This window comes from Mesorhizobium sp. WSM4814, assembly GCF_055811595.1.
In genome coordinates, this window is the sequence record NZ_JBVVQT010000004.1 from 169,169 (window position 1) to 388,762 (window position 219,594).

224 protein-coding genes, 3 tRNA genes and 1 pseudogene (1 of these 228 running past the window's edge) are annotated in these 219,594 nt (G+C 63.2%); 121 read left to right on the forward strand and 107 right to left on the reverse strand.

Annotated elements, in window-relative coordinates; genetic code table 11:
- From ccmI to AC0L2V_RS09275, 4 genes are all read left to right on the forward strand, one after another.
- Positions 1-729, forward strand: partial view of a c-type cytochrome biogenesis protein CcmI gene (ccmI, locus tag AC0L2V_RS09260; protein ID WP_473519966.1) — the 3' portion only. Its footprint begins 405 nt before the window's first position; 729 of the gene's 1,134 nt are visible here — the last part of the coding sequence; its start codon lies off the left edge, out of view; the stop codon is at positions 727-729.
- A 3-nt stretch (positions 730-732) separates the two neighbouring features.
- The gene (ccmE, locus tag AC0L2V_RS09265) at positions 733-1,173 is read left to right on the forward strand and encodes a cytochrome c maturation protein CcmE (RefSeq protein ID WP_473519967.1); all 441 of its coding nucleotides are present in this window, start codon (positions 733-735) and stop codon (positions 1,171-1,173) included.
- 105 nt (positions 1,174-1,278) lie between these two features.
- On the forward strand, positions 1,279-3,270 hold the full coding sequence (locus AC0L2V_RS09270; RefSeq protein WP_473519968.1) for a heme lyase CcmF/NrfE family subunit: 1,992 nt from the start codon (positions 1,279-1,281) through the stop codon (positions 3,268-3,270).
- On the forward strand, positions 3,267-3,731 hold the full coding sequence (locus AC0L2V_RS09275) for a cytochrome c-type biogenesis protein (RefSeq protein ID WP_473519969.1): 465 nt from the start codon (positions 3,267-3,269) through the stop codon (positions 3,729-3,731). The genes AC0L2V_RS09270 and AC0L2V_RS09275 overlap by 4 nt, the downstream gene beginning before the upstream one ends.
- A gap of 71 nt (positions 3,732-3,802) precedes the next feature.
- Here AC0L2V_RS09275 and AC0L2V_RS09280 read toward each other — a convergent pair whose 3' ends face one another.
- Positions 3,803-4,072: a CopG family ribbon-helix-helix protein gene (locus AC0L2V_RS09280; RefSeq protein ID WP_091590846.1), complete on the reverse strand. Its 270-nt coding sequence runs from the start codon at positions 4,070-4,072 to the stop codon at positions 3,803-3,805.
- A 185-nt stretch (positions 4,073-4,257) separates the two neighbouring features.
- Between AC0L2V_RS09280 and AC0L2V_RS09285 the strand changes: the two genes are divergently transcribed.
- The 4 genes from AC0L2V_RS09285 (at position 4,258) to AC0L2V_RS09300 (ending at position 11,247) form a co-directional block, all read left to right on the forward strand.
- The gene (locus tag AC0L2V_RS09285; RefSeq protein WP_473519970.1) at positions 4,258-5,787 is read left to right on the forward strand and encodes a Do family serine endopeptidase; all 1,530 of its coding nucleotides are present in this window, start codon (positions 4,258-4,260) and stop codon (positions 5,785-5,787) included.
- Between the two features lie 357 nt (positions 5,788-6,144).
- Complete coding sequence (locus AC0L2V_RS09290) at positions 6,145-6,819, forward strand: response regulator transcription factor (protein WP_023800810.1); 675 nt, start codon at positions 6,145-6,147, stop codon at positions 6,817-6,819.
- A gap of 1 nt (position 6,820) precedes the next feature.
- On the forward strand, positions 6,821-8,290 hold the full coding sequence (locus tag AC0L2V_RS09295; protein ID WP_473519971.1) for a sensor histidine kinase: 1,470 nt from the start codon (positions 6,821-6,823) through the stop codon (positions 8,288-8,290).
- Entirely contained in the window at positions 8,290-11,247 is a 2,958-nt protein-coding gene (locus tag AC0L2V_RS09300; protein WP_473519972.1) for a bifunctional [glutamine synthetase] adenylyltransferase/[glutamine synthetase]-adenylyl-L-tyrosine phosphorylase, read from the forward strand. The genes AC0L2V_RS09295 and AC0L2V_RS09300 overlap by 1 nt, the downstream gene beginning before the upstream one ends.
- Before the next feature lie 109 nt (positions 11,248-11,356).
- Here AC0L2V_RS09300 and AC0L2V_RS09305 read toward each other — a convergent pair whose 3' ends face one another.
- Both AC0L2V_RS09305 and pepN read right to left on the reverse strand, forming a co-directional pair.
- Positions 11,357-13,684 (reverse strand): PAS domain-containing sensor histidine kinase, encoded by a 2,328-nt coding sequence (locus AC0L2V_RS09305; RefSeq protein WP_287052499.1) that lies wholly within the window; start codon positions 13,682-13,684, stop codon positions 11,357-11,359.
- A 309-nt stretch (positions 13,685-13,993) separates the two neighbouring features.
- Positions 13,994-16,639, reverse strand: a complete 2,646-nt coding sequence (gene pepN / locus AC0L2V_RS09310; protein ID WP_473519973.1) for an aminopeptidase N — start codon at positions 16,637-16,639, stop codon at positions 13,994-13,996.
- A gap of 155 nt (positions 16,640-16,794) precedes the next feature.
- Between pepN and AC0L2V_RS09315 the strand changes: the two genes are divergently transcribed.
- Together AC0L2V_RS09315 and AC0L2V_RS09320 are read left to right on the forward strand one after the other, a co-directional pair.
- Complete coding sequence (locus tag AC0L2V_RS09315) at positions 16,795-19,101, forward strand: xanthine dehydrogenase family protein molybdopterin-binding subunit (protein WP_473509916.1); 2,307 nt, start codon at positions 16,795-16,797, stop codon at positions 19,099-19,101.
- Between the two features lie 44 nt (positions 19,102-19,145).
- Positions 19,146-20,048, forward strand: coding sequence for a DMT family transporter (locus tag AC0L2V_RS09320; protein WP_091590849.1), 903 nt, complete (start codon positions 19,146-19,148; stop codon positions 20,046-20,048).
- Here the strand turns inward: AC0L2V_RS09320 and AC0L2V_RS09325 are convergent, their stop codons facing one another.
- The 3 genes from AC0L2V_RS09325 to AC0L2V_RS09335 form a co-directional block, all read right to left on the reverse strand.
- Positions 20,049-20,861, reverse strand: coding sequence for a helix-turn-helix domain-containing protein (locus tag AC0L2V_RS09325; RefSeq protein ID WP_473519974.1), 813 nt, complete (start codon positions 20,859-20,861; stop codon positions 20,049-20,051). It abuts the gene before it with no gap.
- Between the two features lie 74 nt (positions 20,862-20,935).
- On the reverse strand, positions 20,936-21,823 hold the full coding sequence (locus tag AC0L2V_RS09330; RefSeq protein WP_287228825.1) for a uracil-DNA glycosylase: 888 nt from the start codon (positions 21,821-21,823) through the stop codon (positions 20,936-20,938).
- A gap of 126 nt (positions 21,824-21,949) precedes the next feature.
- Entirely contained in the window at positions 21,950-22,594 is a 645-nt protein-coding gene (locus tag AC0L2V_RS09335; RefSeq protein WP_128168068.1) for a hypothetical protein, read from the reverse strand.
- Positions 22,595-22,604: 10 nt separating this feature from the next.
- Here AC0L2V_RS09335 and AC0L2V_RS09340 point away from each other — a divergent pair, with 10 nt between their 5' ends.
- The 3 genes from AC0L2V_RS09340 (at position 22,605) to AC0L2V_RS09350 (ending at position 25,366) form a co-directional block, all read left to right on the forward strand.
- A complete protein-coding gene (locus tag AC0L2V_RS09340) occupies positions 22,605-22,832 on the forward strand; it encodes a hypothetical protein (RefSeq protein WP_473519975.1) in 228 nt (75 codons plus the stop codon).
- A 104-nt stretch (positions 22,833-22,936) separates the two neighbouring features.
- Positions 22,937-24,616, forward strand: coding sequence for an electron transfer flavoprotein-ubiquinone oxidoreductase (locus AC0L2V_RS09345; protein ID WP_473509918.1), 1,680 nt, complete (start codon positions 22,937-22,939; stop codon positions 24,614-24,616).
- A 144-nt stretch (positions 24,617-24,760) separates the two neighbouring features.
- Positions 24,761-25,366 carry a DUF922 domain-containing protein gene (locus AC0L2V_RS09350; RefSeq protein WP_023800798.1) on the forward strand — a complete coding sequence of 202 codons (606 nt, stop codon included), beginning with the start codon at positions 24,761-24,763 and terminating at the stop codon, positions 25,364-25,366.
- A gap of 1 nt (position 25,367) precedes the next feature.
- On the opposite strand, the gene AC0L2V_RS09355 is transcribed toward AC0L2V_RS09350, so the two are convergent.
- The 5 genes from AC0L2V_RS09355 to AC0L2V_RS09375 form a co-directional block, all read right to left on the reverse strand.
- Positions 25,368-26,396: an endonuclease/exonuclease/phosphatase family protein gene (locus AC0L2V_RS09355; protein WP_473519976.1), complete on the reverse strand. Its 1,029-nt coding sequence runs from the start codon at positions 26,394-26,396 to the stop codon at positions 25,368-25,370.
- Positions 26,397-26,519: 123 nt separating this feature from the next.
- Complete coding sequence (locus tag AC0L2V_RS09360) at positions 26,520-27,980, reverse strand: AMP nucleosidase (protein WP_473519977.1); 1,461 nt, start codon at positions 27,978-27,980, stop codon at positions 26,520-26,522.
- A 128-nt stretch (positions 27,981-28,108) separates the two neighbouring features.
- Entirely contained in the window at positions 28,109-28,303 is a 195-nt protein-coding gene (locus AC0L2V_RS09365) for a hypothetical protein (protein ID WP_128168071.1), read from the reverse strand.
- Between the two features lie 35 nt (positions 28,304-28,338).
- Positions 28,339-28,488 (reverse strand): hypothetical protein, encoded by a 150-nt coding sequence (locus AC0L2V_RS09370; protein WP_287258542.1) that lies wholly within the window; start codon positions 28,486-28,488, stop codon positions 28,339-28,341.
- 206 nt (positions 28,489-28,694) lie between these two features.
- Positions 28,695-29,039: a DUF2147 domain-containing protein gene (locus AC0L2V_RS09375; protein ID WP_287228840.1), complete on the reverse strand. Its 345-nt coding sequence runs from the start codon at positions 29,037-29,039 to the stop codon at positions 28,695-28,697.
- 463 nt (positions 29,040-29,502) lie between these two features.
- On the opposite strand from AC0L2V_RS09375, the gene AC0L2V_RS09380 reads away from it, so the two are divergent.
- From AC0L2V_RS09380 to AC0L2V_RS09390, 3 genes are all read left to right on the forward strand, one after another.
- A complete protein-coding gene (locus AC0L2V_RS09380; protein WP_027152750.1) occupies positions 29,503-29,769 on the forward strand; it encodes an SEL1-like repeat protein in 267 nt (88 codons plus the stop codon).
- A gap of 377 nt (positions 29,770-30,146) precedes the next feature.
- The gene (locus AC0L2V_RS09385) at positions 30,147-30,314 is read left to right on the forward strand and encodes a hypothetical protein (RefSeq protein ID WP_473519978.1); all 168 of its coding nucleotides are present in this window, start codon (positions 30,147-30,149) and stop codon (positions 30,312-30,314) included.
- 69 nt (positions 30,315-30,383) lie between these two features.
- Positions 30,384-31,502 (forward strand): ABC transporter substrate-binding protein, encoded by a 1,119-nt coding sequence (locus tag AC0L2V_RS09390; RefSeq protein ID WP_128172686.1) that lies wholly within the window; start codon positions 30,384-30,386, stop codon positions 31,500-31,502.
- Between the two features lie 202 nt (positions 31,503-31,704).
- On the opposite strand, the gene AC0L2V_RS09395 is transcribed toward AC0L2V_RS09390, so the two are convergent.
- The 9 genes from AC0L2V_RS09395 to AC0L2V_RS09435 form a co-directional block, all read right to left on the reverse strand.
- Positions 31,705-33,663, reverse strand: coding sequence for an acetyl/propionyl/methylcrotonyl-CoA carboxylase subunit alpha (locus AC0L2V_RS09395; protein WP_473519979.1), 1,959 nt, complete (start codon positions 33,661-33,663; stop codon positions 31,705-31,707).
- Between the two features lie 187 nt (positions 33,664-33,850).
- The gene (locus AC0L2V_RS09400; protein WP_473519980.1) at positions 33,851-34,270 is read right to left on the reverse strand and encodes a hypothetical protein; all 420 of its coding nucleotides are present in this window, start codon (positions 34,268-34,270) and stop codon (positions 33,851-33,853) included.
- Between the two features lie 67 nt (positions 34,271-34,337).
- Entirely contained in the window at positions 34,338-34,865 is a 528-nt protein-coding gene (locus AC0L2V_RS09405; protein WP_473519981.1) for an O-acetyl-ADP-ribose deacetylase, read from the reverse strand.
- A gap of 3 nt (positions 34,866-34,868) precedes the next feature.
- Positions 34,869-36,476, reverse strand: a complete 1,608-nt coding sequence (locus AC0L2V_RS09410) for a carboxyl transferase domain-containing protein (RefSeq protein WP_473519982.1) — start codon at positions 36,474-36,476, stop codon at positions 34,869-34,871.
- 5 nt (positions 36,477-36,481) lie between these two features.
- A complete protein-coding gene (locus tag AC0L2V_RS09415) occupies positions 36,482-36,865 on the reverse strand; it encodes a type II toxin-antitoxin system VapC family toxin (protein ID WP_473519983.1) in 384 nt (127 codons plus the stop codon).
- Positions 36,862-37,254: an AbrB/MazE/SpoVT family DNA-binding domain-containing protein gene (locus tag AC0L2V_RS09420; protein ID WP_473519984.1), complete on the reverse strand. Its 393-nt coding sequence runs from the start codon at positions 37,252-37,254 to the stop codon at positions 36,862-36,864. Before AC0L2V_RS09420 ends, AC0L2V_RS09415 begins: the two co-directional genes overlap by 4 nt.
- An 84-nt stretch (positions 37,255-37,338) precedes the next feature.
- A complete protein-coding gene (locus AC0L2V_RS09425) occupies positions 37,339-38,502 on the reverse strand; it encodes an isovaleryl-CoA dehydrogenase (RefSeq protein ID WP_473519985.1) in 1,164 nt (387 codons plus the stop codon).
- A 35-nt stretch (positions 38,503-38,537) separates the two neighbouring features.
- Entirely contained in the window at positions 38,538-39,218 is a 681-nt protein-coding gene (locus tag AC0L2V_RS09430) for a TetR/AcrR family transcriptional regulator (protein WP_473519986.1), read from the reverse strand.
- A gap of 221 nt (positions 39,219-39,439) precedes the next feature.
- Positions 39,440-40,552, reverse strand: a complete 1,113-nt coding sequence (locus AC0L2V_RS09435; protein ID WP_473519987.1) for a pyridoxal phosphate-dependent aminotransferase — start codon at positions 40,550-40,552, stop codon at positions 39,440-39,442.
- 156 nt (positions 40,553-40,708) lie between these two features.
- Between AC0L2V_RS09435 and AC0L2V_RS09440 the strand changes: the two genes are divergently transcribed.
- Positions 40,709-42,388: a tetratricopeptide repeat-containing sulfotransferase family protein gene (locus tag AC0L2V_RS09440; RefSeq protein WP_473519988.1), complete on the forward strand. Its 1,680-nt coding sequence runs from the start codon at positions 40,709-40,711 to the stop codon at positions 42,386-42,388.
- 342 nt (positions 42,389-42,730) lie between these two features.
- On the opposite strand, the gene AC0L2V_RS09445 is transcribed toward AC0L2V_RS09440, so the two are convergent.
- From AC0L2V_RS09445 to AC0L2V_RS09460, 4 genes are all read right to left on the reverse strand, one after another.
- Positions 42,731-43,948 (reverse strand): porin, encoded by a 1,218-nt coding sequence (locus tag AC0L2V_RS09445; RefSeq protein WP_473509935.1) that lies wholly within the window; start codon positions 43,946-43,948, stop codon positions 42,731-42,733.
- A 408-nt stretch (positions 43,949-44,356) separates the two neighbouring features.
- Positions 44,357-44,447, reverse strand: a tRNA-Ser gene (locus AC0L2V_RS09450).
- Between the two features lie 52 nt (positions 44,448-44,499).
- On the reverse strand, positions 44,500-45,408 hold the full coding sequence (locus tag AC0L2V_RS09455; RefSeq protein ID WP_473509936.1) for an alpha/beta fold hydrolase: 909 nt from the start codon (positions 45,406-45,408) through the stop codon (positions 44,500-44,502).
- A gap of 232 nt (positions 45,409-45,640) precedes the next feature.
- On the reverse strand, positions 45,641-47,695 hold the full coding sequence (locus AC0L2V_RS09460) for a lytic transglycosylase domain-containing protein (protein WP_473510086.1): 2,055 nt from the start codon (positions 47,693-47,695) through the stop codon (positions 45,641-45,643).
- 334 nt (positions 47,696-48,029) lie between these two features.
- On the opposite strand from AC0L2V_RS09460, the gene dapA reads away from it, so the two are divergent.
- From dapA to AC0L2V_RS09475, 3 genes are all read left to right on the forward strand, one after another.
- Entirely contained in the window at positions 48,030-48,911 is an 882-nt protein-coding gene (gene dapA, locus AC0L2V_RS09465) for a 4-hydroxy-tetrahydrodipicolinate synthase (protein WP_473509938.1), read from the forward strand.
- 246 nt (positions 48,912-49,157) lie between these two features.
- Positions 49,158-49,637: an SsrA-binding protein SmpB gene (smpB, locus tag AC0L2V_RS09470; RefSeq protein WP_128172698.1), complete on the forward strand. Its 480-nt coding sequence runs from the start codon at positions 49,158-49,160 to the stop codon at positions 49,635-49,637.
- A 118-nt stretch (positions 49,638-49,755) separates the two neighbouring features.
- Complete coding sequence (locus AC0L2V_RS09475) at positions 49,756-50,499, forward strand: glycoside hydrolase family 25 protein (protein WP_473509939.1); 744 nt, start codon at positions 49,756-49,758, stop codon at positions 50,497-50,499.
- On the opposite strand, the gene AC0L2V_RS09480 is transcribed toward AC0L2V_RS09475, so the two are convergent.
- Both AC0L2V_RS09480 and AC0L2V_RS09485 read right to left on the reverse strand, forming a co-directional pair.
- Complete coding sequence (locus AC0L2V_RS09480; protein ID WP_373420431.1) at positions 50,468-51,145, reverse strand: uracil-DNA glycosylase; 678 nt, start codon at positions 51,143-51,145, stop codon at positions 50,468-50,470. The genes AC0L2V_RS09475 and AC0L2V_RS09480 overlap by 32 nt on opposite strands.
- Positions 51,142-51,723: a LabA-like NYN domain-containing protein gene (locus AC0L2V_RS09485; protein ID WP_023800773.1), complete on the reverse strand. Its 582-nt coding sequence runs from the start codon at positions 51,721-51,723 to the stop codon at positions 51,142-51,144. Before AC0L2V_RS09485 ends, AC0L2V_RS09480 begins: the two co-directional genes overlap by 4 nt.
- A gap of 320 nt (positions 51,724-52,043) precedes the next feature.
- On the opposite strand from AC0L2V_RS09485, the gene rpoZ reads away from it, so the two are divergent.
- The 4 genes from rpoZ (at position 52,044) to AC0L2V_RS09505 (ending at position 56,036) form a co-directional block, all read left to right on the forward strand.
- The gene (rpoZ, locus tag AC0L2V_RS09490; protein WP_023800772.1) at positions 52,044-52,445 is read left to right on the forward strand and encodes a DNA-directed RNA polymerase subunit omega; all 402 of its coding nucleotides are present in this window, start codon (positions 52,044-52,046) and stop codon (positions 52,443-52,445) included.
- Positions 52,446-52,556: 111 nt separating this feature from the next.
- The gene (locus AC0L2V_RS09495; protein WP_023800771.1) at positions 52,557-54,785 is read left to right on the forward strand and encodes a RelA/SpoT family protein; all 2,229 of its coding nucleotides are present in this window, start codon (positions 52,557-52,559) and stop codon (positions 54,783-54,785) included.
- A gap of 179 nt (positions 54,786-54,964) precedes the next feature.
- Positions 54,965-55,543 carry an orotate phosphoribosyltransferase gene (pyrE, locus tag AC0L2V_RS09500; protein WP_473519989.1) on the forward strand — a complete coding sequence of 193 codons (579 nt, stop codon included), beginning with the start codon at positions 54,965-54,967 and terminating at the stop codon, positions 55,541-55,543.
- Positions 55,544-55,655: 112 nt separating this feature from the next.
- Positions 55,656-56,036, forward strand: coding sequence for a VOC family protein (locus tag AC0L2V_RS09505; protein WP_473509943.1), 381 nt, complete (start codon positions 55,656-55,658; stop codon positions 56,034-56,036).
- A gap of 116 nt (positions 56,037-56,152) precedes the next feature.
- On the opposite strand, the gene AC0L2V_RS09510 is transcribed toward AC0L2V_RS09505, so the two are convergent.
- Positions 56,153-56,656, reverse strand: a complete 504-nt coding sequence (locus AC0L2V_RS09510) for a MarR family winged helix-turn-helix transcriptional regulator (protein ID WP_473510087.1) — start codon at positions 56,654-56,656, stop codon at positions 56,153-56,155.
- 83 nt (positions 56,657-56,739) lie between these two features.
- On the opposite strand from AC0L2V_RS09510, the gene AC0L2V_RS09515 reads away from it, so the two are divergent.
- The 15 genes from AC0L2V_RS09515 (at position 56,740) to AC0L2V_RS09585 (ending at position 70,793) form a co-directional block, all read left to right on the forward strand.
- The gene (locus AC0L2V_RS09515) at positions 56,740-57,285 is read left to right on the forward strand and encodes a DUF417 family protein (RefSeq protein ID WP_473509945.1); all 546 of its coding nucleotides are present in this window, start codon (positions 56,740-56,742) and stop codon (positions 57,283-57,285) included.
- Positions 57,263-57,859, forward strand: coding sequence for a putative glycolipid-binding domain-containing protein (locus AC0L2V_RS09520; RefSeq protein ID WP_473509947.1), 597 nt, complete (start codon positions 57,263-57,265; stop codon positions 57,857-57,859). The genes AC0L2V_RS09515 and AC0L2V_RS09520 overlap by 23 nt, the downstream gene beginning before the upstream one ends.
- 347 nt (positions 57,860-58,206) lie before the next feature.
- Positions 58,207-58,608, forward strand: a complete 402-nt coding sequence (gene acpS, locus AC0L2V_RS09525; protein WP_023800765.1) for a holo-ACP synthase — start codon at positions 58,207-58,209, stop codon at positions 58,606-58,608.
- 89 nt (positions 58,609-58,697) lie between these two features.
- Complete coding sequence (lepB, locus tag AC0L2V_RS09530; protein ID WP_473509948.1) at positions 58,698-59,447, forward strand: signal peptidase I; 750 nt, start codon at positions 58,698-58,700, stop codon at positions 59,445-59,447.
- A gap of 3 nt (positions 59,448-59,450) precedes the next feature.
- On the forward strand, positions 59,451-60,176 hold the full coding sequence (gene rnc / locus AC0L2V_RS09535) for a ribonuclease III (protein ID WP_473509950.1): 726 nt from the start codon (positions 59,451-59,453) through the stop codon (positions 60,174-60,176).
- Complete coding sequence (gene era / locus AC0L2V_RS09540; protein ID WP_473509952.1) at positions 60,173-61,108, forward strand: GTPase Era; 936 nt, start codon at positions 60,173-60,175, stop codon at positions 61,106-61,108. The genes rnc and era overlap by 4 nt, the downstream gene beginning before the upstream one ends.
- Positions 61,109-61,150: 42 nt before the next feature.
- Positions 61,151-62,074 (forward strand): aminoglycoside phosphotransferase family protein, encoded by a 924-nt coding sequence (locus AC0L2V_RS09545; protein ID WP_473509953.1) that lies wholly within the window; start codon positions 61,151-61,153, stop codon positions 62,072-62,074.
- 41 nt (positions 62,075-62,115) lie between these two features.
- A complete protein-coding gene (gene recO / locus AC0L2V_RS09550) occupies positions 62,116-62,877 on the forward strand; it encodes a DNA repair protein RecO (RefSeq protein WP_473509955.1) in 762 nt (253 codons plus the stop codon).
- On the forward strand, positions 62,874-63,050 hold the full coding sequence (locus AC0L2V_RS09555; protein ID WP_473509957.1) for a hypothetical protein: 177 nt from the start codon (positions 62,874-62,876) through the stop codon (positions 63,048-63,050). The genes recO and AC0L2V_RS09555 overlap by 4 nt, the downstream gene beginning before the upstream one ends.
- A 63-nt stretch (positions 63,051-63,113) precedes the next feature.
- Complete coding sequence (locus AC0L2V_RS09560) at positions 63,114-65,855, forward strand: DUF2339 domain-containing protein (protein ID WP_473509958.1); 2,742 nt, start codon at positions 63,114-63,116, stop codon at positions 65,853-65,855.
- Positions 65,856-65,920: 65 nt separating this feature from the next.
- A complete protein-coding gene (locus tag AC0L2V_RS09565) occupies positions 65,921-66,163 on the forward strand; it encodes a type II toxin-antitoxin system VapB family antitoxin (RefSeq protein ID WP_473509959.1) in 243 nt (80 codons plus the stop codon).
- Between the two features lie 497 nt (positions 66,164-66,660).
- Positions 66,661-67,179, forward strand: a complete 519-nt coding sequence (locus AC0L2V_RS09570; protein WP_128172707.1) for a sigma-70 family RNA polymerase sigma factor — start codon at positions 66,661-66,663, stop codon at positions 67,177-67,179.
- The gene (locus AC0L2V_RS09575) at positions 67,176-67,967 is read left to right on the forward strand and encodes an anti-sigma factor family protein (protein WP_473519990.1); all 792 of its coding nucleotides are present in this window, start codon (positions 67,176-67,178) and stop codon (positions 67,965-67,967) included. Before AC0L2V_RS09570 ends, AC0L2V_RS09575 begins: the two co-directional genes overlap by 4 nt.
- Positions 67,968-68,226: 259 nt before the next feature.
- The gene (locus AC0L2V_RS09580; protein WP_473509962.1) at positions 68,227-69,324 is read left to right on the forward strand and encodes a peptidase C39 family protein; all 1,098 of its coding nucleotides are present in this window, start codon (positions 68,227-68,229) and stop codon (positions 69,322-69,324) included.
- Between the two features lie 5 nt (positions 69,325-69,329).
- Positions 69,330-70,793 carry a RimK family protein gene (locus tag AC0L2V_RS09585; RefSeq protein ID WP_091590488.1) on the forward strand — a complete coding sequence of 488 codons (1,464 nt, stop codon included), beginning with the start codon at positions 69,330-69,332 and terminating at the stop codon, positions 70,791-70,793.
- A gap of 102 nt (positions 70,794-70,895) precedes the next feature.
- Here the strand turns inward: AC0L2V_RS09585 and AC0L2V_RS09590 are convergent, their stop codons facing one another.
- Positions 70,896-71,528 (reverse strand): HD domain-containing protein, encoded by a 633-nt coding sequence (locus AC0L2V_RS09590; RefSeq protein ID WP_473509964.1) that lies wholly within the window; start codon positions 71,526-71,528, stop codon positions 70,896-70,898.
- Entirely contained in the window at positions 71,528-72,388 is an 861-nt protein-coding gene (ygfZ, locus tag AC0L2V_RS09595; protein ID WP_473509965.1) for a CAF17-like 4Fe-4S cluster assembly/insertion protein YgfZ, read from the reverse strand. Before ygfZ ends, AC0L2V_RS09590 begins: the two co-directional genes overlap by 1 nt.
- Positions 72,389-72,470: 82 nt before the next feature.
- On the opposite strand from ygfZ, the gene AC0L2V_RS09600 reads away from it, so the two are divergent.
- Positions 72,471-73,802 carry a dihydroorotase gene (locus AC0L2V_RS09600; RefSeq protein ID WP_473509967.1) on the forward strand — a complete coding sequence of 444 codons (1,332 nt, stop codon included), beginning with the start codon at positions 72,471-72,473 and terminating at the stop codon, positions 73,800-73,802.
- A gap of 123 nt (positions 73,803-73,925) precedes the next feature.
- Here AC0L2V_RS09600 and AC0L2V_RS09605 read toward each other — a convergent pair whose 3' ends face one another.
- The 4 genes from AC0L2V_RS09605 to AC0L2V_RS09620 all read right to left on the reverse strand — a co-directional run bounded on the left by AC0L2V_RS09605 (position 73,926) and on the right by AC0L2V_RS09620 (position 76,278).
- Positions 73,926-74,729: a hypothetical protein gene (locus tag AC0L2V_RS09605; RefSeq protein ID WP_473509968.1), complete on the reverse strand. Its 804-nt coding sequence runs from the start codon at positions 74,727-74,729 to the stop codon at positions 73,926-73,928.
- Between the two features lie 100 nt (positions 74,730-74,829).
- Positions 74,830-75,087 carry a hypothetical protein gene (locus tag AC0L2V_RS09610; protein WP_023800747.1) on the reverse strand — a complete coding sequence of 86 codons (258 nt, stop codon included), beginning with the start codon at positions 75,085-75,087 and terminating at the stop codon, positions 74,830-74,832.
- Between the two features lie 345 nt (positions 75,088-75,432).
- On the reverse strand, positions 75,433-75,810 hold the full coding sequence (locus AC0L2V_RS09615; protein ID WP_473519991.1) for a TIGR02301 family protein: 378 nt from the start codon (positions 75,808-75,810) through the stop codon (positions 75,433-75,435).
- A gap of 48 nt (positions 75,811-75,858) precedes the next feature.
- A complete protein-coding gene (locus AC0L2V_RS09620) occupies positions 75,859-76,278 on the reverse strand; it encodes an NUDIX hydrolase (protein ID WP_473509971.1) in 420 nt (139 codons plus the stop codon).
- Between the two features lie 126 nt (positions 76,279-76,404).
- Between AC0L2V_RS09620 and AC0L2V_RS09625 the strand changes: the two genes are divergently transcribed.
- Positions 76,405-77,163 carry an SOS response-associated peptidase gene (locus tag AC0L2V_RS09625; protein WP_473509973.1) on the forward strand — a complete coding sequence of 253 codons (759 nt, stop codon included), beginning with the start codon at positions 76,405-76,407 and terminating at the stop codon, positions 77,161-77,163.
- Positions 77,164-77,242: 79 nt separating this feature from the next.
- On the opposite strand, the gene AC0L2V_RS09630 is transcribed toward AC0L2V_RS09625, so the two are convergent.
- Complete coding sequence (locus AC0L2V_RS09630) at positions 77,243-77,398, reverse strand: hypothetical protein (protein WP_023800743.1); 156 nt, start codon at positions 77,396-77,398, stop codon at positions 77,243-77,245.
- Positions 77,399-77,787: 389 nt separating this feature from the next.
- Here AC0L2V_RS09630 and cysS point away from each other — a divergent pair, with 389 nt between their 5' ends.
- The 8 genes from cysS to AC0L2V_RS09670 all read left to right on the forward strand — a co-directional run bounded on the left by cysS (position 77,788) and on the right by AC0L2V_RS09670 (position 84,927).
- Positions 77,788-79,260: a cysteine--tRNA ligase gene (gene cysS, locus AC0L2V_RS09635; protein ID WP_473509975.1), complete on the forward strand. Its 1,473-nt coding sequence runs from the start codon at positions 77,788-77,790 to the stop codon at positions 79,258-79,260.
- A gap of 34 nt (positions 79,261-79,294) precedes the next feature.
- On the forward strand, positions 79,295-79,681 hold the full coding sequence (locus AC0L2V_RS09640; RefSeq protein ID WP_236386570.1) for a VOC family protein: 387 nt from the start codon (positions 79,295-79,297) through the stop codon (positions 79,679-79,681).
- 4 nt (positions 79,682-79,685) lie between these two features.
- Positions 79,686-80,177: a GFA family protein gene (locus AC0L2V_RS09645; RefSeq protein WP_023800739.1), complete on the forward strand. Its 492-nt coding sequence runs from the start codon at positions 79,686-79,688 to the stop codon at positions 80,175-80,177.
- Positions 80,174-80,650 carry a GFA family protein gene (locus AC0L2V_RS09650; protein ID WP_473519992.1) on the forward strand — a complete coding sequence of 159 codons (477 nt, stop codon included), beginning with the start codon at positions 80,174-80,176 and terminating at the stop codon, positions 80,648-80,650. The genes AC0L2V_RS09645 and AC0L2V_RS09650 overlap by 4 nt, the downstream gene beginning before the upstream one ends.
- Positions 80,647-81,603: a prolyl aminopeptidase gene (gene pip / locus AC0L2V_RS09655; protein WP_473519993.1), complete on the forward strand. Its 957-nt coding sequence runs from the start codon at positions 80,647-80,649 to the stop codon at positions 81,601-81,603. Before AC0L2V_RS09650 ends, pip begins: the two co-directional genes overlap by 4 nt.
- Before the next feature lie 2 nt (positions 81,604-81,605).
- Positions 81,606-83,222, forward strand: a complete 1,617-nt coding sequence (gene cimA / locus AC0L2V_RS09660; RefSeq protein ID WP_473519994.1) for a citramalate synthase — start codon at positions 81,606-81,608, stop codon at positions 83,220-83,222.
- Positions 83,223-83,305: 83 nt separating this feature from the next.
- Positions 83,306-84,226, forward strand: coding sequence for an EamA family transporter RarD (gene rarD, locus AC0L2V_RS09665; protein ID WP_128170805.1), 921 nt, complete (start codon positions 83,306-83,308; stop codon positions 84,224-84,226).
- Positions 84,227-84,240: 14 nt separating this feature from the next.
- Entirely contained in the window at positions 84,241-84,927 is a 687-nt protein-coding gene (locus AC0L2V_RS09670; RefSeq protein WP_473519995.1) for a glutathione S-transferase family protein, read from the forward strand.
- Positions 84,928-84,936: 9 nt separating this feature from the next.
- Here AC0L2V_RS09670 and AC0L2V_RS09675 read toward each other — a convergent pair whose 3' ends face one another.
- The gene (locus AC0L2V_RS09675) at positions 84,937-85,938 is read right to left on the reverse strand and encodes a transporter (protein WP_473519996.1); all 1,002 of its coding nucleotides are present in this window, start codon (positions 85,936-85,938) and stop codon (positions 84,937-84,939) included.
- Between the two features lie 206 nt (positions 85,939-86,144).
- Here AC0L2V_RS09675 and AC0L2V_RS09680 point away from each other — a divergent pair, with 206 nt between their 5' ends.
- Complete coding sequence (locus tag AC0L2V_RS09680) at positions 86,145-87,476, forward strand: PQQ-dependent sugar dehydrogenase (RefSeq protein WP_473519997.1); 1,332 nt, start codon at positions 86,145-86,147, stop codon at positions 87,474-87,476.
- Positions 87,477-87,570: 94 nt separating this feature from the next.
- Here the strand turns inward: AC0L2V_RS09680 and AC0L2V_RS09685 are convergent, their stop codons facing one another.
- Positions 87,571-88,182, reverse strand: a complete 612-nt coding sequence (locus tag AC0L2V_RS09685; protein WP_027152697.1) for an LOG family protein — start codon at positions 88,180-88,182, stop codon at positions 87,571-87,573.
- 164 nt (positions 88,183-88,346) lie between these two features.
- Here AC0L2V_RS09685 and AC0L2V_RS09690 point away from each other — a divergent pair, with 164 nt between their 5' ends.
- The 3 genes from AC0L2V_RS09690 to AC0L2V_RS09700 all read left to right on the forward strand — a co-directional run bounded on the left by AC0L2V_RS09690 (position 88,347) and on the right by AC0L2V_RS09700 (position 92,056).
- Positions 88,347-89,681, forward strand: a complete 1,335-nt coding sequence (locus AC0L2V_RS09690; RefSeq protein ID WP_473519998.1) for an Ig-like domain-containing protein — start codon at positions 88,347-88,349, stop codon at positions 89,679-89,681.
- Between the two features lie 64 nt (positions 89,682-89,745).
- Positions 89,746-90,072, forward strand: a complete 327-nt coding sequence (locus AC0L2V_RS09695; RefSeq protein ID WP_027152695.1) for an ArsR/SmtB family transcription factor — start codon at positions 89,746-89,748, stop codon at positions 90,070-90,072.
- Positions 90,073-90,169: 97 nt separating this feature from the next.
- Positions 90,170-92,056: an ABCB family ABC transporter ATP-binding protein/permease gene (locus tag AC0L2V_RS09700; protein ID WP_473519999.1), complete on the forward strand. Its 1,887-nt coding sequence runs from the start codon at positions 90,170-90,172 to the stop codon at positions 92,054-92,056.
- 3 nt (positions 92,057-92,059) lie between these two features.
- Here AC0L2V_RS09700 and AC0L2V_RS09705 read toward each other — a convergent pair whose 3' ends face one another.
- Positions 92,060-92,932, reverse strand: coding sequence for an SMP-30/gluconolactonase/LRE family protein (locus tag AC0L2V_RS09705; protein ID WP_473520000.1), 873 nt, complete (start codon positions 92,930-92,932; stop codon positions 92,060-92,062).
- A 244-nt stretch (positions 92,933-93,176) separates the two neighbouring features.
- On the opposite strand from AC0L2V_RS09705, the gene AC0L2V_RS09710 reads away from it, so the two are divergent.
- From AC0L2V_RS09710 to AC0L2V_RS09720, 3 genes are all read left to right on the forward strand, one after another.
- Entirely contained in the window at positions 93,177-93,875 is a 699-nt protein-coding gene (locus AC0L2V_RS09710; RefSeq protein WP_473520001.1) for a phosphatidylserine decarboxylase, read from the forward strand.
- 3 nt (positions 93,876-93,878) lie between these two features.
- Positions 93,879-94,694, forward strand: coding sequence for a CDP-alcohol phosphatidyltransferase family protein (locus AC0L2V_RS09715; RefSeq protein ID WP_023800727.1), 816 nt, complete (start codon positions 93,879-93,881; stop codon positions 94,692-94,694).
- 186 nt (positions 94,695-94,880) lie between these two features.
- The gene (locus tag AC0L2V_RS09720) at positions 94,881-95,144 is read left to right on the forward strand and encodes a hypothetical protein (RefSeq protein ID WP_023800726.1); all 264 of its coding nucleotides are present in this window, start codon (positions 94,881-94,883) and stop codon (positions 95,142-95,144) included.
- A gap of 137 nt (positions 95,145-95,281) precedes the next feature.
- On the opposite strand, the gene AC0L2V_RS09725 is transcribed toward AC0L2V_RS09720, so the two are convergent.
- Both AC0L2V_RS09725 and AC0L2V_RS09730 read right to left on the reverse strand, forming a co-directional pair.
- A complete protein-coding gene (locus AC0L2V_RS09725) occupies positions 95,282-97,504 on the reverse strand; it encodes an AMP-binding protein (protein WP_473520002.1) in 2,223 nt (740 codons plus the stop codon).
- 202 nt (positions 97,505-97,706) lie between these two features.
- Positions 97,707-98,114: a tautomerase family protein gene (locus tag AC0L2V_RS09730; protein WP_091590519.1), complete on the reverse strand. Its 408-nt coding sequence runs from the start codon at positions 98,112-98,114 to the stop codon at positions 97,707-97,709.
- Between the two features lie 112 nt (positions 98,115-98,226).
- On the opposite strand from AC0L2V_RS09730, the gene AC0L2V_RS09735 reads away from it, so the two are divergent.
- Entirely contained in the window at positions 98,227-99,084 is an 858-nt protein-coding gene (locus AC0L2V_RS09735; RefSeq protein WP_473520003.1) for a LysR substrate-binding domain-containing protein, read from the forward strand.
- Between the two features lie 172 nt (positions 99,085-99,256).
- On the opposite strand, the gene AC0L2V_RS09740 is transcribed toward AC0L2V_RS09735, so the two are convergent.
- Positions 99,257-100,132 (reverse strand): DMT family transporter, encoded by an 876-nt coding sequence (locus AC0L2V_RS09740; protein WP_473492307.1) that lies wholly within the window; start codon positions 100,130-100,132, stop codon positions 99,257-99,259.
- A gap of 252 nt (positions 100,133-100,384) precedes the next feature.
- Between AC0L2V_RS09740 and AC0L2V_RS09745 the strand changes: the two genes are divergently transcribed.
- The gene (locus tag AC0L2V_RS09745) at positions 100,385-101,419 is read left to right on the forward strand and encodes a MerR family transcriptional regulator (RefSeq protein ID WP_473520004.1); all 1,035 of its coding nucleotides are present in this window, start codon (positions 100,385-100,387) and stop codon (positions 101,417-101,419) included.
- A 142-nt stretch (positions 101,420-101,561) separates the two neighbouring features.
- Positions 101,562-102,068, forward strand: coding sequence for an OsmC family protein (locus AC0L2V_RS09750; protein ID WP_128247654.1), 507 nt, complete (start codon positions 101,562-101,564; stop codon positions 102,066-102,068).
- 14 nt (positions 102,069-102,082) lie between these two features.
- Here the strand turns inward: AC0L2V_RS09750 and AC0L2V_RS09755 are convergent, their stop codons facing one another.
- From AC0L2V_RS09755 to AC0L2V_RS09825, 15 genes are all read right to left on the reverse strand, one after another.
- Positions 102,083-102,286 (reverse strand): hypothetical protein, encoded by a 204-nt coding sequence (locus AC0L2V_RS09755; RefSeq protein ID WP_027152685.1) that lies wholly within the window; start codon positions 102,284-102,286, stop codon positions 102,083-102,085.
- A gap of 123 nt (positions 102,287-102,409) precedes the next feature.
- On the reverse strand, positions 102,410-103,039 hold the full coding sequence (locus AC0L2V_RS09760; protein WP_473520005.1) for a hypothetical protein: 630 nt from the start codon (positions 103,037-103,039) through the stop codon (positions 102,410-102,412).
- An 81-nt stretch (positions 103,040-103,120) separates the two neighbouring features.
- Positions 103,121-103,873, reverse strand: a complete 753-nt coding sequence (locus tag AC0L2V_RS09765; RefSeq protein ID WP_031255525.1) for an SDR family NAD(P)-dependent oxidoreductase — start codon at positions 103,871-103,873, stop codon at positions 103,121-103,123.
- Between the two features lie 58 nt (positions 103,874-103,931).
- Entirely contained in the window at positions 103,932-105,401 is a 1,470-nt protein-coding gene (purF, locus tag AC0L2V_RS09770) for an amidophosphoribosyltransferase (RefSeq protein ID WP_023800717.1), read from the reverse strand.
- Between the two features lie 78 nt (positions 105,402-105,479).
- The gene (locus tag AC0L2V_RS09775; protein WP_023800716.1) at positions 105,480-106,148 is read right to left on the reverse strand and encodes a CvpA family protein; all 669 of its coding nucleotides are present in this window, start codon (positions 106,146-106,148) and stop codon (positions 105,480-105,482) included.
- Between the two features lie 27 nt (positions 106,149-106,175).
- Positions 106,176-107,579: a DNA repair protein RadA gene (radA, locus tag AC0L2V_RS09780; protein WP_473520006.1), complete on the reverse strand. Its 1,404-nt coding sequence runs from the start codon at positions 107,577-107,579 to the stop codon at positions 106,176-106,178.
- Positions 107,580-107,659: 80 nt separating this feature from the next.
- A complete protein-coding gene (locus tag AC0L2V_RS09785; protein WP_473520007.1) occupies positions 107,660-108,172 on the reverse strand; it encodes a hypothetical protein in 513 nt (170 codons plus the stop codon).
- Positions 108,173-108,174: 2 nt separating this feature from the next.
- A complete protein-coding gene (locus AC0L2V_RS09790; RefSeq protein WP_023800713.1) occupies positions 108,175-109,665 on the reverse strand; it encodes a replicative DNA helicase in 1,491 nt (496 codons plus the stop codon).
- Positions 109,666-109,871: 206 nt separating this feature from the next.
- Complete coding sequence (locus AC0L2V_RS09795) at positions 109,872-110,840, reverse strand: small ribosomal subunit Rsm22 family protein (RefSeq protein WP_473520008.1); 969 nt, start codon at positions 110,838-110,840, stop codon at positions 109,872-109,874.
- Between the two features lie 3 nt (positions 110,841-110,843).
- Positions 110,844-111,167 (reverse strand): YnfA family protein, encoded by a 324-nt coding sequence (locus AC0L2V_RS09800; RefSeq protein WP_473520009.1) that lies wholly within the window; start codon positions 111,165-111,167, stop codon positions 110,844-110,846.
- 84 nt (positions 111,168-111,251) lie between these two features.
- The gene (locus AC0L2V_RS09805) at positions 111,252-112,541 is read right to left on the reverse strand and encodes a class I SAM-dependent methyltransferase (protein WP_473520010.1); all 1,290 of its coding nucleotides are present in this window, start codon (positions 112,539-112,541) and stop codon (positions 111,252-111,254) included.
- Between the two features lie 276 nt (positions 112,542-112,817).
- Positions 112,818-113,402, reverse strand: coding sequence for a 50S ribosomal protein L9 (gene rplI / locus AC0L2V_RS09810; protein ID WP_091590536.1), 585 nt, complete (start codon positions 113,400-113,402; stop codon positions 112,818-112,820).
- A gap of 332 nt (positions 113,403-113,734) precedes the next feature.
- Positions 113,735-113,983 carry a 30S ribosomal protein S18 gene (rpsR, locus tag AC0L2V_RS09815; protein WP_006203718.1) on the reverse strand — a complete coding sequence of 83 codons (249 nt, stop codon included), beginning with the start codon at positions 113,981-113,983 and terminating at the stop codon, positions 113,735-113,737.
- Positions 113,983-114,474: a 30S ribosomal protein S6 gene (gene rpsF, locus AC0L2V_RS09820; RefSeq protein WP_236371601.1), complete on the reverse strand. Its 492-nt coding sequence runs from the start codon at positions 114,472-114,474 to the stop codon at positions 113,983-113,985. The genes rpsR and rpsF overlap by 1 nt, the downstream gene beginning before the upstream one ends.
- A gap of 300 nt (positions 114,475-114,774) precedes the next feature.
- Complete coding sequence (locus AC0L2V_RS09825; protein WP_473510004.1) at positions 114,775-116,700, reverse strand: LTA synthase family protein; 1,926 nt, start codon at positions 116,698-116,700, stop codon at positions 114,775-114,777.
- Between the two features lie 267 nt (positions 116,701-116,967).
- Here AC0L2V_RS09825 and fabD point away from each other — a divergent pair, with 267 nt between their 5' ends.
- The 9 genes from fabD (at position 116,968) to gmk (ending at position 124,059) form a co-directional block, all read left to right on the forward strand.
- Positions 116,968-117,909, forward strand: a complete 942-nt coding sequence (gene fabD, locus AC0L2V_RS09830; protein ID WP_091590540.1) for an ACP S-malonyltransferase — start codon at positions 116,968-116,970, stop codon at positions 117,907-117,909.
- An 83-nt stretch (positions 117,910-117,992) separates the two neighbouring features.
- Entirely contained in the window at positions 117,993-118,214 is a 222-nt protein-coding gene (gene relB, locus AC0L2V_RS09835; protein ID WP_091590868.1) for a type II toxin-antitoxin system RelB family antitoxin, read from the forward strand.
- Positions 118,198-118,452, forward strand: a complete 255-nt coding sequence (locus AC0L2V_RS09840; protein WP_473510007.1) for a type II toxin-antitoxin system RelE family toxin — start codon at positions 118,198-118,200, stop codon at positions 118,450-118,452. Before relB ends, AC0L2V_RS09840 begins: the two co-directional genes overlap by 17 nt.
- 55 nt (positions 118,453-118,507) lie before the next feature.
- A complete protein-coding gene (gene fabG, locus AC0L2V_RS09845; protein WP_473520011.1) occupies positions 118,508-119,245 on the forward strand; it encodes a 3-oxoacyl-[acyl-carrier-protein] reductase in 738 nt (245 codons plus the stop codon).
- A gap of 189 nt (positions 119,246-119,434) precedes the next feature.
- Positions 119,435-119,671: an acyl carrier protein gene (locus tag AC0L2V_RS09850; protein ID WP_006203723.1), complete on the forward strand. Its 237-nt coding sequence runs from the start codon at positions 119,435-119,437 to the stop codon at positions 119,669-119,671.
- Positions 119,672-119,705: 34 nt separating this feature from the next.
- On the forward strand, positions 119,706-120,968 hold the full coding sequence (gene fabF, locus AC0L2V_RS09855; RefSeq protein ID WP_473510009.1) for a beta-ketoacyl-ACP synthase II: 1,263 nt from the start codon (positions 119,706-119,708) through the stop codon (positions 120,966-120,968).
- 102 nt (positions 120,969-121,070) lie between these two features.
- Positions 121,071-122,309, forward strand: coding sequence for an endolytic transglycosylase MltG (gene mltG / locus AC0L2V_RS09860; RefSeq protein ID WP_473510010.1), 1,239 nt, complete (start codon positions 121,071-121,073; stop codon positions 122,307-122,309).
- A gap of 179 nt (positions 122,310-122,488) precedes the next feature.
- Entirely contained in the window at positions 122,489-123,379 is an 891-nt protein-coding gene (locus AC0L2V_RS09865) for a YicC/YloC family endoribonuclease (protein WP_473520012.1), read from the forward strand.
- A 23-nt stretch (positions 123,380-123,402) separates the two neighbouring features.
- Positions 123,403-124,059 (forward strand): guanylate kinase, encoded by a 657-nt coding sequence (gene gmk, locus AC0L2V_RS09870; RefSeq protein ID WP_023800702.1) that lies wholly within the window; start codon positions 123,403-123,405, stop codon positions 124,057-124,059.
- Between the two features lie 12 nt (positions 124,060-124,071).
- Here the strand turns inward: gmk and rsmA are convergent, their stop codons facing one another.
- From rsmA to AC0L2V_RS09905, 7 genes are all read right to left on the reverse strand, one after another.
- Positions 124,072-124,911 carry a 16S rRNA (adenine(1518)-N(6)/adenine(1519)-N(6))-dimethyltransferase RsmA gene (rsmA, locus tag AC0L2V_RS09875; RefSeq protein ID WP_473510012.1) on the reverse strand — a complete coding sequence of 280 codons (840 nt, stop codon included), beginning with the start codon at positions 124,909-124,911 and terminating at the stop codon, positions 124,072-124,074.
- Positions 124,912-124,933: 22 nt separating this feature from the next.
- Positions 124,934-125,941, reverse strand: coding sequence for a 4-hydroxythreonine-4-phosphate dehydrogenase PdxA (gene pdxA / locus AC0L2V_RS09880; protein ID WP_473510014.1), 1,008 nt, complete (start codon positions 125,939-125,941; stop codon positions 124,934-124,936).
- Between the two features lie 17 nt (positions 125,942-125,958).
- On the reverse strand, positions 125,959-126,891 hold the full coding sequence (locus AC0L2V_RS09885) for a peptidylprolyl isomerase (RefSeq protein ID WP_023800699.1): 933 nt from the start codon (positions 126,889-126,891) through the stop codon (positions 125,959-125,961).
- Positions 126,892-127,096: 205 nt separating this feature from the next.
- On the reverse strand, positions 127,097-129,385 hold the full coding sequence (locus tag AC0L2V_RS09890; protein WP_473510016.1) for an LPS-assembly protein LptD: 2,289 nt from the start codon (positions 129,383-129,385) through the stop codon (positions 127,097-127,099).
- A gap of 128 nt (positions 129,386-129,513) precedes the next feature.
- Complete coding sequence (gene lptG, locus AC0L2V_RS09895) at positions 129,514-130,596, reverse strand: LPS export ABC transporter permease LptG (protein WP_473510017.1); 1,083 nt, start codon at positions 130,594-130,596, stop codon at positions 129,514-129,516.
- A gap of 16 nt (positions 130,597-130,612) precedes the next feature.
- Complete coding sequence (lptF, locus tag AC0L2V_RS09900) at positions 130,613-131,815, reverse strand: LPS export ABC transporter permease LptF (RefSeq protein ID WP_473510019.1); 1,203 nt, start codon at positions 131,813-131,815, stop codon at positions 130,613-130,615.
- Complete coding sequence (locus tag AC0L2V_RS09905) at positions 131,812-132,120, reverse strand: hypothetical protein (protein ID WP_128169248.1); 309 nt, start codon at positions 132,118-132,120, stop codon at positions 131,812-131,814. The genes lptF and AC0L2V_RS09905 overlap by 4 nt, the downstream gene beginning before the upstream one ends.
- A 250-nt stretch (positions 132,121-132,370) precedes the next feature.
- Here AC0L2V_RS09905 and AC0L2V_RS09910 point away from each other — a divergent pair, with 250 nt between their 5' ends.
- On the forward strand, positions 132,371-133,882 hold the full coding sequence (locus AC0L2V_RS09910; RefSeq protein WP_027152660.1) for a leucyl aminopeptidase: 1,512 nt from the start codon (positions 132,371-132,373) through the stop codon (positions 133,880-133,882).
- A gap of 19 nt (positions 133,883-133,901) precedes the next feature.
- Positions 133,902-134,351 (forward strand): DNA polymerase III subunit chi, encoded by a 450-nt coding sequence (locus AC0L2V_RS09915; RefSeq protein WP_091590560.1) that lies wholly within the window; start codon positions 133,902-133,904, stop codon positions 134,349-134,351.
- Positions 134,352-134,391: 40 nt separating this feature from the next.
- Here the strand turns inward: AC0L2V_RS09915 and AC0L2V_RS09920 are convergent, their stop codons facing one another.
- A complete protein-coding gene (locus tag AC0L2V_RS09920) occupies positions 134,392-135,114 on the reverse strand; it encodes a haloacid dehalogenase type II (protein WP_473520013.1) in 723 nt (240 codons plus the stop codon).
- Between the two features lie 147 nt (positions 135,115-135,261).
- On the reverse strand, positions 135,262-135,750 hold the full coding sequence (locus AC0L2V_RS09925) for a RidA family protein (RefSeq protein ID WP_473520014.1): 489 nt from the start codon (positions 135,748-135,750) through the stop codon (positions 135,262-135,264).
- 188 nt (positions 135,751-135,938) lie between these two features.
- Here AC0L2V_RS09925 and AC0L2V_RS09930 point away from each other — a divergent pair, with 188 nt between their 5' ends.
- The 10 genes from AC0L2V_RS09930 to AC0L2V_RS09975 all read left to right on the forward strand — a co-directional run bounded on the left by AC0L2V_RS09930 (position 135,939) and on the right by AC0L2V_RS09975 (position 145,380).
- Positions 135,939-136,619 (forward strand): TetR/AcrR family transcriptional regulator, encoded by a 681-nt coding sequence (locus AC0L2V_RS09930; protein ID WP_473520015.1) that lies wholly within the window; start codon positions 135,939-135,941, stop codon positions 136,617-136,619.
- 230 nt (positions 136,620-136,849) lie between these two features.
- Positions 136,850-137,584, forward strand: a complete 735-nt coding sequence (locus tag AC0L2V_RS09935) for a FadR/GntR family transcriptional regulator (protein WP_473520016.1) — start codon at positions 136,850-136,852, stop codon at positions 137,582-137,584.
- Positions 137,581-138,756 (forward strand): PLP-dependent transferase, encoded by a 1,176-nt coding sequence (locus tag AC0L2V_RS09940; protein ID WP_287341789.1) that lies wholly within the window; start codon positions 137,581-137,583, stop codon positions 138,754-138,756. Before AC0L2V_RS09935 ends, AC0L2V_RS09940 begins: the two co-directional genes overlap by 4 nt.
- Positions 138,757-138,783: 27 nt before the next feature.
- Positions 138,784-140,043, forward strand: coding sequence for an ABC transporter substrate-binding protein (locus tag AC0L2V_RS09945; RefSeq protein WP_473520017.1), 1,260 nt, complete (start codon positions 138,784-138,786; stop codon positions 140,041-140,043).
- Positions 140,044-140,178: 135 nt separating this feature from the next.
- Complete coding sequence (locus AC0L2V_RS09950) at positions 140,179-141,114, forward strand: carbohydrate ABC transporter permease (protein WP_473520018.1); 936 nt, start codon at positions 140,179-140,181, stop codon at positions 141,112-141,114.
- Positions 141,115-141,127: 13 nt separating this feature from the next.
- A complete protein-coding gene (locus AC0L2V_RS09955) occupies positions 141,128-141,961 on the forward strand; it encodes a carbohydrate ABC transporter permease (protein WP_077375490.1) in 834 nt (277 codons plus the stop codon).
- A 10-nt stretch (positions 141,962-141,971) separates the two neighbouring features.
- Complete coding sequence (locus AC0L2V_RS09960) at positions 141,972-143,072, forward strand: ABC transporter ATP-binding protein (protein WP_473520019.1); 1,101 nt, start codon at positions 141,972-141,974, stop codon at positions 143,070-143,072.
- A 260-nt stretch (positions 143,073-143,332) separates the two neighbouring features.
- Positions 143,333-143,947: a hypothetical protein gene (locus AC0L2V_RS09965; RefSeq protein WP_473520020.1), complete on the forward strand. Its 615-nt coding sequence runs from the start codon at positions 143,333-143,335 to the stop codon at positions 143,945-143,947.
- Positions 143,948-143,950: 3 nt separating this feature from the next.
- Positions 143,951-144,796 (forward strand): 23S rRNA (adenine(2030)-N(6))-methyltransferase RlmJ, encoded by an 846-nt coding sequence (locus AC0L2V_RS09970; RefSeq protein WP_473510035.1) that lies wholly within the window; start codon positions 143,951-143,953, stop codon positions 144,794-144,796.
- Positions 144,797-144,927: 131 nt separating this feature from the next.
- A complete protein-coding gene (locus AC0L2V_RS09975; protein ID WP_091590577.1) occupies positions 144,928-145,380 on the forward strand; it encodes a hypothetical protein in 453 nt (150 codons plus the stop codon).
- Here AC0L2V_RS09975 and AC0L2V_RS09980 read toward each other — a convergent pair.
- Entirely contained in the window at positions 145,350-145,688 is a 339-nt protein-coding gene (locus tag AC0L2V_RS09980; protein WP_473510038.1) for a transcriptional regulator, read from the reverse strand. The genes AC0L2V_RS09975 and AC0L2V_RS09980 overlap by 31 nt on opposite strands.
- 141 nt (positions 145,689-145,829) lie before the next feature.
- Between AC0L2V_RS09980 and AC0L2V_RS09985 the strand changes: the two genes are divergently transcribed.
- Positions 145,830-145,961: a hypothetical protein gene (locus AC0L2V_RS09985; RefSeq protein ID WP_268931698.1), complete on the forward strand. Its 132-nt coding sequence runs from the start codon at positions 145,830-145,832 to the stop codon at positions 145,959-145,961.
- Between the two features lie 148 nt (positions 145,962-146,109).
- On the opposite strand, the gene AC0L2V_RS09990 is transcribed toward AC0L2V_RS09985, so the two are convergent.
- Complete coding sequence (locus AC0L2V_RS09990) at positions 146,110-146,649, reverse strand: hypothetical protein (protein ID WP_473520021.1); 540 nt, start codon at positions 146,647-146,649, stop codon at positions 146,110-146,112.
- A gap of 460 nt (positions 146,650-147,109) precedes the next feature.
- Between AC0L2V_RS09990 and AC0L2V_RS09995 the strand changes: the two genes are divergently transcribed.
- Together AC0L2V_RS09995 and AC0L2V_RS10000 are read left to right on the forward strand one after the other, a co-directional pair.
- Positions 147,110-147,706 (forward strand): glutathione S-transferase family protein, encoded by a 597-nt coding sequence (locus AC0L2V_RS09995; protein WP_473520022.1) that lies wholly within the window; start codon positions 147,110-147,112, stop codon positions 147,704-147,706.
- A 179-nt stretch (positions 147,707-147,885) separates the two neighbouring features.
- Positions 147,886-149,157: an ROK family protein gene (locus AC0L2V_RS10000; RefSeq protein WP_473510089.1), complete on the forward strand. Its 1,272-nt coding sequence runs from the start codon at positions 147,886-147,888 to the stop codon at positions 149,155-149,157.
- A gap of 55 nt (positions 149,158-149,212) precedes the next feature.
- On the opposite strand, the gene AC0L2V_RS10005 is transcribed toward AC0L2V_RS10000, so the two are convergent.
- From AC0L2V_RS10005 to AC0L2V_RS10030, 6 genes are all read right to left on the reverse strand, one after another.
- Positions 149,213-150,694, reverse strand: coding sequence for an amidase (locus tag AC0L2V_RS10005; protein ID WP_473510042.1), 1,482 nt, complete (start codon positions 150,692-150,694; stop codon positions 149,213-149,215).
- Positions 150,695-150,719: 25 nt separating this feature from the next.
- A complete protein-coding gene (locus AC0L2V_RS10010; protein WP_473510043.1) occupies positions 150,720-151,679 on the reverse strand; it encodes a cyclase family protein in 960 nt (319 codons plus the stop codon).
- The gene (locus tag AC0L2V_RS10015; RefSeq protein ID WP_473510045.1) at positions 151,676-152,470 is read right to left on the reverse strand and encodes an ATP-binding cassette domain-containing protein; all 795 of its coding nucleotides are present in this window, start codon (positions 152,468-152,470) and stop codon (positions 151,676-151,678) included. The genes AC0L2V_RS10010 and AC0L2V_RS10015 overlap by 4 nt, the downstream gene beginning before the upstream one ends.
- A gap of 1 nt (position 152,471) precedes the next feature.
- Positions 152,472-153,410 carry an ABC transporter permease gene (locus AC0L2V_RS10020; RefSeq protein ID WP_473510047.1) on the reverse strand — a complete coding sequence of 313 codons (939 nt, stop codon included), beginning with the start codon at positions 153,408-153,410 and terminating at the stop codon, positions 152,472-152,474.
- Positions 153,411-153,594: 184 nt separating this feature from the next.
- Positions 153,595-154,527 carry a sugar ABC transporter substrate-binding protein gene (locus AC0L2V_RS10025; protein WP_473510049.1) on the reverse strand — a complete coding sequence of 311 codons (933 nt, stop codon included), beginning with the start codon at positions 154,525-154,527 and terminating at the stop codon, positions 153,595-153,597.
- A 286-nt stretch (positions 154,528-154,813) separates the two neighbouring features.
- A complete protein-coding gene (locus AC0L2V_RS10030) occupies positions 154,814-155,464 on the reverse strand; it encodes an outer membrane protein (RefSeq protein WP_091590581.1) in 651 nt (216 codons plus the stop codon).
- 408 nt (positions 155,465-155,872) lie between these two features.
- Between AC0L2V_RS10030 and AC0L2V_RS10035 the strand changes: the two genes are divergently transcribed.
- The 5 genes from AC0L2V_RS10035 to AC0L2V_RS10055 all read left to right on the forward strand — a co-directional run bounded on the left by AC0L2V_RS10035 (position 155,873) and on the right by AC0L2V_RS10055 (position 160,179).
- Positions 155,873-156,652, forward strand: a complete 780-nt coding sequence (locus AC0L2V_RS10035) for an SDR family oxidoreductase (protein WP_473520023.1) — start codon at positions 155,873-155,875, stop codon at positions 156,650-156,652.
- Positions 156,649-158,736, forward strand: coding sequence for an excinuclease ABC subunit UvrC (gene uvrC / locus AC0L2V_RS10040; protein ID WP_473492366.1), 2,088 nt, complete (start codon positions 156,649-156,651; stop codon positions 158,734-158,736). The genes AC0L2V_RS10035 and uvrC overlap by 4 nt, the downstream gene beginning before the upstream one ends.
- A 97-nt stretch (positions 158,737-158,833) precedes the next feature.
- Positions 158,834-159,430, forward strand: a complete 597-nt coding sequence (pgsA, locus tag AC0L2V_RS10045) for a CDP-diacylglycerol--glycerol-3-phosphate 3-phosphatidyltransferase (protein WP_027152639.1) — start codon at positions 158,834-158,836, stop codon at positions 159,428-159,430.
- A 1-nt stretch (position 159,431) separates the two neighbouring features.
- Positions 159,432-159,689 carry a molybdopterin converting factor subunit 1 gene (gene moaD / locus AC0L2V_RS10050; RefSeq protein ID WP_023800670.1) on the forward strand — a complete coding sequence of 86 codons (258 nt, stop codon included), beginning with the start codon at positions 159,432-159,434 and terminating at the stop codon, positions 159,687-159,689.
- A gap of 1 nt (position 159,690) precedes the next feature.
- Positions 159,691-160,179: a molybdenum cofactor biosynthesis protein MoaE gene (locus tag AC0L2V_RS10055; protein ID WP_473510091.1), complete on the forward strand. Its 489-nt coding sequence runs from the start codon at positions 159,691-159,693 to the stop codon at positions 160,177-160,179.
- Between the two features lie 34 nt (positions 160,180-160,213).
- On the opposite strand, the gene AC0L2V_RS10060 is transcribed toward AC0L2V_RS10055, so the two are convergent.
- From AC0L2V_RS10060 to AC0L2V_RS10075, 4 genes are read right to left on the reverse strand one after another with little or no spacing between them, the layout of a single operon-like run.
- Positions 160,214-160,738 carry a DoxX family protein gene (locus AC0L2V_RS10060; protein ID WP_473510052.1) on the reverse strand — a complete coding sequence of 175 codons (525 nt, stop codon included), beginning with the start codon at positions 160,736-160,738 and terminating at the stop codon, positions 160,214-160,216.
- A 2-nt stretch (positions 160,739-160,740) separates the two neighbouring features.
- Positions 160,741-161,541: an HvfC/BufC N-terminal domain-containing protein gene (locus AC0L2V_RS10065; RefSeq protein WP_473510054.1), complete on the reverse strand. Its 801-nt coding sequence runs from the start codon at positions 161,539-161,541 to the stop codon at positions 160,741-160,743.
- On the reverse strand, positions 161,528-162,457 hold the full coding sequence (gene bufB, locus AC0L2V_RS10070) for an MNIO family bufferin maturase (RefSeq protein ID WP_473510055.1): 930 nt from the start codon (positions 162,455-162,457) through the stop codon (positions 161,528-161,530). The genes AC0L2V_RS10065 and bufB overlap by 14 nt, the downstream gene beginning before the upstream one ends.
- 27 nt (positions 162,458-162,484) lie before the next feature.
- Positions 162,485-162,808, reverse strand: a complete 324-nt coding sequence (locus AC0L2V_RS10075; protein ID WP_473510057.1) for a BufA1 family periplasmic bufferin-type metallophore — start codon at positions 162,806-162,808, stop codon at positions 162,485-162,487.
- A 283-nt stretch (positions 162,809-163,091) separates the two neighbouring features.
- Here AC0L2V_RS10075 and AC0L2V_RS10080 point away from each other — a divergent pair, with 283 nt between their 5' ends.
- A complete protein-coding gene (locus tag AC0L2V_RS10080) occupies positions 163,092-163,859 on the forward strand; it encodes a YbaY family lipoprotein (RefSeq protein WP_473510059.1) in 768 nt (255 codons plus the stop codon).
- Between the two features lie 132 nt (positions 163,860-163,991).
- On the opposite strand, the gene ndk is transcribed toward AC0L2V_RS10080, so the two are convergent.
- From ndk to AC0L2V_RS10100, 4 genes are all read right to left on the reverse strand, one after another.
- Positions 163,992-164,414: a nucleoside-diphosphate kinase gene (gene ndk, locus AC0L2V_RS10085; protein ID WP_473510061.1), complete on the reverse strand. Its 423-nt coding sequence runs from the start codon at positions 164,412-164,414 to the stop codon at positions 163,992-163,994.
- Positions 164,415-164,625: 211 nt separating this feature from the next.
- Positions 164,626-164,922: a DUF1905 domain-containing protein gene (locus AC0L2V_RS10090; protein WP_192362266.1), complete on the reverse strand. Its 297-nt coding sequence runs from the start codon at positions 164,920-164,922 to the stop codon at positions 164,626-164,628.
- A gap of 133 nt (positions 164,923-165,055) precedes the next feature.
- Positions 165,056-165,691, reverse strand: a complete 636-nt coding sequence (gene bluB / locus AC0L2V_RS10095) for a 5,6-dimethylbenzimidazole synthase (RefSeq protein ID WP_287174510.1) — start codon at positions 165,689-165,691, stop codon at positions 165,056-165,058.
- A gap of 158 nt (positions 165,692-165,849) precedes the next feature.
- On the reverse strand, positions 165,850-166,542 hold the full coding sequence (locus AC0L2V_RS10100; RefSeq protein WP_091590604.1) for a glutathione S-transferase family protein: 693 nt from the start codon (positions 166,540-166,542) through the stop codon (positions 165,850-165,852).
- An 88-nt stretch (positions 166,543-166,630) separates the two neighbouring features.
- On the opposite strand from AC0L2V_RS10100, the gene AC0L2V_RS10105 reads away from it, so the two are divergent.
- Positions 166,631-167,143 (forward strand): DinB family protein, encoded by a 513-nt coding sequence (locus tag AC0L2V_RS10105; protein ID WP_473510064.1) that lies wholly within the window; start codon positions 166,631-166,633, stop codon positions 167,141-167,143.
- 90 nt (positions 167,144-167,233) lie between these two features.
- Here AC0L2V_RS10105 and AC0L2V_RS10110 read toward each other — a convergent pair whose 3' ends face one another.
- From AC0L2V_RS10110 to AC0L2V_RS10120, 3 genes are all read right to left on the reverse strand, one after another.
- A complete protein-coding gene (locus AC0L2V_RS10110; protein ID WP_473510066.1) occupies positions 167,234-167,536 on the reverse strand; it encodes a DUF982 domain-containing protein in 303 nt (100 codons plus the stop codon).
- A 159-nt stretch (positions 167,537-167,695) separates the two neighbouring features.
- Positions 167,696-169,777, reverse strand: coding sequence for an ATP-dependent helicase (locus AC0L2V_RS10115; RefSeq protein ID WP_473510068.1), 2,082 nt, complete (start codon positions 169,775-169,777; stop codon positions 167,696-167,698).
- 85 nt (positions 169,778-169,862) lie between these two features.
- Positions 169,863-170,033 carry a hypothetical protein gene (locus AC0L2V_RS10120; RefSeq protein ID WP_077375704.1) on the reverse strand — a complete coding sequence of 57 codons (171 nt, stop codon included), beginning with the start codon at positions 170,031-170,033 and terminating at the stop codon, positions 169,863-169,865.
- 150 nt (positions 170,034-170,183) lie between these two features.
- Here AC0L2V_RS10120 and AC0L2V_RS10125 point away from each other — a divergent pair, with 150 nt between their 5' ends.
- The 5 genes from AC0L2V_RS10125 (at position 170,184) to AC0L2V_RS10145 (ending at position 176,537) form a co-directional block, all read left to right on the forward strand.
- Complete coding sequence (locus tag AC0L2V_RS10125; protein ID WP_473510069.1) at positions 170,184-170,369, forward strand: hypothetical protein; 186 nt, start codon at positions 170,184-170,186, stop codon at positions 170,367-170,369.
- A gap of 400 nt (positions 170,370-170,769) precedes the next feature.
- Positions 170,770-172,647, forward strand: coding sequence for an ABC-F family ATP-binding cassette domain-containing protein (locus AC0L2V_RS10130; protein WP_473520024.1), 1,878 nt, complete (start codon positions 170,770-170,772; stop codon positions 172,645-172,647).
- A 398-nt stretch (positions 172,648-173,045) separates the two neighbouring features.
- Positions 173,046-175,154: a molybdopterin-containing oxidoreductase family protein gene (locus AC0L2V_RS10135; protein WP_473510072.1), complete on the forward strand. Its 2,109-nt coding sequence runs from the start codon at positions 173,046-173,048 to the stop codon at positions 175,152-175,154.
- A gap of 56 nt (positions 175,155-175,210) precedes the next feature.
- Positions 175,211-175,909: a DUF2270 domain-containing protein gene (locus AC0L2V_RS10140; RefSeq protein ID WP_023800651.1), complete on the forward strand. Its 699-nt coding sequence runs from the start codon at positions 175,211-175,213 to the stop codon at positions 175,907-175,909.
- A gap of 358 nt (positions 175,910-176,267) precedes the next feature.
- Entirely contained in the window at positions 176,268-176,537 is a 270-nt protein-coding gene (locus AC0L2V_RS10145; RefSeq protein ID WP_473510075.1) for a DUF680 domain-containing protein, read from the forward strand.
- A gap of 73 nt (positions 176,538-176,610) precedes the next feature.
- Here AC0L2V_RS10145 and AC0L2V_RS10150 read toward each other — a convergent pair whose 3' ends face one another.
- From AC0L2V_RS10150 to purM, 3 genes are read right to left on the reverse strand one after another with little or no spacing between them, the layout of a single operon-like run.
- A complete protein-coding gene (locus AC0L2V_RS10150) occupies positions 176,611-177,135 on the reverse strand; it encodes a SixA phosphatase family protein (RefSeq protein ID WP_473510077.1) in 525 nt (174 codons plus the stop codon).
- A gap of 16 nt (positions 177,136-177,151) precedes the next feature.
- Positions 177,152-177,862: a phosphoribosylglycinamide formyltransferase gene (gene purN, locus AC0L2V_RS10155; protein WP_473510078.1), complete on the reverse strand. Its 711-nt coding sequence runs from the start codon at positions 177,860-177,862 to the stop codon at positions 177,152-177,154.
- On the reverse strand, positions 177,859-178,923 hold the full coding sequence (purM, locus tag AC0L2V_RS10160) for a phosphoribosylformylglycinamidine cyclo-ligase (protein WP_128185528.1): 1,065 nt from the start codon (positions 178,921-178,923) through the stop codon (positions 177,859-177,861). The genes purN and purM overlap by 4 nt, the downstream gene beginning before the upstream one ends.
- Before the next feature lie 258 nt (positions 178,924-179,181).
- Between purM and AC0L2V_RS10165 the strand changes: the two genes are divergently transcribed.
- From AC0L2V_RS10165 to hdaA, 3 genes are read left to right on the forward strand one after another with little or no spacing between them, the layout of a single operon-like run.
- Entirely contained in the window at positions 179,182-179,739 is a 558-nt protein-coding gene (locus AC0L2V_RS10165) for a CDP-alcohol phosphatidyltransferase family protein (RefSeq protein WP_473510093.1), read from the forward strand.
- Positions 179,711-180,910, forward strand: a complete 1,200-nt coding sequence (locus AC0L2V_RS10170) for an AI-2E family transporter (protein WP_023800642.1) — start codon at positions 179,711-179,713, stop codon at positions 180,908-180,910. The genes AC0L2V_RS10165 and AC0L2V_RS10170 overlap by 29 nt, the downstream gene beginning before the upstream one ends.
- 5 nt (positions 180,911-180,915) lie before the next feature.
- Positions 180,916-181,620: a DnaA regulatory inactivator HdaA gene (hdaA, locus tag AC0L2V_RS10175; protein WP_473510080.1), complete on the forward strand. Its 705-nt coding sequence runs from the start codon at positions 180,916-180,918 to the stop codon at positions 181,618-181,620.
- Positions 181,621-182,033: 413 nt separating this feature from the next.
- Here hdaA and AC0L2V_RS10180 read toward each other — a convergent pair whose 3' ends face one another.
- Positions 182,034-183,032: a GlxA family transcriptional regulator gene (locus AC0L2V_RS10180; RefSeq protein WP_473513647.1), complete on the reverse strand. Its 999-nt coding sequence runs from the start codon at positions 183,030-183,032 to the stop codon at positions 182,034-182,036.
- A gap of 127 nt (positions 183,033-183,159) precedes the next feature.
- Here AC0L2V_RS10180 and AC0L2V_RS10185 point away from each other — a divergent pair, with 127 nt between their 5' ends.
- The 4 genes from AC0L2V_RS10185 (at position 183,160) to AC0L2V_RS10200 (ending at position 185,015) form a co-directional block, all read left to right on the forward strand.
- Positions 183,160-183,987 carry an alpha/beta fold hydrolase gene (locus AC0L2V_RS10185; RefSeq protein WP_473513649.1) on the forward strand — a complete coding sequence of 276 codons (828 nt, stop codon included), beginning with the start codon at positions 183,160-183,162 and terminating at the stop codon, positions 183,985-183,987.
- A 284-nt stretch (positions 183,988-184,271) separates the two neighbouring features.
- Positions 184,272-184,348 (forward strand) — tRNA-Pro (locus AC0L2V_RS10190).
- Between the two features lie 224 nt (positions 184,349-184,572).
- Entirely contained in the window at positions 184,573-184,878 is a 306-nt protein-coding gene (locus AC0L2V_RS10195; protein WP_027152615.1) for an ETC complex I subunit, read from the forward strand.
- A gap of 60 nt (positions 184,879-184,938) precedes the next feature.
- Positions 184,939-185,015 (forward strand) — tRNA-Arg (locus tag AC0L2V_RS10200).
- A 96-nt stretch (positions 185,016-185,111) separates the two neighbouring features.
- Here the strand turns inward: AC0L2V_RS10200 and AC0L2V_RS10205 are convergent.
- Positions 185,112-185,534 (reverse strand): YidB family protein, encoded by a 423-nt coding sequence (locus tag AC0L2V_RS10205; protein ID WP_091590627.1) that lies wholly within the window; start codon positions 185,532-185,534, stop codon positions 185,112-185,114.
- A gap of 277 nt (positions 185,535-185,811) precedes the next feature.
- Between AC0L2V_RS10205 and AC0L2V_RS10210 the strand changes: the two genes are divergently transcribed.
- The 3 genes from AC0L2V_RS10210 (at position 185,812) to AC0L2V_RS10220 (ending at position 187,149) form a co-directional block, all read left to right on the forward strand.
- A complete protein-coding gene (locus AC0L2V_RS10210) occupies positions 185,812-186,096 on the forward strand; it encodes a DUF982 domain-containing protein (protein WP_473513651.1) in 285 nt (94 codons plus the stop codon).
- 484 nt (positions 186,097-186,580) lie between these two features.
- Positions 186,581-186,880: a DUF1236 domain-containing protein gene (locus tag AC0L2V_RS10215; protein ID WP_473513653.1), complete on the forward strand. Its 300-nt coding sequence runs from the start codon at positions 186,581-186,583 to the stop codon at positions 186,878-186,880.
- Between the two features lie 68 nt (positions 186,881-186,948).
- Positions 186,949-187,149 carry a hypothetical protein gene (locus AC0L2V_RS10220; protein ID WP_023800633.1) on the forward strand — a complete coding sequence of 67 codons (201 nt, stop codon included), beginning with the start codon at positions 186,949-186,951 and terminating at the stop codon, positions 187,147-187,149.
- A gap of 317 nt (positions 187,150-187,466) precedes the next feature.
- On the opposite strand, the gene AC0L2V_RS10225 is transcribed toward AC0L2V_RS10220, so the two are convergent.
- Together AC0L2V_RS10225 and AC0L2V_RS10230 are read right to left on the reverse strand one after the other, a co-directional pair.
- The gene (locus AC0L2V_RS10225) at positions 187,467-188,759 is read right to left on the reverse strand and encodes an NRAMP family divalent metal transporter (RefSeq protein ID WP_473520025.1); all 1,293 of its coding nucleotides are present in this window, start codon (positions 188,757-188,759) and stop codon (positions 187,467-187,469) included.
- A 341-nt stretch (positions 188,760-189,100) separates the two neighbouring features.
- Positions 189,101-189,189 (reverse strand): annotated as a pseudogene (locus tag AC0L2V_RS10230) (transposase); the annotation flags it as partial.
- Positions 189,190-189,214: 25 nt separating this feature from the next.
- Here AC0L2V_RS10230 and AC0L2V_RS10235 point away from each other — a divergent pair.
- Complete coding sequence (locus tag AC0L2V_RS10235; RefSeq protein ID WP_473513657.1) at positions 189,215-190,441, forward strand: anion transporter; 1,227 nt, start codon at positions 189,215-189,217, stop codon at positions 190,439-190,441.
- A gap of 48 nt (positions 190,442-190,489) precedes the next feature.
- On the opposite strand, the gene AC0L2V_RS10240 is transcribed toward AC0L2V_RS10235, so the two are convergent.
- The 7 genes from AC0L2V_RS10240 to AC0L2V_RS10270 form a co-directional block, all read right to left on the reverse strand.
- Positions 190,490-190,879 (reverse strand): YkvA family protein, encoded by a 390-nt coding sequence (locus AC0L2V_RS10240; RefSeq protein ID WP_091590636.1) that lies wholly within the window; start codon positions 190,877-190,879, stop codon positions 190,490-190,492.
- A 101-nt stretch (positions 190,880-190,980) separates the two neighbouring features.
- On the reverse strand, positions 190,981-191,478 hold the full coding sequence (locus AC0L2V_RS10245) for a MarR family winged helix-turn-helix transcriptional regulator (RefSeq protein WP_236473199.1): 498 nt from the start codon (positions 191,476-191,478) through the stop codon (positions 190,981-190,983).
- A 275-nt stretch (positions 191,479-191,753) separates the two neighbouring features.
- Positions 191,754-192,083: a cupredoxin domain-containing protein gene (locus AC0L2V_RS10250; protein ID WP_023800626.1), complete on the reverse strand. Its 330-nt coding sequence runs from the start codon at positions 192,081-192,083 to the stop codon at positions 191,754-191,756.
- Positions 192,080-192,604, reverse strand: a complete 525-nt coding sequence (locus tag AC0L2V_RS10255) for a DUF4142 domain-containing protein (RefSeq protein ID WP_473513659.1) — start codon at positions 192,602-192,604, stop codon at positions 192,080-192,082. Before AC0L2V_RS10255 ends, AC0L2V_RS10250 begins: the two co-directional genes overlap by 4 nt.
- A gap of 97 nt (positions 192,605-192,701) precedes the next feature.
- Positions 192,702-193,382 (reverse strand): RNA polymerase sigma factor, encoded by a 681-nt coding sequence (locus AC0L2V_RS10260; protein WP_287053773.1) that lies wholly within the window; start codon positions 193,380-193,382, stop codon positions 192,702-192,704.
- 102 nt (positions 193,383-193,484) lie between these two features.
- Positions 193,485-194,573 carry an HPP family protein gene (locus AC0L2V_RS10265; RefSeq protein WP_287194439.1) on the reverse strand — a complete coding sequence of 363 codons (1,089 nt, stop codon included), beginning with the start codon at positions 194,571-194,573 and terminating at the stop codon, positions 193,485-193,487.
- 264 nt (positions 194,574-194,837) lie between these two features.
- A complete protein-coding gene (locus AC0L2V_RS10270) occupies positions 194,838-196,004 on the reverse strand; it encodes a cystathionine beta-lyase (protein WP_473513661.1) in 1,167 nt (388 codons plus the stop codon).
- Between the two features lie 431 nt (positions 196,005-196,435).
- On the opposite strand from AC0L2V_RS10270, the gene AC0L2V_RS10275 reads away from it, so the two are divergent.
- The 5 genes from AC0L2V_RS10275 (at position 196,436) to AC0L2V_RS10295 (ending at position 201,492) form a co-directional block, all read left to right on the forward strand.
- A complete protein-coding gene (locus AC0L2V_RS10275; protein WP_023800623.1) occupies positions 196,436-197,464 on the forward strand; it encodes an amino acid ABC transporter substrate-binding protein in 1,029 nt (342 codons plus the stop codon).
- Between the two features lie 63 nt (positions 197,465-197,527).
- Positions 197,528-198,715 carry an amino acid ABC transporter permease gene (locus AC0L2V_RS10280; RefSeq protein WP_023800622.1) on the forward strand — a complete coding sequence of 396 codons (1,188 nt, stop codon included), beginning with the start codon at positions 197,528-197,530 and terminating at the stop codon, positions 198,713-198,715.
- A gap of 4 nt (positions 198,716-198,719) precedes the next feature.
- Positions 198,720-199,877 carry an amino acid ABC transporter permease gene (locus AC0L2V_RS10285; protein WP_027155356.1) on the forward strand — a complete coding sequence of 386 codons (1,158 nt, stop codon included), beginning with the start codon at positions 198,720-198,722 and terminating at the stop codon, positions 199,875-199,877.
- A 21-nt stretch (positions 199,878-199,898) separates the two neighbouring features.
- A complete protein-coding gene (locus tag AC0L2V_RS10290; protein WP_023800620.1) occupies positions 199,899-200,702 on the forward strand; it encodes an amino acid ABC transporter ATP-binding protein in 804 nt (267 codons plus the stop codon).
- Between the two features lie 103 nt (positions 200,703-200,805).
- Positions 200,806-201,492, forward strand: coding sequence for a TIGR02117 family protein (locus AC0L2V_RS10295; protein WP_473513663.1), 687 nt, complete (start codon positions 200,806-200,808; stop codon positions 201,490-201,492).
- Positions 201,493-201,730: 238 nt separating this feature from the next.
- Here the strand turns inward: AC0L2V_RS10295 and AC0L2V_RS10300 are convergent, their stop codons facing one another.
- Together AC0L2V_RS10300 and AC0L2V_RS10305 are read right to left on the reverse strand one after the other, a co-directional pair.
- Positions 201,731-202,957 carry an FAD-dependent monooxygenase gene (locus AC0L2V_RS10300; RefSeq protein WP_473513665.1) on the reverse strand — a complete coding sequence of 409 codons (1,227 nt, stop codon included), beginning with the start codon at positions 202,955-202,957 and terminating at the stop codon, positions 201,731-201,733.
- Between the two features lie 15 nt (positions 202,958-202,972).
- Positions 202,973-203,218, reverse strand: coding sequence for a zinc-finger domain-containing protein (locus tag AC0L2V_RS10305; RefSeq protein WP_023800617.1), 246 nt, complete (start codon positions 203,216-203,218; stop codon positions 202,973-202,975).
- Between the two features lie 318 nt (positions 203,219-203,536).
- On the opposite strand from AC0L2V_RS10305, the gene AC0L2V_RS10310 reads away from it, so the two are divergent.
- A complete protein-coding gene (locus AC0L2V_RS10310; protein WP_473513667.1) occupies positions 203,537-205,738 on the forward strand; it encodes an RNA degradosome polyphosphate kinase in 2,202 nt (733 codons plus the stop codon).
- Complete coding sequence (gene ppx / locus AC0L2V_RS10315; protein WP_473513669.1) at positions 205,738-207,273, forward strand: exopolyphosphatase; 1,536 nt, start codon at positions 205,738-205,740, stop codon at positions 207,271-207,273. The genes AC0L2V_RS10310 and ppx overlap by 1 nt, the downstream gene beginning before the upstream one ends.
- 62 nt (positions 207,274-207,335) lie before the next feature.
- On the opposite strand, the gene AC0L2V_RS10320 is transcribed toward ppx, so the two are convergent.
- The 4 genes from AC0L2V_RS10320 to AC0L2V_RS10335 form a co-directional block, all read right to left on the reverse strand.
- Positions 207,336-207,758 carry a DoxX family protein gene (locus AC0L2V_RS10320; RefSeq protein WP_473513671.1) on the reverse strand — a complete coding sequence of 141 codons (423 nt, stop codon included), beginning with the start codon at positions 207,756-207,758 and terminating at the stop codon, positions 207,336-207,338.
- Positions 207,759-207,910: 152 nt separating this feature from the next.
- Positions 207,911-208,333 (reverse strand): DoxX family protein, encoded by a 423-nt coding sequence (locus tag AC0L2V_RS10325; protein WP_027155363.1) that lies wholly within the window; start codon positions 208,331-208,333, stop codon positions 207,911-207,913.
- 123 nt (positions 208,334-208,456) lie between these two features.
- Positions 208,457-209,854, reverse strand: coding sequence for a class II fumarate hydratase (gene fumC / locus AC0L2V_RS10330; RefSeq protein WP_473513673.1), 1,398 nt, complete (start codon positions 209,852-209,854; stop codon positions 208,457-208,459).
- Positions 209,855-209,961: 107 nt separating this feature from the next.
- Entirely contained in the window at positions 209,962-210,732 is a 771-nt protein-coding gene (locus AC0L2V_RS10335; RefSeq protein WP_473513675.1) for an NIPSNAP family protein, read from the reverse strand.
- A gap of 95 nt (positions 210,733-210,827) precedes the next feature.
- Between AC0L2V_RS10335 and AC0L2V_RS10340 the strand changes: the two genes are divergently transcribed.
- Positions 210,828-211,514: a TetR/AcrR family transcriptional regulator gene (locus tag AC0L2V_RS10340; protein ID WP_473513677.1), complete on the forward strand. Its 687-nt coding sequence runs from the start codon at positions 210,828-210,830 to the stop codon at positions 211,512-211,514.
- A gap of 37 nt (positions 211,515-211,551) precedes the next feature.
- On the opposite strand, the gene AC0L2V_RS10345 is transcribed toward AC0L2V_RS10340, so the two are convergent.
- The gene (locus AC0L2V_RS10345) at positions 211,552-212,139 is read right to left on the reverse strand and encodes a hypothetical protein (RefSeq protein WP_473520026.1); all 588 of its coding nucleotides are present in this window, start codon (positions 212,137-212,139) and stop codon (positions 211,552-211,554) included.
- Positions 212,140-212,259: 120 nt separating this feature from the next.
- Here AC0L2V_RS10345 and AC0L2V_RS10350 point away from each other — a divergent pair, with 120 nt between their 5' ends.
- On the forward strand, positions 212,260-213,390 hold the full coding sequence (locus AC0L2V_RS10350; protein WP_473513680.1) for a metallophosphoesterase: 1,131 nt from the start codon (positions 212,260-212,262) through the stop codon (positions 213,388-213,390).
- Between the two features lie 61 nt (positions 213,391-213,451).
- On the opposite strand, the gene AC0L2V_RS10355 is transcribed toward AC0L2V_RS10350, so the two are convergent.
- Positions 213,452-213,631: a CsbD family protein gene (locus tag AC0L2V_RS10355; protein WP_091590669.1), complete on the reverse strand. Its 180-nt coding sequence runs from the start codon at positions 213,629-213,631 to the stop codon at positions 213,452-213,454.
- A 571-nt stretch (positions 213,632-214,202) separates the two neighbouring features.
- Between AC0L2V_RS10355 and AC0L2V_RS10360 the strand changes: the two genes are divergently transcribed.
- The 5 genes from AC0L2V_RS10360 to AC0L2V_RS10380 all read left to right on the forward strand — a co-directional run bounded on the left by AC0L2V_RS10360 (position 214,203) and on the right by AC0L2V_RS10380 (position 215,952).
- Positions 214,203-214,412 (forward strand): cold-shock protein, encoded by a 210-nt coding sequence (locus AC0L2V_RS10360; RefSeq protein ID WP_010915421.1) that lies wholly within the window; start codon positions 214,203-214,205, stop codon positions 214,410-214,412.
- Positions 214,413-214,759: 347 nt separating this feature from the next.
- Positions 214,760-214,987: a hypothetical protein gene (locus AC0L2V_RS10365; protein WP_027155369.1), complete on the forward strand. Its 228-nt coding sequence runs from the start codon at positions 214,760-214,762 to the stop codon at positions 214,985-214,987.
- Positions 214,987-215,394, forward strand: a complete 408-nt coding sequence (locus tag AC0L2V_RS10370; RefSeq protein ID WP_027155370.1) for a hypothetical protein — start codon at positions 214,987-214,989, stop codon at positions 215,392-215,394. Before AC0L2V_RS10365 ends, AC0L2V_RS10370 begins: the two co-directional genes overlap by 1 nt.
- A gap of 1 nt (position 215,395) precedes the next feature.
- On the forward strand, positions 215,396-215,563 hold the full coding sequence (locus tag AC0L2V_RS10375; protein ID WP_287120983.1) for a hypothetical protein: 168 nt from the start codon (positions 215,396-215,398) through the stop codon (positions 215,561-215,563).
- Positions 215,564-215,586: 23 nt separating this feature from the next.
- On the forward strand, positions 215,587-215,952 hold the full coding sequence (locus AC0L2V_RS10380; RefSeq protein WP_091590675.1) for a YkgJ family cysteine cluster protein: 366 nt from the start codon (positions 215,587-215,589) through the stop codon (positions 215,950-215,952).
- A 141-nt stretch (positions 215,953-216,093) separates the two neighbouring features.
- On the opposite strand, the gene AC0L2V_RS10385 is transcribed toward AC0L2V_RS10380, so the two are convergent.
- Complete coding sequence (locus tag AC0L2V_RS10385; protein WP_473513682.1) at positions 216,094-217,398, reverse strand: metal-dependent hydrolase family protein; 1,305 nt, start codon at positions 217,396-217,398, stop codon at positions 216,094-216,096.
- A gap of 492 nt (positions 217,399-217,890) precedes the next feature.
- On the opposite strand from AC0L2V_RS10385, the gene AC0L2V_RS10390 reads away from it, so the two are divergent.
- Entirely contained in the window at positions 217,891-218,502 is a 612-nt protein-coding gene (locus tag AC0L2V_RS10390) for a LysE family translocator (RefSeq protein ID WP_473513684.1), read from the forward strand.
- 328 nt (positions 218,503-218,830) lie between these two features.
- Here AC0L2V_RS10390 and AC0L2V_RS10395 read toward each other — a convergent pair whose 3' ends face one another.
- Entirely contained in the window at positions 218,831-219,502 is a 672-nt protein-coding gene (locus tag AC0L2V_RS10395; protein ID WP_473520027.1) for a VOC family protein, read from the reverse strand.
- Positions 219,503-219,594: the final 92 nt, after the last annotated feature.

Genomic DNA, 219,594 nt, shown 5'->3' on the forward strand with positions numbered 1-219,594 from the left:
GTCGACGAACTGGTGGCACGCGCCGAGGCCCACCTTGCCGCCAACCCGTCCGATGCCAAGGGTTGGGACGTGCTGGCGCCAATCTATCAGCGCATGCAGCGGTTCTCCGACGCGGTGACGGCGTACCGCAACGCCATTCGCCTCGACGGCGACAGCGCAACTCGCCAGGCCGGCCTCGGCGAGGCGATCGCCAGCGAAGCGGGCGGCATTATCTCGGCCGATGCTCAGGCAGCCTTCGAGGCGGCGCTGAAGCTCGATCCGGCGAATCCGAAGGCCAGCTTTTATCTGGCGATGGGCATGGCGCAGGAAGGCCGCATCGAGGAGGCGACGATTGGCTGGCAGAAAATGCTCGCGGCCTTGCCACAGGACTCGCCCTGGCGCGGCGCCGTCGAGCAGGCACTGGCCGAATCCGCCAGGCGCAGCGTCGCTTCGGGAGTGCCTGCAAAAGGCCCGAACGCCGGGGATGTCGATGCCGCCGCGTCGATGTCGCCGCAGGATAGGGAAGCGATGATCAACACCATGGTTGCGGGGCTTGACGAAAAACTGCGGCAAAACCCGCGCGATGCGGAAGGATGGATGCAGCTTATTCGTTCCTATGTCGTGCTGGGCAAGGCCGATCAGGCGCGCGACGCGCTCAATCGCGGTATCGCCGTTTTTGGCCCCGATAGTGACGAAGCGAAGAAATTCATCGCCTTTGCCGTCTCGCTTGGCCTGACGGCGACGGAGTAAAAAATGACGCGCAAGCAGAAACGACTGTCGGTGATCGCCGGAGGGTTGGCCTTCCTCGGTGCCGCCACCGGCCTGACCTTCTACGCGCTCGGCCAGAAGGCCTCCTACTTCTACATGCCCGCCGACCTGACCGCCGCCAGCCTGCAGCCCGGGCAGCGTATCAGGCTCGGCGGCCTCGTCGAAAAAGGCACGATCGAGCGCGGTCAGGGGACCACCGTCGCCTTTTCGGTGACCGACAACCAGAAGCAGGTCAAGGTTACCTACACCGGCATTCTTCCCGACCTTTTCCGCGAGGAGCAGGGCGTCATCACTGAAGGCATTTTTCGCCCGGACGGCGTCTTCGTCGCCGACAGCGTGCTGGCCAAGCACGACGAGAACTATATGCCCAAGGAGGTGGCCGACGGCCTCAAGTCCAGGGGCGTGTGGCAGGAGAGCAAAAAGTGACTAAGCAGGTTCCGCAAAAGCCTGCCCTCGGGCTTGACCCGAGGGTTCCCACGATTTTGCGGCAAGACCCTGCGGCAAAGCAAAAACCTGGCGGGCTTGGCCACAATGGTTGAAACCGGACATTTCGCGCTGGTCCTGGCGTTCGCGCTGTCTTTGGTGCAGGCGCTGGTGCCGCTGTTCGGCGCGCGTATCAACAGCCAGAAGATGATGGCCGTCGGCGGTCCGGTCGCGGTGACCGGCTTCGCCTTGACCGCTCTGTCCTTCGCGGCGCTGGCGACGGCCTATGCGACGTCCGACTTTTCGGTGGCCAACGTCTGGGACAACTCGCATTCGCTGCAGCCGCTGATCTACAAGATCACCGGCACATGGGGCAATCACGAGGGCTCGATGCTGCTCTGGGTGCTGATCCTGAGCTTCTTCGGGGCGCTCGTCGCTGCTTTCGGCAGCAATCTTCCAGCGACCCTTCGAGCCAACGTGCTGGCCGTGCAAGGCGCGATCGGCGCCACCTTCTTGCTGTTCATCCTGGCGACGTCCAACCCGTTCGCCAGGCTCAATCCGGCGCCGATCGAGGGCCGCGATCTCAACCCGATCCTGCAGGATCTCGGCCTCGCCATCCATCCGCCGCTGCTCTACCTCGGCTATGTCGGCTTCTCGATCTGCTTTTCCTTCTCGGTCGCCGCCCTCATCGAAGGCCGCATCGACGCGTCCTGGGCGCGCTGGGTGCGGCCATGGACGCTGGTCGCGTGGATGTTCCTGACCGGCGGCATCGCCATGGGTTCCTACTGGGCCTATTACGAACTTGGCTGGGGCGGTTTCTGGTTCTGGGATCCGGTCGAGAACGCCTCGTTCATGCCTTGGCTGGCCGGCACCGCGCTGCTCCATTCGGCGATCGTCATGGAAAAGCGCTCGGCCCTGAAGATCTGGACGCTGTTGCTGGCGATCCTGACCTTCTCGCTGTCGCTGCTCGGCACCTTCCTGGTGCGCTCCGGCGTGCTCACCTCCGTCCACGCCTTCGCCACCGATCCGACGCGCGGCGTGTTCATTCTCTGCATCCTGACACTGTTCATCGGCGGCTCACTGGCGTTGTTCGCCTTTCGCGCCTCGAGGTTGACGGCCGGCGGCCTGTTTCATCCGATCTCGCGCGAAGGGGCGCTGGTCCTCAACAATCTGTTCCTGACCACGGCCACCGCCACCGTGCTGATCGGCACGCTCTATCCGCTGGTCGTCGAGGCCGTTTCGGCCGACAAGATTTCGGTCGGCGCGCCGTTCTTCAACCTGACGTTCGGCCCGCTGATGGTGCCGCTCCTGGTCGCGGTTCCGTTCGGGCCGCTTCTGGCCTGGAAGCGCGGCGATATTTTCGCCGTCGCCCAGCGGCTGATGGCGGCCTTCGCCGCCGCGCTTCTGGCCGTGCTGGTGACGGCCTTGTTCATCGACGGCGCGTCGGTGTTCGCAACACTTGGCGTCGGCCTGGCTTTCTGGCTGATCTGCGGCGCGCTCACCGATATTGCCGTCAAGTCCGGCCTTGGCAGTGTCGCGCCCGGCGTCATGCTCAGGCGCTTCGCCGGCCTGCCGCGTTCGGTCTTCGGCACCGCGCTCGCCCATCTCGGTCTTGGGCTGACGACGCTGGGCATCGTCGGCACACTTTGCTTCGGCACCGAGAAGATACTGTCGATGCGTGCCGGCGAGACCGTGCAACTGTCCGGCCACACACTGCGCTTCGAAGGGCTTTATCCGGCCCAGGGGCCTAACTACAGCGAGGATCGCGGCCGCTTCGCCCTGCTCGGCGCTGCTGGAAGCACCACCGCCGTGATCACCTCGTCCAAGCGCTCCTATCCGGTCCGGCAGATGACGACGACCGAGTCGGGTATCAAGACGATCGGTTTCAGCCAGCTCTACCTATCGCTTGGCGACGAGGCGACCGACGGCTCCGTCGTGGTGCGGCTGTGGTGGAAGCCGCTGGTGACGCTGATCTGGGGCGGCGCCCTTGTCATGATGGCAGGTGCTGCGATGTCGCTGATGGACCGGCGGCTGCGCGTCGGCGCACCGTCGCGCCGCCGCAGATCGGCGGGCGCCATGCCTTCGGCGAGCCTGCCATGACCGCAAGAATTTCGCTGGCCTCCCTGATCCTGCTGCTGACGCTGTTGTTTGCCGGCGCCGCACTTGCGGTGAAACCGGACGAGGTTCTGGCCGACCCGGCGCTCGAGGCGCGGGCGCGGACGCTTTCGGAAGAGCTGCGCTGCATGGTTTGCCAGAACCAGTCGATCGACGAATCCGATGCCGACCTTGCCCGCGACCTGCGCGTGCTGGTGCGCCAGCGCCTGGTCGCCGGCGATACCGACCGGCAGGTGATCGATTACATCGTTTCCCGCTACGGCGAGTTCGTGCTGTTGAAGCCGCGCTTCAGCCTGCGCAATGCGCTGTTGTGGGGCACGCCGGTCCTTCTGCTGCTTGCCGGCGGGATTTTCATCGTGCTGACCGCCCGGTCGCGCCGATCGGCGCCTGCGGCCATGCTCACAGCCGAGGAGAAGGCAACGTTGGACAAGGTGCTGGGTAACTAATTCGGCCCGGCCGCCCCGCCGCCAAGGCCACGGCCGTGTCACGATGTCTCGCGACCAGGTGACGAACCGCTTCAAGCCTTGTCTGCGCGCCTGGCTTCCGACGCTTCGATGATGGCGTCGATTTCCGCCATGGCTTCGTCGTGCGGCACGACACGGCCAGCTGCCGCATCGGCCATGCCGCGTTTGATGCCTTCGATGATCTCAAGCTCGCGATCGACATAGGCCGATATCGCCTCGGCCGCGAGAAAGGATTTGCTGCGCCGCGTGTCGGCGGCGATCCGCTCCAGCTTCAGCTTGGTTTCGGACGAAACCCGAATCGTCATGGTGGCGCTTGCGGTCATGGTGAAAGCCTTGTGCTGAACTGTGTACAACATAGGGCAACGGGCGGGCGCAACCAAAGGGTTGGTGCCTGCAAACATTACCAAAGTTTCATGCACTGGAAATGGCGCCGTAATGTGCGCGCCTCTATTTCTCTTGGCCGAGGATGCCGACCGAAGCGCATCCCTTGAAAGAGGATACGAGACCCATGAATATTGCCCCCAATTCACATTCCCGCACCCGCAAACGCCTGATGGCTGCCGCCGCATCAGTGGCCATTGCCGGCGCGATCGGCTTCGGCGCGGTTGCCACCGGGACAGCCCCCGTCCTGGCCGAGGCCGTGCGTGTCGAGGCGCCCCAAGTCCCGAGCTTCGCCGACGTGGTCGAGCGCGTTTCGCCGGCGGTCGTCAGTGTCCGCGTCAAAGCCAAGATAGAATCGACCGCTGACGACGGCTCCGACCTTCCCGACGCCTTCGGCAATCTCCCCGACGATCCGCAATTGCGCCGCTTCTTCAGGGAGTTCCGTGGCTTTGGCGATCAGGATGGCCGGGATGGAATGCGACGTTTCGGACGCGGTGACCGCCAGCCACGGCCGGTCGCTCAAGGGTCCGGCTTCTTCATCTCCGAGGATGGCTACCTCGTCACCAACAACCATGTCGTCGGAGAGGGCTCGTCCTTCACGGTGGTGATGCATGACGGCCAGGAACTCGACGCCAAGTTGGTCGGCACAGATCCGCGCACCGATCTCGCAGTGCTCAAGGTCGAAGGCGACGGCAAGTTCACCTATGTCGACTTCGCCGACGATGCAAAGGTTCGCGTCGGCGACTGGGTGGTGGCCGTCGGCAATCCGTTCGGCCTCGGCGGCACGGTCACCGCCGGCATCGTCTCGGCCCGTGGTCGCGACATCGGCGCCGGTCCTTATGATGACTTCATCCAGATCGATGCCTCGGTGAACCGCGGCAATTCGGGTGGCCCGACCTTCAACCTCAACGGCCAGGTCGTCGGCATCAACACCGCGATCTTCTCGCCGTCCGGCGGCAGCGTCGGCATTGCCTTCGACATTCCCGCCTCGACTGCAAAACAGGTCGTGCAGGATCTGATGAAGGACGGCACCGTCCAGCGCGGCTGGCTTGGCGTCGAGATCCAGCCGGTCACCTCCGAAATCGCCGAATCGCTCGGGCTGAAGTCCGATAAGGGCGCTCTCGTTTCCAGCGCCCAGGACGATGGTCCCGGCAAGGACGCCGGCATATCGGCTGGTGACGTCATCACTCAGGTGGACGGCAAGGACGTCGCTTCGCCGAAGGAACTCGCCCGTCTGATCGGCGCCTACCCGCCCGGCAAGCCGGTCGACGTCACGCTGTGGCGTGACGGCAAGAGTGAAACGGTCAAGGTCGACCTCGGCACGCTGCCTTCGAGTGACAAGCAGGCTTCGGCCGACCAGCAGCCTTCGGCTCCGCCAAAGGCCGATACGCTGGCCGACCTCGGTCTCACCGTCACCAGGTCCGACGATGGCAAAGGGCTTGTGGTGACCGATGTCGATCCCGACAGCGATGCCGCCGATCGCGGCATCCAGGCCGGCGATGTCATCACCTCGGTCAATTCGACGGAGGTCAATGGCACCGAGGACGTCGCCAAGGCCATGGCCGACGCGGTGAAGTCGGGCCGCAAGGCGGTACTGATGCAGATCACCCGCGACGACAGCAACCGCTTCGTCGCGCTGCCTGTCGCCAAGGGCTGACGTTCCAGACTTTTCCGATGCGGCGGTTTCAAACACCCCGAACCGTCGCATGGGAAAGCACGGGGCTTGAATACGTTAGTCAGTCATCGTGTTCCGCCCCAGCGGCAGCGGGCGCCCATCGCCCGCTGCCGCTCGAACAACAGAGCAGTCGCCCAAAGTGTGAAGCGGTTTTGGGATGACGACATGCTCAAACAACAAAGCATGTCGCCAAATCGAGGATGCGGCGGCTCGACGCCAATAACATTAAAACAAAGACTTACTGCTAGTTCTTGAATCATTTTGTTGGCGATACACCTTGAGGCCATGATGCCTATGCCGGCCACTCAATCTTCCAGCGAAATCGCGTATAACGGTCCCATGAAGATTCTCGTCATAGAAGACGATCGCGAAGCGGCCGATTACCTCCAGAAGGCCTTTACCGAGGCCGGACATACCGCCCATGTCGCCGGCGACGGCGAAACCGGCTTCGCGCTCGCTGACTCCGGCGACTATGACGTGATGGTGGTCGACCGCATGCTGCCGCGCCGCGACGGCCTGTCGGTCATCGCCGGTCTTAGATCCCGAGGCAAGACTACGCCGGTGCTGATCCTGTCGGCGCTCGGCGAAGTCGACGACCGGGTCACCGGCTTGCGCGCCGGCGGCGACGACTATCTGACCAAGCCCTATGCCTTTTCCGAGCTTCTGGCCCGGGTCGAGGTGCTGAACCGCCGCGCCAGCGCCAGGGAGGCCGAAACCGTCTACCGGGTCGGCGACCTCGAACTCGACAGGCTGTCGCATTCGGTACGGCGCGCGGCCCGCGAGATTACGCTGCAGCCGCGCGAGTTCCGCCTGCTGGAATATCTGATGCGCCATGCCGGCCAGGTGGTGACGCGCACCATGCTGCTGGAAAATGTCTGGGACTATCATTTCGATCCGCAGACCAACGTCATCGACGTTCACGTCTCGCGGCTGCGCGGCAAGATCGAGAAGGGCTTCGACAAGCCCATCCTGCACACGGTTCGTGGTGCCGGCTATATGCTCAAGAGCGGCTAGCATGGCCCTTTCAATGCCGGCCATCATGAAGACGACGGCAGCGCGGCTTTCGGCGCTCTATCTCCTGCTGTTCGCCATCTGTGCGGTGCTGCTCGTCTTCTACATGACCTCGCTGTCGGCGCGCATGCTGACCGGCCAGACGCAGGAGACCATCAACGACGAGGTGCTCGGCCTCGCCCGGGTCTATCAGCGCGGCGGCTTGCCGCTGCTGGTCCGGGTGGTCGAGCAGCGCTCCCGCCAGCCCGGCGCCAATCTCTATTTGATCGCCGATGCCAACGGCCAGATCCTGACCGGCAACGTGCAGAGCCTGGAACCCGGCGTTCTCGTGGCCGAGGGCTGGACGACGGAGCCGTTTTCCTACCGGCGCTTTGGCGAGGGCGAGCTCGAGCGGCAACGCAACCCGATCGCCGACCCGAACGAACCCAGCCAGAGCGAAGTCCAGGTCGAAGGCGAGAAGGGCCACAACGCCATTGCCTTGGTGCTGCGCCTGCCGAACCAGATGATCATGCTGGTCGGCCGCGATCTCGGGGAGCCTGAGCGGTTCCGCGCCGTCATCCGCCGCGCCTTGACGTTGGCGCTCGGCATGATGGCGCTTGGCGGAATTTTGATCTGGTTCTTCGTCGGCCGCGCGGCGCTGAAGCGCATCGACTCGGTGTCGCAGGCCAGTCGCCGCATCTTGGGCGGCGACCTGTCCGGCCGGCTGCCGGTCACCGGCGCCGGCGACGAGTTCGATAGGCTCTCCGAAAATCTCAATTCCATGCTGGCCAGGATCGCCACGCTGAATGAAGGGCTGAAGCAGGTCTCCGACAACATCGCCCACGATCTGAAGACACCGCTGACCCGGCTGCGCAACCGCGCCGAGGCGACGCTCTCCGGCAAGCACAACTCCGCCGATTACCGGCAGGCGCTGGAAGCGACCATCGCCGAGTCCGACCATCTGATAAAGACCTTCAACGCCATCCTGATGATCTCAAGGCTGGAGGCGGGCTATTCCTCAGAAATCACCAGCCGGGTCGATCTGGCTGCTTCCGTGCGCGATGTCGTCGAGCTCTACGAGCCGGTGGCGGAGGAGGCGGGAGTGACACTCGAGACCTCGGTGCAGGATGGCTTCGCCGTTGAAGGCAATCGCGAGCTGATCGGCCAGGCGCTATCGAACATCGTCGACAACGCGATCAAATATTCGACCGACTCGACAGCCGAGCCGACCGTTCGCGTAGCGCTCGATCGCGTCGGCGGCGAAATCAGGCTTTCCGTCACCGACAACGGCCAGGGCATTCCCGACGATGCCGATCGCGCCAGGGCGACCGAGCGTTTCGTGCGGCTGGAGAAGAGCCGCTCGCAGCCGGGTTCCGGTCTCGGCCTCAGCCTCGCCAAGGCGATCATGACATTCCACAAAGGGCGGCTTGATCTCCTGCCCGCCAATCCTGGATTATCCGTCGTCATGAGTTTTCCCGAACGGGAGGATCGCTGATGGCGGTGAAGGCGGCTGCGGAACACACCAACTGGCTTCTGAAGCCGGCGGCAAGGCTCGTGCCTCTGGATCAGAACCGAGCCCGGCGGGAATTGTCGGAGATCGCTTCCGCAGCGCAGGAAGAGGGGCTTGCCGTGCTGGCGAAATTCCTGGCCGGCGAGGGCGCCGTCCAGGAGTTTCTCGCGGCAGTCTTCGACCTGTCGCCGTTCCTGCGCGACACGGTGCGCCGCCGCCCGCAGATCCTGGATGCGCTTTTCGATGAGACCGTCGAGGCCCGGCTGGCGTCGATCGGCGCCGCCATCGACAAGGCCGCGCGGGCGGAAGCCATCTCTGAGAACGGCCTGATGATGGAGCTGCGGCAATGGAAAGCGGAAGCGCATGTTCTGATCGCGCTGGCCGATCTTGCAGGCGAGGCCGAAACTGCAATCACAGTACGGCGGCTGAGCGATCTTGCCGACGCCTGCACCCGCGCTGCCGTCGACTTCCTGCTTCGCGACGCGCACCGACAAGGCAAGCTCAAACTGCCGGATCTCGAGGATCCGGCGCGCCGGTCGGGCTGGATCCTGCTCGGCATGGGCAAGCTTGGCGCGCATGAGCTGAACTTCTCCTCCGACATCGACCTCGTCGTTTTCTTCGACCCGCAAGCGCCAGCAGTCGTCGATCCGCTCGATGCGACGGAGCTGTTTTCGCGCCTGACCCGCCGGCTGGTCCGCATGCTCCAGGACCGCACCGAACACGGCTATGTTTTCCGCACCGACCTCAGGCTTCGTCCCGACCCCGGTTCGACGCCGCTGGCGATCCCGGTCGAGGCGGCGCTGCGCTACTACGAGGCGCGGGGCCAGAACTGGGAGAGGGCCGCAATGATCAAGGCGCGTCCGGTGGCCGGCGATGTCGCCGCCGGCACTGCGTTCCTGAAGGAGCTCCAGCCCTACATCTGGCGCAAATACATGGACTATGCGGCGATCGCCGACGTCCATTCGATCAAGCGCCAGATCCACGCCCACAAGGGTCTTGGCGAGATCGCGGTAAAGGGCCACAACGTCAAGCTCGGCCGCGGCGGCATCCGCGAGATCGAGTTCTTCGTCCAGACCCAGCAGCTCATCGCCGGCGGCCGCTTCCCCGAACTGCGCGGCCGCGAGACGGTGCCGATGCTTGGCCAGCTTGCGGCACGCGGCTGGATCACTGCCGATGCGCGCGATACGCTCACAAGGCAGTACTGGCTCCTGCGCCGCGTCGAGCACGCCGTTCAGATGGTCGCCGACGAGCAGATCCACATACTGCCGGACGATGACGAAGGGCTCGAACGCATTGCCCGCCTGCTCGGTTTTGCCGATGCGGCGGCCTTTGCCGAGGCGTTCCGCGCCGCACTCCATCAGGTCGAACGCCACTACGCAGCGCTTTTCGAGACCGCGCCCGAGCTTTCGGCTGGCATCGGCAATCTGGTCTTTACCGGCGATGTCGACGACCCCGATACGTTGCAGACCCTGCAGAGATTGGGATTCCAGCGGGCGAGCGACATCTGCCGCGTCATCCGCGGCTGGCATTTCGGCCGCTATCGCGTCACCCAGTCAGCCGAGGCGCGCGAGCGGTTGACCGAACTGACGCCGGCGCTGCTGCAATCCTTCGGCCAGACGCGCCGCGCGGACGAGGCGTTGATACGCTTCGACGAATTCCTTGCCGGTCTGCCCGCCGGCATTCAGCTGTTCTCGCTGCTCCACTCCAATCCGGCTCTGCTGAAGCTGCTGGCGACCATCATGGGCGCGGCGCCCCGGCTGGCCGCCATCATCACACGCCGGCCGCACGTGTTTGACGGCCTGCTCGATCCGGCCCTTTTGACCGAACTGCCGGACCGCGCCTATCTGTCCGGCCGTCTCGCCGCGTTCCTAGAAGGCGACAGGGCCTATGAGGACGTGCTCGACCGCTTGCGCATCTTTGCGTCCGAGCAAAAATTTCTGATCGGCGTCAGGCTGCTTGCCGGCTCGATCGATCCGGCGCGCGCCGGCCGTGCCTTTTCCGATCTAGCCGATCTCACCATCGACGCGGCGCTGCGGGCGGTCATCGCCGAGTTCGCGCTACGCCACGGTCGCATCGCCGGCGGCACGGTTGCGCTGCTCGGCATGGGCAAGCTCGGCAGCCGCGAATTGACGGCCGGCTCAGACGTCGACCTCATCCTGCTCTATGATCACGACGCCGATGCCGAAGAATCCGATGGCGACAAGCCGCTCGCCCCGTCGCACTATTACGCCAGGATGACGCAGCGGCTGATCGCTGCGGTGTCCGCGCCGACCGCCGAGGGCGTTCTCTACGAACTCGACCTTCGCTTGCGGCCGTCCGGCAACAAGGGGCCGGTGGCGACCCATGTCGATGCCTTCAAGAAGTACCAGCGCAAGGACGCCTGGACCTGGGAGCATATGGCGCTGTCAAGGGCCCGCGCGATCGGCGGCGATCAAGCGCTATGCGCCGAGGTCGAGACCGAAGTGGCACAGGTGCTTGCCCTGCCGCGCGACAGCACCAAGGTGATGGCCGAAGCATTCGAGATGCGTGCGATGATCGAGAAGGAGAAGCCGCCGCGCGATCTCTGGGACATCAAGCTGATCCCGGGTGGTCTCATCGATCTCGAATTCATCGCGCAGGTGGCGGTGATCACGGGAAAGGTCGAAGCCGGCCGCCGGGCTACCGGGACAGCGGACGTGCTGTCGAGGCTGGCGCCGGATTTCGCCGAGGCCCAGGTCAGGCAGGAGCTTTGCGATGCCTATGCGCTCTATCTGGCGCTGACCCAGATGACGCGGCTCTGCCTCACCGGCGTATTCGAACGCGACGATGTTCCGCCGGGGCTTTCGGATCTGCTACTGGCGGTCACCGACCTGCCGGATTTCGGCGTGCTGGAAGCGCACCTCAAGGAGACGTCGCAAAATGTCAGGAAGGATTTTGGCTTTTTGCTTCGTGTGAATGAGTAGTGGGTAGTGAATGGTGAATGGTGAATGGTGAATGGTGAATGGTGAATGGTGAATGGTGAATGGAATTAGATATTCACTACTGACTATTTCACTATTCACTATTCACTAGTCAAGCGGCGGCCCTGACCGGCTGCGTCGGCTTCCTGGTCGGAATGCGCACCGACACGATCGTGCCGGTGCCTTCGGTGGAGCGGATTTTCAAGGCGCCGCCCTGAAGCTCGGCCAACGAGCGTGAGATGGCAAGGCCAAGGCCGGAACCGGCATGGCTCTTGGAAAACTGGTTCTGCACCTGCTCGAACGGCCGCCCGAGCTTGCTCAGCGCCTCCTTCGGGATGCCGCAGCCATTGTCTTCGATCGTCAGCACCAGAGCGCTGGAGGTGTTGCGGGCCCTTACCGCAATGCGGCCGCCCTGGCCGGTGAACTTCACCGCATTCGACAGCAGGTTGATGATGATCTGCTTGATCGCCCGGCGGTCGGCGAACAGCGTCAGCGAATCGGGGATGCGTGTTTCGACGGTGATCGACTTTTCCGCCGCCTGCAGCGAGATGACGCGCACCGTTTCCCGCATCAGCGGGCAGAGGTCGATTTCCTCCTGATCCATCGAGAACTGGCCGGCCTCGATCTTCGACATGTCGAGGATGTCGTTGATGACGCCCAGAAGATATTTGCCGCTGCCGTTGATGTCGGTGGCGTATTCCTCGTAGCGCGGCGAACCCAGGGGCCCGAACAGCGCCTGTTCCATCAGTTCGGAGAAGCCGATGATCGCGTTGAGCGGCGTGCGCAATTCATGCGACATGTTGGCCAGGAACTCGGATTTGGCCCGGTTCGCGGCCTCGGCGCGCTCGGTTTCCTTCATGTATTTGTGATTGAGCTCGACCAGTTCGCGCGACCGCTCTTCCTCTGCCCGGCGGGCAAGGCTGAGGTCATGGATCGTCGCCATCAGCCGGCGCTCACTGTCGACCAGCTTCTCCTGGTGCAGCTTGATCTGGGTGATGTCGGAGCCGACTGAGACGGTGCCGCCGTCCCTGGTCCGCAACTCGTTCACCTGCAGCCAGCGGCCATCGGCAAGCTGCCGCTCGAAGGTCACGCCGCCTTGCTGCCCGTTGGTGTTGGCAAGCCGGCGCTCCGAAGCGAAGGCAAGCATGCGATCTTCGAGAACGGCGCGCGAGGCGCCCGGCATCACGTCGCGATCCGACAGGCCGTTGTCCTGCTGGTACTTGGAATTGCACATGATCAGGCGCTGGGCCGAATCCCAGAGCACGAAGGATTCGTTAATGTTTTCGATGGCCGTTCGCAGGCGAAGATCCGCGGCCTCGGAGCGCAGCGCCAAATGCCGCTGCTCGGTGACGTCGACGGCGATGCCGATCAACTGGATCTCCGGCGCTTCCGGGTCGATCACCTGCGCTCTTGCGCGCATCCACACCCATTGTCCGTCGGCGTGGCGCATCCGGAACACTTGGTCGATGTGGTCGATCTCGCGTGCGACGATCCTGTTGGCGAGTTGGAATAGGTCGCCGTCCTCGGGATGGATGATCCCGTCGACCTCGCCGAACGACAGCATCGTGTCGCAGGGCTCATAGCCCAGCATGTCGTACATCGAACGCGACCAGTACATCTTGCCGCGCACCATGTCCCAGTCCCACAGGCCGCAGCGGCCGCGCACCAGCGCCATGTCGATGCGCTGGTGCGCTTCGAGATAGATGCGGTCGGCGGTCTGGGCGCGCGCCGCCTGGCCGAAATAGGCATAGAGGACGATGATCAGCACGCCGGCCGTCAGCACGAACAGCGTGACGTTGAGCGAAACGGTCTTGCGCCACGTGTCGAAGACCGCATCCTGCGGGACGAGCGCTGCGGCAGCACCATTCCTGCCGTTTGCCAGGCTCACCGCGGCATACCAGTCCTGGCCGCCGATGCTGACCTCCATCACCCCGGCGCGGTCACCGAACATGAACAGCGGTTGACCGCCCTGGGCGATGGCGTCAAGCGACCGCCCTTCCCAGCCCGTCGATTGCGGTGTCACGGCAACGATCTTGAACGCGCTGTCGGTGACCGCAAGCACGTGGCTTCGGCCCATGGCGCCCTGACGGCTGATGCCCTCCAACAAGTCCTGCGTCGCGCCAGGCGTCGAGGCCATGTTCGCATCGACGCTGATCGAACTGGCCAGTTGGCCCGCCGCGAGCGAGAGGATCGCCTTGGCGTCGCGTTCCACGTCGTCGCGCTCGTGCATCAGCGACAGGAACCGCAGTGCCGCGATGACAATCAGGAAAATGATGATGAGGGCCGGTATCGATCGGCGCAGCAATGGCTCGGCTGCCAGAAGCCGTCGGTAGGCGGGTTCGGCGATCAGCCGCGCATTGCCGGCGAGACCGTCGCTTCCCGCCTCACGCTGCTCAAAACCCGTCCCTCCGGGCGCGCCCCACGCGTCCGCCTTCGCCATAAATGGCTCTCCCCGATCTTAAATCTGCTTGACGATCCGGCGACGCCGCACTTCCGAATCTTCAGCTAAAGAATCAAAGGTGATTCGGCTTGTCCATAGGCGCAGCGAAAAAAGATTAAAAATCGACTAAAATAATGGCTTTATGGGGGGGCATCCCTTTCCCCTTGTGGGAGAAGGTGGCCGAGCGAAGCTCGGCGGATGAGGGGTGCTCCAGCTTGGCACCGACAGCACTCCGTCCAACACCCCTCATCCGTCTCGGCGCTCCGCGCCGATCCACCTTCTCCCACAAGGGAGAGAAGGGAAGGACCATTACGCCAAGGTCCGCTCAATGATGTCGCGCAAATCGGCCGACAGGTTCTCGGTATTGGCAATCGAAAGCAGCGCTTCCCTTGCCTTGCCCTGCCGGGCAGGTTCCAGCGAGCGCCATGATCTGAGTGCCGTCGCCAGCCTGGCGGCCAATTGCGGGTTGCGCTTTTCGACCTGCAGGACCGTTTCGACGAAAAACCGGTAGCCTTCGCCGTCGGCGCGATGGAAGCCGGTCTGGTTGGCGCTGGAAAACGTGCCGACGAGCGAGCGCACCCGGTTCGGGTTGGCCATTGAGAAGGCCGGGTGGCTGGTCAGGGCGCGCACTGCATGAATGGTTTGCGGGCCCGGCACGCTGGCCTGGATATGGAACCATTTGTCAATCACCAGCGGATCGGTCGCATATTTCGCTTCGAACTCCGCCAGCGCCTTGACCGTCTCGGGCGAACCGTTATGGCGCAGCGCAAGCACGCTCAATGCGGCGGCCCGGTCGGTCATGTTGGTCGCGGACTGGAAATGCCGGGCCGCAAGCGCCGCACCTCCATGCAGCAGCGAAAGATAGTCGAGCAAGGTGTTGCGCAGCGCCCGGCGACCGGCGCTTGCCGCATCAGGACTGAAAGCGTCCTTGTCGGTCAGTCGATCGTAGAGGTCGGAGAATATCTCGCGATTCGCCTCGGCGATCGCGACCGTCAGCGCCTCGCGGGCCGAGAAAATGGCATCGGGGTCGATGTTCTTGCCGATGTCACGGGCGATATCGGGTTCGCTCGGAAGCGCCAGAGCCAGCGCCCGATAGGCCGGTTCGAGTGTCTCGTCGCCGGCTATTTTGCCGGCAAGCTCGATCAACCGCGATGCGAAACCGGGCTGCTTGCCGTCAAGGACCTGGCGGAAGGTGGATATCAGAGCCTCGGTCAAAAGCGTGTTGAACGCCTGCCAGCGCGAGAAGGCATCGTTGTCATGGCCAGCAAGGAAGAACTGATCGTCGGCCCTCTGCTCGACGGAAAGCGTCACCGGCGCCGAGAAGCCGCGGTTGAGCGACATCGCCGGGCGCTCAGTGACGCCCGAGAAGCGCACCATGTGCCGGCGCTTGCGGATATGGATGACGCCGTCCTCGACGCTGGCGCCCTCGACGCCGCCATATTCTATCGCTTTGCCGTCGGTGCCGACCAGGCTGAAGGCCAGCGGAATATGCATCAGCCGCTTGCGGCTTTCGGACGGCGTTGGCGGCACCGACTGTTCGATCTCGAGCGTGAATTCCTGGGCCGCCGCATTGTGCGTCGAACTGATGGTCAGATTGGGCGTGCCGGCCTGATGGTACCACAGCGAAAATTGCGCGAGGTCGCGCCCGGACACATCCTCGAACACCTTGATGAAGTCCTCGATGGTTGCAGCCTCGCCGTCATGGCGCTCGAAATAGAGATCCATGCCGGCCCGGAACGTCTCGGCGCCGAGAATGGTGCGGATCATGCGCACCACTTCCGAGCCCTTTTCGTAGACTGTCGCCGTGTAGAAATTATTGATCTCGCGGTAGCGGCGCGGTCGCACCGGATGCGCCAGCGGTCCCTGGTCTTCGGGAAACTGATGTGCCTTGAGCGTGCGCACTTCGGCGATGCGTTTCACCGCTCGCGAGCGTTGGTCGGCGGAGAATTCGTGATCGCGGAAAACCGTCAGCCCTTCCTTCAGGCAAAGCTGGAACCAGTCGCGGCAAGTGATTCTGTTGCCGGTCCAATTGTGGAAATACTCATGCGCGATGATCGCCTCGATATTGGCGAAATCGGCGTCCGTTGCGGTCTCCTGGTCGGCCAGCACATACTTGTCGTTGAAGATGTTGAGGCCCTTGTTCTCCATCGCGCCCATGTTGAAGTCGGACACGGCGACGATGTTGAAGACGTCGAGGTCGTATTCGCGGCCGAACGCTTCCTCGTCCCATTTCATCGACCGTTTCAGGGCGTCCATGGCGTAGCCGGCGAGCCGCTCCTTGCCCGGCTCGACAAAGATGCCGAGCTCGACCTGGCGGCCGGACAATGTGACGAAGCTGTCCGCGACCTTGCCGAGAGCGCCTGCGACCAGCGCGAACAGATAGGACGGCTTGGGGAAGGGGTCGTGCCAGATTGCATAGTGCCAGCCGTCGGCAAGTTCGCCGCTGCCAGCCGGGTTGCCGTTGGAAAGAAGCAGTGGCGCCTCGTGGTGCGGCGCCTCGATGCGCACCGTATAGACCGACAGGATATCGGGACGGTCGAGAAAATAGGTAATGCGCCGAAAGCCCTCGGCCTCGCATTGCGTGCAATAGACGTTGCTCGAGCGATAGAGGCCCATCAGGGCTTCGTTGTGCGCCGGCGCCAGCTCGGTTTCGATCAGCAGCTGGAAGCGGGCTGCTGCGGGCGGCGCGGTGATCGTCAACTGATCGGGCGTGGCGAAAAAATCGGTCGGCGTGAGTGTCTGGCCGTCGATTGCGATGCGGCTGAGCGTCAGGCCATCGCCGTCCAGCACCAGCGGCATTGACGCCGCTACGCCGTCGCGGCGCTCGACCGTCAGCACGGCGATGACGCGCGTGGCTTCCGGCGACAGCCGGAAAGTCAGGCCGGTTTCCGGAATGAGATAGTCGGTGGGGCGATAGTCTTCGAGCTTGAAGACCTGGCCGGTGTCCGTGCGCATTCCGTTGGTTTTCCTGTCGATTCCCGCAGCGGCAGGTGGGTCCGCTGGTCGAAGAAATGTGAAGCACGCGCTCTTTACACGAAACCGTCACTCGACAAAACTGGCGCAGCGCCTATTTCAGGCACTCGTTTTCCAATCATCGTCGCGAGGTATCCATGACCGTCGTCACACCGAAATTCGGCATGGGCGCCTCTGTGCTGCGTCGCGAGGACCAGGCCTTCCTAAAGGGTCTCGGTCGCTATACGGACGACATCCAGCCGGCCGGCCTCCTGCACGGCTATGTCCTGCGCTCGCCGGTGGCCAAGGCAAGCTTCACCCTCGGTTCGACCGAGGCGGCCAAGGCGGCATCTGGCGTCCATCTGGTGCTGACCGGTGCTGATCTTGCTCATCTCGGCAAGCTGAAATCCGGCGTCATGCAGAGGCAGCCGGACGGCACCAAGGCGCCGACCCGCGACATTCCGGTCCTTTGCCGCGACCGGGTCAATTATGTCGGCGACGCCGTCGCCTTCGTCGTCGCAGACAGCCGCGCGCTGGCGCAGGACGCGGCCGAACTGATCGAGGTCGAATACGAGGGCGAGGATGCCGCGTCCGGCACCGCCACGGCGCTTGACGAAGGCACGCCGCTTGTCTGGCCGGAACTCGGCTCCAACCGCGCCTTCAGCTACCACATCGGCGACAAGGCGAAGACCGCGGCGGCATTCGCCAGGGCGGCGCATGTCACCCGCATCGAATTCATCAACAACCGGCTGGTCTGCAACTACATGGAGCCGCGTTCGGCGATCGGCGAATGGAACACGCAGGAGAACCGCTTCGTGCTGACCACAGGCTCGCAGGGCGTGCATTCCATGCAGTACATCCTGGCCGACATATTCAAGATCAAGAAGAACCAGCTGCGCGTCATCACGCCGGATGTCGGCGGCGGCTTCGGGCCGAAAAGCTTCGTCTATCGCGAGCATCCGCTGGTGCTGGAGGCCGCCAGACGCCTTGGCCGCCCGGTGAAATGGGCCGGCGACCGCACCGAGCATTTCCTCACCGATGCGCAAGGCCGCGACAATGTCGTGACCGCCGAGATGGCTATGGACAAGGACGGCCGCTTTCTCGGCATGAAGGTCGATCTGCTCGCCAATATCGGCGCCTATATCTCGCAATACGGCCCGTTCATCCCCTATATCGGCGTCACCATGTCGACCGGCGTCTACGACATCCAGGCGCTCGACGTTTCGGTGACCGGCCTCTACACCAACACTTGCCCGGTCGATGCCTACCGCGGCGCCGGCCGTCCGGAAGCGGCATTCCTGCTGGAAAAGCTCGTCGACGCCTGCGCCCACGATCTGGGCTTGCCAGTCGAAGAGATCCGCCGGCGCAATTTCATCAGGCCCGAGCAGTTCCCATACCGCACGCAGACCGACCGCCTCTATGATACCGGCGAATTCGCAGGCCATATGGACCGCGCCATCGAACAAGCGGAGTGGCAGGCGTTCCCGGAGCGACTGGCGCAGTCGAAGGCGGAAGGCAAAATCCGCGGCATCGGCATGGCGACTTATATCGAGGCCTGTGCTTTTCCCGGCTCCGAACCGGCCTTTGTCGAATTGAACGGCGACGGCACGGTGACGCTGAAGATCGGCACCCAGACCAACGGGCAGGGGCATGCGACCGCCTATGCGCAGTTCCTCTCGGAAAAGCTTCATCTCGACATCGGCAAGATTCATGTCCGCCAGGGCGACACCGACGAGCTGAAGGCCGGCGGTGGCACCGGCGGCTCGCGCTCCATTCCGCTTGGCGGTGTATCTGCTTCTCGCGCCGGCGAGGATCTGGCCATCAAGATCAGGCGCATCGCCGCCGATGAGCTGGAAGCCTCGGCCGACGATATCGAATTGTCCAACGGCGTTGCCCGCATCGTCGGCACCGACCGCACGATCGATTTTTCGAGCATCGCCAAGGCCGCCAAGAACCCGGACGATCTCAAGGGCTTTGGCGAGTTCGTGCAGGACGAATGCACCTATCCGAACGGCACCCACATCTGCGAGGTCGAGATCGATCCCGACACCGGCGTGACGGAAATTGTCCGCTATACGATCGTCGACGATTTCGGCGTCACCGTGAACCCTGTGCTGCTGGCCGGCCAGGTGCATGGCGGCGTCGTCCAGGGCATCGGCCAGGCGCTGACCGAGAACACGGTCTATGACGAGGACGGGCAGCTGTTGACGGCAAGCTTCATGGACTATGCCATGCCGCGCGCCGACGATTTGCCGTTCTTCCATTTCGAGACCCGCAACGTGCCCTCGACCACCAATGCGCTCGGCATCAAGGGGGCAGGCGAGGCGGGCACGATCGGAGCGACGCCGGCCGCGCTCAACGCGGTGACGGATGCGCTCTATCGCGCCTACGGCATCAGGCACATCGACATGCCAGCAACGCCGGCGCGCATCTGGGCGGCGATCCAGGAAGCAGCTGCCAAGTGAACCCGACGGACCATCCCGGCGGGCACAACACGCTGACCGGGATCATGCTCAAGATCGTCTCGGTGGCGGTCTTCGTCGCCATGTCGTCCTGCATCAAGGCGGCGGGCACGGTGCCGGCGGGCCAGATCGTCTTCTTCCGCTCGTTCTTTGCCATCTTTCCGATCGTCGTCTTCCTGGCCTTTCAGGGAAAGCTTGGCACCGCGTTTTCGACCAAGCGCCCGCTCAACCACATTGCGCGTGGCGTTGTCGGCGTCTGCGCCATGGGGCTCGGCTTCTTCGCGCTGATTCGGCTGCCGCTGCCGGAAGCGATCGCGCTGAACTACGCACAGCCGCTGCTGGTGGTGGTGTTCAGTTCGATCTTCCTCGGCGAAGCGATCCGCGTCTATCGCTGGAGCGCGGTTGCGGTCGGACTGGTCGGGGTGCTGGTCATCTCATGGCCGGAACTGACGCTGCTGGGTTCGGGCGCAGCACTCGGCGATCAGGAGGTGCTTGGCGTCATCGCCGCACTGCTCGCGGCAGCGATCTCGGCCGTCGCCATGCTGCTGGTGCGCAACCTCGTCCAGAGCGAGCCGACGGCAACCATCGTGCTGTGGTTTTCGGTGACGGCGAGCCTTCTGGCCTTGCTGTCGCTGCCGTTCGGCTGGCAGGCGCTGACACCGGCGCAGGCGGGCCTGCTCATTGCTGCAGGCTTTTGCGGCGGGCTCGCCCAGATTCTGATGACGGCGGCCTATCGCCATGCCGAGGCCTCGGTCGTGGCGCCTTTCGAATACACGTCGATGCTGCTTGGCATCGTTGTCGGCTATCTCGCCTTCGGCGACGTCCCGACGGTTCATATGCTCATCGGTGGCGTGATCGTCGTTGCCGCCGGCATCTTCATCATCTGGCGCGAGCGCCAGCTTGGCCTCGAACGCGCCCGCACCCGCCAGGCGACCCCACCGCAAGGATGATCAGGACGGCTCGGCCCGCTCGTTCGCCAATCGCACCAGCACGGTCCTTGTCTGCTCATCGGCGGGGAAAAAAGATTCGATCGCCAGTTCCGACAGCGTCACGTCGAGCGGCGTGCCGAACACGGTGATGGTGCTGATGAACGACAGCACGGCATCGCCATGCGCAAGCCGCAGCGGGTGCACGATCGCGTTCGGCTCGACCGGCACCGGCCGTGCGCCGTTCAGGCCGGACGGATAGGTCCGAAGCTCGCGCTCCAGTTCGACCAGAACCGGGTCGCCAGTGGCGTCGTTCTGGTGTTTCAGCCGGTCGAGAAGATGCGCGCGCCATTCGGCCAGGTTGACGATGCGCGGCGCGACGCCACCCGGGTGCAGGCTGAGCCGCAGCACGTTGACCGGCGGCTTCAGCAAGGAAGGCTCGGCGACGTTGGCGAGGAACGGGCTGATGGCGGCGTTTGCCGACACCAGGTTCCAGTGCCGGTCGACAGCCAGCGCCGGGAAGGGTTCGTGACCCTTGAGCACGATCTCGACCGCCGCCATCGCCGGCGCTAGCGAGGCATCGGTGAGCGGACGCTCGCTGAAGCTGGGGGCAAAGCCTGCGGCCAGCAGGAGCTGGTTGCGCTGCCTCAACGGGATCGACAGCTGCTCGGCCAGATGCAGCACCATGTCGCGCGAGGGCGCCGCGCGGCCGCTTTCCACGAAACTCAGATGCCGCTGCGAGATTTCGGCTTCCATGGCGAGATCGAGCTGGCTCATGCGCCGGCGCGTGCGCCATTCGCGAATGAGGCTGCCGGCGGAAGTCTGGGTTGCGGTCATGGGCGCATGACTAGGCCGGCCGCAGATGCATTTCAATTACCGGGGAGGTTATAGCGCCGCTCTTCCCTTCACCCTCAACCCAGCGCCCGAAGCTTCGCCTTCACTTCAAGGAAATCCCGCCACGCCAGCTTCTTGTGCGCGGGGGTTCGCAAGAGATACGCCGGATGAAGCGTTGGCATGGCGGGGATGGCAATGCCGGCGGCGGTCGTGTGGACGCGCCAGTTGCCGCGCAGCCGCAGGATGCCCTCTGTGGTGTTGAGAAGGGTGCTTGCCGAGGGGCCGCCCAAATTGACCAGCACCTTCGGATTGACCAGCTCGATCTGCCGTTCGATGAACGGCCGGCAAATCTCGGTCTCGTGCGGCGTCGGCGTGCGGTTGCCCGGCGGCCGCCAGGGAATCACATTGGCGATGTAGGCCGAGGTCCGGTCGAGGCCGATCGCGGCCAGCATCCGGTCGAGTAGCCGGCCCGAGCGGCCGACGAACGGCAATCCCTCGATGTCCTCGTCGCGCCCGGGTGCCTCGCCGACCAGCATCACCGCGGCATTCGGATTGCCGTCGGCGAACACCAGGTTCTTGGCGGTGAATTTGAGGTTGCAGCCGTCGAATGCCGCCATGTGCTGGCGAAGTTCGTCCAGGGTTGCCGCCGTCGTCGCCAGGTGTCGCGCCAATGCCGCTTGCTGCTCGTCGGGCACTGTCGCCGTACCGGACGGCGCGCGCACCGCCGGCGCCGCAGCTTGCCTTTCGCCCATTCCGGCGCGTGACAGACTTGTCGAGCGTGGCAGCGCTGCGTTTTCACCGGTTGGCGGCGTAACTGTCGCTGGCGCCCGCTCAGGCGGCTTTGACGCAGCCTCGGCAAACCTGTTCAGCGGCTCCTCTTCGAGCGCTTCATCGACGCCGGCGCTGGCGTAGAAGGCCAGCAGGTCGGCAATATCAGATCGGTTGTCTCGGGAAACGGCAGTCATGCTTTCACATTCAGCCGCGCGGCAGGAATTTGCAACATCGTGATTGGCGCGATGCTTCATGATTTCGTCATCCAGGGCCTCAGCGACGTCGCTTCGCTCCTGCTTCGCCCTGGATGACGAAGTGGTTCAGCTCGACGGTATACGCGGATCCTGCACCAGATAGAACGTCCAGCGTGGTGTGTAGTCGGTGATCAGGTAATCGAATTTTGCCGTCTTCAACGGGTCGATCTTGCCGCTCTTGAACAGCAGCCGGTCATAGGGTTCGAAGTCGCGATCGAAATCGGCAAAGCTGCTCGACCAGATGTTGTCAGGCGTTTTGTTACGCTGGTCGAACGACAGGCCGTCGCCGAACACGCTCGGCCGGTGGAGTATCTCCTGGAGCTCGAACTGGAACTCGACCCAGGCCTGGCCGCTGTTGTTGAGCACGTCGATGCGCATATACATGAGGCCGTTGGCAAATTGGCCCGCAGTGCCGAAGGGGTGGATCGGCTTCGTCGTGCGGATCGTCAGTGTCACTGGTGTCGCCGAATTCAACTCTTCGGTGATGACAAGCGGGTCCTCCTTTGTCCCGATACCCGAGGCGCTGGTGATGCGGAAGCCGCCCAGCTCGTCGGAAAAGGAGTAGGCTCCGGCCACCCAGACCCTTTGCGGCTCGGCGTGGGCGCCAACGGACGCCAGCGGCAAAAGGGCCAAAACGAGCGCCCGGCAAACCCGTCCGGGCGGCGAAAAAAAGCGCGTCGATGAAAAGCCGGATGGCCCGTATGTGCGCATGGTGCGAAGTATGGCCGATAAGCAAGCCGTCGAACAATTAAAAAAATCAGGGCAACGGCTCTCTTTGGACTGGCTTGACCCGGATCGATGTTGGTGGACCCGCAAATCGCGATTTTGTAGTACGATGCGCGGCCTTTTTGACGAAATCGGCATTGTCACGTCAGCGCCGGTTTCGCGTCGCGAATTGATGCGCTATGCAGCGGATAAGCCAGCAAGATGCGCAAATGCGCTCGCATGATCCCAAAAAGTGAAATCACTTTTTGGGATCATGCGAAAATAAAGTTGCCAGAGTGTCCTTTGCGCGTCCAATGGGCGCGCGGCACTCTGGGCAGTGAGGGGTTGATGAGCGAGATCGAACGCGAAAGCATGGAATTCGACGTGGTCATCGTCGGCGCCGGGCCGGCCGGCCTCGCTGCCGCGATCCGTCTCAAGCAGGTCAATCCCGAGCTTTCCGTCGTCGTCCTGGAAAAGGGCGGCGAAGTCGGCGCTCACATCCTGTCCGGCGCCGTCGTCGATCCGATCGGCATCGACCGGCTGCTGCCGGGCTGGCGTGACGAAGAGGGACATCCGTTCAAGACGCCGGTCACCGCAGACCATTTCCTGGTCCTCGGCCCCGCCGGTTCGTTCCGTCTGCCCAATATCCTGATGCCGCCGCTGATGAACAACCACGGCAACTACATCGTTTCGCTCGGCAATGTCTGCCGCTGGTTGGCGACCAAGGCCGAGGCGCTGGGCGTCGAGGTCTATCCGGGCTTTGCCGCCGTGGACCTCATTTACAGTGACGAGGGCGCGGTCACCGGCGTTGTCACCGGCGATATGGGCGTCGAGAAGGATGGCACGCATGGCCCGGGCTTCGCGCCGGGCATGGCGCTGATGGGCAAATATGTGCTGATCGGCGAGGGCGCGCGCGGCTCGCTGGCCAAGCAGTTGATCGCCAAATATCATCTTTCCGACGGCCGCGAGCCCGGCAAATACGGCATCGGTCTCAAGGAGCTCTGGCAGGTCAAGCCGGAGAACCATCGGCCGGGCCTTGTCCAGCACTCCTTCGGCTGGCCGCTCGACATGAAGACCGGCGGCGGCTCCTTCCTCTACCATCTGGAGGACAACCAGGTGGCGGTCGGCTTCGTCGTCCACCTCAACTACAAGAACCCCTACCTGTCGCCGTTCGACGAGTTCCAGCGCTTCAAGACCCACCCGGCGATCAGGGCCACATTCGAGGGCGGCAAGCGGCTCGGCTATGGCGCCCGTGCCATCACCGAGGGCGGCTGGCAGTCGGTGCCGAAACTGTCCTTCCCCGGTGGCGCGCTGATCGGTTGTGCTGCCGGCTTCGTCAACGTGCCGCGCATCAAGGGCTCGCACAATGCCGTGCTCTCCGGAATGCTGGCGGCCGAGCATGTCGCCGAGGCGATCGGCGCCGGCCGCGCCAATGACGAACTGGCTTCTTACGAGGCGGCATGGCGGGCAACCGACATCGGCAAGGATTTGAAGAAGGTGCGCAACGTCAAGCCGTTGTGGTCGCGCTTCGGCACCGTCGTCGGCGTCGGCATCGGCGGTCTCGACATGTGGCTGAATTCGCTGTTCGGGTTCTCGCCCTTTGGCACGCTGAAGCACGGCAAGGCCGATCATGCGACGCTGGAGCCGGCCGCCAGGCATAAGAAGATCGCCTATCCGAAGCCGGATGGCGTGCTCACCTTCGACCGCCTGTCCTCGGTGTTCCTGTCCAATACCAACCACGAGGAAAACGAGCCTGTCCACCTGCTGGTCGCGGATATGGACCTGCAGCAGCGTTCCGAACACGATGTCTATGCCGGGCCCTCGACACGCTACTGCCCGGCCAGTGTCTACGAATGGGTCGACAAGGATGGCAACGCCGCCACCGATCCCGAGGCGAAGGACGTGCGCTTCGTCATCAACGCGCAGAACTGCGTCCACTGCAAGACCTGCGACATCAAGGATCCGAACCGAAACATTACCTGGGTGCCGCCACAAGGTGGAGAGGGACCAGTCTACCAAAACATGTAGCCCAGCAAGCCAGAACGGCCCGGCGGCCGTCTCGCCCGCCGATCAAATGAAGGCGCGTGAAGGCCTATTATATGTGCGGCGTCTAAAAGAAGTTGAAGCGGGGCGGCGCCTGTGGTTCCATTCTTTCTGACCCGGGAGATGACCATGCGCCTGGCGGTTCTGACGTGCCTTGCGGCGATTGGCGGCTTGTGCGGCTTCGCACCGTCGGCATTGGCTGACACGAAGGTGCTGGTCAAGACCCGGACCTACGACATCACTGGAACCACGGGCGCCGCCCTGATCGAGGCCATGGACCGCAACGGTCCGAAGCGGCACGGCTTCATGACGCACGCCATCGCGCTGGCCGCCTATACCGTAGATTGGGACCTCGACGTCACGAGGGAGGGTGGTGTCTGCCGTCTGCGGCAGGCCAATGGCACGCTCGATCTCACCTACACCTTGCCGCGTTTGGCCTCGGCCGCGACGCCGGCATTGCAGAAGCGCTGGAAGCGGTTTTTCGCGGGCGTTCGTGCTCACGAGCATAACCATGGCCGGATCGCCAGGGCGATGATGCGGGCGACCGAAAGATCGATCACTGGACTGGAGTTCGCCGACAACTTGTTTTGCAGCAAGACGCACCGCGAGGCGAGGCGCCGGATCAAGGCCGTCTATGCCGAATACGAGGCGAAACAAAACGCCTTCGACGCGCGCGAGCATCGCGACGGCGGCCATGTCGAGCACCTCATCAGGGCGCTGTTGCGCAAGCAGTAGCTCAGCTTCGGGTCCTGCCGTTCTGTCTCACCGATGCCGTCGCGGTTTCGTGTTCATCGACCGGCTTCTTCTGTTCCGGCCTGAGCGAGAACTCCACCATCAGCGGAAGATGGTCGGAGCCGGCGTTATCCAGCCTCGACACCGAATGGATGAGAACTGCGCCCTTGCTGAAAACAAGGTCGATCGGCAGTCCGGCGAAGCGCAGGAATTCCGGCAGCTTGATAGGGAGCCAGGTCGGCCCCGGCGAAGGCGCCACGGTCAGCTTGCCAAGACCTGCGACGCGCCGGACGGCGGCGCTCCACGGCACTGCATTGCAGTCGCATGCCAAGATCGATGTCTCGCCGAGCGAGGCGAACTCCCCCGACAATCCGCCGATCTGTCGTGACTGGTTGCGCGGCCATGGCCAGGTGAGGTGCATGGCGGCGACGTCGACGTCGGTTCCGCCGAAATCGACCGTCGCGATGGCCATCGCGCCGCGGCCATCGCAGTGCGGTTGCGTGCCGGCGGCAAACGGCCGTCTGGACAGCAGCGCAACGCCGAAAACGCCATTGGGGTAGGGGCAGAGGATCCGGTAAGGGTAGGCGCTGGCAAGATGGCCAAGTTTGGCCTCCCACATGTCGGACACCTCGTCGAGGGTGATCACATCAGGCTGGGTCCGGCCGATCAGCGACAGGACTTTTTCAGGCGTTGAATTGTTGAACCGCAGGTTCATCTGCAGCAGGCGGTAGACCGCCTGATCACCGGGGTAGACCGCCTGATCGCCGGCCTCGACCTCGTAGGCTGCCTGGACCGGCCACAGGCGGGGCACCGACAGGGCGTTCGACGTGGTGGCAAAGGCAGCCACCGCAAAGAGCAGCCCTGTGGCCGCCTGCAGGCGAAACGAGGTCGCCAGCAGCGGCAGCGCGCAAAGCGCCATCAGCACGGCAAAATGAACGCGGAAATGAGCGAAGGAATCGAAGGCCGGATGCAGCGTTCCGAAAAACCCGGCCACCAGCGCGACCGAGAAGACGAGCATTGCGACGAATGCCATCGAAGCCATCATGTCTCGAACGGGTGCCATCTCCTTTGCTTATCGGCAGAAATGCGGCCAATCAAGATGGTGAAATGCCCTGCCGCGCTGTTACCATACTCCGATCGATGAAAGCCGCCGTTCCTACTGGAACGCCGTCTCCGAAAAGCTTCTGAGCTTGCGCGAATGCAACCGTTCCATCGGCATCTCGGCCAGCTTTTCCATCGCCCTGATGCCGATGGTCAAATGCTGTGCCACTTGCCGCTTGTAGAACTCGGTCGCCATGCCGGGCAGCTTCAATTCGCCATGCAGCGGTTTGTCGGAGACGCAAAGCAGCGTACCGTAGGGTACGCGGAAGCGGAAGCCATTGGCGGCGATCGTCGCCGACTCCATGTCGAGCGCGATCGCCCGTGACTGCGACAGCCGCTGCACTGGCCCACGCTGGTCGCGCAACTCCCAGTTGCGGTTGTCGATGGTAGCGACTGTGCCGGTGCGCATGATACGCTTGAGGTCATAGCCGGAAAGGCCGGTGACTTCGGCGACCGCCTCCTGCAGCGCCACCTGGATTTCGGCCAGCGGCGGGATCGGCACCCAGACCGGAAGATCGTCGTCCAGAACGTGGTCTTCCCGCACATAGGCGTGCGCCAGCACATAGTCGCCCAGCGCCTGGGTGTTGCGCAGGCCGGCGCAATGGCCGAGCATCACCCAGGCATGCGGCCTGAGCACCGCTATGTGGTCGGTGATCGTCTTGGCGTTGGAGGGGCCGACGCCGATATTGACCATGGTTATGCCGCCATGGTTCGGCTTCTTCAGATGGTAGGCCGGCATCTGCGGCAGGCGCGGCGGCGCCACGCCACGGCTGGGCGCGCTTTGTCCAGCCTTGGTGACGACGTTTCCCGGTTCGACGAATTCGACGTATCCGCCGCCGCCTTTCGCCATCAGATCGTGCGCACGGGCGACGAATTCGTCGATGTAGAACTGGTAATTGGTGAACAGCACGAAATTCTGGAAATGCTGCGGACTGGTCGCCGTGTAGTGCGACATCCGGTGCAGCGAGTAGTCGATGCGTTGCGCCGTGAACGCCGCCAACGGCCTGGCTTCGCCTAACGCCACTTCGAACGTGCCGTTGGCGATCTGGTCGTCGGTGCCGTCGAGATCCGGTACGTCGAACAGGTCACGGATCGGCCGCCTGATGCGCTCGGCTGCCGCGCCGTCGACATGCGAGCCTTCCAGGAACGCGAAATGCAGCGGGATGGGCGTCGTCGATTCCGAGACCGTGACCGGAACGCCGTGATTGCGCATGATCAGGCGAAGCTGTTCGATGAGATAGCGTTCGAAAAGGGCGGGCTGGGTTATGGTGGTCGAGAAATGCCCGGGCGTCGGCATATGGCCGTAAGCCTGCCGCGAGTCGATCTGGGTGAACGAAGTCGTGGTGACACCGACCTCCGGATAAAAGGCCCGGTAGCGCTTGTTGTTGTCGCCGCCTGCGGCGAGCGCCGTAAACGAATCGCGCAGGAATTTGGTGTTGCGGTCGTAGAGGGCCTGCAAGGCCGCAACGGCCTTTGCTGCATCATTGAAGATCTGCCGGCCAAACGGCTCCGGCATCACGACTGAGTCTATGGCTTGGGGGTAGATTCGCTTTTCCATGACCCAATATAGAGGCTTGGCCATGCGGTTGGGAGGGGCCGAAGGGTCGTTTTTTATTTTGCATGGTTTCGATGAAGGCCGATTGCCTAGCCGCGCCGCAGGCTGATCAGCAGCACAAAGCCGACGCCGGTCTTCTTCAGCGCCGGCGCTTCGATTGTCGAGCCGGCATCGGCGCGCATCGTCGGCACGGCCAGAACCGGGGCCGCAAGAACCGTCAGGATGAGCGCCGCCCGTGGCAGGACCCGAAGGGTTTTCAGGACGTTGGCGACGATGCGGTTCATGGCTTTGCTTTTCTCCTCTCGAAGTCTTTGTCGGTTCAGGGGCGAAAATGGTTCACGCAACCGAACCGGCAGGAATTGGCCTGGTCCCAGTTGCGGGCCGAGCGCCCCTCGGCAACGAGGATGGCGAACGACATGCCGAACAGGCTCATCAGCAGGCAGACGATGGTGAAGCGGCGGGCGAACATGGCGTGGTGTCTCCTTCGACACGCACGAGAATGCCCTGATGCAACTGAACCGGTTCTGATGCCGGCGTTCATCTGCGGTTCAAATTTGGACTGTTAGGGCGCAGAAGGCGCAGCCTGCGCGATCGATCGGTGTTCCCAAACACAGAGGCGCGAACAAAAACGGGGCCTTTGCGGCCCCGTTTTTCATTGTGCGGCAGTCGAAACGATCAGAGTCTGTGCCAGGTCTGGCTCCTGCAGATCAGCCCGCCGAGCACGCAGCCGCTCATCTTGAGCGAAGCGCCTGAGACCGAGGCCTTGCCCGAATAGGTCTTGTCGGTCTCCGGGTCGGTTATCGTCCCCGTATATTTGTTGGCGCCGGACACCTTGAACGAACCGATGCGCTTGCCGGCAAACTTGCCGGATTTGAGCGTGATGGAAAATGCGTCGCCACCGCCCGTGATGGCGGCGGTCGAACCGGCCTGCGTTTTCCAGTTGCCTTCGATCGGGTCGGCCCAAGCGGTGCCGGCCATGATCAATGTGGCCGCGAGGGCCATGCTGATTTTGCGAAACATGTTTCTCCTCCCTGTGGGCATCCGGACGAACGTTCCGCCCCGCCAGTCTGCCTCTTACGCAAACGTAAGCTAATCCACCTCCCGGCAAAACAAAAGCGGTGCCGCTGCGGAAGACTTCGGGATTTTTCCCGGCCGCCTGAAGCGGTCTGGTCGGCGAGAAATGAAACACCGGGCATGCTGGCTTTGTCTTCCGTGGTTAGCGGAATCTTGATTTGCGCCTCGCAAATTTTCATCAATTTTAGTCCAAACCGGCGCAATTGCTGGCTTTGCATCGTTAATGAATTTCCGCGTTTACCTCTTGTTTTAGCTTTGTTTTCCTCAAATTAAGCACGCCGTTTAACGACAGATTCAAGCCTTCGGTTCATTCTCGAAAGCATCGAAAGAGCGGCCGCCCCAAGGGTTTCCAAGGGACAGAACGAGGCAGCTCTCGGGAGCCTGACAGGGGCTAGAACAGGGGATTGAAATGGCACGTTTTGAAATGCCTGAAGCCGGCTTCGGCGCCATGGGGGCAACTGCCCAGGCCGACATTCTTTTCGAACTGGGCATGATGTATGCGACCGGCCGCGATTGCGAGACCGATGTCGTCGCCGCCCACAAATGGTTCAACATCGCTGCGATCAAGGGCTCGGTGCGCGCCGCGGAACTGCGCTCGGAATTGTCGGCCGCCATGTCGAAAGTCGAGATCGCCAGGGCGCTGCGCGAAGCCCGCGAATGGATGACGATGCACTAAGTCTCACCTGAGCTCATCAGGTCCGGAGCTTATCAGACACTGAGATCACCGACAGGGGCGCTTCAAGGCCGCGCGAAGACGGCCGGACCGGCAAGAACAAGGCCGCGCAAGACGGCCGGACCGGCAAGAACAAGGCCGCGCAAGACGGCCGGACCAACAATGACAAGAACGCCGCAGGCCGGATACAGCCCAGCTGCGCGACGGACAGGGAAGGCGAGCGGTTTCGGGGCGCGCGTGAGAGCGTTCGGGATTGTTCGATCGACAAAAGCCGCGACCGGCCGGAACAAGGCAGGCGCGGCTTTTCGCGTTTTCGGGACCATGATCCCAAAAAGTGGAAACCGGTTTTTGGAAGAAGATCATGGTCAAACAGTCGGACCATGATCCCAAAAGTGGAAACCGGTTTTTGGAAGAAGATCATGGTCAAACAGTCGGACCATGATCCCAAAAAGTGGAAACCGGTTTTTGGAAAAGATCATGGTCAAACAGAAAGCCGCAGGCCCAATCGAGTGCCGCCGATGCGCCAAGACAGGCTTGGCGAACGGTGAAATTCTCCCACCTAATCTGGAAGAGGCGCGGTCGGAGCGGCCGCGCGCGAGTGGAGGAGTTGTATCGCCATGAAAAAGTTGGGTATTTTGAGCGCGGCCATTGTCGGCCTGGTGATGAGCGCGCCGGCCTTCGCCGAAGACATCACCTTTTCGGTGGTCGGACCGATGACCGGACAGCTTGCCACCATCGGCGACCAGTTCAAGCAGGGCGCGCAAGCCGCCGCCGACGCGATCAACGCCGCCGGCGGCGTCGACGGCCGCCAGATCAAGCTCGACGTCCAGGATGACCAGTGCGATCCGAAGCAGGCGGTTTCGGTCGCAAACCGCATCGTCGCCAACGGCGTCAAGTTCATCGATGGCCATGCCTGCTCGGGCTCGAGCATCCCGGCCTCGGCCGTCTATGCCGAAGCCGGTGCGATGATGATGTCGCCGGCTTCGTCGAACCCGGAGCTGACGGACGCGGCGGCGAAATCCGGCTGGCCGACGATCATGCGCCTTTATACGCGCGATGATGCGCAGGGCGCCTTCATCGGTCCATGGATCGCCAAGAAATACGCCGGCAAGAAGGTCGTCATCATGCATGACAAGAGCGCCTATGGGCAGGGCGTGGCCGATGCCGTCAAGGCGACGATGAACCAGAACGGCCTCAACGAGATCCTCTATGAGGGCATCAACGCCGGCGAAAAGGACTATTCGGCGCTTGTCACCAAGCTCAAGGAACTGAAGGCTGATGTGGTCTATTTCGGCGGCTACCACCCAGAGGCCGGCCTCATCCTGCGCCAGTCGGCGGAACAGGACTTCAAGTTCCAGCTGATCATGCCGGACTCGATTGCCACGCCGGAATTCTGGCAGGTTGCCGGCCCGGCCGGCGAAGGCACCATGTTCGTTTTCCCGTCGGATCCGCAGGCGAAGCCCGAAGCCAAGCAGGCCATCGAAAAGATCAAGGCGGGCGGCTTCGTGCCCGAGGGGTTTACGCTGTTCTCCTATGCCGTGATCCAGGCCTTTGCCGAGGGCATCAAGCGCGCCGGCAGCGACGACCCGGCCAAGGTTGCCGAAGCGCTGAAGAATGGCCAGCCGATCAGCACCGTCGTCGGCCCTGTCACTTTCGATGAAAAGGGCGACCTCAAGAACGTCAGCTACGACATCAACCAGTGGCACGACGGCAAATACGCGCCGATCCAGCCTTGATCGCCATTGCATGTCGCGCAAAAGTGCGCAGCGGTTTTGCGGAAACGACATGCACAAAAACAAGAACTAAAGCGCGTCGCGTGCGACGCGCTTTAGCGCCTGGCGACAATCGGAGATGGCCGGGGCAGATCCGGCCATTTTCATTTGGTCATGCGTTTGCGGCGCGCGTCTTCCGTCGTCGCCTTTCCTTGGATGAACAGCGTCAGCCGTGGGCTTCCTCGGCAAAACGCACCAGCACCGTCCCATCGGTGACCTGTGCGCCCTCTGTTGCGATCTCGGCGATCGTCCCGTCATGCGTGGCGGAAATCGTGTGCTCCATCTTCATCGCTTCGAGGATCAACAGCGGCTGGCCCTTGATGACGGCTTCGCCTTTTGCCGCGCGCACGAGCTTGACCAAGCCCGGCATCGGCGCGCGCAGGCTGTCGGCACCGGCGGCGATTTCGTCGGCTATTGCCAACGGGTCCGGCACCGCGAAGCTGTACCCGACAGCACCTGAAAAGACAGTGACATGGCCTGGCCAGCGGGCGAGGCGAGGGGCAGCGCGAAGATCAAGCGCGCTGTCATAAGGTGCGTCCAGTGCCACCTGGAAGCGCCCGTCCGGCCGCATCGATACAAGCGCCAGGATATCGTCCTCGCCGTAGCGAAGCCGCGTGCGCCGCGCCATCGCGTGGAAATGCGCATAGCCGGCAAGCGACGACCACGGGTCGCGGGTCGGCGCCTGAGCCCCGGCGCCGGACGCTGCAAGTGCGGCCGCGGCGACGATCTCGCTGCTCGGCGGCGGCACTGCGGTCAACGCTTGCTGGTGCCTGCCGATCAGCCCGGTGTCGACGTCACCTGCCGAAAAATCCGCGTCAGCGGCGAGAGCCGCGAGAAAGGCGGTGTTGACGGTCGAGCCGGCGATCTCGGTTTGCGAAAGGGAAATGCCCAGTGCTTCGAGCGCCGCCTGCCTGTTCCTGCCATGGACGACGAGCTTGGCGATCATCGGGTCGTAGAACGGCGAGATGGCATCGCCAGTCCGCACGCCGGTCTCGATCCGCATGCTGGCGCCCTCGGGCGCTGTATCCGGAAATTTCAGGTGATGCAGCGTGCCCGTCGCCGGCAAAAAACCCTTTGCCGCGTCTTCGGCATAGATGCGCGCCTCGAAGGCATATCCGGAGAGCGCAATCTCGCTCTGCGTCTTCGGCAGCTTTTCGCCGGACGCCACCCGCAACTGCCATTCGACCAGATCGGTGCCGGTGACCATTTCGGTGACGGGATGCTCGACCTGCAGGCGAGTGTTCATTTCCATGAACCAGAAGCGGTCGGCCTTCAGCCCTTGCGAGGCGTCGACGATGAACTCGATCGTGCCGGCGCCGGAATAGTCGATCGCCTTGGCGGCCTTCACCGCCGCCTCCGTCATTGCCTTGCGCAATGCCGGCGTCATCCCGGGGGCGGGGGCTTCCTCGATCACCTTCTGGTGGCGCCGCTGCGCCGAGCAGTCGCGCTCGTAGAGATGCACGACATTGCCGAAGCTATCGCCGAAAACCTGAACCTCGATGTGGCGCGGCTTGTCGACATATTTCTCGACCAGCACGCGGTCGTCGCCGAACGCGGCCTTGGCCTCGCGCCGCGCACCCGACAGCGCCTCGGAAAAGTCGTCGGGATGTTCGACGCGCCGCATGCCCTTGCCGCCGCCGCCGGCGCGCGCCTTGATCAGCACGGGATAGCCGATCTCGCGTGCCTTGGAGGCGAGCAGCACGATCTCCTGCGCCTCGCCGTGATAGCCCGGCACAACCGGCACGCCGGCCTTCTCCATCAGCCGCTTGGCCGCGTCCTTCAGCCCCATGGCGCGGATCGAGGCGGCCGACGGGCCGATGAAGACGAGCCCGGCCGCTGTCACCTGATCGACGAAATCAGGGTTTTCCGACAGAAAACCGTAGCCGGGATGGATGGCTTCGGCGCCGGTGGCCAAAGCCGCCGCGACGATCTTGTCGCCGCGCAGATAACTTTCGCCGACCGGCGAGGGTCCGATATGCACCGCTTCGTCGGCCATCTCGACATGCAAGGCGCCGGCGTCGGCGTCGGAATAGACGGCGGCCGTGCGCACGCCCATCCTGCGCGCGGTGCGGATCACCCGGCAAGCGATCTCGCCGCGGTTGGCGATCAGGATTTTGGCGAACATGGGACCTCCAAAGCCAGAGCTTGCCGCCAACGGCGCGAATGCTCCTTCACGCGGGCTGTGGCAACACCCTGCTTTGCAGTCCGGCCATTGTCAAAGGATCGGTAAGCCAGGCCCGCTTACGTCTGAAAACGTTGCAGCGTCATCTTCGCCCCATCCCGCTGGTATTTGCGCCCGTTGCTGCAGCAACCTACTTGGAGGCGGCGATGGCGCAGCCGCCTGCCGCCGTCTTGAGTTTCCACCTCGTCAAGCCGGCCTGACAATTGCGCAACGCTCTCTCTTCCGCGGCCTGTTGCGAGGGGGCGTTGAGCGTGGAACCACAGATGATGTAGAGGTCGCTGACGCGCGAATAGAACGTCGTCGCATAGGCCGAATGGCCGCGACATAGGATTTGTAGGCTTTCGGGCAATCTCCGGTCGAACCTGCCGGAAAATTGACGGCGAAACGACGGTCGCCTTTGTTTCCCGCCAGCGATTCCGCCGCTCCCACGCCAGGGGTCGCTAATATAAGCAACGTCGAAAGTACTGACATAGTTGTTTTTTGAAAAATCTGCAGTCTCATCTTCGCCCAATCCCCACGGTATTTGCGATAAGCAATAACCGCGATTCATTCGTCTGACCAGATCGGTGAATGAAAATAAGTCTGAAACTATGAAGGGATTTTCCTACCTGTGCCGGTCACGCTCCGCCAAGCAGCAACGCCTGTTGGTATAGGTCCGCCGTCTGTTGGTCGAAGCAGCAGAAGATGACGGTTTCAGGAACCGCATTGTGGCTGACAAAGGCGCTCACCGTGCCAACGGCGATCTGCGTCGCCTGGTCCTTTGGATACCGGTATACACCGGTCGAGATCGCCGGAAATGCCACCGTCCTGCAATCCTTGCCGGCGGCGAGTTCGAGCGACCGGCGGTAGCAGGAGGCCAACAACTCGGCTTCGCCCTTGCCGCCGCCTTGCCAGACCGGCCCGACCGTGTGGATGACATAGCGTGCCGGCAGCCTGTAGCCCTTGGTGAGTTTTGCGTCGCCGACCTTGCAGCCATTGAGGGATTGGCATTCGGCCAGAAGTTCGGGGCCGGCCGCACGGTGGATGGCGCCGTCGACGCCCCCGCCACCCAGAAGTGAGGTGTTGGCGGCGTTGACGATGGCGTCGACCGTCAGCCTTGTGATGTCGCCGACATGAACGCGAATCCTTGCCTCGATCTCGCTCATCGGTCACATCCTGAACACGCCGAAGCTTGTCTCCTCGATCCCGGCGTTCAGCGCTGCGGACAGGCTGAGCGCCAGCACCTCGCGCGTCTTGGCCGGATCGATGATGCCGTCGTCCCAGAGCCGGGCGGAGGAATACAGCGGGTGGCCTTCATGCTCGTATTTCATCAGGATCGGCTTCTTGAATTTTGCCTCCTCCTCCGCGCTCCATTCCCCGCCCTTGCGTTCGATCCCCTCGCGCTTGACCACGGCCAGCACGGTGGCCGCCTGCTCGCCGCCCATCACCGAGATGCGGGCATTCGGCCACATCCACAGGAAACGTGGCGAATAGGCGCGTCCGCACATGCCGTAATTGCCGGCGCCGAACGAGCCGCCGATGATCATGGTGACCTTCGGCACGCGGGCCGTGGCGACCGCCATCACCAGCTTGGCGCCGTCCTTGGCGATGCCGCCGGCCTCGTATTTTCGCCCGACCATGAAGCCGGTGATGTTCTGCAGGAAGATCAGCGGAATCTTGCGCTGGCAGCACAACTCGATGAAATGCGCGCCCTTCAGCGCGCTTTCGGAAAACAGCACGCCGTTGTTGGCGATGATGCCGACCGGCATGCCGTTGAGATAGGCAAAGCCGGTGACCAGCGTGGTGCCATAGTTCTGCTTGAACTCGTCGAATTCGGAGCCGTCGACGATGCGGGCGATCACTTCACGCACGTCGTAGGGCTGGCGCAGATCGGTCGGCACGATGCCGTAGAGTTCTTCGGCCGCATGAAGCGGCGCAATCGGATCGCGTAGCGCCAGCCCGATCTGCTTCTTTCGATTGAGGTTCTTGACGATGCGGCGCGCGATCGCCAGCGCATGCTCGTCGTCCAGCGCAAAATGATCGGCCACGCCCGAAAGCCGCGTGTGGACCTCGGCGCCGCCCAATTCCTCCGCGCTGACGTCCTCGCCGGTAGCGGCCTTCACCAGCGGCGGACCGCCGAGGAAGATGGTCGCCTGGTTGCGCACCATGATCGTCTCGTCCGACATCGCCGGCACATAGGCGCCGCCCGCCGTGCACGAACCCATGACGCAGGCGATCTGCGGAATGCCAGCAGCCGACATGTTGGCCTGTTTGTAGAAGATGCGGCCGAAATGGTCGCGGTCGGGAAACACCTCGTCCTGGTTGGGCAGGTTGGCGCCGCCGCTGTCGACCAGATAGACGCAAGGCAATCTGTTCTGCAGCGCGATCTCCTGCGCGCGCAGATGCTTCTTCACCGTCATTGGATAATAGGTGCCGCCCTTCACCGTGGCGTCGTTGACGACGACCATCACTTCGGTGCCTTCGACGCGGCCGATGCCGGTAATGATGCCGGCCGATGCGATGTCCTCACCATACATCGACCACGCGGCGAACTGGCCGATCTCGAGGAATGGCGAGCCGGTGTCGAGCAATTGGGCGAGGCGCTCGCGCGGCAAAAGCTTGCCGCGGCTCTGGTGGCGCTCACGCGCTTCCTCCGAGCCGCCACGCTCGACGGTTGCCGCCTTTTGCGCAATGTCGGCGACCAGCGCCCGCATGCGCTCGGCATTGGCGCGGAAGGTGTCGGAGGCTGGCGAGATTTGCGAGGTGAGGGGGGCCATTGGCGTTACCGGATCAGTTCGATCTTGCAGCCGATATCCAGGTCGCCCCAGCCGCGGTCGGCGGTGATGGCTATGGCGTTCTCGCGAATTGCCAGGGCCAGGCAGGCGCGATCGCCCAGCGACAAGCCGCGATGCCGCGTCAGCTCGCGAAGCTGACCGGCGGCGATGCCCATCATCTCGTCGAAAGCAGCGACCGGCATGCCGAGACTGGCGAGGTCGTCCGCGGCCTCTTCCATGCTGCGTCCCTTGTCGATCAGCTTGGCGATAATTTCGGCCGCATTGACGGAGCTGAATTGCGCGTCCGGCGCGAAACCCAAGGCAACATCGGTGCCTTTCTCGTTAAGCAGGATCGCAAGCGCCGCCGAGCTGTCCATGACGTAAGCTTTCACTTCGCTCCCTTCCTCGCCATTCCCAGGGCATGAAGCCGGTCCAAACGTCTATCGCTTCGACGCTGTTCTTCCCGCCGCTCCTTCAGAAATTCGTCGACGACACTTTCGCCAGGCTTTTTCAACGCTGACAATTCGGCCTGGACGCGCCGCAGATTCCGAAGCCACGACCTTACCCGCAACTCGCCGTTCTCGACATGAAGGATCAAGTCTTCACCAGGCTTCACGCCCATTTCCTCGCGCATCGCAGCCGGGATCACGAAGCGTCCGCCCTCGCCAAGTCTGACGCGCTCGCGTTTTGCTGGCATCCGGAGCGGAGTTTTTTGAGCGCCTGCGTCGAATTGTGTCGGCGGGTTCTCGTCAAACCCAACCTTTTCGGTTCCGTTCGCCATGTTCTGCCTCGGTCCGGAAATATGACATCTCAGGAGAAATATGGGGCAAATTGTCCAGCATGGCAAATTCAGGAAATAGTGCCATCAAACTCCTTCCGCCATGATTTCCCGCCCGATCAGCCAGCGGCGGATCTCGCTGGTGCCGGCGCCGATCTCGTAGAGCTTGGCGTCGCGCAAAAGCCGGCCGGTCGGATAGTCGTTGATGTAGCCATTGCCGCCTAGCAGCTGGATGGCGTCGAGCGCCATCTGCGTCGCCTTCTCGGCAGCGAACAGCACGCAAGCGGCGGCGTCCTTGCGGCTCGTCTGGCCGCGGTCGCAGGCAGCGGCGACGGCATAGACATAGGCGCGCGCGGCGTTCATCGTCGTATACATGTCTGCGAGCTTGCCCTGCACCAGCTGGAACTCGCCGATCGGCTGACCGAACTGCTTGCGTTCGTGCACATAGGGGACCGCCACATCGAGGCACGCCGCCATCAGCCCGAGCGGGCCGCCGGCGAGCACCGTGCGCTCGTAGTCGAGACCCGACATCAGCACCTCGACGCCGCGCCCTTCTTCATGCAGCACGTTGTCGAACGGCACTTCGACATCCGAAAAAACCAGCTCGCCGGTGTTGGAGCCGCGCATGCCGAGCTTGTCGAGCTTTTGCGCGACGGAAAATCCGGCGAAATCGTTTTCGACGATGAAGGCGGTGATGCCGCGCGACTGGAGTTCTGGATCGGTCTTGGCGTAGACGACCAGCGTCTCGGCGTCCGGGCCGTTGGTGATCCACATCTTGGTGCCGTTCAGCACATAGCAATCATTGCGCTTTTCCGCGCGCAGTTTGAGCGACACGACGTCGGAGCCGGCGCCGGATTCCGACATTGCCAGCGCGCCGACCTTTTCGCCGCTGCACAGCGCAGGCAGATATTTTTCCTTCTGCGCCGGTGTCGCCCAGCGATTGATCTGGTTGACGCAGAGGTTGGAATGGGCGCCGTAGGAGAGGCCGACCGAGGCCGAGGCGCGCGAAATCTCCTCCATCGCCACGACATGGGCGAGATAACCCATGCCGGTGCCGCCGAATTCCGGATCGGCGGTGATGCCGAGCAGGCCGAGCCCACCGAGCTCGGCCCACAGATGCGCCGGAAATTCATTCGAGCGGTCGATCTCGGCGGCGATCGGGGCGATCTTGTCCTGGGCGAAGCGCCGCACCAGGTCGCGCAGCGCCTCGATGTCTTCGTCAAGCCCGAAGTTGAGTGTGTGCGTGTACATGCCGTTCCTCCCGGCGCACGGCCCCGAAATCGAATTCAATTTCGGGAAGGGCGCAAAATCAAAGTGCTACAGCGTCCTTTGCGCGCCGGCTGCGGCGCTGCAAGGTCGTTGTCGCGCCATGGGCCTTTGCTTCCAACCAGGCGCATCGTCATTGAAAGATATGTGGCGGTTACCTCCGAGATCGATAGCCGCTCGCCCGGCCGGAACCAGACGATGACGCCGGTCATCATCTGGATCAGCGCCATGGCTGTCAGCCCTGTGTCTTCGACGCTAAAGACGCCGGCTTCCGCGCCGTCGCGCAAGATGACGCGCAGCTCCTTCTCATAGGCGGTGCGCATACGCAGGATCTGCGTCAGGCGGTCATGCGACAGGCTGCGCAATTCCATGTTCGAGACATGGGTGGAATGGCGGCGCTCGATGTGGAAGGCGATGTGGTTTTCGACATAGGCGGCGAGCCGTGTCGCCGGATCGGCCGCGGCCGGGCGGACCGCGTCCCACGCCTCGATCAGCCCTTGCATGTGCTCGCGCATCAGCGTGAACAACAGGTCTTGCTTGGTCGGAAAATAACGGTAGAGCGCCGCCGCCTGGACGCCGACCTCGGCGGCCAGCTGGCGCATCGACATCGCCTCATAGCCAAGACGCGCGATCAGGCTGACCGCCGCCTCGCGGACCGCTGCTTCGGTCTTTTCGCCGTCGGAACCAGTCGTGCGCGCCATGCAAGCCTCGTTGAGAGGGTAAGAATAAAACGAACGTTCAATTAATTCAAGAGCGCGACTCCACCTTCTCCCCTTGTGGGAGAAGGTGGCCTCGCGAAGCGAGGTCGGAAGAGGGGTGTTCCAGCTTGGCACCGCCGGCACTCCGTCCAACACCCCTCATCCGTCTCGGCGCTACGCGCCGATCCACCTTCTCCCACAAAGGGGAGAAGGAAGAGCGCCTCTCAGCTTCCCCGTGCCGCCGCCAGCGCACCCGGCAATTCCTCGGCAAAAATGTCGAGCTCGTGGTCGAGGCCGACGCTGACCCTGATGCAGCGGTCGAGCACCGGCACCATCGGCTTGCGGATGAACACATCGCGCGACAAAAGCGCCTGCAGCACCTTCAGCGCGAAGGCGCCGTCGCCGCCGCAGTCCAGGGTGACGAAATTGGTCGCCGAGGGCAGCGGCTTCAGCCCATTGGCCTCGGCGATCCCCGCGATGCGCCGGCGGCCGGCAGCGACCCGCGCCACCACGCTTTGCAGATAGTCCTGATCGGCCAGTGCCTCGATGCCGGCGATCTGCGCCATGCGGCTGACGCCGTAGTGGTTGCGGATCTTCTCGAAATCGCGGATCACCTGGGCGTCGGCTACCGCATAGCCGCAGCGTATGCCGGCCAGCCCGTAGGCCTTCGAGAAGGTGCGCATGCGGATGACGTTCGGTTGCGACACGTCGATCGGCGGCAGCGCCGAGGCAGGGCCTAATTCGCCATAGGCCTCGTCGAGCACCAGCATGGTGGTCTCCGGCAGGGCTTCGATGAAGCGGATGAGCTCCGCCGCCTCCCACCAGCTGCCCATCGGATTGTCCGGGTTGGACAGGTAGACCAGCGGCGCTTTGTCCCTGGTGATCGCAGCCAACAGGCCGTCCAGGCTTTCCCGGTCGTTCTCGTAGGGGACCGCGACCAGCCGGCCGCCGACGCCGGCAATATGGAAATTGAAGGTCGGATAGGCGCCGAGCGAGGTGACCACCGCGTCGCCTGATGCCACATACATGCGCGCCACCAGGCTGAGCAACCCGTCTATGCCTTCGCCGACCACCACGTTTTCGATGCCAACGCCAAGATGCGCGGCAACGGTCACCTTCAAATCGTGATTGTCGGGATCACAATACATCCACATGTCGCGGGCGATGCCGGCCATGCGGGCTATGACGCGCGGCGAGGGGCCAAAACTGCTCTCATTGGCGCCGATGCGGGCGCGAAAGGCGCGGCCGCGATCTCGCTCCTGCGCTTCCGGGCCGACAAACGGCACCGTCGAAGGAAGCGCGCTGACGATCGGCGTGAGGGGAGGGCGCTGGCGCATGGCAAGTCTCGTAAAAAAGGGGGCTCGCTCGAAAAGGGCCTTCTTGCTAGCGCGGCACAGGTAACCGCGCAAGCTCCCGCCTTGGCTGCAGCCAGCATGCTGGATTCCCCCCGCACTTTTTGCTAGCGAGATATTTCTTTTTGCTAGCGAGATATCATGAACAATCGACTCCCGCCTGCCTGGTCAAAGCACATCAAGCCCGGACCCGCGCCAAAAGTGAAGGGGCCGATAGTGAAGCCTTTGCTGAGCCCGCAGAAGGCAAGCGCCCAATCGCGTGCGCAGGCCGACGACGCATTGCTGAAACAGGCATACGCCTTTCAGCAGGCCAAGCGGCTCGACGAGGCTCAGGACCTATGCCTTCGGGTTCTGGAGCGCACGCCAAATCATCCGCTCGCCTTGTACATCCTGGGGACGATTTATCTGGGTTACGACGATGAGAGGGCCCTGCGATATTTCGCACGGGCGGTCGGCGAGGAACCTAAAAACCCCTACTACCACCTCAGCCTGGGCGAGGCCTATGTGAAGGTCAGCGAGTATGCGCCAGCAATCAAGCATATGCAGTATGCCCTGGAACTGAAGCCCGGCCTTATCGAAGCACTTTGTGCATTGGGGCGTACTTACACGGCGTTCGACAAGCCCGACATGGCTTTGCCGCTTTACGAGAAGGCGCTGAAAATCAACCGCGATCATCCCAAGGTGCGAGCCGGGCTGGCCAGCGCGCTCAGCGGCCTGGGGCGTATGGATGAAGCCGCCGCCTATCTGAGAGAAGCAATCGCACGTCGTATTGGCGTGCCTTCTGCCTACAACGACCTTGTACAGACGCGAAACTTCACCGAGGAGCCCGAGGAGCTAGAGTCCATCCTTCGTGAGCTCGGCAATCCGAAACTTGGTTCGGAAGGCGCGCAGCAACTCCATCACGCCGCCGGCAAGGTGCTGAACGATCTCAAGCGCTATGACGAGGCATTCGACCATTTCAACAAGGCGAAACAGGCCTCCGGCCAAAGCTTCGATATCGATCTGTATCGTCGGTGGGTCGATTCAATGATTGAAACCGTCACGCCGGACTTTTTGGCTGCCAGGGCCGGCTATGGAAATCCTTCCGACGCGCCTGTGTTCGTGGTTGGCATGCCCCGCTCGGGGACGACGCTCACCGAGCAGATCTGCGCCAGCCATCCCGACATTCATGGCGCAGGGGAGCTTAGCAAACTGAGTCGGGTTGCTAATGCGATCGGCCTCAAGACACCATCGGCTGGTGATTTGAACCAGCCGATCACCTCGATCACGGAAGACCTGTCCAGAACCTTGGCCGAAGAGCATCTGTCCTATTTGCGGGAGCGGGCGCCTGCCGCACTTCGCGTCGTGGACAAGACGCCGCACAATTTTGAACTGATCGGCCTTATCGGCCTTCTCTTCCCCAACGCACGCATCATTCATTGCCGCCGTGACGCCATCGACAATTGCGTCTCCTGCTTCGTCCTCAACTTTAGCGAGGCACACAGCTACAACACCGACCTGACAACACTCGGCCTGTACTATCGCGAATATGACCGCCTGATGCGGCACTGGAACGAGGTCTTTCCAGGCCTTATCTTCGAAAATCGCTACGAAACCCTTGTCGACGACCAGGAAGCGCAGTCGCGCCGCCTGATAGATTATCTCGGGCTGCCTTGGGATGACGCCTGCCTGCGCTTTTTCGACAGGGATGGTTCGGTCAACACGCCCAGCCGCTGGCAGGTTCGCCAACCGATCTACAAATCGTCGGTCAAGCGCTGGAAGAATTATGAAAACGAAATTCAGCCGCTGATACAGTCGCTGGGCGATCTTGCTGAGATTTGACCGGGGCTCTTCCTTCTCCCCTTGTGGGAGAAGGTGGCCGAGCGAAAGCTCGGTCGGATGAGGGGTGTTCCAGCTTGGCACCAACCGCACTCCGTCCAACACCCCTCAACCGTCTTGGCGCTGCGCGCCAATCCACCTTCTCCCACAGGGGGAGAAGGAAGAGCCCTGTCCGGCAGGACAGAGGGGGGGCGCGAAGGATCGCCGCTGCTTTCATTCTGTGCATCTGCTTTCATTCTGGGCAGCTGCATTATTCGGCTGAAAACATTCGCCCTTGACAGCCACGCCGACACGAAAAAACCCGGCGGTTGCCCGCCGGGTTCGAGTTCAGTCAAACGCTGCTGATTAGAACGAGCGCTGGAAGCGGAGCATGCCGCCGAGGCTGTCTTCGTCGTCCGCACCGGTCCAGTTGGAGAAGTCGGGCTCGTCGAAATCGCCGGCGTGCAGGTAATCGACTTCGGCCGTGATCGTCAGGCCCGGAACGATGTCATAGGCGATGTTGGCAGCGATGCCGAGGTTTTCGCCTTCGTCATACGAGATCTGGGTGTTGAACGAGGTCTTCTCGTTGATGGTGTAGGTGCCACCGCCCCAGACCGCCCAGTTGCCGCTCCACAGCTTGTACATGCCGCGGCCGCCGGCGACGGGTGTTGCGAAGCCGGGATCCTCGTAGTTGTCGTCAGTGCCGTAGCCGGCCATGATGAACAGCGACAGGTTCTCCATTGGGGTGACGTCGAGGCGAACCTTGCCGGCCACTTCTTCGTAGTTGGCGTCGTAAGCAATGACGCCGGTGATGGCGCCCCAGCCCTGCGTCCACTTCACGCCGCCGACAACATGCGGAACATAGCTGTCGATCGTGAAGTCGCCATAACCTTGTTCGAGCGAGACCACGGCCGAGAAGCCATTGCCGGCGTCGAAGTAGTACTGGACGACGTTGGTGTCGAACCCGCCGTAGGGAACCAGCGTATCCTGGATGACGTTGCCGGCGTAGCCGATGAACGTATCGTAGGCCGATTCGTCTTTACCGACGCGCAGGCCGCCGAGCTGGATCCAGGCGAAGTTCAGCGAAATGCCTTTGTTCTCGGCAGGGTTAGCGACAATGATAGTCTCACCTGGCAGCGGAGGCAGCGGACCGGCGGGGCCGTCCGGATCGGGACCGGGGACGTATGTGCTGCTGACGTGCCGGTTCCGGTTGCCGAAGTTGAAGCGGGTCTCGGTGTAGGTCTTCAAGGTGCCGAGCTCGGTTTCCTGGCCGGTCCAGGTCTTCAGGTTAAAGCGGGCCTGCTTGTAGTACGTGTCCTGGATGTCGCCGTCCTCGACGTCGAAGTTCTCAGCACCGTCGAACGAGCCGACGTCGCCGACGCCGATGTCGTAGCGGACATAGCCGCCGATGCGCAGGCAGGTCTCGGTGCCGGGGATGTAGAAGTAGCCAGCGCCGTAGACGTCGCAGATGCGGACGTATTCAGCGGGTTCCGGCTCGGCGACGACGACGGCGTCGGCGGCGCGCGCACCGGAAACTGCGACCAGAGCCGCAGCGGAGCCAAGAAGAAGGCTCTTGATGTTCATTTTCTGACCTCCAGTCAAAAGTTAAAAAACGGGTCTGGGTATTCTTTGCTGAAGGACAGCGTTCCCTGCCCCATCCCCACTACCGAAAAAGATGCGCACCGCGCCGCTCCTTCGAAACCGACATTACCCATGAGGCGGCGGCGTTCAACAACCATCGCATCGGCGAAAGGTCTGTGCAGGCGCTATCACCCTGCCTTGTTGCACAAATGACACGATTTGGCCTCACTCGGAAAGCTCCCGTTAACCATTGGGCTGCCGGAGACGGGTTGGAGACCCATTGCGCCAGCCCTTGCAATCCGGCCGATTCCGGCAATTGCCTGCCGCAATTGCGGCGATGTCTGTGAGTCGCCGGCCAAGGCATTGCCGCAGAATCGCCGCATGGCGAAAAGCGGCGAGCGCGAAGCGGGATGGCGGAGAGGATGGGATTCGAACCCACGAGAAGCTTTTGACCTCTACTCCCTTAGCAGGGGAGCGCCTTCGACCACTCGGCCACCTCTCCGTTGCGCTGGTGGATAAAGAAAAGCGCCGGCACAATCAACAAGCCTGACCCATTATCGTTGAAAAAACCGGCTCCCGGCGAAACGTTGCTCGGTCCTGTCCAGAAAAGCGGCGATGGCGCCTGGCAGGCCGCCGGTTTCGAGGAAAGGCGCATGGCCCTGGCCCTCGACCGTGATCGTCTCGATGCAAGGGTGACGGTGTCGCATCTGTTCGAAGGTTTCTGCCGACAGCAGCTTCGAATTGGCGCCGCGGATGGCGAGCAAGGGTATTGCCGCCAGTGCCTCGAACTGCGGCCACATGTCTGGCAGCTTCTGGGTCAGGTCGAGTCCCGCCAGCGTGTCGACCAGCTTCGGGTCGAAATCCGGCAACAATCCTCCACCCGTCTCTCGGTAGAGCGCCGCTGCCATCCGCTCCCAATCCGCCTCGGTCAGGCCAGGAAAGTCGCTGCCATGCGCGCCGCGCTGGGCGCCGACGGCCTCGGCGTAGGTTTTCGGCTTCGGCGCGCGCTCGAGATAGGAGCGGATATGGGCGAGACCGCCGGTCTCGAGCACCGGGCCGATATCGTTGAGCACGATAGCCCGCAGCACGGCCGGCCGCATCACGCCGAGCACATGGAGGATCAGCCCGCCACGCGACGTACCGATGAACGCCGCTTCCTCGATGCCCAGCGCCGCCAACCCGGCGAGGATGTCACCGGCTTCGACGCCGATATTGTAGTGGCCGATATCGGGGTCGTAGGCGGATTGCCCGCGCCCGCGATAGTCGAAAGCGACGATTTTTCGCGGCGTTTGCGCCCGCCGCGACAGATGCAGCGCCAGCTCATGAAAATCGCGGCTATTGCGGGTCAGGCCAGGCAGGCAGACGACCGGCCAGTGGCCGGAATTCGCTTCGCCATAGATGCGGGCGTGGAGTTCAAGCCCCTCCGGCGAGGCGTAGAAAAAATCGGAAAAACCGCTCGACATTTTGGGACTCGATTCCTCGCCGTTGTTGGATCGTCTCGACTGCTACAGGCGAGGGCGGGGGTGGTCAAATCGGAAGGCTCCCCCTTCTCCCCTTGTGGGAGAAGGTGGATCGGCGCGAAGCGCCGAGACGGTTGAGGGGTGCTGGACGGAGTGGCGTAGAGCCAAGCTGGAACACCCCTCATCCGACCGAGCTTCGCTCGGCCACCTTCTCCCACAAGGGGAGAAGGAAAGATCAACTCCGCCCGTTCACCAGGTCCCCGACAATGTCGTACTTGCCGGAAATACGCATCTTGTAGACTTCGTAATTCTCCATCACGCGCTGGACGTAACTTCTTGTTTCGGTATAGGGAATCCGCTCGATCCAGTCGATGACGGCGTCGATGTCCTTGCCGCGCGGGTCGCCGTATCTGGCCACCCACTGGGCGGCGCGGCCGGGGCCGGCATTGTAGCCGGCGAAGGTCAGCACATAGGAGCCGTCGAAGCGGCCGAGCTGCTCGCCGAGAAAGGCGGCGCCCAGGGTCGCATTGTAGCCGGCGTCGGTGGTCAGCCGCGCCTGCGAGAAGGTCATTCCGGCCTTGTCAGCCAATTGCCTGGCGGTCGCCGGCATCAGCTGCAGCAGGCCACGTGCGCCGGCGCTGGAGACGGCGCCGATGTTGAACTCGCTTTCCTGGCGGGCGATCGCATAGGCCAGCGCCTTGCCGGAGCCGGAAATGTTGGCGGTCTCGGGAATGGCGCCGAGCGGATGCGAAAGCGCCCCGACATCGATGCCGCGAGCGCCGGCGATCTTGCCGACCTTCAGTGCCAGAAAGTGATTGCCCTGCTTTTCCGCCATCGCGGCCAGCAGCGCCAGCTCTCCGGGACTGCTCAACTGTCCGGCGAGGTCGCGGTAAAGCGTGTCGGCGTAGCGCTGATAGCCCGCCTGCTGCAGTCGCCTGATGGCGCTGACCGCCTCGCGGCTGGAAAAATTCCGGTGATCGCTGGCGCTCGGCTGCGGATGGGCGATGTTGAGGACCTGCCGGCCGACGCGCTCACCGGCGAGCTGGCCGTAGAACGTCGTGCCGTAGGCGGCGGCACGGCTAAAATAAACCCTGGCGCTGCCGGGGCCGCCGGCTTCGGCGGCACGGCCGAGCCAATAGTAGGCGCGCGACAGCGATATCGGCCCCTGGGCGAGACCGGCGATCCGCTCAAAATGCTTGGCAGCGGTGGCAGGATCGTTGAGGCCGCGCAGCGCGTACCAGCCGGCATGAAACTCCGCATCCGCCGCGTTGGCAGCAGTTTCGCCGGCGTGTGCGGCGACTATCCTGTAGGCGGTCTTCATGTCGCCCTGGTCGACCAGTTCGCGCGACAGCACCCGGCGCTCGGCCCACCAGACATCCGGGTCGATCAGAGCGTTGCGGTCGCTCGGCGCCTTCATCACCATTGCGGCGGCGTCGGAAAACTTCTGCTGCTTGCGCAGATATTGGGCTTGGGCGAAGAGATAGCCGGCCGAACGCTGCGCGGCGGGCACCGCCTTCAGCAGCCTGGCCGCGTTCTTGTCGCCCGCATTCTTGTCGCCCTTGTCCGCCGCGGCCCAGGCGTCGGCCAGTTGCCGGGCGCGCGCAAGGCCGGCGACGCGCAGCGCCGAACTGACCCGGTCGGCATAAAACATACGCTCCATGCGGAAACGGTGGTCGGCTGCGGGGATCAGCGTGCCGAATTCCTGGATGATCGCCGCCTCGTCCCTGGCTTGCAGTTTTTCGGTGCGCCAGAAAGGCGACAGCACCGAGCGCGCCGCCTGGACGTTGCCCTGCGAGACATAGGAGCGGGCGAGAATCACCACGCCCTCGGCTGTTTGCGGCTGGCTGCCGCCGAAAGCCTGCACCACGATCTCAGGCGAGGGGTTCTCGCGGTAGAGCGCGCGCTCGCTGTTCTTGCGCAACGCGATCATGCCCGGCCAGTTCGGCAGCATTTTCGCAGCATCGGCGATGTCGCCGCTTGGCACCTTGTCGCCGCCATAGAACGCGATCGCCCAGGCAAGGATGTGCTGGTCGAGCGAATTGACCGGCAGGGCGTCGCGCACCTGGCGCGCACCGGCAATGTCGTTTGCCGCCAGCGCATCGAGGCCGCTCTTCAACCTGGCGACGCTGGCGGGAGGGGATTCCGGACCCTGCAGGCCGGTATCCAGCAGGTTTGGCTTCGGAATGGTCGACGTGACCTGTGCATCGACCTTGCCGGCGGCCACAAGGGTCGGCGTCAACAGGAGAATTGCGCCAAGCAGCGCGAAAAAATGAGGCTGCCGGGTCGGCATCGTCTTCATCATTTCCTGTCTTGCACAATCACCAACAGGCACAGATCAACTGAACCCTAGTTGGCTGTGGTGAAGAGCCTGTAAACGGGGCTATCGAAGTCGTTCAAATTGCGCTTGCTGGCATTCTTGTCATGCTTGCCGCGCAACAATGTCGAGACTATGGTGCGCCGCTTCGCTTTCGGCTAGAAGGCGCGCACGACAAAACACCTGCAGCGCCGCGCGTCGTCTCGGACGCGCAAAGGACGCTGTGGCACTTTATATTTTGGCGCATGATCTTTCCGTGAATCGGCTCCGATTTTCGGGCTCGTGCGCCAGTCCCAAGGAGTTGGACGACATGCTGAGAGGCTCGCTTACCGCGCTCGTGACACCGTTCGAAAAGAGCGGCCGTTTCGACGAGAAAGCGTTTCGCGCCTTCATCGCCTGGCAGATCGCTGAAGGCACGACCGGCGTGGTTCCGGTCGGCACCACCGGCGAGTCGCCGACGCTGTCGCATGACGAGCACCGCCACGTCGTCAAAGTGTGCGTCGAGATGGCAAAGGGCCGCGTTCCGGTCGTCGCCGGCGCCGGCTCCAACAACACCGAGGAGGCGGTTGGCCTGGTGCAATATGCCGAGAAGGCCGGCGCCGACGCGGCACTCGTCGTCACGCCCTACTACAACCGGCCGACGCAGCGCGGCCTCTATGCGCATTTCGCTGCCGTCGCCAAGGCGACCAGCCTGCCGATCATCATCTACAACATTCCGCCGCGCTCGGTGATCGACATGATGCCCGAGACGATGGGCCAGTTGGTACATGACTTCAAGAACATCGTCGGCGTCAAGGACGCCACCGGCAAGGTCGAGCGGGTTTCCGAGCAGCGTGCCACCTGTGGCAAGGATTTCATCCAGCTTTCCGGCGAGGACGCCTCGGCACTCGGTTTCAACGCCCATGGCGGCGTCGGCTGCATCTCGGTGACGGCGAATGTCGCGCCGCGGCTGTGCGCCGAATTCCAGGAGGCGACGCTTTCCGGCGACAGCGCCAAGGCGCTGGACTTGCAGGACCGCCTGCTGCCGCTGCACAAGGCGATTTTCCTGGAACCCGGCGTGTCCGGCGCGAAATATGCGCTGTCGAAGCTCGGCAAGGTCGAGAACGTGCTGCGTTCGCCGCTGGTCACCGTCGAGCAGTCGACCGCCGAGAAGATCGATGCGGCCATGAAGCACGCCGGCTTGATTAACTAGCGAGCCCGTTTGGAAACTCTACTCCTGCGGCCATCTGAAGGCGTCACCTGCGCTTCCGGTGCTCACGTACTATATGTACGCTCCGCTCCGGTTCGCGCATGGCCCCGAAAGCGTTCGCTTTCGGAAAGGACCATGCGCAAGCTCAGGCTTCTAGAGCGTCCTTTGCGCGTTTGAAAAACGCGCGGCGCTCTAGTGCCACCATCATCTGACTCGCAGGAGCGAGTTTCGAAACGGACTCTAGACGTCATGAACCAGGTCAGAAAAGCCGATCCCAACAACAAGACCGTTGCGGAAAACCGCAAGGCGCGGTTTTCCTACGAGGTGCTCGACACGATCGAGGCCGGCCTGGTGCTGACCGGCACCGAGGTGAAGTCGCTGCGCCAGGGCCAGGCCAACATCCAGGACAGCTACGCCTCGGTCGAGGGCGGCGAGATCTGGCTGATCAACTCCTATCTGCCGGAATATCTGCAGGCCAACCGCTTCAACCACGAGCCACGCCGGCGCCGCAAACTCCTGCTCAACAAGCGCGAGATGGCCAAGCTGTCGCAGAGCGTCGATCGCGAAGGCATGACGCTGGTGCCGCTAAAAATCTATTTCAATGAAAAAGGCAGGGCGAAGCTTTTGCTCGCCGTCGGCCGCGGCAAGAAACTGCACGACAAGCGCGAGACCGAAAAGCAGCGCGACTGGTCGCGCGAAAAGGGCCGGCTGCTGAAGGAGCGTGGGTGAGGAGCGGTCCGCGAAGCGGACGAAAAGCCAACGATTTGGCTTTTCGAGCGACGAACGCCCGGAGCCATAGCGGAGGGCAGGGCGGTTCAACAGGGATAGGCCTCTTTTGAAGAACCGAATGAGGAACCGGATTGTCTTTTGGGGTGCAGCCAGCCTGATCCTGGCGTGCCTTGTCACGGCCGCCGGCTATTTTTACTCCCGACCGTTTTCTCCGGACCGCGGCAAATATCCGGTCAGGGGCATCGACGTTTCGCATCACCAGCGACAGATCGACTGGCGGCGTGTTGCCGCCGACGATGTCGCCTTCGCCATCATCAAGGCAACTGAAGGCGGCGACCATGTCGACGATGCCTTCGCCGCCAATCTGCGCGAGGCGCGTGCGGCTGGTCTGGCGGTCGGCGCCTATCATTTCTTCACCTTCTGCAGGCCTGGCGCCGATCAGGCGAAGAATTTCATCTCCGTCGTGCCGCGCGATCAAACGCTGCTGCCCCCGGTGGTTGATATCGAATTCGTCGGCAATTGCCCGCGACGGCCATCGCCCGAAGAATTGAGCGTTGAACTCTCGGCTTTCCTCGGCCCTGTCGAGGCTGCTTTCGGCAAGACGGCGATCCTTTACGTGACCGACGACGCGGCACGGGCCTATACCAGCCAGATCGTCGGCCGCCCGCGCTGGGTTCGTTCGCTGGCGCTGCAGCCAGGTCATGACGACTGGATCTATTGGCAGTACCACGACAGCGGTCGCGTCGACGGCATCACCGGCGATGTCGATCTGAATGTGCTTCAGGGCGGGCCGGAGAAATTGGCCGAGCTGTTTGCGTCACCGCCCGAATCTATCTCTCCAGAAACGCCGCTATCTCCCTGAAGACGTTGACGAACATTGCTTCCGTCAGCACGCCGGTGTTGGTGTTGTAGCGCGAGCAATGATAGCTGGAAAACAGCGTCACGCCATTGGTTTGCTGCTGCCCGCCATGCTTGAACGGATAAGCGGCGACACGCTGGCCGAGCGCCCGCACGGTCGACTGGTGCGCGATCGAGCCCAGCGCCAGCACGGCGCGCAGGTTCTTGAACCGCGCGATCGTCGGCACCAGGAACGTCCGGCAGGTGGCGATCTCGGCGCCGGCCGGCTTGTTGTCCGGCGGCACGCAGCGAACTGCATTGGTGATCGCCGTGCCGACAAGCTCCAGCCCGTCATCGGGCCGCGCCTTGAATTGGCCGCGGGCAAAGCCGTGTGCGATCAGCGTGTTGTAGAGCAGGTCGCCGGCAAAATCGCCGGTGAAGGGGCGTCCGGTGCGGTTTGCGCCGCGCAGGCCCGGCGCCAGTCCGACGATCAGCAGCCGCACCGCATCCTCGCCCTCGGGTGGCAGAAAGGTCGGCACTGGTGCATTGAACCAGGACGGCTCGCGCTGCCGCCATTGCGCGATAAAATCATGCAGCCGCGGGCAGAGCGGGCAATCGCGGTCGGGCTCCGAGGACGCGACCAGGGGAGCGGTCAAGACCGCCGCCGTCAATACTCGTCCTCGTCGACTTCGGCCGGTTCGGGCCGGCGCACCGGCCGCTCGGACGGATCGCGGCCGACATCGCTCTTCAAGGTAATCAGGTCGATGAAATGATCGGCCTGGCGGCGCAGATCGTCGGAAATCATCGGCGGCTGCGAAGCCATGGTCGAGACGATCGAGACCTTGCGCCCGCGCCGCTGCAGCGCCTCGACCAGCGTGCGGAAATCGCCGTCGCCGGAAAAGATGACATAGTGGTCGACGACATCGGCGAGTTCCAGTGCATCGACGGTCAGCTCGATGTCCATATTGCCCTTGATCTTGCGGCGGCCGGTCGAGTCGGTGAACTCCTTGGCCGGCTTGGTCACCACCTTGAAGCCGTTATAGTCGAGCCAATCGATCAGCGGCCGGATCGAGGAATATTCCTGATCCTCGACCAGCGCGGTGTAGTAGTAGGCACGCAGCAGGTAGCCGCGCTTCTGGAAGTTCGACAAAAGCCTGCGGTAGTCGATGTCGAAGCCGAGCGCGCGCGAGGTGGCGTAAAGATTGGCACCGTCGATGAAAAGAGCGATTTTCTCACGAGGGTCGAACATGGAAATATTCCTTTTCGAAAATAAGCGGCCGTCTAAATGCGCGTGACTATCGGTCGGCTTGAAATAACCGGCTGACCTTCGTCATTCGAGATAACGCCGGTTTTACGGCAATCCAAGGGTATGATGCTGCATAGCAAGCAATTGTGATCGGTGCCGCATGTCGCAGGCGGCGCGCGCCCAGACTGGCCTTGGCCAGACCCCGGGACCATGCCCCCAGGCCCGGCATTGTCCGGCACTGCCAAAAAGCTTGTATTTTGGCGGCGTTCGGGTTATGGACCGCGCCTGTTTTCCATCAAATCCAGGCATGAAAGGGGCAGCTCATGGCCCGCGTAACCGTTGAAGATTGCATCGACAAGGTCAACAACCGCTTCGAGCTCGTGCTTCTGGCCGGCCACCGCGCCCGTCAGATCAGCCAGGGCGCGCAGATCACCGTTCCTCGTGACAACGACAAGAATCCGGTCATCGCGCTGCGCGAGATCGCCGAGGAGACATTGTCGCCCGACGACCTCAAGGAAGACCTGATCCACTCGCTGCAGAAGCATGTCGAGGTCGATGAGCCGGAAGCCGACGGCGAGGCGATCGCCGACCAGACCGGCACCGCCGCTGCGGCAACCGACGCCGACGACACCGAGGACAATATCACCTTCGACCGCATGACCGAGGAAGACCTCCTGGCCGGCATCGAAGGTCTGGTGCCGCCGGAAAAAAGCGACGATTATTGATCTTCCCACCGGCCGCCGACACTTTCGCGCCGGCGGTTTCGTGGTTATCTATGACATGCGCCGTACGCCAGTGCGGCGCATGATTCATTTCAGCACTGCGAGATCCCGCCCATGATGCGTCAGTATGAGCTTGTCGAGCGCGTCCAGCGCTACAAGCCTGACGTCAACGAGGCGCTGCTCAACAAGGCCTATGTCTACGCCATGCAGAAGCATGGTCACCAGAAGCGCGCCTCCGGCGATCCCTATTTCTCGCATCCGCTCGAAGTCGCCGCCATCCTCACCGAAATGCACATGGATGAGGCGACCATCGCGGTTGCCTTGCTGCACGACACGATCGAGGACACCACGGCGACCAGGGCCGAGATCGACGAGCTGTTCGGTCCGGAAATGGGCAAGCTGGTCGAAGGCCTGACCAAGCTGAAGAAACTCGACCTCGTCTCCAAGAAGGCCGAGCAGGCGGAAAACCTGCGCAAGCTGTTGCTGGCGATATCGGAAGACGTTCGCGTGCTGCTGGTCAAGCTTGCCGACCGCTTGCACAACATGCGCACCCTCGACCATGTCCCCGAAGCCAAGCGTCTGCGCATCGCCGAGGAAACGATGGATATCTATGCGCCGCTGGCCGGGCGCATGGGCATGCAAGGCATGCGCGAGGAGCTCGAGGAGATCGCCTTTCGCTTCATCAATCCCGAAGCCTACCGCGCCGTCACCGCGCGGCTCGCCGAAATCTTCGAGCGCAACAAGGATGTGCTGTCCGAGATCGAGAAGGCGCTGTCCACGCTGTTCGACAAATATGCGATCAAGGCCGAGGTCAAGAGCCGTCAGAAGAAGCCGTGGTCGGTGTTCCGCAAGATGGAGGCCAAGGCGCTGTCCTTCGAGCAGCTGTCCGACATTTTCGGCTTTCGCGTCGTCGTCGATACCGTCGAGGACTGCTACCGGGCGCTCGGCGCCATCCACACCACGTGGTCGATGGTGCCCGGCCGCTTCAAGGACTACATCTCGACGCCGAAGCAGAACGACTACCGTTCGATCCACACCACCATCGTCGGACCGTCGCGGCAGCGCGTCGAGCTGCAGATCCGCACCTATCAGATGAACAAGATCGCCGAATATGGCGTTGCCGCGCATTCGATCTACAAGGACAGCGGCGGCAAGGTGAACGGCACTGCCCATGCGATCTCGAAGGAGACCAACGCCTATGCCTGGCTGCGACGCACCATCGAGCAGCTTGCCGAAGGCGACAATCCCGAGGACTTCCTCGAAAACACCAAGCTGGAACTGTTCCAGGACCAGGTGTTCTGCTTCACACCCAAGGGAATGCTGATCGCGCTGCCGCGCGGCGCCACGCCGATCGACTTCGCCTATGCGGTGCACACCGATGTCGGTGACACCTGCGTCGGCGCCAAGGTCAACGGCCGCATCATGCCGCTGATGACCGAGCTGAAGAATGGCGACGAGGTCGAGATCATCCGCTCCAAGGCGCAGGTGCCGCCGGCAGCATGGGAATCGGTCGTCGTCACCGGCAAGGCGCGCTCGGCGATCCGCCGCGCCACCAAGAATGCCATCCGCAAGCAGTATTCGGGTCTCGGCATCCGCATACTGGAACGCGCTTTCGAACGGTCAGGCAAGATTTTTACCAAGGAAAGCTTGAAATCGGTGCTGCATCGGCTGGCACGAAAGGACATCGAGGATGTGCTGGCCTCTGTCGGCCGCGGCGAACTTGCCTCCACCGATGTCATCAAGGCGGTGTTTCCCGACTACAAGGACGAGCGCATCACGCTGGCGGCGCCCAAGCAGCGCGAGGAGGGCTGGTCGAAGATCCGCAACGCCGCCGGCATGCTGTTCCAGATTCCGGGCCGCGCCGCACGCAAGGACAAGGACCAGCCAAGGGACGGCGCCGTGCCGATCCGCGGCGTGCGCGGCGACCTGCCGGTGCGCTTCGCGCCGGAAGGTGCTGTGCCCGGCGACCGCATCGTCGGCATCGTGCAGCCGGGGACCGGCATCACCATCTATCCGATCCAGTCGCCGGCGCTGCAGGCCTTCGACGACCAGCCAGAACGCTGGATCGACGTGCGCTGGGACATAGACGAGCGCACCAAGGAGCGGTTTCCGGCGCGCGTCTCGGTCACCGCCATCAACGCGCCGGGCTCACTGGCCGACATTGCGCAGGTCGTTGCATCCAACGATGCCAACATCCATACATTGTCGATGGTGCGCACCGCGCCTGATTTCACCGAAATGCTGATCGATCTCGAAGTCTGGGACCTGAAGCACCTGAACCGGCTGCTGTCGCAGCTCAAGGACAATTCGAGCGTCAGCGATGCACGGCGCGTGAATGGGTGAATAGTGAATAGTGAATAGTGAATAGTGAATAGTGAATAGTGAATAGTGAATAGTGAATAGTGAATAGTGAATAGTGAAAGAAAGGTGCTCTCACTGCCGACCGCCAACTACTGACTACTGACTACTGACCATTCACCATTCACTATTCACCATTCACCACCATCCACACGGAGCGAACAATGAACACCGACGAAGTGCTGGGCGTTTTCCGTGAGGCCGGTGCCGTTCTCGAGGGGCATTTCATCCTGACTTCGGGTTTGCGTAGCCCGGTCTTCCTGCAGAAGGCGCGGGTCTTCATGCATGCCGACAAGACCGAGCGCCTGTGCAAGGCGCTGGCCCAAAAAATCCGCGCTGCTGTGTCCGGCAGGATCGATTACGTCGTCGGCCCGGCGATCGGCGGGCTGATCCCGGCTTACGAGACCTCGCGCCATCTTGGCGCACCGGCGATCTGGGTCGAGCGGGAAGCGGGCGAGTTCAGGCTCCGCCGCTTCGAGATCGCCAGGGGGGCGCGCGTCGTCATCGTCGAGGACATCGTCACCACTGGCCTGTCGATCCGCGAGACCATCGACTGCCTGCGCGCGCTTGGCGCCGAGGTGGTTGCCGCTGCCTGCATCATCGACCGCTCGGCCGGCAAGACCGATGTCGGCGTGCCGCTGATCGCGCTCGCCGAATATGAGGTTCCGGCCTACCCGGCCGACAGGCTGCCGCCCGAGCTTGCCGCCATACCGCCGGTCAAGCCGGGCAGCCGCAACATTTAAGGCATGTCGCCCAAAAGCATGCCCTCCTTGGGCTTGAACCGGGGCTTGAACCGAGGTGCGCAGCGGTTTGGGGACACGACCTGCCAAAACAAACATTAACTGAGGCGCTTCGTTGATTGCCGGTATCGATCATTTCGTGCTGACGGTTAGCTCCGTCGAGGACACCTGCGCCTTCTATCAGCGCGTGCTCGGCTTCAAGCGCCTCGACGAGCCGGACCGGCCGACGGCGCTGCTGTTTGGAACGCAAAAGATCAATGTGCATGAGGCAGGCCACACTTTCGAGCCGAAGGCCAAGGCGCCGACGCCGGGCTCCGCGGATTTTTGCCTGGTCGCCGCGCGCCCGCTCGCAGAGGTATGCGCCAGCCTGGCTGCCAATGGCGTGGCGATAGAAGTCGGGCCGGTCGAGCGGATCGGAGCCCGTGGCCCGATGATGTCGGTCTATTTCCGCGATCCGGACGGCAATCTCGTCGAGATCAGCTGGTACAACAGGTAACCGGAAATTTCGGCGCGAACGAGCGCATCGGCAAGTCGGCTTGCGGGCAACCGTGTTCACGCCCGCCGCAGCCATCATCGAGGTGCGACGCGCTTTAGTTTTGCCAAAGCCACAGCTCAGGCCAGTTCCGCTTCCACAGGGCAGTCAAGGCAAGCGGTATAGTTGCAGAGCCGGCAAATACGGTATGCATGGTCCTCGGTGCTGACGAGCCCACGCAACAGCTTGGCGGCAAGGTTACCGAATTCCTGCAGCTCCTCCTGACTTAGAACAGAGAGCGCTGACGCGAGCCCTTTCTGGCGAGCGGAAAGAATAGCACTGCATGTCGTCTCGCCCAGAGGAGTGAGCCTTAGCGCTACCGCGCGATGGTCGTCAGGCGCCGAGAACCGAGCCGCCAATCCCTCCGCGACCAGTCGATCGACCAGTCTGACGGTGCCCGAATGGGACAGTGACAATGCGCGGCGCAGCCTCTCGATCGACAGGCCCGGTACGTGGCCAATGAGGGTGATCGCGGAAGCCGCTGGGCCGGGCTCCGGTGCTTTGGCCTGAGCGTCCCGCTGCAAAATGTCCGCAAAGGCGAGCGCTAGAGCGCCAATCACATTTTCAATCCTGGAATCGGTCATCGCCAAAAAATATATGCTCGGAGCATATACATCAAGGTCGAATTATTATATGCTTTGAGCATACAAATCGAAAGGAGAAGGCCATGTTTACCTCTGCAACCGCCAACGCTCCGTTCGTGGCGCGCATCAATCAAGCTGGCTACCACCTTGCTGCCGTCGGTCGCGCGGTAACCCTTCTGGGGGTGGTGCTCCCTCTGCTGTTGATCGGCATTTTGAAATTTACTGCAATCGAGATCGAGGCGCTTAGGCCATTCATCGAGAATACGCCTTGGCTGGCATGGCTCTATCCCGCGTTCGGATCTGCGGGAGCCTCCTACTTCCTGGGCGTGGTCGAACTGGTCACAGCGCTTCTGCTGATAGCATCTGTCCGCAGCGTTTGGGCCGGCCTCGCGGGGGGTGCCATCGGCTCAGTCATCTTCGCGCTGACATCCTCGACAATGCTCACCCTGCCGATCTGGGAAACGGGCTCCGGAGGGTTTCCCTTCCTCAACGGGTTAGGTGCCTTTCTGATCAAGGATGTCGCCTTGCTCGGAGTGAGCCTGGTCATATTGGGGAGCAGCCTTCAGCAACTCGTATCCGACCTCGGCCGAAAAATTGATCGTGGTGATGAACAACGCATCGAGAGGTGAGGGCATGTCTCTACTGGCTATCTGGCGCAGGACGGACGAACCAGGGCACGATGTCGTGCAGCTAACCCAGACAGATTTCGGCTGGCTCCTCAATGGAGCCGCTGTATACCTGTCGGACGCGGGCCCGGCACGTTTGGACTACACTGTGCAACTGGCCGACGATTGGACGACCAAATCCGGCAGCGTTCGCGGGTTCATCGGTTCCCTGTCAGTTGATCTCACAATAATCCGCAACGAGACCGGCTGGACTGTCAATGGGCAGCGGCAGCCGGCGGTTCAGTCGATGGTGGACCTGGACTACAGCTTTACGCCGGCGACGAACCTGCAACAAATTCGCAGAATGAACCTGAAGGTCGGCGACAAGGCGGATTTTCCGGTGGCCTGGCTGGTGGCTGGCGTGTCGAGTTTGGTTGTTCTGCCGCAAAGCTACCATCGTGTGAGTGAGACCGAGTACATCTACGAGGCTCCCACAGTGCCATACCGTGCCACGCTGCTCATTCCCGAGGCTGGCTTTGCCGAGGATTACCCCCACGGTTGGGTTTTCGAGACCGGCAACGCCGGCCGTGCACTATAGGAGTGCGGCTGAAGCTTTGCTGCTCGCAAGCTGACGTCCATGCAACTTGCTGCTTCGGGGCAAGGCGAGCCCGTCGCATTACCTCCTGTGGCAGACCATCGCGGCAGCGATTCGTTGTCTTGGGGCTTGGGTGTCGCTATATCGAAGCCTCGATTGCCTTCCGGCGTGCAACCGGGTGGCCGGGCCGGCGTATTGGATCAGGACAGGGACAGAGTGCTTTTTCGACGCCGCAAGTCTGATGGTCTTCCTGAGCGGGTGCGCACCTACGTATGGCCACGCCGCTCTTTCTCGCGCTCCATGCGCCTGACGAACAGAGCTGGAACGGCCGGACGGGAAGTTCCCGCTCAATGATCATTGGCATCGGCAGCGACCTGATCGATATCAGACGCATCGAAAAATCGTTGGAGCGCCATGGCCAGCGCTTCATCCAGCGTATCTACACCGAGGTCGAACAGGCCCGCTCCGAAAACCGCGGCGCCCGCGCCGCCTCTTATGCCAAGCGTTTTGCTGCCAAGGAGGCGTGCGCCAAGGCGCTGGGCACCGGTATGGCGCAAGGGGTGTTCTGGCGCGACATGGGCGTCGTCAATCTGGCCAGCGGCAAGCCGACGATGGCGTTGACCGGCGGGGCGGCGGCGCAGTTGGACAAGATCCTGCCTGAAGGGCACAGGGCGGCGATCCACCTCACCATCACCGATGATTTTCCGCTTGCTCAAGCCTTTGTGATAATCGAGGCGATGCCCGTCGAATAAGCGCCATATTGATCGCATCTGACCACCGGCATGACGTTGCCCAGCGCGCGCCGAGACTCTATACCAACCAACGCATAATCGAGGACGACATGAGCGTGGCTGAAAAATCCCAGAAGAAATCCGGCGGGCTTGGCGAAACCGTCAGCGTCATCGTCCAGGCGCTGTTGCTCGCTCTGGTCATCCGCACGCTTCTTTTCCAGCCATTTTCTATACCGTCCGGGTCGATGCGGCCGACCTTGCTCGAAGGCGACTATCTCTTCGTCACCAAATGGTCCTATGGCTTCTCGCGCTATTCGCTGCCGTTCGGGCCGGACCTGTTTTCGGGCCGCATCTGGGGCGCCGAGCCGAAGCGCGGCGACGTGGCGGTGTTCAAGTTCCCGCCGGATCCCTCCGTCGACTACATCAAGCGCGTCGTCGGCCTGCCGGGCGACAAGATCCAGGTCAAGGATGGCCAGCTCTTCATCAACGGCGTCGGCGTGCAGCGCCAGAAGGTCGGGCAGATCGACAATCGCGACATCACCGAGGAGAGCGGGCCGGTCGACGTCTATCGCGAGACATTGCCGAATGGCGTCAGCTATGACACGCTCGACCTGATACCCAACTCGATCGGTGACAACACCCAGGAGTTCGACGTGCCGCCCGGCCACTATTTCATGATGGGCGACAACAGAGACAATTCCTCGGACAGCCGCTTCACCGTCGGTTTCGTGCCCGACGAGAACCTGGTCGGTCGCGCCAACCTCATCTTCTTCTCGATCGGTGGCAGCGCCAGCCCGCTCGAAATCTGGAAATGGCCGTCGCAGATGCGCGCGTCGCGCCTGCTCCATTTCGTCAGATAGGTCATGGTGGCGACAAAACGGCTGACCGTCGACGCGCTCGCCGAAGCGCTCATGGAGCGCACCGGCCACGCCTTTGCCGACCGACAGCGCTTGCAGCGCGCGCTGACCCATGCCAGCGCCCGCAGCAGCCATGCCGGCATAGACTATGAGCGTTTCGAATTCCTGGGCGACCGCGTCCTCGGCCTGGTCGTCGCCGACATGCTGCTGGCGGCGTATCCTGATGCTGCCGAAGGTGAGCTGTCGCTCCGGCTCAACGCGCTGGTCAATGCCGAGGTGCTGGCGGACATCGCCGAGGAGATCGGCCTGCCGGAGTTGATCCGTGCCGGCTCGGACGTACGCGGCCTGGACGGGCGCAAACGCGTCAATCTGCGGGCTGATGCGCTGGAATCGCTGATCGCCGTGCTCTATCTCGACGGCGGGCTGGAGGCGGCCCGCGCCTTCATCCACAAATACTGGCGGCCGCGCTCGCAGGCCATCGGCGCCGCCCGCCGCGATGCCAAGACCGAGTTGCAGGAATGGGCGCATCAGGCGGCAGGCGCCGTGCCGGTCTACATAATTGACAGCCGCGAGGGACCGGACCACGATCCGCTGTTCACCGTCACCGTCAAGGTCGGCGCCTATCCGCCGGCGACCGGCAGCGGGCGCTCCAAGCGCGAGGCCGAGCAAGCCGCCGCGACTGTGCTGCTGTTGCGCGAAGGCGTCTGGCTGAACAAGGGGAGCGCGGTATGACCGCAACCGAAGACGTCCCGCCGCCGGCAACAGAAGCCGCCACCACGCATTCCGGCTTCGTCGCGTTGATCGGCGCGCCCAATGCGGGGAAATCGACGCTGGTCAACCAACTGGTCGGCGCCAAGGTGTCGATCGTCACCCACAAGGTGCAGACGACGCGCGCCATCGTGCGCGGCATCGCCATCCACAACAACGCACAGATCGTCTTCGTCGACACGCCGGGCATTTTCAGACCGAAGCGGCGGTTGGACACGGCGATGGTGACGACCGCCTGGGGCGGCGCCAAGGACGCCGACATCGTGCTGCTGCTGATCGACGCCGAGCGCGGCATCAGGGGCGACGCCGACGCGATCCTCGAACGGCTGAAGGATGTCCGCCAGCCGATGGTGCTGATCCTCAACAAGGTCGACCGGGTCAAGCCCGAGGCGCTGCTGGCCCTGTCCGCGGCAGCGAATGAAAGAGTGCCGTTCAAGCGCACCTTCATGGTCTCGGCGCTAACCGGGTCGGGCTGCAAGGACGTGCTCGACTATCTCTCGGAAACCCTGCCTGCCGGCCCCTGGTATTACCCGGAAGACCAGATCTCCGACCTGCCGATGCGTCAGCTGGCGGCCGAGATCACCCGCGAAAAGCTCTATCTCAGGCTGCATCAGGAACTGCCCTATTCCTCCCATATCGAGACCGAGAAATGGGAAGAGAAGAAGGACGGCTCGGTGCGCATCGACCAGACCATCTATGTCGAGCGTGACAGCCAGAAGAAGATCGTGCTCGGCCACAAGGGCGAGACGATCCGTGCCATCGGCCAGGCGGCACGCATGGAGATATCCGGTATCCTCGAACAGAAGGTGCATCTTTTCCTGTTCGTCAAGGTGCGCGAGAACTGGGGCGACGACCCCGAGCGCTATCGCGAGATGGGGCTGGAGTTTCCGCATTAGAGCATGGTCCCGAAAAGTGGGAGCCGGTTTTCGGAAAAGATCATGCTTGAACAAGAAGTCACTATCGACACAGCCCTCGTGAGCCGGTTGGTCGCCACGCAATTTCCTCGATGGAAGGATCTTGCTGTCCGGCCGGTTGCATCAGGCGGATGGGACAACAGGACCTTTCATCTCGGAGACCATATGCTGGTGAGGCTGCCGAGTGCGGCCGCCTATGCCTTGCAGGTCGAAAAGGAACATCGCTGGCTGCCAAGGCTTGCGCCTCTGCTGCCGCTGCCTGTCCCTGTCCCGCTGGCGATGGGAGCCCCGGCCGACGACTATCCCTGGCATTGGTCCGTCTACCGCTGGATCGAAGGCGAGACGGCTACGCTGGAGCGTATTGCCAGCCTGCCGCAATTCGCGGCCGGCCTGGCCCAATTGCTGGTCGCCCTGCAACGGGTCGATCCCGCCGGTGGACCGGCGCCAGGGCAGCACAACTTTTTTCGCGGCGGACCACTGAGCGTCTACGACGGTGAGACCCGGCAAGCAATTGCAGCCCTCGACGGCAGGATCGATACGGTCGCCGCGAGTGCGGTGTGGGAAGCAGCGCTTGCCGCGACATGGCACGGTGCGCCCGTCTGGTTCCACGGTGACGTCAGTTGGGGAAACCTGTTGGTCAGGCAAGGTGCTTTGAGCGCCGTGATCGACTTCGGAACTTCAGGCGTGGGCGATCCCTCGTGCGACTTGGCGATTGCGTGGACGCTCTTCGAAGGGAAAAGCCGAGAGGTGTTTCGCGCCGGTCTTCAGGCCGACGAGGCAACCTGGGCGCGAGGCCGTGGCTGGACGCTATGGAAAGCGCTGATTACGGTCGCCGGCCATATAGACATCAATCCAATCGAGGTTGAAAAGTCGCGACGCGTGATCGATGAAGTGCTTGCCGATCACCTCCGCGCGGACCGCCGCGGAGGGCACCGACACAGCGCCTGAAAAACTTGATTTCGCCACCGAAGCGGTGACAAGCTGCGTTCATGGAATGGCGCGACGAGGGAATTATTCTCGGCACCCGCAAGCATGGCGAAACCAGCGCCATTCTTGAGGTCATGACGCGTGCGCACGGCCGCCACCTCGGCCTTGTGCGCGGCGGCCGCTCGCGCAAGCAGCAGCCGGTTCTGCAGCCCGGCAACCGCGTCGACCTGTTGTGGCGGGCGCGACTCGACGAGCATCTGGGCACCTTCCAGGCCGAGGCGATCGAGATGAACGCCGCCCGGCTGATGGACAGCGCCGTCGCCATCTATGGGCTGCAGACCATGGCGGCGCATCTGCGCCTGCTGCCCGAGCGCGACGCGCATGACGGCCTCTACGAGACGCTGGCCGTGATGATCGCCCATCTCGACGATGCGGACGCCGCTGGCGAGCTGGTGGCGCGCTTCGAATTGCTGATTCTCGACGAACTCGGCTTTGGCCTCGATCTCAGCCAGTGTGCCGCGACCGGCGCCAGGCAGGACCTTGCCTATGTCTCACCGAAGTCCGGGCGCGCCGTGTCGCGCCAGGCCGGCGCGCCATGGCGCGACAAGATGCTGGTGCTCCCCGCATTCCTGCAGCGCGGCTCCGGGCTGCGCGCCGATCCGGCGGCGATCGAGGACGCCTTCCGGCTGACCGGCTTCTTTTTTGCCCGCCATGTCTACGAGCCGCGCGGTATCGAGGCGCCCGGCGCCCGCACCGGCTTCCTCGCCGCCCTGCGCAAGCACCATGCGCTGCATAAGGTGATCGGGAGAGAGACCGTTACATGAGCGAAGCGGAACTCTATCCCGGCCGGGTGTCGCCGCTCCGCCTCGGCATCGCTGAATATACCGGCCTGGAATTGCTCCAGCGCATTATCGACAACAAACACAAGGCTCCGCCGCTGGCTTTCGGCACCGAAACGTGCTCGATCTTTCCGGCCGCCAATCTGGCGGCGGGCTGACTCGGCTGGCCGTCTGGCCGCCGTATTTGTCGGTCACTACTGGCTTGGTTTGGGGGAACCGCCATGTTCGAAAGCCTGATCGGCCTGGTCGCGATCATCGCGCTGTTCGTCATTATCTCGCGCCAGCAGAGCCGCATCGGCCTGATCGAGCGCGAACTTGGTGCGCTGCGCAGCCTCGTGCTTTCGGGCGTCCATGTTGGCCCGCCGCAGGCCAAGCCGGTAGAACAGCCCGCAAACGACAGCATGCCAGCAGACGCGGCAGTTGCGGCCGTCACCGACATTGCCCCGCCATCGGCGGGCGAAGCTGCTGCTGAGGAAAAGCCGCCCACGCAGGTTGAAGCCGGGAAGGCTGCATCCGGACCGTGGGCTGCGGGTGAAGCGGCGCCGGCTGGGCCTGCACCTGCGCAACCGGTGGCCGCGACGGCGAAACCGGCCCAAAAACCCGATATTGAAACGGCGCTCGGCACCCGCTGGGCGGTCTGGGTCGGCGGCATCGCGCTGGCGCTGGGCGGGCTGTTTCTGATCCGCTACACCATCGAGGCCGGCATTTTCGGTCCCGGCGTGCGGCTGAGCATGGCAGCAATGCTCGGGCTCGTGCTGGTCGCCGTCGGCGAGTTCATCCGCCGTACCGGCTTCAAGGTGCCGGTGCAGGGAGTCGCCGGCGCCTATATTCCGGCGATCCTGACGGCGGCCGGTGCTTTCATCCTGTTCGGCACGGTTTATGCCGCGCATGGCGTCTACGGCTTCATCGGGCCGGCGCTCGCCTTCACGCTGCTCGGCGCCATCGGTGTGGCGACGATCGCAGCAGCCCTCGTCCATGGCCAGGCGCTGGCCGGTGTCGGCCTGCTCGGCGCGGTGGTGACGCCCATGCTGGTCGCCTCGCAGGCGCCGAATCCTTGGGCGCTGTTCGGCTATTTGGCGATTGTGCTCACCGCTACCGGCGTGATCGCCCGCCTGCGCGACTGGAAATTGCTGATGGCGGCAGCGTTCGTCGGCACCGGCCTCTGGACCATTCTTTACATGACCGATGCGCCGGGCACCAACCTGCCTGTCGTCCTCTTTATCAATGCGGTGACCCTGGCGGTGCTCGCCCTCGTCTGGCTCGGCCGTCGCGGTGGCGAAGCAGGACCCGCCAGGGGCTTCGACTGGCCATCGGTCGCGCCTGGCTTCTTCGTCGGCCTTTCGGCGATGGCGCTGTTCGTCGACCCCGCATACGCTGCCGGCGATGCTCTGCCGGGTGCAGCCCTTATCGCAGCCCTGGTCGCGGTAGCGCTCTACCGGCCGCTGGCGCTGGCGCTTCTGCACGCCGCAGGGCTGGCGACGGTTCTGGTCTATCTCGGCATCATTCCGCCAACCTCTGTCGTTTCAGACTTTTCGGGCGGCGCTCTCGGCGTCGATGGCCTGCCGGCGGCAGTTGCCGATACGCTGATGCTCAGGATCGGCATCGTTCTCGGACTTGTGTTCATCGCAGCCGGCTTCTGGGCAGCGCGCAAATTTGCTGCATCGGCTCACATCCGCGCCGCCTCATGGGCGGCATGGGGCGTTGTCGCACCGCTGGTCATTCTGTTGGCGCTCTGGTTCACCTTCGGCAATCTCGACCGCGATCTTGTCTACGCGGCGGTTGCAGCCATTCTGGTGGGGGTCTTCGCCACCGGCGGCGAGTGGATTGCGCGCGGTGAACAGCCGCCGCTGCAGGGCGGTGCGGCCGTCTCGTTCGCGCTTGGCGGGGCAGCAGTCGCTGCCTTGCTGATGCTCTACATGGCCTTTGGGTCCGGCTGGACGACCATGCTTCTGGGTGCCGCGGCCATCGTGCCGGCGCTGGCCACCCGCTGGCGTGCCTACCCGGTGCTCGGCTGGATTTCGGTCGCTGCGGTCATCGCCGTGCTCGGCCGCATCGCCTTCGATCCGACAATCGTCGGCGCTGAATTCCTGTCGAGGACGCCGGTGTTCAACTGGCTGCTGCCGGGCTACGGCGTGCCGGCGCTTGCCTTCGGCTTCGCCGCCTGGCAACTCGCCCGCACCACAAATGGCCGGCCACGCCTCGCCATGGAAGCGGGCGCAGCACTGTTTGCAGTGCTCACGGTTGCCATATTGGTGCGCCATGCCATGCATGGCGGCGTCATCGACATGGGTGCTGCGACGCTCGCCGAGCAGGCGATCTACACGCTGATCGCCATCGGCGCCGGCGCAATCCTGGTCGCCATCGACATGCGCTCGCCAAGCTTGGTGCTGCGCTATGGTTCGCTTGCCGCGGGCATCGTCTCGGTCGCCTTCATCGTCATCCAGCATTTTGTGGCGCTGAACCCGCTGTTTACCGACGAATCGACTGGCCGGATCCCGGTGTTCAACCTGCTGTTCCTCGCCTATCTCTTGCCGGCCCTCGCTGCCGGGGGGCTCGCGCTTTACGCACGTGACAAGCGGCCGAAATGGTATGCCGCGATGCTGGCGCTGGTGGCGGCGCTGCTCGCCTTCGTCTATGCGACGCTATCGGTGCGGCGGCTGTTCAAGGGCGAGTTCATCGGCCTGTGGAGCGGCCTCGGCCAGCTCGAGACCTACACCTATTCCGCGCTGTGGCTGATCATCGGCGTGGCGCTGCTAACCGCCGGCGTCTGGCTGAAGTCGCAGGTGCTGCGCGTTGCGTCGGCCGCGCTGATCTCGGTCGCTGTCTTGAAGGTGTTTCTCTTCGACATGTCGGAACTGGAAGGCGTGCTGAGGGCGCTGTCCTTCATCGGCCTTGGCGCAGTGCTGATCGGCATCGGCCTGTTCTACCAGCGACTGCTGACAAGAGCGGCGAGAGGAACCTAAGGGATCGTCTGTTTGAATGTCCAATAAAATGGAATAGTTGAAGGTTCAGCAGGAGATATTCAAAAGTGCCTCTTTATATTCGCGACAAAGAAGTGGATGCGCTGGCCGCAAAATTGCAGTGTGAGATCAACGCTGCCAGTAAAACGGAAGCAGTGCGGATTGCACTTTTGCATGAACTTGAGCGTAACCACGCCCGCAAGCCTTGGCGTGACAGGATTGCGGTGTGGCAGGAGAAGTGTGCCGCGTTGGGGCCATCCGACCCCAACTTCGACATGAAGGCATTCACCGACGAGGCATGGGAAGACTGACGTTGGCGAGCCCGATCCGGGCGGTTCAACTGTGAGCCCCAATACGGCGCGGGATGTTCCGCAGCGCTGGAGGGACAGCACCCCCCTCTGCCCTGCCGGGCATCTCCCCCGCAAGGGGGGAGATTACGCGCGCACGGGTGCTTTACTCAAATCTCCACCGTTGCGAATTGCGCGGAGCGCCGAAACTGCCGATCTCCCCTCTTGCGGGGGAGATGGCCGGCAGGCCAGAGGGGGGTGCGAAGGAACTCGACGGCTCTATTCCAGATCGCTGGCCTTCCGGCACATGCCGCGGCGGGTTATCGGGCCTTTGTCGCGTCGCCCGCGATGGGAGGACTCTGCTTCGCCTCTCAATCCCACCCGGGAATAAATCCCCCGCCGCCAGCGTTATGTTGTTGCTTGGGTGGCCGGGCGGCGGACCGCTTCGCGTTGGCCGCTTGCGCCGCGCCGTGAAGGCGCGTTCAATCGGATGAACAAGGGCGACCTCAGGCCCAGCGGTCATGGACGACAAGAAGGCAGCAATCCTGGGCGAGATACCACGCCTGCGCCGTTATGCGCGCTCGCTGCTGCGCGATCGCGATTCCGCCGACGATCTCGTCCAGGACTGTCTCGAACGGGCGCTTGTGCGGCTCGACAATTGGCAGACTGGAGAAAGCCCCAGGAGGTGGCTGTTTACGATCATGCATCATTTGTTCATCGACCAGATGCGCAAGGTGAACCGGCGCGGCGAAGCAGCGATCCTGCCGCTGGAAGCGCGCGAGGCGCAGGCAGCGCCCGCTGAGCAGGTGGAGAGCATCGCCTCGCGCGAGATCATCGACGCGTTGCAGGCGATCAGCCCCGATCGGCGCGCAGCACTGGTCATGGTCGCCATCGAAGGCTTTTCCTATGCCGAGGCCGCCAATATCCTCGGCGTCCCGGCCGGCACGCTGATGTCCCGCATCGCGCGCGGGCGTGACGAGTTGCGCGGGTTGCTGGATGATGCCGCGCGTCGCCGGGCGATAAGGATCGTCGAGAAATGACCCGGCGCGACTTTTCCGAACGCGACATCCATATGGCCCTCGATGACGAGCTGCCGGTTGACGAGCGCGTGGCTTATGATGCCTGGCTCGAGGCCAATCCTGAAATGAAGGCGAGGAGCGTCCGCTATGTCGCCGACCGCGCAGCGCTGCGCGCCGCCTTCGCCGGCGTGCTCGACGAGCCAGTGCCGGCGCGGTTGCAAAATATCGTGTTCGGTGAGGCGCCGGTCAAGACCGCGGCATCGAGCTCGCGCTGGTGGCGGGCGGCTGCCGCAGCGGCGATGTTGGCCATCGGCGGTGTCGGCGGTTATGTCGCCGGCATCGACCATCTCGGTGTGGAAGACCCGGCCGAGGACCAACTCGCCGAGCAGGCGATCGCAGCCCATGTCCTCTATGCCGCCGAGCAGCGGCACGCGGTGGAAGTGCCGGCCAGCGACAAGGATCATCTGCAGACCTGGCTGTCCAACAGAGTCGGCCTGAAGCTGGTCGCACCGGATCTGGCGGCGCAAGGATTCCAGCTCGTCGGCGGTCGGTTGCTGCCCGCTGGCGAGAGCAAGGCCGCGATGTTGCTTTATGAGGACGCCAAGGGCGAGCGCATCTCGCTGTTCGTCACAGCGGAATCGGCCGAGAAGACCAAGGGCACTTATGGAGCGGAAGAAGACGGCCCCGAGGCGATCTACTGGTTGGACAAGGGCTATGGCTGCGCCGTCGTCGGCTCGCTGCCGCGCGCGCAGCTGACTGCAGTGGCGAACAGCGCCTACAGCCAGCTTGTCGCCGGGCTTGCCAGCTGAGCTGCGCTGTTTTTCAAAGCTTGCGTCTACAGCGCCGCGTCTTTGGACACGCAAAGGACGCTGTAGCACTTTAATTTGCGCATCATCCTTTCCGAAAATCGATTTCGATTTTTTTGGGGGTCATGCGCCGCCGAAACTGTAGAAATTTCAGCCCGAACCGAGGTGCGATAGCGCTTGACGGATGCTGGCGCTTCGGCTGTGTTGTCGACACTTCTGACCAGGCCTTTCCAAGAATCCAATCGAGGTTTTCCAAGCCCGCATGCCTGCCGAGATCCGCACGGCCCGCGCGTCCGACGTCGATGACCTCGCGGCGATCGAAAAAGCTGCTTTCTCTGGCGACCGCATTTCCCGCCGTTCCTTTCGTCAGTTGATCGAACGCGAGACCGCCGAGATGCTGGTTGCCGAAAACGACGGCCGCATCGCCGGCTATGCGGTCGTGCTGTTTCGCAAGGGCAGCGGAGTCGCGCGGCTCTATTCCATTGCCACCGGTCCGCTTTTCGGCGGGCTCGGCATTGGCCGCATGCTGTTGAAACGGGCCGAGGAAGCCGCCTTCGAGCACAACCGCATGATGCTGCGTCTCGAGGTGCGCGAGGACAACAGCCGAGCCATCCGCATTTACGAGCAGAGCGGCTACCGCAAGATCGGCCGCGAACCGGGCTATTACGAGGACGGCGCCACGGCGCTGCGCTACGAAAAGACCCTGCGCGGCGACATTCCGGTCGCCACCAGGGTGCCGTTCTACCAGCAGACCTGCGAATTCACCTGCGGCCCGTGCTGCCTGATGATGGCGATGGCCAATTTCGATGCCGGCTTCGTGCCCGACCCGGTGATGGAAATCCGTTTGTGGCGCGAGTCGACCACCGTTTTCATGATGTCGGGGCCGGGCGGCTGCGAGCCGTTCGGCCTCGCCGTTGCCGGCCACGAAAGCGGGCTGTCTGCCGAGATATATGTCTCCTTCCATGGTGCGCTGTTCCTGCAGTCGGTGCGCAGCCAAGACAAGCGCCGCGTGATGGAACTGGCGCAGGTCGACTTTCGCCGGCGCGCGGAACGTTACGGCATCCCGGTGAATTACCGTCCATTCGCCATCGACGATATCCGCACCGCAATCGCAGAAGGAAAACTGGTGTTGGTCCTGATCAGCGGCTTCCTTATGTTCGGCAAGAAGGTTCCGCACTGGGTGCTGGCCATCGGCGACGATGGCGACCATATCCTGATCCACGATCCCTGGGTCGAAGACGAGAGACAGGAGACCATCCTTGATGCCGCCAACATTCCGGTGCCTTACGGCATCTTCATGAACATGGCGCAATTCGGCCGCGATGGATTGCGTGCCGCCATAATCCTCGGAAAGCGCTGAAGACAATGACCTGGGTCATCCTTACCGGCCGGCAGAACGATCTCGATCAGGTGGCGACACCGCACAAGATCATCACCAATCGCGACTATCTTGCGCATCCGGCGCTGTTTCGCGGCCAACGGCCGAAAGTCATCAACCTGTCGAACAATTACGGCTACCAAAGCCGCGGCTACTATGCCTCGCTGCTCGCCGGTTCGCGCGGTCACAAGGTCATTCCGACGGTCGAGACGATGATCGACCTGTCCGAGCGCAAGCTCTACGAGCATGCGCTGCCGGAGCTGGAACTCGCACTCAACAAATGCCGCAAGGATCTGGGCGGAGCCTTTCCGCAAAAAGTCTGCATCTTCTTCGGCATCGGCTCGTCGAAGATATGGGATCGATTCGCCAAGCTTTTGTTCGACTGGTTCCGGGCGCCGGCGTTGGAAGTCCACATCACGGACAGCGCTGAATGGGCCTCGATCCGCAAGATCGGCTTCCATCCGCTGGCCAGGATGACCGAGGAGGAAGAAAAGCGCTTTCTTCAGTGCCTTGAGACCTACACCAGCCGCGAGTGGCGTGACACCAAGGGCCGCACGCCGGCGCGCTACACCTTCGCCACGCTGGTCGATCCGCATGAGGAGTTGCCGCCATCGGAGATCTCGTCGCTGCGCTATTGGGCCAAGATCGCCGAGAAGATGGGCGTCGAAATCGAGCCGATCACCAAAAAGGATCTGGCCAAGCTCGCCAACTACGACGCGCTGTTCATCCGCGAGACGACTTCGATCTCCAATCACACCTACCGCTTCGCGCGCCGCGCCCAGCAGGAAGGCATGCCGGTCATCGACGATCCGCTGTCGATGATCCGCTGCACCAACAAGGTCTATCTCAACGAGCTGATGACCTACAACAAGGTGCCGGTGCCGCCGACGGTGATGATCGCCGGCATCTCGGACCTTGAAGTGGCGGCGCAGACGCTGGGCTTTCCGCTGGTGCTGAAAATCCCGGACTCGTCGTTTTCACGCGGCGTCAAGAAATGCGCCACCTTTGAGGAGCTGAAGACGCTTGCCACCGAATGGCTGGAGGATTCCGATCTCCTGATCGCACAGAAATTCATTCCGACCCAATATGACTGGCGCGTCGGCGTGCTCGGCGGCCAGCCTCTGTTTGCCGTGCACTACCTGATGGCCAAGAAGCACTGGCAGATCGTCAACCACAAGGCCAACGGCAAGCCCGACCAGGGCGGCATCAAGACCTTCACCTTGAAGGAGGCGCCGGCCCATGTCGTCGAGACGGCGGTGAGGGCGGCGCGCTGCATCGGCGATGGCCTCTACGGCGTCGACCTCAAAGAGACCAAGGACGGTGTCTTCGTCATAGAGGTCAACGATAATCCCAACCTCGATCATGGCTGGGAGGACTCTGGCGAAAAAGACGAGGTATGGGTGCGGCTGACGCAGTGGTTCCTGGAGCGGCTCGACCGACAGGGACGGTAGCAGGGATTCTATCCGATCGACGCCCCGGCCTTCAATCCGTCGCGGCAGGCTCACACCTTCGGCTCCCCGCCCGAACACGGCGCTGTATCCCCTCAGCGTTTTTCAGTCGGCCGGCTGCACTGTTTGGCGCCGCGATTTCTCGATTGCCGCATACCGTTTGAGAAACGCGTTTTGCGCCCAGGTCACCGAACGCGGGGTGAAATCGAAGCGGTCGGCATTGAAGCCGCGCGGCCGGCCGAAGAATTCGGTCGCCTCGGCGGTCGAAAAGCCGGCAAGCAGCGTCGCCTCGAAATAGGCGGCGATCTGGTCGGCGCGCTTGATCTCGTTGCGCAGGCCCGCAACAGGTTCGACCGGCAGCGAAAAGCGCAGATGGATGGCACGCTGCAGCCTCAGCTCGCACTCCTTGTAGCTGCCGCCCATCACCGATTTGAACGGTGAGATCATGTCGCCGATGACATATTCCGGCGCGTCGTGCAGCAAAGCCGCCAGCCGCGCATCGGCTGGGGCGTCCGGCACCAGCTCGCCGAAAAGCGCCTCGACCAGCAGCGAATGCTGGGCGACGGAAAAGGCGTGATCGCCGATGGTCTGGCCATTCCAGCGGGCGACGCGGGCAAGCCCATGGGCGATGTCCGAAATCTCGATGTCGAGCGGCGAGGGGTCGAGCAGATCGAGCCGCCGGCCCGACAGCATGCGCTGCCAGGCGCGCGGCGGCGCGCCGGGACGGTCGGCCGCCATCAGGCCTCCTCCGCGCCGACGGGTTCCTGCGGGAAGATGAATTTCGCCCAGGCCGGGATGGTGAGCGACACCGGGACGTCATCCGCCATGATCGGCTGGCCGGCGTCGAGCGCTGCCTTGACGCGGTCGATGCGGGCTATGGCGAGGCCCGCCGTGCCGGCGGCCGTGCCAAGCGTGCCGACCGGTCGCCCTGCAACTGTCAACTCTGTGCCAGGAGCGGGCAGGGGCCGTTCGGCCGAAACGATCAGCACCCGCCGTCTGGCGGTGCCGCGATGCTGCATCCGCGAAACCACCTCCTGGCCGACATAGCAACCCTTCCTGAAGCCGACGCCGCCGATCTCGTCGAGCAGCACATCATGCGGGAAGGCGTCGCCGAGCTGATAGTCGCTGCCACTTTCGGCAATCCCATGGGCGATGCGCAGAGCTTGCCATGCGGCCGGGTCGCCGCCGGCGGCAGCGGCGTCATAAAAGCGATTGACGACTGCGTCGCGGAACCGTGCATCGGCAACCGGCGTTGAATCAAACTGCGAAGCAGTTGAATCATTCCCCCAAACAACAGCGACAAGTCCCTGATCTGCCTTGGCGATCTCGACCTTGGCCCGCAATTTGTAGAGCATCAGCCGGCGCATGAAATCGTCTGATATATCGGATCGGCATTCAAGCCGGAACAAATTCTCGCCAGCGCGGGAGATCAGGAAGTCGAACAGAATCTTGCCTTGCGGCGTCAGCAAAGCGCCCGGCTTTGCCTCGCCGGCAGCCAGCGCGTCGAGGTCGGTGGTCAGAATGTTCTGCAAAAAACTCTCGGCATCCGGGCCTGACACGGAAACGAGCGCGCGGTCTTTCAACTGGGCAAAAGGCATGGGCGGAAAAGAACCTGATCTTGCAAAACGGTCGGCCATTACGTAAGCCGCTGGCACTCCCCCCGCAAGAGACCGGATCAGCATGGCCACGACCTACGACCTCATCCTGACAGGCGGCACGGTGGTCAACCACGACGGCGAAGGCCGGCGCGACATCGGCATCAACGGCGGGCGCATCGCCGCTATCGGCGATCTCGGCCAGGCTTCCGCTGGCGAAACGGTCGACTGTCGCGGCCTGCACATCCTGCCGGGCGTCGTCGACAGCCAGGTGCATTTCCGCGAGCCGGGGCTGGAGCACAAGGAAGATCTGGAGACAGGTTCGCGGGCAGCGGCGCTGGGCGGCGTCACCGCCGTCTTCGAGATGCCCAACACCAACCCGCTGACCACGAGCGAAGCAGCGCTTGCCGACAAGGTTCGGCGTGCCACCGGCCGCATGCATTGCGACTTTGCCTTCTGGGTCGGTGGCACCCGCGAAAACGCAAAGGACGCCGGCGACCTTGAGCGGCTACCCGGTGCTGCCGGCATAAAAGTGTTCATGGGCTCGTCGACCGGTGACCTTTTGGTCGAGGACGATGAAAGCGTCGCCTCGATCCTGAGGAATACGCGCCGCCGTGCGGCCTTCCATTCCGAGGACGAATTCCGGCTGCGCGAGCGGCTCGGCGAACGCATCGAGGGCGACCCGGCCTCGCATCCTGTGTGGCGCGACGAGATCGCCGCCTTACGCTGCACCGAGCGCCTGGTGCGCATTGCGCGCCAGGTTCGCGCCCGCATCCACGTGCTGCACATCTCGACCGCCGAGGAGATTGTTTTCCTCGAACAGCACAAGGACGTCGCGACCTGCGAGGCGACGCCGCATCATCTGACGCTGAGCGCGGACGATTATGCGCAGCTTGGCACGCTGATCCAGATGAACCCGCCGGTGCGCGCATCGCGCCACCGCGACGGCATCTGGCGCGGCATTGCGCAAGGCATTGTCGATGTGCTGGGTTCCGACCACGCCCCGCACACGCTGGCCGAGAAGGCGAAACCCTACCCGGCCTCGCCGTCGGGCATGACCGGCGTGCAGACGCTGGTGCCGATCATGCTCGATCACGTCAATGCCGGCCGGCTGACGTTGCAGCGTTTCGTCGACCTGTCCAGCCACGGCCCGCAGCGTATCTTCGGCATGGCCAGGAAAGGCCGCATCGCCGCCGGCTACGACGCCGATTTCACGATCGTCGATCTGAAGCGCCGCGAGACCATCACCAATGCGCAGGCAGGCTCGAAGGCCGGCTGGACGCCCTACGACGGCCGGCAAGTCACCGGCTGGCCGGTCGGCACGATCGTGCGCGGCCGGCGCGTAATGTGGGAAGGCGAGATCGTCACCCCAGGACAGGGTCGGGCGGTGGAGTTTTCCGAGGCGCTGGCGGTATAGAGCGGCGGACTTTCAAATCGCATCGTCCCGCCGCTTATCTTCTGTTTGAGCATCGGATTTTCCCAAAACCGGTATCCACTCCTATGCTCTGGGCGGGCTTGAGGGTAGGAGAGGCTATGCCGCTCAGTCTCCGGCGACGAAAAACGTCCACTGTCCATCCGGGGTGATGCCGACGCGGTAGAAGATGTAGGCGCCGAACTGCTTCATGCTGTCATAGTCGCCTGCGGTGACGATCTTGAACAGCTCGACCCGCTGCCTGGCGTCGAGCTTGTCCAGCGGCAGTGCGAAGAAATATGGCCAGACATAGAGCTCCTGCGGCGTGCCGACATCGACATGGACATAGCCGGCACTGAGCACCTCTTCCAGGATGGCGAGGATTTCCTGGCCTTCCGCGTCGCCCGAAAGCCCTTTCAGGAAGGTGATCGGATCGCCTTCGATCTCGGCCAGCGACAATTGTGTCATCGCATCGCCCTGGCCGATCAGCGGCCGGAGTTTTTCGATGTCGCCGCTCTTGCAGGCCCCGATAATCAAATCGTGCATGCGCCTGACCGGCTCCGGCAGCTTGCCGAGATCGTAGACGACCTCGGGCAAGGGTTCATCCGGGTCGACTTGCGGATTGGCTATGCCACCATCGTCTGTTGGCCCGCCCGGTTCGACCTGTTCCCGTTCGTCGGGTGGCGTCGGTTGGCTCGCCGCAGGCGGCGTCGCGCCGAGCGGGCCGGGCGTCGGCACCGCGGTTCCGGGCGGCGACATGCCGTCGTCGGCGGGCGGCGTGACTGGCGAGGGCAGGTCCTCGCGCTTGATTTCACTCAAAGCATAGGCGGGGCTGATTGCGAGGCAAAGCGCCAGCGGAAACGCGGCGCAAAAAGCGGCAAGCCGGATGCTGAGGGCCAAGCCACGCGGCTGGCCTGACGTCGAAGAATTCACCGCCTGCCTCTCCATGATTCCGTCCAGCTGCCCAGGCCCGCCCAGGTGCCCGGGGCATGACGCCCAAGCGGCACGCCGTCATCGAAGAGCCTGATGCCAATCAGTGCCTCAGCCGTCCCGGCTCGAAGGCCCCAGCTATCACCTTTTCACGCATGCGGTCGAGCAAGGCAAGGGCTGAGGTCTCGCCATTGGCGCGCAGCATCTCGCCGAACGCGGTTTCGAGGGCCGCCTCGGCAATGATTTCCGTCTCGATTCCGGCCGAAAGCCCTTCCGCCCAGGCCTCGCTGTGGCTTTCCACTGCAGTCAGGCGCTTTTCTTCCCTGACCAGCGCGTCGATGTCGTTGACGCCATGTTCCATTGCGATGTCCACCCTTTTCAAGCGGCGATCCGGCGGATGCGGATCAGGCTTGGGCTGTCCCTTTTACTCGCAGGTTAAGTAAGTACTTGTAAATACGACATTTCTGGGGTCGTTTCGACAAGGGTTCGTCACGTTTTGCAAACCTGCGTTCGATCCGATTCAAAACTTAGCCGATTAGGCCGGCGAGCGGGATTAAAACCTTCAGTTTGAGTTAATTCCACATCCGCGCCGTAACGTTTTGTTAACACCGTTGCAGAAGTGCAACACAACAATTGCACCAAGACGCACCAGACACAAGCGGGCCGGGACACAAGCGGGCCGGGACACAAGCAGGGGGAGCCAGGCTCAGTTGCCGTAGCGCGAGGCGATGTCGCGCGACAGCGTCTCGCCTTCCTTCATGTAGCGGCTGATGGCTTCGGTCGCCGAGGCGGTACACTGTGTATAGGTGCCGCCAAAGGAGCGGTAGCCGCGGTTGAAGCTGGCGATGAAGCGGGCGCGCCGCTCCGGGTTCGGGTTTTCCGAAGCAATCAGCTTCTCCATCTGGACCCGCCATTGGTCGCCCTTCTCGCCGCACAGATTACGCAGGAAATGCAGCGACCCAAGCACCTCGGCCAGCCGCATCAGCCCCGGCTCGAACGGCGACTCGGCGGCCATGGCCGGCCGCGCCCCGATTGCCGTACTGGCGGCGAGGCAAGCTGCAAGGAAAACCGATGTGCGGATCATAAATCTATGTGGCCAAACAATTTGTCGCCTGCAAGGCGATTTTGGAGGTTACGCGCCTGTATTCCTGAGCAATTCGTCGGCAACGGCAAACACTGAAGCGGCAATCGGCAGCGCCGTCATTTCGCTGAGTGTATAGAAGGCGGCGGTCTCGGCGTCGTCGCTGGCCACGGGCTCGCCGCCGGCATAGGTGGCGCCGAATACCGTCAGCAGATAGTCGACCGGGTGCCCGTCGCTGCCGCCGTCGATGTGGATTTCCCGAAGGCGGCGGTAGTTGTGCGCATGCAACCCGGTTTCCTCCAGCAATTCGCGCTGCGCGGCTTGTTCCAGCGTTTCGCCGGCCTCGACCTTGCCGCCTGGAAACGCGTAGAATCCTTGCGAAGGCTGCCGCGCCCGCTTGACCAGCAGCACCGTGTTGCCGCGGACAATGGCGACCGATACAGCTGGGAGTATTTTGCGCATCTCGTCCATGGATCTCCGATCGCCATTTGCCGCAGCCGGTTGTGGACCGGTCGGCGAGAGCAAGCATTAGCGGTTGCGCCGCGCCGGTTCCATCGCCACCTTCACATCCGACCAAATCCAACGAGTTTTTAGCTTATGTGCGGACGCTTCGCCTTGACCGCCACGCCGGACCGGGCCGCCGCTTTTCTCGGTCTGCCAGAACTGGAGGATTTCCCGCCCCGCTACAACATCGCACCGACGCAGCCGGTGCTGATGGCGATTGCAGGCGTGCCGCGGGCGCCAGGCTCGAACCTTCCAGACCGGCAGCCGATGCTGGTGCGCTGGGGGCTGATCCCGGCGTGGGTGAAGGACACGCGTGAGTTTCCTTTGCTGTTCAACGCGCGCTCGGAGGGAGCCGCGCAAAAGGCCTCGTTTCGCGCCGCCATGCGCCATCGCCGCGCTTTGGTGCCGGCTTCCGGCTTCTACGAATGGCGTCAATCAGGCGGCAAGAGGGGACAGCCCTATTGGGTGCGGCCGAAGCATGGCGGGCTTGTCGCCTTCGCCGGACTGATCGAGACCTATGCCGAGCCGGGCGGTTCGGAGATGGACACCGGCGCCATCCTGACCGTCAGCGCCAATGGCGACATTGCCCATATCCACGACCGCATGCCGGTGGTGATAGATCCGCAGGATTTCGCCCGCTGGCTGGATTGCCGCGCGCGCGAGCCGCGCGACGTGGCCGACCTGCTCAGACCGGCACAACTCGATTTCTTCGAGGCCGTCCCGGTTTCCGACCTCGTCAACAAGGTCGCCAACACCGGACCGGAGATTCAGGAAAGGTGGCCGGAATTCAAGAAGGCCAGGCGCCGGAAGCCGGGCGCCGACGACAGTCAGATGAGCTTGTTTCAGCAGTAGCTGCTATTTTCTGGAGCGCTTCAGCGCCTTCATTGCCGGCGCTGCCATTTCCGGGCGAACCCGCCGGCCGCACGTCACATCAGGCAGCGCGCGGCGAGGTGATCTTCTGCACCGGCTTCTTCTTCTTCGCTGTGTGGAGAAGGGCGGCGACGATCGCGGCCGGGCCGATCGCCCGGTATTGGCTGGCGAGCGCCGGTTGCTTGGCGCTGCTGGAGTCCTGCTTGGCTCGAGGCATTTTTCTCTTCCCTGGTAACGTCTTCGTGTCCGCGTTTGCTGGTCGAATCCGACCAAATCGTGACATCTGCTGATCTAGCCGGTGAATGTTTCATGACTGTGCCGAGATGTTTAATAAAATGTTTCACCGCGTCATTACCTGTGATCCAGCGGCTCTTTTGCCGAAAGTTGCGACTTGACGGCAACACTGGCTGAGGCGATAAAGCCGCTCATGAGAACGTCTTTCGCCATTTGTGGCATCTGCATTATTGGCTAGCTTCGCGCTGGTCCGGACGTTTTCGCCTATCTTCGTTCTAGAGTGGACAAACGCCCCGGCCAGCAGGCTGGTGGCTGATTTGCGTCTCGGCGCAAGTGGCCCCAACCAAAAAGTAACGCACCGGGAAGGCACGAATGTCTGACGCATCGAAGGGCCTGCGCCTCTACAACACGCTGACGCGGACCAAGGAGGATTTCTTCCCGATCGATCCGCGCAATGTGCGCATGTATGTCTGCGGCCCGACGGTCTACGACTTTGCCCATATCGGCAACGCGCGGCCGGTGATCGTCTTCGACGTGCTGTTTCGTCTGCTGCGCCATCTCTACGGGCAAGCGCACGTCACCTATGTGCGCAACATCACGGATGTCGACGACAAGATCAACGACCGCGCACTGCGCGATTTCGGCGCCGAGATTGCCTCGGGAAAGCTGTCGCTGAACGAGGCGATCCGGCGGGTCACCGAAAAGACCGCTGACCAGTTCCACAAGGATGTGGCGACGCTCGGCTGCCTGCAACCTACGGTCGAGCCGCGGGCCACTGAATTCGTCGAGCCGCGCGCAGATGGCAAAGTCGACATGATCTCCTTGATTCAACGCTTGATCGAACGCGGCCATGCCTATGTTGCGGCAGGCGAAGTTCTGTTCGACACAGCTTCGATGCCGGACTACGGCCAATTGTCGAAACGCAAACTCGACGAGCAGCAGGCCGGCGCTCGCGTTGCCGTCGATGCGCACAAGAAGAGCCCTGGCGATTTCGTGCTGTGGAAGCTGTCCTCGCCGGAAGAGCCGGGCTGGGACAGCCCGTGGGGCAGGGGCCGGCCGGGCTGGCACATCGAGTGCTCGGCGATGTCGGCCGCCTATCTCGGCGAGGTCTTCGACATTCATGGCGGCGGGCTCGACCTGATCTTCCCGCACCACGAGAATGAAATTGCACAGTCGCGCTGCGCCCACGGCACCGATGTGATGGCAAAAGTGTGGATGCACAACGGCTTCCTGCAGGTCGAGGGGCAGAAGATGTCCAAGAGCCTGGGCAACTTCTACTCGATCAACGAGTTGCTGGAGACGGAGACCTTTGGCGGCCGCAAGTGGCCGGGCGAGGTGCTCAGGCTGGCGATGCTGATGACGCATTATCGCGAGCCGATCGACTTTTCCGTGCGCAAGCTGGAAGAGGCGGAAAATACGCTGCGCAAATGGAAGCGGGCGGCGGACCTGGCACCGGCGGCGGCCAAGCAATTGCCGGTCGAAGTGGTGGAAGCCTTGTCGGACGATCTCGCAACCTATCCTGCGTTCCAGGTGCTGACGCAACTGGCCGGCGAGGCTGTGGATTCCATTGCTGCCTGTGGCGGCAACGCTGCCGCCGCGGGCAACGATGCTGCCGCTTCGCTGAAGGCGGCACTGTCGTTCCTCGGCTTCGACGTTGCGCCGGCCAAGGTTGATGAAGATGCCATCGCCAGGGCCATCGCCAGGCGCCTGGAACTGATCGCCGCCAAGAACTGGGCCCAGGCCGACCGCATTCGCGACGAGCTTCTGGCGCAAGGCGTGCAACTGAAGGACGGCAAGGATCCGGTCACCGGCGAGCGCGTGACGACGTGGGAGGTAAAGCGATGAGGGCGGCCGGCGAACCAGCAAGGGACGTAGTTCCATGATCGACCATCTTGGCATCACCGTTTCCGATTTCGACGTGTCGAAAGCTTTCTACGACAGGGCGATGGCGCCGCTCGGTGCCTCGCTGCTCTACATGGTGCCGCAGGAATACACCGGTGGCGCCAAGGTCGGCGGCTATGGCCGCGACCGGCCGGTCTTCTGGCTGCATCAAGGCAAGGACAAGCCGAAGGACCGCCAGCATGTCGCCTTCACCGCGCGCAGCCGCGCTGAAGTCGATGCCTTCCACGCCGCCGCCATCGCCGCCGGCGGCAAGGATAATGGTGGGCCGGGCCTTCGTCCGCACTATCACGCGAACTACTATGGCGCCTTCGTCTTCGACCCCGACGGCAACAATGTCGAAGCCGTCTGCCATGCCCCGGAGTGAAGTGATGAGCCTGGATAACAGACCGGTCTACACAGGCGGCTGCCAGTGCGGCGCCGTGCGTTTCCGTGTCGAAGGCGCGCTGGGCGACGCCTCCGTCTGTCATTGTCGCATGTGCCAGAAAGCAAGCGGCAATTTCTACCTGCCGCTGGTGTCGGTGCGTGGCGCAAAACTCGACTGGACGCGCGGCGTGCCCAAACGCTTTCGTTCCTCCAACGCCGCCTGGCGCGGTTTTTGCGCCGATTGCGGCACGCCGCTGACTTTCGAGGCGCCCGACGGCATCGCACTCGCCATCGCGGCCTTCGACCATGCGGAGGAGATCGCGCCGACCATCCAGTGGGGCACCGAAGCAAAACTCCCCTATGTCGATCACATCCACGAATTGCCTGGCGAGGAGACGATGGCCGATGTTTCGTCGTCCTCCTATCTCGCCGATCTCGTTTCTTACCAGCACCCCGACCACGACACCGAACAATGGCCGCCGGAGGAAAGATCATGACCGAAACCTTTCGAACCGGCGGCTGCCAGTGCGGCGCCGTGCGTTTCCGCATTCGTGGGGCGCTTGGACGCCCTTCCATCTGCCATTGCCGCATGTGCCAGAAACAGTTCGGTTCCTTCTTCGGCGCGCTGGTGACGGTGCCGAAGGACGGTGTCGAATGGGTGCGCGAGGAGCCGAGCTATTTCCAGTCGTCGGTCAACATCGATCGCGGCTTTTGCAGCCGCTGCGGCACGCCGTTGACCTACAGGCAGCCTGGCGGGCTTGAGATCGCCATCGGCGCCTTTGACGATCGCTCCGACCTCGCACCGCAGATCCAGATCAACTATGCCGCCCGGCTGCCTTGGGTGGAGAAGATCTTCGACGCGCCGGTCCATGACGATCCTGACTACTACACCCGGCAGGAATCGATCATCTCCTTCCAGCATCCGGATCACGAGACGGCCAATTGGCCGCAGCAGGGCCTGAAATTATGAGCAATGACCTGCGCACCCTCTATCCGGAGATCGAGGCCTTCGACTCAGGCATGCTCGATGTCGGCGATGGCCATCAGGTCTATTGGGAGCGTTCCGGCACCAGGGGCGCCAAGCCGGCCGTGTTCCTGCATGGCGGACCGGGCGGCACCATTTCGCCAAAGCACCGACGGCTGTTCGATCCGAAGCTTTACGATGTCATCCTGTTCGACCAGCGCGGCTGCGGGAAGTCGACGCCCAACGCCTCGCTCGAGGCCAACACCACCTGGCATCTGATCGCCGACATCGAGCGCCTGCGCGACATGTGCGGCTTCGACAAATGGCTGGTGTTCGGCGGCTCGTGGGCGTCGACGCTGGCGCTGGCCTATGCCGAGACGCACCCCGAGCGGGTCAGCGAACTGGTCGTGCGCGGCATCTACACGCTGACGCGCGCGGAGCTCGACTGGTATTACCAGTTCGGCGTCTCGGAAATGTTCCCCGACAAATGGGAGCGCTTCCTGGCGCCGATCCCCGAGGGCGAGCGCGGCGACATGATGGCCGCCTATCGCAAGCGGCTGGTTAGCAGCGACCGCAAGGCGCAGGTCGAGGCCGCCCGCGCCTGGAGCCTGTGGGAAGGCGAGACGATCACGCTGTTGCCCGATCCGGAAACCAGCAGCCGGTTTGGCGAAGACGATTACGCCGTCGCCTTCGCCCGCATCGAGAACCATTATTTCGTCCATGCCGGCTGGCTTGAGGAAGGGCAGCTGCTGCGTGATGCCTTCAAGTTGAAGGACATCCCCGGCACCATCGTCCATGGCCGCTACGACATGCCGTGCCCGGCGCGCTACGCCTGGGCGCTGCACAAGGCGTGGCCGAAGGCGGACTTCCACTTGGTCGAGGGCGCCGGCCATGCCTATTCGGAGCCGGGCATCCTCGACCGGCTGATCCGGGCGACGGATAAGTTTGCGGGGAAATGATCATGGGCCGCGAGCGCCTCTATCTCTTCGACACCACACTGCGCGATGGCCAGCAGACGCCAGGCATCGACTTTTCGGTCGAGGACAAGATCGCCATTGCCGGGCTGCTTGACGCGTTCGGCGTCGACTATATCGAAGGCGGCTATCCCGGTGCCAACCCGACCGACACCGCCTTCTTTGCCAAGCACCGCACGGCAACCGCCAAATTCGTCGCCTTCGGCATGACCAAGCGGGCAGGGGTGTCGACCTCGAACGATCCAGGCCTTGCCGCACTGGTCCAGTCGAAGTCGGACGCCATCTGCTTTGTCGCCAAGAGCTGGGACTACCATGTCCGCGTCGCGCTGGGCTGCACCAACAAGGAAAACCTCGAGGCGATCAAGGCGTCGGTCGAGGCGGCGGTTGCTGCCGGGAAGGAAGCACTGGTCGACTGCGAGCATTTCTTCGACGGCTTCAAGGCCAATCCCGATTATGCGCTGGCTTGCGCCAGGACCGCTTACGACGCCGGCGCGCGCTGGGCGGTGCTGTGCGACACCAATGGCGGCACGCAGCCGTCGGAAGTGCGCGCCATCGTCGAGAAGATCATCGAGGCAGGCATACCGGGGGACCATCTCGGCATCCATGCCCATGACGACACCGGCCAGGCGGTGGCAAATTCGCTGGCCGCCGTCGAGGCCGGCGTGCGCCAGGTCCAGGGCACGCTGAACGGCATCGGCGAGCGCTGCGGCAACGCCAATCTGATCTCGATCGTGCCAACGCTGGCGCTGAAGCCGGCCTTTTCCAGCCGCTTCGAGACAGGCATCTCGGCCGAAGCGTTGGCCGGCATATCGCGCCTGTCCCGCGCCTTCGACGAATTGCTGAACCGCGCGCCGGAAGCGCAGGCGCCCTATGTCGGCGCTTCCGCCTTCGCCACCAAGGCCGGCATCCATGCCTCGGCGCTGGCCAAGGAGCCGGCCACCTACGAGCATGTGCCGCCGGAAGCGGTCGGCAACCGCCGCCGGGTCATGGTCTCGGACCAGGGCGGCAAGGCCAATTTCCTCGCCGAGTTGAAACGGCGCGGCATAGAAATGCCGAAGGACGACCACCGGCTCGACGCGCTGATATCAGTGGTCAAGGAGCGCGAGGCCGAGGGCTATGCCTATGAAGGCGCCGATGCCAGCTTCGAGCTGCTGGCGCGCAAGATGCTGCACGGCCTGCCGGAATTCTTCAGCGTCACCTCGTTCCGCTGCATGGTCGAGCGCCGGTTCGACGCCAATGGCCAGCTGAAGACGGTCTCAGAGGCGATCGTCAAGGTGCTGGTCGATGGCGAGGAGAAGATGTCGGTGGCGGAAGGGCACGGTCCGGTCAATGCGCTCGACATCGCGTTGCGCAAGGATCTCGGAAAATTCCAGAACGAGATCGCTGACCTCGAGCTTGCCGACTTCAAGGTGCGTATCCTCAATGGCGGCACCGAGGCGATCACGCGCGTGCTGATCGAATCGCACGATGCGACCGGCGCCCGCTGGTGGACGGTCGGCGTCTCAGAAAACATCATCGACGCTTCATTCCAGGCGCTGATGGATTCGATCGTCTACAAGCTGATGAAGAACCGCGAGATGGCCGGGCTGGTCGCGGCGGAGTAGGATTGAACCATCAGCGAAAGTCCATTGATCCATCAGAACTTTGCGATGGTCTTGACCCGGCGGCTGGCGCATAGCGTTGGGCCATGGCCACGGACGCAATTCAGCTCGAAGCAGACTCAAAGGCCCGGCGTGGATTCCTGCTGGCGCTGGGCGCCTATCTCCTGTGGGGGTTGCTGCCCTTTTATATGAAGGCGGTCGCACATCTGCCACTGGCCGAAGTCATCGCGCACCGCATCGTCTGGTCGGTGCCGATTGCGGCGGCCGTATTGATCTGGGCCGGCCGCACGGCGGATTTCAAAGCGGCGTTGCGTTCGCCGCGCATCATTTCCATGGCGGCGCTGACGGCGGCGCTGATTTCGGTCAATTGGGGCATCTATGTCTGGGCGATCGCGGTCGACCGTACCATCGAGACCGCGCTTGGCTACTATATCAACCCGCTTGTCAGCGTCGTCGTCGGCGCGCTGCTGCTCAGCGAACGGCTCGACCGGCTGCAAATCGCGGCGGTGGTGCTGGCGGCCATCGCGGTCGCGGTGCTGACGATCGACGCCGGCAAGCTGCCCTGGGTGTCGCTGGTGCTGGCGTTTTCCTTCGCCGCCTACGCCTTCTTCCGCAAGACGCTGCCGATCGGTCCCAGCCAGGGTTTCTTGCTTGAAGTGCTTTTGCTGTCGGTGCCGGCGCTCGGCTACATCATCTTCCTCATCGTCACCGGGCAGGACCATTTCGTCTCCAGTTCCCTGAACGATACCGCACTGCTGATCGGCTGCGGCCCGGTCACCGCCATACCGCTGCTGCTGTTTGGCTTCGGGGCCAAGCTGCTGCGTCTCTCCACCATCGGCATCATGCAGTATATCGCGCCGACCATTGTGTTCCTGATCGCCGTGCTGATTTTCGGCGAACCTTTCGGCAGCACCCAGGCCATCGCCTTCGGCCTGATCTGGGCGGCGCTGGCGATCTATTCCTGGTCGATGTTCCGCGGCCGCGAGATCCGGCCGGCAATGCGTTAGAGCGAGGATTTTCGATGTACGTTCTGCACATAGCAAACAAGAACTATTCCTCGTGGTCGCTGCGGCCATGGGTGCTGATGCGGACATTGGACGTCGCCTTCGAGGAGCGGCTGACACCGTTTCCGACCGGATCGAGTTGGAGCCTCTACCGGCCGTTCTCGCCCAGTGGCCTCGTACCGTGCCTGATCGACGACGGCTGGGCAGTTTGGGCTTCGCTCGCCATCACCGAATACCTGGCCGAGCGCCACGCTGGCGTCTGGCCTGCCGACGCGAAGGCGCGAGCCTGGGCGCGGTCGGCAGCGGCCGAAATGCATTCGAGCTTCACCGCCTTGCGCGGCTCCTGTCCGATGAACTGCGGTGTCCGCGTCGCGCCGGTGCCGATGTCGGATGCGCTGAAGCACGACCTTTTTCGCCTCGGCGATCTCTGGGACGACGGGCTTCGCCGCTTCGGCGGACCGTTCCTGGCTGGCGATCGCTTCACTGCCGTTGACGCCTTCTTTGCCCCGGTGGCGTTTAGGGTTCAGTCCTACGGACTGTCCTTCGAGGGCGCAGCTGCCACCTATCCGGCGCGATTGCTGGCTCTGCCGGCGATGCGCGAATGGTACACGGCAGCCCTTGCCGAGGAGTGGCGCGAGCCGAACCACGAAGCGGAGGCGCGCGCTGCCGGCACTGTCATCGAGGATTTTCGCGCGACCCTGTAACGGTTGCCGCTACATCCCGCGCCCCAGCCGCCTGACGAACAGATAGACGACCACCGCGACGGCGAGCGATATCGCCGACGCCACCCAAAAGCCCACCGGCGTGTCGACCAGCGGCAGCCCGCCGACATTCATGCCGAACAGGCCTGAGACGATCGTCATCGGCAACAGCACCGCGGTCATCACCGACAGCATGTAAAGCAACTGGTTCGACTGCGTCGTCAGCTTGGCCATCAGTTCGTCCTGCAAGAGCCGGGCGCGGGCCTGCAATTGCTCGCCGTCATGATGCAACGTATGGGCGCGGTGCGAAAGCCGTGCCGCCATGTCGTTGATCGCGTCCGGCAGGTCATTGCGATGCGAATGGTCGAGATGGCGGAACAGGCTGGTCAGCGTCGCCATCTGCCGATGGATCACCACCAGTTGCCGGCGCGCATCGACCAGCGCCTGCCGCTCATTGTGCCATGCATCGCAGACGATGCGGTCCTCGATGCCATCGAGCGTGTCGCCAAGGCCAGCGAGTTCCGTCGTCATGCCGTCGAGCGACTGGCCCATGACAGCCTCGATCAGTTCGGCCGGAGAGCGGAACTTTTGCGATCCGTTGTCGATCGCCTTGCGGATTTTGTCGACCGATTGCAGCGGTTGCTTGCGGCCGCCGATCAGCATCGTGTCGTTGAAGGCGAAGCGGAAATGGCCAAGCCCGCGCGCCTCCGCCGAATAGTCGTGGCGCAGGTCCGGCAAATCGCCGTACAGCCAGTCGCCCTCGAGGTCGATATGGCAGCCATGGCCGGCCGACAGGAAGGCATCGCGCACCGGCGGCGGCAAAGCCGGCTCGGTGGCGATCTCGTGGCGGGCGCGCATGTCGGAAACCTGGTAGCTGCGCCAGGTCCAGTGTGTGGCGGTCGCGTCTTTGGTTCTCGTGCCATCGGCGGTGAAGTGATAGACGAAGAACAGCCCGTGCTCGTCCGGCAGGTAAGGCGACAGATCGCTGCCGTCTGGATTGAGAGGGATGTTCATGATCGCGTCGCCAGTCTCTCGAATACGCCGCGTGGCGGCGACCTAGACTGTGATTATTAGCACGGGGCGAACCGTTTTCGTGTGACTGTTTTGACGGTCATCCGAGGCGGCGTACCAACGCCGTTGTTTGGAGCCAGTTTGGAATAATACGTCGTTGACTCGCGTTTGCGTAAAGGGCACGACGCAATCCATGCGGAGGACGTCCGATGCATGCCGGCTTCCCACGAAGCCTACTCATAGCGGTATTGGGAGCCGTCATTGCGGGCTGCGCTGGCTTTTCGGCGCAGAAAACGGGGGCAATAACCGGCTATGGCCCCAACCCAACCTTACCGAAACCAAGACCGACGCTGATCCCGACCGTCAACATCGCCGAGGCGAAAGGCTGGCAGAAAGGTGGTATGCCGACCCCGGCGAACGGGCTGACGGTGAACCCCTACGCAACCGGCCTCGACCATCCGCGCTGGCTGCACGTGCTTCCGAACGGGGACGTGCTGGTTGCCGAAACCAATGCCCCTGCCAAGCATGACGAAGGCTTCAGCCTTAGAAAGGTCTTTATGGACCTGGCTATGAAGCGCGCCGGGGCCGCGACCAAAAGCGCCAACCGCATCACGCTCCTGCGCGACACCAATGGTGACGGCATTGCGGATGTGCGCAGGACGTTCGCAGAAGGCCTCAATTCTCCCTTTGGTATGACGCTGTCCAAAGGCATTCTCTATGTAGCGAATACCGACGCGCTTGTCGCTTTCCCCTACTCCAATGGCCAGACCCGAGCCACAACGCCGCCGGAAAAGATCGTCGACTTACCCGCCGGAGATCTCAACCATCATTGGACCAAGGATGTGATCGCAAGTCCGGATGGACGCAAGCTCTATGTCACCGTCGGCTCCAACAGTAACGTTGGAGAAAACGGCATGGCCGCGGAGAAGAACCGCGCCGCCGTCCTTGAAGTGGACCGGTCGACCCGCCATACCCGGGTCTTCGCGTCAGGGCTGCGCAACCCGAACGGGCTCTCCTGGAACCCTGAAACCGGCAAGCTTTGGGTCGCCGTGAACGAGCGTGACGAGATCGGCGACGATCTTGTGCCGGACTATATGACCTCGGTTCGTGACGGCGCTTTTTACGGCTGGCCCTACAGCTATTTCGGACAGAACGTCGACGAACGCGTCAAGCCGCAGCGCCCCGGTCTCGTGGCTAGGGCGGTCAAGCCCGACTACGCGCTGGGTTCCCATACCGCCTCGCTGGGACTGACCTTCTCCAAAGGGGCGTCGCTCGGCCCAGCCTACGGCAACGGCGCGTTCGTTGGTCAGCACGGCTCGTGGAACAGAAGTGTGCTCAGCGGTTACAAGGTGATTTTCGTGCCGTTCCGCGGTGGTAAACCGAGCGGTCCCCCGAAAGATGTGCTCGCTGGCTTCGTCGGGCGTGACGGCAGGGCGATGGGCCGTCCGGTCGGCGTTGCTATCGATCAGAGCGGCGCACTGCTCGTCGCCGACGATGTCGGCAATATCATCTGGCGGGTCAGTAGGTCAGTAGGGCAGTAGGGCAGTAGGGCAGTAGGGCAGTAGGGCAGTAGGGCAGTAGGGCAGTAGGGCAGCGCCTCATGAGCGCGGCATGCACTACATACTCCCCTATACCCTAAAGCTTGTCGATCACCGACTGCACGCCTTCGGTCGGTGCGTCGACCGACGATCCCGCGACCATGATGGCAGCGACGATCGCTTCCGGATCGTCGACCACCAGCGGCCTGACCCGCTGCGCGGTGTGGATGAAGCCTTCGGCCATCATATGGTCGAGCAGCGCCAGCATCGGGTCCCAGAATCCTCCAACGTTGCCGAAGACGATCGGCTTGCGATGATGGCCGAGCTGACCCCAGGTCATGATCTCGATGATTTCCTCGACCGTGCCGATGCCGCCCGGAAGCGCCACAAACGCGTCGGATTTCTCGAACATCGTATGTTTGCGCTCGTGCATGTTTTCGGTGATGACGAGCTCGTCAAGTCGGTCAAGCGCGGTTTCGGTGGCCTCCCTGTTGATCAGGAAGCGCGGAATGATCCCCGTCACCTTGCCGCCGGCCCGCATTGCGCCCTCGGCGACGGCTCCCATGATGCCCCTGGTACCGCCGCCATAGATCAGACGCAGGCCGGACTTGGCGATCGAACGCCCAAGCAGGTGTCCGGCCTTGGCATAGGTTACATCGCGGCCCGGAGACGAGCCGCAATAGACGCAGATGGATCGAATCGTGTTCATGAGATGATTGGTGATTGGGTCTTTATTCGCGGTCAAGCCCGGGCGGGTTTTTTCTTGTCAGCCCCGTTTATTCGTGTCGGCCCTTTTTCTTGTCGGTCCCCCTTGTTCTTGTCGCCTTGGGCAAAACAGGCTAGACCGCATTAGGTGGCTAAGGGCAGGGAAATATGGCAATTAATCCTTTGAAGGCGTTTTTGTTCGTCGTCGGCGGCTCCGTCGCCGCGGCGGGAACCGCCTATGTGTCGGGCGCGCTCGATCCGTATCTCACTCGCACGCCGCCGGCGCCTGCCGCTGGTGCGATGGCACCGGCAGCGCCGGCGGCGGCCGATGCGATTGCGCCGACTTTCGACATCGTTCGGGTCGAGATCAAGGGCTCTATTGTCGTCGCCGGCAAAGCCGCACCCAACGCCAAGGTCGAGATTCTCAACGGTTCGACGGTTCTCGGCTCGACGGTCGCCGGTGCCGATGGCGCTTTTGCCATCGTTCTCGACGATGCGCTGAAACCCGGCGATTACACGATCGCGCTGCGCTCGATGACCGGCAATGTCGTGACCCCCTCGGCGCAGACGGCTATCGTCTCGATTCCCAAGAGTCCTGCTGGCCAGGTGCTGGCGATGATCGAGGAGCCGGGCAAGGCCTCCGAATTGCTCACCGTTCCTTCACCCGAGACAAAGCCTGAATCGCCGCCTGCCGGCGACAAGGCGGCCGCCCCGGCTTCCGAGGACTCCGCTGCCGAGGACCCCGCTGCCGCAGCACCAGCCGCACCGGCTGCCACGGCGCCGGCCACCGTCGACGCCGCCCCCGCGCCCGCTCCGGGCGGGCCGGCCGCACCGGCGACACCAGCTGCAGGGCCAAAGGTCGTCGTCGAAGCGATCGAGATCGACGGCAACAAGATCTTCGTCGCCGGGCTCGCCGATCCCGGCCGCAAGGTGCGCGCCTATGCCAACGATATCTTGCTCGGCGACGCGAAGACTTCGCCCGACGGTCATTTTCTGGTCGAGGCGACGCGCAACATTCCGGTCGGCACCTATACGATCCACGTCGATGCGCTCGATGCCGACGGGGTCAAGGTGGTGGCCCGTGCCGCCGTGCCGTTCGAGCGCGAGCCGGGCGAGTCGATCGCCGCCGTGGCGCCTGCCGAGGCAAAGCCGGCCGCGCCGGCAACCACGCCTGCGGCGCCCGCGGCCGAGGCGCCAGCCGATATGGCGGCTGCGACGCCCCCGACCGGAGTGCCCGAGACCGCGGCGCCGAAGCTCGAACACGCCGACAGCGCCGTTATCATCCGCCGCCGCGATACGCTGTGGCGGATTTCGCGGCGCGTCTACGGCCAAGGCGTTCGCTACTCGACCATCTACCTCGCCAATCAGGATCAGATCAGGAATCCCGACCGCATCTGGCCGGGGCAGGTGTTCAAGGTCCCCGGAAAATCGCAGGAAGGCGAAGCCGCCAACCTCAAGGCGATGGGCGACCAGATGACGACGGCCCCGACAAAGGCCAACTAGAAATCCTTTTCTTCTCCAGCGGGCTCTTGCGGAAAGTTCATTCATCGTCTATCGCCGATAGACGATGAACGCTCCCTTGACCGAGAAGACCTGCGGCTTCGCCGACAGCCAGACCGTTGCCGCGAAGCTCGCCGCGCTTTCGCATCCGACCCGGATCGAAATTCTCCGGCACCTTTCGGCCAGCCGCTCCTGCTGCTGCCGCGAGGTCGTCGACCATCTCGACCTGGCGCAGTCCACCGTTTCACAGCACCTGAAGATACTGGTCGATGCCGGGCTCGTCCGCTACCAGCCGGATCGGCAACGCTCGCGCTATGAAGTCGACAGCGATGCGCTCGAAGATGTTTCTGCATCGCTGGCCGCGCTGGTCAATTCGTGCTGCTCCGGCCGCTAGACCATCATCCCGAACGAAGGCCGCGTCAGCGAAAAGTGGAAGCCGGTTTTCGGTAAAGATCATGGTCAAGCAATAAGAAATACGAAAAGGCGATAAAATGGCCGAAAAAACCGTCTCCGCCGATTCTGGCTCGACCTTCAAGACATTGCGCAATCTTTGGCCCTATATGTGGCCGGCCGACCGTGCCGACCTGCGGGCGCGGGTGGCGTGGGCGACCGTGCTTCTGGTCGTCGCCAAGCTGACGCTGGTTGCCGGTCCCTACTTCTTCAAATGGGCGACCGATGCGCTGGCTGGTGACGCCAAGTCGGCGCCGCCGCTGCCGGCCTTCATGCTGGCGCCGGTCATGCTGGTCATCGCCTACAATGTCGTGCGGCTGGTGCAGCTCGGTTTCAACCAGCTGCGCGACGCGCTGTTTGCCCGCGTCGGCCAATATGCGGTGCGCCAGCTCGCCTTCCGCACGTTCGTCCACATGCATCAATTGTCGCTGCGCTTCCATCTCGAGCGCCGCACCGGCGGCCTGTCGCGCATCATCGAGCGCGGCACCAAGGGCATCGAGACGATCGTCCGCTTCACCGTGCTCAACACCTTGCCGACCATCCTCGAATTCGCGCTGACAGCCGGCATATTCGCGGTCACCTATGGCTGGAAGTACGTGGCTGTGGTGGCGGTGACGGTCTGCCTCTATATCTGGTTCACCATCAGGGCGAGCGACTGGCGCATCGTCATTCGCCGCGACATGAACGACAGCGACACCGATGCCAGCACCAAGGCGATCGACTCGCTGCTCAATTTCGAAACGGTCAAGTATTTCAACAACGAGGGCATGGAAGCCGAGCGCTTCGACCGTTCGATGGCGCGCTACGAGACCGCCGCCACCCGGATATGGACCTCGCTCGGCTGGCTGAACTTCGGCCAAGGCGTCATCTTCGGTCTCGGCACGGTTATCGTCATGTGCCTTTCGGCGCTGGAGGTGCAGGCCGGCACGCAGACGGTTGGCGACTTCGTCTTCATCAACGCCATGCTGATCCAGCTTTCGGTGCCACTCAACTTCATCGGCTTCATCTATCGCGAAATCCGCCAGGGCCTGACCGACATCGAGCAGATGTTCGATCTGCTCGATGTGCCGCAGGAGATCGTCGACAAGCCGGGGGCCAGGCCGCTGGTCGTCGGCTCCGGCAAGGTCGAGTTCCGCGACGTGCAGTTTTCCTACGATCCCAACCGCAAGATCCTGAAAGGCGTCAGCTTCGAAGTGCCGGCCGGCAAGACGGTTGCCATTGTCGGGCCATCGGGCGCCGGCAAGTCGACCATTTCGCGGCTGCTGTTCCGCTTTTACGACATCCAGGGCGGCAAGATTCTGATCGACGGCCAGGACATTCGCGACGTGACTCAGCAGAGCTTGCGCGCGGCGATCGGCATGGTGCCGCAGGACACCGTGCTGTTCAACGACACCATCGCCTACAACATCCGCTACGGCCGCGTCGATGCCAGCGAGGAGGATGTGCGCAAGGCGGCAGAACTCGCCCAGATCGGGCCGTTCATCGAGCGGCTGCCCGACGGCTACCGTTCGATGGTCGGAGAGCGCGGACTGAAACTGTCCGGCGGTGAGAAGCAGCGCGTGGCAATCGCCCGCACCATTTTGAAGGCGCCGCCGATCCTGATGCTCGACGAGGCGACCTCGGCTCTCGACAGCCATACCGAACAGGAGATCCAGGCGGCACTCGACCTCGTCAGCAAGGGTCGCACCACCATCGTCATCGCCCACCGGCTGTCGACGGTGATTTCGGCCGACGAGATCATCGTGCTGCAGGACGGCCAGATCGCCGAGCGCGGCACGCATGCCGCCTTGATGCGCAAGGCCGGCCTGTACGCGTCGATGTGGGATCGCCAGCGTGAGGCAACCGAGGCCGAGGAGCGGTTGCGCATTGCTCGCGAGCGCGACGAGTTCGGCGTTGTCGTCCGCCGCCGCCCCTCCGAGGTGTCGTAGCCCTTACGGCCAGCCAGCGCCCGGCGCGGAAGCCTCGATGCTGAGCACCTGGCCGGTGCGCGCATCGCTGATCATGTGCTCGAAGCCGCGCCATTCGGCGGCGACGATGAACAGCGTCTTGCCGTCGGCGCCGCCGAGCATGCAGGCAAAGCAGCCGCGATCGGCATCGACACTGTCGAGCATCGCCCCGCCCTCGCGCACCCGCACGCAGTGCCGGTTGGGGACGTCGGCATACCAGATGGCGCCTTCGGCATCGAGGCAGATGCCGTCGGGAAAGCCGTTGCCGAGGTCGGCCCATCGCCGCCTGTTGGCAAGGCCGCCATCGGCGGCGATGTCGAAGGCGGTCAGCCTGTTGGCGTGGGACTCGGCGACGATCAACGTCTTGTTGTCAGGCGACACCGCCATCCCATTGGCGAAGGCGATCTTGTCCGCCACCTGCCGCACGGACCCGTCCGGTGCAATCAGCACGATGGTGTCGGGGCCGAAATGCTGGCCGGGAACCGGCGCTGGCCCGCCGCCATTGACGTAGATGTTGCCACGCCCGTCGACGACGATCTCGTTCCAGGCGTTCCCTGAGAGGTGTCGCAGATCGGCGTGGGTGACCAGCGTCCCGTCTGCTTCCTGCCGCAGCACCAACCCCTCACGCCCGCAGACGACGACCAGGCGACCGTCCGGCAGCCAGTCGACCGAATAGGGCAGGGTGGCCGGCACGGTGAGCATGATCTCACTGTTGCCGTCGGCATCGACGGCGATGATCTGGCCGGTTCCCCAGTTGCAGAACCAAAGCCTGTCATCATGCCAGCGCGGCGATTCGCCGAACGCCAGACCGTTCATCACGACCCGCGCTTCCTTTGCTGCTGATTTCCGTGACAGCATTTGTTGCCTCCAGCTTTCGTTCGGCGGGCGCTTTGACAAGGCCCGTATCTCCAAGGACGAATGAGGCCGGTTCGCCCCGACACCAGTCATGCTTTTTTGGACAGGCGCATTGGAACCCTTCCAACGCCCGCGATCGGCTAATGCGGACGAGAACGCCGGATCCGGCGTTCCCTCATTGTCGCGTTGCGGCCACAGGGTGTTTCCGCTATTGAGGCCGGACCTGAAACTAGGCTGTTTCCATTCCATGGACCTCGTCGACACGATCAAGAAAACCTTGGTTCCGATCCATCGCGAAGGCTATCCGTTTATCGCCGCCTTCGCAGCGGTGACGCTTTTCCTCGGCTATTTCTCTTCGATCCTGTTCTGGATCTGCCTCATCGCGACGGCCTGGTGCGTCTATTTCTTCCGCGATCCCGAGCGCGTCACGCCGGTCGACGACCGGCTGGTGGTGAGCCCGGCCGACGGCATCATCACGGCGGTCGGTCCGGCAGTGCCACCGCGCGAACTTGGCCTCGGGGGCGGCGAGATGACCCGCATCTCGGTGTTCATGGACGTCTTCTCCTGCCACGTGAACCGGGCTCCGGTGCGCGGCCGCATCACAAGGATAGAGCATCGGCCCGGCCAGTTCCTCAACGCCGCACTTGACAAGGCGAGTGCCGACAACGAGCGGAATGGCCTGGTCATCGACAGCCCCAACGGCACGGTGGCCGCGGTGCAGATCGCCGGCCTGGTGGCGCGGCGCATCGTCTGCTGGGCCGAGACCGGCGGCACGATCGGCATCGGCGAGCGCTTCGGGCTGATCCGCTTCGGCTCGCGCGTCGATGTGTTCCTGCCGTCGACCGCAACGCCGCGTGTCGCCGTCGGCCAGACTGCGGTCGGCGGTGAAACCATACTGGCCGAATTCGGCGGCGTTGCCGCAACGCCGCTCGTGCGGGTGTCCTGAGCCGTGGGCGCGCCGTTCAAAAAATTTGAGGCGCATGGCAGCGGCGGCCCGCGCATCCGTGAAATTCCGATGCGCATGGTGCTGCCCAATCTTGTCACAGTGCTCGCCATCTGCGCCGGCCTCTCGGGCATCCGCTTCGGCTTCGAAGGCCGTTTCGAGCCGGCAGTGGTGATGGTGCTGCTGGCCGCCTTCCTCGACGGCATCGACGGCCGTCTGGCACGCATGCTGAAGGCGACGTCCAAATTCGGCGCGCAGATGGATTCGCTGGCCGACATCGTCAATTTCGGCGTAGCACCCGCGCTGGTGCTCTATGCCTTCCTGCTCGACCAGGCCGGCTCGCCGGGCTGGATTGCCGCGCTGCTGTTCACCATCGCCTGCGGGCTGAGACTCGCTCGCTACAACGTGCTCGACGAAGAAACTGATCGCCCGCAGTGGCAGACCGAGTATTTCGTCGGCGTGCCGGCGCCGGCGGGCGCTGTGCTGGTGATGCTGCCGCTTTACCTGTACTTCCTGCGGCTTGGTGTGGAGCCGTCCCGCCCAGCCGCCTTCATCGCCGCCGGTTTCACCGTTCTGATAGCCTTCCTGCTGGTCAGCCGGCTGCCGGTCTATTCCGGAAAAAGCCTGAAAGTCCCGGGCGACAAGGTGCTGCCGATCATCCTCGGTGTCGTCCTCTACATCCTGCTGTTGATGACCTATCCCTGGTACACGCTGACGGCGTCGGTTGCCGGCTATCTGCTCTTCCTGCCGCTCAGCATCCGCGCCTATTCCAGGCGCGCCAAGCGCGAAGGCGAGAAGGTGCCGCCTTCGGACTTCGGCTGACAGATCTGTCGCCAATTCGCTGATAGTTCAATTGGTTCAAGTCGGACGCATCCCGCTCTAGCGGAACCTGCCGGCGTCTTGACCGTTCTGTCTCAGCGGGCGAGGCGAGCGACGTCGCGAACGCCTCGCTATCAGCCCTTGAAGCTGCTGTCCCAGGCGCAGGAGCTTAAAGAAGAGTGAGGAGAAATGGCTGTCGTCCTCATTGGTGCGTTGCTCATTGTCGCTGGCGTTGTGTATATGGCCGGCGCAGCCCTTTGGCGTGGGCGGCTCAGCGATCCGGCGCCTGCTCGCGCGGCGCCGGATCGCTCGACGCCAAATCTTGCAACGCCAGGCCCGACACTTGAGCCGCGGCGGCGCGGCCTCGGTTTCCTCGGCCTGTCGCAGAACTGGCCGGGCCTGCTGATGATGGCGGTCGGGTTCATCCTGCTGTTGTCGGTGGTGGTCCTCTAATGTAATGCATGTCGCCCAAAAGCATGCCCTCGGGCCTGACCCGAAGCTGCGCAGCGGTTTTGGGACAACGAGATGCATTCAAGCAAGAACTTAAAGCGCGTCGCATAAATCCCTCCAGACGCGACGCGCTTTAGGCGCTAGGCCGCCGCGCTGAGTCCCAGTCGGTCAATCGCCAGTTTGCGGGTCGAGACGTAGTCGGTCTTGCCAGAGCCCAGCACCGGGATTTCCTCGACCTTGATGATGTCGTTCGGCACCATCAGATCGGCGGCGCCGGCTTGTCTGCCGAATTTGCGCAATTCATCGGGGTCGGCGTCATCGGCGGTGGTGACCAGCACGATACGCTCGCCGCGGCGCTTGTCCGGCACCGCCACCACAGCGTGGTGCTCTTCCGGCCACAGCGACTGCACCAGCATCTCGACCGCGCCCAGCGACACCATCTCGCCGGCGATCTTGGCGAAGCGCTTGGCCCGGCCGCGAATGGCAATGAAGCCCTCGCGGTCGACAGAAACGATGTCGCCGGTATCGTGCCAGCCGTCGAGCGGCTGCAATTCCCCGGGCCGATCTGAGGTCATGTAGCCCATCATCAAATTCGGCCCCTTGAGCAATAACCGTCCGGCGCCGCTGATGCCCTCGACCGGCTCGAGCTTCATGCGCATGCCCGGCAACAGTCGCCCGACGGTGCCGTCGCGGCCGTGGATGGCGGTGTTGACGGCAACGACGGGCGCTGCCTCGGTCAGCCCGAAACCTTCGATGATCTCGGCGTGGAAGCGCTCCCGGTAGACGCGGCGCGTCTCCGGTTTCACCGCTTCGGCGCCGGCGACGATGAAGCGCAGGCTGGAGAAATCGCCGTCCTTGGCGGTGCGCGCATAGTTGGCGAGGAACGTGTCGGTGCCGAACATGACCGTCGGCCCTGCCTTGCGTGCGACCTCGGGGATCAGCTTGTAGTGCAGCGGCGAGGGATAGAGGAACAGTTTCACGCCGGTGACCAGCGGCAGGATGGTGCCGCCGGTGAGCCCGAACGAGTGGAACACCGGCAGCACGTTGAGCAGGATGTCGGCCGGCGAGATGGTGATGCGGGCCTCAGCCTGCATGGCGTTGGCGAGAAGATTTCTGTGCGACAGGACCACCGCCTTCGGCGTGCCTTCCGAGCCTGAGGTGAACAGGATCACCGCTGGTTTGGCCGCATTCTGTGGCTGCAGCGGCCAGCGCCACAGCAAGGCGGCGGCGAGCTTGTCCAGCACGGTTACGCTGGCCCGCACATCCTCCAGCCACAACAGCCTGGCGCCGCCTTCTTCTACCGCCGCGACGATGTCAGCGAGGCTGGCCTTGTCGACAAAGGCGCGCGACGAGACCACGGTGCGGATCTCCGCCGTGCGCACAGCGGCGGTGACGCTGGCCGGGCCTGCGGTGTAGTTGATCATCGCCGCCACCCGGCTCGCTGACAACAGGCCAACGAGCGACAGCACGACACCGTTGGCGTTGGGCAGCAGCACTCCAACCGCTTCATTCGGCGCCGTCACCGCCTCGAAGCGGCGGCCCAGCACCCGCGCGCCGATGAACAGCTTTCTGTAATTCAGCGTGCCGCTGATCACGTCTTCGACGATAGGATGCGAGGCGCCGACTCGGTCGGCGGCGTCGCGCATGGCGAGGAACAGGCCGCGGTCAAGATCGCTGCCGAAAAGCCGGGCTTCGGCGAAACGGTCGAACAGCGCATTGGTGTTCGAGGATTGATCAGGGTTTCGCGCTACCAGCTCGGCGATGGTCATCGGCTCCAGCACGCTGATCGACAGGAGCGGAAACCAGCGCCGGGGCGACTTGTCCGCCGCAGTCAGCGATACCGGCAGAGTGCGCGCGCCGGCGACGAAGATCGGCACGATGCGGGCGTCGGCCTGCATGGCGATGCGGGTGACGGCGCGAAACAGGCGAAATGTCTTGATGTCAGGCTCGACCGCATCCGGCAGATAGACGGCAAGGCGGCCCTTGCCCTTCAGCACCCGCACCAGCCGGCGGCTGACGAAGACATGCTCGGCGTTGAAAGCGATGGTGCGGCCAAGCTCGCGCCATGGTTCGAGCCAGGGCGATCGCGCCGAGACCTCGTCGAGGATGTGCAGCGTGTCTTCCGGCAGCAGTGACAGCATCAGCGCCGGTTCGAGGCGCGACTGGTGCGAAATGACGTAAATGACCGGGGCGGCTGTTCTGCGGGCGATCTTGATACGATCATCGGCAATCCGGTAGGCGAGCTTGAACGGCACATAGAGCAGCGCCTGCGTGAAGCGCAGGCCGAGGCGGAATTTTTCCACCACGCCGATCAGCAGCCAGGCCGCGACGAGACCCGCAAGCAGCGCCAGTGTCAGGATCATGCCGCGTCTCTCCCAACAGATTTTGACCTCGCGGCTCTTCGTGACCGCTTCGATGAGAACCTAGACGAAGTGGGCTCAACGTCAATGCGGAGGTGCGGTACCTTCGCATTACTGGCCTGGCCGGCCATGAAAAGTGCGGTGTCTATGTTTCCTTGCGGCAGAGAAAGCGCCTGCGGCATGAGCCTGGATTGATGGGGGCCGCTCACGCCGCCTTCAGCCTCCCGCTGATGAAGCGGAATTCCTGTGTCTTGCCACCATAGCCATAGGCGGCGGCCGGGACTTCATGCACGAAGGCATAGCTCTCCTCATGCACCTTGCCCAGCAGGCTGCCAAAGCCAAGGAAGAGCGCCTTGAGATAGGCCTCCAGCTCGAGCTTGGTGTTGGTGCCGTCGACCACCTTGATGTCGAGCCAGAAACTGTTGGCGTCATGCTCGGCCAACGACTTGCCGCCGGCGAACCAGTGCTCGGGGTCATGGTAGGAAATGGCCACCGCTGTGATCGTCGCATCCTTGCGCAAATGCGTGGCGGTCAGTTCGGTCACCTGCCTGGCGATGGCGGCGGACAAAGCGGCATCGGGCTTGCCTGTGACGCTGACATTGATGATCGGCATAATTTCTCTCCTCGGGTTACGCGGCGTCTCTCCGCCGTCAGAAATCTTTGCCATCGCTCCTGCGTTATGAAAATCGAATTGTTTTCAGGAGAAACTTTGATATTATCGAATTATGCTCGACCCCGACCTCCTCAAAACCTTTCTCGCCTTCGTCGACAGCGGCTCGCTGGCGCAGGCGGCGTCATTTGTCGGGCGCTCGGCGTCGGCGGTGACCACGCAGATGCAGCGGCTTGAGGATATTGTCGGCGAACCACTTCTGGTGCCGCAGGGAAGAGGGCGCGTCCTGACGCCGGCGGGCGAGGATCTGGTCGGTCATGCGCGGCGCATCCTTGCTGTGCATCGCGAAGCGTGGCTGGCCCTCAAGGGCGTGCGAGCCGATGGGCGCGTGGCCATCGGCACGACACAAGATTTCGCCGACAGCGGGCTGCCGGATTTGCTCAGGGCCTTTGCCGCGAGCTATCCGCGCGTCAGGATAGAACTGCGCGTCGGCCGCTCCGCAGAATTGGCCGAGGCACTGCAAACCGGCATCCTCGATCTGATGGTCGCCATGCGACAGGCTCCGGCGCCGGACGAGATCGGCGTGCTCCGCGAGCCGATGATGTGGCTCTGTTCGCAAAGAGGCTTGGCCACACACCAGGACGAACTGCCGCTGGCGCTGCTCGATCCGCATTGCGGCTTTCGCGAAGCGGCGATCGCGGCACTCGACAGGGCAGGCCGCCGCTACCGCATCGCCGCCGGCAGTGCCAGCCTGGCCGGGCTGCGCACGGCGGTGCATGCCGGCATTGCCCTGACGCTGCGGACGGCGCGGTTTGCCCATTCCGGCATCGTCGAGGCACCGCGCGAGTTTGGCCTGCCGCAGGTTCCCATCGCCGAGTTCGCCATCCGGCTGCGCCAGGATGCCGAGCCCCCGGCCCAGGATCTGGCTGCGCTGTTCAGCGGCAACCTTGCCTTGCCAGGCGCACCGAGCTGATTTCGCAAAAGAAAAAGCCGACCTTGCGATCGGCTATAGGTTAGACGGGCCGAGGGGTTTGGGGGGACTTGGATGACCCGTCAAAGCCAACAATGCCTGAACCTGTTGATGGTTCCATGACCTTGCTAATTTATTTGCACCCGGAATTTTATTTTCGGGGGCAGATTTTTTCTCAGGCAGAGCGCTGCCTGGCCGCTTGCCAGTCGCGCCCGCCATGGGCGAACACCGCGCAGAGCACGATGGCGCCGCCGATCATGCTGGCGGCTGGCGGGACCTCGGCCAGGAACAGGAAGGCGAACAGGATCGCGAACGGTACTTCAGCCGAGCCCAGCAGGCCGGATTCGGCAGCCGGAATGAGCCGCACGCCCTCCGTCCACAGAATAGAGGCCAGCGCGAACGACGTGCCGAAGGCGACGAGCAACACTGCGTCCCTGGCCGAGACGGCCAATGGATCGGTGACGAACCAACCGAGCACGAACAAAAGGAATGCCGACACCGCCCCGGCCCACACTACCGGCGTGTCGCGGAAAGCGCGCACCATGATCATGTAGAGCGCGCTGCCGATTGTCATAAGCAGCGCCAGCCCGTCGCCGAACAGATGGCCGGTGCCGAAGCCGGACCAGACCATGATCGCCACGCCGCTGAGCGACACGGCGGCGGCGGCAAGCGTCTGCAGCCGAAAGCGCTCACGAACCAGAATGAAGGCAAGCAGCGCGGTGACGAAGGGCGCAGTGGCGTAGATGATCGCAACATTGGCGACGAAGGTGAACTTGAACGCCGAGATGAAGGCGATGCTGGCTAGCGCGCCCTCGCTCGCCAACAGCCAGCCGCGCCAGCCGAGGCGCAGGCTTTCACGCCCACCGGATTGACGGCGCCGCCAAAGCACATAGAGGGTGATCAGGATCGACCCAACGAAGCCCCGCCAGCAGGTGATGGTCAGCGGATCGGCATGGATCGACTTGGTTAGCACGCCGGTGAGGCCGAAGACGGCTGCCGACGCCGAAACCAGGATGATGCCAAGGGTGCGCTCGGCGGCGGTGTCAGGCATGGTTGGGAATCCGGTCATGTCACCAGACTATGCTGCCCTGTCCTGACACCGTACTGTCAGCAGGGGTTGCCGTATGCAGCCGCTGCGGAAATGCCCTTTTGCAAGTCGATTCATCTCATCAAAGCCGATGTGTCAGTTCGACACGAAGTGATCTTGTCTCTCCCACGGCTCCTGCGGACCGCGAACATCCCTGTTGACTCGGCCCCAGGGTCAGCCCCGATAGAAAGGCGGTCAACAGCAACAAGGTGATTCATGAACTCTTCCGCCCAGTTCCTGAACGCTTCCGAAGCCGCCGGCCGGCTCGGGGTGTCGGCCAAGGCCCTGCGGCTTTATGAGCAGCGCGGCCTGATTGCTCCGGTCCGCACTGCGGCCGGATGGCGCGCCTACGGTCCTGTCGAAATGAGCCGCGCCGCCGAGATCGCGGCCCTGCGCGCGCTTGGCTTCAGCCTAGCCCAGGTGGCGCGGGTGATGGAGGGTGACTCCCGGGGCATGGAGCCGGCCTTGGCCGCACACCAGGCAGTGCTCGAGAGCCGGCTGCGCCAGCTTGTCGGCGTAATAGAGAAGATCGGTAGCCTGCGGGACGACCTCGCTCGAGGCGAAGCGCCAAGCGCCGGGGAACTGGCGCGCCTGCTGGCGCCAGAGGCTACGCTCAGCGTCGCTTTCGACCTTCCCTGGCCTTGGGGAGGCGAGCGGTTCGAACTGGGACAGATCCGACCGCTGAACTACATCATCGGCCCGCTGGGCAGTGGCAAGACCCGGCTGGCTCAGCGCCTGGCCGAGACATTGCCCGACGCCGCCTTCCTTGGCTTGGATCGACTGGCGAATGGCTGTGCGGCGGCTCTGGCTCGTGTGGACGCCGACCCAGCTCTCAGGTCGCGGGTCGATCAGACGCTGGCCTGGCTCGTCGAGGACGGTGCCGCGGTGTCCGACGCAATGATCGCTCTACTCGTCGGATTGGAAGCCGAAGGTCCGGCCATCCTGGTCGTCGACATGATCGAACAGGGGCTGGATCAAGCCTCGCAAGAAGCCCTGATTGCCCATTTGCGTCGCCGCGGCCCCGGCGGTCGACCGCTTTTTCTGCTCACGCGCTCCTGCGCGATACTCGACCTGGCGGCTGTCGGCACCGACGAAGCGATCATCCTCTGCCCCGCCAATCACAGCCCGCCAACGTACGTCGCCCGGTACCCCGGCACTCCCGGCTACGAGGCCGTCGCCACCTGCCTGGCCTCACCCGAGGTGCGGGCGCGGACGGACGGCGTCATCGCGTGGCGGTCCCAGGCCGCATGAAAGGCATCAAGTCTAACGACGCAGCAATGTCTGGACAGCTTGTCACTCCGATCCAAATGTCGTGAAATCAAGGTTTAGGCCGTACCGGTTCTATTCGAGTATCGTGACGAGCGATGAAAATGACTGCCGAAAAGGGTTGGACATGGACACCACCGGACTGAAGGCCATGCAGGCGCCGCTCAAGGAGGCGTATCGCGACGACGCATCGCGCGCGCTGATCACGCTTCGGGCCAAGGGCTCGGTCGACGACCAGTCGATCGCCTGCAAGGTCGAGACCGGCAGGGCGCTCGCCGTTGCCGGTCTGCATCCGGCTACCGGCGGTTCCGGGCTCGAACTGTGCTCGGGCGACATGCTGCTGGAAGCGCTGGTCGCTTGCGCTGGCGTAACGCTGAAGGCAGTGGCGACGGCGCTGGAGTTCAAACTCGGCGCCGCCACCGTGGAGGCCGAAGGCGATCTCGATTTTCGCGGCACCTTAGGCGTGGCAAAAGATGCGCCGGTCGGCTTCCGCGCCATCCGGCTGAATTTCAACCTCGACAGCGACGAGCCACAAGAGCGCGTCGACACACTGCTCAAGCTGACCGAACGCTATTGCGTGGTGTTTCAGACCATCAATACGAGGCCGGAACTGACGGTTAGCGCTCAGCGCTGAACGCGCGCCGCCGGCTACTCGCTTTCGCCCTCGTCGGCGAACGGCGAGGCGCTCGGCACGCACTGCACCGACCAGCCGGCCGGCGTTGGCTGCTTCTGATATTCGGTGACGGCGAAGGCGCACTGTTCGCGAGTGTCGAACGTGCTGGGCAGCACCACCATGCCGCCTTGCGGGCCGGCAATCACCAGATACCAGACCAGCGCTACGCTCGAAGCCATGGAAATTTCCTCGCTTGTTGTGGGAGTCGGGCGATCCTATCAATTCTGGGCAACCGACGAAAGCTCGGCCGGGCGCGGTGGGTCGCCACAGCCAGCATGATGTTCTGCATTTGTTGGGCCGGTTCAGTTTACGGCAAAGCAGTAGAACAGGCCGTCGCCGCCGGTGCTCCTCAGTGCCTCCTGACTGCAGCCGCCGCGTGAAGCGTGCGAGGAATTCCACGATTTGGCGGCGGCCGAATCGTCGAGACCGGTGCGGTCGTGATGGCCCGTCATTGCCGCGCCTTCCGCTCCGCTGAGCGTCCAGTCGCCGCAGGTCTGGTCGGCAATTTTCGTGCCGTCGGGCTTGGAGCCGGTCAGCACGTCGTGGCGGTTGGGCTTGTCGCCGCGGCCGTTGACCACTTCGCCCTTTTCGTCGAGCGCCGTCTGCTTGGTGATGGCGTTGGCATCGCTATGCAGCGAAGCGACATCGTCGGCGATCTTGACGCCCTTGGCGTTGAACCACGGTCCCGTGCCAATGCGATCGCGCGCATCGGTGTCGCTGGTCGAGAGATAGGCGCGCCATGTCTTGCCCGTAACGCCCGCGGCTTCAGCCAGCGAGGCGCAATGCGCATCGGCGCCCGCGAGGCCGCCGAGATCGGCGCCCTTGCCCGAGCCGACGCTGGTGACGAAGAAGCTCATCGTCGCGTCCTGCGAGGATGCGACGCCGATGGCTGCCAGCGATGCAGCGGCGGTGACGAGAAGCAGTCTGCGCATGGTGGTCCTCCGTTTCGGAAAATCTGGCATTCCAATAACGTCGGCGGCGGCGCAATTCTTCCGTCGAAATGCGCGATGCGTCTACTCCGGCTGCCGGTAGGCAACAAAGCGGTTGTGCTTGGCCTGGAAGATCAGCCCGGTCTCCGTAAGCGCCGGGCTGGCCAGCGGCACGATGCGTTTGGCGATCTCCTGGGGATGCGGCAGCGTCTCCGGATCCTCACCGGGCACCGCCTGCGCACGCATGGCGGTGCGGGTGGCGCCGGGATCGGCGGCATTGACCCTGAGGGCCAGGTTTTCCGTCTCATGCGCCCAGGAACGCATCATCGTCTCGACTGCCGCCTTCGACGCCGCGTAGGGCGCCCAGAAGGCCCGCGCCGAATGGGCGGCATTGGAGGAAAGCACGATGGCACGGCCTGCATCGGAGAGCCTGAGCAACGGGTCGACCGAGCGGATCAGCCGCCATGTCGAGGTAACGTTGATGGTCATAACTTTCTCGAAAGTCTTGGCCTCGACATGGCCAATCGGGGAGATGACGCCGAGCACCGCCGCATTGGCGACCAGGATGTCGAGCTTGCCCCATCGCTCATGGATGGCGCCGCCCAGCCGGTCGATGCCGGCCATGTCGGCGAGGTCGAGCGGCACCAGCGTCGCCTGTCCGCCCGTTGCCTTGATCTGGTCGTCGAGTTCCTCCAGTCCGCCGACGGTGCGGGCAACAGCGATGACGTGGGCTCCAGCTGCGGCAAGTTCCAGGGCGATGAAGTAGCCGATGCCGCGCGAGGCGCCGGTGACGACCGCGACGCGGCCGGAAAGGTCGAGGCCAGGGGTGGGGATCATGCGAGGGCCTCCGTGAGTAGGCGTGAAACTCGGGAAGGCAATTGGTGTTCCGGCAATCCTACGCCCCGCCCGCCGCCAGCAGCGACAGCGTGCGCACATTGTCCGAACCTTCGAAATCGGCAAGCCGGGTCGGATATTGCCCAGTGAAGCAGGCGTCGCAGAATTGCGGCTGCTCATTGTCGCGGCCGGCCTCGCCGACGGCGCGGTAGAGCCCGTCGATCGACAGGAAACCGAGCGAATCGACGCGGATGAACTCGGCCATCTCTTCCACCGACATGCGCGACGCCAGCAGCTTCGACTTCTCCGGCGTATCGACGCCGTAGAAACAGGAAGCGCGCGTCGGCGGCGAGGCGATGCGCATGTGCACTTCCTTGGCGCCGGCATCGCGCACCATCTGCACGATCTTCTGGCTGGTGGTGCCGCGCACGATCGAATCGTCGACCAGCACCACGCGCTTGCCTTCGATCATGCGGCGGTTGGCGTTATGCTTGAGCTTGACGCCCATGTGGCGGATCGAATCGCCGGGCTGGATGAAGGTGCGGCCGACATAGTGATTGCGGATAATGCCGAGCTCGAACGGGATGCCCGCGGCTTGCGAAAAGCCGATCGCCGCCGGAGTGCCGCTGTCCGGCACCGGCACGACGATGTCGGCCTCGACCGGGCTTTCGAGCGCCAGCTCGGCGCCGATGCGCTTGCGCACCTCGTAGACGTTGCGGCCCTCGACCGACGAATCCGGACGCGCGAAATAAACATATTCGAAGATGCAGAAGCGGGTCTTCTGCGGCTCGAACGGAAACAGGCTCTCTATGCCCTTGGCGGTGACGACGACCATCTCGCCGGGCTTCAGGTCGCGCACGAAACGCGCGCCGATGATGTCGAGCGCGCAGGTTTCGGAAGCCAGGATCCAGGCGCCGTCGAGATCGCCGAGCACCAGCGGCCGGATGCCGAGCGGATCGCGGCAGCCGATCATCTTCTTTGACGTCATCGCCACCAACGAGAAGGCACCTTCGACCTGGCGCACCGCATCGATGAAGCGCGAGTTGAGATCGCGTTCCCTGCTGGTGGCGACCAGATGCAGCAGTGTCTCGGTGTCGGAGGTCGACGAGAAGATCGCGCCCTGTTTCTGAAGCGCGCGCTGCACCGTCATGGCGTTGGTGAGGTTGCCGTTGTGGGCGACGGCGAAGCCGCCATCGGCGAGCTCGGCGAAAAACGGCTGGATGTTGCGCTGGCCGGCGCCGCCGGTGGTGGCGTAGCGTGTGTGGCCGATGGCGCGGTTGCCTTGGAGGCTGTCGATGACGCGCTGTTTGGTGAACGTATCGCCGATCAGGCCGACATGATGTTCGACATGGAACTGGGTGCCGTCATAGGAAACGATACCGGCCGCTTCCTGGCCGCGGTGCTGCAACGCATGCAGGCCGAGCGTGACGATAGCCGCAGCGTCCTGCCGGCCAAAAATACCGAACACGCCGCATTCGTCATGGAAATGATCGTCAGCCTCGGCGGAAAGCACGTCGTCTGCGTCTGCCATCTTCAGCTCCGCTAAAGTCGCTATATAGTGTGATGACGGCTCGAGAGCAACGTAGAGTTTGCGGCCTTCACATGATCGTCAGTTTGCCGGCGCCGGATTGGCCGGTGCATTGTCGGCCGGCGGCGCGTCGGTTTCGCTGCCGTCGGGCGCCGGAGCATCGTCGCCAGTTGCCGGTGCGTCCGCCGCGGGTGCATCCGCTGCCGGAGGTGTCTCGGCGCCGGTCTCGGGTGCCGGCTGATTCGGATTGAGCCTGTTGAGGATCGCGTTTTCCGGATCCTCGGGCAGCAGGCTTTCGAGCTTGGCGCCGATCGATTCGAGCAGCGGCCGCGACTTGGCATCGGCGACCCAGCCCGGAGCCTTGGGGCCGGCCAGCCAGTTGAAGAACAGCAGGGCCACCGCGACGACCAGGATGCCGCGCGCCGCGCCATAGAGGAAACCAAGCGTGCGGTCGAGCGCGCCGACCCTGGAATCGATGATCCAGTCGGCGAGCTTCATGGTGATGATGGAGACGACGATCAGCGCGACGATGAAGACGATGCCGGCGGCCACCACCATGGCAATCTTCTCATTGTCGACATAGGGCTGAACGTAAGGCAGGACCGGTTGGTAGAAAAAGAACGCTGCCGCGGCCGCCGCTATCCAGGAGATGACGGAAAGGACCTCGCGCGAAAAGCCGCGAACCATGGCGAGCATCGCCGAGACCAAGGTGAAGCCGACGAGAATTCCGTCAAGCAGCGTAATCGGCATGTCTTTTGCCCCACTTCATGAGCCGCGTCATTCTTGCTCGTCGGCGCGGCTGCGCCGTGAGCCGGCTATGCGTGCCACGAGATCGGCAAGCTCGGTGGGCTGGAAAGCGCCGGCCCCTATCCCCCCGGCAAGTTCCTCGCTGCCCAAGGGCAGAACCGCGCTTCCAAAACCCAGCTTTTCGGCTTCCTTCAGGCGCTGCTGCGCGTGCGCAACCGGCCTCACGGCGCCCGAAAGGCTGATTTCGCCGAAATAGACGCAATCGGCGGGAAGGGCAAGACCGGTGAGCGAGGAAACCAGTGCGGCCGCCACCGCCAGATCGGCGGCCGGCTCCGAGATACGGTAGCCGCCGGCGACGTTGAGATAGACGTCATGCGTGCCAAAGCGGACCCCGCAATGGGCTTCAAGGACGGCGAGGATCATCGACAGCCGGGCACCGTCCCAGCCGACGACGGCTCGACGCGGCGTGCCCAGCGACGACGGCGCCACCAGCGCCTGGATCTCGACCAGCACCGGTCTGGTACCTTCCATGCCGGCGAAAACCGCGGCGCCCGGCGCTTTCGCATGGCGTTCGCCGAGAAAAAGCTCGGATGGATTGGCGACCTCGCGCAGGCCCATATCAGACATTTCGAACACGCCGATCTCGTCGGTCGGTCCGAAGCGGTTCTTGACCGTGCGCAGGATTCGGTAGTGGTGGCCGCCTTCGCCCTCGAAATAAAGCACCGCGTCGACCATATGCTCGACGACGCGCGGCCCGGCGATCTGGCCTTCCTTGGTGACGTGGCCGACAAGCACAATCGCCGCGCCTGTGGATTTGGCATAGCGGATCATCGCCTGGGCGGCGGCACGCACCTGGGTGACGGTGCCGGGCGCCGAATCGGCCATGTCGGTCCACAAGGTCTGGATCGAATCGAGGATCACCAGGTCCGGCCGCTTGCCGTCGGCGATGGTGGCGAGGATGTCCTCGACATTGGTTTCGGCGGCAAGCTCCACCGGAGTATCGGCGACGCCGAGCCGCTGCGCGCGCAGCCGGATCTGGGCGACCGCCTCTTCGCCCGAGACGTAGACGATGCGGTGGCCCTTGGACGCCAGTGCTGCGGCGGCCTGGGTCAACAGCGTCGACTTGCCGATGCCGGGATCGCCGCCGACCAGCAGGGCCGAGCCGCGCACGAAACCGCCGCCGGTGGCGCGGTCGAGCTCGCCGATGCCGGAAACGATGCGCGGCGCGTCCTCGATGTCGCCGGACAAAGTCGTGAGCACCACGGCGCGGCCCTTGCGCGCATTGCGGGTATTGACCGGCCCCGAGCCGATGCCGCCGGACGTGCCCTCCTCGACCAGCGTGTTCCACTCGCCGCAGGCATCGCATTTGCCAGCCCAGCGCTGATGCACCGAACCGCAATTCTGGCAGATGAACTGGACGCGCGATTTAGCCATGAAATCTCGCATACCTTAGAAGGGAGGCGGATCGAGAACGTCCGCATTTTCGGCCGGGATTTGGCGAGCGCGGATACAATTCAGTGTTTCTTGGCGAGAGCGCGTACTTCGGCAAGCGACTCATCGAGCAACTGCGGATTGGGCGACAGCATCTGGCTGTCGTAAATGGAGATCATGCCTTGAGTTTGGCCTGCAAACTCAGGCTGCGTTTTTCGCGCCTCCTCATCAATCGCGTCGACGTAAAACAAGAAATTTTGCCCAGCCAGAACAGGCACGCCGCATCCTCCCATGATCAGAGTGGTCGTGGAGATCACACCATTCGGTTCCGGGTTGCCCTTGAACACCTCCATTGTCTCGTAGCGAACGTTAACCAGTATCCGACCATCACCCTCATCGGCTGCGACAATTCCAAGCTTTGTCGGACTAAGCTCTGTGGCTGTCACCAAGCCTCGGAACACCAGGGCCGCCTCAGCAAATGCTCGTTGTGGCGTCCAGTTTGCAGGCATTGAACAAGCTGAAGCGACGTCAGGCAGGACAGCCGCGCTGACGAGCGCGAGAGTCAGGCGGACAGAAAACCTGAAACGCTTACCCATGCTTACTCAAACCTCTCCGCAATATGATGCTCCTCGGCGAGGTCGGAGAAGCGGGTGAACTCGCCCTGGAAGGCGAGGCTGACCGAGCCGGTCGGTCCATGGCGCTGCTTGGCGACGATGACCTCGGCCTTGCCGCGCATCTCGTTCATCTCGTGTTCCCATTTGATGTATTCGTCGGTGCCCGGCTTCGGCTCGCGGTTCTTCAGGTAGTATTCCTCGCGGTAGACGAACATCACCACGTCGGCATCCTGCTCGATCGAACCCGATTCGCGCAGGTCCGAGAGCTGCGGACGCTTGTCGTCGCGGCTTTCGACCTGACGCGACAGCTGCGACAGCGCGATGATCGGCACGGCAAGCTCCTTGGCCAGCGCCTTCAGGCCGGTGGTGATCTCGGTGATCTCCTGCACGCGGTTCTGCGAGGATTTGGCGCTCGACCCTTGCATCAGCTGGATATAGTCGATGACGATGACGTCGAGGCCGCGCTGGCGCTTCAGCCGCCGCGCCCGCGCCGACAGCTGGGCGATCGAGATGCCGCCGGTCTGGTCGATGAACAGCGGGATCTTCTGCATGGTCTGCGAACAGGCGACCAGCTTTTCGAAATCCATTTCGCTGATCTCGCCGCGGCGGATTTTCGACGACGGGATTTCGGTCTGTTCGGAAATGATGCGGGTGGCGAGCTGTTCCGACGACATTTCGAGCGAGAAGAAGCCGACGACGCCGCCATTTGCCGCCTTGAACGAACCGTCGGCCTGTTGTGCCGGCACATAGGCTTCGGCGATGTTGAAGGCCATGTTGGTGGCAAGCGAGGTCTTGCCCATGCCCGGGCGGCCGGCGATGATGATCAGATCGGACGGCTGCAGGCCGCCCATGCGGCGGTCGAGATCGCGCAGGCCCGTGGCGACGCCCGACAGATGCCCGTCGCGCATATAGGCGGCGTTGGCCATGTCGACGGCGGTCTTGACCGCGTCGGTAAAGCTCTCGAAGCCGCCATCGTAGCGGCCGGTCTCGGCCAGCTCGAACAGGCGCCGCTCGGCATCCTCGATCTGCTCGGATGGCGACATGTCGACCGGCGCGTCGTAGGCGATGTTGACCATGTCTTCGCCGACGGTGATCAGGGCGCGTCGCGTGGCGAGATCATAGATGGCGCGGCCGTAGTCGGCGGCATTGACGACGGTGACCGCCTCGACGGCCAGCCGTACGACATATTGCGCAACCGTCATGTCGCCGACCCTCTCGTCGGCCGGCAGAAAGGTCTTCAGCGTGATCGGCGTCGCTATCTTGCCCATACGAATGAGCTCGGCGGCGACCTCAAAGATCTTTCTGTGCAGCGGCTCGTAAAAATGGCCGGATTTCAGGAAATCCGACACGCGGTAGAAGGCGTCGTTGTTGACGAGGATGGCGCCGAGCAGCGCCTGCTCGGCTTCGATGTTGTTCGGTGCCTCGCGATAGAGCGGTGTTTCCGCCACGCCGAATTTTCGTGCTGCCTCTGCCATAACGTCCCCGATTTCGATGCCGGTCTCTCGATATCAGAACGGGATAGGTCGGTGATGACTTATCTGCATCAGTCTTCATTCAATCAGCTTCGGTGCCCGCGATTCACAGCCAATATTTTTCGGTGGAAAGAATCTCGATTGACTCGAATCAAGACGGCGAGCCTAGCCGTTCTCGGGCGAGAACAAAACAGGAAAATAGCTGCCAATCACTCCGGCAGTGCGTCGCCCCAGTCGAGCCGCCGCGCGGCCTTGAACACATCGCCGTCGCGCTTGGTGAACAGTTTCTCGTCGGCACCGCCGTCCCTTTCGCAAAGTTTCAGCAGGACCTTGCCCGAGCCTGATTTCGGCGGTGCGATCACACGCGCCTGCGGCGGGGCAACAGCGTGGCGGGAGGCAGCGACATAGATGAATTTCTCGTCCTCCCACGGCACATCGGCGTCCTTGGCCAGCCGGTGCAGGCGCGAACGCGCGACACGGCGCGAAAAATGGCACCAGTCGGGCGGCGCGAGCGGGCAGGGAGCCGCATGCGGGCAAGGCGCAAGCACGTGCGCGCCCGCCTCGATCAGTTGTCGGCGCACGGCAAGGATGCGCTGCCATCCGGCCGGCGTGCCCGGCTCGACGACCAGCAGCGTTTCGTCGGTCAGCTGCCAGAGCCGGTCGATCAGCTTTGGCAGCGACGCTGGTACGATCTCGTCCAGCACATAGGCGCAGGTGACCAGCTCGGCCGGCTTGAGATCGGCGAGATCGAGGCTGACATCGCCGGCCAGCCAGGCGACCCTGGCCGTCATCGCCTCAGCGGCAAGCGCCGCGCCGACCCGGCGCACCGCCGCGCTCGCCTCGATCAGCACCGCCTGCTCGAGGTCGGGCCAGAGATCGAGCGCAGCCCAAAGCACGGTCCCGGGGCCGGCGCCGACGTCGAGCAGGGTTTTGGGTGCATGATCGGGCCTTGCCTCGCTGAGCGCATCGAGACTGGCACGGACAGCGGCATAGGTCGCCGGCAGCCGCGTCGCCAGATAGGCTTTGACCGCGATCTCCTCGGCCATATGCAGGCGGCCGTCGCGCAGTTCGGCGCGATAGCGGTCCGACAGCGTTTTTGCCGCTAGCTTCAGCGTCGGCAGCGGCACTTTTTCGAGGAGACGCTCGACGCCCTGTCGAAGCGGGATAGGCAGTTCCATAGCTCAGGCACCCCGAGGTGCGTACAGGATCACCGAGGCGCCAACGATGCAGAGCGCGGAACCGGCAAGGTCCCAGCGGTCGGGGCGCACGCCTTCCACCAGCCACAGCCATCCGAGCGAGGCGGCGATGTAGATGCCGCCATAGGCGGCATAGGCGCGGCCCGCAGCACTGATGTCTACCAGCGCCAGCAGGAAGCCGAACAAAGCGAGCGAGACCAGGCCTGGCGCCAGCCACAGCGGCGACTTTTCTAGCCGCCACCACGCCCAGATCGAAAAGCAGCCGGCGATCTCGGCAAGGGCAGCAACGATGTAGATGAGATAGGTCATGAAAAAAGTCTCGCGGCGACGGCGAGACCTTTTTCAGCGTGTGGGCCGCCAATGGCAAGCGGCAATGGCGTGATCGCCGGCGGTCTATTCCATATCCGCCACCTTGCGGCGCCGGGCGGGCTTGGCGGCAGGGGCTTTTGGACGATGCCCCATGTCGCGCAGCTGCAACGCCTTCTCGCATTTGCCCATATAGTCACGAGACATCGGCAGCGTGTCCTTCTTCTTGGCGATCTGGATTTGGAAGACCACCAGATCCTGCCAGCGGAAAGCGGCTTCCGAGGCTGCCAGATAGAACTCCCACATGCGGCAAAAACGTTCGTCATAGATCGCCTTGGCCTTGTCGCGGTTGGCGGCAAAGCGCTGGCTCCAATGTCTCAGCGTCTCGGCATAATGTAGCCGCAGGACTTCGATGTCGGTGACGATGAGGCCCGACTTTTCGATCGCCGGCATCACTTCCGAGAGCGAGGGGACGTAGCCGCCCGGGAAAATGTATTTGCGGATGAAGGCGCTGGTTGCCCACGGCGCGCCGGAGCGGCCGATCGTGTGCAGCAGCATGACGCCGTCCGGCTTCAAGAGCGTCGCCGATTTGTCGAAGAAGGTGCGGTAGTGGTTGACGCCGACATGCTCGAACATGCCGACCGAGACGACGCGGTCGAAGCGCTCGTTGAGCTCGCGGTAATCCCTCACTTCGAAATGCACGCGGTTTTCCAGGCCTTGCGCATGGGCGCGGTCGGTGGCGACGCCATGCTGCTCGGTCGACAACGTCACGCCTTGCACGTCGACGTCGAAGGACTTGGCGAGATAGAGACCGAGCCCACCCCAGCCGGAGCCGATGTCGAGCACCGTCTGGCCGGCCTTCAGCCTGAGCTTGGCGGCAATATGGCGCTTCTTGGCTGCCTGCGCCTCGTCGAGCGTCATGTCCGGCTGCTCGAAATAGGCGCAGGAATACTGCATGTCGTCGTCGAGGAAGAGCCTGTAGAGGTCGCCTGACAGATCATAGTGGCGCTGCACGTTGCGGCGCGCGCGCGCCGCCGTGTTGATCTGCTGCAGGCGGCGGAAAGCGTGACGCAGGCCTTCTATCGCCTTCGACCAGGTGGCATCGATGCCGCCGCTATCCATGTTCTGGAAGGCGATGCGCATCACCCCCAGCACGCCGCCCTCGAGTATGTCGAGCTCACCGTCCATATAGGCTTCCGGCACCGCCAGCATCGGATCGAAGCTGATGGCGCGCTCGGCATGCGTGGTCTTGATGTGCATGTGCACCAGATCGCCGCTGCCGTCACCGAAAGTCACCGAGAGGCCTTTCGGTCCGGTGACCTTGAGATTGCCGGTGCGCACCAGGCGGTCGAGAATGCGTTTCAGCAGAATATTCATGAACAAATGTCCCCTCTCGGTCAGACACGCTGTCTCGGCGCATAACCCGACAATCGAAATCGATTTCGGAAAGGATCATGCGCCGAACCAAAGTCCTGCAGCGTCCTTTGCGCGTCCAAACGACGCGCGGCGCTATAGTCTGCATCAAGATATAGGGGGTCGAAAAGTTCCGTTTGGCACAAAAAAGCCCGGGCGAGGCGCCCGGGCGTTGGTCCAGAAATGACTGGAAGCCGACGAAACGTTTTAAAGCGCCGCTCTGACGCCTGTGACGTGCAATCAGCCGTTGTCTTCGCCGCCTTCGAACTCGGCGTTGGGATCGAAGAAGTTGTCCGGGCGCGCATTGTCGTTGATGTCGTCGCCATAGATGGCTTCGGCTGTGGTCAGCATCTCGCCCTTGGCCTGGCGCTCGGCTTCGTCGGCCGTGCGGGCGATGTTGAGCGTGATGGTGACCTCGACTTCCGGATGCAGGGCGATCGCCACATTGGTCAGGCCGATGGTCTTGATCGGCTGGTTGAGCAGGATCTGGTTGCGGTTGACCGAGAAACCTTCCGCCGTCAGCAACTCGGCGATGTCGCGGGTCGACACCGAGCCGTAGAGCTGGCCGGTTTCGCCGGCCGAACGCACGGCGATGAAGCTCTTGCCGTCCAGCTTCTCCGAAATCTGCATGGCCTCGGACTTGCGCTCGAGGTTGCGGGCTTCGAGCTGGGCGCGCTGGCCTTCGAATTTCTTCTTGTTGGCTTCGTTGGCGCGCAGCGCCTTGCCCTGCGGCAGCAGGAAGTTGCGGGCGAATCCATCCTTGACCTTGACGGTATCGCCCATCTGGCCGAGGCGGGAAACGCGTTCGAGAAGAATGACTTCCATGGTTTTGTTCCTTCGTTTGGGGCGCCAAATCACTGGCATCGACGCCGAATTGTCTGGAACAGGTCAGGAAGCTGAGGGCGTCGCCGCCGATGTCGCTGTCCTGCCTGTCGCGGCAGTTAGAGGTCTTCACCTCAACCCGGGATTTGATGGCAACCCTGCGGCGCCCGTCGCCGTAGGAAAAGCGGGCGGCGAACCGCCCGCTGGCTAGACCATGATCCCGAAAAGTGGAAACCGGTTTTCGGAAAAGATCATGGTCTACTAGTCAGTGTTGTCCATGATCCCGAAAAAATGGAAACCGGTTTTCGGATAAGATCATGGTCACCTAATCAGTGTTAGCGAACCACGTAGGGCAGCAGGCCGAGGAAGCGGGCGCGCTTGATCGCCTTGGCGAGTTCGCGCTGCTTCTTCTGGCTGACGGCGGTGATGCGCGACGGCACGATCTTGCCGCGCTCGGAAATATAGCGCTGCAGAAGACGCACGTCCTTGTAGTCGATCTTGGGCGCGTTGGCGCCGGAGAACGGGCAAGTCTTGCGGCGGCGGTGAAACGGGCGCCGGGTCGGGATCTGGTTGATGTCGACCATTATTCTGCACCCCCTTCAACAGCTTCGCGCGGACGGCGCGGGCCACGGTCTGCACCATCGCCACCGAAGCTGCGTGGCGGGCGATCGCCACGGTCGCCGCGATCGCGGTCGCCGAACGAGCGCGGGCCACGGTCACGGTCGCCGAAGCCGCCGCGTTCCGAGCGCTCTTCGCGCTTCTGCATCATTGCCGACGGGCCTTCCTCATGCGCATCGACCTTGATGGTGAGGAAACGCAGCACATCCTCGGACAGGCCCATCTGGCGCTCCATCTCGTTGAGCGCGGCCGGCGGGCAGGTGATGTCCATCAGCGTATAGTATGCCTTCCGGTTCTTGTTGACCCGGTAGGTGAGGGATTTCAGTCCCCAGTTCTCGACCCGGCCGACGGACCCGCCATTCGCTGAGATGACGCCCTTGTACTGTTCGACAAGCGCATCGACCTGCTGCTGCGAGAGGTCCTGCCGGGCAAGAAACACATGTTCATAAAGAGCCATATTGTTCTTTGCCTTTCTTCGTTTCTCTCCCGGTCCCGGCGGCAAAAGCCTCTGCAACTTCTCTGACCCGGCGATCCCTGGCGGGGCGGGGAAGAAAGGAGCATGACGAGACGGTCGAGAGCGGAGACACGGGAGGCGGAAGCGCTTCTGGCTCCACACGAAGGTTTTCGAAAAACCTCCGGCCCTCCGTTCAGCCCCCAGCAAGGACCGGCAGATTGCGGGCGTCTATACAGGAATTTGGCCGCAAGACAAGGGCGAGCCGAAAAACCGCCGCGCTCAGGACGACATGTCGCGGCATCTTCAGCTTGTATGCGGGATCCGCTTGTTCACCGTCTCAGGGAAGAAATCGGGCGCTGCACGGCGCTTGCCGAACATCATGTCGTATTGCAGCAGACGGAAATCGCGAATCGCCGGGTCGATTTGCTTCTTGCGCCCCCAGTCGGGCGTGTCCTCGCCCGTCGGCGTCAATAGTAGATTGCGGTCGACGACGCTGTAGCGCTCGCGCATCTGGCCGAGGAAGCCGGTGTAATACGGGTGGCTGATCCCGGCCGTGGTCAGGACATGGTAGGGCAGAAAGGCTGGACTGACAGTGCCCATGTCCGCGACCGGACCGGTGCGGTTGGACCATACGATCAGCGGCGTTCGGTGATGCAGCAGCATCTGGTCGGGCGGCTCCTTGCGTGGCGCGACGTTATCCCTGAGGAAGCCGGTCTCGACATAGACCGGACCGAGCGGCGGCAGATGGTCGCCGAAGAAGGCGATGACCGTCGGTCGCCGCCGGTTCTTCGCCCATTCGATGAGGCGCTCGAGGCTCTTGTCGGCGTCGGATGCGCCTTCCGTGAAGCTCAGCAGCGAATCCTTTGCCCACTGGCTGGTCGGAGCCTGCACCTTGTGGGTCGGATTGTAATAGCGATTCGGTTCGTAGGGCCCGTGGTTTTGCAGGCTGACCGCGAAGTAGAAGAACGGATCGTCCGTGGCGTCGGCTTCGCGGATGATCTCGTCGGTCATCGCCGCGTCCGACGTCAGCGGCCCGCGCTTTTCGAGATATGGCATGTTTTCTTCGGACTTGAAGTCATCGAAGCCGAAATCCGCATAGACCGGCGTTCGGTTCCAGAACCAGCTTGTGCCCGGATGGATGGCGCGCGTCTCATAGCCCTGGCTCTTCAGGAACGTCGCCATCGACGGCACCGGCGCGCGGACATATTGCTGGTAGGGGATGCTGCCGGCCGGCAGGAAGGCGTTGGAAAAGCCGGTCAGCGCCTCGAACTCGACATTGGCGGTCATGCCGCCGAATTCGGGCGAGAACACGTGGCCGGAGCGCAACGCCCGCACATTGGGAATCGGATCGGGCGTGATGGTGACGCCGGGCAGTTCGGTCGGATCCCAGAAGGATTCGCTCATGACGATGATGATGTCTGGCTTCTCGGCCGGCACCGATGCCTTCACGCCAGATCTTTCGATCGCCGCGATCGCCTTGTCGGAGTAGCCGGCAGGCGCGGGGACATGGGCCATTGGCACGTTGAGGGCGAAGGCCAGTGCGAAGCCGTTGGAGGCGTAATTTTCCTTCTGGTCCCACATGATCGGGATGATTTGCAGCCGGTCGCGGGTCCACGAGAACGTCGCGTAATCCATGATCGACACGAAGAAGGCGAGCAGCGGCACGGTCAGCGTCAGCCGGGCCAGGCGCCCCTTGCGACCGAGCGCCGGTACGCGGCGGCGCCACAGCCGCCAGCCATAAACGAGCAGCGAGAGGCTGCCGACGATGCCGACCGCCAGAGCGATGGCGGTTCCCGGACGTTCGCGCACCAGCAGCGGCATCAGCGCCACGATCTGACGTGAATAGAGGAAATCGGTCGGATAGAGCGGATCGCCGAGATAGAGCGATTTCTGGTGGCCGACAAAGGCCAGCGCCAGCGTCAGCGGCGCGACGATCATCAGGCTCTGGTGGCTGCGGCCGAGCACGGCATCGAGGCCGATCAGGATCAGCGCGAAGATGATGATGGTGGTCCAGCCCGGCTTGAAGGGCTGCAGGAAGAAGCCGACGGTGCCGGCAAAGTCGCCGCGCACGATCAGTTCGATGGCAAAAACCAGGATGGTGGCGACGAGAAGACTGACGAGGCCATAGCGGATAACAGGCCATTTCCGGCCTGGCAGATAGCCGGTGGCCGGATCGCCTTCCAGAAACTGCGGCGCGGATTTGCCAACGCCTTTCTTGATCCTTGCCAACTTACAATTCCCCCGACCATACACAAACGTGTCATTCAGCTGTCATCGATATGTCACGAAAAGCTAGCGTCTGTGGCTGAAATAAGAAGAGCCAGCAAACGAATCGTGAGCGATTTTCATCATGAGTGATCGAAAAAAAGCCTTTTGGAACAGGTACTCGGCCAGCGATACCGAGCCGGAGCGGCCCGGGTCGGGGTGCTAGCGGACTTGACTTGCCCGCCCGCCTTGCGTCACAGGCAGGAAAAATCAGCCGCTTGGGAGGCACGCATGGCCGTCGCATTCACCTTTCCGGGACAGGGCAGCCAGGCTGTCGGCATGGGCAAGGACCTCGCCGACGCCTTTCCGGAATCGCGGAAGATCTTCGAAGAGGTCGACGACGCGCTCGGCGAAAACCTGTCGAAGCTGATCTGGGAAGGGCCGGAAGAGAGGCTGACGCTGACCGCCAATGCCCAGCCGGCGCTGATGGCTGTGTCGCTCGCCGCCATCCGGGCGCTGGAATCGCGCGGCCTCTCGCTGAAGCACAAGGTCGCCTATGTCGCCGGCCATTCGCTCGGCGAATATTCGGCACTTGCCGCCGCCGGTTTCGTTTCGGTCGCCGATGCCGCCCGGCTCTTGCGTATCCGCGGCAATGCCATGCAGGCGGCTGTGCCGGCCGGCGAGGGCGCCATGGCGGCGATCATCGGGCTGGAACAGGCCGATGTCGAAGCCGCCTGCGCTGAAGCGGCCAAAGAGTCGATTTGCCAGATCGCGAACGACAATGGCGGTGGCCAGCTGGTGATCTCCGGCGCCAGGGCGGCCGTCGAGCAGGCGGCGAAGCTGTGCACGGAAAAGGGCGCCAAGCGGGTGCTGATGCTGCAGGTCTCGGCGCCCTTCCATTCGGCGCTGATGGCACCGGCGGCCGAGGTCATGCGCGAGGCGCTGGCCGGCGTGACGAAGAACGCGCCGTTCGTACCCGTGGTTTCCAACGTGTCGGTCACGCCGTCCAGCGATCCGGATGCAATCGCCCACCGCCTGGTCGAACAGGTGACGGGGCGCGTGCGCTGGCGCGAAACGGTGGAATGGTTTGGCGCCAACGGCATTGCGACGCTGTACGAGGTGGGTGCCGGCAAGGTGCTGTCGGGACTGGCGCGGCGCATCAACCGCGACATCGCCACCGGCGCGGTCGGCACGCCGGCCGATGTCGAGGCGGCGCTGGCGGCGCTCGATTGAACCATGCGCGTCCGGCTGATGCGGGCGCTTGAATTCTTAGCCTCGTCGGGATATGTGAATACATGTATTCACAGGAGATCGGAATGCCGACATCAATCCGACTTGCCCCCGAAATCGAAGAGCGTCTGGATTTTCTCGCGGCCAGGACTGGCCGCAGTAAAGCTTATTATCTGCGCGAACTCATCGAGCGCGGTCTTGAGGACGTGGAAGACTATTACCTCGCGGCCGAAGTGCTGGAGCGGATCAGAAGTGGCGAGGAGGACGTCATGACAGCCGAGGACTTCTGGCGTGGCCTGGACGCTTGAATATGCCCGCTCGGCGCGCAAATTTATTGAAAAACTGGATCCGCAGACACGTCACCGGCTCCGCGACTTCATCGAGAACCGTATTGCCGCCCTCGACAATCCGCGTGAAGCCGGCAAGCCGCTGAAGGGACCGTTAGCGACTTTTTGGAGGTACCGGGTTGGGGATTATCGAATTATCTGCGATGTGCAGGACAAGCGGCTCGTCATTCTGGTGGTTACAATAGGGCCACCGCAGTGATGTCTACAGGTAGCCACATTCGCCGGCCTGTCCGATTTGGAAGAGGATCAAAGACATGTTCGAATTGACCGGCCGCAAGGCGCTCGTCACAGGCGCATCGGGAGGCATCGGCGAGGCGATCGCCAGGGTGCTGCACGCGCAGGGCGTTGTCGTCGGCCTGCACGGCACCCGCGTCGAGAAGCTGGAAACGCTGGCGGCCGAGCTCGGCGACCGGGTCAAGCTGTTCCCGGCGAACCTTTCCAATCGCGACGACGTCAAGGCGCTCGGCCAGAAGGCCGAGGCCGATCTCGAAGGCGTCGACATTCTCGTCAACAATGCCGGCATCACCAAGGACGGGCTGTTCGTGCGCATGGCGGACGCCGACTGGGATTCGGTGATCGAGGTCAACCTGACCGCCGTGTTCCGGCTGACCCGCGAACTCACCCATCCGATGATGCGGCGCCGGCATGGCCGCATCATCAATATCACCTCGGTGGTTGGCGTCACCGGCAATCCCGGCCAAACCAACTACTGCGCCTCTAAGGCCGGCATGATCGGCTTTTCCAAGTCGCTGGCGCAGGAGATCGCCACGCGCAACATCACCGTCAACTGCGTCGCCCCGGGCTTCATCGAATCGGCGATGACCGACAAGCTCAACGACAAGCAGAAAGAGGCGATCATGGCGGCGATTCCGACACGGCGCATGGGCACCAGCGCCGAAGTCGCCTCCGCCGTCGCCTACCTGGCTTCCAACGAAGCCGCCTATGTCACCGGTCAGACCATTCACGTCAATGGCGGCATGGCGATGATTTGACAGTTGCGGGAAAACACCCCTTTTCGCCTTGGAGCCCGGCCGATTTTCGTGTAATGCGGCCCGCAACCCGGCGGTTCGGGCAAAAACCGGTCCGGTGCCGTTGCGTTTCCGACAGGACCATCTTTCAGCTTGATTAGCGGCATTCTGCCCGCTAACGAAGACAGACAAACAAAAGACGAGGATGCCCAAATGAGTGACACCGCAGAGCGCGTCAAGAAGATCGTTATCGAGCACCTTGGCGTCGATGCCGACAAGGTGACGGAGCAGGCGAGCTTCATCGATGATCTGGGCGCGGACAGTCTCGACACGGTCGAACTCGTCATGGCGTTCGAAGAAGAATTCGGCGTAGAGATCCCGGACGATGCGGCCGAAACCATCCTGACTGTCGGCGATGCGGTGAAGTACATCGACAAGGCTTCGGCCTGACGCTATTTGCAGTCATCACCGAGGAGGACCTGCGATGAGGCGTGTCGTCGTCACGGGCCTTGGGCTGCTTTCGCCGTTCGGCGTAGGCTTTGAGCATGGCTGGAAGGAACTTCTGACCGGCCGCAGCGCAGCCAAGCGCATCACCGAGTTCGAGGTGGAGGATCTTGCCTGCAAGGTCGCCCACGTCATCCCGCGCGGCAATGGTGAGAATGCCACCTTCAATCCCGAGACCGTTCTCGAGCCGAAGGAACTGCGCAAGATCGGCGACTTCATCCTCTACGGGATCGCGGCCGCCGACGAGGCGCTGAAGGATTCGGGGTGGGCGCCGAAGACGCATGAAGAGCAGTGCGCCACCGGCGTGCTGATCGGCTCCGGCATCGGCGGCATCGAAGGCATCGCCGAGAATGCGATGATCCTGAAGGAGCGCGGTCCGCGCCGCATCAGCCCGTTCTTCATCCCCGGCCAGATCATCAATCTTGTATCCGGCCAGGTTTCGATCCGGCATGGGCTGAAAGGCCCCAACCACGCCGTCGTCACCGCTTGCTCCACCGGTGCGCACGCCATCGGCGATGCCGCCCGGCTGATCATGTGGGGCGATGCCGACGTGATGGTCGCAGGCGGCACGGAAGCGCCGGTGACGCGGCTGTCGATCGCCGGCTTCGCCGCTTGCCGGGCGCTGTCGACCGACCGCAACGACGCTCCGGAAACGGCCTCGCGTCCCTATGACCGCGACCGCGACGGCTTCGTCATGGGCGAGGGCGCCGGCGTCGTCATTCTGGAGGAACTGGAACACGCCAGGGCGCGTGGCGCCAAGATCTATGCCGAGGTCACCGGTTACGGCTTGACCGGCGATGCCTATCACATCACCGCGCCGGCCGAAGATGGTGACGGCGCCTTTCGTTGCATGGTGGCGGCACTGAACCGGGCCAAGCTGACGCCCGCAGACGTCGACTACATCAATGCGCACGGCACCTCGACCATGGCTGACACGATCGAACTGGGCGCCGTCGAGCGGCTGGTCGGCAACGCCGCGTCGAAAATATCGATGTCGTCGACCAAGTCGTCGATAGGCCACCTTCTGGGTGCGGCGGGCGCCGCCGAGGCGATTTATTCGATTCTCGCCATTCGCGACAACATCGCGCCGGCCACCATCAATCTCGACAACCCGGAGCGCGAAACGGCGATCGACCTGGTGCCGCACACGCCGCGCGCCCGCCAAATCGATGTGGCGCTGTCCAATTCCTTCGGCTTCGGCGGCACCAACGCCTCGCTGGTCTTCCAGCGCTACAATGGCTGACCGGTCCGCCGACCGGCACGGTCTATGCGTGTCGTCAATTTTGCCATATTCGCCCCTACTGTGCCCAAGGGGATTCGTTGCAAGGTCAAACGGTAGGGCGCCATGAGCACAAATTCGGCGGACAACGGGCAATTCGGGCAACGGTCCGCACCGTCGGGCCCGATCGTGCCGAAAACGGCCAGCGAGGCATTGCGGCCTGAAGCCGGCACGCCGCCGCCCAAGCGCTCGCGCGCCTCGCGCAGCCAGTTCGTCGTGTTCATGAACTTCGTCATCTCCCTGGTGATGCTGATGGTTCTGGCGGCTGGCTTTGCATTGTATTTCGGCAAGCAGGAATTCAACGAGCCCGGCCCTTCGGCCAATGCCGACACCTTCCTGGTCAAGCCGAACACCGGCGTCCAGGAGATTGCAGAGCAGCTCGAGCGGCGCGGACTGATCAGCGATGCGCGCATCTTCCGCCTTGGCGTGCGCGCTTTTGGCAATGATTCCGCCCTGAAGGCCGGCGAATACGAGATCAAGCCGCAGGCCTCGATGCGCGACATCATGGAGTTGCTGAAGAGCGGCAAGTCGGTGATGTATTCGCTGACCGTGCCCGAGGGGCTGACGGTCGAGCAGGCGCTGCAGCGCATCGCCGATCAGGCAGCGCTCGATGGCGATATGCCGGGGACCATTCCACCCGAGGGCAGCCTTGCTACCGACACGCTGCGTTTCACCCGTGGCGCGACACGCCAGCAGATGGTCGAAAAGCTTTTGGCGGACCAGAAGAAGCTTGTCGAGGAAGTCTGGCAGCGGCGCGCCCCCGATCTGCCTCTGGCCAGTGTCGAAGACTTCGTCACCCTGGCTTCGATCGTCGAGAAAGAGACGGGCAAGGGCGACGAACGCTCGCGGGTCGCGGCCGTCTTCCTCAACCGGTTGGCCAAGGGCATGCGGCTGCAGTCCGATCCGACCATTATCTACGGCCTGTTCGGCGGCAAGGGCAAACCCACCGACCGCCCGATTTTTCAGTCTGACATCAAGAAGCCGACGCCCTACAACACTTATCTGATCAACGGCTTGCCGCCGACGCCGATCGCCAATCCTGGCCGTGCGGCACTGGAAGCCGTCGCCAATCCGTCGAAGACCGACGACCTGTATTTCGTTGCCGACGGCACCGGCGGTCACGTCTTTGCCGCGACGCTCGCCGAGCACAACGAGAACGTCGCCCGCTACCGGGCGCTGCAGAAGGATCTGGCCGATGAAGCCGCCAAGGCCGGTGCTGCCAAGGCCGACGCCGCCAAGGTGGAAGGTCAGACCGACGCGCCGGTTGACGGCGGCGATGGCGACGCCGGAGCGGCGGCGCAGTAGCGCCGGACGGTTGTGAAGTCGTCCCTCCGATTCGTCTGACGGCCGGGACGTGCTGATTTTGTCATCAGGAGCGCCCTGCGTCCGATTCGACGCGAACAGGCGCTCCGGATTTTGAAGCCGCGCACGATCTGGCCCGGAACCGCTTCCGGGATCATGCGCCAGGGGGAAGCAAGGGCATCATGAATTTGCAGAGCATGACCGGTTTTGCACGGGCCGTCGCCGAACATGACGGCACGTCGATCGCCTGGGAGGTGAAGTCGGTCAACGGCAAGAGCGTCGAGGTCAGGCTGCGGCTGCCGCAAGGCCTCGAGCGGCTTGAGCCGGCCGTCAGGCAGACGGTGCAGAAGCGCTTTGCGCGCGGCAATTTCCAGGCAACGCTGACCGTCGGCCGCGCAGCCGGCCAGCAGGCGCAGCCAGTGGTCAACGAGGCCTTCCTGAGAGATCTGGCGGGGCTGGCCAAGCGGCTGCAGGAGATGTTCGGCGCAGCGCCTGCGACAGCCGACGGGCTGCTTTCGCTGCGCGGCGTGCTCGACATCCCCGAAACCGTCGAAACCGAAGAGGCGCGGGCGGCGCTCGACAGCGCGATACTCTCGGCGCTCGAAGTGGCGCTGGGCGGGCTGGAGCAGGCACGCCAGGGCGAGGGCACCGCCCTGCGCTCGCTGCTGTCCGGTCATATCGACGCTATCGAAGCGCTGACACTGCGCGCCGAGGCCGATCCGTCGCGCGAGCCGGCGGTGATCCGCGAACGGATTACCGAGCAGGTGCGGCTGCTGATGGATGCCTCCGCCAATCTCGACGCCAGCCGGTTGCATATGGAAGCGGCGTTCCTGGCCACCAAGGCCGACATCCGCGAGGAGATCGACCGGCTGAGGACACATGTGGCATCCGGCCGGGTGCTGCTGGCAGGCGGCGGCGCCATCGGCCGCAAGCTCGATTTTCTGGCGCAGGAATTCAACCGCGAATCGAATACGCTGTGTTCGAAGTCGAACGCCGCTGCGATCACCGCCATAGGGCTGGAGCTGAAGGCGGTCGTCGACCAGTTTCGCGAACAGGTCCAGAATCTGGAGTAACCCTGATGGTCGCCAAGGAGCCTATGGTTGCCAGGGATTTGGGTTCCCGCATTCGCCGGCGGGGTTTGATGCTTGTGCTGTCGTCGCCGTCCGGCGCCGGCAAGTCGACGATCGCGCGCAATCTTCTGGAGAGCGATTCCAGTCTCGAACTGTCGGTCTCCGTCACCACGCGGCCGCGCCGCGGCAGCGAGATCGAAGGCGTCCACTATCATTTCCGCACCATGCGTGAGTTCGAGCGGCTGCGCGATTCGGACGAACTGCTTGAATGGGCCGAAGTGCATGGCAATTGCTATGCCACGCCGCGTGAGCCGGCCGAACTGGCGCTGGCACAGGGCCGCGACATGTTGTTCGACATCGACTGGCAGGGCGCCCAGCAGCTCAAGGAGAAGATGCGCGCCGACATCGTCTCGATCTTCATCCTGCCGCCCTCGATGAAAGAGTTGAAGGCGCGGCTGAAGCGCCGCGCCGAGGACCAGGAATCGGTGATCGAGACGCGTCTGAAGAACGCTCGCAACGAGATCGAGCACTGGAAAGAATATGATTTCGTCATCATCAACGACGATCTCGACCGTGCCTTCGCCGAGGTACGCGGCATAGTCATCGCCGAGCGGCTCAGACGCGACCGCCGGCCCGGCCTGTTCGATTTCGTCTCGGGGTTGCTCGACGAGAAGACGGACTAGGGGCCGGCGCAATCACACCGCGTTGGTCAGTCGCACGAATTCCTCGACGCTCAAGGTTTCCGCCCGCCGCGTCGGATCGATGCCGGCGCGGGTGAGCAGGGCTTCGCCGCCGAGGCTCTTGACGCTCTGCCGCAGCATTTTGCGGCGCTGGCCGAAGGCCGCTTCGGTAACGCGGCCGAGCTTCTTGACTTCGGCGGGCAGCGGATTTGCCCGCGGCACCAGATGCACCACCGACGACACCACCTTGGGCGGCGGCGTGAAGGCTTGCGGCGGCACGTCGAAAGCGATTTTTGCCTCCGTCCGCCAGCCTGCCAGCACGCCCAGCCGGCCATAGGCATCGCTGCCGGGGCGGGCGACGATGCGCTCGGCCACCTCGCGCTGGAACATAAGCGTCATCGATGCGTAAAAGGGCGGCCACTCGGCGACGGTCAGCCAGCGTATCAAAAGTTCGGTGCCGATATTGTAGGGCAGGTTGGCGACGATCCTCACAGGTCCATTGCCTCCATGTGCGCCTTCGGCAAGCGCTGCAAAATCCGTCTTCAACGCGTCGCCGGCAATGATTTCCAAACGGCCCGGATAGTGATCTGACACCTCCGCGAGCGCTGCCAGGCAGCGCTCGTCGCGCTCGATGGCGATGACCCGGGCCGCGCCGTGGGACAGCAGCGCCCGGGTCAGGCCACCTGGACCCGGACCGACCTCGATTACCGTGGCGTCGGTCAGGTCGCCGGCGGCACGCGCGACCTTGCCGGTAAGGTTGAGGTCGAGCAGGAAATTCTGGCCGAGCGCCTTTTTTGCCTGCAACCCATGGCGTTCGATCACCGCGCGTAACGGCGGCAGCCCGTCGATGCTCATGCGACCGCTCTCATGCAAAGCCTCATGCGGCGGCAGCCTTCGCACCGATGTCGGCAAGCCTGCGGGCGAGCCTGAGCGCCGCGATCAGGCTGTCGGTCCGGGCTATGCCCTTGCCGGCGATATCGAAAGCGGTGCCGTGATCCGGTGAAGTGCGGATGAAGGGTAGGCCGAGCGTAACGTTGACCGCCTCGTCGAACGCCAGTGCCTTGGCCGGGATCAGCGCCTGATCGTGATACATGCACAGCGCCACATCGTAGCCGGCTCGGGCGCGGGCGTGGAACAGCGTATCGGCCGGCAGCGGCCCGAAAGCGTCGATGCCCTCCGCCCTCAGCCTTTCGATCGCCGGGCGGATGATGCGCTCGTCCTCGGCGCCCATCGCGCCGCCTTCACCGGCATGCGGATTGAGGCCGGCAACGGCAAGCCGCGGCTTGGCAATGCCGAAGCGATATTCGAGGTCGGCGGCGGTGATGCGGGCGGTCGCGACGATCAATTCCGTCGTCAGCGCTTCCGGCACCTCGCGCAGCGCAATGTGAATGGTGACCGGAACCGTGCGCAACTCGGGACCGGCAAGCATCATCACCGGCATTGCTTGTGCGCCGGTGTGGAGCGTCGCCAGATGCGCCAGATACTCGGTGTGACCGGGAAAACGGAAGCCGGCATCGTAGAGCGGCTTCTTGGCGATCGGGCACGTAACGACCGCCGCCGCGCGACCGCCAAGGCAGTCGTCAACAGCGCGGTCGATGGCCTCGATGATGCCGGCGGCGTTGGCCGGGTCCGGCCGGCCGGGGTCGTCGACGAAGCGGGCGGCAAGCGGCAGGACGGGCAGGGCGCGCCCAAAGACGCGCTCCGCTTCGGCTGGCACTGTCTCCGTGATTGGCACATCGGCGCCGAGCAGGCGCGCCCGTGCGGCAATCAGCGCCGGATCGGCTATAAGGTAGAAGGGCGGCACACCTGCGCTGTTGCGCGCCTGCCAGGCGGCAATGGCGATTTCCGGCCCAACGCCGGATGGATCACCGGCGCTCAGCGCCATCGCTGCCTCTGGCGACTTCAGCGCTCGACGATGCGGGCTTTCTTCCGCAACTCCTCGACATATTTCGTGGAGAGCTCGTCGGCGTCCTTGCCACTCGAGCCTTCGCTCTGGAACACCATCTGGGCGGCCTTGTCGTCGGACACTTCGCGCGACGAGCAGATGCCGATGAACTCGACGCCGCGGTCTGTTTCGCGCGTGGGGGTGGCGCCGCCGACCTTGGTGGCCTTGATCTGGTCGGCCCAGTCCGGCGGCAATTGCGGCGCCAGTATCCGGCCGAGATCGCGAACAGTGACGTCGATCAGGCCCTTGGCGAATTCGCGCGAGGTGTTGCAGCCGTTGAAGCGGGCGCGCATGGCGTCGGCCTCGCGCTTGCGCTTGGACAGCGTCGCGCTGCGCTCGGCCGCCGGTACGACGAAAATGACCTGCTGCAGCATGTACTCCATAGCGGTCGGCTTGTTGCCGCCCTTGTCGAGCATGCGCCTGACTGCGTCCTGCTCACTCACGGAGCCGCCGCTCTCTGAGCGATGGCGCGCGGTCAGCGCCTGGTTCCAGGCCATCTGGGAGCGGATGAACTCCTTGAAATGCTCCTTGCCGACGCCGGATTGCGCCATGACGCCATCGAGTTGCTTGAGCTGCATCTTGTTGGTCGTGGCAAAACGCTGATAGGCAGCCTCGACCTGGGCGTCGCTGATGCGGATGCCGAGACGCTTGGCTTCGGCGACGCGCAGCGTCTGCTCGATCATTTCCTCGGCGGCATTGCCCTTCTTGCGCTGCAGGCGCAGGAAGGCAGCCCGATGCTGGATGTCGCCAGTGGTGATCGGTACGTTGTTGACGACGTATTTGATCTGGCTGGCGAAAGCCGGCGGCGTCATCATGGTGATCGAGGCTGAGGTCGCCGCCACCAGCAGCGCGAACCCTGCCGAAAAGAGGTATTTCCTCATCGAAAGCATCCCAATCCTATCTCGGTTGCGGCCCAATTTTATCGCATTTTGAGGGAACTGGAACCCGTGCCTGCCCTATGCGGCGAAACGATGTCGTTAGCTGCGATGTGCGTCCACTTTGACGCACGACGTATGCTCAAGACACTTTGAATTTTTCGGGCTGGTGCGTTGGCCGGCCGCCCGTTCCGCCCGTCCGTTATTGGCCAGTGGTCTGCTACTGGACAGTGTTGAAGGAGCTTTGCGTCGAGCCGAAATCGCCGAGCGTGCGAAACGACAGGTTGAAACCGATATTCTGCGACACTTCCTTGCTGCTCAGGTCGCGGGATTCCGAGAATGTCATCAAGTAGGTGAAGCAATCATCACTATAGGCAAAGCCGACCCCGTCCTTGACCAGGACGCTTTGCTCGAGATCGTAGGTGCCGGTACCGAAGACACGCCAGTTCTCGGCAAGTTGCGCCGAGGCGCCGAGCGTGACCTCGTGACGATCGGTCGTAAAACCATAGAGGGGCTGAGCCTGGATGAAGGCGTATTTGGCGCTGAACGAAATCGGCAAGCCGGAATAGGCTGCCTTCACCTCGGCGCGGCGAATCTCGAAGCTCTGCTCGTCGAAGCGGCCGCTGACCGAGCCGGAAAGCCCGCCGGGGCTGTTGAAGCCGACAAGGCCGACATAATCGGAGCTCGCGGTCTCCAGGCCCGAATCTTCGCCGACGTTGACCAGGTCCGGCGCGTCGAAGGAGTTCTGGCCGTCAAGCTGGTAGGATTGGCCGAATAGCGCGTTGGTGCTCCAGCCATTGTCATAGGCGCCGGAATAGCGCAGCCCGACATTGGCGCGCGTGCCGCCTTCCAAGCGGTCGTAACCGGAGAACTTGTCGCGCTCGAACAATGTCGTGGCATCAAAGACGAAGCTCTGCGCGTCCTCGTTGGGAACAGCGAGGCCGCCGACATATTGCTCGTTCGGACGCACGAACACCTGCGCCATCGGCTCGAAGATGTGACTGGAACTGGTCGACGAGAACAGCACCGGCCAGCGCATTTCCAGCCCGGCGGTTGCCATGAACCGGGCGAGCGACGATCGCGTATCGTCGTCGACGCCGAGGTTAGACGCCATCTGATTGATGGCATTGAGCGATCCCGAAGAGGCGTTGACATAGCCGGCATCGCCGCGCAGCGCCAAAAGGGGCGTCAGCAGCAGCCCGCCATCGGTGGTGAAGGTGCGCTTCCATTCCGCTTCGGCCGTGAGACGGCCCGATTGGCCCTCGATGCCGCGTACACTGGTGACGGACGCAGCGTTGTTCGGATCGGCAAGGGCCCTATCCAGCCTGTCGCGGCTGATAGCCTGCGCGTTGACATTGAGCGACAGCTGCCCGCCGCCCACCGCCATGTCGGGGATGTAGGCGTAGTCGAGCGAGGGCAGCACCCAGGGCTGTTTGCCGGCGCGCGCGGTCGGATCGTCAGGGAGTGCCTCTTCCTGGACCACAAAGCGCATGGCGCGCACGTCGAAATAGTTGCGGCCGTTGAGGCCGGTCAGGTAGATCGAGGAGCGATGCACGCTGTCGCCGAAGTCTTCGATGGCGTAGGTGCGTGAGAAGTTCTTGTCGGTCTGCAGCAGGACATCCCAGCCGAAGTCCCAGCGCGGATTGATAGCGAACTGGCCCTTGGTGCCCATCATGCCGCGGAACTCGTTCGGGTCGCCGGCCGCACCCGAATCGACATTGCGCCCGTCGTCGTCGATAAACTCGTCGGGATCCTCTTGCCGGATGCCGGCGATCTTCAGACTGTACTGGCCGTTGTTGAAGCGCTGGCGCCACTCGGCTTCGCCGAGAAAGCCCTGCTTGGTATAGCCGCTGCCGGTGACGGTGAGGTCGTAGGTTGGTGAGAGCGCGAAATAATAGGGGACTTTGACGCCGAGGCCGAGGTCGCTCTTGTAAGCGATGCTGGGGATCAGGAAGCCGCTCTTGCGCTTGACGGTCGGGTCGGCAATCTCGAAGGCCGGCAGATAGGCGAGCGGAAAGCCGAAGAACTCGAAATTCGAATTCTCGAAGCGAACCGTCTTCTTTTCGCCGTTCCAGATGATCTTTCTGGCCTTGATGCGCCAGGTCGGCGCTTTGTCCGGCTTGTCCTCGCACGGCTCGCAGGCCGTGTAGACGCCGTTGTGGAACGTCGTCAGCACGCCGCCCATGCGTTCCGCGCTTTCGGCAGCGAAATAGGTCTTGTCGACGGTTTCGACACGCAGCGCGTTGACGAAGCCGTCGGCGAAATCGTCGGTGATGTCGACATGCTGCGAATAGATCTTGGTGCCGTCGCTGTTGATGACCTCGACATTGCCGCTGGCGACGAGCCGCTTGGTGTTGCGATTGTATTCCACCCGCTGGGCGACGAGGCGGTTGCCGCCATAATCGATCTGCACGCCGCCGACGGCCGTTACGGTCTGGTTGTCATTGTCATAGACCAGCGTATCTGCCGCCAGCAGCATTTGCGAACCGGTGGGAACGTCGGCTGCCATGCCGCTGATATCCTGGGCAAAAGCCGGGATACTCGGAACGACGCAAGCGAGCAGGCACGCCAAGGCGCTCGCCCCATAGAGGCGCGCCGAATCGGCCTGCCTATGGATGCGCAAAACCGCCCCCCTCACTAGCCGTCTTCCTTGTACAGCAAGAAAGTCACCCCGAAGAACATAGCCACGACAACCGGAACCCATGCAGCGACGACTGTGGGTACGAATCCCGCCACGCCGAATGCCTTGACCAGCACTGTCACGACATAAAGCAGAAACCCGGCCAGGACGCCACCCAGAATCATCGTCGCGGATTGTCCCATCCTCGCAAATCGCATCGACACCGTTGCGGCGATCAAAGTCATGGCGACGAGAAGGAACGGCAGCGCTACCAGTGAATCAAATTGCATGGCAAAGGCATTTGCCTTGAGGCCGAAGGAGCGGGCAACCTCGATCTTCCCGGGCAGATCGTAGAAGGGGATGGTTTCCGGGCGCGCCAGCCGCTCTTGCACGAACTCGGGCTTGAGATCGGTCGGTATGCGGTCGGTTGCCACCGCTTGGATGTTGCCGTCCCGGAACACCTTGACGTCCTGCAGTTCCCAGTAACCATCCCGCAAATAGGCGTGCGCCGCGTCCTTGCGTTCGACGATGTCGCCTTGCGGGTTGAGGACGAAGAAGGCGGCGTCGGCCATCTCCAGGCCCTGATTGAGGATGCCGCGCGCGCCGATGATGGTATCGCCGGAACTGGTTTTCTGCCGGATCCAGGGCTCGGCGTCAGCCGAGACGGTGTTCGACTTGCCAGAGCGGAGCTGGGTTTCGATTTTTTCGGACCAGGAAAACGCATACGCGGCGATCGGATTGATGACGCCGACCGACAACACCCCGAACAGCAGCGCCCCGATGCAGCACGGCAGCAGAAATTGCCATGCGGATACGCCGGCGGAACGCGCGATGACCAGTTCATACCTGCGATTAAGCGAGACCAGCGTCGCCATCGCCGAGAACAGGCCGACGAACGGCACCGTCTGCAGCATGATCATCGGCATTCGCAACCCTGAGATGGCAAACGCCGTGCCGTAGGTAAAACCCGGCAAGCCGGTCGTGCGGCCGGAAAGCTCGGTGAAGTCGATCAGGAACACAAGCGCCAGGAGGCCGATGAAGAACCAGATGGTGATCGTCACGTAGCGGAAGAAGAAGTATCTGCCCAGAGTCCAGCCCATTAGCGTGTCCAGCCCATCAGCCGGCCTCTTGGCCAGAAGCGCCGCGCCTGGCGAAGCGGAGCTTCAGGGCGCTCCAGCCGTCACCGAAGCGGCCGGCGAAATTCGTCATCCAGTCGGCCCAGGCGACCGGCAGCTCCATGGTCCGGTTGGAGACGATGAACCATGTCGCGACTGCGGACGCCACAATAGGAACGCCGTAGACCATATAGGCGTATTGCGGAATGTTGTCGGCCTTCCCAGCGGCAAAGAAACCGAGCCAGCGCACGAAAAGGGCAATTGCGATAGACGTGATCAGCGGATGAATGCGCGCCTCGCGATGGGAACGCGCGTCTCCCGCGACCGCAAGCGCGATCAGCGCGAAAACGAGTGAATAGGACCATTCGGAGAAACGCTGGTGGACCTCGGCCAGGTACTTGTTCGGCCTTTTCTGGAACATCTTGTCGTTCGGACTGGGATTGAGCAGGTACTGTGTCGTCCGGTCCTTCGGCAACAGCAATACCTCCGATGAGGCCGACATGAAGGCCGACAGGTCGAAGGCATAGGAGGTGAACCGGATGACCGAAAGATCGCCGGCCAGCGTTTTGCGATGGATGACGCCGTCGTTCATCATCAGCACCCTCTCGTCGCCGCTTTCGATGATGGCGCCGCTCTTGGCGTAGTAGACGAGGTTGACGCCTTCTTCGCGTGAATCGGCGACAAAAATGCCGCCAAGGCGGTTGTCCGGAAGCCGCTGGCCGATCTGCAGGAACAGGCCGTCGTCGATCTTGTGGAAGGTGCCTTCCTGGATGATGAGCGACAGAAGATCGGCGCGCGACGACGCCACCAGCTCGCGGTTTTTCTGTCGTGCATAGGGGTCGACGCCGTTGTCGACGGCGAACGAAAAAACACTGGCCGCCAGCGCCAGGAGCATGATCGGCCTGACGATGGTCCAGCGCGAAGCGCCGGCGGCGTTCAAGACGGCAAGCTCAGAATCGGAATTCATCGCGCTCAGTGTTTGCGCGACCGCGACCACCAGGGCGAAGGGCACGACGATCGGGACGATCGACGGAATGATCAGCGCAGCGACCTCGAAGAAGGTCAGCGCCGACTGCCCGCTGTCGGTCACGAGATCGATGCGGGCGAGCACCTGCGTCGTCCACACGATCGCCAGCGTCCAGATGAGCGCTGCGAGGAAGACCGCCAACGCACGACGCATGATGTAGCGTTCAACGACCTTCATGAAGGCTTTTCTCGATTTTGCCGAACGGCATCATGCCTCCAGACAAGGTAGTCGCCCGGCGACGCCTGCACAACCGGTCCGTTGGCGGTTCGATCTGGTTCCCGTCCCACATCGTTGTTTCCGGTGGCCGGAGTGTCGGCGGCATTGGATAAGAAAGGGCGAACATCAATGGTTAACAACAGGTTGCGGCAGTAAAGCGGGGCCGTGCCGCGACGAATCGCCATCGATTCCATCTGCCATATGGGATCGGATTCCGGCAAAGTCTTGCCAAATGCCGGAAAACGACCAAATGTCGCGCCGGTCACTGACATGGCCGCCGCGGCTGCGACAGGTACAGGCATGAAAGCAGAAGTAACAGAATTGCGCAGTAAAGCCGGCCAGGAATCGATTTTTCACGGTGCGGTCGTGATCGGCGCCAACACAATACGCAGCAGATCGCCAGGCAGGGGCGATGATTGAAAATGGGGGTGGTGCTTCCGGTCGGAAACAGCCAAATATCTGGTTCGTCAAGGCACTCCCCCGAAAACCCAACGCCTTTCCCGAAAGCAGGACATGATGACTTCGAGACCTTCGATCGCCTTTGCCAGGTTCGCAGTGCCCAAAAAAGGCAGCGTCTTCATGCTGGCGGCCAACGATGGCGGTCTCGGCGACGCGGCAAAGGCTTGCGATCCGGCAAAGACCCTGGAGCGGGCGTTTCCGGTGGCCGACTTTTCCGGCAAGTTCGCCGGTCTGGTCGAAGTGCTGGCGCCGGAGGGCACATCGCTCGACCGGCTGGTGGCGGTCGGCGCCGGAAAGGTCTCGGCGCTCGACGACTATGCCTGGCTCAAGCTTGGCGGCACCATCGCTGCATCCTTGCGCAAGGCGACGGAGGTGGCGGTCATGCTCGATCTGCCGGGTGCTGACGTCGGCGGCAGGCAAGCGGCACAGCTTGCCGCGGGCATTCTTCTGCGCAGCTATGCTTTCGACAAGTACAAGACGAAAAAGGACAATGGCGACGGCCAGCGCGACGGCAACAAGGCCGAGCCCAAAAAGCCGGTTAAGGTGACCATCCACACCGCCGATCCGGCGGCGGCGAAAAAGGCCTTCGCCGACGAGGTTGCGGTGATCGACGGGGTGCTCCTGGCGCGCGATCTGGTCAACGAACCGGCCAATATACTGGGGCCGGTGGAATTCGCCGCCCGCGTCAACGAACTGGAGGCGCTCGGCGTCGCGGTCGAGATCCTGGTCGAGAAGGAGATGAAGAAGCTCGGCATGGGCGCGCTGCTCGGCGTCGCACAAGGCTCGCCGCGTGGCGCGCGCCTGGCCGTCATGCGATGGAACGGCGGCAAGGCCAAGGACAGCCCGATTGCTTTCGTCGGTAAAGGCGTCACTTTCGACACCGGCGGCAATTCGATAAAGACGGCCTCCGGCATGGAGGACATGAAGGGCGACATGGGCGGCGCGGCCGCGGTGACCGGGCTGATGCACGCGCTGGCCGCGCGCAAGGCCAAGGCCAATGTCGTCGGCATCATCGGGCTGGTGGAAAATGCCGTCGACGGCCATGCGCAGCGCCCCGGCGACATCGTCACTTCGATGTCGGGCCAGACCATCGAGGTGCTCAACACCGACGCCGAAGGCCGCCTCGTCCTGGCCGATGCGCTGTGGTACTGCAGCGATCGCTTCCAGCCGAAATTCATGGTCAATCTGGCGACGCTGACCGGCGCCACCATGGTCGCGCTCGGCCAGCACTATGCCGGGCTGTTCTCCAACAATGACGAATTGGCGAACAGGCTGACGAGCGCCGGGCAGGCGACGCAGGAACGCGTGTGGCGGATGCCGCTCGGCACCGAATACGACAAGCTGATCGATTCGAAAAATGCCGACATGAAGAACATCGGCGGCCGCTATGGCGGTGCCATCATCGCGGCGCAGTTCCTGCAGCGATTCGTCAGGGATACACCCTGGGCGCATCTCGACATCGCCGGCACCGCGATGGGCGCGCCGTCCAGCGAGATCAACCAGTCATGGGCCTCCGGCTTCGGCGTCAGGCTGCTCGACCGGCTGGTTCGCGACAACTACGAGGAGTGAGGCCTTTCAAGGCGCGATCATGGCCGACGTCCTGTTCTACCACCTGACCGAATCGACTCTGGAGGATGCGTTGCCCGGCCTGCTCGAGCGCAGTGTCGATCGCGGTTGGCGCGCCGTGGTACAGACCGGCTCCGAAGAACGGCGCGACGCGCTGGACCAGCATCTTTGGACCTTCAGGGACGATTCCTTCCTGGCGCATGCGACGGACCGCGAATCCTATCTGGCCGAGCAGCCGATCCTTTTGACAACCAGCCATGACAATCCGAACGAGGCGCAGATACGCTTCCTGGTTGACGGCGCGGTGCCGCCGAAGCTTGCCGGTTATGAGCGCGCCGTGTTCCTGTTCGACGGCCACGATGCGGCCCAGCTCGAGGCGGCGCGCACGCACTGGAAGACGATGAAGGAAGCCGGCCACGCAGTCACCTACTGGCAGCAGACCTCAGACCGGCGCTGGGAACGCAAGGCGTAGTAAAGCCCGCCGCCCTGGGGCGATCGGCAACCTGGGGTTGCTACAACTGAAGTCGTTCAGCCAAGTCAATGAAGTCGCTGGCCACCAGGTCCCAGGCTTGATCAGGATGCAGATCCGTGGTCTGCGCTACCCCGTGCTCGGTCGGACGCGGGACAAAGGCTGTTCGCAATCCGCATGCCCGAGCCGCTGCAAGGTCGCCATTGTGGGCGGCCACAAGACAAATCTCATCCGGCTTCATTGACAGCACGTCAGCGGTGCGAAGATAGGCTTCCGGCGCAGGCTTGTAGGCTTGCACGACTTCGGCGCCGAGGATCGCATCCCAGGGGATGCGACTCCGCTTCGCCATGTTGAGCATGAGGGCGATGTTGCCGTTCGACAGAGGCGCGATGATATAGCGGGCCTTGAGCCGTGCAAGGCCGGCCACCACGTCCGGCCATGGCTCCAATTGGTGCCATGCCAGGTTCAGTTCGTCCAGCTCGGACGCCGGCACCGAAGCCGGGTCGATCCCGAATTCTGGCAAAACGGCTTCCAGATTCTCCCGATGCAGCACGTCGAGCCGTGTAAAGGGCCGCCGGCCGCTGCGCACCTCCTCCATCGCTGGGGAGTAACGGCGGCGCCACGCATCCGCGAAGGCGGTAGGAACAGCGGATCCTGCTCCATGCCGCTTCAGGAACGGCTCAGCTTCGCGCGCCACGCCGCTGCGCCAATCGACGACAGTGCCGAACACGTCGAATACCAACGCACGTACACCATCCAATGCCATCACATTCGGCTCCTCGATCCCACACTAAATGACCGCATTCGGGGGCGAGCGCCCCGAGGAAAATTTGCGACAGGCAAACCGGTGACCGGATGGACCGGGTGAACCTATCGCTAACCTCAGGATATGTGCGAAAGGCGAGCGGCTCCACTATTCCAGAATGACGACGGCCTCCACCTCGAAGAGCATGGGGTCAATTGCAAGCTTGGCAACGGGAATCAGGGTCTGCGCCGGCAGCGCTTCACCGAACATTTTTTTGACGGTCTTGGTCAACACCTCGAGCTTGGACATATCGTGATCGACCACGAAGACGGTGAGCTTGGCGACCTGATCCGGCCTCGCACCGAGCGCATCGAGGGCGGTGCGCAAATTTGTGTAGGCCTGCTCAACCTGGACAGCGAAGTCGGGCGACAAGGCTCCCGTGCTGTCTTGCCCGCCCTGTCCGGAGATGTAGGCCACCCGGGCTCCGCGCGGCGTGATCACCGCCGTGCTGTAGCCATTTGGCGACGGGTCGTAGAGGTTTTGTGGATTGACGATGGTCAGCTTGAGATCCTTCTCATTGGCTGTCGCGGCAGTGGGAACTCCCATGGTCATGATGATTAGCCCTTCGATAAGCAGATGCTTGATTGCGCGTGACATGATTTTCTCTTGGCTATGCGAGCAACGTGCCTCGCGGCCGGCATTCTTGAACTTTAACCGTATCGCCCATACGATGACTCGTGCGACGTACGAGTCATCGTATGGTACGCCGTACGAGTCAATCCTTCAGATCGACATTCGTTCGCGTTGCCGGTCAAAATCGACGTTCTGAACAGCGAGGAAGACGGATGGCGGCCAAACGCAGCGGCCGGAGCAAACGAGGGATAAATGAGCGGCTCCAGCCCTTGCAGGAGCCGCGCAGTGAACCGCCGCTCTCTCGGGAACGTATCGTGGCGACCGCGGTGGAACTGCTTGACGCTCAAGGAGTCGACGGATTGACGATGCGTCGGCTGGCCGATCGCCTCGGCTCGGGCGTGATGAGCCTGTATTGGCACGTCGACAACAAAGAGGATGTCTTTGATCTGGCGCTCGACTCGGTGCTTGAATATCGCGGACCGCCGCAAATAGCTCAAGACTGGCGCGGAGAAGTCGTTCATGTGCTCGAAGACTGGCGCGCCAGCATGCTGCGCCACCCTTGGTCGGCAACGCTGTTGCCGCGCCGGTCGCTCGGCCCGAACATCCTCAGTCGCTTGGAACTGCTGAGCAAGACGTTGTCCAGAGCCGGCGTTGCGGACGCAGATGTGAACGTTGCGATATGGTCGCTCTGGAACTATGTGATGGGCGCCACCATCACCCGGGCGAGCTTCGACCTCTCGGACGACGACAGGGCCGCTGCGCAGCAGCGCCTTACACGTCTCAGCGAACGTTATCCGACAATCGAACGCTCTCGTCTGCTGTTGGACAATGATTGGGACGGCGCTTTCAGGAATGGCCTCGGCTTCCTGCTCGATGGCCTCTCTCCAAAATGAGGCTGAACGGTAGCTTTGGCTGAAAGCGACTGTCGCAAAATCGCTGATTAAAATCACAGTTTTGCAGCTGATTTTTGCAAGGTCGCAGAACACGCGGCAACGTCCAAGGTTCCGCAATGGGTGTGAGCCGAAATGCAACCTCTGCACTGCCGAGGCCACTTGACGAAAGGCCGGCGGCGCGCAAAACTGCTAAGATGTCAGACCAATTTTGGGCGTAGGTACCCATGCGAATGCGCGGCGAACTGCCCGGGGCACCGGCCACGCGTGTGGCAATCGCCACGCTCCCGCCATTGGATCGCGGCAAACAAGTCATGGAAGCGCTGGCTGACTATGTCGAGCGCGCTGCGCTGAAGAGCGGTGACCGGCTTCCGACCGAACGCGAACTGATGGCCGCGCTTTCCGTGGGGCGTTCGACAATTCGCGAGGCGATGGGGCGTTTCGAAGCGCTCGGCGTCACCGAGGCCCGCAAAGGCAGCGGCACCTATCTTCTCAAGCCGATATCCGCCGGCACGATCCATCTGCCGCTGTCGCTCAATACGGCTGAGCTGCGCGACGGTCTCTTGCATACCCTCGAGGTGCGCCGCGGCATCGAGGCCGAGGCAAGCATGGTTGCGGCACGGCGGCGGACAGTCGACGATCTGCGGACGATCGAGGAAAAACTCATCGAGATGGAGCGCGTCCATCTCGCCACCGGCACGTCGGGGCCCGAAGACCTGGCCTTTCACCTGGCGGTCTACGATGCCACGCACAATCCGCTTTTCCGGCAGCTCCTGGGGCAGATGCGCGAAGCGTTTGAGCGCTTCTGGGACCATCCTTTCGACCGGCAGGATTTCGCGCGGCGATCGTTCCCGTATCACCGTGAGCTGTTCGATGCCATCGTCGCCGGGGACGCGGAGCTGGCGCGCGGAAAAACGCTGAAGATCCTCGAGATCGTGGAACAGGATATCGAGGAAATGTCGAAATGAATGGCCCGGATTTTTTCGACCAGGCCTCGCTGATCGCCGCCCATGACGAGGGCAACGCCTTCGATGCCGTCGTCCCGCCGATCGTGCAGACCTCGCTCTTCACCTTCTCGAATTATGACGAGATGCTCGAAACATACCGCGGCGAAAAAGTGCGGCCGACCTACACGCGCGGGCTGAACCCGACGGTGCGCATGTTCGAGGAAATGCTGGCGAAGCTGGAGGGCGCCGAGGACGCGATCGGTTTTGCAAGCGGCATGTCCGCCATCTCGTCGGCCGTGCTGAGCTTCGTCGAACCGGGCGACCGCATTGTCGCGGTCAGGCATATCTACCCGGACGCGTTCAGACTGTTCGGCACGTTGCTCGCGCGCATGCGCATCGAGGTGACCTATGTCGATGGGCGCGACGAGGCGGCTGTCGCGAGCGCCCTGCCTGGCGCCAGGCTGTTCTATATGGAAAGCCCGACCAGCTGGGTCATGGAAACGCATGACATCGGCGCGCTCGCTGCGCTGGCAAAGTCCCGCGGCATCCCGACCATCATCGATAACAGCTGGGCCAGCCCGGTCTTTCAGCGGCCGCTGTCGCTCGGCGTCGACGTTGTGGTCCACTCCGCATCCAAGTACCTGGGCGGTCACAGCGACGTGGTGGCCGGCGTGGTCGCGGGCTCGAAGGAATTGATCGGCCGCATCCGCGGCGAAGCCTATCCATATCTCGGCGGCAAGCTGTCGCCATTCGATGCCTGGCTCTTGATTCGCGGGTTGCGCACACTGCCGATCCGGATGCGCGCTCATCAGGCCTCCGGCCTCGAAATCGCACGGCGCCTGCGGGATCATCCAATCGTTGAGAGGGTCTGCCATCCAGGGTTGGCCAACCTGCTTCCCGCGGGGCTCACCGGCACGTCGGGCCTGTTCTCATTTGTCTTCCGCGACGGCATCGACATTCGCACCTTTGCCGACCGCCTCAAGCTGTTCAAGCTGGGCGTGTCGTGGGGCGGCCACGAAAGCCTCATTGTGCCCGGCGAGGTCGTGCTGCAGCAGAAGGCCCAACCCAATTCCGCGATGGCGTTCGGCGTCCATCCGCGGTCCGTGCGTCTCCATGTCGGCCTCGAGGGAACCGAGGCGCTGTGGAGTGACCTGGAAACGGCGATCGACGCCGCTTCCGAAGAAAAGACCTGAAGCAACCAGACAAGAAGGGAACGGAAAATGAAGAAGCTTCTTATCGCCGCATTCGCCACCGTACTGATGTCGGGTGCTGCACTCGCCGACACGACGCTGAAGCTCGTGGAGGTGATCACCAGCCCCGAGCGTACCGAAACCCTGAAGTCGATCGTCGCCAAATTCGAGGCGGCCAACCCGGGCAGCAAGGTCGAGGTGATCTCGCTGCCCTGGGGCGAGGCGTTCCAGAAATTCGCGACCATGGTGTCTGCCGGCGAAATCCCCGACGTCATGGAGATGCCGGACACCTGGCTGTCGCTCTATGCCAACAACGGCCTTCTCGAAAGCCTCGAACCCTATCTGGCCAAATGGGAGCACACCTCGGGCCTCACCGATCGCGCGCTCGAACTCGGCCGCGACGTGAACAACACCGCCTACATGCTGCCCTACGGCTTCTATCTGCGGGCGATGTTCTACAACAAGAAGCTGTTCAAGGAGGCTGGTGTCACCGAGCCGCCCAAGACGATGGACGAGTTCGTGGCGGCATCGGAGAAAGTATCCAAGCTTCCAGGCAAATATGGCTACTGCCTGCGCGGCGGGCCGGGTGGCCTCAACGGCTGGATCATGTTCGGCGCAACCATGGCCGGCTCCAACGAGTTCTTCAATGAGGACGGCACCTCGACCATGAACAGCGAGGGCTGGGTCAAGGGACTGACCTGGGTCGTCGATCTGTACAAGAAGGGATTGGCGCCGAAGGACAGCGTCAACTGGGGTTTTAACGAAATCGTCGCCGGATTCTACACCGGCACCTGCGCAATGCTTGATCAGGATCCAGACGCGCTGATCGCGATAGCCGAGCGGATGAAGCCGGAAGACTACGGCGTCACGACCATGCCGAAGGGGCCGAGCGGCAAGACGTTCCCGACCATCGGCTATGCCGGTTGGTCGATGATGGCGGCCAGCCAGAACAAGGACCTCTCCTGGAAGCTGATCGAAACGCTCGAAGGGCCCGAGGGCAATGTCGAGTGGAACAAGCGCACCGGAGCGCTGCCGGTCCACAAGTCGGCCGAAAAGGATCCCTTCTACGCAAGCGAGCAGTTCAAGGGCTGGTTCGCTGAACTCGAGGACAAGGATGCGATGCCAACGGTTATGCCGACCTATCTCGAGGAGTTCGCCTTCTTCAAGGACTCGATGGTCATCAAGACCAGTCAGCAGGCACTGCTTGGCGATATCACGCCAGAGGAAATGGCCAACCAGTGGGCCGACTATCTGACCAAGGCGCAGCAGAAATACCTGGCCAAGAAATAAACGGCGGACGCCAGGCATCGGAGCCGCCCATCGCGGGTGGCTCCGATACGTCTCGTCCATGGTCAATTGGAAGGAGGGTCGATTGGAAGGATGGTCGATTGGACGGATGGCCAATTGGAGCGAAAGCGTTAGCTGATGGTTTTTGACGCCACCGCCGGGTTCCCGGAATCGCGCCGCCGGTCGCTGGTCGACCGGATCACGCGCCATGCCGAGCCATATCTTTACTCCGCCCCGGCGCTGATTCTGATCGTCACCATCATGCTGGCGCCGCTGGTATTAGGCCTGTCCTACGCCTTCCGCGACGTGCACTTGCTCAACCCCTTCTCCGGCGGGTATGTCGGGCTCGATCATTTTCGCACCCTTTATGACGACGACAATTTCTATCGGGCGCTGCGCAACACGCTGTGGTGGACCGGCGCGTCCGTCTTGCTGCAATTCGTGTTCGGCCTGATCCTGGCGCTGTTGCTCGACCGGCCGTTCGCCGGCCGCGCCATAGCGCAGGCGCTGGTGTTCCTGCCCTGGGCGGTACCGACTTTCCTTACCGGGCTCAACTGGGCGTGGCTGTTCAACCCCGTCATCGGACCGCTGCCGCACTGGCTTTATGCGCTCGGCTTCATGAATGAACCGGCCAACATCCTTTCCAATCCGCAGCTTGGCATGTGGGGACCGATCATCGCCAACGTCTGGTGGGGCATTCCCTTCTTCGCCATCACGCTGCTGGCCGCGCTCCAGGCCATCCCGCGCGACCTCTACGAGGCGGCGGCGATCGACGGCGCCGGGGCATTCAGGCGGTTCACGTCGATCACCTTGCCGTTCCTTGCGCCGACCATTGCGATCACCGTGCTGTTGCGCACCGTCTGGATCTCGAACTTCGCCGACCTGATCATCGTCATGACCAGCGGCGGGCCTGCCGACCGCACCCAGATCGTCGCGAGCTACATCTTCACGCAAGCCTTCAGGGCCCTGGATTTCGGCTATGCCTCGGCCATTGCGCTGGTGCTGCTCGTCCTGTTGCTCGCCTATTCGATGCTGATCGTCATGCTGCGGCAAGTCCTGATGGATCGGGCCTGATCGGGATGACCAGATGAACAGCTATTCGACCTTCGGCACCGCGCTGCACCGCCTGGCGATCCTCTGCTACGTCCTCTTTGCACTGTTCCCGCTGTTCTGGCTGTTGAAAGTATCGGTCACGCCGAACGACCTGCTCTATTCCGAGGGCGTGCGCATGTGGCCGTCGCGGATGAGCTTTGAACATTTCCGCTTCGTGCTGGCCCACAGCGCATTCCCGGTCTTCTTCAGGAACAGCATGATCGTTGCCGGCGCGACGGCCGTGATCGTGACGCTGCTTGCGTCTCTCTCCGGCTATGCTCTGTCGCGCTTCACCTTCCGCGGCAAATACTGGCTGGTCGCGCTGATGCTGCTCACCCAGATGTTTCCATTGGTGATGCTGGTCGCGCCGATCTTCAAGATGCTCTCGCCGCTCGGGCTGACCAACAGCCTGACCGGGCTGGTGGTCGTCTACACCGCCTTCAACATCCCCTTCGCGACGTTCCTGATGCAGTCGTTTTTCGACGGCATTCCCAAGGAGTTGGAGGAGGCGGCCAAGATCGATGGCGCCACGCAGTTCATGGCGTTTCGCCAGATCGTCCTGCCGCTGACGCTGCCCGGCATTGCGGCGACGCTGGGTTTTGTATTCACCGCCGCATGGAGCGAACTGCTGTTCGCGCTGATGCTGATTTCGGGCAACAGCGCCGCCACGTTTCCGGTCGGTCTGCTCACCTTCGTGTCTAAGTTTTCGGTCGATTTCGGGCAGATGATGGCGGCCGGCGTGCTGGCGCTGATCCCGGCCTGCCTCTTCTTCCTGTTCATCCAGCGCTATCTGGTCCAGGGCCTGACGGCCGGCGCGGTCAAGGGCTGAGTGAGGTTCCATGGCATCGATCGACATCCGCAACGTCCGCAAGAATTTCGGCGTCGTCTCCGTGCTGCATGGCGTCGACCTGTCCATAGAGAACGGCGAGTTCGTGGTGCTGGTGGGGCCGTCGGGCTGCGGCAAGAGCACGCTTCTGCGCATGATCGCCGGGCTCGAGGAGGTGACCGAAGGTGAGATCCGGATCGACGGCATGCGCGTCAATGAGCGGGCGCCCAAGGACCGCGACATCGCCATGGTGTTCCAGTCCTACGCGCTCTATCCGCACATGAATGTCGCCGAGAACATGAGCTACGGCCTGCGCATCCGGAAGGCTGCCCGCGAGAAGATCACGGCCGCCGTCAGCAATGCAGCCAGGAAGCTTGAGCTGCAGCCGCTGCTTGCGCGGCGGCCGAAGGCGCTGTCGGGCGGTCAGCGCCAGCGCGTGGCGATGGGCCGCGCGATCGTGCGACAGCCCAAGGCATTCCTGTTCGACGAGCCGCTGTCCAATCTCGATGCGCGCTTGCGTGAGCAGATGCGGGCAGAGATCAAGAAGCTGCACCGCGATCTCGGCGCGACCTCGATCTATGTCACCCACGACCAGATCGAGGCGATGACACTGGCCGACCGGATCGTCGCCATGCATGAGGGCGTGGTGCAGCAGGTCGGTAATCCGCTGGAGCTTTACGACCGCCCTGCCAACCTGTTCGTCGCCGGCTTCATCGGATCGCCGGCGATGAATTTTCTGTCGGCGCGCTATGAGGTCGGCGCAGGCACGGCCGGCGCACGATTGCCTGACGGAACGCTGATTGGGCTTTCGTCAGCCTATCAACTCGAGGAGGGCGCGGCGGTGACGCTCGGCATCCGGCCGGAGCATGTCGAGATGTCGCCGGCATCGGAGAGCAGCCTGAGGGCGACGGTCGACCTGATCGAGCCGACCGGCTTCGGCATCATCCTGCATCTCGGCCTGCATGGCCTGCCATTCAACGTCTTCACGCTGGACAGGGCGGCGCTGACGGCTGGCCCGACGGTGACGGTGGCTTTCCCGCCGCAACATCTGCATTTGTTCGACGAGACTGGAATGCGCGCATTGGAATCGAGCCTCCAGAAGGGGAAGGGCTGATCCTCCTTATCGGGCGTTCAGATCATTCGGATTCTCCCAAAACCGGTTCCCACCTTTGGGTCCGATGCTATTGTCTATCTTGGCACTGCCGAATTCGATACGACATTTGATCTCGGCCTCGACATGGCGCTGGGACGGGATGGAACGCGCCACGGCGGCGCTAGACCATGATTCCGAACCGAATGTCAGCGAAACAAAAGTGGGAACCGATTTTCGGACGAGATCATGGTCAAACAAAAGCAGGCAAGGTAGTCGAGCGCATGCGCTTTCTGTTTCTTCTGATCCTGCTCGCCGGCATCGGCATCGGCGTCGTCTATCCCTGGGCGATGACCAATTTCTCCGGCCGTGAGATCGGCACCTGGCGGGTCTACGAACAGGGCCGGTTCAAGCCGGTGACGGTGCCGCTGGCCGCTCGCGACGCGCCGGTGCGGGTGCTGGTCGACCTCACCGCGAGAACCGAACGCATCGTCGTCTCGCAACAACGCACCGTACTGACGCTGACCGCCGCCACCGGCGGCAGGACCGTGCTCGCCTCAACGCTGCAATTCAACCATTCGGAAAATCCGCGCCAGGTCAGCCCGCAACTGCCGGACAAGATCTTTCGCGACGAAGCCGGCCTGATCGCGAAGGTCATCCCCGGCCCGTACCTCTTCACCATCGGCCCGGGCGACGTCGAAGGCATCGAGATGCGGGCGGTGGATCTCGTGCTGCGTTCCGGGGTCGGCGAGATCGATCGCCGGGCGCGGCCGGTCGGCTTCTCGCTGATAGCGGCCGGCCTGATCGGGCTGCTGTTGGCGTTGCGTTTCGGCGGCCGCCGGCCGCAAAATCCGAACTCGCAGCCGCCACCGCCACGCTGGGGCAGGGGCTCGAACTAGATCGTGAATTACCGCCACGCCTATCACGCCGGAAACTTCGCCGATGTCATCAAGCATGTCGTGCTGAGCCGGCTCGTCGAATATCTGAAGCAGAAGGACAAGGCCTTTCGCGTCATCGACACCCATGCCGGCATCGGCCGCTACGACCTATCGTCGACTGAAGCGCAAAAGACCGGCGAATGGCAAGGCGGTATCGGCCGACTGGTCGATGCCGCGCTTGACGCACCGGCGGCGGCGCTACTGGCGCCTTATCTGGAAGCCGTCCGTTCGCTCAATCCTGAAGGCGGCGTGAAAAAATATCCGGGCTCACCGCTGATCGCGCGTCATCTCATGCGCAAGCAGGACCGGCTGTCGGCGATCGAGTTGCATCGCCAGGACGCCGCGAAGCTGAGGGCGCTGTTCCAAGGCGATTTCCAGACCCGGGTGATCGAGCTCGACGGCTGGCTGGCCCTCGGCGCGCATCTGCCGCCGAAGGAAAAGCGCGGCCTCGTGCTGGTCGATCCGCCCTTCGAGGAGGAGGGCGAATTCGACCGCCTCGTCGATGGGCTGTGCAAAGCCCACAAGCGCTGGCCCGGCGGCGTCTATGCGTTATGGTATCCGGTCAAGGACCGCAAGGCGGTCGCCGCATTCCGCAAGGCACTGGCGCAGTCAGGTGTCCCGAAGCTGCTCGACATCGGCTTCGAGATCAGGCCGCCGTCGGCCGAGCCCAGCCTTGACGGCAGCGGCATGGTGGTGGTCAACCCGCCGTTCACGCTGGAAGGCGAATTGCGCACGCTGCTGCCGGCTTTGCACAATTTGCTTGTCATTGAAAAACCGGCGCATTGGACGCTGGAATGGCTGGCGGCGTAGGGCGGCAGAGCTATCCGCGCGCCTGTCCTGGTTGAAGGCGATTTCAAACTAGGAAACCATTGTCGCTACAACCGCTTGACCGCGCGCAAGCGAATCCGCACAGTGCGCGCAGTCGACCATAAGAGGCTGCCATGACTCGCTTCGCCCAATCCGCCCTTGCCGCACTGATAGCGCTTTGCACGCCGCTCGGCACGTCCCTCTCTGTCACCCAGCCAGCAAAGGCGGCCGACCTTGCCGTCTATACCGAAGAAGACAGCGGCGTTTGCGGTGAGGCCTGGGTGCTGAACAAGATCACCAGCCGCTTCTCCTACCAGGTGCACCACGTGCCGAATCTGCCCGACGTCGCGATTGTCGATTTCCAGGGCATCCACCAGAATCGCTATCTGCCAGCCAACGAAACCTGGCCGATCGGCCGCCGCTATTGCGGCGCCACCGTCAGCCTGTCCGACGGCCACGCCCGCACCATCTGGTATCTGATCGAGGAAGGGCAGGGCTTTGCCTCGATCGGCGATAATGTCGAATTCTGCGTCGCGGGCTTCGACCGCTGGATGGTCTACAACGGCCGCTGCCGCGTCCTGCGTTGAACGCGTTTGCCGGGCTGCTCCGCCTCATCGATGATGGCGCGAAGGAAGGCGGCGTGACCGCGAAAGGCGCGCCGTCCGACTGACGTCGCCTTGACCCGCGTCTGCGGTCGACGTCCGACAAACAGCTTTTCGACATCGACATAGCCCGCCGTGGCAAGCGTATCGATATGCGCGCCGAGATTGCCGTCGGTCGCATTGACGATGAGTTTCAATCGGGTGAATTCCAGCGCTTCGCGCCGTCCCAGAGAATTCAGCGCCGCCATGATCCTGAGCCGCACGCTCTGGTGGATGATTTCGTCGGCAGCCATTATCGGGCCTGCTGTGGTGTCCGGCGTTCAGTCTCACTGATCTGGGACAGCGCCGCCCGATATTGCGCGAATGACATGCGCTCTTCCAGATGATTCAGAATACTCTGCCAAATAGAGTAATCTGTCAACTGCGGACAAATCATGGCAGCGGAATTGCCGCGCTTTGCTTTTGCAGCTTGTGTAGATCGCCTGCTAGAACAAGAAGATGAGATCGATGAAGCAGCCGTCATGGTGGTGTCGGTCGACGATCAACGAACAAAAAAGGCTTGCTAAGCTTCAGCGCTTTGTAGTGGGATTGGTTCCGGCAAAGCGCGCAGAATGTCTGTCGCAAACCGTCCGCAAAGATCGAAGAGCAGCAACGGCATTTTGCGAAATCAGCACGAGCGTGTGTCGCCTGTAACCAAAACTTAAACTGAAAAAATCATGATGATGCTTCGCTGGCTAGACAAGCGCGAGTCAGATATGCATTACGCGCCGGGTCATTAACGGCCGTCGGCACAACTAAGGGGCATGATATGGCTAAACAGTCATCCAAAGCGCCGGCATCCAAGTCACCGGCAAAGCAGGCACCGGCAAAGAAAGCACCAGTAAAGGCAGTGGCGGCAAAGGCCGCAGCCGCTGTGAAGAAAGCAGCACCTGCTGCCAAGCCGAAGGCCGCCGCGGCCAAGGCAAAAGCAGCGCCCGCCAAGAAGCCGGCTGCGAAGGCTGCGGCAAAACCGGCAGTGAAGAAAGCAGCACCGGCCAAGGCCGCGCCCGCCAAGGCAAAAGCAGCGCCGGCCAAGAAGCCGGCTGCAAAGGCCGCGGCCAAGCCCGCAGCGAAGAAAGCTGCGTTTGCCAAGACTGCACCCGCAAAGAAGGCTGCGCCGGCAAAGAAAGCGGCGGCAGCGAAGTCTTCGGTAGCGGTGAAGAAAGCAGCGCCTGCGGCCAAACCAAAGGCGAAGGCCGCGACCGCGAAGGCCAAGAAGTAATCGCGCTTCTTCGCTCGCGGAGGACAGTGCTGAGGACGGTTGAGGGCGGGTGCCGGATAGGCGCCTCGCTCGCAGGGTCAGTGCTCGGGCAGCAACAGAGGCGGAGGGAAGACAGCTTTTCGCAGCTCCCAGGACTTCGCCTTATGGCGAAGTCCGGTGGGGCATTTCTCTGTGCCCGGAGAGAAATTCTTGGTGCAAGACCAAGTTGGCTCGGTTTCGAACCCGTCTGACCTGTTCAGATGCTCTCAGGCTGGCACTGTACCGCTCATCTGCCTGCGGATCGTGGAAGAGGACGGTCGTTCGCTGTGGCGCCCGGTTTTTCCGCCTGTGGGCTGTTGATCATGTCGGGATGTCCGGCCAACAGTGTCGCGGAAATGGATCATACGCAAATTCAAAGTGCTACAGCGGCCTTTGCGCGTCCATGCTCTGTACTCGGCAAACAGGAACCCGATCATGCCCAGACTGCTCTACGCGTCCACGTCACCCTATAGTTCGAAAGTGCGCATGGCCGCGCTTTATGCCGGCATCGCCGTCGAGCTCGTGCCGATAAAAACCGAAGACAAACCGGCTGATCTGATCGACGCCAATCCACTCGGCAAGATCCCGGTGCTGGTGCTCGACGACGGCCGCTCGATCCACGATAGCCGCGCCATTACCCAGCATCTCAACCGCATGTCGAAGAACGTGCTGTTTCCGCGCAATCCCGACAAGCGCCTCGAGGCGGAAGTGCTTGAAGCGCTGGCCGACGGCATCTGCGACTGCGCGCTGTCGATGGTCTATGAGCGGCGCACGCGCCCCGAAGACATGGTCTACCAACCGTGGCTCGACCGCCAGTGGGCCAAGATCACCAACGCGCTCGATCTGCTCAACGCCAATCCGCCAAAGCTGCCAAAGAAGATCACCGCCGGCCAGCTGGCGCTGCGCGCCTGCCTTGGCTATCTCTCACTGCGCTTTGCCGGAAAATGGGAAAAGGGCCGCAGCAGGCTGGTCCGCTGGGCAACGCGATTCGACGAGAAGTTTCCCGAGCTGAAGCCAGCGGTTCCGGCTTGAGGGCAGGGTTTTTTCGGCATTAGAGCTTGGCGACGGCCAATCTCCCTACAAGGGGGGATCGGCGGTTCCTCTACCACACTCCTTACAATGAGTTTGTTGCCTTCCCGTACAAAGTTCTCGAAACTCGCGAGATCCTGGGCTAGAGAGGGCTGCCAGGAGCCCGTGTGAAAAACCCTGAGATGGATAACACCGACGATATCGGTCCGAATGGCGGGCGCAGTGCCCTGTTCACGCGGCCCGGCGATAGCTCGGTGGCGGCTCGGCCTCTGCGCCAGCGCAAGGCGCTGCTGTCCTCCTCGATGGTCGGCTCGACGAATCGCGGCCGCGTGCTGCAGGCTCTGTTCGATCTCGGGCCTACCAGCCGTGCCGAGCTGGCGCGGCTTGCCGGCGTCAACCGCACCACCATTTCCGGCATCGTGCAGCCGCTGATCGACGACCAGGTGCTGGTGGAGAGCGACCCTATCCCGGCCAATCCCGGCGGCGGCAAGCCGGCGCGGCCGCTGTGGTTCTCGCCCAATGCCCGTCCGATCTGCGGCGTGCTGCTGATGCCTGACGCCGTCCATGCCTGCGTAGCGACGCTCGACGGCAATATCGAATCGGAACGCAAGATGGCGCTGCCGGACGGCAAGGGGCCGATCGGGCCGATCATCGAGACGATCGCCGAATGCGTCGGCGACACGCTGGCCAAGGCACGACGCACGCCCTTCGGCATCGGTGTTGCCGTCGGCGGCATGGTCGATACGGATCGCGGATCGATCGTCACTATCAATCTCGCGCCGGCGCTCGACCGCTATCCGCTCGCCGACGAGCTTGGTCGGCGTTTCGGCCTGCCTGTCAAGCTCGACCACCATCCGCGCGCCTTGCTGGTCGGCGACCGCTGGTTCGGCGCCGGGCGCGGCGTCAGGCAGTTTGCGGTCGTTTACACCGGCGAGGTTCTGGGCGGCGCGCTCTATTTCGACGGCCACCTCTACCGCGGCACGGCAGGCGCTGGGGGCGAACTCGGCCACACCTTTGTACAGCTCGACGGCGAGCTCTGCCGCTGTGGCAGGCGCGGCTGCTGGGACACCATCGCCACGTTGAGCTGGCTCAGGCGCGAGGCCGCCGGCGCGGCCCTGCCGGAGCCCGAACTGATCGATTCGACACGTCTCGTCGACATGGCGGCGCGCCGATTGCCGGGGGCGGCCGAGCTGCTCGATCGCTATGCACGCAACGTCGCCGTCGGCATCGCCAATCTGCAGCAGACGGTGGCGCCCAACATCTTCATCCTGCATGGCGATGTCGTGCTCGGCGGCGACCGTCTGCTGGGCGCGATAGCGGATCATGTCCGTGCCATGGTTCCCGCGCGCCCGGGTGGCGCGATCGAGCTCATCGCTGGCGATGCAGGCGATGGGGCCGCGCTTTTGGGCGCCGCCGGACTGGTGATCTCCGAACTGCTGCAGCTTCCGATCTAGGCCCACCTTCTCCCACAAGAAGCACAAGGAGAAGGGGAAGCCAATGCCACGTCTACTACCCTGCTAGCCCTGGATAGCTTTGGAACCAGGGCTGCATGCGTTCGAATCGCGCTGCCATGGCCAGCACGCTCTCGTCGGCGTGCCGCTGCCCGATGATCTGCAGGCCGACCGGCAGGCCCTGTGCTGTCAGGCCGGCTGGAACCGAGATCGCGGGATGGCCGGTGTAGTTGATCGGGTAGGTCATGCACCAGCCGATCAACGGATCGACCGCTTCGCCACCGATCGATGTCGGCCCGATCGTGTTGCCGTCGGTGGCGTTCCTGACCGGCGGAATGGCCAGCGTTGGCGAGACGATCAGGTCATGGGTCTCGAACACATCCTCGAGGCCGTCATGGACGCCGGTGCGCAAACGATCGTCGAGCGCATGGTCGACGGCGGACACCTTGTAGGCGCCTTCCAGCATGGCGCGGAATTGCGGGGTCAGCACCGCGGCGTGCTCGCCCATCAGGTCGATACCTTCCTGTTTCCAGTACACGGCGATTGCCGCATAGTGGATCGAGATTGTGCGCACCCAGAGCGCCGCCAGTTCCTCGTGGTCGGCTTTGAAATCGAGCTCGACCTCATCGACGTCGACGCCGTGCTGCCGCATGACCTCGACCGCGCTGGCAATGACAGCGGCGACCTCAGCGTCGACCGGAAAGTTGCCGAGGCGCGGGCTGTAGGCGACGCGCAGCTTCCGTGCCGGGGCTTGCACGGAGCCGACATAGTCCACGCCATCATTGGGCAGGCTGAACGGGTCGCGGCTGTGCGGCCCGGCCATGATCTTGGTCATCAGCGCGGCGTCCGCCACGGTGCGGGCAAGCGGTCCAATATGGACAAGCGGATGCCCCCACAGGAACCCGTCGGGGCGCGTCACCGAAGGGATGCGACCGAAGGAGGGCTTGAAGCCGACGGTGCCGCTGAACGAGGCCGGGATGCGCACCGAGCCGCCGCCATCCGTGCCTTGCGCCAGCGCCGCCATGCCGTCGGCCACTGCTGCCGCGCTGCCGCCCGACGAGCCGCCGGAATTATAGCCGGTCGCCCATGGCGTGCTGGTCGGCCCGAAGCGCAAATTGTCGGTGATGCCCTTGTGGCCGAACTCCGGCGTGTTGGTCTTGCCGAGCACGATGGCGCCGGCATTGAGCAGGCGCTCGACCGCTGCCGCGCTGTTTTTCGGGACCCGGTCCTGCACCGCCAGCGACGCCATTGAGGTCGGCACCCCGGCGACGTCGTCGAGATCCTTGATGCCGACCGGCACGCCATGCAGCGGGCCGAGAGGGCCGCCGGTCATCACCGCCTTCTCGGCGCCACGCGCGGCGTCCATCGCCTGGTCGCCGAGAACTAGCGTGTAGGCGTTGACGACCGGGTTGCGCGCTTCTATGCGGCGCAGATAGGCCTCGGTCACCTCGACCGGCGACACGTCGCGGCGCCGGATGCGTGCGGCCAGTTCCGTGGCCGGCAGGAAACAGAGCTGCGTCAGGTCGTCGGCAGAAGTCATGAAAGCCATTCCGTCTTGTTGGGTTCTATTTGATGAACACTGGATTTGCGGAGCCGCCCGTTCCCTTGCTCACTTTCGCCGGGCTGGCGCAGTAGAAGCCTTCGTAACGGCGGTCTAAGGCGCAGTCGGTGGCCAGCGCGTCGAGCGACGCCATTTCGGTGAACACGACGCCCAGATTGCGCATCAGCGCCGCGTGCAGCACCAGCATCAGCCCGGTCTCGGGCTCGTAGGTTGTCTCATTGGCCAGCGTGTCGGTGACCAGGCAAGGGATCTGCATCTCATCGAACCAGCGCACGAGGTCGAGGCTGAAGGTCAGGCCGGGCTCCCAATATCCTTCACCGATCGCCTGGTGTCCCGCGGCCAGCGCGCCGACCCAGCCGGTGCGGACGAGAAGAATGCTGCGCGGCAGGATGTCGACGCCTTGCGCCTGCGCGCATTCCATCAGGTCGCAATGGGTGAACGTCTCGGCACGATCCAGCGTCGGTTTGCCGCGGAAGCGGGCCATGTCTAGCAGCACGCCGCGGCCGACGATGCCGCGCTCGGCGATCGGCATGATGCCGGCCTTGGTCATACCGCCGTTGGTGCTGCTTGCGGCAAAGCCGTTCCACAGCGTGTCGTCGAACCACATGTGGCCGAGCGCGTCGCAATGCGTGCCGGCCTGTGCGAAACCGGTGATATAGTCGTCGGCGAATTCGAGCCCGCCGGCGAGCGGCTGCCAATGGCCGTTCTCGAAACCGGCCTTGTCGGCGACCATGAAATGCTTCGCCGGCCAGCGGCCGGGAAACACGGCGTCGCCTTCCTGGGTCGCGACCGGCACGCCGAGCGTGAAGGTGCGGCCGTGCCGCACCGTGGCCAGGCCGCGCTTGACCTCGTCTGATGTCAGATAGTTGAGCGCACCGATCTCGTCGTCGGCGCCCCAATGGCCCCAGCGATTGGGCGCATCGGCCAGCAGCCGTCGCAGCGTTATCGTGTCGGGCCCGCTCATGCTCCCGATTCCGTGGTCGCTGGACGGGGTGTCATCGGCTCCTTGGCGCCGGTGATGTAGGCGACGACGTCTTCCATACTGGTGGCGGAACTCGCGAGGTCGGCGGCTTTGCGGCCCCTGCGCATCACCACCACGCGGTTGCACACCTGCCAGAGGTGATCGAGATTGTGCGTGACCATGACGATCGTCAGCCCTTGGGCACCGAGCCGCTTGATGAGATCGAGCACCTCGCGGGATTCGCGCACGCCTAGCGCCGCCGTCGGTTCGTCCAGCAGCAGCAACTTATGGCCCCAGAAGGCGCCGCGCGCGATCGCCACCAATTGGCGCTGGCCGCCAGACATGCGGTCGACCGGCTTGCTGCGTATGCCGGGGATGTCGATGTTGAGTTCCTCGAGGCCCCGCATCGCGGTATCGCCCATCGATTTGCGGCGGATCCAGCGCAATAGCGCCGGACCGCGGCCAAACGCGATCTCGCGGCCGAGGAAAAAGTTCTCGGCCGCGGTGAAGGTGCCGATCAGCGACAGGTCCTGATAGACCGTCTCGATGCCGAGGCGTTGCGCCTCGGCCGGTGGCGACAATTTTTGCGGCCGGCCTTCGAGGATGACATCGCCGGAAGTCGGATCGTGGGCGCCGGCCAGGACCTTGATCAGCGTCGACTTGCCGGCACCATTGTCGCCGACGAGGCCGATGACGTCGCCTTTGGCGATGTCCAGCGAAACATTGTCGAGCGCCTGTATACCGCCGAAGCTGCGGCTAATCCGGCGCAGGCCGAGCAGCATAGCCTGGGCCATCCTAACCCCTCCCGTAGCGGCGGCCGATGCCGCCGAGCGCCACGGCGACAACGAGCAGGCAGCCGGTGAACAGGAACTGGGTGAAGATCGGCGCGCCGATCATGGCCAGACCATTGTTGCCGACGGCGACCGTCAGCACGCCGATCAAGGTGCCGAGGATGTGGAACTGACCCTCCCTGAGCGCCGCCGAACCGAGGAAGGCGGCCGAGAACGAAGTCAGCATGAAGCCGTCACCGGCCGTCACCTGTCCGGACCCTAGATTGGAAGCCATCAGCACGCCGCCTATTGCTGCGCACGTGCTGGCGATGGCGAAGGCGACGATGCGGCTGCGGTCGACGGCGACGCCGGCGCGGCGCGCCGATTCCGGGCTGACGCCGATCGCCTTGATATGCTGGCCCTGCACCGTGCGGTTGAGGATCATCCACAGCAGCACCAATACGAAGGCCATGATGATGACCAGATGCGGCACCCCGGCGATCCGGCCGATGGCGATGTTGGTGAATTCGCGCGACTGGGTGAGCTGCAGCGGAATCCCGCCCGAATAGGCGTAGTTCAGTCCGACGACGATCGTGCCGGTGCCAAGCGTGGCGATGAAGGCGTTCACGCCGATCTTGGAAACGACGATACCGTTGACAATACCGATGATGGTGCCGAGGCCGACGACGAGGACGATGGCGAGCGGGATCGGCAGCCCGCTGCTGCTCAATAGGCCGACCACGAGCAGCCCGGAGAAACTCGCGACATAGCCGATGCTGAGATCGAAATCGCCGGCCACGAGCGGCACGGTGAGGCCGGCCGCGACGATGGTGCCGATCGCCATGTCATTGATGATGTTGCGGAAATTTCCGATTGTTGCGAAGGTCGCCGGCTGCAGCACCGAGAAGATCAGCAGCATCGATGCCAGCACGATGATGGTGCCGTAGGTCCCGAGAAGGCGCATCAGCAGCGCGCGCCGATCGCGGGCGCTGGGCGATGGATACAAGGCATGCGTTGTCGATGAAACACGAGGCGTGTCTGCCGGAACGGGAGTTTCGGGCAGGGAATGGTCAGCGGACATCGCGGCTCTCATGATGGGGCTCCGATCCGGCCGGGCAAGCCTGGCCGGATCGTCAATCTACAGAAGCTCACTGCGGATTGTTCTTCATGAACTGGTCGACATTGTCCTTGGTGACGAGCGTGTAGCCCGGCACGAAGGATTTAGGCTGCCACTGGTCGCCGGCCGACAAGATGTCGGGGATCTGGTCGATCAGCATCTTGCCGGCCGAAGTCAGGTCGACGCCGAGCGTGGCGGTCATCGTCCCGTCCTTGACCGCCTGGACGGCGGGCGCCGTGGCGTTGAACGAATAGACCTTCACGTCGCTGCGGCCATTCTGCTTCAGCGCCGCGATCGCCCCCATGGCGTTGTCGTCATAGCAGTTGAAGATGGCGAACGGCCCTTTGGCGTTGGCATTGGCGGCGAGCCAGGCGCTGGTCGCGGCCTGCGAGGATTCGGCGGCGCCTGGGATGCTGATCTCGTGCGAGGTCGCCTTGAGCCCCGGATTCGCCTTGACCGCCGCATCGAAGGCGTCGGCGCGCTCCCGGCACGGAATGCCGGGGTGATAGGTGAGGTTGAGCAGGGTCCCCGTGTTGCCGATGTCCTTCAGCATCAAGTCGAGCAGCGGCGGCGCGGCACCGGTGCTTGCCGACAGCGCGATACCGTCGGCCATGCCGCCGCCGGCCGAAAGCACCGGAATCTTTGCGTCCGCTGCGGCCTGGAGCCCGGCAGCGAGGCCAGTCGAATCGAATACGGTGACAATGATGGCGTTCACCTTCTTGGTCGCCAGCTGCTTGATGCTGGTGATCGCCTGCGAAGGATCGCCATTGGCATTGAGCGTTTCCACCGTCCAGCCTTTGGACCGGGCTTCCTTGGTCATGGTGTCGACCATCTGGTTGGTGTCGACATCGGAGGTCGAGAAGGTGACGATGCCGATCGTCAGCTTGTCATCAGCGGCAAGCGCCGCCGGTACGAAGGATGCCGCGACGAGCCCCGCGGCGGAGAATTTCTGAAAGCGGTTCACATGCATTCCCCTTTTGACCGAGTGTTCCTGTCCACAGCTGACCTTCTCAGCCTCGGCTGAACGGGTCGTCACAGATCGAAATGTTTGTTCGTGCGAGCCACGTACTAACTATAATCATAAGCCTTGATAGGGAGCAACGGCTAATTTGGTTGGGGTTAGGAAGGAAGACGGAGCGCGGCGAGTTGTCGCGGAAAGAGGGTGGACGTCAAAAAGGGCAGACGTCGCCCAAAGGCAAAAAAAAGCCGGGCACGAGGCCCGGCTTTTTCGTGTCGTGGCTTGGACGATTTTAGAACTTCATACCGACGCCGAAGGTGACGCGGTTGTCGGTCGACTTGACCTTGCCGATACCGTCAAAGTCCTTGTCGCCGAAGTCGGTGTAGCGATACTCGACACGGCCGAACACATTGTCGGTGATCTTGATGTCGGTACCGACGCCGGCCGTCCAGCCGAGCATGGTGTTTTCGTCGCTGGCGCCGAGCGCTTCGATCTCCTGGTTCTTGAGCGCGCCACCGGCGGTGCCGTAGAGCAGGATTTCCGGGGTGACGGCGTAGCCGAGGCGGGCACGCAGCGAGCCTTCGAAGCCGCCCTTGGCCTCGACGCCGCCATCGTCGCCCTCGATGCCGCTATAGCCGATATCGGCTTCAGCACCGTAGACGAAGTTCTCCGCCTGCCACTGATAGCCGCCGAAGACGCCGCCGACAAAACCATCGGTGTCGACGTCAGTGCCGATATCCTCGGCATCGGCGTGACCGCTGAAGCCGTAGCCGACGCTCACACCGGCATAGGGACCGGCCCAGGAAGCGACCGGAAGTTCGGCGATCGGGGCGGGGGCCGGCGGCTCTTCCGCGATGACGTCAGCAGCATAGGCGGTTCCGCCGAGGGCGAAGAGCCCGAACGCCACCGCCAGCGGTCGCGCAAATTTAAGATTGGCTTGCATTGTTCTTTACTCCTTAAGCCACAGGCACAGGCTTGCTTTTCACAAGCGCCCTCAACCCGCCGGGGGGAAAAACGGGTCTGGCGCTCAACGGTTCCGAATGTCGTGTCAAAATACGGCTGAAGCGAACCTGAACTTGGGTCATTACCTGGCACGAATAAGGCTGAACTTTGACGTTGCATCTGCGCAACAGATGGTGTCAGGAGGCTTAGCCGTGCCGCGCTGAACGACGCTTGGAGCAAGGGGTCCGTAGCCCTATATTGCGGCTGGCAGGCCGAGTCCCGGCCACAGTCGAAAGACCGATCCGGCCGCTTTGCCACAATGCTGCCCAAGGTCCGAACGGCATTTAACGCTTCGCCGGCCATATTTTATCGGCTGGCTCAAAATCGAGCCCCATTGAGGATTGACAGGATGAGCAAGGCCGCTGGAACGGCGCTGGTGACGGGCGGGGGCCAGCGGATCGGCAAGGCGATCGTCGAGGATCTCGCCGCGAACGGTTTTGCCGTCGCCCTCCATTGCAACCGCTCACGGGCCGAGGCGGAAGCATTGGCCGCGCGGATCAACAGCGGTCACTTTGGCCAGGGGGGTGGCCGCGCTGCTGTGGTCGCCGCCGACCTGACCGACATGGCCGCGGTCGAGGACCTCGTTGGCCGCGCCGAAGCCGCGCTCGGGCCTGTTACACTGCTGGTCAACAATGCGTCGCTGTTCGTGGATGATACGGTTCAGGACGTCGATTGGCTTGCCTGGGACCGTCACTTCGCCATCCACGTGAAGGCGCCGGCATTTTTGGCGCAACAATTCGCCCGCGCGCTGCCGGAAGGCGAGGAAGGGCTGATCGTCAATATGATCGACCAGCGCGTCTGGCGCCCGAGGCCCCGCTATTTCTCATACGCGCTGTCGAAATCGACATTGTGGACGCAGACGCAGATGATGGCGCAGGCGCTGGCACCCCGCATTCGCGTCAATGCCATCGGTCCCGGCCCGACGCTGAAGAGCGCGCGTCAGCAAGACAGCGACTTTGCCGCACAGGTCGACGGCCTGATCCTGAAGCGCGGCCCGGAATTGCCTGAATTCGGCGCCACCATCCGCTATCTCTGGGGCGCAAGCTCGGTCACCGGCCAGATGATCGCGCTCGACGGCGGCCAGCACCTTGCATGGCAGACGCCGGATGTGACAGGCATTGTCGAATGAGTCCCATGGACCAGAAACACAAACGCGTCGGCGCCGCCGACGACCTGCCGCCCGATGTCGACCTCGAGGACGAGGTGGCGGAGGAGATCGTCGAACCGTCAACGCCCGGCCCCGGTGGCCCTGACGTCGCCTTCACCGCCATCGATTGGACGCCGCATGCCGGCGATGCCGACGGCATGGTCGGCGCCGAAGTCATCCAGACGCTGGTCAAACGGCTGCCCAACGCGCCCGGCGTCTACCGCATGATGGATGCCGCAGGCGACGTGCTCTATGTCGGCAAGGCGCGCAGCCTGAAGAAGCGGGTGACCAATTACGCACAAGGCCGCTTCCACACCAGCCGCATCGGCCGCATGGTGCGCGAGACGGCGACGATGGAGTTCGTCGTCACCCGCACCGAGATCGAAGCGCTGCTGCTGGAAGCCAACCTTATCAAGCGGTTGCGGCCGCGTTTCAATGTGCTGATGCGGGACGACAAGTCGTTTCCCTACATCCTTTTGACCGGCGATCATGTCTCGCCCGGCATCTACAAGCATCGCGGCGCGCGCTCGCGCAAGGGCGACTATTTCGGCCCCTTCGCCTCGGCCGGCGCCGTCGGCCGCACCATCAACTCGCTGCAGCGCGCCTTCCTGCTCAGGAGTTGCACCAACTCCTTCTACGAGAACCGCACCCGGCCGTGCCTGCTGTTCCAGATCAAGCGATGCGCCGGCCCGTGCACCGGCGAAATCTCGCATAGTGACTATGCCAGGCTGGTCGCCGAGGCGAAGGACTTCCTGTCCGGCCGCAGCCAGAAGGTGAAGACCGACATCTCCGCCGCCATGCAGCAGGCCGCGGAGAATCTCGATTTCGAGCGCGCCGCAATCTATCGCGACCGGCTGGCGGCGTTGTCGCATGTGCAGAGCCATCAGGGCATCAACCCGCAGACCGTCGACGAGGCCGATGTCTTCGCCATCCATCAGGAAGGCGGCCAGGTCTGCATCCAGGTCTTCTTCTTCCGCACCGGCCAGAACTGGGGCAACCGCGCCTATTTCCCCAAGGCCGATCCGGCGATGGAGGCGGCCGAGGTGCTGGGCTCGTTCCTGGCGCAATTCTATGACGACAAGCCGACGCCGCGCGCCATCCTGTTGTCGCATGGCGTCGAGGACCAGGAATTGCTGGCTGAGGCGCTCTCCACCCGCGCGGGTCGCAAGGTGGCGATCTCGGTGCCGCAGCGCGGCGAGAAGAAGGATTTGACCGACAACGCCCTGCAGAATGCCCGTGAGGCGCTCGGCCGCCGGCTGGCCGAGACCTCGACGCAAGGGCGGTTGCTCACCGGTTTCGCCGAGACTTTCGGCCTGAAGAAACCGCCGGTGCGCATCGAGGTCTACGACAACTCCCACATCATGGGCACCAACGCCGTCGGCGCCATGGTGGTCGCCGGGCCGGAAGGCTTCGTGAAGAACCAGTACCGGAAATTCAACATCCGCTCGACCGAGATCACGCCGGGAGACGATTTCGGCATGATGCGCGAGGTGATGGAGCGGCGTTTCTCCCGCCTCCTGAAGGAACATGGCGATGTGCCGCGGAGCGAACAGGCGGCGGACGACATCCTGGCCGAACAGGGCGACGATATCGAGGATGCAGGCGGCTTCCCGGCCTGGCCAGACGTCATCCTCATCGATGGCGGCCAGGGCCAGATGACGGCGGTACGACAAATCCTCGCCGACCTCGGCATCGAGGACCGCGTCCAGGCCATCGGCATCGCCAAGGGCCAAGACCGTGACGCCGGCCGCGAACGCTTCTTCGTCAGGGGCAAGCCACCGTTTTCGCTCCCCGTACGCGACCCCGTGCTCTATTTCGTTCAGCGGCTGCGCGACGAGGTCCACCGTTTCGCCATCGGCTCCCACCGCGCCCGCCGCAAGAAGGAGATGGTCAAGAGCCCGCTTGACGAGATCAGCGGCATCGGTCCCGGTCGCAAGCGCGCGCTGCTCATGCATTTCGGCACCGCCAAGGCGGTCAGCCGCGCCGCGATCGAGGATCTGGTCAAGGTCGATGGCATTTCCGAGCAGGTCGCCAAGCTGGTCTACAACCATTTTCACGAGAGCTGATGATTCGGCTATTTTCGGCTGGTCCATCGACTATCATCTGTTGACCCCCCACATTCGCTTCTGATTTGAGTAGGCAGGTAGAAAGAGTTCCAAAGAAATGGCCCAGCGCGCATTCAACCTGCCCAACATGCTCACTTACGTCCGCATCCTAGCGGTGCCGCTGGTTGTGCTGTGTTTTTTTCTCGAAGGCCATCTGAAGTCGAGCGACTTCGCCCGCTGGTCGGCGTTGGTCATTTTCCTGCTCGCCTCGATCACCGATTATTTCGACGGCTATCTGGCGCGCGCCTGGCAGCAGACCTCGAATATCGGCAAGATGCTCGATCCGATCGCCGACAAGTTGCTGGTCGCCACATGCCTGCTGCTGCTGGCGGCCGATACCGATAGGCATGCCGGCATCGCCGGCTGGTCGCTGTGGGCGGCAATCATCATCCTGTGCCGCGAGATCCTGGTCTCGGGCCTGCGCGAATATCTGGCGGCGCTGAAGGTCTCGGTACCGGTGACGCAGCTGGCGAAGTGGAAGACCACCATCCAGATGATCGCCATCGCCTTCCTGCTCGCCGGACCTGCCGGCGACAAGATCTTCCCGCTGACCACGCAGGTCGGGCTGGTGCTGTTGTGGATCGCCGCGCTGGTGACGCTTTACACCGGCTACGACTATTTCCGCGCCGGCCTCAAGCACATCATGGATGAGTAGCATGTCGACGAGGCTCATCTATTTCGCCTGGGTGCGCGAGCGGATCGGCAAGCCGCAAGAGGACGTCGAATTGCCCGCCGGCATCGAGACGGTGGCCGACCTGCTGCGCTGGCTGAAATCGCGCGGCGAGGAGTACGAGCACGCGCTGCAATATCCTGACGTGATCCGCGTCGCCATCAACCAGGAACATGTCGAGCACCGCGAGAAGATATCAGGCGCGCGCGAGATCGCGCTGTTCCCGCCGATGACGGGTGGCTGAAATGCCCGGCGCGGTGGTGCCGACGGTGCGCATCCAGGCGGAGGATTTCGATGTCGCCGCCGAGATCGCCAAGATGACGCAAGGCCGCGCCGACATCGGCGCCGTGGTTACTTTCTCGGGTCTCTGCCGCGACGAGGCAGGCAGGCTCGCGGCACTCGAGCTCGAACATTATCCCGGCATGGCCGAGGCCGAGATCGGCCGCATCGCCACCGAGGCGGTTCACCGCTGGCCGCTGCAGGGGCTCACCGCCATCCATCGCCACGGCAGGATCGCGCCCCGTGAGAACATCGTGCTGGTGGTCGCTGCCTCCGCGCATCGGCAGGCGGCGTTCGAGGCGGCGAACTTCCTGATGGATTATCTCAAATCGCGCGCGCCGTTCTGGAAGAAGGAACATCACACCGACGGCTCGGCAGGCGGCTGGGTCGATGCCAAGGAGGCCGACGACGAGGCCGCCAGCCGCTGGAAGCAGGCCGTGCCGAAACGAAATTGATGCTTCGCGTCACCGCTGGAGGGCGAGGTTCACATCAACCCCGATCACCCCTCGGCCTCCCATCAGCCTTGTCAGTGCCGATCCAGTGATCGAGCGCAACCCGGCCGGGTCCCCACGCCATGATGCCGAGCGCCATCGCCGCCCAGGTGATGTGCAGCGGCCAGCCGTCCGGCACGGTGAGTTGTATGACCAGCGTCATCACGAGCAGGCCGAATGCCGCCAGTCGTGTCGCTAGGCCGAGAACGAGAAGAATTGGCAGCAGGATTTCCGCCGATCCTGAGGCGAACGCCACCAGCCCAGGCGCAGGAAAATCGTAGGGGCCGCCGGGCAGATGCAGCTTGAGCTCCGAGCTGAAAAGCAGCACGGCGACCTCGTTCAACTGCAAAAACCCGTCCCATTTGTTGACACCGGACCGCCAGAACGGGACAGCGAGGGCGCAGCGCAGGACGAGTTGCGTCAGCGAAGGTGTGGCACTCGTGCGCAGCGCGGCATTCACCCTCTCGACGAGGGTGGCAGTCCCTCGCGGCTCGGTGCTGGCGTTCCATCCATGGTTCGTCATGCTCACCCTCCCTGGTCTGCCGCTGTGAAGGCGCCTGCTTGCAGCAGGCCGGCAATGTTGGCGGCAAGGTCGAATTCGGGAGTTTCCGCAAATGCTGCCGCGGCCGCCGCGCCGAGCGGCTCGCCCGCCATCAGACGATCCAGAAAAGCTGCGCCGCCGGGCGGCAGATGGCGAACAAAGACTTCGAGCCCAGGCCGCGTGACCAGCGCATCTTCAGGGCCGTCCGCCTCGATCCGCCCGACTGGGCGGTCGCGCCGGTTCGCCGCAAAGATCGTCACGACCGGATAGCGCGAGCGCATCGCACGCGTTGCCGGGTGTGGCACGAACACGGTATCGGCCAGCCGTTCAGGCGGGATCGAGCCCAGTGCTACGCAAGCCAGCGGTTCCGCGTCGGCGGCATGATAGGCGTCGAGCCAGGCCCGCTCCAGGCGCGCCACGTCAGCCAGCCATGGCATCGGCCGCGCATAGTCGTAGCGCTCGATGAAGTCGGGAAAGTCGTGGCCGTATTCGAACAGAAGCGGCGAAGTGGGTGGCGTTTCGCGGATATGGAAGCGCGCCATCGCCCGAAAGAAGTCCGGGCCGGTGATGCGCAGCGTCGCTGGAAAGCTGGCGGCCAGCGCATCGATCAGGCTGACCGTGACGTTGTTGCGGTAGACGGCGTATCGTTTGACCGCTGCCTTGCCGTTCGGCCCGGAGACAGCGTCAGGCGGGACACGGTCAGGATCGAGCAAACCGGCGGTGAATGCCGCGGCATAGTCGAACCGGTGGCCAAGATCGCCCGACTGGAGTTCATCCTGCGGCATGGGCTTTTCCGAACACTTGGTGGCTGTCGGCGTGATGGTCGAGAATCGCTTGGGCGGCGGCGGCCTCCGCCTTGAGCACCGGCCAGTCGGGAATGGCGCTGTCCCACTCGATCAGCGTCGGCAGCGGTCCGCATCGGCCGATGACGATATCGAAGAGCTTCCAGACCGCGTCGGCGACCGGACCGTCATGGCTGTCGATGAGCAGCAGGTCGCCCTCGTCATCCTCCTGCTCGGCGTGCCCGGCCAGATGGATTTCGCCGACATGCGCGAGCGGGAAATCCGCGAGGTAGGAAAGTGCTGAATAGCCGTGATTGGTGGCCGAAACGAAGACATTGTTGACGTCGAGCAGCAGGCCGCAACCGGTGCGCTGCACCAGCGCGCCGATGAAATCCGTCTCGCTCATCGTCGATTCCGCGAAAAGGACGTAGGTCGAGGGGTTTTCGAGCAGGATCGGGCGGCCGATCGTCTCTTGCATTTCATCGATGTGATCCGCCACGCGCGAAACCGTTGCCGGCGTATAGGGCAGGGGAAGCAGGTCGTTGTAATAGGTGGTGTCGTGGGTCGACCAGGCGAGATGCTCGGAAACGAGCGCCGGCTCATAGCGGTCGACGAGCGCCTTGAAACGTCCGAGATGCACTTTGTCGAGCGGCCGCGGTCCGCCGATCGACATGCACACCCCGTGCAGCGAAACGGGATAGTCGCGGCGAATCCTGGCCAGCGCATCGTGCGGCGGACCGCCGGCCCCCATGTAGTTTTCGGCGTGGACCTCGAAGAAGCAGTCCTTTGGGCCGTCGCCAAGGATCGCGTGCAGATGCTCGTGCTTGAAACTGGTGCCGGCAAGGCCGGCGATCGGGTGCGCCGGAAAGCGCGAGGTTTTCGATATGCGGGATGCCGGGGCCAGTCCGTTCATCTTCATCTCCGCTTTCCGGGCAGCTTGCATTGCTTAGGAAGGGATGTCGCGGGTCAGCGCCGTTGGCGAGCCCTTGCGGTCGCCGGGCAGGTCCATCGTCGTACAGGTGCCGCCGTCGACGAACTTCCAGGCGTTGCCCTGGTAATCGACAGTCGAGGTGCCTTGGCAGGTGGTGCCAGGTCCTGCCGCGCAGTCGTTCTGCCCCTTGAGGGCGACGCCAAAGCACTTCTCCTTGCCGGCATCCATCGCCGCCTTGGCCTCTGCCTCGGACAGCGGCGCGGCCGCCGCAAAAGAAGCAAGAGCCGTGGCAACGGCGCCGGCCAGGAAGGCCGCGCTCACGGTTGATCTTGTTGACATGATTTCACCTCCGATTGGGTTGTTGCGCGCGCCATTCCTCAAGCGCGCATTGGCCAGTTCGGTCCGGAGGTTCCCTGCGTTACACCTTTTTGGGACACGACTTCGTGATCGCCAGGGGACTTGGCGTGAGCAATATTTCGCCTGTCACGCCAAGGAGGCCGACCACAGGGCAACGAGCCGCCGGAAGGCACCGCCCTGTGAACAGCCAGTGTGGGGCGCCACGGAACCACCGCAATCCTGCGAGACCTTCCGACCAGTTTGGCGCATTATGGGGAGCAGGATCATGCTGGGCAGGATCGCCGAGTTCTTCATCTTCGGTGTCGTGCCGCTGGTCCTTGGTATACTGGTGGTGCCTGAGTTGTCCGTCGCCGCCGAGAAGACCCTGAAGGGCGAGGTGATGTATCGCGAGCGCATCGCTCTGCCGCCCAACGCCGTGCTTTCCGTGCAGCTTGCCGATGTCTCGCTGGCCGACGCGACGGCCGCTGTCATCGGCGAGCGCAAGGTGGCGCCGGCCGGCCAGGTGCCGATCAAGTTCGAGATCAGCTTTGATCCCCAGGTGATCCGGCCCCATATGACCTATGCGCTGCAGGCGCGCATCACCGTCGACGACAGGCTGTTGTTCATCTCCGATATGCGCCACCAGGTCGATCCACTGAGCGACGCGCCGCAGACCATCATGCTGAAGATGGTGACGTCGAGCGAGCAGCCGGCGTCGGCCCCGGTGGTCGGGCAGATCTGGCTGATTGAGTATATCGACGGCATCGGTGTGATCGCCGAACCGCAGGCGACGTTCAGGATCGACGAGGCCGGCAAGGCCGGCGGCAACGGGCCTTGCAACGTCTACTTCGCCACCGCCAAAGTCGATGGTTCGACGATTGCCATCAGTGACATCGGTTCGACCTTCAAGGCCTGCGCGCCCGAGACTATGGCCGAGGAAAAGGCGCTGTTCGACGCGCTGGCCAAGGCGGCATCGTATCACGTCGACGCCGGCAAGCTCATCATCGTCGACAAAGACGACCGCGTCATCCTGCGCTTCAACGCCGCGAGCTGATAACCAGTTTCGGTTTTTGAGCATCATGCGCAGTTGGCGGGTGTCGGCGCCCGGCGTCCGGTGCCGGATCGCCGCAACGAAAAAGGCCGGCATTGCGCCGGCCTTTTGCATATGACGTGGTGACTTATCGGCTCAGCCGACGATCTCGGTGTCCGAGAACCAGTATTTGATCTCCTGCGCGGCGGTCTCGGGCGCGTCGGAGCCGTGCACCGAATTCTCGCCGATCGACAGCGCGTGTATTTTGCGGATGGTGCCTTCGGCGGCGCTGGCCGGATTGGTGGCGCCCATCACGTCGCGGTTTTTGGCAATGGCGTTCTCACCTTCCAGCACCTGCACGACCGTTGGGCCCGACGACATCGACTCGACCAGTTCGCCGAAGAACGGACGATCCTTGTGCACGGCATAAAAACCTTCCGCCTCGCGACGGCTCATCCACACCCGGCGCGAGGCGACGACGCGCAGGCCGGCTTCTTCGAGCATCTGGGTAATGGCGCCGGTGAGATTGCGCCGGGTTGCGTCCGGCTTGATCATGGAAAAGGTGCGTTCGAGCGCCATGGGGTCGTCCTTGTGGTGGAGGGTGGAATTCAGGGGTGGCGGGCTCTATACAAGCCGCCCGCCGGCTTGCCAAGGGGCTGGCGCTAATGCATCTCGCGCCAAGTGCGCAGCGGTTTTGCGATAACGACATGCATAAAAACAAGAACTTAAGCGCGTCGCCGACGCGCTTTAACCGCCGCAAGCGTGTCGCCGTCAGCCAAAACCAATGTTGTCATAACTGCATCTCGATCGTCAGCTTGGCCGTGTCGCCAGCCCGAAGGCCCTCGCGGACCCGCACCGCCGTCTTGATCGGCAACAGCAGGCTGCCGGATTTCTTGTCGGGAAACAGCGATGTTCGCCATCTCGTCTGGCCGATGACGGCTTCCACGCCAAGCGAGCCCCAGGGCCGTGCCATCCCCGCCATTGCCGTCTTGATCCGTGCCCCAAGCTCCGGCGGCAGCGTCACGAAATGCCAGCCGCCCTTGCCTGGATAGACCCAGATCTCGGCCTGCACGTCGTAGCGAAACATTTTTGCCCTTCCTCAGATCAAGGCCGTCACGGCTGGCTTTGCCATGGTGCCTTGTTGGCAACGCCGGCGATCGGCGAAATCATCCTAGTATCCATTCTTCCCTGCAAATGAGGATGGCAGGGTTGCCGTTGCACTACCGCCTTATCACCATCGAAGCGCGCCGGACTTCCCAGCCTTCTCGCTCCAGTTCCGGCACGCTGTGGTTCTCGCAGGGGTAGCCGACGCAGAAGTAGCCGATCAGCGTCCACTCCGGCGGCGCGTCCAGGATCGTCGCCATTTCGGCCGGGTCGAGGATCGAGACCCAGCCCATGCCTATTCCTTCGGCGCGCGCCGCCAGCCAAAAAGTATGGATCGCCATCACCGCCGAATATTCGATGGTGGCGGGCATGGTCAGGCGGCCGAGCCCATGTCCCTGCTGCGTCCCGCGGTCGGCAAAGACCGCGAATTGACAAGGCGCCTCGTTCAGGCCGGCAAGCTTCAGGCGCGCATAGAGCGCGGCGCGTTCGCCGCCGAACGATGCGAGCGCCTCCGCATTGCAGCGCTCGAAGCATGCCCTGACGGCGCCGCGGCACGCTGCACTCTCGACCACGACGAAACGCCAAGGCTGGCTCAGTCCGACCGAGGGCGCAATGCTGGCGAGGTCAAGCAGCCGTTCCAGCGCGCCTTCGGGGAGCGGCGTCGGCCTGAATCGCCTGACGTCCCGCCGCCACAGGAAGAGGTTGACCAGATCGGCGCGAAAATCGTCCGGGAATTCCGGGTCTGAGGTCATGGTGTCTCTTTGCTAGGGGAGTAGGGGAGTAAGGCAGTAAGCAGTAGGGCAGTAGGGCAGTAGGGCAGTAGGGCAGTAGGGCAGTAGGGCAGTAGGTATGCGCGCCGACGCTAACCTCGTTACTCCCTACTAACCTACTCCCTTACTCCCCTACTCCCCTATGAAGCCGCCGCCACCGTGCGGCCGAGCCCATCATGCAGGTCGAGGCAGCGCTCGAACCACTGCGCCACCACATCGCTGTCGTCGAGCAACCGGTAGGGTGAGGCGATGCGCGCCCATTGCAGCGCGCCGAAGACGATGTAGTCGGCAAACAGCGGTGATTGGCCGCCGATGAACGGCTGATAGGCCAGCATCGAGCGCAATGGCTCCAGCGAGGTACGGAAGGCACCAAGGCCGGCGTCCCGCGCCGCCACCACCTCTTCCAGTCTCTGGCCGAAGCGCTGCTCGCGGTTTTGGCGAAAATAGGCGGCGTTGGCCTCGTCCTGCATGGCGTGCAGGTCCATGATTGCCGCAGTGGTGACATAGGGGTGGATGGTCAGTTGCGACCAGCGTTCGATAAAGCGCGCCATCGCCTTGCCGCCGTCGCCGCAAAACAATGTCGGTCGCTCTGGATAGGCCTCGTCGAGATAGAGCGCGATGGCGAATGAATCGGCGACCACCTTCTCGCCGTCGCGGATCACCGGAACGAGTTTTGAAACGCCGCCTTCAACGGTGGGCACTTCGAGAAAGCGTGTCGGCACGGTTGAGATATCGAGGCCCTTGTGGGCAATCGCCATCGTCGCCTTCCAGCAATGCGGGCTGAACGGACGGGCGCCATCGCGTCCGACGAGGTCATAGAGCAGAATGGTCATTGGCGGCAGCTTCCCTGCGGTCTACTAGAGCGACGTTCGGGCCTTGCGGTAAGCACCCGGAACGGGGTCTCGCGGGCCGGAGAAAACGATGAAACAGCACTTCATGATGTTTGCTGCCTACAATCAATGGGCCAATAGCCGCATCTACGATGCCGCCGCCGATCTCGACGAGGAAGATTTTCACCGCAACGTCGGGGTCTTCTTCGGCTCGATGATGGGCACGCTCAACCATGTCCTGACTGCCGATCGCATCTGGATGAGGCGCTTTACCGGCGAGGGCGACGCGCCGGCCAGACTCGACACGATCCTGCACCGCGCCCTGCCGGGCCTGCGGCTGGCGCGCCAGGCCGAAGACAAAAGGATCGTCGACTGGGTTGGGGCGTTAAGCGACAAGGGTTTGTCCGGCCGCTTCTCCTACATGACCGTCTCCGACATGCGCACCGTCTCGCAGCGATTGGCGCCGGCGCTTGATCATTTCTTCAATCACCAGACCCATCACCGCGGCCAGGCGCACGCGATCCTGACCATTCTCGGCCGGCCTTCGGTGCCGCTCGACCTGACGCTGTTCCAGCGCAGCGAAGAGGGCCGCGCCTACGCCTGATTTCGGATTATCGGATCGAATTGACAGGAAAACCCGTCGAAGACGAACAGCAACTTCGACGGGCCATAGTCGCAAAAGAGGCCTGGCCAGTCAGGCGGGGTATCCGCCCTGGTCGCGGGCGATCGGCTTGACCGAGACTGCCGGCTGCGCAGAGGGCCAGAGAATGCCTGCCGAAACTGCGAAGGTGATCAGGGCGTCGCACGCCGCTTCGGGCGAGATCTCGCCGGCGCGTGCCGCCTCGCAGGCCTTCACCGCCGCGCCATAGCTCAGGCGTCGCCGCGATGGTGGAAACTCGGTCAGGAACTCATGCATGTCGAACAGCGAAGCGATCATGCGCTTATGGCCGGCGCCGACGGTTACGGCGACCGGGGTGAAAAATGTCTTATCGTGCATTCTGGCCTCTCGAATTGGGCGGAGGTGACGGGCGGACGCCGCTCTCCGACCGGGGGTAGGACGCCCAGAAACGCGGATTGCGGCATCAGGTTCCATGTTGCCGAAATTTGATTTTTCGCCACCAGACTCCGTGGCATGAGCGTCGTGCCGAAGAGCGGCCTATTTCCACATGTCGCGCATGCGGGCGCCAAGGTCGACGCGCACTTGCGGCTGGCGGCGCGGATCATCCCTGGCCTGGACGCTCGCCCACGATGTCTGTTCGAAGGCGCCGAGGATCGAGGCCGGGATGAAGCGGGTGCGCGAGGCGTAAACATGACGATCGCCGCGCGCCGCCTGGCCGTGGACGAAAAAGCGCTGCGGCATGACCAGGTGCAGGCCGTCCTTGGCCCGCGTCATCGCCACGTAGAGCAGGCGGCGCTCCTCGTCGATATCCTCCTTCGAGCCGACGGCGAGATCGATCGGGATGCAGCCGTCGACGGTGTTGAGCACGAAGACGTTCTTCCATTCCTGGCCCTTGGCCGAATGGATGGTCGACAGGATCAGATAGTCCTCGTCGCGATGCGGCGGCCCAGCCTCGTCGCTGGTTGCATCCGGCGGATCGAGGGTCAGCTCGGTGAGGAAACGCTCGCGCGAGGCATAGCCCGAGGCGATCTGTTCGAGCTGCAGAATATCGGCTCGGCGCGTCGTCGCGTCCTCGTGGATGCGGTCGAGATGGGGCTCATACCAGAGCCTGACCTGTTCGAGGTCAACAGGCCATTTTCCCGACCCGGCGCGAAGCTGCGAGAACAGTGCGACGAAACCCGGCCAGTCGTCGGCGGCGCGTTGCGGCGGGCGGTAGCGCGCCAGCCCCATCGCTTCGTCGAGCGACGTCGCCATGGTGTCGACGATCTGCGAAGCCGCCGAAGGGCCGATGCCGGGCAAAAGCTGCAGCACGCGAAAGCCGGCGACGCGGTCGCGCGGGTTCTCGGCGAAGCGCAGCACCGCCAGCACGTCCTTGACATGGGCGGCGTCGAGGAACTTCAGCCCGCCGAACTTGACGAACGGGATGTTGCGGCGCGTCAGCTCGATCTCCAGCGGCCCGCTGTGGTGCGAAGCGCGAAACACCACGGCCTGCGCCTTCAGCGCCGTGCCGGCCTCGCGCTCGGTCAGGATCGCCTGACAGACGTAACTCGCCTGCTCGGCCTCGTCGCGGACGCTGACCAGCTTCGGCTTTTCGGTCGATTTGCGCTCCGACCAGAGGTTTTTGGTAAAGCGCTCCGAGGCCTCGCCGATCACCGCATTGGCGGCGGCCAGGATGGTCTCGGTCGAGCGGTAGTTGCGCTCCAGCATGACGATCTCGGCCGGCCGGGCGAACTGTTTTGGAAAATCGAGGATGTTGCGCACTTCGGCGGCGCGAAACGAATAGATCGACTGCGCATCGTCACCGACCACCGTCAGCCCGGATCCGTCCGGCTTGAGCGCCGCGAGGATCGAGGCCTGCAGCCGGTTGGTGTCCTGGTACTCATCGACCAGCACATGGTCGAAACGCCCACCCAGATGCGCCGATATTTCCGGCTCGCCGGCCATCTGCGCCCAGTAGAGCAGCAGGTCGTCGTAATCGAGCACGTTCTGCGCCTGCTTGGCCTCGACATATCGGGCGAACAGCGCCTTAAGCTGTTCTGCCCACGCCGCGCACCAGGGGAACACCGAACCCAAAACTTCGCCGAGCGGCGCCTGCGCGTTAACGGCACGCGAATAGATCGCCAGGCAGGTGCCCTTGGTCGGAAAACGGCCTTCGGTTTTCGAGAAGCCGAGTTCGTGCCGGGCGAGGTTCATCAGGTCGGCCGAATCCTCGCGGTCGTGGATGGTGAAGGCCGGATCGAGGCCGATCTCCATAGCGTAGTCGCGCAGCAGCCTGGCGCCGATGCCGTGAAACGTGCCGGCCCAGGTGAGAGCATCGGTGATGACGGATGCGTCGCGGCCGAGCACCTCGCCGGCGATGCGCTCGACGCGCTTGGCCAATTCCGATGCGGCGCGACGCGAAAACGTCATCAAAAGGATGCGCCTCGGGTCGGCGCCCCTGACGATCAGATGCGCGACGCGATGCGCCAGCGTGCTGGTCTTGCCGGAGCCGGCCCCGGCGATCACCAGCAGCGGCCCGGCGACCTTGCCGTCGCCATGCTCGACGGCAACGCACTGCTCGGCATTCAGCTTTGCGAGATAGGCAGGCCGGAAGGTCGAATCACGGGCAGCGAGGTTCATTGCCCATCAAGCATCGTTTCTGCTTTGTTCGCAACGCTTTCGTACGTGCGTCCGATCCTGCTGGCGCCCGACCGACGAACCGAAACTAGCGCTGCGGCTCGACGCCCATCGCCGCCGACTGCCGCGGCAGCGACTTGTCGTCATCGGGAGGCGGCAGCAACAGCGGATCGAAGTCGTCGGGCACCTCGTCGACGATTTCCCTGACGATGCGGTAGGCCACATAGACGGCGGCCCCGGCTATGAGCAGACGGATCATGATTTTCTCCATTGGTGTGGACCAACCGAGGAGCCGGCGTTTTGTTCCCCTCTCTCGTTTTGTTCCCGGGGTTCCAAAACGTCCCAAGCTCTTGCCCGAGCGTGCAACCAAATCGGCACCGTCTCGTTTGCCCGGTGACAGGAGGTTGCGATGAACAAGCTCTCAATCTTGCTGGCCCCGACCTGGCTCGTCTTGGCCGCAGCGCTGGCAATCGCTGCCTGCGACAACAACATTCCACCGACAAAGGCTCCCGGCGCCGATCAAAACCCGCAGGTCGACCCTGCGCCCAACGCGACGCCAGGCGATGGTCAACCCGCCGCGCCGCCGGCGCAGTGATGGAAGCCTGTAGGAAAGATGGCCGGCGCCGCTTGGGAGGGGAGCGATGACGCCGGCCAGGCGGGTATCAGGTCCGCCGCACACCTAGACATAGCTGAGTCTTGCCCTTGCGTCATGACGCGATAGCCGAAGACGACCGCCTTGCACCGGCAATTGACTGACAAATGCGCAGTTTTCGGCTGCGATGAAGCCGATGCTCGCCAGGCGCCACGCCATCGCAGCCGGTTCCCGGCCCAGCCCGGAGTCGTTTGATCGGCGAGGCCGGCGATCGGATCAAACGTCTTCTTTCTCCGCCCGCGGCACCGGGCAACCCGCCGCTGGCGGCCATTTTCATGCGTTATGCGGCCAACCGGCGCTCGAGGTCTTGCGAAGCGCTGACGTCCCGTGCAAAAGCGCGGCCATGCTGATCATCAACGACCTTTCGCTCCGCATGGCCGGACGCCTGCTTCTTGACCATGCCTCGCTGACCTTGCCGGCCGGCAGCAAGGCAGGGCTTGTCGGCCGCAACGGCACCGGCAAGACCACTTTGTTCAAGGCGATCACCGGCGACCTCGCCTCCGAAACCGGCTCGATCGGCCTGCCGAAGAACACGCGCATCGGCCAGGTGGCGCAGGAGGCTCCCGGCACCGAGGAGCCGCTGATCGAGATCGTGCTCAAGGCCGACCTAGAACGCTCCGCATTGCTCGATGAGGAAACGACGGCGACCGATCCGCACCGCATCGCCGACATCCACATGCGGCTCGCCGATATCGACGCCCATTCGGCCGAGTCTCGTGCCGCCACCATCCTCGCCGGTCTTGGCTTCGACGACGCCGCCCAGCGGCGGCCGGCCTCGTCGTTCTCCGGCGGCTGGCGCATGCGCGTCGCACTCGCCGCGGTGCTGTTTGCCGAGCCCGATCTGCTGCTGCTCGACGAGCCGACCAACTATCTCGACCTCGAAGGCACGCTGTGGCTGGAAAACTACGTGTCGAAATACCCGCACACGGTGCTTTTGATCTCGCATGACCGCGACCTGCTCAACCGCGCCGTCAACTCGATCGTCCATCTCGACCAGAAGAAGCTGACCTTCTGGCGCGGCGGCTACGACCAGTTCGAGCGCCAATTCACCGAGCAGCGCGAATTGCAGGAGAAGGGCAGGGTCAAGCAGGAAGCCGCACGCAAGCATATGGAGTCCTTCGTCGAGCGCTTCCGCGCCAAGGCTTCCAAGGCGAGACAGGCCCAGTCGCGCATCAAGGCGCTGGAGAAGATGAAGCCGATCGCCGCGATTGTGAACGACAACGTGCGGCCGTTCTCCTTTCCCGAGCCGGTGAAGACGGTGGCCTCGCCGATCATTGCCCTCAACAACGTCAATGTCGGCTATGTCGAGGGTGAGCCGATCCTGAAGAAGATGACGCTGCGCATCGATGCCGACGACCGTATCGCACTGCTCGGCGCCAACGGCAACGGCAAGTCGACCTTCGCCAAATTGCTGTCCGGCCGCCTGCAGCAGGAGACCGGGACCATGACGGTGGCGCCCGGCCTGAAGGTGGCGATCTTTGCCCAGCATCAGCTCGACGATCTCCGACCGAGTGAAAACGCCTATGAGCATGTCCGCCGGCTGATGCCGGAAGCACCGGAATCGAAGGTGCGCGGCCGTGTCGCCCAGTTCGGACTGACCACCGAAAAGATGAACACCGCCGCCAAGGACCTGTCGGGCGGCGAGAAGGCGCGGCTGTTGATGGGCCTGTCGGCGTTCGAGGGGCCAAACCTGTTCATCCTCGACGAACCGACCAACCATCTCGATATCGACAGCCGTGAATCGTTGATCCATGCGCTGAACGAGTTTCCCGGCGCCGTCATCCTGATCTCGCACGACCGCCATCTGCTCGAGGCAACGGCCGACCGGCTGTGGCTGGTCAAGGACGGGACGGTCAATCCTTTTGACGGGGACCTCGATGATTACAAGACGCTGGTCACCGGCGTGGCCGGCGACCGCCGCGGCAAGCGCGAGGCCGAAAAGGCCTCGAAGGCCGACCGCCGCCGTGACGCGGCGGCGCGCCGCGCCGCCTTCGAGCCGCTGGCCAAGGAGATCCGCGCCACCGAAGCGCTGATGGACCGCATTCGCAAGCGCATCGACTTGATCGAGGACGAACTCGCCAATCCGGCGGTCTACGAAAAGGACCCGTCGACGGCGACACGGCTGGCCAAGGAGCGCTCGCAACTGGCCCAGACACTGGCCGGCCATGAGGAAAAATGGCTGTCGATGTCGGCAGAGTATGAGGAAGGCACGGCGGAGTAGCGCGTGATCTCCCCCCTTGAGGGGGAGATGCCCGGCAGGGCAGAGGGGGGTCGTCTCGCGTAGTTCGCCAGCGTCTTACTTCGTCGCGAAAGATGTCGGCGCTCCACGCGCCGCGGCCCCCCCAGTAGCCCTCCGCGCCCAAACCCCCCCCCCCGGGGGGGTAGGGGCGGGGGCGCGCGGGGCCCACACCCCCGGGGCGGGGCCCCCGCCCGCGCGGCCGCGGGGGGGGGGGCCGCGCGCCGGCCCCCCCCGCCCAACTCCGCCGCTACCGCTGCGGGCCCCCCCCGCCCCGCGACCCCCTCTGTCGCCTTCGGCGACATCTCCCCCTCAAGGGGGGAGATAGGCGCTTGCGCGATCTGGCCCTACACGCCGTGTCCGGAACCCGCTAATCTCGCCCCATGAATCAGCACGCCAAGCTCAGGATCGGCCATTCGGCCTGTCCGCATGATTGCCCGTCGACCTGCGCGCTCGAGGTCGAGCTGCTCGACAGCAAGCGCATCGGCCGCGTCCATGGCGCCAAGGCCAACAGCTACACGGCTGGCGTCATCTGCGCCAAGGTCGCCCGTTATGCCGACCGCGTCCATCATCCCGACCGCTTGCTGAAGCCGCTGATCCGGGCGGGCGCCAAGGGTGAGGGCCTTTGGAAGGACGCGAGCTGGGAGGCCGCACTCGACTTGGTCGCCGAAAAATTCATCGCGGCCGAGGCAAGATACGGCTCGGAGACGGTCTGGCCCTATTACTATGCCGGCACGATGGGACTGGTGCAGCGCGATGGCATCGAGCGGCTGCGCCACGCGAAAAAATATTCCGGCTTTTTCGGTTCGATCTGCACCAATCTGGCCTGGACCGGCTGGATGATGGGGGCCGGCGCGCTGCGCGGTCCCGACCCGCGCGAGATGGCCAAGTCCGACTGCGTGGTGGTCTGGGGCACCAATGCCGTGGTCACCCAGGTCAACGTCATGACCCACGCGATCAAGGCGCGCAAGGAGCGCAGCGCCAAGATCGTCGTCATCGACGTCTACGAGAACGCGACGATGAAGCAGGCCGATCTCGGCCTGGTGCTGAAGCCCGGCACCGACGGTGCGCTGGCCTGCGCGGTGATGCATGTGCTGTTCCGTGACGGCATGGCCGACCGCGCCTATTTGGCAAAATACACCGACGATCCGCACGGTCTGGAAGCGCATCTTCAGACGAGGACGCCGCAATGGGCGGCTGATATCACCGGGCTTTCCGTCGATGAGATCGAAGCCTTCGCCCGTCTCGTTGGCACGACCAAGAAAACCTATTTCCGCCTCGGCTACGGTTTTTCGCGGCAGCGCAACGGCTCGGTCAACATGCATGCCGCCGCCTCGATCGCCGCGGTGACCGGCTGCTGGCAATATGAGGGCGGCGGCGCCTTCCATTCCAATTCGGGCATCTTCAAGCTGAACCAGGAACTGCTGGAAGGCACGCGGATGCGCGACCCGGCGATCCGCCATCTCGACCATTCGCGCATCGGCCCGGTGCTGACCGGCGCTGAGGATGCGCTCTATGGCGGCCCGCCGGTGACGGCGCTGCTGATCCAGAACACCAATCCGGTCAATGTCGCGCCGGAGCAGCGGCTGGTGAAGCAGGGTTTTCTGCGCGACGACCTGTTTTCCTGCGTGCACGAACAGTTCATGACCGACACCGCAAAACTCGGAGATGTCGTGCTGCCGGCGACGATGTTTTTAGAGCATGACGACGTCTACAAGGGTGGCGGCAATCAGCACATCACGCTCGGGCCGAAGCTGATCGACCCGCCGGAAGGGCCGCGCAGCAACCATTTCGTCATCGAGGAACTCGGCAAAAGGCTCGGTGTTGGCGACAGGCCTGGCTTCGGCATGACCGAGCAGCAGCATATCGACATCATTTTGGGCAAGCGCGGGCTGGGCAGTTTTTCGAGCCTCAAGGAACAAAAGTGGCTCGATTTGCAGCCGGCTTTCGAAGCGGCGCATTTTATCGACGGCTTCGGCCACGCGGACGGAAAATTCCGCTTTCGCGCCGACTGGACCGGGCAGGCGGCGCCCAACCGGCCGCCGAAAAGCATGGGCCTGTTCGGGCCGGTGGCAAGGCTGCCGGAATTTCCCGACCACGTCGATCTGATCGAGGTGGCGGATGCTGCGCATCCGTTCCGGCTGGCCACCTCGCCGGCGCGCAATTTCCTCAACTCGACCTTTTCCGAGACGCCGGTGTCGAAAGCCAAGGAGGGACGGCCGGAACTGCTTTTGCATCCGGACGATGCGGCAGCCTGTGGGCTGGCCAATGGCGACCGCGTCGAGATCGGCAATGCACGCGGCGAAGTCGTGCTGCACGCAAGATTGTTCGACGGCGTCAAGCGCGGCGTCGTGGTCGCCGAAGGCATCTGGCCCAACAGCGCCCACGAGCGCGGCGAGGGCATCAACGTCCTGACCGGCGCCGACGCGCCGGCGCCCTATGGCGGTGCGGCGTTCCACGACAACAAGGTGTGGCTGCGCCCGGCAAAGTGAAGCGTCGGAACGATATGCCCAACCAGCCGTTTTTGCGTGGCGGTGGAGACATGGTGATGGCAGAAGCGTTGGCAGCGCCGGCCCCCGTTGGAAGGACGCTTTCGCCCGGCGAACTCGTGACCACGATGGCGCATTTTCATCGCGCCGAGATTCTGCGCATGACGGGGTGGCGCGACCGCCTGGACCGGACGAGCAATTGGGCGATAACGGTCGTTGCGGCAATGTTGTCGATCTCGCTTTCGACGGCCAGCGCGCATCACGGCGTACTGCTTTTTGCCATGCTGCTTGTCCTGTTGCTGCTGTGGATAGAAGCGCGGCGATATCGCTTCTTCGACGTTTACCGGGCCAGAGTACGCCAGTTCGAACGGCACTATTTCGCGCAGATATTCTCGCCGCAGCCGGACTTCGCGTCAGATTGGCTGTTGGTCGTCGGCGAAAGTCTGCGCACTCCAAAATTCCTCATTTCGCAACGAGCGGCGTTGGCGCGCCGTCTGCGTCGAAACTACATCCACATGCTGCTGATCCTGCTGTTGGCCTGGATCCTGAAACTGTCGACCCCCAGTCTTCTAACCGAAGGTGTCCGCATCGACTTCGTCAGTTCGGTGCGCGAGGCGGTTGCCGGCGCTGCTCTGGGGCCCATTCCCGGCCTGGTCATCGTCGTGCTGGTCGCCGCCTTCTATGCCGGCCTGCTGGTCACGGCGTTCCTGACCGCCAGCGACGACGGCGAGCTCTCCTTTGGCGACGTGCACGTCTAGGGCGGCAGCGCAAAACCGGTAGATCCGCGATTTCATTTGTGCAGGAAATCGAACCGATCGGTTCGTTTTTATTGACGCATTGTGCAAGACCAAGTGAACGTCGGCTCAGCAAATGGCCGGGCCACGCGGCAGAAATATTCGCCTAACGCATTGAGAAGAAAGTCAAAGATTGTGGCGAAGGAAGCCTTTTGGCGGATTTCAAGCACCCGGTTCAGGTCGTAGCCGGAACATCTTCGTGATTGGAAACTGCTGCAGGGCCAACCCACCTCGGGGTGGTCCGAGCGACGCGAAATCCTCCCAAGGCACGCCACGAGACGGACAACAACGCTGAAAGTATGAAAGTACTGGAGTACCTGAAATGACCAAGATTGCTCTCACCGCTGCGGCCATCCTCATTGCCACAGGCAGCGCCTTTGCCGGCAGCGACCACTATGGTTCGGACGGCGCCAGTCAGCCGGCCGCGCCTATTGGCAATGCGGCTGTTGGAAATGTCGACAGCACGTTCACGGGCTCGATCCGCAAGCCGTTTACGGCGGAGCACAATACCGTCAATACCAACGCGACGACCCAGCCCGGCACGACTGCACCGGTCGTGCCTCAGTCCGGCCGGGGCAACTGGGGCCGCTAAATCCTCAAGCTACGGAACGCAAAGAGCGGCGGGCTTGGCCCGCCGTTCTTGCTTATCAAGTCACAGCTCTCGTTTAGCGCAGATCCTTCGGCCAAACGCAGTGCGTCAGCCGCGCGTCACCGAGGGCCAGCCGTGCCCAGTCACCGTCGAAAACGAAGCGGGCAAGAGCCGCTGTCGGGAATTTTTCTTCAAGCTTTTTGAGTGCCGCGGCATCCGACCCGGCGCCGGCAAGTCGGCGCGCGAATTCCTCCAGGCCGGGATTATGGCCGAGCACCAAGAGGCTGATTGTTGCCGCATTTGCCTGCCGGACCTTGGCGAGAACGTCTGCCGCGCTGGCCTCGTAGAGCGCCTGGACGAATTTGGCCGGCGTTTTCGCGGGCAGTTCCGCCGAGACCAGCCGCCATGTGTCGCGGCTGCGCAGCGCCGGCGATACCAGCGCCAGATCGGGCAGCCAGCCCTGGCTGGCCAGTTCGCGACCGACCAGCGGAGCGGCCTTCAACCCGCGCGCCGACAGCGGCCGGTCGAAGTCGATAAGGTCAGGATCGTCCCAGCTCGACTTGGCATGACGCAGAAGAAGGAGTTGCTTCGTTGTCGCCATGCCGGCCTCCTCCTGCTCAGGGCGTGATGCGCGCCAACTGCTCGAGGTCGGTTTCCTCGCGCAGCGGATCGGGCGCCATGATCACCGAGGTGCTGTTGTCGGCATCGTCGGCGAAGTGGGCAAGCACGGTGCGGCCGCCTTCCATCCGCGCCTTGCCTTCGGCGACCAGCCCGAGCGCCAGCGGATAAAGCCGGTGCTCGGCCTTCAGCACACGCGCGGCGAGCATGTCCTCATTGTCGCCGACCATCACCGGCACGGCGGCCTGGGCGATGATCGGGCCGTCATCCATGTCCAGCGTGACGAAATGCACCGTGCAGCCATGGATGCGTATGCCCGCGCGCAAGGCGCGCGCATGCGTATCCAGCCCCTTGAAGGCGGGCAGCAGGGCAGGGTGGATGTTGATCATCCGGCCCAGCCATTTCTCGACGAAGCGCGCGCCGAGAATGCGCATATAACCGGCTAGCGCCACGATCTCGGCGCCGAGCGAGGCAAGCGCGGCGTCGATTGCGCCGTCATGCGCTTCCTTGCTGGTATAGTCGGCCCGCGAAATCACCTTGGTGGCGATGCCTCGCGCCGCCGCGATACCGAGACCGGCGGCATTGCCCCGGTCGGAAATGACGCCGACGATCTCGGCCGGATAGTCCGGGTTGCTGGCCGCGGCGATCAGCGCCGTCATGTTGGAGCCGCGTCCCGAAATCAGCACCACCGTGCGTTTGCGCATGCTCATAGGCCGATCGCGCCCCGATAGATCACGCCGGCGTCGCGGCGCGGCACGATGCGGCCGATCGGCGTCACGCTCTCGCCGGCCTCCTGCAGCACGGCCGCGACCTGTGCCGCCTGGCCGGAGGCGACGGCGAGGATCATGCCGACGCCGCAGTTGAAGGTGCGCATCATCTCGTCGGGCGCCACGCCGCCGGTCTTGGCCAGCCATGAGAACACCGCCGGCACCTCGATGGCGTCGAGGTCGAGCTCGGCCGAAAAATCCTTCGGCAGGACGCGCGGGATGTTTTCCGGGAAACCGCCGCCGGTAATATGGGCCAGCGCCTTGATGCCATGCGTGTTACGGATCGCCTTGAGGATCGACTTGACGTAGATGCGGGTCGGCTCGAGCAGCGCCTCGGCCAGCGTGGCTTCATCGTTGAAGGGCGCTGGATCGGTCCACGCAAGGCGGCTGGTGGCGACGATGCGGCGGACCAGCGAAAAGCCGTTTGAATGCACGCCCGACGAGGCCAGCCCCAACAGCACGTCGCCCTCGACGATGTCGTCGGTCGGCAGCAACTGGCCGCGTTCGGCCGCGCCCACGGCAAAGCCGGCGAGGTCGTAGTCGTTGCCGTGATACATGCCGGGCATTTCCGCCGTCTCGCCGCCGATCAGCGCGCATCCGGCCTGCCGGCAGCCCTCGGCGATGCCGCCGACGATCGCCGCACCCTGGTCGGGATCGAGCTTGCCGGTGGCGAAATAGTCGAGGAAGAACAAGGGCTCGGCGCCCTGCACGACGATGTCGTTGACGCACATGGCGACGAGGTCGATGCCGATCGTGTCGTGCTTGCCGGCATCGATGGCGATCTTCAGCTTGGTGCCGACGCCGTCATTGGCGGCGACCAGCACCGGGTCGGTGAAGCCGGCGGCCTTGAGGTCGAACAGGCCGCCGAAGCCGCCGATCTCGCCATCGGCGCCCGGCCGGCGCGTCGCGCGCACCAGCGGCTTGATCTTCTCGACCATGAGGTTGCCGGCATCAATGTCGACACCTGCCTCGGCATAGGTGAGCCCGTTCTTGCGCTTGCTCATCACTCTTTCCTGCTTTCCGGGGCTCTTCGCATGAACGGCTGCGCCTCGCAAGGATAACGGCTGGCTCAGGCATTTTCGGCACCATAAAATCGTGGACAGAGGCCTCAGGCAAATCTCCAACATTGGCGATGGCGAAGGCCTTGAAGATAGCCAATCTCTCCCCACAAGCGGAGATTGGCAGCATCTGCGTCGCTCTCACTTGCCGTAGCCTCTCATCTCTATCATGTATCATCAAAACAGAAGCGACGGGACATGCGTTTGACCATCCCCAACATGATCACGATCATGCGTTTCGTGCTGGTGCCGGGCGTGGTGCTGGCCATGCTGCAGGGGCGCTGGGACTGGGCTTTCGCCGGCTTCCTGATCGCCGGCATTTCCGACGGCGTCGACGGCTTCATCGCCCGCCATTTCAACCAGTATTCGCAGCTTGGCGCCTATCTCGATCCGATGGCCGACAAATTGCTGCTGGTCTCGGTGTTCGTGGTGCTGGGTTTCATCGGTGAATTGCCGCTGTGGCTGGTCGTCACCATGGTGTCGCGCGATGCGCTGATCGTCTGCGCCGTCGTTTTGTCCACCGTCATGGCCCACCCGGTCGAGATGAAGCCGCTGTTCGTGTCGAAGGCCAACACCGCCGTCCAGATCGGGCTGGCGGCGGTGGTGCTGGGCGAACTGGCCCTCGCCATCGATCTCGATCCGCTCAGGCCGGTGCTCATATTGCTGTCCGGGGTCTTGACCGTGGCTTCGGCCGCGGCCTATCTCGTGGCTTGGCTGAGGCATATGAGCGGCTATGGCGAAGGCTCCAAACCGGATACCTGACCAGAACATCGACGCGGCAGCCGAAGCTGCCGCTGCCGATGCGGCCGCGTCCGGCGTGTTTCGGCGCCAAATCCGCTTCTGGCTGATCAGCGCCATCATCCTCGCGGTCTTCCTCTATGTCTTCAGCGGCATCCTGCTGCCGTTCGTCGCCGGCATGGTGCTCGCCTACTTTCTCGACCCGGTCGCCGACCGGCTGCAGCGGCTCGGCCTGTCCAGGCTGATGGCGACGATTGTCATCCTGTTTGCCTTCATCGTCGTTCTGGTGCTGGCCTTCGTCATTCTCATTCCGGTGCTGGCTTCGCAGATGGCCGATTTTGCCAGCAAGCTGCCGGAATACCTGACCCGGCTGCAGAGCCTGATCACCAGCTTCGATCCGAGATGGCTGGAAGAGCAATTCGGCGTCGACGCCAATGGCCTGCGCGAAGGGTTGAACTCGCTGCTGACCTCCGGCTTCGGCCTGCTGACCACGGTGTTCACCTCGATCTGGAGTTCCGGCGTGGCGCTGGTCTCGGTGGTCAGCCTGTTCGTCGTCACGCCCGTCGTCGCCTTCTACATGCTGCTCGACTGGGATCGCATGGTGACGATCGTCGACAGCTGGGTGCCGCGCGATTATGTCCAGACCGTCAGGGCGATCGCCAACGACATCAACACCGCCACCGCCGGCTTTGTGCGCGGTCAGGGCACGCTGTGCCTGGTACTGGGTGCCATGTACGCCACCGGGCTGACGCTGACCGGTCTGAATTTCGCCATCCTCATCGGCCTGTTCGCCGGGCTGATCTCCTTCATCCCCTATGTCGGCTCGCTGACCGGGCTGGTGCTGGCCGTCGGCGTCGCCTTCGTCCAGTTCTGGCCGGACTGGACCATGGTCGCGGCGGTGGCCGGCGTGTTCTTCGTCGGCCAGTTCATCGAGGGCAACATCCTGCAGCCGAGGCTGGTGGGAAAAAGCGTCGGCCTGCATCCGGTGTGGCTGATGTTTTCGCTGTTTGCCTTCGGCGCGCTGTTCGGCTTCGTCGGCTTGCTGATCGCCGTGCCGGCCTCGGCTGCCGTTGCCGTCCTGGTGCGCTTTGCCATCGCCCGCTATCTCGAGTCGCCGCTCTACAAGGGCCACAACACCGAACCTGTGCCGCCGCTGCCGGCGCGTCGCCGCGGGAGCGGTGGGCCGCGCAGTTGAGCCAGATGCCGGACAACAAGATCGACCCGCCGCGCCAGTTGCCGCTCGATCTCGGCCACGGCACCGGCTATTCGCGCGACGAACTCGTCGTCTCAGGCACCAACAGCCAGGCGGTGGCGCTGGTCGATCGCTGGCCGGACTGGCCGTCGCCGGTGGTCGTGCTCGCTGGCCCCGCAGGCTGTGGAAAAACCCATCTGGCGTCGATCTGGCGCGCCCGCGCCGGCGCGGTGAAGGTCGACGCCGGTCGGATCGGCGACTGCATGGCGAGCCTCGGCGCGCGGCCGGCCCTGATCGACGATGTCGATGCCGGTCCGGTCGATGAAGAGGGGCTGTTCCATCTGGTCAACGCGGTGCGCGCGGCCGGCTCGACCTTGCTCTTGACCGCGCGGCGCTTTCCGTCCGCCTGGGGTGTCAGGCTCCCCGACCTCGCATCGCGGCTGAAGGCGGCGGCGATGGTCGAGATCCACGAGCCCGACGATCTCTTGCTGGCCGGTGTCATCGCCAAACTATTCGCCGACCGCCAGGTCGAGGTCGAGCCGCATGTCGTGCAATATCTGGTGCGCCGCATCGAGCGCTCGCTGGCCACCGCGATGCGCGTGGTCGAGCGGCTCGACCGCACGGCACTGGAGCGCAAGACGCCGATCACGAGGGCGCTCGCCGCAGAAACCGTCAGCGCCATGGATGAGGGGCAGGGCGAGTTCGAGATTTAGGCGGTGGGAGAACTTCCCTTCTCCCACAAAAGGGGAGAAGGTTAAGAAGGAATCCAGCGCGATACCGATAACGGCTGGGCGCGGTTCTTCCTTCTCCCCTTGCGGGAGAAGGTGGCCAAGCGAAGCTCGGTCGGATGAGGGGTGTTCCAGGGAACACCAACGCCTCATTTCTTCCAGCACCCCTCATCCGTCTCGGCGCTGCGCGCCGATCCACCTTCTCCCACAAGGGGAGAAGGAAAGAAGCTCCGGCCGGTGTCCCATTTCGGGAAATGTTGACTGGCATCTGCTTTGCATCTTCCAGCTTGCCGGCTAACCCCGGTCCTGATTGCGTTCCAAATCAGGTTGTAGGCTCGCCGGGAGATGGGCGGTTGGGGTTCTCTTCCCGGCGAGCTTGCCTTCAACGAGGGGATAACTCACCCTACGCCCACCACCGCCGCTCGTTCTGCGCCAAAGCGCCTGCGGTAATCGCCCGGCGCCAGGCCGGTTATCCTGGCGAACACTTTGCGGAACGAGCCGGGATCGTCATAGCCGACATCCCAGGCGATCTGGTCGATGGATCGGGTCGTCGCTTGCAGCATCTCACGCGCCTTGCCGACGCGCAGGTGCTGGCAATACTCGGTCGGCTTGAGGCCGGTGGCGTTGCGAAAGCGGCGCAAAAAAGTCCGCTCCTCCAAGGCCGCATGCTCCGCCATGGTGGCGAGCGTCACATCGCGCGCGCCTCTCGCCTGGAGCCAGTGCTGCACCTTGAGGATGGCCTCGTCGCCATGGTTCAGCCTGGGAGCAAAGGGGCTGTAGAAGCGTTGCTCGCGTCCCGGCGGGTCGACCAGCATGAAACGGGCGGTGTCCATCATGACGGTCGGCCCAAGCACCCTATCGACGAGTTTCAGGCCAAGGTCGGTCCAGGCCATATAGCCGCCGGCGGTGATGATGTCGCCGTGGTCGATGACCAGCTTGTCGGCATCCAGCACGATGTCGGGAAAGCGTATCGCCAGCGCGTCGCGATAGGCCCAGTGCGTGGTCGCCGCACGACCCGACAGCAGGCCGGCCTCGGCAAGCACGAAGGCGCCGGCGCAGACCGAGCCGAGTGTCGCGCCCGCAGCGTGGCGGGCCCTGAGCCAGTCGGCATAGGGCGCAGCCGCCTCGCGAGCGATCGGATCGCCCAGGGTCGGAGGCAAGATGACCATGGCAGGTCCATTGTCGGGGCCGGGCTCGCTGTCGAAGCTGCGGATAACGGTTTGGCTCGCCTCCTGCCATTGCCAATGGCTGACGCGAAGCCTCAGCGCGTCCGTCGAACGGTCGGCAGCCAGCCGGTTGGCCAGCTGGAACAGGTCGGTCAGACCGAGAACTGCCGCTTGCTGAACGCCGGGATACACAACAAGCCCGATTTCGACCCGATCACGCCCCGCACGCATCTGTCAGTTTTGCCACGTTCAATGTCTGTTTTGCCAATACTCACCATGACTCCGTTGCAATAGCTTGTCCACAGAAGGAACGAACCTTCCCCCACCAATCCAGCCAACTGCAGCAAGGAACACGACGATGAGTACATTCACCACCCAGGACGGCACCGAGGTTTTCTACAAGGATTGGGGCACAGGCCAGCCAATCGTGTTCCATCACGGCTGGCCTCTGAGCGCCGATGACTGGGACAACCAGATGCTGTTCTTCCTCGACAAGGGCTATCGCGTCATCGCGCATGACCGGCGCGGGCACGGTCGCTCGACACAGACGGCAACCGGTAACGAGATGGACACCTATGCCGCCGATGTCGCGGCTCTGGTCGCTCACCTTGATCTCAAGAACGCCGTCCATATCGGCCACTCGACCGGCGGCGGCGAGGTGGCGCGTTACGTTGCCCGCTACGGTGGCGAGGGACGCGTCGCCAAGGCGGTGCTGATCGGCGCGGTGCCGCCGATCATGCTCAAGACCGACAGCAACCCCGGCGGCCTGCCGATCGAGGTCTTTGACGGCTTCCGTGCCGCTTTGGTCGCCAACCGCGCCCAGTTCTACAGGGATGTGCCGGCCGGCCCGTTCTACGGCTTCAATCGCGAGGGCGCCAAGGTCTCGCAAGGGGCTGTCGACAATTGGTGGCGCCAGGGCATGATGGGCGGAGCCAAGGCTCACTACGACTGCATCGAGGCTTTTTCCGAGACCGACTTCACGGAAGACCTGACGAAGATCGACGTGCCCGTCCTGATCATGCACGGCGATGATGACCAGATCGTGCCGATTGCCGACTCAGCCCTGCTTGCCGCCGAACTGGTGAGGCACGGCACGCTCAAGGTCTACGAGGGCCTGCCGCACGGCATGTGCACCACCCACCCGGAGATCATCAATCCGGATCTCCTGGCGTTTATCCAGGGCTGACGCTTCGCAAGCTTCAGGCGGGCAGGCTCGGAAATCCGGGCTGCTCGTCGGTCGCTTGGGTGCTTCGCCCGTCGCCGATGCTGTCCGGCGCAGCTGCGCCGGCAGGACGGCCGATCATCGTACCGCTGGACAGCAACCTGGGTGTCTGAGGTGGCACTGCCGCGAAACCGTTGCGCCGGCCGGCATTTCCCACCCCGCTCTCGACTCGGGCCTGCCGTTTGTTCCGTTTTCATCTTTTAGGGGTTGCGCAGCCAAGTCCGGAACCCTATACGCCGCCAAGGACTCGGAGTGTAGCGCAGCCTGGTAGCGCATCTGGTTTGGGACCAGAGGGTCGGGAGTTCGAATCTCTCCACTCCGACCATCCATTCACCACGCTGCCGTTAACCCGGATAAAACGTCCCCGCCGGGAAGAAAACGCCCGGTGCGATCTCGGTCGTCCTGTCCACGGCCGTCACCTCGCGCCATCATCGTCGGTGGCCCGCCGTGAAGGGCGGTACGGCAGGCTCGGCCTTGCCGCCGGCAGCATTGCGCAGTAATGACGGGAATACAGCGGCGGTGCCGCTTGCACGTAGTAACGAGGTGTTCATGTCCGCGCGCATTTTCAGCCCAGCCAAAACCGCGATGCAGTCCGGCAAGGCCAAGACCGGCCACTGGGTGCTGGAATTCGATCCCGAGATGCGCAAGAAAATCGATCCGCTGATGGGCTACACCACGTCAGGTGACATGCGGAGCCAGATCAGGCTCACCTTCGACACAAGGGAAGAGGCGGTGGCCTATGCGGAGAAAGAGGGGCTGGCCTATCGCGTCGAGGAGCCGAAGGAATCCAAGCGCCGCCAGATTTCCTATGCGGAGAATTTCCGCTATGACCGCAGGACGCCCTGGACGCATTGACCGGCAAATGCCGGGCAGCCGTCCCAGCGCATAAATTAGCCGGCCTTGGCGTCGGCCAGCGGTCCCGTAGCTCAGCTGGATAGAGCACCGGCCTTCTAAGCCGATGGTCACAGGTTCGAATCCTGTCGGGATCGCCAGCATTTTCAGGGTCCATTCTGGGCGAGTATCGGCGATGCGCTGATCGGCCCGCGTCCTCGCCCGGAGGCGCGGGCGTTCATTCTTTCAGCCTGATGCTAAGTGCGACTAGCTCCAGGTGCCTCGTCGAGGAGATTTGGACCTTTACTCACAGGCATCTGGCCGTCGGGAGTAAGCTTGTCCACTGCGTCGGGCAGTTCACTTGTGAGCCGGTCGAGAAGTTCCTCGCGGGACAATCCGGTTTGCTCGGCGAGATCGCTCAACGTTTGCGGGTCGATCGCTTTCTCGACCTGGTCGCGCTGAACGGGGCGATTCGATCCTGTACCAACCCAAGAATCGACTTGATCGCCCGCACCCGCATTCCTGAGACGCTCCAGGATGTCGCCGAGCCCGCCGGTGGAGCCAGCGTTTTTGGCATCTGTCGAGTTCCTACCGGCGATTAACTCGCCGATCTTGTCCCTATTCTTGTAGGCAAGCAGGCCAAGCAAGGCTACGGCGACTTTTCCTATGTCAAGGCTCATTTCGCACCTCCTTCCATGAAGAACGGACAAGGCATGCGGCTTTGAAAGGTTCCACGGTATTTGCTGCTGGGCTGGTTTTCAGTTCGGTTAAGGACGATGGGGCTTCCCGGTCGAATCCAGGCAGGACTTCAGCGCGGGCGCCGCCGAAACGATCAAGGCTATCGGACGTGCGTGTTCAGCCTCGATCGTTTCGGACAACGGCGCTCTGAATTCACAACCATGCAACCACTGCCTTGTCTTTGCGTTTAGCCGCCTTCAATCCCGGCGAGCTTTAAAAATGACGGCGTTCACCCCGATTTCAATCACCTTGAATGGCAAAGCGATGGCGATCGCGTCGATAGCCGACGCTGCGAAAGCGCTGAAGCAACCATGGCCAACCATGGATAAGCCGTCCCGACTTGAAGCGATACGAATGATCGAGGAATGCCTGGCCGGACATTGCAGTCATCAAGCTGCGTTCGCTGCTTTCGAGGCGGCCGCATCTGAACAGGGCCTTCTCAGGCAAAAGCCTCCAAGCGCAGGCCTCAGGAAATTCGACGGGGTTGCCGAAGACCTGATGTGAGGTGATGCTGCCCTCGCGACCTTGAACCGCTGACAGGCCTCGCCCGGGTGGACTTGGCCGTGATTGTGGACCACCCGCCAAATGAGGAGTGGCGGGTAGTCCTTATCAGCGCAGGAAGGGACGTAGCTGCGCAGATCTCGATTCTTGATCCAATCGTCAAAGTCCGGCCGGTTCCCTGGCTAACGAGCGTTCGCCAGGAACGTGATGGAGACGGCGAAGACCGCAGCGAGTAACCAGCGGGCTTGGTGGACGCTATTTTCCATCGGCTCCTTGCGTGAGCTCACAGCTAGCAACTGCTACGAGCAGCCGCAGTTCCGGGTGGCGGGGTATCCGGGCTATTACGCGAAAACAGGTGAGACTTAGGTCCCGTCTCGAATCAGACCGAAGCCCAACCAAGGAACGTTTGCGGCTGCCTGAGGTTTCGTGAGCCTGGCGCGAAGACGATGCCGTTCAGCGCAATGGAGCTCACATCAAGGAGGCACTTATGAGTATGCGTCTTTCCACTGCTGCCGCTGGGTTTCTGTTGCTGGCCGGTATCGGCCCCGCTGCCGCTCAGGACGTAGTCATCGAGCCTGAGCAGGAGACCGTCATCAGGGAATATGTCAAAAAGCAGCCGCTGGCATCGGTGAAAATCCCTGGAGTGGAGCTCAATATCGGCTCAACCTTGCCCGAAACCGTCGAACTTCATGAAGTCCCCGACACAAAATACCGTTACGTGGTGGTCGACAACCGGACCGTTGTGGTTGACCCGGGCACGCGCAAGATCATCAAAGTCATCGAATGAGCTAAGCGACTGGACCCGCCGTGCCGAAAGGTGCGGCGGGAAGTCGAGCGACGAGGAATGTGATCACCATGTCGAACCGTGAGATTGGAGCGTCGCAGGCGCTGCGAATACGCGTGGCTGACCTCGCTGAGAGGATGCGCGGCGCCCGGATTACCGAAAACGAACTGAAGACCTTTCGAAAGGTCGCAGCAGTCCTGGAGGACGGCAAGGGCAGAATCGATGCCGACGATTTGATTGCCGCATCCTTCGTCGTCGATCCGCCGGACTGACAAGGAGTGCTGCAATGTCCCTGTCTCCCAGCCTATTCTCTGTTGGCCTGACTTTCCAATGCCCGCAGTGCAACTTCACCGTCATCAAGAACGGCCGCTGGTTTCAGGTCGTTTCCCATTACAAGTGCGAGGGATGCGGACGCGAGATCCGGATTACCTATCCCGACAAGATTGCGATCTTCCACAAGCACGCGCACTTGGCCATGCCGCCGGGAGCTCGGTAGCTGCGGCAGATGTGCAGACCAACTCCTTCATTGCCAACCCCACATTGAAAGTGAGCTCGAATTGCCGGGCATGAGCGCGAGTGTCATGGTGACCTAGATAAACCAGGTCGCCACCAGCCCCAAAGAGGCGGAAAAGATTGCGATCGTAGTAGCCCATCCCAGGGCGTTGGTTGTCCGGCTGTTGACCTTGTCTCCCATGATCCGCCGGTTGTTCGTCATCAGCATGATAAGAAGAAGCAGTGGCGGCGTGGAAAAGCCCTGCACGATACCGGACCAGACGAGCGCCTTCATTGGGTTGAAACCCAGGAAATTCAGGCCAACAGCAATCAGCGTGAAGGCGCCGATCGCGATATAGAACTTTGGCGCCTCACGCGGCTTGGCATGAAGGCTGTGCTCCCATCCAACCGCCTGCGCCAGATCGTATGCCGCACCTGTCGTCATGACCGGAACGGCAAGGAACCCGACCCCGATCACGCCGGCCGCGAACAGTACGCCAGCGGCTGCACCAGCGAGCGGCTTGAGAGCTTCGGCTGCTTGAGCGGCGGTCTCGACGTCGTGCTCGCCGGCTTCATAGAGCGTAGACCCTGTCGACAGGATGATAAAGTACATGATGAGGTTGGAAAAAATCACGCCGATCAGGATATCGCGGCGGGAGCGGCGCAGTTCACCGTCGGTGGCGCCCTTGCGCTTCCTCAGCGTCGTTCTCCCCTCGGCAATCTCTTCCTCCACCTCCTCATTCGACTGCCAGGTGTAGAGATAGGCTGAAAGGGTGGTGCCGATGATGGCCACCAGAATGGACAGGAACTCGCGGCTGAACTGGATCTTCGGAACAAGGGTTCCCCACAGCACGGCTGCCGCATCCGGCTTCGCCATGATGGCCGAGCCGACATAGGCAAGCAGGGCCAGCGCGAGCCAGCGGAAGATGTTGCGTATGAGCGTGTAAGAGCCCCAAAGCTGGAGAGCAAAGATCGCGGCCGCGACTACAATCACAATGAGGGGGATCGGAACAGGAAGGAAGATGTTGATGGATGCAGCCATGCCGCCGAGATCGGCGGCTGCTTCGATCGTGTTGCCGACCAGCACGCCCACCAGGACAGCCCAGAGCAGCCATCGGGGATAGAAGTCCTTGATCGCATGAAAGAGGCCGCGGCCCGAAACCTGTCCAAGCTTCGACGAGAGATACACGACCGTGTACATCATCGGCAGCGTTACAGGAGCGGTCCAAAGCAGGTCCGGGCCAAAGCGCGCGCCGGCACTTGCATAGGTGCCGATCGCCGAGCAATCGTCGTCGGCGGCGCCGGTGATAAGGCCGAGTCCAAGTGCTCGCCCTATGCCGTCCTTCTTGTCTTCCCGTGGTGAAGTGGCGTTACGATCGCGCTGCGTCATTGCGGCCACGCCGCGCAAAGAGCGTCACGCGCAAGCACGAGAAAAACGTCGCGAGCAATTATCCTATAAATGTACTGCAGCACGGGAGTGGGTCTCATACCGGCAAACCTCTACCGCCGTTCCAACTCCGCAATCGGCTGCTTGTTCCCCGCGTCAGCCGAGTGTTCAGGGCATGATAGAGCCCACGATTTCGATGAGCTTGGGCGTCTTCCAAACCTTTCATCTTTTGACGGAACCCTACCCGGCGTTTTACGAGATATTCTGCCCGTGTGATTGTCTGTTGGCCGATGTGCGCCAATGGTTCGACGGCGCGCGCGTCACATCAATCTTTGATGTTGCCAAAAGGCTCGCTCGATCGGATTGAGTTCGGGTGAGTATGGCGGCAGGAATCACAGCTTGCGCCGGCTGCCCTTAGGGCCTGGGGCAGGGCGGATCTGAACGGGGCTTTTCCACGAATGACTTTGATGGGCGCGGCGGCACTGCTGATCCTGATCCTGACCTATGCCGGCGTCGCCGTCGGCAGGTTCCCCGGCTTGCGCCTCGACCGGGCAGGCATCGCGCTGCTCGGCGGTGCGGCGATGATTGCCATCGGCGCACTCAGCCTGGAGGACGCATACCGCGCCATCAGTTTCGACACGATCACGCTGTTGCTCGGCATGATGATCGTCGTGGCGCATCTGAAAGTCTCGGGCGCCTTCCGTGCGCTCGGCGCCATTGCCATCGAGCATGCGCATGCGCCGTTCATGCTGCTTGTGATGGTGACGCTGCTGACCGGCGTGCTGTCGGCGTTCCTGGTCAACGACGCGATCTGCCTGGTCATGGCGCCGATCGTCGTCCACGTCACCCGCGTCATCAACCGAAACCCTGTCCCCTATCTGATCGCCACCGCTACGGCGTCGAATTGCGGCAGTGTCGCCACCATCACCGGCAACCCGCAGAATATGGTCATCGGCGCGCTGTCGGGGATTTCCTATCCGGCCTTTTCGGCGGCCCTGGCGCCGGTCGCGCTGTTCGGCCTCGTCGCCGTCGTCGTCATCGTGCGCATCGTCTATCGCGCCGAGTTCGCGCGCAAGACCGAACTCAGCCCCGAAGTCTATCGCGGCCGCATGTTGCCGGGCCAGGTACTCAAGGCGGTGGTGGTCTGCATCGGACTGGCGATCGCCTTCTTTGCCGGCGTTCCGGTCGCCAAGGCGGCGCTCATCGGCGGGGCCATTCTTCTCGTGACCCGTGCCATAAAGCCGGCGCGCATCTACCGCGAGATCGACGGGCCGTTGCTGTTCATGTTCGCCGGCCTGTTCATCGTCGTCGCCGGCGCCGAGAAGACGCTGCTCACGCCCGACATCATAGCCTCGGCAAAAGGCCTCGGGCTGGACGACGTCTGGCGGCTGTCCGGCTTCACCGCGGTGCTGTCCAACATCATGAGCAATGTTCCGGCTGTGCTGGCGCTGCGGCCGTTCATACCCGGCCTGGAAGACCCCGAGCGCGCTTGGCTGGTCGTCGCGATGAGCTCGACGCTGGCCGGCAACTTCACGCTGCTCGGCTCGGTGGCCAATCTGATCGTCGCCGAGTACGCGCGGGTCTCCGGCACGCCTCTGTCGTTCGCCGCCTTCTTCAAGGTCGGGCTGCCGCTGACGCTGGTTACGCTGCTTGCCGGGACGACGTGGCTGGCGCTTGGGTTTTAGGCCGCCGGCGCAGCAGGCAAGGCGATTTCAAGTGCAAGCCTGATCGGACTATTTGGCGTGGGTGGGCCAGAACGCCCAGATCAGCAAAGCTGCCAAAGCCAGCCAGAGCGCCACGACAAAGAACATTCCCGTCCTGCTTTGCGGGTGAGTTTCGAGCGCGGCCGCCCGCGCTCGAAACTCGTCCATCAGCGGCGGCGGAACAAGCCTTATGGCCAGGATCACGCCGAGCGGTACGATGATCAGGTCGTCGAGATAACCGAGCACCGGAATGAAATCCGGGATCAGGTCGATTGGGGAAAGCGCATAGGCGGCTACCATTCCGGCAACGAACTTTGCAAACCAGGGCACTTGAGGATCGCGTGCGGCGAACCACAGGGCGACGACATCAAGCTTGATGTCGCGGGCCCGGCTTTTTGCCGCTTCCAGCCATGCTTTCATAGGGTCACTTTAGCACAGATTGTCGTCCGCCTGCATCCGAGCGGTTGCCGGTCGCGCAAAATCAGACCGTCCATAGCGCGTCCCAAAGGGCGCGCGGCGCTTTAACACTCCGACGATTCGGTGCTGCTCGGCGGCTTCGCGCCCGAAACATAGGCGTCGAGAAAGTCCTGCGAGGCGACATCGTCGGCGAGGCTCCTCAGCTTTTCGGCCGCGGCCGCCCCCAAAATCGCCTCGACGCGCCGGTTGGCCTCGACCCACACGACATATGCCTGCTGGTATCGTGCCTTGCCGAGCGGCGTCAGCACAGCATGCTTGGTTCGCCGATCGTGGGTATCGTGGCGGACCTCGACCAGACCGTCGCGCACAAGCGGCCGCAGGGCATGCGTCAGCGCTGAGATCTGGATCGCAAGGCGGCCGGCGAGGACCTGCAGCGTCGGCCCGTCCTCGCCGTAAGCGGCCGCGAGCCCATCGATCTGGCCGAGCAGAAGGGTTTGCGTTGACGTCAGCCCGGTTGGGACCAACGCCACGTCATACAACTGGCCAAGCCGCCGCGCCGCACGGCGCAGCGACGAATTGATGCAGACGAAATCGTTCGGCATGCCGGGCGCTTCCGCGTCTGGCTCACCCCGACCTTTTAGCGATGCGAACGATTCGACAGTTTTTTTCATCCTACAAAATAGTTGAGGGCTGAACCATTGCAAAGGGGCACAGATCTGGCTAGTTGGTTGAGGGCTAAACATTTGAGCGCTCAACATTCAGGAGATTAACGCATGTCGTTCGCCGCGACGCAGACCGGCGAGCCGGCGCCTCGCTACCAGGCGGCTTGACGCCGCCCGACCGCCCTGCGCGCGCAGGGCGGTCTCCGCTGGCACGGCTAGGGCGACGTCACCGTCAGATGGCCTTTCATGTTGGGGTGGAAGCGGCAGAAATAGTCGAACGCTTCCGCCTTCTGAAGGGCCATGCTCGCTGATGTCTTCGGCGGGATAACCACCTCCCAGCCGCCTTTGACGGTCGCCGTGTGGGCGAACACGTCCTTGTTGACCCACTCTATCGTATCGCCGACCTGCGCCTCGATGCTTGCGGGCGAAAATACAAGCTTCTCGATCGTCACCTCAATCGTTTCGGCCTTGGCTGGTGCGGCAGCAATACTCAACGCCATTGCAATCCACAGATGCCGTTTCGACACCGTCGGTGCTGTTCTCATTTCAGCATGCCGGCGACATGTTCGGCATGCTGTTCATGGCCCTGGAATAGCTTCAGGCCGGTCTCCAGCAGGCTCTTCAGTTCGGCATTCTCGGCCGAGGGGATCAGCAGAGTTTCGAGCGCGCCATTGACCTGCTTGTGATAGGCAACCTCGTTGTCGACATAGGCCTTGTCGAACGCGGTGCCGTCGAGCTTGGCGAGCTTCGCCCGTTCCTCGGCCGCCGCCTTGGTTAGCGCCTTGCTGGTGGCGTTGTCCTCTGGCGTGACGTTGAGCTTCTCGACCAGGTCAAGCGCCTGTTTGTTCACGGCTTCATGGTCTCGCACCATGTCTTTGGCGAAATCGAGAATCTCCTTGTTCTTCGATTTCTTCAGTGCTTGCATGGCCGCCTCGACGTCAAGCACGCCGGCTGTGTAGGCGATGTGCGCGATCTGCGGGTCGCTCGGCTTGTCGGAGGCTTGCGCCGACGTCGCTGCGCTGAGCAGGAAAAGCGCGGCCAGCGCGGTGGTCGATCGAATAAACATGACGTTCTCCTTCGCCGGATGCGGTTGGCTCCGGGCATTTTCAGTTGACGATGATTGGATGCCGGAAGGGAGCAAACGTTCCCGGGAATTCGGGAAATCAGTCTGTAAAGCCAAGCCGCTGCATCACCGCGGCGGTCAGCCGTTCACACCGGCGGCCGGCGAAGGGGAAGGCATCGAGCAGCACCGGGCCGATCTGATCGGCCAGCGCCTTGCGCACGAGGGCGCGGGCGCGGTGCAGCCGGGTCTTGACGGTTTCGGGCCGCACATCGAGTAATTCGGCGGTCTCGTCTATGCTGAGACCTTCGATCACCCGCGCCACGAATACTGTCCGGTAGACATCGGGAAGGCGATCGGTCGCCCGTTCGACAAGCTCGAGGATCTGCCGTTGCGCCATCATCCGCTCCGGATCGTCGCTGGGATTGAGGGGGAACTTGATGATTTCGGCTTGTAGATTTTGCGGCATCGCTACCGTTCGCCGCCTTTTGCGCAAACGCCCAAGCGCCTCGTTGATGACGATGCGCGACAGCCATGTGGCGAGAGAGGATTCGCCGCGAAAATCCCCGAGCTGGGCAAAGGCCCTGACATAGGCCTCCTGCACGATGTCTTCAGCCTCGCTGTCGTTGCGGACGACGCTGCGGGCGATACGATAGAGTCGCTGGTTGTGCATTTTGATAATCGTGTGGAAGGCTCCGCCCTCGCGCGCCAGCGCACGGCCGACAAGCTGCATCTCGCCAGATGCGGCGGGCATGACGGTCGCAGATATGGCCGGTTTCCTCATCGCGAGCCAATCTCATGACCGGAAGCAAATCCTCCGATCGAAACATTGGACGGGCTAACCGCGAAAAGGTTCCCGAACATTTTTCCCGGCGGCCGGCACCGCTTACGCTGCCGCTTCCGCCAACGCCTTGTCGCCAGCTTGCGCGCGTGCCGTTGCGGCCAGCAGATCGGTCTGCGTGATGAGGCCGAGGATGTGCTGGTTATCGTCTACGATGACGACGGCGTGGCTGCGGCCGTCGGTAAGCACCGGCAGGAGGCCCATGGCCGGCGCGCTCGCCGAGGCAGTCGCCACGGCCTTTGTCACGCTTTTCACCGCTTGCGCCGCCCGCGCCAGTTCGCGCAGTCCGACGGCGCCGATAAGCTTGGCCTCCGCGTCGACGACCGGCAGCATCCGGATATTGTGATCGAGCAGCAGATGACGCGCCTCGTCGGCATCAGCATGCTCGTCCACGGCAATCACGTCGCGCGACATGATATCCTCGCACAGCAAGGTCCGGTGCGTGCGCACCATCGCCTGTAACTCCACCTGCCGCAGTAGCCGTTCGAGATCGTTGCGGTCGATGTCGAACGTCTCCTCCAAAGCGCCGAGCGCAGCATCGATGTCCTCGGGCCGGAAGCCGATACGCTCCTGCGCCGGTGGATCGATGGTGCCGTGGCTGTTCTTTGACGCAGCGGTGGTACCATGCGGGTAGGTCCGTCGCGTCAGCTTGTGAAAACCGTATCCGAGCGCCACCAGCACGATCGAGTTCAATGCCACCGGCACGAACGGAAACAGGAAGCCGGCGTCGATGACGGCCGGGCCGCCGAACACCGCCGTCAGAGCCGCCGCGCCGCCTGGTGGATGCAGGCAGCGTGTGAACGACATCGCGGCGATGGCCAACGATACCGCAATGCCCACCACAAGGACGGGCTCATGTATGAAACGCGCCACAATCACGCCGACGAGCGCCGATATGGTGTTGCCGCCGATGATCGACCAGGGTTGCGCCAACGGGCTCGCCGGCACTGCGAACAAAAGCACGGCCGAGGCACCCATCGGTGCCACGAGCAGCGGCACATGCGGGCCGCTGCCGAGCACGAGGCCACCGATCGCGCCGGTCAGCGCAATGCCGATCGTCGCACCGAAACAGGCGATCATGCGCTCGCGCAGTGTCGCGCCGGCCAGTATGGGAGAAAAAAGACGAAAGGCCATGGGTGCTCTGGGGTTTATCCCACTCTGGGGTTGATCCCCGAGGAGTGTTGAACTTTGAAACGCCTTGCAATGACGCCAGACTGCTGAATTCGAAAGCCAAACCAATCCGAGAAATAGCGGATTTGGGAAATATTGTTGCGCGACGCGGGTAGATCAGGCGAGGTCCGGCCGCCAGCCGGAGCAGCTACACAGCGTGATCCGGCTAGTCTTTTCAAGAGGTTGAGCGCGTTTTCTGAATCGGTGTTGGAAGCTCGCTACCGTAGCTCAACCCGCCGCCGCAGTGAGGCCGCGCGCCAGATCGGCCTTCAAATCCTCGACATCCTCAAGCCCGATCTGCAGGCGGATGAGCGGGCCATCATAAGGACCCTTGGCGACGACGCGGTCGCCGAGGAAGACCGGCACGGCAAGGCTCTCATAGCCGCCCCAGGAGTAGCCGAGGCCGAATATCCTGAGCGCGTCGAGGAAGGCATGCTGCTGTTTCTGGCCGCCGCCCTTGAGCACGATCGAAAAAATGCCGCTCGAGCCGCAGAAATCGCGCTTCCAGAGATCGTGGTCGGGATGGCTGGCAAGCGCTGGATGCAGCACCCGCGCCACGCCCGGCTGGCCCTCCAGCCAGCCGGCGATCGCCAGAGCGCTGCGCTGATGGTGGTCGAGGCGCACACCCATGGTGCGCAGGCCGCGCAGCACCTGATAGACATCGTCCGGCCCGGCGCAGCAGCCCATCGTGTAAAATGTCTCGCAAAGCTGTTTCCAGCAGGCCTTGTTGGCCGACGCCGTGCCGAGCAGCACGTCGGAATGGCCGGCCGGATATTTCGTCGCCGCATGGATCGAGATGTCGACGCCATAGTCGAGCGGGCGGAAGTAGAGCGGCGTCGCCCAGGTATTGTCCATCATCACGATCGCACCTGCGGCGTGTGCCGCGCTGGAAATGGCCGGTATGTCCTGCACCTCGAAAGTGTTGGAGGCCGGCGATTCGGTGAACACGACCTTGGTGTTGGATTTGATCAGCGCCGCTATACCGGCGCCGACATGCGGATCGTAATATTCGACCTCGACGCCTAGCCGTTTCAGCATCGTGTCGGCGAAATTGCGGGTTGGGTGATAGACGGAATCGACAATCAGGACATGGTCGCCCGCCGACAGGAAGGCGAGCAGCGGCACTGTCACCGCCACCAGGCCGGAGGGCACCACAATCGTGCCGGCCGAGCCTTCCAGTCCGTCGATGGCGCTGGCAAGCGCGTCGGTGGTCGGCGTGCCGCGCGTGCCGTAGGTGTATTTCTGGCCGCGTGCCGCCATCGTCGCCGCGTTGGGAAAGAGCACGGTCGAGGCATGTACGACCGGCGGGTTGATGAAGCCGAAATAGTCGTGCGGATTGTTGCCCGAGTGGGCAAGCCGCGTGTTGATGCCCATTTCATTGCCGCCTTTTGCCATTGCGCTTCGCCTCTGATGGAAGCGCTAGCCATAGTGCGGCGGCATTGGCCGCGCAACCGTTCGCCATCCGCCAGCCGGCGGACTGGTTGTGCCAATCGCTCCGATGGCATTCAGGCGCGCGGCGCTGCCCCCCGAAGATGGATTTCAGAAGCCCAGCTCCGATTCGCGTTGGCCGGATCTCGCAGTTGCTGGCTAATTTTCAGGCGCGTTTGTCTGCAATTCAGGCATTTGCGGCAAATGGTTTGAAACTCTTTGGGTTTCGGTCATTTTCCTTGACCTCAATGTGATAATCGCCTTCGATGCAGTTCGTGAATGGGAGGCAGCGCGTCGGTTGCGATGCGGGTTCCGGGAATGGGCCGGAACGGGAAGCTGCGTTCACACGGAAAAAAAGTCAGGTTCGCCTGAAAAAAACAGAAAAGGGTCTGTGGGTTATGAAACACATTGCAATCGGCATTCTGGGCGCCGCCGCGCTTGGATTGGTGGCTTCGGCCGCGTCGGCGGCCACGCTCGACGACGTCAAGGCCAAGGGCTTCATCCAATGCGGCGTGTCGACCGGTCTGGCCGGCTTCTCGGCGCCGGACGACAAGGGCGACTGGCAAGGCATCGATGCGGACTTCTGCCGCGCTGTCGCGGCCGCCGTGTTCGGCGATGGCACCAAGGTCAAGTTCACGCCGCTCAGTGCCAAGGAACGCTTCACCGCACTGCAGTCGGGCGAGATCGACGTCCTGTCGCGCAACACCACCTGGACCATCAACCGCGATACGGCGCTTGGTCTGAACTTCGTCGGTGTCACCTATTATGACGGACAGGGCTTCATGATCAACGCCAAGAAGCTGCCGGGGGTGAATTCCGCGCTGCAGCTTTCGGGCGCGGCGGTCTGCGTGCAGAGCGGCACCACGACCGAACTCAACCTTGCCGACTACTTCAAGACGAACAAGATGGAGTACAGCCCGGTCGTCTTCGAACAGCTGTCAGAGGTCGACGCGGCCTATGACGCCGGCCGTTGCGATGTCTACACCACCGACCAATCAGGTCTCTACGGCATCCGGCTGACGCTGGGCGCGCCCGCCGACCACGTCGTGCTGCCTGAGATCATCTCCAAGGAACCGCTCGGACCGGCCGTGCGCCAGGGCGACGACCAGTGGTACCACATCGTCAAGTGGACCTATTTTGCGCTGTTGCAGGCAGAGGAACTCGGCATCACCAAGGCCAATGTCGAGGAAATGAAGGCCTCGGACAATCCCGAGATCAAGCGCGTGCTCGGCCAGGAGGCCGATACCAAGATCGGCACCGATCTCGGTGTCTCCAACGACTGGGTCGTCAACATCGTCAAGACCGTCGGCAATTACGGCGAAATGTTCGAACGCAATGTCGGGTCGGGCAGCCCGCTGAAGATCGCGCGCGGCATCAACGCGCTGTGGACCAAGGGCGGTCTGCAATACTCTCCGCCGATCCGCTGATCGAAATGTGATCCGGGAGGCAGATCGTCTGCCTCCCGGTTTCTCTTTCCAGGGGATGGTCGAATGGCATCGCAGGAAATTCTTCGCGAGGAGCCAAGCCGCGGCTCCTTCATCAATGATCCAAAGGTCCGCGGCATAGTCTTCCAGGCGGTGGTCGTCATCGTGCTGGTTGCGTTGGTCTGGTGGATCGTCCAAAACACCATCGACAATCTGACGCGCCTGCGCATTGCGTCAGGCTTCGGCTTCCTCAGGGGTCGCGCCGGCTTCGACATCAGTGACAGCGCCATCGCCTATTCGTCGGATTCGACCTATGGCCGCGCCATCGTGGTCGGCTTTATCAACACCCTCATCGTTGCCGCCGCCGGCATCGTCACCGCCACCATCATCGGCTTTATCCTCGGCGTCGGCCGGCTTTCGCACAACTGGCTGATCCGCAAGATCTGCATGGTCTATGTCGAGGTCTTTCGCAACATCCCGCCGCTGCTGGTCATCTTCTTCTGGTATTCCGGCGTGCTTTCGGTGCTGCCGCCGCCGCGCGAAAGCATCAATTTGCCGTTCAGCTCCTTTCTCAACCAACGCGGCTTTTATTTTCCACGCGCCGTGTGGGGCGAAGGCTCCTGGCTGATCCTGGTTGCTTTGCTTCTCGGCATCGCCATGGCGTGGTTCGTCGCCCGCAAGGCGCGTCAGCGGCAGATGGCGACCGGCCAGCAATTCCCTGTGTTCTGGACATCGGCGGCTTTGATCATCGGCTTGCCGTTGCTGGCCTACGCGCTCAGCGGCTTCCCGCTGAGCTTCGATTATCCAAAGCAATCGACCTTCAACCTGACTGGCGGCTTTCAGGTCAAGCCGGAGTTCCTGTCGCTCTACCTGGCGCTGTCCTTCTATACGGCGGCCTTCATCGCCGAAATCGTGCGGGCCGGCATCATGGGCGTCAATAAGGGTCAGACCGAGGCAGCCGGTGCGCTAGGGCTGCGGCCGGGATCGATCCTGCGGCTTGTCGTCATTCCGCAAGCCATGCGGATCGTCATTCCGCCGCTGACCAGCCAATATCTGAACCTGACCAAGAACTCGTCGCTGGCCATCGCCATCGGCTACCCGGATCTGACGGCGACGACCGGCACGGTGCTGAACCAGACCGGCCAGGCTATCGAGTGCGTGCTGATCATGATGGTGGTCTATCTCGCACTCAGCCTGTTGACGTCGGCGGTCATGAACGTGGTCAACGCCAGAATGGCGCTGGTGGAGAGGTAGCGACATGCAGGAGCACGATCTTTCCTTCGTCCGCGTCGAAATGGCGCTGGCACAGTCGGCGCCTGCAAGCGAGCGCGGCCTGGGCGCCTGGATACGCAAGAACCTGATTGCGTCGACCGGTGACACGATCCTGACCATCATCGGCATCGTGCTGGTCGCGATGATCCTGCCGCAACTGATCAGCTGGGCCTTCATCAACGCCCAATGGACCGGCGCGGACCGTACCTTTTGCGCCACAGCGGCACAGGGCGGCGTCCAGCCGGACGGCTGGTCCGGCGCCTGTTGGGCCTTCGTCAACGCCAAGTTCGGCCAGTTCATGTTCGGCCGCTATCCGATCGATGAGCGCTGGCGGCCGATCCTGGTCGCCATACTGTTCGTGGCGCTTCTGGTGCCGCTGCTCATCCCGAAGGTGCCGCGCAAGGGGCTGAACGCCATATTGTTCTTCGGGGCGCTGCCGATCTTTGCCTTCATCCTGCTGGTTGGTGGCGTGTTCGGCCTGCCGCATGTCGAAACCCCGCTATGGGGAGGGCTGCTGGTGACGCTCACCCTGTCCTTCGTCGGCATTGCCGTGTCGCTGCCGCTCGGCATCGTGCTGGCGCTCGGACGGCGCTCGAAGATGCCGATCGTCAAGATGCTGTGCGTCATCTTCATCGAGACGGTGCGCGGCATCCCGCTGATCACCGTGCTGTTCATGGCCAGCGTCATGCTGCCGCTGTTCCTGCCGGCCGGCGTCAGCTTCGACAAGTTCCTGCGCGCGCTGATCGGTGTTTCGCTGTTTGCCGCTGCCTATATGGCCGAAGTGGTGCGGGGAGGCCTGCAGGCGATCCCCAAGGGCCAGTACGAGGGTGCGGATTCGCTCGGCCTCGGTTACTGGCAGAAAATGGGCCTGATCGTGCTGCCGCAGGCGCTGAAGCTGGTCATTCCCGGCATCGTCAATACCTTCATTGGCATGTTCAAGGACACCAGCCTGGTTTCGATCATCTCGATGTTCGACCTGCTCGGCGTCGTCAAACAGAATTTTAACGACCCCAACTGGGCAACGCCGCAAACGGCCAGGTCCGGCCTGGTGTTTGCTGCCTTTGTCTTCTGGCTGTTCTGTTTCGGCATGTCGCGCTATTCGATGTTCACGGAACGCCGGCTCGACACCGGCCACAAGCGCTAAGAACAAAAAAGGGAACCTTCCATGACAATAGAAAATGCAGTCAGCGCGGAAGAGATCAAGGTCAATGCCGCCAAGATGCAGGTTTCCACCACCGATGTCGCCATCGACATCATCGCCATGCACAAATGGTACGGCGAATTCCATGTGCTGAAGGACATCAACCTGAAGGTGATGCGCGGCGAGCGCATCGTCATTTGCGGCCCTTCGGGCTCGGGCAAATCGACGATGATCCGCTGCATCAACCGGCTGGAAGAGCACCAGAAGGGCAAGATCATCGTCGACGGCAAGGAATTGACCAACGATCTCAAGAAGATCGACGAGGTGCGCCGCGAGGTCGGCATGGTGTTCCAGCATTTCAACCTGTTCCCGCATTTGACCATCCTGGAAAACTGCACGCTGGCACCGATCTGGGTGCGCAAGACGCCGAAGAAGCAGGCCGAGGAAATCGCCATGCACTTCCTCACGCGCGTCAAGATTCCGGAACAGGCCAACAAATATCCCGGCCAGCTTTCCGGCGGCCAGCAGCAGCGCGTCGCCATCGCCCGCTCGTTGTGCATGAATCCGCGCATCATGCTGTTCGACGAGCCGACCTCGGCGCTCGATCCCGAAATGATCAAGGAAGTGCTGGAGACGATGGTTGGCCTCGCCGAAGAGGGCATGACCATGCTCTGCGTCACCCACGAGATGGGCTTTGCACGCAAGGTCGCCAACCGGGTGATCTTCATGGACCAGGGCCAGATCGTCGAGCAGAACACGCCAGCCGAGTTCTTCGACAATCCGCGCCACGAGCGCACAAAACTGTTCCTGTCGCAAATCCTGCACTGATTGCTCTCACGCGAATCAAAAGAGCCCGGCCGAAACCCTGCCGGGCTCTTTTGCGTCTGAGCCGTCAGCAAACGATTGCGCCCCGATTGCGAGGCCGTCCCTCATGAAAAAGCCGTCCCTCGTGAAAAAGCTTGGGCGTTTTCTCGCCATTCTGGTGGTGGCAATCGTGCTTGCCGTGGTTCTGGGCACATTCATTCCACGGCCGCTCTTGCAGGCGGCCGCCGCCGATCCCGCCGCCATCAGGCACGTCCTGGTGCTGAAAAATCCGATCCACACAGATATCGCCATCCCGGTCGATGACGACGTGCGCAAGCGCTTCCATTTCCTGGTCGGTGGCGGCATTCCGGCCGACATGGCTGGGGTCCGCTACATCGTCTTCGGCTGGGGAGGCCGCGCCTTCTATCTGGAGACGCCGACCTGGTCGGAACTGAAGGCGGCGCCGGTGATGAAGGCGCTGACATTGGACGCATCGGTGATGCATGTCGATGTCGCCGGAAACATTGTCGAGCCGCACCCCGACGTCGCCGGCTTCGACATCAGCGAGCAGCGTTTTGCAGCGCTGCTCGATTTCATCGCGGCGAGTTTCCAGCAAGGGCCGAACGGTCCGATCCTGATCGAGAATGCCGCTTATTCCAGGTTCGACCGCTTCTACGAAGCCAACGGCCATTTCAATGCGCTGGCTGGCTGCAACACCTGGACAGCGGCGGCTCTGCGTATCGCCGGCCTGCGGACAGGCTGGTGGAATCCGCTGCCGACCTCACTCGACCTGTCGATGCGGATTTATAATTGATGCTGCGGGTAATCAGCGCCTCATTGCGGCGCGCCCCCCTCTGTCCTGCCGGACATCTCCCCCACAAGGAGGCACAAGGAGGGAGATATTCAGTTTCGGCGCCGCGCTTCATCCTGCAACGTTGGAGATTGGCGAAAGCCGAGGTGACGGCCGATCTCCCCCCAAGTGGGGGAGATGCCGAATCTTGGCAAAGAGGGCAGGACAGAGGGGGGCGCTGTCCCGCCAACCGGTCGAGCTTTCATTGCCGATCGCCATCCGGCGGCCGCCAGCCATAGAGCCAGTCGAGATCGGCCGCGAGCTTTTCCGGCGAGCGCCACTTCAGGAACAGGTTGCGCGCGACCGCCACCGGCCCCGCTGCATGCCAGGCGAGCCTGTTCACCGCACCGCGGCGGGCGACCTTGGCGATGCGCGGGCGGCGCATCTTTTCCCAGGCGGCAAGCGCGCCCCACGGATCGGCGGGCGCGGCAGCGACAAAGCCGGCAAGGGTTGCGGCATCCTCGATCGCCATCGCCGCCCCCTGCGCCGCGAACGGCGTCATTGCATGCGCCGCATCGCCGATCAGCGCGATGCCGGCGGGTGTCGTCCATGGTTGTGCCTGGTCGACCGTATGGATCGGCCACGCGGTCCACGGGCCCGCATCCTCGACAAGCCGGGCCAGCGCTGCCACCGTGCCAAGCATGGCGCCGAGGAGTATATTGGGATCAGCGTGGCCCGACCAGCGCTCGGCGATGACCTCGCCCCTGGTGAAGGCAGCCAGGTTGAACGCCATGCCGTTGCTGACCGGATAGGCGACGAGGTGGAAGCCGGGATGCAGGAAGGTGGTCACGCAATTGGCGGCGCCGACCGCCGCAAGGACTTCTCCTGCGACACTGCCTGCACTGATCGTAGCGCGCCAGGCAAGCTCGCCCGAAAACCGGCTTTTGGCCGCAAACCCGCCAAAAGCCCGGATCGCCGACCAGACGCCGTCGGCGCCGATCAGCAGAAAGCCGCCGGCTTCGACTGTCTTGCCGGCAATCTCGACTGTTGCCGTGGCATGGCGCGGTCCTGTGGCGATGTCGCCGACGCGCGCGCCGGTGACGAGACTGATGTCCGGCCGTTCGGCAAGGCGCGCCATCAGTGCATCTTGCAGGTCAGCCCGATGAGCGACGAGATAAGGCGCCTGCCAGCGGCCTTCGGCCGCTTCGCCAAGCGGCACCCGCGCCAGCTCACGTAGCGTGGCGGCGTCCTTGAGCACGACCGCCTCCGGCCGCACCGCCGCCGGCAACAGCCGGTCGAGCACGCCGAACTGGCGAAGGATGCGCGTCGCGTTGGGTGAGAGCTGGATGCCGGCACCGGCCGCTTCGAGGCGCGGCGCCTGTTCGAACAGCCGCACCAGATAGCCGCGCTCGGAAAACGCCAGTGCCGCGGTCAGTCCGGCGACGCCGGCTCCGGCGATAACGACCTGCCGGGACCGGGTGTCGTCCATCGGATGGCGTGCGCGTCAGGCGGCCTGGTGGATATAGAGGCATCCGGCAGGCTGTGTTTCCGTCGCCTTCAGCTTTGGCGAATAGCGAAAAAGCGTCGAGCAATAGGGGCAGACCTTTTCATTGTCGTCGCCCATGTCGAGAAACACATGTGGATGGTCGAAGGGCGGGTTAGCGCCGGTGCACATGAATTCCTTGACGCCGATGTCGATTGCCGGATAGCCCGCATCGTTTTGGAAATGGGGAATGGAACCGCCTGCCATCGTCGTCTCCTATATTTGCCGCATGACCCCGGCTCATGTGCAAAATCAAAATTCCACCGCGTCCTTTGCGCGTCCAAAGGACGCGCCGCGCTGCACCTGGATTGCATCTGGATCATAAGCAGTCTCTTTGCAAGATCGATGAAATCAAACTGTCGTAAAAGCCTGTCACAGGATAAGCTAAGCCGGTTAAGGCATGGCCCCGAAACCGAATTCGGTTTTGCTGGGGATCATGCGTAGCTTAAGTGGTGGGAGCGTCCTTTTGCGCGTCCGCGACGACGCGCGACGCTGTGGCCAGCGGGTGCGAAACGAGCAGGAACCATGAACGAACTAAAGCCGGTGCAGAGCGAATTCACCACTGTCGAGGTGGCGAGCCCAGAGGGCGGCAATCCGGACCGCTTCGTCAACCGCGAGTTTTCCTGGCTGCAATTCAACCGCCGCGTCCTCGAAGAATCGCTGAACGCCAACCATCCGCTGCTCGAGCGGGTGCGCTTCCTGTCGATTTCGGCCGCCAATCTCGACGAGTTCTTCATGGTCCGTGTCGCCGGTCTCGCCGGCCAGGTTCGCGAAGGCATCACGCTGAAGAGCGCGGACGGCCGCACCCCTGAACAACAGCTGGAACAATTGCTGCGCGAGGTCGAGCGCCTGCAGGAGGACCAGCAGAACAGCCTATCCGCTCTGATGCTGCTGCTCGACAAGGAAGGCATCGAGAGCATCAGCCGCGATGGGCTGACCAAGGACGAGAAGACCTGGCTCGAGGATCATTTCCAGGAGCAGGTGTTTCCGGTGCTCACACCGCTGTCGATCGACCCGGCGCATCCGTTCCCGTTCATTCCCAATCTCGGCTTCTCGATGGCGCTGCAACTGCGCCACCGCAGGAATGGCGAGGAGATGAGCGCGCTGTTGCGTCTGCCGGTGGCGCTCAAGCGCTTCATCCGCTTGCCTGACCGCAAGCATCATGTCCGCTTCATTCCGCTGGAAGAAGCGGTCGGCCTCTATATCGGCAAGCTGTTCCCCGGCTACGAGGTCAAGGGCTCCGGTACGTTCCGCATCATCCGCGACAGTGACATCGAGGTCGAGGAGGAGTCCGAGGATCTCGTGCGCCTGTTCGAGACGGCGCTGAAACGGCGTCGTCGCGGCTCGGTCATCCGCATCGAATTCGACAAGCTGATGCCGGCCGAACTGCGCGAGTTCGTCGCCGGCGAGCTTGGCGTCTCATCGAGCCGGATCAGCGTGCTCACCGGTCCGCTGGCGCTCAGCCAGATTTCCGAGATCGTCGCCATCGCCCGCGACGATCTCAAATTCAAGCCTTACAATCCGCGCTTTCCCGAACGCATCCGCGAGCACGGCGGCGACTGTTTCGCCGCCATCCGCGAGAAGGACATCATCGTTCATCACCCCTACGAATCCTTCGACGTGGTGGTGCAGTTCCTGCGCCAGGCGATGGCCGATCCGGAAGTGGTGGCGATCAAGCAGACGCTCTATCGCACCTCGAACGACAGCCCGATCGTGCGCGCTTTGGTCGACGCGGCGGAGGCCGGCAAGTCGGTGACCGCGCTGGTCGAGCTCAAGGCGCGATTCGACGAGGAAGCCAACATCCGCTGGGCGCGCGACCTCGAGCGCGCCGGCGTTCAGGTCGTGTTCGGCTTCCTCGAACTGAAGACCCACGCGAAAATGTCGCTGGTGGTGCGGCGCGAGGACGGCAAGCTGCGCAACTATGTGCATCTCGGCACCGGCAACTACCATCCGGTCACCGCGCGCATCTACACCGACTTGTCCTTCTTCACCACCGCTCCGACAATCGCCCGCGATGTCGCCCAGCTGTTCAATTTTATCACCGGCTACGCCGAGCCGACCGAGGAGATGCGGCTAGCCATCTCGCCGTTCACGCTGCGCAAGCGCATCCTCAAGCACATTTCGGACGAGATTGCCCATGCGCTGGAGGGCAGGCCGGCCCGCATCTGGATGAAGATGAATTCGCTGGTCGACCCGATCATCATCGACGCGCTCTATGACGCCAGCCGCGCCGGCGTCGAGGTCGATCTCGTCGTGCGCGGCATCTGCTGCCTGAGGCCCCAAGTGCCGGGCCTGTCGGAAAACATAAGGGTCAAGTCGATCGTCGGCCGCTTCCTCGAACACAGCCGAATCTATTGTTTCGGCAACGGTCATGGACTGCCGTCGGACGGGGCGATCGTCTACATCTCATCGGCCGATTTGATGCCGCGCAATCTCGACCGTCGCGTCGAAACCATGGTGCCGATCACCAATCCAACGGTGCATGAACAAGTCATCGGCCAGATCATGCTGGGCAACATCATGGACAACCAGCAAAGTTTCGACGTATTGGCTGACGGAACCTCCCGGCGCGCCACGCTCGAGGAGGGCGAGGAACCGTTCAACGCGCAGGAATATTTCATGACCAATCCGAGCCTCTCCGGACGCGGCGATGCGCTGAAATCGCATGCGCCCAAGCGCATCGCGCAGTTCAAGCGCCGCAAGAAAAACGCCGCAGCGACCGGCTGATGATTTCAACGTCCCAGGGCCGGCTTCAGGACCGCCGACCGCTGTCCATCATCGACATCGGGTCGAACTCGATCCGGCTTGTCGTCTATGAGGGGCTGGCGCGCTCGCCAACCACGCTGTTCAACGAAAAGATGCTGGCCGGCCTCGGTCGCGGCATCGTCTCGACCGGAAAGCTCGATCCCGAGGCGGTGACCCGTTCGATGGAGGAGTTTCGACGTTTTCGCGCGCTGTCCGAGCAGGCCGGCGCCGAGCATATGTATGTGCTGGCGACCGCCGCCGCCCGCGAGGCGGTCAACGGCCCCGATTTCATCCACCGCGCCGAAGATGTGCTCAAGACCGAGGTCCAGGTGCTGAGCGGGCGCCAGGAAGCCCACTATTCCGCGCTTGGCGTCATTTCCGGCTTCCACCCGGCCAACGGCATCGCCGGCGACCTCGGCGGCGGCAGCCTCGAACTGGTCGACGTCGATGGCGAGGCAATCGGCGACGGCATCACGCTGCCGCTGGGCGGCCTGCGCCTGCAGGACATGGCCAAGAACTCACTGGCCCATGCGGCAAAGATAGCGCGCGACGAGCTCGCGAAGGCAAGGCTGCTGAAAGGCGGGCAGGGCAGGCCGTTCTATGCCGTCGGCGGCACCTGGCGAAACCTCGCTCGGCTGTACATGGAAATGACCAGCTATCCGCTGAGCGTCATGCACCATTACGAGATCGGCATCGACAGCGCTGCGAACTTCCTCAAGCAGGTCGCCAAGGGCGAGATCGAGAAGATAAGGGGTATCGAAGGCGTCTCGAAGAACCGCCGCTCGCTGCTGCCTTATGGCGCCATCGTGCTGCAGGAGATCATGGCGGCGATGCAGCCGTCAAAGATCATCGTCTCGGCGCTGGGCGTGCGCGAGGGCTTTCTCTATTCGCTGCTCGACAAAGCCGAGCAGAAGGCGGATCCGCTGATCTCGGCCTCGGAGGAACTCGCCCGGCTGCGTTCGCGCTCGGTCACCCACGCGCATGAGCTTGTCGAGTGGACGGGCAAGACCTTCGCCGCCTTCGGCATCGAGGAGACGGTCGACGAGGCGCGCTACCGCCAGGCCGCCTGCCTGCTTGCCGACATCGGCTGGCGCGCGCATCCCGAATATCGCGGCAAGCAATCGCTCAACATCATTGCCCACGCCTCCTTCATCGGCGTCGACCATCCCGGCCGCGCCTTCCTGGCGCTGGCCAACGCCTACCGTCATGATGGCGTCTTCAACGAATCGATCGCGCCGGAAATCAAGGCACTGGCAACGCCGCGCTATATCGAGCGCGCCCGTGTGCTGGCCGCGGTGATGCGCGTCGTCTACCTGCTGACGGCGGCAATGCCGGGCGTCATGCCGCGGTTGAAATGGGCGAGGCGCGGCAATGGCGTGCTGGCGCTGGTGCTGCCGGCGTCGCTGGCCGACCTTTACGGCGAGCGGCCGGCCGGGCGACTGGCGCAACTGGCGAGGGTGACCAATCGCCGGCTGGTGCTGGCGGTCGAGGGCGGCCCCACTATGCCAGCCAAGTAGTCTGGCTCAGTCAAGTAATTCGGCTCGGTCAAATAATTCGCTCGGTCCGGCAGTTGTGTCGGTCAAGTCGTTTCAGCGCCGATCCGAAGCATCCGCCCGTCGATCGAGTAGGCGCCGGCGCCTGCCATTGCCAACGCCAGAAAACCGCCCGATAGCGCGATGTCCTTCATCAGCATCTGCGAATGCATGAAGGTCAGCGTCGGATCGTCGCCGCCCTGGCCATAGTGGCCGATGAAGCCTGCCGCGACGCAGAAAGCGGCAAGCAGGAGCGCCACGATCGGCGTCTTGAGGCCGACGAGGATGAGCAGTCCGGCGATCATTTCGAACAGGCCCGTCGCCCAGGCTGCGAGCGTCGGCAGCGGCAGGCCAAGGCCGGAAAAATAGCCCGATGTGCCGGCAATGTCGGTAAGCGCGTGAAAGCCGGACGGAACGAATAGAGCGGCGAGCAGCAGCCGCGAAAGCAGAAGCAGCCCATTGCGGGGCATTGGTCACCTCCGACGTCGGCGGCGGTTGGCTTCACCCCGACACCTCATCCTAGCAGAAAGTCCGGCCGGCTGATCGACGGGCATAAACCGACAACGAAAAAGGGACGCGGAAAATTCCGCGCCCCCTTGCTGCAAGTGGTTCCTGGACCGCTTCAGCCGCGCTTGGCGTCGACCGAATAGGCGCCGGCGCCCGAGGAAGCCAGCACGAGGAAGCCGCCGGCAATCGCCAGGTTCTTCATGAAGCTGATCATCTGCATCTGATCGGCCCAGCCGGTGTGGGCGACCAGTCCCGTGGCGACGGTGAAGATTGCCAGCACCCAGGCGGTGATCCGGGTCTGAAAGCCGATGAGGATGGCGAGGCCGCCGAGCAGCTCGAGCAGACCGACGACAATCGCCGTCACGGTCGGCATCGGCAGACCCATGCTGCCGAAGTAACCGGCGGTGCCGGCGATCGCAGTGAGCTTGCCGAAACCGGAAAGCACGAAGATGACCGAAAGCAGGATACGGCCGAGCAGGATGCTGCCTGAGGCGTTGGAAACGGTGCCGGAACCGGCAACAGACGTGTTGGTGGACATGATGGGCTCTCTCCGGGAGGGGTTGTGGTGCTCACCCACATAAAGCAGGGCGACTGTTCACCAAAGATGCAGATTTGGTTACAGATTGTTCACCGCAGTAAAGTTTTTGCGATCAGCGCAAGATCATCCCGGATGCGTCATCTCCTCTGGCCGAACCAGGCGGTCGTAGTCGGCTTCGCTGACCAGCCCGGTGGCAAGCGCTTCCTCACGCAAGGTTGTGCCGTTCTTGTGAGCGGTCTTGGCGATCTTGGCGGCGTTGTCGTAGCCGATGGTCGGCGCCAGTGCTGTCACCAGCATCAGCGAACGGTCGAGGGCGGCCTTGATATTGTCCTCCCGCGCCTCGATGCCGACGACGCAATTGTCGGTGAACGAGATGGAGGCGTCGGCGAGCAGTTGCACCGACTGCAGGAAATTGTAGGCCATCAGCGGGTTGTAGACGTTGAGCTCGAAATGGCCCTGGCTGCCGGCGAAGGTCACGGCCGCATTGTTGCCGAACACCTGGATGCAGACCTGGGTCATCGCCTCGCACTGGGTGGGATTGACCTTGCCCGGCATGATCGACGAACCCGGCTCGTTTTCCGGCAGCGATAGTTCACCAAGGCCGGAGCGCGGGCCGGAGCCGAGCAGACGAATGTCGTTGGCAATCTTGAACAGGGCGCCGGCGCAGGCGTTGATGGCGCCATGCGAGAACACCATGGAATCATGCGCCGCCAGCGCCTCGAACTTGTTTGGCGCGGTGACGAAGGCGATGCCGGTGATCGCGGCGATGCGATCCGCCACTCTCTCGGCAAAGCCGACCGGCGCGTTGAGGCCGGTGCCGACGGCCGTGCCGCCTTGCGCCAGTTCCTGCAGGCCGGGCAGCGTCATCTCGATGCGTTTGATCGAGGAGGCGACCTGCGCGGCATAGCCCGAAAATTCCTGGCCAAGGGTGAGGGGCGTCGCGTCCTGCGTGTGGGTGCGGCCGATCTTGACGATGTGGGCGAATGCTTTGGTCTTGGCCTCCAGCGCGGCGTGCAAATGCCCGAGCGCCGGCAACAATTCGTGCACGATGCGCTCGGCGCAGGCGATGTGCATGGCCGTCGGATAGGTATCGTTCGACGACTGGCTCATATTGACGTGGTCGTTGGGATGCACCGGTTTCTTCGACCCCATGACACCGCCCAGCAGTTCGATCGCCCGGTTGGAGATCACCTCGTTGGCGTTCATGTTGGATTGCGTGCCCGAGCCGGTCTGCCAGACGACCAGCGGGAAATGATCGTTCAGCTTGCCGTCGATGACTTCCTGAGAGGCTTCGATGATCGCGTTGCCGATGGCCGGGTCGAGCCGCTTCAGCTCCATATTGGTTTCGGCCGCCGCCTGCTTGACGATGCCGAGCGCGCGAACGATCGACGCCGGCTGCTTTTCCCAGCCGATTTTGAAATTGCCCAGCGAACGCTGCGCCTGCGCGCCCCAGTAACGATCGGCGGCGACCTCGATGGGACCGAACGTGTCGGTTTCGGTTCTGGTCTCTGGCGCGCTCACATCTCTCTCCGGATTGCAATTTGCAAACGGCCTATCGCGTTGCACAAATGGCTTCAAGCGGAGATTGCGGGCGACAAGGATGCAAATCGGTTGAAGGAGCGCCTCTCTCACCGCCCAAGCAGCGATCGTGAGGTTGGAGATAGGCGCAGCGTTTCCGTCGGTCTGGCCAGGCTCGACTGCAATGCCTGCCAGGCCGGCGCCGCGGCAAGCGCGGCTTCAACGCTTTCGTGGGCGTCCGCGCTGTCGAAGGCGGCGACGCTGATGAAGACATTTTCGCCTGATCGCACCGGCAGGCGGGGAAAGCTGTTTTCGGCATGTTCGGAGACAAACGCAGCAAGCGGCCGCGCGCCATGTGCCGCCAACACGGCAATCGCGTCGGTTTTGAAGCGGTTGGCGAAGTCGGCTTCGGCGCCGTGCCGCAGATGATGAAACTTGATGACAACAATATCCGACAAGCGATTGTCTCCGCTTGGTTTTTCGTAACCATCCAAGGCTGCTCGTTGCGATCCCGACAGATCGAAGCCGGCGCCGGGCCATGCCGGTTTCAGCAACAGCACGTCGTCGGAGGAGATCATCGTGGCGTTGGCGGCGTCGCGCCAGGCGGCCCATACGGGTCCCTCGTAGAAAGCGGTCAGTGCATTTTTCCGCGCTTCCATACCCTCGAAGCCGCGCAGCCAGATGAACATGTCAGGCCGGTCGAGATCGCGAAACTGACCGATGATGGTCATGTCAGCCGCTTCCTGACCCTCGATGAGGTGACCGTCGAAGATGCCGATCAGCGTGTCGCGCCGGCCAGGTTTCAGTGTGTATTGCCTGAGCTCGACGACCGGCGAGGCATTGAGGCCGGATTTCGATCGGGCATTCAGGGGCAGGCTCATCGCGCAATCTCCAAAACAGGGCGTTCATCCTGTTTTATAAACAGACCGGTTGTCCTGTTTTGTCAATCTGCTATCGTGGAAAAATGTCAGCAGAGATGACCGCTCGCCCAAAGGCGCAACCCGGCAAACGCACCAACGACCCGGAAGGCCTGCGCAAACGCGTGCTCGATGTCGCCGAACCCTCGTTTCAGGCGCGCGGCTACCATGCCTCCAGCCTCGGCGACCTGATGGCCGCGGCAGGCGTCACCGGCGGCGCGCTGCATCATCACTTCCCGACCAAGAAGGCGCTGGCGCTGGCGGTGATCGAGGAGCGGGTCGCCGCGGCCGTCGAAGCAACATGGATCGCGCCGGTGCAGGCGGCAGGCTCGGCGCGTGAGGGCGTGCGCAGCGTGTTCGAGGCCGTGGCCGCGGAACTGGAGCAACAGGGTTTCGTGCGCGGCTGCCCGCTCAACAACCTGGCGCATGAATTGTCGCTTGCCGATCCGGATTTCCGCACCGCCCTTGCCGGCATTTTTTCGGCTTGGCGCCAGGCGATCGCCGACAAGGTCGGGGCCGACCAGCAAGCGGGCAGGGAGCAGGACACCGATCCGCAGCGTTTCGCGGCACTCGCGGTCGCGACCTATTCCGGCGCCATGTCGATGGCCAAGACGACGCAGGATTCTGCTGTGCTGCGCGATTGCCTGAACGCGCTGGAGCAGGGAGTTTCTCCAGTTTCTTCATCCGAGGGCGAAGCAAGAGCGAAGCGACGTCGCAGGGTGCTGCGGCAGTACAAAGCATTTTGATGCCGGAGCGCCAGTCGGCTCTCTGCCCTGCCGGGACTTAATTCGGCATCGGTTTGATGACCTCGTAGCCGACCACGCTTTCGGCGTTCGTGCCCTCGTCGTAGCGTCTGGCCAGAACCGCCTGCAGGTCGGGCGCGTAGAGCGCGGTGAATTCATCCTGTGTCTTGCCGGCCTCGTTCTTGATCGTAAGCCTGACGGCGAGCACGTTGTGTTTGCAGTCGCCCAGGCTGAACGTCTCCTTGCCTTTGACGCTGATCTCGAGCGTCTCGGTGCCCTTGGGCTGTTTGTTTGCAGCGAGGCGGACGAAAACGGTCTTGCTTTTCGCCCCGGCCTTGAGCGGAAACAGCTTTCTGAGATCCGAAAACGGGATCATCGCAAGCTGACCGGTCTCGCTGTCGCGAAACACCTCGATCAGACCGCCGAACAGAAACTGCGTCTGCGGCGATTGGGAGTGGTATTCGTTGGCGACCGACACCATTCCACCCGCCGCCGGTCGAAACTCGCTGTGGATACCGGGCCTTTCGAGAATGAATCCGGCCTTGGCGGCTTTGGCGTCGATGCACTCGGCACCATGAACGGCGCTCGCTAGGATGGTAAGTGCCGTCGCGATGGATATAGTCTTCATAGCGTTTGCCCGCGCAAGTTGAGTCCTGACCTAAAAGCAATGCCAGACCTGCGGCAGCGTGTCGACATACCGTTCGCGGCAACTGGACGAAGAGGCGCCGGCTGTGCTGAATTTCACGCCATGAATCGCATCTCGGCAGGATCACTCTCCCGGCGCCGCTTCCTGACGCAGGGAGCAGGGTTGGCCGCGGCCGGCGTCCTTGCGCGACCGGCGCTCGGACAGACCGGACAGCGCATTGCGCCTGTCGACGCCACCTTCCTGTTCGTCGCCGATGTCCATGCCTGCCGCATGGCCAGCGGGCTGAGCCCCAATTGCCAGCAGGAAGGCAAGACCGACGCCGCCTTGCTGCGCAGTATCGCCGCGTTGAACGCCATTGGCGAGAAGCACTGGCCGGCCGAAATCAACGGCATCGCCACCGGCCTGCGCTCGGCCGGCAGCCGCATCGGCACGCCGCTCGGCCTCGTCGTCGGCGGCGACATGACCGATGACGGCGGCGGCCAGGTCACCCAGCCCAGCGAGGGCACGCAGTTGCTCCAGTTCAGCCAGCGTTACCAGCAGGGCATCGGCCCCGATCGCATGCATGTGCCGGTCTATGTCGGCCTCGGCAACCACGATCTCGACCAGAACGGCCCGCCAAACCACGTCGACTGGTACCGCCGCGAAATGCGCGACTATGTCGAGGTCAACCATCGCGCCGGCGTGTTCTTCAAGCCGCCGGTGCCGGTGACCAGTTACGATGTCGACACCGACTGCTACTCGTGGGACTGGGGCGGCCTGCATCTCGTCCAGACGCACCGTTTCGCCGGCGACACCGGCCACGGCGCGGTCTCCGGCCTGCCATGGCTGAAGCAGGATCTGGCGACCTATGCAGCGGACGGCCGCCCCGTCATCCTGTTCCAGCACTATGGTTGGGATGTTTTCTCGATCGAACGGTGGGATGCCGCCAAAGGAACCTTCGACGATGAAGGCGCTGGTGCGCCGCACTGGTGGAGCGAGGTGGACCGGCAGGCGCTGCTGGCGGCGCTGAAGGGCTACAACGTCATCGGCATCTTCCATGGCCACCAGCACGAGACAGCGATGATCTACCGCGGCGATGGGCTCGACCTGTTCAAGCCGAAGGCCGCTTATATGGGCGGCTTCGCGCTGGCGCGGGTGAGCGGCGACAGCATGGACGTGGCGCTTGGCGAAGCCGTTGGCGACCATGGCGAGATCGCCTTCACCAACGCTTTCTCAAGGAGCCTGAATTTCTAACGGCAACTGAAGCACACAGCGGACCGCTAAACCGCTTTCCTCGTCGCTAGCAGCGCAGGGGTCAGATCACCTTCCTGAACTTGTCCTTGATGTCACCATAGGCCTTCTGCATTTTGCCGGCGATCTTGTCGGCCACGCCTTCAGCCTGGACGCGCCTGTTGCCGGTGGCCTTGCCGGCGGCTTTCTTCACCGAGCCCTTGAGCTGCTTGGCTAGGCCCGCAATCTGACTCTTGTTCACCATGGCCGCATCTCCCGGAATCAATCTGCTGTTTGGGAAACGGGTGGCTGGGTTTTCGGTTCCGGAGCCCTGCCTCGTCGGTCAATCAACAGGCCACGGCCTTTGGCCCTGACCGCCATGGCGATTGCTACTCGGCATAAAAGAACGCCCCTCGCGCGTTTTATTGCACGGGAGGCGTCCTTTGTGTCAGCCTTTCCTGAGATTGCTCTCATGAACTGCTGGCGATATTTAAAATGCACGGATGCCAAGATGGTTCCCGGCATGGCGCGATTTTTTTTTACATTTTTAACAGCTGGCGCTGGGCCCGGTTTTCGGCGTCAGATCCGCCGTCGAATTGCCTCCGCAGCCAGCGTGCCGCCATCGGCCCGCCGACGACGAAAGCAGACGGCGAAAGCAAAAATTGACACGGCGCCAAAAGAAGTCTAAAAGCAATTCGTCGATATTTGTTTGACCGACTTTTGTTATCCGCGTGTCCAGGCGCGCCTTTGACGAACTTCCCCCATCAAAATCGAGACAAACGCTGTTGTGCATTCGCATGACGGCGAACGAATATTTGCCACGGAAAGGGTTCGTTATGAGCACAGGCACAGTTAAATGGTTCAATGCCACCAAGGGTTTCGGTTTTATTCAGCCTGACGACGGCTCGGCCGACGTTTTTGTCCACATCTCGGCCGTAGAGCGCGCCGGAATGCGCGACATCGTCGAGGGCCAGAAGCTCGGCTACGAGATGGTCCGCGACAACAAGTCGGGCAAGATGTCCGCCGATCAGTTGAAGGCGGCCTAAAACGGAATTCAGCCTCGCCGGTGACCACGGATGTACTGGCACCGGTGAACGGCTAATTCCAGCGCATGGCCCCGGAAACACCGGTTTCCGGAAAGGATCATGCGCAGAATGAGCAAGTGCACGCGCGTTCAACCGGACGCGCGGCGCTCCAGCTGAGGTCAGGCAATGCCTGGCCTTTTGCGTTTCGGGCGCCGCAAAAGTTCGAAAAGAGCACCGCGCGTTCGCTTGAACGTGCTAAGGATGCTCCAGCAATTTGAAATCGACTGCCGTATTGCTTTGTGCGTGGTCCTGGTCGAAAGACCGGTCTCGCCATTTTCGGCATTACGCTCCGAACCGGGAGAAAGACCTTGACCGCCACTTCGAAGAAATCCCGCGACCACGCCGAATCCATCTTCAGCAAGACCCAGACCCAGTCCATGTCGCTCAACCGCATTATTTCCGAGCAGGATGCTGTCAGCCAGGCCCGGGAAGCCAAGACCGCGCGGCTGCGCGAACTGCGCCTGGAAAAGGAAGCTGACGAGCTGGCTGCAGCCGCCTCGCTCGCTGCCTCGCCGAAGCGCGCAGGCAAACGCTGATGGCCACCAAACGCGTCCCGCAAGAGGCGATCGCCGCCGATTCGACCATCGCCGATGTCGTGGGAGCCCTCGACAAGCCGGTCGAGTATGTCCGGCGCGTGCTCGAAAAGCTCGAGCGGTGCAAGCGCGCCCATGGCGATGCCCAGGTCAGGCTCGGCGTGCGTGGCCGCTCCGAATGCCCGAACTATCTGATCGAGTATGTCCGTGAAAATGCCAAGACCCATGAGCGCGTCACCCATCAGGATGCCGCCTATAGCGGCAGCACGCATCGCGAACTGGCACCCCGGCACATCGAGGAGGCCAGGAACTGGTCGCCCGAGGAAATGAACATCACGGCGGTCTCGGCGCTGATCGGCCGGCTTCGCAACCCGAATGCGCCATCATCGCGTTTCTCCGACGAGGATTGATATGGCCATAAAATTTTCCGCCAAGGATCAGCCGGCAGCAGCCGCTGCCACCGCAAAGCTGGCCAAGCCGGCCGCCGCGCCGAAAGCTGATGTCGCCGCCGAGGCAGCGACCGACCTGTTCAAGTCGCCGGCGGACGTGGCGTCGCGCAAGACCAGGAAGAAAAAATAGCGCCCTTGCCGAGCAACGCCGGTATGAATTCTGTTGCGTCAGGGCTGCTCGCCCTGGCGAGCGCCGGAGACTTTTCGTCACTGGAGGAGCGCGCCGCCCCTCTCTTCGACTGCCAGAGCTGTGGCGCCTGCTGTTCCTATTCGGCCGAATGGCCGCGCTTCTCGACCGAAGATGACGCGCAGCTCGACCGGATCCCGCAAGACTATGTGGCTGCCGACGAAGCCGGCATGCGCTGCGACGGCGTGCGCTGCTCGGCACTTTCCGGCGAGGTCGGCAAGTCGACCATTTGCGGCATCTACGAGGTCCGGCCGGACGTCTGCCGCGCCTGCATGCCCGGTGGCGACGACTGCCTGATGGCGCGCAAGGCACATGGTCTGCCGGCGCCCTGATAACGGGCCTCGATAGGTCTCAGTTTGAATTTCCACCTCCGGTGGGAAGCCGTCATTCCTGGTCGCTCGGCTGTGGAATTCCAGCGCTCTGCGGCCAGGCCATCGGATGCGTCGAGTAGAGACGGGCGGCTCAGTCGTTCCTCACTGAGTCAGCGTGTTTTTGTAGATCAGGCCGTCCTTCATGATGATTTTGAAGTTGTTGGCAGGATCGGCCACCAGGTCGAGGTTCTCCAGCGGATTGCCTTCGACGAGCAGGAGGTCGGCGAGCGCGCCCTCTTCGATCACGCCGAGCTTTCCCGGATAGGGATTGCGAAGGCCCGACAGCGCGAGCAGCTCGGCATTGGTCCCGGTCGCCATGACGAGTGCTTCGGCAGGCGTGTACCAGCGCACAAGCGACGCCAGGATTGCTCCCTGCTGCTTCGCCAGCGCGCGGGAGAACAGGACATCGGTGCCCCATGCCGTCTTGATCTTGTATTTCTTCGCGAGTTCGTAGGTCCTGCCGATGCCTGGCCACACCTCATCGGCCTTGGCTCGCTCGACCGAACCCTCTCGGAGGCCTGTCCTCATCAATTCGGGAAGCGGCTGCAAGCTCAGCCAAACGTCCTTTTCGGCGATCAGCTTGGCGGTTGCCTCGTCCATGAGGAAGCCGTGTTCGATGCACTTGACGCCAGCCGCGACAGCCTTCCGGATCGCATCCGAGGTGAAGGCGTGCGCGGCGACGTAGGTGCCCCAATTCTCGGCAATTTCAACGGCGGCCCGCAGTTCGGGCTCGGTGAAGGTGGTGACGTCGAGCGGGCTGTGGGGCGACGACACTCCACCGCCCGCTGTCAGCTTCAGCAGCGCGGCCCCCTGCATGAATTGCTCGCGGGCACGCAAACGCACCTCGTCGGGGCTGTCCACGACTATGCTGCCGCCGTTCCTCTCCATGGGGGTGAACAAGCCGCCGATCGTCCGGGGCAAGTCGCTGAGCTGGCGGAAATCCCCATGCCCGCTGGTCACGGTGATCATGGCTCCGGACGGATAGATGCGCGGTCCCGCGACGATGCCTTGATCTATCGCGCGCTTGAGGCCGAACACCGGCCCGCCCACGTCGCGAACGGTGGTGAAGCCGCGCATCAGTGTATCCGTCGCCTCGTCGCCGGCCGCAAGATTGGCGAAGCCGATGTCGCCCATCGCCTCTGCCGGGGTGGATGCAATCAGCATTGCGTGCCAATGCGCATCGATCAGCCCCGGCATCAGCGTTCGCCCGTTGCCGGCGATGCGCTGCGCGCCCTCGGCCGCGATGGGACTTGTCGAAATCCGCGCGATCAGCTTGCCCTGCACCAGCACACTCGACGGAGCCGAAAGTGCGGCGCCCTTCCCGTCGAAGATACGGACGTTTTCGAAAAGCACGTCATCGGCGCTCGCGCTGGCGCAAAGTCCAAGCAGGAGAGCCGCCGCAAGCATTTGTCTGCCAGAGCGAAGAATCGTGAAAACCGGGCGCACAACAAAGAACAACACAGCGGCGCAGGACAGGGCATGCGCCGCAACCTTGCCTTTCGTCAGCTCCTGCGATCCAAAGGATTTGTGACACATGACGATTATCCCGCTTCAGGAGAGGTGGTCACGGCGCAAGGACAAGTTTGTAGCTTACACGGCATCGGGTCAAGAAGTGTTCCGGACTGGCACCGGACTGGCCTCGTTCGCAGTGAAGGTGGTGTCCAAAGTCAGGCCAATGCGATGACGGCAGGGCCAGCAGTGCAAGGTTTGCCTTAGGAAACGAGCTGACGATTCTGACGAAACGTCGCCTACGGGAGTTGGTTTTAAAATCCCGCCGAGGGATACCGCCTTGGGTCGTGACCCGAAATTCGAAATGAGGCACTAACGGTCTTCGGGCTGGCTTGTGCCTGCGCGTTTCGCTGGCTACCTTGCCGGCGGCAGGTCACCGGAGGACGCATCGTGAGCATCGAATTCTTGTTGACGTCGCTGATCGTCGTGGCTTCGCCCGGCACCGGCGTTCTCTATACGCTGAGCGCCGGACTTTCGCGTGGCGCGCGCGCCAGCATCATCGCGGCTTTTGGTTGCACGCTCGGCATCATTCCGCACATGGCGGCCGCCATCACCGGTCTGGCGGCGCTGCTGCACACCAGCGCGCTCGCCTTCGAGACGCTGAAATATCTGGGCGTCGCCTATCTGCTCTACATGGCATGGAACACGCTGAAGGAGAGCGGTAGCTTGAACGTCGGGCAGGATGCCGCGCCGCGCTCGGCCGGCAAGGTGATCACCTCTGGCATCCTCATCAACATCCTCAACCCGAAGCTGTCGATCTTCTTCTTCGCCTTCCTGCCGCAGTTCGTCAGCACCACCGAACCGCATGCGCTGTCGAAGATGCTGGAGCTCAGCTCCGTCTTCATGCTTTTGACCTTCATCGTCTTTGTCGGCTACGGCATCTTCGCCGCCTCGATCCGCAGCCATGTCGTGTCGCGGCCGATGGTGCTCACCTGGATGCGCCGCACCTTCGCCGGCGCCTTCGTCGCGCTCGGCGCAAAACTGGCGCTGACCGAGCGGTAGAGCCGCCGGTGCTACCCCTTCATGTAGCCATCGCCTCGACGATCCGCCCGTTCCCGACGCGCATCAGGTTGACGCCGCGCAGCGAGTTGCCGTCGGCCATGAAATAGCGCCAGATGGAGGCCGCTTTGCGCCCGAAGATAAGAGCACGGTCGCTTGCAAGCGAGTCTGCCCGCGAAACATCAAAACGTTATCGCTAATGCCTCAAAGCGTGGTTGGGTGCCGGGATGCGCACGCCCTGCACTTCGATCGAGCCGCCGAGGGCGCTGGCTCCTCGATCAAAGGGTTACTATTGCGTCGATGCTGTTTCAAATGACGTCGTGATCCATCCTTACAGCGGCAGCGGCTTGCCAGCCTGCTCGGCCACCATGTACTCGGCATACCAGTCCGGCCAGTTCTCATCACGCTGGCCGCCTGTCCGCTTCTCGTGCTCGCCATGGGCCGCAGACGCACGCCGGAGCGCGGCCGCGAGTTCGGCCGGCGAGACAAATGTGGTGTCGTCAGCGTCGACGCGGCCGGGCGCTCGCGCAGTGACCTCCTGCAACAGCCAGACATTTCCGGACGGATCGCTGAAGGAGGCCCACGAGGAGTAGCTGCGCCGCTCAGGGTCCGGACCGCTGACACGGCCTTCACTGCCGGCATAGTGGTAAACCTCGCTCACGTCGACACCGCGATCGGCGAGTTCGGCGCGCGCTGCCTCGATGTCTGACACGACGAGCTCGCCAACACTTTCGAGGACATCGAGCTCGACCCGGGGGTAGGGCCCTGGGGTGACCCCTGAGCCGAAGACTATCGAACACGAGGAGCCCGGAGGCGTAAACTGGATGACACGAAATTCGTCGCCTGTGATGTCGGCGTCGAGCCTCCAACCCAAGCCGCCGTAAAATCGCTTGGCTCGATCGACGTCCGAAACGGGGATGACGGCGACTTCGAGCTTGATGTCGACCCTTCGCGCTGACGGGGTTGCGATTGCGGCTTCGCCGCGCTCCTGAATACCATTCATGACGATCTCCTTGGGTTTGGATGCGTTGCGTTATCTTCAACGTCGCGCGCTGGCCGGTGCCCGTGGTGGCTGTTCATGCATGCAAACGGGAT

Excerpts from the sequence above, each read along its gene's own strand:
- ccmE (WP_473519967.1), top strand. The coding sequence starts at position 733 with ATGACGCGCAAGCAGAAACGACTGTCGGTGATCGCCGGAGGGTTGGCC.
- AC0L2V_RS09270 (WP_473519968.1), top strand. The coding sequence starts at position 1,279 with ATGGTTGAAACCGGACATTTCGCGCTGGTCCTGGCGTTCGCGCTGTCT.
- AC0L2V_RS09275 (WP_473519969.1), top strand. The coding sequence starts at position 3,267 with ATGACCGCAAGAATTTCGCTGGCCTCCCTGATCCTGCTGCTGACGCTG.
- AC0L2V_RS09280 (WP_091590846.1), bottom strand. The coding sequence starts at position 4,072 with ATGACCGCAAGCGCCACCATGACGATTCGGGTTTCGTCCGAAACCAAG.
- AC0L2V_RS09285 (WP_473519970.1), top strand. The coding sequence starts at position 4,258 with ATGAATATTGCCCCCAATTCACATTCCCGCACCCGCAAACGCCTGATG.
- AC0L2V_RS09290 (WP_023800810.1), top strand. The coding sequence starts at position 6,145 with ATGAAGATTCTCGTCATAGAAGACGATCGCGAAGCGGCCGATTACCTC.
- AC0L2V_RS09295 (WP_473519971.1), top strand. The coding sequence starts at position 6,821 with ATGGCCCTTTCAATGCCGGCCATCATGAAGACGACGGCAGCGCGGCTT.
- AC0L2V_RS09300 (WP_473519972.1), top strand. The coding sequence starts at position 8,290 with ATGGCGGTGAAGGCGGCTGCGGAACACACCAACTGGCTTCTGAAGCCG.
- AC0L2V_RS09305 (WP_287052499.1), bottom strand. The coding sequence starts at position 13,684 with ATGGCGAAGGCGGACGCGTGGGGCGCGCCCGGAGGGACGGGTTTTGAG.
- pepN (WP_473519973.1), bottom strand. The coding sequence starts at position 16,639 with ATGCGCACGGACACCGGCCAGGTCTTCAAGCTCGAAGACTATCGCCCC.
- AC0L2V_RS09315 (WP_473509916.1), top strand. The coding sequence starts at position 16,795 with ATGACCGTCGTCACACCGAAATTCGGCATGGGCGCCTCTGTGCTGCGT.
- AC0L2V_RS09320 (WP_091590849.1), top strand. The coding sequence starts at position 19,146 with ATGCTCAAGATCGTCTCGGTGGCGGTCTTCGTCGCCATGTCGTCCTGC.
- AC0L2V_RS09325 (WP_473519974.1), bottom strand. The coding sequence starts at position 20,861 with ATGACCGCAACCCAGACTTCCGCCGGCAGCCTCATTCGCGAATGGCGC.
- AC0L2V_RS09330 (WP_287228825.1), bottom strand. The coding sequence starts at position 21,823 with ATGACTGCCGTTTCCCGAGACAACCGATCTGATATTGCCGACCTGCTG.
- AC0L2V_RS09335 (WP_128168068.1), bottom strand. The coding sequence starts at position 22,594 with ATGCGCACATACGGGCCATCCGGCTTTTCATCGACGCGCTTTTTTTCG.
- AC0L2V_RS09340 (WP_473519975.1), top strand. The coding sequence starts at position 22,605 with ATGGCCGATAAGCAAGCCGTCGAACAATTAAAAAAATCAGGGCAACGG.
- AC0L2V_RS09345 (WP_473509918.1), top strand. The coding sequence starts at position 22,937 with ATGAGCGAGATCGAACGCGAAAGCATGGAATTCGACGTGGTCATCGTC.
- AC0L2V_RS09350 (WP_023800798.1), top strand. The coding sequence starts at position 24,761 with ATGCGCCTGGCGGTTCTGACGTGCCTTGCGGCGATTGGCGGCTTGTGC.
- AC0L2V_RS09355 (WP_473519976.1), bottom strand. The coding sequence starts at position 26,396 with ATGGCATTCGTCGCAATGCTCGTCTTCTCGGTCGCGCTGGTGGCCGGG.
- AC0L2V_RS09360 (WP_473519977.1), bottom strand. The coding sequence starts at position 27,980 with ATGCCGGAGCCGTTTGGCCGGCAGATCTTCAATGATGCAGCAAAGGCC.
- AC0L2V_RS09365 (WP_128168071.1), bottom strand. The coding sequence starts at position 28,303 with ATGAACCGCATCGTCGCCAACGTCCTGAAAACCCTTCGGGTCCTGCCA.
- AC0L2V_RS09370 (WP_287258542.1), bottom strand. The coding sequence starts at position 28,488 with ATGTTCGCCCGCCGCTTCACCATCGTCTGCCTGCTGATGAGCCTGTTC.
- AC0L2V_RS09375 (WP_287228840.1), bottom strand. The coding sequence starts at position 29,039 with ATGTTTCGCAAAATCAGCATGGCCCTCGCGGCCACATTGATCATGGCC.
- AC0L2V_RS09380 (WP_027152750.1), top strand. The coding sequence starts at position 29,503 with ATGGCACGTTTTGAAATGCCTGAAGCCGGCTTCGGCGCCATGGGGGCA.
- AC0L2V_RS09385 (WP_473519978.1), top strand. The coding sequence starts at position 30,147 with ATGATCCCAAAAGTGGAAACCGGTTTTTGGAAGAAGATCATGGTCAAA.
- AC0L2V_RS09390 (WP_128172686.1), top strand. The coding sequence starts at position 30,384 with ATGAAAAAGTTGGGTATTTTGAGCGCGGCCATTGTCGGCCTGGTGATG.
- AC0L2V_RS09395 (WP_473519979.1), bottom strand. The coding sequence starts at position 33,663 with ATGTTCGCCAAAATCCTGATCGCCAACCGCGGCGAGATCGCTTGCCGG.
- AC0L2V_RS09400 (WP_473519980.1), bottom strand. The coding sequence starts at position 34,270 with ATGAATCGCGGTTATTGCTTATCGCAAATACCGTGGGGATTGGGCGAA.
- AC0L2V_RS09405 (WP_473519981.1), bottom strand. The coding sequence starts at position 34,865 with ATGAGCGAGATCGAGGCAAGGATTCGCGTTCATGTCGGCGACATCACA.
- AC0L2V_RS09410 (WP_473519982.1), bottom strand. The coding sequence starts at position 36,476 with ATGGCCCCCCTCACCTCGCAAATCTCGCCAGCCTCCGACACCTTCCGC.
- AC0L2V_RS09420 (WP_473519984.1), bottom strand. The coding sequence starts at position 37,254 with ATGGCGAACGGAACCGAAAAGGTTGGGTTTGACGAGAACCCGCCGACA.
- AC0L2V_RS09425 (WP_473519985.1), bottom strand. The coding sequence starts at position 38,502 with ATGTACACGCACACACTCAACTTCGGGCTTGACGAAGACATCGAGGCG.
- AC0L2V_RS09430 (WP_473519986.1), bottom strand. The coding sequence starts at position 39,218 with ATGGCGCGCACGACTGGTTCCGACGGCGAAAAGACCGAAGCAGCGGTC.
- AC0L2V_RS09435 (WP_473519987.1), bottom strand. The coding sequence starts at position 40,552 with ATGCGCCAGCGCCCTCCCCTCACGCCGATCGTCAGCGCGCTTCCTTCG.
- AC0L2V_RS09440 (WP_473519988.1), top strand. The coding sequence starts at position 40,709 with ATGAACAATCGACTCCCGCCTGCCTGGTCAAAGCACATCAAGCCCGGA.
- AC0L2V_RS09445 (WP_473509935.1), bottom strand. The coding sequence starts at position 43,948 with ATGAACATCAAGAGCCTTCTTCTTGGCTCCGCTGCGGCTCTGGTCGCA.
- AC0L2V_RS09455 (WP_473509936.1), bottom strand. The coding sequence starts at position 45,408 with ATGTCGAGCGGTTTTTCCGATTTTTTCTACGCCTCGCCGGAGGGGCTT.
- AC0L2V_RS09460 (WP_473510086.1), bottom strand. The coding sequence starts at position 47,695 with ATGCCGACCCGGCAGCCTCATTTTTTCGCGCTGCTTGGCGCAATTCTC.
- dapA (WP_473509938.1), top strand. The coding sequence starts at position 48,030 with ATGCTGAGAGGCTCGCTTACCGCGCTCGTGACACCGTTCGAAAAGAGC.
- smpB (WP_128172698.1), top strand. The coding sequence starts at position 49,158 with ATGAACCAGGTCAGAAAAGCCGATCCCAACAACAAGACCGTTGCGGAA.
- AC0L2V_RS09475 (WP_473509939.1), top strand. The coding sequence starts at position 49,756 with ATGAGGAACCGGATTGTCTTTTGGGGTGCAGCCAGCCTGATCCTGGCG.
- AC0L2V_RS09485 (WP_023800773.1), bottom strand. The coding sequence starts at position 51,723 with ATGTTCGACCCTCGTGAGAAAATCGCTCTTTTCATCGACGGTGCCAAT.
- rpoZ (WP_023800772.1), top strand. The coding sequence starts at position 52,044 with ATGGCCCGCGTAACCGTTGAAGATTGCATCGACAAGGTCAACAACCGC.
- AC0L2V_RS09495 (WP_023800771.1), top strand. The coding sequence starts at position 52,557 with ATGATGCGTCAGTATGAGCTTGTCGAGCGCGTCCAGCGCTACAAGCCT.
- pyrE (WP_473519989.1), top strand. The coding sequence starts at position 54,965 with ATGAACACCGACGAAGTGCTGGGCGTTTTCCGTGAGGCCGGTGCCGTT.
- AC0L2V_RS09510 (WP_473510087.1), bottom strand. The coding sequence starts at position 56,656 with ATGACCGATTCCAGGATTGAAAATGTGATTGGCGCTCTAGCGCTCGCC.
- AC0L2V_RS09515 (WP_473509945.1), top strand. The coding sequence starts at position 56,740 with ATGTTTACCTCTGCAACCGCCAACGCTCCGTTCGTGGCGCGCATCAAT.
- AC0L2V_RS09520 (WP_473509947.1), top strand. The coding sequence starts at position 57,263 with ATGAACAACGCATCGAGAGGTGAGGGCATGTCTCTACTGGCTATCTGG.
- acpS (WP_023800765.1), top strand. The coding sequence starts at position 58,207 with ATGATCATTGGCATCGGCAGCGACCTGATCGATATCAGACGCATCGAA.
- lepB (WP_473509948.1), top strand. The coding sequence starts at position 58,698 with ATGAGCGTGGCTGAAAAATCCCAGAAGAAATCCGGCGGGCTTGGCGAA.
- rnc (WP_473509950.1), top strand. The coding sequence starts at position 59,451 with ATGGTGGCGACAAAACGGCTGACCGTCGACGCGCTCGCCGAAGCGCTC.
- era (WP_473509952.1), top strand. The coding sequence starts at position 60,173 with ATGACCGCAACCGAAGACGTCCCGCCGCCGGCAACAGAAGCCGCCACC.
- AC0L2V_RS09545 (WP_473509953.1), top strand. The coding sequence starts at position 61,151 with ATGCTTGAACAAGAAGTCACTATCGACACAGCCCTCGTGAGCCGGTTG.
- recO (WP_473509955.1), top strand. The coding sequence starts at position 62,116 with ATGGAATGGCGCGACGAGGGAATTATTCTCGGCACCCGCAAGCATGGC.
- AC0L2V_RS09555 (WP_473509957.1), top strand. The coding sequence starts at position 62,874 with ATGAGCGAAGCGGAACTCTATCCCGGCCGGGTGTCGCCGCTCCGCCTC.
- AC0L2V_RS09560 (WP_473509958.1), top strand. The coding sequence starts at position 63,114 with ATGTTCGAAAGCCTGATCGGCCTGGTCGCGATCATCGCGCTGTTCGTC.
- AC0L2V_RS09570 (WP_128172707.1), top strand. The coding sequence starts at position 66,661 with ATGGACGACAAGAAGGCAGCAATCCTGGGCGAGATACCACGCCTGCGC.
- AC0L2V_RS09575 (WP_473519990.1), top strand. The coding sequence starts at position 67,176 with ATGACCCGGCGCGACTTTTCCGAACGCGACATCCATATGGCCCTCGAT.
- AC0L2V_RS09580 (WP_473509962.1), top strand. The coding sequence starts at position 68,227 with ATGCCTGCCGAGATCCGCACGGCCCGCGCGTCCGACGTCGATGACCTC.
- AC0L2V_RS09585 (WP_091590488.1), top strand. The coding sequence starts at position 69,330 with ATGACCTGGGTCATCCTTACCGGCCGGCAGAACGATCTCGATCAGGTG.
- AC0L2V_RS09590 (WP_473509964.1), bottom strand. The coding sequence starts at position 71,528 with ATGGCGGCCGACCGTCCCGGCGCGCCGCCGCGCGCCTGGCAGCGCATG.
- ygfZ (WP_473509965.1), bottom strand. The coding sequence starts at position 72,388 with ATGCCTTTTGCCCAGTTGAAAGACCGCGCGCTCGTTTCCGTGTCAGGC.
- AC0L2V_RS09600 (WP_473509967.1), top strand. The coding sequence starts at position 72,471 with ATGGCCACGACCTACGACCTCATCCTGACAGGCGGCACGGTGGTCAAC.
- AC0L2V_RS09610 (WP_023800747.1), bottom strand. The coding sequence starts at position 75,087 with ATGGAACATGGCGTCAACGACATCGACGCGCTGGTCAGGGAAGAAAAG.
- AC0L2V_RS09615 (WP_473519991.1), bottom strand. The coding sequence starts at position 75,810 with ATGATCCGCACATCGGTTTTCCTTGCAGCTTGCCTCGCCGCCAGTACG.
- AC0L2V_RS09620 (WP_473509971.1), bottom strand. The coding sequence starts at position 76,278 with ATGGACGAGATGCGCAAAATACTCCCAGCTGTATCGGTCGCCATTGTC.
- AC0L2V_RS09625 (WP_473509973.1), top strand. The coding sequence starts at position 76,405 with ATGTGCGGACGCTTCGCCTTGACCGCCACGCCGGACCGGGCCGCCGCT.
- AC0L2V_RS09630 (WP_023800743.1), bottom strand. The coding sequence starts at position 77,398 with ATGCCTCGAGCCAAGCAGGACTCCAGCAGCGCCAAGCAACCGGCGCTC.
- cysS (WP_473509975.1), top strand. The coding sequence starts at position 77,788 with ATGTCTGACGCATCGAAGGGCCTGCGCCTCTACAACACGCTGACGCGG.
- AC0L2V_RS09640 (WP_236386570.1), top strand. The coding sequence starts at position 79,295 with ATGATCGACCATCTTGGCATCACCGTTTCCGATTTCGACGTGTCGAAA.
- AC0L2V_RS09645 (WP_023800739.1), top strand. The coding sequence starts at position 79,686 with ATGAGCCTGGATAACAGACCGGTCTACACAGGCGGCTGCCAGTGCGGC.
- AC0L2V_RS09650 (WP_473519992.1), top strand. The coding sequence starts at position 80,174 with ATGACCGAAACCTTTCGAACCGGCGGCTGCCAGTGCGGCGCCGTGCGT.
- pip (WP_473519993.1), top strand. The coding sequence starts at position 80,647 with ATGAGCAATGACCTGCGCACCCTCTATCCGGAGATCGAGGCCTTCGAC.
- cimA (WP_473519994.1), top strand. The coding sequence starts at position 81,606 with ATGGGCCGCGAGCGCCTCTATCTCTTCGACACCACACTGCGCGATGGC.
- rarD (WP_128170805.1), top strand. The coding sequence starts at position 83,306 with ATGGCCACGGACGCAATTCAGCTCGAAGCAGACTCAAAGGCCCGGCGT.
- AC0L2V_RS09670 (WP_473519995.1), top strand. The coding sequence starts at position 84,241 with ATGTACGTTCTGCACATAGCAAACAAGAACTATTCCTCGTGGTCGCTG.
- AC0L2V_RS09675 (WP_473519996.1), bottom strand. The coding sequence starts at position 85,938 with ATGAACATCCCTCTCAATCCAGACGGCAGCGATCTGTCGCCTTACCTG.
- AC0L2V_RS09680 (WP_473519997.1), top strand. The coding sequence starts at position 86,145 with ATGCATGCCGGCTTCCCACGAAGCCTACTCATAGCGGTATTGGGAGCC.
- AC0L2V_RS09685 (WP_027152697.1), bottom strand. The coding sequence starts at position 88,182 with ATGAACACGATTCGATCCATCTGCGTCTATTGCGGCTCGTCTCCGGGC.
- AC0L2V_RS09690 (WP_473519998.1), top strand. The coding sequence starts at position 88,347 with ATGGCAATTAATCCTTTGAAGGCGTTTTTGTTCGTCGTCGGCGGCTCC.
- AC0L2V_RS09695 (WP_027152695.1), top strand. The coding sequence starts at position 89,746 with ATGAACGCTCCCTTGACCGAGAAGACCTGCGGCTTCGCCGACAGCCAG.
- AC0L2V_RS09700 (WP_473519999.1), top strand. The coding sequence starts at position 90,170 with ATGGCCGAAAAAACCGTCTCCGCCGATTCTGGCTCGACCTTCAAGACA.
- AC0L2V_RS09705 (WP_473520000.1), bottom strand. The coding sequence starts at position 92,932 with ATGCTGTCACGGAAATCAGCAGCAAAGGAAGCGCGGGTCGTGATGAAC.
- AC0L2V_RS09710 (WP_473520001.1), top strand. The coding sequence starts at position 93,177 with ATGGACCTCGTCGACACGATCAAGAAAACCTTGGTTCCGATCCATCGC.
- AC0L2V_RS09720 (WP_023800726.1), top strand. The coding sequence starts at position 94,881 with ATGGCTGTCGTCCTCATTGGTGCGTTGCTCATTGTCGCTGGCGTTGTG.
- AC0L2V_RS09725 (WP_473520002.1), bottom strand. The coding sequence starts at position 97,504 with ATGATCCTGACACTGGCGCTGCTTGCGGGTCTCGTCGCGGCCTGGCTG.
- AC0L2V_RS09730 (WP_091590519.1), bottom strand. The coding sequence starts at position 98,114 with ATGCCGATCATCAATGTCAGCGTCACAGGCAAGCCCGATGCCGCTTTG.
- AC0L2V_RS09735 (WP_473520003.1), top strand. The coding sequence starts at position 98,227 with ATGCTCGACCCCGACCTCCTCAAAACCTTTCTCGCCTTCGTCGACAGC.
- AC0L2V_RS09740 (WP_473492307.1), bottom strand. The coding sequence starts at position 100,132 with ATGCCTGACACCGCCGCCGAGCGCACCCTTGGCATCATCCTGGTTTCG.
- AC0L2V_RS09745 (WP_473520004.1), top strand. The coding sequence starts at position 100,385 with ATGAACTCTTCCGCCCAGTTCCTGAACGCTTCCGAAGCCGCCGGCCGG.
- AC0L2V_RS09750 (WP_128247654.1), top strand. The coding sequence starts at position 101,562 with ATGGACACCACCGGACTGAAGGCCATGCAGGCGCCGCTCAAGGAGGCG.
- AC0L2V_RS09755 (WP_027152685.1), bottom strand. The coding sequence starts at position 102,286 with ATGGCTTCGAGCGTAGCGCTGGTCTGGTATCTGGTGATTGCCGGCCCG.
- AC0L2V_RS09760 (WP_473520005.1), bottom strand. The coding sequence starts at position 103,039 with ATGCGCAGACTGCTTCTCGTCACCGCCGCTGCATCGCTGGCAGCCATC.
- AC0L2V_RS09765 (WP_031255525.1), bottom strand. The coding sequence starts at position 103,873 with ATGATCCCCACCCCTGGCCTCGACCTTTCCGGCCGCGTCGCGGTCGTC.
- purF (WP_023800717.1), bottom strand. The coding sequence starts at position 105,401 with ATGGCAGACGCAGACGACGTGCTTTCCGCCGAGGCTGACGATCATTTC.
- AC0L2V_RS09775 (WP_023800716.1), bottom strand. The coding sequence starts at position 106,148 with ATGCCGATTACGCTGCTTGACGGAATTCTCGTCGGCTTCACCTTGGTC.
- radA (WP_473520006.1), bottom strand. The coding sequence starts at position 107,579 with ATGGCTAAATCGCGCGTCCAGTTCATCTGCCAGAATTGCGGTTCGGTG.
- AC0L2V_RS09785 (WP_473520007.1), bottom strand. The coding sequence starts at position 108,172 with ATGGGTAAGCGTTTCAGGTTTTCTGTCCGCCTGACTCTCGCGCTCGTC.
- AC0L2V_RS09790 (WP_023800713.1), bottom strand. The coding sequence starts at position 109,665 with ATGGCAGAGGCAGCACGAAAATTCGGCGTGGCGGAAACACCGCTCTAT.
- AC0L2V_RS09795 (WP_473520008.1), bottom strand. The coding sequence starts at position 110,840 with ATGGAACTGCCTATCCCGCTTCGACAGGGCGTCGAGCGTCTCCTCGAA.
- AC0L2V_RS09800 (WP_473520009.1), bottom strand. The coding sequence starts at position 111,167 with ATGACCTATCTCATCTACATCGTTGCTGCCCTTGCCGAGATCGCCGGC.
- AC0L2V_RS09805 (WP_473520010.1), bottom strand. The coding sequence starts at position 112,541 with ATGAATATTCTGCTGAAACGCATTCTCGACCGCCTGGTGCGCACCGGC.
- rplI (WP_091590536.1), bottom strand. The coding sequence starts at position 113,402 with ATGGAAGTCATTCTTCTCGAACGCGTTTCCCGCCTCGGCCAGATGGGC.
- rpsR (WP_006203718.1), bottom strand. The coding sequence starts at position 113,983 with ATGGTCGACATCAACCAGATCCCGACCCGGCGCCCGTTTCACCGCCGC.
- rpsF (WP_236371601.1), bottom strand. The coding sequence starts at position 114,474 with ATGGCTCTTTATGAACATGTGTTTCTTGCCCGGCAGGACCTCTCGCAG.
- fabD (WP_091590540.1), top strand. The coding sequence starts at position 116,968 with ATGGCCGTCGCATTCACCTTTCCGGGACAGGGCAGCCAGGCTGTCGGC.
- relB (WP_091590868.1), top strand. The coding sequence starts at position 117,993 with ATGCCGACATCAATCCGACTTGCCCCCGAAATCGAAGAGCGTCTGGAT.
- fabG (WP_473520011.1), top strand. The coding sequence starts at position 118,508 with ATGTTCGAATTGACCGGCCGCAAGGCGCTCGTCACAGGCGCATCGGGA.
- AC0L2V_RS09850 (WP_006203723.1), top strand. The coding sequence starts at position 119,435 with ATGAGTGACACCGCAGAGCGCGTCAAGAAGATCGTTATCGAGCACCTT.
- fabF (WP_473510009.1), top strand. The coding sequence starts at position 119,706 with ATGAGGCGTGTCGTCGTCACGGGCCTTGGGCTGCTTTCGCCGTTCGGC.
- mltG (WP_473510010.1), top strand. The coding sequence starts at position 121,071 with ATGAGCACAAATTCGGCGGACAACGGGCAATTCGGGCAACGGTCCGCA.
- AC0L2V_RS09865 (WP_473520012.1), top strand. The coding sequence starts at position 122,489 with ATGAATTTGCAGAGCATGACCGGTTTTGCACGGGCCGTCGCCGAACAT.
- gmk (WP_023800702.1), top strand. The coding sequence starts at position 123,403 with ATGGTTGCCAGGGATTTGGGTTCCCGCATTCGCCGGCGGGGTTTGATG.
- rsmA (WP_473510012.1), bottom strand. The coding sequence starts at position 124,911 with ATGAGCATCGACGGGCTGCCGCCGTTACGCGCGGTGATCGAACGCCAT.
- pdxA (WP_473510014.1), bottom strand. The coding sequence starts at position 125,941 with ATGGCGCTGAGCGCCGGTGATCCATCCGGCGTTGGGCCGGAAATCGCC.
- AC0L2V_RS09885 (WP_023800699.1), bottom strand. The coding sequence starts at position 126,891 with ATGCTTTCGATGAGGAAATACCTCTTTTCGGCAGGGTTCGCGCTGCTG.
- AC0L2V_RS09890 (WP_473510016.1), bottom strand. The coding sequence starts at position 129,385 with ATGGCAGCCGACGTTCCCACCGGTTCGCAAATGCTGCTGGCGGCAGAT.
- lptG (WP_473510017.1), bottom strand. The coding sequence starts at position 130,596 with ATGGGCTGGACTCTGGGCAGATACTTCTTCTTCCGCTACGTGACGATC.
- lptF (WP_473510019.1), bottom strand. The coding sequence starts at position 131,815 with ATGAAGGTCGTTGAACGCTACATCATGCGTCGTGCGTTGGCGGTCTTC.
- AC0L2V_RS09910 (WP_027152660.1), top strand. The coding sequence starts at position 132,371 with ATGACTTCGAGACCTTCGATCGCCTTTGCCAGGTTCGCAGTGCCCAAA.
- AC0L2V_RS09915 (WP_091590560.1), top strand. The coding sequence starts at position 133,902 with ATGGCCGACGTCCTGTTCTACCACCTGACCGAATCGACTCTGGAGGAT.
- AC0L2V_RS09920 (WP_473520013.1), bottom strand. The coding sequence starts at position 135,114 with ATGGCATTGGATGGTGTACGTGCGTTGGTATTCGACGTGTTCGGCACT.
- AC0L2V_RS09925 (WP_473520014.1), bottom strand. The coding sequence starts at position 135,750 with ATGTCACGCGCAATCAAGCATCTGCTTATCGAAGGGCTAATCATCATG.
- AC0L2V_RS09930 (WP_473520015.1), top strand. The coding sequence starts at position 135,939 with ATGGCGGCCAAACGCAGCGGCCGGAGCAAACGAGGGATAAATGAGCGG.
- AC0L2V_RS09935 (WP_473520016.1), top strand. The coding sequence starts at position 136,850 with ATGCGCGGCGAACTGCCCGGGGCACCGGCCACGCGTGTGGCAATCGCC.
- AC0L2V_RS09940 (WP_287341789.1), top strand. The coding sequence starts at position 137,581 with ATGAATGGCCCGGATTTTTTCGACCAGGCCTCGCTGATCGCCGCCCAT.
- AC0L2V_RS09945 (WP_473520017.1), top strand. The coding sequence starts at position 138,784 with ATGAAGAAGCTTCTTATCGCCGCATTCGCCACCGTACTGATGTCGGGT.
- AC0L2V_RS09950 (WP_473520018.1), top strand. The coding sequence starts at position 140,179 with ATGGTTTTTGACGCCACCGCCGGGTTCCCGGAATCGCGCCGCCGGTCG.
- AC0L2V_RS09955 (WP_077375490.1), top strand. The coding sequence starts at position 141,128 with ATGAACAGCTATTCGACCTTCGGCACCGCGCTGCACCGCCTGGCGATC.
- AC0L2V_RS09960 (WP_473520019.1), top strand. The coding sequence starts at position 141,972 with ATGGCATCGATCGACATCCGCAACGTCCGCAAGAATTTCGGCGTCGTC.
- AC0L2V_RS09965 (WP_473520020.1), top strand. The coding sequence starts at position 143,333 with ATGCGCTTTCTGTTTCTTCTGATCCTGCTCGCCGGCATCGGCATCGGC.
- AC0L2V_RS09975 (WP_091590577.1), top strand. The coding sequence starts at position 144,928 with ATGACTCGCTTCGCCCAATCCGCCCTTGCCGCACTGATAGCGCTTTGC.
- AC0L2V_RS09980 (WP_473510038.1), bottom strand. The coding sequence starts at position 145,688 with ATGGCTGCCGACGAAATCATCCACCAGAGCGTGCGGCTCAGGATCATG.
- AC0L2V_RS09985 (WP_268931698.1), top strand. The coding sequence starts at position 145,830 with ATGGCAGCGGAATTGCCGCGCTTTGCTTTTGCAGCTTGTGTAGATCGC.
- AC0L2V_RS09995 (WP_473520022.1), top strand. The coding sequence starts at position 147,110 with ATGCCCAGACTGCTCTACGCGTCCACGTCACCCTATAGTTCGAAAGTG.
- AC0L2V_RS10000 (WP_473510089.1), top strand. The coding sequence starts at position 147,886 with ATGGATAACACCGACGATATCGGTCCGAATGGCGGGCGCAGTGCCCTG.
- AC0L2V_RS10005 (WP_473510042.1), bottom strand. The coding sequence starts at position 150,694 with ATGACTTCTGCCGACGACCTGACGCAGCTCTGTTTCCTGCCGGCCACG.
- AC0L2V_RS10010 (WP_473510043.1), bottom strand. The coding sequence starts at position 151,679 with ATGAGCGGGCCCGACACGATAACGCTGCGACGGCTGCTGGCCGATGCG.
- AC0L2V_RS10015 (WP_473510045.1), bottom strand. The coding sequence starts at position 152,470 with ATGGCCCAGGCTATGCTGCTCGGCCTGCGCCGGATTAGCCGCAGCTTC.
- AC0L2V_RS10020 (WP_473510047.1), bottom strand. The coding sequence starts at position 153,410 with ATGCGCCTTCTCGGGACCTACGGCACCATCATCGTGCTGGCATCGATG.
- AC0L2V_RS10030 (WP_091590581.1), bottom strand. The coding sequence starts at position 155,464 with ATGCAAGCCAATCTTAAATTTGCGCGACCGCTGGCGGTGGCGTTCGGG.
- AC0L2V_RS10035 (WP_473520023.1), top strand. The coding sequence starts at position 155,873 with ATGAGCAAGGCCGCTGGAACGGCGCTGGTGACGGGCGGGGGCCAGCGG.
- uvrC (WP_473492366.1), top strand. The coding sequence starts at position 156,649 with ATGAGTCCCATGGACCAGAAACACAAACGCGTCGGCGCCGCCGACGAC.
- pgsA (WP_027152639.1), top strand. The coding sequence starts at position 158,834 with ATGGCCCAGCGCGCATTCAACCTGCCCAACATGCTCACTTACGTCCGC.
- moaD (WP_023800670.1), top strand. The coding sequence starts at position 159,432 with ATGTCGACGAGGCTCATCTATTTCGCCTGGGTGCGCGAGCGGATCGGC.
- AC0L2V_RS10055 (WP_473510091.1), top strand. The coding sequence starts at position 159,691 with ATGCCCGGCGCGGTGGTGCCGACGGTGCGCATCCAGGCGGAGGATTTC.
- AC0L2V_RS10060 (WP_473510052.1), bottom strand. The coding sequence starts at position 160,738 with ATGACGAACCATGGATGGAACGCCAGCACCGAGCCGCGAGGGACTGCC.
- AC0L2V_RS10065 (WP_473510054.1), bottom strand. The coding sequence starts at position 161,541 with ATGCCGCAGGATGAACTCCAGTCGGGCGATCTTGGCCACCGGTTCGAC.
- bufB (WP_473510055.1), bottom strand. The coding sequence starts at position 162,457 with ATGAAGATGAACGGACTGGCCCCGGCATCCCGCATATCGAAAACCTCG.
- AC0L2V_RS10075 (WP_473510057.1), bottom strand. The coding sequence starts at position 162,808 with ATGTCAACAAGATCAACCGTGAGCGCGGCCTTCCTGGCCGGCGCCGTT.
- AC0L2V_RS10080 (WP_473510059.1), top strand. The coding sequence starts at position 163,092 with ATGCTGGGCAGGATCGCCGAGTTCTTCATCTTCGGTGTCGTGCCGCTG.
- ndk (WP_473510061.1), bottom strand. The coding sequence starts at position 164,414 with ATGGCGCTCGAACGCACCTTTTCCATGATCAAGCCGGACGCAACCCGG.
- AC0L2V_RS10090 (WP_192362266.1), bottom strand. The coding sequence starts at position 164,922 with ATGTTTCGCTACGACGTGCAGGCCGAGATCTGGGTCTATCCAGGCAAG.
- bluB (WP_287174510.1), bottom strand. The coding sequence starts at position 165,691 with ATGACCTCAGACCCGGAATTCCCGGACGATTTTCGCGCCGATCTGGTC.
- AC0L2V_RS10100 (WP_091590604.1), bottom strand. The coding sequence starts at position 166,542 with ATGACCATTCTGCTCTATGACCTCGTCGGACGCGATGGCGCCCGTCCG.
- AC0L2V_RS10105 (WP_473510064.1), top strand. The coding sequence starts at position 166,631 with ATGAAACAGCACTTCATGATGTTTGCTGCCTACAATCAATGGGCCAAT.
- AC0L2V_RS10110 (WP_473510066.1), bottom strand. The coding sequence starts at position 167,536 with ATGCACGATAAGACATTTTTCACCCCGGTCGCCGTAACCGTCGGCGCC.
- AC0L2V_RS10115 (WP_473510068.1), bottom strand. The coding sequence starts at position 169,777 with ATGAACCTCGCTGCCCGTGATTCGACCTTCCGGCCTGCCTATCTCGCA.
- AC0L2V_RS10120 (WP_077375704.1), bottom strand. The coding sequence starts at position 170,033 with ATGATCCGTCTGCTCATAGCCGGGGCCGCCGTCTATGTGGCCTACCGC.
- AC0L2V_RS10125 (WP_473510069.1), top strand. The coding sequence starts at position 170,184 with ATGAACAAGCTCTCAATCTTGCTGGCCCCGACCTGGCTCGTCTTGGCC.
- AC0L2V_RS10130 (WP_473520024.1), top strand. The coding sequence starts at position 170,770 with ATGCTGATCATCAACGACCTTTCGCTCCGCATGGCCGGACGCCTGCTT.
- AC0L2V_RS10135 (WP_473510072.1), top strand. The coding sequence starts at position 173,046 with ATGAATCAGCACGCCAAGCTCAGGATCGGCCATTCGGCCTGTCCGCAT.
- AC0L2V_RS10140 (WP_023800651.1), top strand. The coding sequence starts at position 175,211 with ATGGCAGAAGCGTTGGCAGCGCCGGCCCCCGTTGGAAGGACGCTTTCG.
- AC0L2V_RS10145 (WP_473510075.1), top strand. The coding sequence starts at position 176,268 with ATGACCAAGATTGCTCTCACCGCTGCGGCCATCCTCATTGCCACAGGC.
- AC0L2V_RS10150 (WP_473510077.1), bottom strand. The coding sequence starts at position 177,135 with ATGGCGACAACGAAGCAACTCCTTCTTCTGCGTCATGCCAAGTCGAGC.
- purN (WP_473510078.1), bottom strand. The coding sequence starts at position 177,862 with ATGAGCATGCGCAAACGCACGGTGGTGCTGATTTCGGGACGCGGCTCC.
- purM (WP_128185528.1), bottom strand. The coding sequence starts at position 178,923 with ATGAGCAAGCGCAAGAACGGGCTCACCTATGCCGAGGCAGGTGTCGAC.
- AC0L2V_RS10170 (WP_023800642.1), top strand. The coding sequence starts at position 179,711 with ATGGCGAAGGCTCCAAACCGGATACCTGACCAGAACATCGACGCGGCA.
- hdaA (WP_473510080.1), top strand. The coding sequence starts at position 180,916 with ATGCCGGACAACAAGATCGACCCGCCGCGCCAGTTGCCGCTCGATCTC.
- AC0L2V_RS10180 (WP_473513647.1), bottom strand. The coding sequence starts at position 183,032 with ATGCGTGCGGGGCGTGATCGGGTCGAAATCGGGCTTGTTGTGTATCCC.
- AC0L2V_RS10185 (WP_473513649.1), top strand. The coding sequence starts at position 183,160 with ATGAGTACATTCACCACCCAGGACGGCACCGAGGTTTTCTACAAGGAT.
- AC0L2V_RS10195 (WP_027152615.1), top strand. The coding sequence starts at position 184,573 with ATGTCCGCGCGCATTTTCAGCCCAGCCAAAACCGCGATGCAGTCCGGC.
- AC0L2V_RS10205 (WP_091590627.1), bottom strand. The coding sequence starts at position 185,534 with ATGAGCCTTGACATAGGAAAAGTCGCCGTAGCCTTGCTTGGCCTGCTT.
- AC0L2V_RS10210 (WP_473513651.1), top strand. The coding sequence starts at position 185,812 with ATGACGGCGTTCACCCCGATTTCAATCACCTTGAATGGCAAAGCGATG.
- AC0L2V_RS10215 (WP_473513653.1), top strand. The coding sequence starts at position 186,581 with ATGAGTATGCGTCTTTCCACTGCTGCCGCTGGGTTTCTGTTGCTGGCC.
- AC0L2V_RS10220 (WP_023800633.1), top strand. The coding sequence starts at position 186,949 with ATGTCGAACCGTGAGATTGGAGCGTCGCAGGCGCTGCGAATACGCGTG.
- AC0L2V_RS10225 (WP_473520025.1), bottom strand. The coding sequence starts at position 188,759 with ATGACGCAGCGCGATCGTAACGCCACTTCACCACGGGAAGACAAGAAG.
- AC0L2V_RS10235 (WP_473513657.1), top strand. The coding sequence starts at position 189,215 with ATGACTTTGATGGGCGCGGCGGCACTGCTGATCCTGATCCTGACCTAT.
- AC0L2V_RS10240 (WP_091590636.1), bottom strand. The coding sequence starts at position 190,879 with ATGAAAGCATGGCTGGAAGCGGCAAAAAGCCGGGCCCGCGACATCAAG.
- AC0L2V_RS10245 (WP_236473199.1), bottom strand. The coding sequence starts at position 191,478 with ATGCCGAACGATTTCGTCTGCATCAATTCGTCGCTGCGCCGTGCGGCG.
- AC0L2V_RS10250 (WP_023800626.1), bottom strand. The coding sequence starts at position 192,083 with ATGAGAACAGCACCGACGGTGTCGAAACGGCATCTGTGGATTGCAATG.
- AC0L2V_RS10255 (WP_473513659.1), bottom strand. The coding sequence starts at position 192,604 with ATGTTTATTCGATCGACCACCGCGCTGGCCGCGCTTTTCCTGCTCAGC.
- AC0L2V_RS10260 (WP_287053773.1), bottom strand. The coding sequence starts at position 193,382 with ATGAGGAAACCGGCCATATCTGCGACCGTCATGCCCGCCGCATCTGGC.
- AC0L2V_RS10265 (WP_287194439.1), bottom strand. The coding sequence starts at position 194,573 with ATGGCCTTTCGTCTTTTTTCTCCCATACTGGCCGGCGCGACACTGCGC.
- AC0L2V_RS10270 (WP_473513661.1), bottom strand. The coding sequence starts at position 196,004 with ATGGCAAAAGGCGGCAATGAAATGGGCATCAACACGCGGCTTGCCCAC.
- AC0L2V_RS10275 (WP_023800623.1), top strand. The coding sequence starts at position 196,436 with ATGAAACACATTGCAATCGGCATTCTGGGCGCCGCCGCGCTTGGATTG.
- AC0L2V_RS10280 (WP_023800622.1), top strand. The coding sequence starts at position 197,528 with ATGGCATCGCAGGAAATTCTTCGCGAGGAGCCAAGCCGCGGCTCCTTC.
- AC0L2V_RS10285 (WP_027155356.1), top strand. The coding sequence starts at position 198,720 with ATGCAGGAGCACGATCTTTCCTTCGTCCGCGTCGAAATGGCGCTGGCA.
- AC0L2V_RS10290 (WP_023800620.1), top strand. The coding sequence starts at position 199,899 with ATGACAATAGAAAATGCAGTCAGCGCGGAAGAGATCAAGGTCAATGCC.
- AC0L2V_RS10295 (WP_473513663.1), top strand. The coding sequence starts at position 200,806 with ATGAAAAAGCCGTCCCTCGTGAAAAAGCTTGGGCGTTTTCTCGCCATT.
- AC0L2V_RS10300 (WP_473513665.1), bottom strand. The coding sequence starts at position 202,957 with ATGGACGACACCCGGTCCCGGCAGGTCGTTATCGCCGGAGCCGGCGTC.
- AC0L2V_RS10305 (WP_023800617.1), bottom strand. The coding sequence starts at position 203,218 with ATGGCAGGCGGTTCCATTCCCCATTTCCAAAACGATGCGGGCTATCCG.
- AC0L2V_RS10310 (WP_473513667.1), top strand. The coding sequence starts at position 203,537 with ATGAACGAACTAAAGCCGGTGCAGAGCGAATTCACCACTGTCGAGGTG.
- ppx (WP_473513669.1), top strand. The coding sequence starts at position 205,738 with ATGATTTCAACGTCCCAGGGCCGGCTTCAGGACCGCCGACCGCTGTCC.
- AC0L2V_RS10320 (WP_473513671.1), bottom strand. The coding sequence starts at position 207,758 with ATGCCCCGCAATGGGCTGCTTCTGCTTTCGCGGCTGCTGCTCGCCGCT.
- AC0L2V_RS10325 (WP_027155363.1), bottom strand. The coding sequence starts at position 208,333 with ATGTCCACCAACACGTCTGTTGCCGGTTCCGGCACCGTTTCCAACGCC.
- AC0L2V_RS10335 (WP_473513675.1), bottom strand. The coding sequence starts at position 210,732 with ATGAGCCTGCCCCTGAATGCCCGATCGAAATCCGGCCTCAATGCCTCG.
- AC0L2V_RS10340 (WP_473513677.1), top strand. The coding sequence starts at position 210,828 with ATGACCGCTCGCCCAAAGGCGCAACCCGGCAAACGCACCAACGACCCG.
- AC0L2V_RS10345 (WP_473520026.1), bottom strand. The coding sequence starts at position 212,139 with ATGAAGACTATATCCATCGCGACGGCACTTACCATCCTAGCGAGCGCC.
- AC0L2V_RS10350 (WP_473513680.1), top strand. The coding sequence starts at position 212,260 with ATGAATCGCATCTCGGCAGGATCACTCTCCCGGCGCCGCTTCCTGACG.
- AC0L2V_RS10355 (WP_091590669.1), bottom strand. The coding sequence starts at position 213,631 with ATGGTGAACAAGAGTCAGATTGCGGGCCTAGCCAAGCAGCTCAAGGGC.
- AC0L2V_RS10360 (WP_010915421.1), top strand. The coding sequence starts at position 214,203 with ATGAGCACAGGCACAGTTAAATGGTTCAATGCCACCAAGGGTTTCGGT.
- AC0L2V_RS10370 (WP_027155370.1), top strand. The coding sequence starts at position 214,987 with ATGGCCACCAAACGCGTCCCGCAAGAGGCGATCGCCGCCGATTCGACC.
- AC0L2V_RS10375 (WP_287120983.1), top strand. The coding sequence starts at position 215,396 with ATGGCCATAAAATTTTCCGCCAAGGATCAGCCGGCAGCAGCCGCTGCC.
- AC0L2V_RS10380 (WP_091590675.1), top strand. The coding sequence starts at position 215,587 with ATGAATTCTGTTGCGTCAGGGCTGCTCGCCCTGGCGAGCGCCGGAGAC.
- AC0L2V_RS10385 (WP_473513682.1), bottom strand. The coding sequence starts at position 217,398 with ATGCTTGCGGCGGCTCTCCTGCTTGGACTTTGCGCCAGCGCGAGCGCC.
- AC0L2V_RS10395 (WP_473520027.1), bottom strand. The coding sequence starts at position 219,502 with ATGAATGGTATTCAGGAGCGCGGCGAAGCCGCAATCGCAACCCCGTCA.